Below are 230,686 nucleotides of genomic sequence, written 5' to 3' on the forward strand. Positions count from 1 at the left end.
AAACTATCCACTTTTTGTTTCCTCATCATTTCTTTTATTTGTTTTTCTTCTTGTCTCGTGATTCTAAATTGCTTACGGATTAACTTAATTTCTTGTCCCATCCTACTATCCTTTCAAAATGATACTTGTCTTACAATGTAAGGCTGCCTCACATTGTCAGTACGATTCCTAAAGACCTCAGTCTCTCCTTGTTCGGTCTTTGCGAGCTCAGGCATTGTGGTCACAATACCCAAAAAATCATATCGCCAGCCGACCAAAACCTTCCAGTTTTGACAGCTAACGATAAGATAACTTGGTGGCTTCGCCCCCAAACCCCCAGTGAAAAATCAAGGATTGATTTTCTTAGGAATGGTATTAGGATAGCAGGGATGATTTGGAAAAGTTATCACAGTATGAAAATTAGAGTAAGAAAAAAGAGAGCTAGATGCTCTCAAATTCATGTTACATTTTAAAACAAATATTACTCTTGTTAGTCCCTCGGCTTATCTAAATTTTCTAATTCTCATCACTTCATCTTCCTTCCAAAATTTCTTCAATTATTGGCTCAACACCATTGGAAATTAAATTGCCTATTTTACTCTGCGCATTAAATCTCCCCACAGTATAAGCTACATGCCTCAAAATTTTTGCAGCAACCTCTTTAACAGTATAAGAAAAAGTTTCATTTAAAATCATATAGGCTAATGTGGCAAATGGATCTGCGTGTTCAAATCTCTTTAGCACTCTTACATAATTTGCGTCAATCAATTGAATAGTATGATTCGCATGCTCATTATCAATTTTCATAAAAGATAATAAACAATTAAGAAAAGTTTCCCCATTGTCGATACACTTTTGGCAGAGAATATCACCAGACAATTCATAGATATAATTTTCTATATCTTCATCAAATGTACCTTCAGCAATCTTTTTCCAAATTGCTTTTTCAAACTCTGCAGCACTTCTTATAGTAATCCATCTATTCAATGCAGTAAGCATTTCATCTGCATCTTGATAACGGTAATCTGGATTTAAATTAGTGGCCTTTTCACTGATAGAACGAAATATATGGGAAAAATTATTTGGACTTGCCATCATAATAAAATTAATAATTCTACCTAGAGAATAGACATCACTTCTTTTATCAGCATCTTTTAAAAGTGTTAGCTGTTCAGGAGCACAATAAAATAATTGACCGAAGGAAGCCGTATCCATTGTTTGATGTGATGTAAGAGTATTCAGGTTCTTACCAAGTCCAAAGTCTGCAATCTTAATAACACCATCAACCAGAAAAATATTAGTTGGACTTAAGTCCCTATGAAGAACTTCTCTTTCATGAACTAATTTCATTGTGTACAATATTTGACGTATGATGTTTAATCTAGAATCATCAGTAAGATCATTTTCTTCTATGAATTTAAATAAAGTTGTCTCAGCCTTTTCCATTGTATATGAACATGTAGATTCGTCGAAGTCATAAACCCGAATGACACTCCCAATATCACCACAAGACTTTGTAATCATGAACTCACGCTTCAAACGACTTCTTAACGACTTTACTTTGATAGAGTCTTCGTTTAGCTTCTTTAGTACTAGTCCTGTAGATTTTTGATAATAGATATCAGCGAAACCACCCTTTCCTATTTCTTCCAGGTCTAAGTCAATTTCAACCAAATGGAATTTATTGTCTTTTTTTGAAAGTTTTAAAGAATAAACTGAACAAACTTCATCTAGTTTCTTTCGTACTCTTTGCTGATGTTCAAGTGCATCAACTTCGCTAGTTTTTCTTTCGGTTAACAGATAGTTCTTACTGAGTATGATAGAAAGAAAAACATCAATTTTGTTCTTTCGTGAAAACTCTATAAGTTTCTCATTTACATATCTCCATCGAGTATTAAAACCTTGGCCATAAACATCTTGATATTGGAAATATGTATTAAAAAAATGAACCAGTTGAGGTCCTGATTTATATTCGTACAGTTCTTCCTCATCACCACAAAATATCTTTGCTAATCTTTCATAAAACTCTGGATTGACCAACGGTAAACCTCCACATATTTTGTGTCAAGTGTAGCAAAATACAAAATACTTGTCAAAACATTTCAAATTCTAGATACATTTCTTCTTGCAAGTTAAAATTTTTTTGATATAATTTTGTTAGTTTATAAAACAACAAAAGAATTCAGGAGAGGTTATGTTTTCAGGCAATCGTCTAAAAGAAAGACGAGTGGCGTTAGGCTATTCGCAATCTGCCATGGCAGATAAACTTAATATCAATCGTTCCTCCTACTTCAATTGGGAAATTGGCAAGACAAGGCCAAATCAAAAAAATCTTTCTGCCCTTGCAAGAATACTTGATGTTCCAACAACCTATTTTGAATCAGAATACAAGATTGTGAATACCTATCTCCAACTTTCTTCAGAAAATCAAGGAAAGGTTGATCAGTATGCTGATGAGTTACTTCAAAAACAACAATCACAAGAGAAAGTAATTCCTCTTTTTGCAGTTGAGGTCTTATCTGATGTTTCTCTTTCTGCTGGTCTTGGAGAATCACTCTTTGATGAATACGAGACTGAGACCGTCTATGCTGAGGAAGAACAGTATGGTTATGATATCGCTGCTTGGATTAAAGGAGATTCTATGGAACCCATCTATCTTGATGGTGAAGTAGCCCTTATTCGTGCTAGTGGTTTTGATTACGATGGTGCAGTCTACGCCCTATCTTGGAATGATTCTGTCTATATAAAAAAACTTTATCGAGAAGAAAATGGCTTTAGAATGGTGTCACTCAACGATAACTTCCCGGATAAATGGATTCCTTATGAAGATAATCCTCGTATCGTAGGGCTTGTTGTAAGTCACTTTATGCCAGTTATAGGAGCCTAAGAATGACAGTTAATGTTAATGAAATGATTTATCTCAAAGACAATCGTATCTATTTTACACCCTACCTCAAAGAGTATGACATTACTGATCATATTCAGGAACTGATGGAAGAATTAGAAATGCTTAAAAGAGGATAAGATGATGGGCTATATCGATTATTCAAAAGAACCTCAGTCTGATATAGCTTTCGTTGACATGAAATCATTCTATGCTTCAGTTGAATGCGTGGATAGAGGATTGAATCCACTCCATACCTCTCTCTGTGTCATGAGTCGGGCAGATAACGCTGGAGGCTTAATTTTAGCTTCTTCTCCCATGTTCAAAAAAGTTTTTGGAAAAAATAATGTCGGACGTGCCTACGATTTGCCTTTTGACATCAGCACAAGAAAATTTGACTACTATAATGCTAAACGTCAAGGCTTAGACATATCACCACGCTATATTTCCTATATTGAACATTGGGCTAAGCGAACGCTTATTGTCCCTCCTCGAATGGATAGATATATTGAAAAGAATATTGATATTCAGCACATTTTCCAAGATTATGCTGCCCCTGAAGATATTCTCCCCTACTCCATTGATGAAGGGTTTATTGATTTAACCTCCTCGCTCAATTACTTTGTAAGTGATAAACAGATGGATAGAAAAGCAAAATTAGACGTGGTTTCTGCCAAACTACAACATGATATCTGGAAAAAGACTGGTATCTATTCTACCATTGGTATGAGTAACGCTAACCCATTATTGGCCAAACTCGCTCTAGACAATGAAGCCAAGCGTACACCTACCATGCGTGCCAATTGGTCCTACGAAGATGTCGAAACAAAAGTCTGGTCAATCCCTAACCTAACTGATTTTTGGGGAATTGGTTCTAGAACCGAGAAACGCCTTCACAAACTAGGGATTGCCTCTATCAAGGAACTAGCCAATAGCAATCCTGATCGATTGAAAAAAGAATTTGGAAAGGTTGGAGTCCAGTTTTGGTTTCATGCTAACGGTGTTGACGAGAGTAATGTTCATCAACCCTATAAACCAAAGTCACACGGGCTTGGTAACTCTCAGGTGCTACCTCGTGACTATGTCAAGCAGCGTGATATTGAGATTGTTCTTAGTGAAATGGCTGAACAAGTTGCCATCCGAATGAGGCGAGAACATCAGAAAGCTACTATTGTTTCCATCTTTGTGACCTACTCTAAAACAGAAATGAAACAGCCAATCAACGCTCAAATGAAGATAGAACCCACTAATCATACACGACTGCTTACCGATACCGTGCTAACGCTTTTTCGTAAAAAATACACGTCAGGAGCCGTTCGGGGTATTGCAGTCAATTACTCAGGATTTGTCGATGAAAACTATGCCTTAATCTCATTATTTGATGATATCGAAGCAACCGAAAAAGAAGAAAACTTACAGCGAACTATTGACCATATTAGAGACCAATTCGGTTTTTTGGCGGTTCAAAAAGGAACTGCCCTCTTAGACAGTTCCAGGAATATTGCAAGAAGTAAACTAATAGGAGGCCACTCAGCAGGTGGCTTGGAGGGATTACAATGATTGACCGATCATACTTACCATTTCAATCCGCAAGAGACTATCAAGATGTTAACATGCAAAAGTGGATGGGGTTCTTTTTATCGGAACATACCTCTGCCTTATCAGATGATGATAAGCAAGTCAGCTACCTTTCTGACCTATCGCTGAATCAAAAATTAATGTTACTCAGTCAGAGTTACGCTAATCAACTGACCATACAGGTGACTAGAATACAGAGAAATAACTATCAAAATATTATCGGAACCATTCCGACACTATCAACAAATGAGGTCATTCTAAAAACCAATGACGGACATATCGCTATCGCTTTAGAAGATATTATGGCTATCACATTAGTTGAGGAGGTCTACCATGAATCAGCTTGACTTTTATAAAAACGAATTACAGATGGACTACTTCAGTGAAAATTACCGTAAATTTGAAAGTGACTTCTATCGCTACTCAGCACTTGATACACCACTGACTTTTCTAACAGATGATATCATGTTAGCAATGGCGAAATCTGCTAAAAACTATTTCAAGCTCAATAAAGAAAATGCTAAAGACAATCGTGATCATTATTTCATCTTTGACATAGAAAACCTAAATGATAGTAAATTGACAAAAAAATATGTGTATCAAAAATCCATTTCGAAGTAACAGCATAAAAGGAGCAAGTCAAATAAACTGACTGCTCCTTTTTATTTTAAGACACCTATTTAATAGTCCTATCTATGATGACACTTGCTTCATTGCAGACAAATAACTTTGCACCAAGTGGTTTTAAAATAGTCTCTTCAAAAATAACTACACCAGAGTCAGATCTAGTCACTCTATTAGCATTTGTCACTAAAAGATAATCGGCATTAGCTTTCTCAATGTCTTTGATTGCTTTAGTCATTTCTGGCCTATCTTGTATAGGCTGAGTATCGCCAATCACTTCACAATTAATAGCTAACAATTCTAACTGAAGCTGAGAAGCCCGCTCCACTAATATCTCTTTTTGTTTCTCAATCATATGAGGAACATCAACTGAATATCTAACATAGCCTACACACGTTTTCATCCCCACACCTCCTATACTTTGAAACTATTATAACATGTACTGACCATTTTAACAGCTCAATTACACAAAATGATTGATTAAACAGTTGAAAATTTATTTCGGTTTCTTCGCCTGCCTAAACTGCTCTATCCGCTTTTCAAGTTGCTCAGTCTTCAGTGTATTCTTAGCTTCAGTAATGGTCTCATCTAGGATAGGTTCTATTGGCAAAGTTTCAGGAGACATTTTTTCATCTCGGTTAGTTTGACTTGTAGCGTCAAAAACGACATCCAATAATTGGTTGACCTTATGTAAATCCGATTCAGACATTCCTGATAACCGATGAATAAGACGCTTAAAACTATCTTGATGTTGTGTTCGTTTTTTGAATAACTTCATCTTCTCTCCCCATAAAAAGCAGCCCGTTTAAGGACTGCTCGTACTTACAAGTCATCAATGGCTACTGAAATGGCTTGTAATTTCTTATTTTGCTTATTTTTGTCATCAATCAACTGGTGTAGCTCTTCTATTTTCTTCTGACTTTGACGAATGTCTTCATTATTCTGAGCCATCACATCAGCTAGATGTTGCTTGTAGTCACTGGTAATGGTTGAGGAGGGCTTATCTTCTGGTATGGATTGATCTTGAGTTTTTTGCTGTGGAGCCATCTGATTTTTAGACTTTTGTTGTTCCATTTCAAAGGCTGCCACATAATCAACATCCTCGGCGCCCTCTTGGTTTTCTTTATGAAATAGTGCCGCAATCTTCGCACGTTCTTCTGTGGAAGATATCGGTGTGTTATCATCTAGCGGTTGGTCAAAGGTCCAATCTTTTGTCATGTGTTATTCCTCATTTCTAGTGTCTAATGGTTTTAGTTCTTGTTCATCTTGGCCAAAGGCTTGCGTCAATGCTTCATCAAAAGTCCAGGGACTATTTTGTTGGCGTTTGATAAAGGCTTGATACATCGCTGTTTGTAATTGACTACGATAGGTTTCTAATTTTTCCGTTTCTTTGGCAACTTTTTCCTCTTGCCTAGCTACTCTTTCGGCTAGGCGTTCAATCACACTCATAGGGTGTCCTCCTTATCACTTTCTAGATTAAGCTAAGAAACTTGATTTTGTTATCACAACTCTAAAGCCGTATTTTTTCTAGGCGGAGGATTGTTTCGGATAACTTGTAACTTGGCAAATTGTATCACGTCCTTTAGAGAATGATTACTATGATCTTTCACAACATCATTCCAATCTGCTTTAGTTTCCAGTTCCTGTAATGGTGGTAAGTCTGTTTCAATGGGAAGTCCTTTATCAGATAATTTCTGACAAAAGTCTCGCCCTGCTTCATCATTATCAACAGCCAAGGTTAATAACCCTGTGTGCGTCTGAAAGAAAGTAGTCGTCTCTTGTATAGCATGAAGGTAATGCGTTAATCGACTTGGTTTGACAGTATCTAAAAACTCAAGTTTGCCTTGTTCTTCAGCTGCTAATCGTAAAGTCTGATACGCAATCACAGAGAGTTTTAAGCCTTCCATAGAAACCAAACGAACATCTGATAACTGCTTCTGATGGAGTTGATAATAACTCATCATATCAATCACCGATTCACAAAAGATAAGGCGTTTCGGTTTTCCAATATCAAAGCTCATCCCTATATAGCCATGAGAGTCTTTCATGATTTTCTTGAGGTAACCTCGATCATGTCTCTGATTATCTTTGACAAGCCCTTGAAGACTTGCCCCCTCTAGTTGGCCAAGATGATTGTAACTCTTAAAGACAAGGACTGATTCCTGAAAGGTCTTTGTCTGGTAATGAGCCTGTGCTAATAGACCTTGTCTGCCAAAAGAATTTATAGTCTCGTCACTTAAACCACGAATGTCATTCAGGTATATCCGTGCTTGGTCAAATGGTTCTTCTCTTAGATAATAACGAAAGGGTTGGTAAGTCTCTTCTACGATTTTAGCTTGTTCAAAGTCTCCAGTTTCAAGGTAAGACAGGGCTTTTTTAAAAGACACTCCCGTCATTAACTGAACAAAATCAATCACATCTCCCTGTACGTCACGTGAAAACCATTTAAAGGTATTGGTGTCCGCAAAAATCCTAAAGGAATCGTGTTCTGGATGTTCATAGACTTGCCCTGATAGGTGTTTAAATGAATAACCTAGACTTTCTGCCACCTCTAGAATTGCCTTTTGTTTCACTGCTTCAATTCTTGTCATCTCATCTCCCTATCAAAAAAAGCAGAAGAGTAACTCCTGCTAGTTGGTTTCACTTGTAGTAGTGCCTTGAATCTTTGGAATACTTGAACTTACTTCATCAGAAGACTCTTTCAAGTCCTCTAGCTTGCCTTTCCAAATGGTTACCTGATTGACAAGGAGTTTATCTGACAATTTGGCATAAGATAGTTTAAGAGAGGTCGTTTCTGTTTGTGTACTTTTCTGAGCCTTGTCACTGACATCTGACACGTAAACAACCTGATAAGACACTTCCGCAAAAGCTTCATTTGCTTCTGTATTGACATAGATATTGGCAGACTCAAAGCGATAATCCAACATATAGTCTTTATAGACTTGGTTGATGGAATCTTCTTGACGAGCTACTTCTTCCTTAAAGGCAGAATCTGTCATATAGGGTTTAATACGGTTGTTATTCTCGCCCAGCTTTTCCTTAGTATAGTATTGGGTGAGAAATTCCTTGACTAACTCATCAGAGAGGACACTTGCCTTCTCTTTTTCTTTCTCTTTGGTCAGTAATTTTTGAGCCTCAGATTGGATTTGTTTCTGCGTGTGATTGGTGACAGACTGAGAACCAATAGTATAACCCATCATCACGATAAAGCTAATCACAGCTAAACCACCGAAACCAATTAGAAGCCTAGCTTTCATTTTATTTAACATAGACAGTGCCATCTCCTTTTTTTAATAAGATAGCCCCATCATAACAAGATTGACTTGGAAAAATTATCACAAAAATGATGCAATCATATCATCTTACATCAAATAACAGTAAAATGAAAAGACAAACACTCTATTCTTGAGCATTTGTCTTCAATATGAGTAAAAGTTATTAGAAGATAAATTATGTAAAATTATTAAATCGTTCTTCTAATACCAATAAATCATTTATTTATACAGATAATTCATTAGTTCCTGAGCGGTAGTACCTCCTCCTACCCATCCATTTAGAATTTGTCCATGCTTGACATAAATAATAGTAGGTGTTCCTGGAATGCCCAATTCGTCAAAAACAAATTGTTGCGCAGTAGAATCAAAGTCTTGTCCACTTGTATCATAGTATATTAATCCACCATTCAATAATTGATTAAATTCTTTTAGTGTAGGAGAAAATAATCTACAGTAATAGCATGTTGGTCGACCAAAGTAGATAGTAAAAGATTGTTCACTAGTACTATCGAAAATACTTTTTAAAGTAGCAAAATCTATCTTCCTTAAACCTTCAATATTTGAATTATAATTTTCGATAGATGTCGCTGACTCAACACTTGGCTGATTTACGGAATTCACATCAGCATACACATTATTTCCACCTATCGCTAAAGCTACTAAACAGATTAGCGAAAACAAATGAACCTTAAAAATCTTTTTCATGGTATACTCCTTTACAATTTTTTTCTTGTGATTAAAAATGAAATAAAAAATACAATAGAAAGCAGTCCATCCGCTACCATCAATGTTTTATCAGCTAAAAATGCCCTTACGGTAATCCCCAAAAATACGATGAACAGCAAGAAACAAATTAGTGGAATATATTTTTTCATCTAGATAATTCCTCCTTCATCTTTATTCTATGGTAATACAATATTTTTTTCATGAGTAAAAAAGGAAATTATTTAATATAACCCATTTTTCGAGCCTTTATTATAGCTCTGATTGTTGAATCAACTTCTAGTTTCTCTAAAATATTTTGAATATGATTCGTTAGTGTTCTATCTGAAATAAATAACTTACTAGCTATTTCCTTACGTTTATTACCTTCACCTAAAAAAACTAAGATTTCCTTTTCTCTATCTGTTAATTCGTCATGAAACTCAACTTCTTTTGAATAATAGTTGTGACCTGAAATCACTGAATCAATTACCTCTAAGAGAGTCTCTGCCTCTATGTTTTTATTGACAAAACCTTCTATCCCTAATTGTTCTGCTTTATATTCGTAAACTGGCAAGTCAAAACCTGTCAACATGATAATCTTTATAATAGAAGATAAATTTAACAGATACTCTGCTATCTCAAACCCATCAGTAGAAAAAGACTTTTCTAAGTGAATATCTAACAAAACAACATCATAAATCGAAAAATCATCAATTTTTCTCAAATCTGATTCTCTATTTATTACGACTATCTCCAAATCACTCCTAAATTGTTTTAAAGCAAATGATAAACTCTGTGAAAATAATGTATGATCATCTATTAATAAAACTTTCAATTGCTCTATCTCCTTCAATTTCAAATACAATTAGTATCCCATATCCATGGGGCATCACTTGATACTGCTTCAAACTTCCACCAACTGCTCGTAATTGTGAGTCTATTGTCTTAATACCATGTCCCTCACCCAAAGTAGTTTGTGAAGTATATATTCCATCATCGGAAACCGAAATTTTACAGATTACTCCTTCAATTACTAGATCTATCTTTAATGAATTAGCTTGAGCGTATTTATAACAATTATTAACCAATTCTCTAAGCCAACGATAAACCAAGACATCATACGGAGGAGGAAGTTTTAAATCTGAATCCATACTCAACTTAATTTTTAATGGAAGATTCGGATAACGTTTTTTTATTGATTCAATCATTTGAAGATAATTTTCATATAAACTTAGTCCTTTCAATAGTTGTGGACTATATATATTCATTTGGTTTCTCGTAAACACGTTCATTCTCTCTAAGTTATCATTAATAATTGGTAATACCTCATTTGAATTTTTTATCCTACTTAGCTGAATCATCGCATTTAAATCTTGTAAAATATCATCATGAAGAAAATTTGCGAACTCTTCTTTTAATCTTTCTTCACTAATCAAGGCAGGAAGGCCATTATAGTGATTATCACTTTCTCCATTTAACAGATGGAGATGGTGAATTAAACTCCCGATATAAGAAAGCGCAAAGGAAATCAACTCCATCCACAATACCTCTTGTAAAGGTCTCTTTATGATATATGCAAAAATAATCCAATAGAGTAAAAATAGCAGACAAATTGTTAATAATAGATTACTATTACTAAGCAACAATCGATTGTTATAAAATAAAATTCCAAATAAAACTAGAATAAACTCTGCCACAATAACTTGCCAGATACCAGAGAAAAGATCTAGTCCTGGTACAAACAGCATTACCGAACTAAGAAACAATATATTGAATACAAATACAAACATACAAATCCAGTAGCTCCAGTTTTTACTATGTGAATAAACGGAACTGTTCCACTTTTTATGACCAAAAAAAAGAAGTATCCCAATAACAATAAACATATAACATACAAAAAAAGGAGCAACAAAAGATGGAAAAGAAACTGAAACAATACTTGATATTATTCCAAATAATATTGTCCATTTTACAGGAGTTATTTTTTCGTCTTGCAACAATAATTTAAAAACTAGTAGCAACATTAGATTAAATAACAAAACAGCAATGATATACTGTAGCAAAAGTGGGACTCCTCTGTAGATTATTAAGGAAATAGTCTGGATTTGCGCTAACCTTAATGTCCAAAGACAAGTTGCAAGAGACTTTGTCTTTATTGTAATAATTTTTACTAAAATAAATTCAATAAACAAAAATAGAAACTCTAACAATAATGGAAGAATTGAACTCTCGTCATTAAAAGTATGATGATATCCTAGCCCGATGATCATTATGACTAATACAAGCTGATACATTATACTTATTTTTAAACTATTAACCTTCATATTCACATTCCGTTCTTGAGGTATTTAGTATCATTATACCACCAAATGTTACTATGGTTACTACAATCAAGATTACGATATGATAGGTATGTAAACGACGAAATGAGAAGACATAATTTAAGTAAGAATAAGGATTCATTAACCAAATATGGTCCCCAAATGGGAATGTTCCTAGGATAGCTCCCCCAAGACCAATTAGTATAGGTAGTAAACTATTTTGCTTTGCTAAGTCATATATACAAAAACTGATATTTACCAATGTCATGATAGATAGAACAACAAGTAATAAATAAGGTATCAGATTATAAAAAGTGAGAAAGATATTTTCGCCTCTCAAACCAATAAACACCAATACTATACCAAAATAAATTAAAAATAATATCGGAAAGCCGACTACATAGAAAAGCCATCGAAATAGTTTAAATTGTTTTATATCTATTCCTTTCAAAAATAAATTTTGAAGCCCAAAATTTTCTTTGTCTATATAATGGGATAAAGAAATGACCATAGGAATTAACACTGGGAATATCAGCATTGATAACAGATCTAGACCTGTAGCATATAAAGCTTTTGAAGGAATTTCCTTAGTGATATATCCAGTATAAGATTGGAATAGAACTATTATTGTTGTGAGAAATAGAATAATAGCAAGTCCCATATTTCGCCGATATTTATACAACTCAAATCTCCAAAACTTCATTTTCATCCTCCCTTATAACCTAAAATACTTACTAACACCAATAACTGTAAAACCACTTACTAAAACAGTCCACATAGAGAGTAAGATAAAGTGAACCATTGAAAATGCCATACTATTCACAATATAGGAGATACTAATGAGAGGAATAAAATTGACAAATAAGAAATTATTTCCTAAAAAAATTGGCAGAATTACTAATAACAATGAAAAAGTTATAGCCGTCATACTATTTGAAATCAAAAAATGGGCAGATAATTGAATCACATAAAATAACAGATTACAAGATAGGTTGGCCACTAAGATTAACATAAAAAATGACCATTCAATAGTATCACCAAAGTAAGTTTTAACAAGAAACGTAAAACAGGTAAGGGATAAAATTTGATAAAAAATATAAATAATAATACCTACTATAAATTTTGATAGGACTACTTGAAATTTATTTTTTATCCCCAAAATCAATAATTCCCAAGTATTATTGAGATATTCTTTAGAAATAAAATAATACCCAACTATCGCTCCCACAAATATAGTAAAAAGATACGAAAATCCTGCAAAACTTAGTAAACTTTTTCTAAATTCTGTAGTTTTTAAATCTCCAAATCCAGTAAGATTAAAGGAGTTTATAATAATCATCATCAAGATAATTTGTATCGCTAGTAGCACTGCAAGTGATAAATATATTTGTGTGCCATTTCCATTCTTTTTAAATTCTGATTTAATAAGAGATAGCATTTTCAGTACCTCCTGCAGTCAGATTTAAAAAGATTCTCTCAAGATTTTTATTTGGGGTCATTTCATAAACAGAAATCTCTCTTTCAATCAACTCCGTCAGTAAAGAGGGAATATTACTTTTAGATAAATTAATCTCAAACCTTGTTTGATGATTCATAAAATCAATTCTTTTTTCTGTTAAGAGTTGTCGAGTTTTCTCTTCATCATTTACCTCCAAAATGTACGTACTGTGATTACTTCTATACAACTCATCTAAAGTCCCTTCAAAGACAAGGCTCCCCTGATGAATAATTCCTACCCTGTCAGCAATAGCTTCTATTTCAGAAATATTGTGACTAGAAATAAAGATAGTTTTTCCTTCTTCTTGTGATAATCTTCGAAGTAATTCACGGATTTCGACAATCCCTTTAGGATCTAAACCGTTTGTCGGCTCGTCTAAAATCAAGATATCAGGATTATTTAGAAAAGCAAAAGCCAATCCTAAACGTTGCTTCATTCCAAAAGAAAATGAGCGAACTTCTTTATCTGCAGCTTCAGATAATCCAACCAATTCTAGAACCCTGTATACTTCACTTTTAGGTTTTCCAAGAATATCTTGTACTATAGTCAGATTTTCAACTGCCGTTAAATTTTTATAATAGGTTGGTGTACTAATAAAGGCTCCAAAACTTTTTTCCGATTTAGCTAATTCTTTTAATGTTAATCCGCCAAATTCGACAACTCCATGATTTGCTGGAGTTAATCCAGTCATAATTTTCATAGTAGTTGTTTTCCCTGAACCATTAGCACCTATAAACCCATAAATTTCACCTGAAGGAACATTTACGTTTAGTCCTTTTAAAATCTTACGGCTTCCATAATTTTTATTAATATTGCATAATTTTATATCCATTTTGCCCTCCTAAATCTATGATAGTTTGAGACGAATCTAAAAACTGTTTGTCATGAGTAATAATAATTTTTGTTGCATCAATTTTCTCAATAAGTGAAAATATTTTTTTCGCATGACTGAAATCTAAATTACTAGTCGGTTCATCAAAAATAACCAGCTTATATTTCCCTAAAAACGCTCTAAGCAGCGTTAATCTCTGCCTTTGACCTAAAGAAAAATTTCTTCCATCTTCTAAAAGTAAAATATTTTCAAAATTTGATATATCATTCATCAATTCTGATAGACCAATTTTATCTGATAACTTAACAAGTTCATCGTAATGATAAGAATCCAGATACAACTCTAAATTTTCCTTCAAAGTTCCTTTAAATAATTTTGATGGCTGGGAAATATAACAGACATCTTTTCGTAAATCTAAATTACTTAATTTAGTATTTACTCCTCCTACAATTACCTCGCCTTCATATTCCTCCTCAAGTCCTAAAATAAGATTAATTAAAGTCGTCTTTCCAGTTCCTGAAGCACCAGTAATAATCACCTGTTCCCCTTGAGAAATCTTTACTGTAAAATTATGAAAAATGTTATATTTCATTTCAGGGTATTTAAAAGATAAATTCGATATTTCAATTTCTCCATTTTCCATTATCTGCTCATCTGAAACATGTTCTAAACTATTTATTGATTCAACCAATCTTATAAAACTTGGATAAGACACTGCAAAATTTACTATACTAGATACCACAGACATGACTGGAGTTACTAATATCATACCAGATGACATTAACAAAGAGACATTTCCACTACTTTTTGGAAATAAAATTACTAAACTTAGTCCAAGTAATGAGATTAACATTGAAAAAAATAGATTCGACGCTTGTTGAGCAGTTGTGGCTAAAGCTTCAAACTTATTTTTTTCGTCTGAAAATTGTATATAACTTGATAAAGAATTTAAAAATTTATTTAGATAATTTTTTATGGCTCCAGAATTAAATAAATATCCATGCGATGTAATTCCATCATTCGATACAGATCTAAAATCTGACAGTTTATATCCTTCCTTCTTAGATAAGCCAATCAAAGGCTTAACAAATATACCATTCAATATTCCTATACTTAATACAAAAAATATCAAAAATATAGAGAGATGACCAATTCTATAAACCAAGTACACACTAACTGTTGTAAATAATATTACAGATGAAACTATATTTGGTAGATCAATCGAAATAAATCTACATATTTCTGAATTCGAAAAAATTCTTGTTAGAATATCGCCACTATGATATTTTGACAGTGTCGAATCCTTTTGGAACATAATTTTCTGATAAATTTTATAAGTTGAATCCCTTTCTAATTTAAGTACTGCGGAAGCTTTTTCCCTTTCTAAAAGAAAAACTACTATAGCTACAACAAATAAAAGTAAGGCTAACCAAATTAAATTGTAGGCTTTTGATTTCTGAAGATCAGATATAAATAGACTAATTACAACAGGAGCTAAAAATAAAAGCATATTATAAATTAACAATAAGAGTAAGTATTTTTTCGAAAAATTCAAGCTCCATACTTCTGCTTTATTAAATTCTTTAACGTACCTCAATTTACTTAATTTCCTTTTTTGAAAGTGTTCATTTTTAACAAATGACATTGCAAAACCAGAAAATTTTTGGTTAAACTCATTACGATTTAATTTTACATGTCCTATACTAGGATCAACTATAACAATATTTTCAGAGATGCTTTCTAATACGACAAAATGAGAGCTTTCCCAAAATAAAACCAAAGGACACTGTAGCTTATCAAACCCTTTTAAGTCAGTAATTTTAAAGACATTGCTTTGAAGATAATATTTAGCAGCAACCGTTTTTAAATCAAGCATACTCCAACCATTTTTTTTACTTAATTGAGATGAAAGTTCAGGTACAGTTATTTGGTAGTCATAGTAATTCAAAATCATAGATAAGCAACAAGGCCCACAGTCATTTTGCTGAAATTGAATTTCTTCTTTAATTTTTCTCATTCTTATTATACCTCTAAAATCCAAACGTCAGTACTGAGTTCTTACCCGATTCTTTTCTATTTAAGTAATATAGTATACCTGAAATGCCAGTAAACAGTGAAACATCTTTTTTTAAGATTCTACACTGTGTAATCATTTCCAAGTGATATTTTTCAAGTTTGACATATTCATCGTGAAATTCCTTAGGCAATAACTCTTTTTGGCTTAATGTTAACAAGAAATCTAATACTCCAAAGCTCCCATGACATAAACAATAATCAGACAAATCTATCAGATAAGTCATTAATCTTGGTATATGATTTAATATATTTTCTTTAAAAGTTTTATCCCCACTTATCGTATATAGAATGTACTCAGACGTAATCCAGCCTAGTAACCCGTTACACCAAGATCCATTAGTATATTTCTCTGGAAAATCAAGAATCTCAAGCTTTTTAAACTCATCTAAATATTTTTCTTCCCCCAATATCTGATACGCAATATAAAAAATTATTTTAATACCTGAAATACCGTGTGCAAATCCATTCTTTAATTCACTGCTATTTTTGTACAATCTCATAAATTGTCTCATCAATTGTTCTAATTCCGAAATATTTTCTGGAAGTTTTTGACAATAGAACTTGTACCTAGCAAGAATCACTCCGGATATACCTTCAATTAAATCCAAATATTTATTTGATATTTCAACAGATACTGGAGAAAGAATTGAATCATTGTTTATTATATCAAACACATCTAAACTAGCACGACCATCTATAAAGCTAATGTCTCGTGAAAATAAAATTTCTCTCCGAATGCTACTTACATCAAAAATATCAGAGAAGTAGTTATCTGACAAGATAATACCAAGTTTTCCTTCATAAAGCCCAAGATTACTTTCCCCATAAATATAATTTCCACACCAATCCTTTTGCAATGTAAAAATATCGGTTCCGTAGATAGATGATTTTATAAGGTCTTTAAGTTTCCCTCTAAAATTTTCCTTTCCAATAACTTCAAAATTGTCATCATCAATATTCAATGAAGTTCTTAACAAGATTAGCTGAAATTTTAAATCATCATCAGAAAATCGGTTCAATTTACATTGTAAAGAAGTCTCTACACTTGATAGATTTAGATCATTTGGTGATGTGTTTCCATATTTACCAAATGAAAAATAAGGTATTTCCCCATTAAGTAACTGTTTAATTTCTTGCTGTCTATATCTTTCCCAATTATGAATGATGTATCTTGGTTTTACTAATAACCGTTTTAAGGTATCTTCTGCTTTTGTAATATTTTTTAGAAGACTAGGAGTCGATAAGAATTTGAGAATCTCACTATAAATCCTAGTATTTCTTAAAACGATTCGGCAATTTATATTGGAGGCTTCCCGACTAATTACTTTTGCTATTTCTTTTTTATGATTCATAATAAGATGATAAGATTCTATAAAACCATCTTCAACAACACCTAAATAATCTATCACATCAAAATGGATTTCTTTGTACCTTGGTAAATACCTATCCAAATCAGAAAATGTATGATCTATTAATACTAATTGGATTTCAGAAGTGAATGGTTTATATTCTTTAAACACTTTTTCAGAAACAATATTACTTTGCCCTAATGAACTTGTATCAAAAATCCCTTCAAAATTTCTGTTATATTTCATAGGGAGCATACCCACTGAAAATATACTATCATCCATTTTTGAGTCACTGTCACATTCTATTGGATTTATAAGTGTTTCTACATCAATCACAATTGGATTTTTACCTCTTGCTATGATATTTTCATTGTGCATATCATTTCCATTTAGCAAATATAGAATTCCCAATAATTTACCCATATTGTGGTAATATTCTTCTATGTCATCTTTTATCAAAACAGAAGAATGTGTAACTTTTTCTTGAATAATAAACTCCTGGTCTATATATGTCATTGGTAGTTTAAGGAAATTTAAGCTTGGAATTTCTTTCTGTAATGTGACTATAAAATTTGTGATTTCAGAACCATGACACTTATAAAAAAATACCTTTCCAGATACTTCAAACATTATACTCTGATATAAACCATGATTATCACCGATAAAATCAATAAACTTCAATTTTTTGATTTCAAAATCACATTGTGGAAATACTTTTTTTAAAGAACTCACACTCTTATCAATATTTTTTAAAAAATTTTTTAAATTTAGCTTGGTTTCAGAGATAATAGTATCAATTCTTAGATTCAAAAGTTCGTATTTATTTTTTAAATAAGCAAATCGATTTTTCGATATAAATTGGTAACAGTAATCAATATATTCCTGATTTGTATCATTTTTCTGATGTTTACTTTCCAATCTCCATTCATTGATATCTTGCACTAAAATCGGTAACAAAACCTGTCTAATATTTTTATATAAATATTTATGGACATTTGATAGTTCTGCATTTGTTTGTACTGCATCTAAAATTACTAAATAAAAATCACTTACTATATTATCAATTATCTTATGAAATGATTCTGATTCATTGTTTATTGTTAAATCTAATTTTTCCATACTCTCTCCTAAAAAGGACAGACCTATTAGATATCTAACAGGTCTCTTGTAGCTATTTTAAAAAGTTTGACGGCAATAAATTAAGCACAATTTTTACAAGCTGTAATAATTGTACCTGCACAAATTGAAGAAATTACATTTGGACAATCTTTTGTTAAAGTCTTAATCCATCCACGATCTGCACCACCAATTAACATTTCTAATTCTTGGTCACTCACAGTCTCAACAAAAATTTGGTTTTCAGTAGCATTCATCATTATAGTTTCCTCCTATTTTTATAATATCATAGCTACATCCTTTACATTACGTAGTATATAATATAAGCATAGAGCTTGTAATGAGTAAAAAAGGCAAATTTTAAAAAGGGCACTTCACTCAGGCAGCCCTTTTTATTTTTATACTATTCTATTTCTCACGACTTTTATCACAAGACCTGCTACAATCAGAAGATTAAAGGCGATATAAAAAACAGTAAAACTCCAAATACCATTGGTGGCTAAATCTTCCACATAGAGGTATCGTTCTGTAAAAAAGAGGTAAATTCCATAGACTTCTGTGAAAGCTAAAAATCCGATTAAACCAATGACAAATAAGCTTCCAAGCATCTTCGCAATCTGGTAAAGGACAAGCAAAATCAGCCCTGTTGCTGCGATAATGAAAAGACTTTGAATAATTTGTTCAATCATATCTGCCTCTTTCTACGCTAATTGCTTACGATAATAATCTGCCTGTCCCTTGTCTAGATTATCAAGTTGTTCAACCAGGTCTAGATACTCTCCTTTAGTCACTTCATCTAAGTCTGGAAAGTCATTCTCTCGAGTCGTGATGATAACTTCTAATTGACCAATGATTTCTCGCTTTGAAAAGCTGTAATCAAGGGTTTCATCTTCATATTGTTCCTTTAAGGCTTGATAGTTAGCTCTATCTTCGGAGCTTGTAAAACCTTGTGCTAACCATTCTTCTAATTGGTAACGTATATCTTCTACTGTCTGGGTCATAATCAATTCTCCTTTGGTGATTTCTTGACTTCATTTTACCGCGTTCACTATTTTTTGTCAGCCTTTTTCTTAAAAATCAAGCGAAAGTTGTTGGTCCTGTTGCGGTTGGCTCGTTTCATTGAATTTAGCTAGTGCTGCATCGATTTCCTCAATCTCTGCTTCTTGTTCAACCAAGGGGGCAAGGATGTCATATTTGGCTTTAACCAGCTGATAATCTTCTTCTTTTGGAAAGACCTTCTCTACTTCAACCCTTGCGACTGATAGCTTATCTTTCAAATTGTTAGCCATTTCTTCTGTCTTTTCTTGGTCTTCTAAAATATGGTCAATGGCATTGGTAATGCGTTGAATGGTTCCCACGTCTGATTTCAAGTCTAAAGAGACAGAATACTGGTTACTACCTGAAATGGTTAAAGACACCATATCTGGTAAGGGCTCACTTGGACTTCTGGTTGCCATTTTAAGCTCAAACCCTCTAAAGGTCGCAAGCGTTCTTACTTCTTTGGTTTCAGAACGGTTATAGGTAATGAGTTTTCGTAAATAGTCTCCAGCTTCTGCACGGTTATCCATCATTTGATTGTCAAACCGCATGATAAAATCTTGTGACTTAGTTGCTAAGGATTGGGCAATATCTCGGTCATATTGACTAAGGCGTTTCTCAAGGGCAGGGAGGTTCTGCTCACAGTAAGAAATGGTATGGCGATACTCATCTTTGGAGCGATTAAAGGCACGCTTTTGATTGTCCAATACCGTCAACTCATTCTCTAGTTCCATTTTTAGTTTGAGATAAGGATTACCTGTCGCTAAAGCCTTAAAGTCTGAAGCAGTCATGGTTTGTTCATCAATGTCTTCTGCCGACCGTACAGGATCTTTAGAGGTCATGATTTGCGTGATATATTTGAGTTTATTCTCCTGAGTTTGCCAGAGGTAGTTGTCGAAGCTCCCTTTCGTAATGTAATGGTAAATATCTACCTCTTGGTGCATATTGCCTTGACGAATTAACCTACCATTGCGTTGAACAATATCTGAGGGCCTCCAGGGAACGTCTAAATGGTGGACTGCTTTCATGCGTGATTGCACGTTTAGACCAGTCCCACCTTTTTCCGTAGAAGCCATGAGAATCCGTACTTCTCCACTATTGACTTTGCGTGACAGAGAGTTTTTCTTCTCATCGGTATTAGCGTCATGGACAAAGGCAATTGCTTCTCGGGGAATCCCTCTATCCACTAAGAGGTCTTTCAATTCATTGTAAACATCAAAGCCCTCTTCCTTATTCTTAGGCGTTCCAATATCTGAGAAAATCATCTGGGTAGCTTTATCATCTTCTCCCTCACGGTAAATGCGTTCCACATTATCCACTACTTGAAGGATTTTCTGGTTGTCCAATAAGGTATAGGCTGGGTCAATGAGACGCATGTCAATGGCTAGTTTTCTGGCTTCCCCAGTGATTTTTAACATGTTATCGACACTAGGGTCAACGCTGCCTGACTTGATAGCATCTGAACGGTCAACCAACTCTTCAAGATAATATTTCTGAGCTTCTGTCAATTCGCTCTCCACTGCAATGACTTTAGCTTCTGGTACTGGTAAATCAAGCATGTCTGAGGTCTGAATGTCAGCCGTTTCTTTGTAAATCCGCATGAGTTCAGGCAGGTTCACAAACTTCTTAAAGCGTTTCTTAGGTTGGTACTTGTCTCCTGTTGGGGCAAGTTCCATAGAATTCTCAATATTCCCAAAAGCTCCCACCCATGAGTCAAAGTTTGAGACTTGATAGCGTTCTAAGACATCTGGTTGGATATAACTCATCATGGTATAGAGTTCACTAATAGAGTTAGAGACTGGTGTTCCTGTCGCAAAGACCACATTACGATAGTCGTGTTCTCCTTGAACCTGTCTCACTTTCATTTCCATATCTACATTCTTCTTAGAAGTCGTGTTGGTAATTCCTGCGACATTACCAAGTCCTGTAATGGGTCTGATATTCTTAAAATGGTGAGCTTCGTCCACAAAGAGAAAGTCAATGCCTAGATTTTCAAATTCAATAAAGGTATCACGTTCCAATTTTTGGAGTTCTTCTAGTTGATGTTCCAAACCCTTGATGGAACGCTCTGCTTCTTTGACCGTATAATCACTATCACTGCCTTGCTTGATGTCACGAAGTTGTTGTAACTTATCTTGAATATAGGTCACTTGCTTTTCATGACTCATGGGAATTTTCTCAAACTGGGAATCCCCAATGACAATGGCATCGTAGTCCCCTGTGATAATCCGTGAGACAAACTGCTTGCGTTTGGCTTTCGCAAAATCTTTCTTGGTCGTCACATAGACATTCTTCGTTGGGAAGAACTTCATGATTTCTTGGCCAAACTGAGCGGTCAGACTTGATGGCACCACATAAAGAGGTTTATGCACCATTCCGAGTTCTTTCAGTTTGAAGCCTGCTCCAAGCATGGTTAAGGTCTTACCCGAACCCACTTCATGAGCTAGAAGCGCTCTTTTTTCTTCCACAATACGTTGAATGGCATTCTTCTGGTGAGGCCGTAAGAAAATATTTTGGGCAAGCCCATCAATGGTTAAATGGCTACCATCATAGACTTTGGAGACCGTACGATTATAAAGGCTATTATAGGTCTCTTCAATCATCTGTTGCACCTCTGGGTAACTAGCCACAAAATCTTGGAAGAGTTCTTGAAGTTGCGTTTCCTTAGCACGAAGAACCGTTGTCTTCTCGACATCCGTCACATGCTTTTTCTTATCCCCATCTTCCACTTGTTTGGTGATGGTTGGTTGATTGGAATTAAGCAGGTTTTCAAAGATTTTTCGGCCACTATCATAGCGTGACCCAGACACACCTAGACTTCTGTCCATTGCGGTTGAATATCTAAAGACAAACTTGGATTGATAGGACATCGTCCCATCAATTGGACTGACTTCAAGAACAGTTGATACTTCTTGATCAGTCAAGTCAAAAGTTTGTCCCATAAAGGTTTCTTGGGCAAATTTCCCATAGACGGCTAGAGGAATCCATCGTGAGCCAATCCGATAATCAATATCAGCTAAGGTCACACGTGGTGGTTTCACGTCTTCTAAGAGACCTTGATAATAGACCCAAGGAAAATCAGAGTTGTCTTCTTTGATAAATAAGTCAACAACCTCTAACTTAGTCACCACATCTCCTGATAAGAAATCCTGCCGCGACACATAAACCACTTCTCTACCGTTTAGATAGCGTTCTGGGTCTGGAATAATAGCGTCTCCTAATTCTTCAATCAAAGACGCTTTAGAGTCCGTTTGATAAATAGACATCATGTAATCCAAATCTACCCCACGACCATCTGCTAGACTAGAATTGAGAGCGTCAAGGGCAGAAGAAACTGCCGTCACTTCCTTTTCAGGACGAACCAAGGCTTTTTCAAAGGCAAGAGATTTGGTATAGATAACTGTCTTCCCACTCGGGTCAAGGCTTTCATCTTCTAAACTCGCAAGAAGGGAATACTTATCATCACTATCAAAGAGGTTACGGTTCACAGCACTATTGACATAACCAAAGCGTTTCACAAAACTATCATAGGTTTGATTGAGTTTTCCAAGTAAGTGTGCAAACTCTTCCTTGTCATAATCATAGTAACAGTAACGTTGAATGGCGATGACCTCTTGGTACGCATTTCGGATATCGACCATCCCTTTAATTCGTGCCACTTCTTTCTCAGACAAAGGAGCTTCATAGAAAACAGTCTTTTTGAAGTAGCCCTTAAATTGTCCACGTTTAGCGGCTTCTTCTGTCACATACACATCAAGAGCGGTGCTATCGGTGACTTCGAGGTCATTAAAGCGGTCAATCTGTTTTTGCGAATGCTTGGTATCCCAAGCCTTAAAGGTCCCCTCCTCGTCCACATAGTAACTAATCTCCTCAGTTTTTGTCCCTACACGAATGCCCTTATGATCACGGTAGTAAACCGTAGAATCTTTATAGCCAAAGCTATACTGGTCTAAGCTTTCTCTGATGTCAGAAGGAATCGAGGTATCAATAACTTGTCTTTTCATCACATCAGGGGTGATGAAGATGTCAGAGTTATCCACCACTCTAGGGGCTTTAACCTGTTTAAGAGCAGTCTGAACATCTGCTAGCAAATTTTCAGAAGTTCCTTTAACAGACAGTGTCCCACCGTTAAAGTTTCTTACCTCATAGGTCCCAAGAACCTGACTATTGTAGTCCCCATCAAAGTAAGGATTCAGCCAAATACGATCATCCTTGTCATAGCGAATAGAACCTGAAAAAACTAAATCATCTGCCACATATCCCTTATCCATATGCTTCTGGAAGAACAACATGTCCGTTGTGACATTGGTGCCTGCAATGACCTTAAAGGCAGTATCTGGCAAACGCACACCACCGAGAAAATCAGTCGTCTCACAAATATCTTGGAGAATGTTTTCTGTCCGTTTGTCCATGGTTCCTGTTGAGGAAATGATAGCCACTTGCCCACCATCATGCACCAAATCTAATGATTTTTTGACAAAGTAATCATGAATCATATAGGGTTTGTCATAGCGATTATCCGCAATTCTGATATTGGCAAAAGGCACATTTGAGAGAACCAAATCAAAGCTATTGTCATTAAAGGCAATGGTCTCAAAGCCCTTTACTCCAATGTGACTATTCGGATGAAGGTGTTTGGCAATAACCCCTGTAATCGTGTCTAACTCTACACCATACAACTCACTATTTTCTCTCAGGTGTTTAGGCATTGCCGCAAAGAAATTCCCCGTTCCCATAGACGGGTCTAGGATTTTACCACCTGTAAAGCCATCTCGTTCTAGTTTATTCCACATCTCACGAATCAAGAGAGGGTCTGTGTAGTAAGCGGTCAGAGAGGACTGTTTCATGTCTGAATACTCTTTCTCTGTGACTAGCGTTTTTAATTCCTCACGTTCCTTAGAAAACTTTGGGTTGTACTCGTCAAAGAACTCGTTAGCTAAGCCTCCCCAGCCCACGTATTTAGCAAGCAGTTCTTGTTCACTTGGTGTGGCTTGACGGTGTTCATATTCAAGACTTTTCACCAAACGAACAGCAGCCACGTTGGTTTCAACCTTATCTCTTGTTGTCTTAGGGTAAAAGTCTGTCAAATCTTCTGGAAAGTAAAAATCAGTGGTTGGGGGTGTCTTAATGACTTCAGAAAGTTCTGGCTCACCCTCCGTTTCAAATATTTCAGTTTTTTCTGCTTCACTTTCTGTGACTGGTTCTTGGGAAACAATGTCTTGATGGTCATCATCCATAAAGGAAAAGAGGTCTAATTCTTGTTGAGGTTCTTCCACTTCCTCTTTTTCTTCGACAGAAGGAACATGAAGAGCTTGAGTGATGTCTTCTAGTGTCCGTAAGAAAAGAACTGGATTTTGCTCAATCACATCTGTGAAGTCATTTTGTAGTTCAACCCGTATCAGGTTATTAACGCCTGAGTCCTCAATGGCCATTACCTGAAACTCTTGCCCCTTATAAGTTACTCTAGAATCAATCGGGTAGCGTTGAAGGGCTTCTTCTACGATAGGATTTTGTAGTTTTTCTTGAGTCACAATGATTTCAGGTTCTGTTTGCGATAGGTGTTCTCGCCATTCTCTAAAGGATAGGTCTAGTTGGGACAGTTTGTCCCTTTCAAAGGTTCTTGCTTCTTCAAGAGTGAGGTCTTCATGCAAGAAGGCGTAGGCAATGGGTCTTGATTCTTCTAAGTCTAGCTGACTGGTCAAGAAAAATTCTGCCTTGTCATGAGCAAGTCCCATCTGAAGCAATTCTGTCGCAAGGGCTAATTGAGTAACGGTTGCTTTAGGATAGCCCCCTAGTAAGGCTAGGTCGGCATTCTTCAAATGAAAACGCCCTGCAGCATCTATCAGTATCCCACCTTGTTGCTCATCAACGTCAGCTAAGTCTATCCCTAAACGAGTCAGTTTTTCGGTATTCTCAGCCAAAATGGTTTGACCAATTTCAGTTAAGATCATTTCCTCTTGAGGTGTTAGGGGACGTTGTAAGTCATAGACTGTCCCATCTGCTTCTAAATAGGTTAATAGCTCATTGCCCTCATAGATTGGCGTCATTTCCATTTCATGGTCAAACTCCCCACGTCTCAGGTTTGGTAGTTTTGGACGGCTATTTCGCACTTGGTCAAAGTGACTTAATATCTCAAATTTTTGGGACAAGTTTAGATGTTCATAGGCTGGTAAATGTTCTGTTTGCCCTGTTCGTAAATCTAGTTGTGATAACTCTTCCTCATCAAGACTTGCGATTATCGCAAAATCTTCTTCTCGGAAGGTGATGTCCTGAGAAGGTTCTGGATCTACTTTTTCTTCAACTGCCTCCTCTCTTTCCTCTACCGTTTCCTGGGTGCTTATTAGTTCAGGTTCATAGGTGAGAAGAAATTGTTCAATATCACGGCTAATACGGTCAGACAAATTATTGGCCACTCGGTAGACATTGACCAAATTAGCAGCTTTGCCTTTTTCCAAAAGAGAAGCTACTGAAATGGACTGATAGGTTCCTTCTTGGTCTAAGAGTTGAAAGCGAGTGGCTAGGTTAAAGAGAGCCACTTCAATCACCAAGGATTTCTCATCACTGTTTAACTGAGGTAACTTCTTTAAGCCAGCTTGACCAAAGGTCTGTGTGTAGGTGCTTAGGTTAGTCACTCCATCAAAGGAGCTTGCCTCTACAAAAGCAGAAACTTCTGTTTCAAAGCGAACCACTTGAACAGGTGAGGTGACTACTCCTCTTTGGGTTGTAAAATTTTGAATAAGGCTATCCCAATCCTCATCAAAATGGGCTGCTTGATAGCGTAAAAAGGATTCCAAAAGAATCTGGTCACGTGGCAATCTTGCCCGCAACATCTCAATTAATTGTTCTTGATTCATACGTTCCTCCAATTAAAAAAGGAGCTGAGAGGTATTCTCAGCCCACTGCTTTAGTCTAGGACCAAGGCGCTTTGGTCTTTTTCTTGTGGCAACTTTTCCATCAAAGTTGTCACATACTGTTGTAAGAAATGGCTTTTCTGGTCTAACAAATCCTTCTGCAAGGCGAGATAGGTCACATCTCCAAAATAATCTTGACTCGTTAAAGACAACTCCTTTTGGATAATCCCCTGCAAGGTTGTTAAGGTGAGAGATGAATAATCCTCCTCATTCAAAATATCATAATGAGCAAGGGTCTCAGAAATATTGTTGGACGCAATCACTTCCATAATGAAACTGGCTCCTTCTCCTGTTCGATAGATTTTATCCAAGAGGTCCGTCACTTCTTCTTGTAGCTGTTCCTGATAACCGTCTGCTCTTAGGCGCAGGTCATCACTGACTAAAGATAAGTCATCAATGCTCCTAAAGTCTTGATAGAGCGTATCAAGAAGTGACTTGTTTTTGATACTCAATTCCATGGCTAAAAAGGCTTTAACCATGTCTTCATAATTTTCTCGTGCCATCTCAGAAAGGGCTCTAGAAATTGTGTCATAATTCCAAGCCATAGCTTCTCTCCTTACGCTGTTGAATTGGATTCAAGCCTTGTTGGACTTCTTCTAGGTCTGTCAGTCCGTCACTATCCGTATCACTGCTAAAAGGATTAGTCCCTAAAGCAAACTCTTGAGCATCCGTTAGACCATCTTGGTCTGAATCTCTTGTGTAAATGTTTTTGGGTTCCATTTACTTGTCCTCCATTTTGCGTTTAGAAAGTCCGTGAGCTAGGCCTATAAGAAGTCCTCCACCGACAAGCGCCAAGAGGGATTGACTCTCCCCTGTATTTGGTAAGACACTTGCTGGAACTGGTGGTTCTTGAGTTGGAATAGGTGGTTGGGGTGGGGTTGTTTGAGTCGGAGTTGGTGGCTCTGGTTCAGGAGTAGTTGTTTTAACCGTGTTTGAACTGATGGTGTAGCCATTGACAGTATGTAATACGGTATTTTCTACTTCACCTGCAGCGATTCGTTTCATTTGCACGTAAACATCTGCCTGAAACTCGGATTCTTCTGCTAGTTTTTCAAGGAATTCCTTATCAAAACTGATGGTAACCGTTCCTTTTGACGTGTCGACATGTTGTAGCGTGTACTTCGTCACTTCTGTCCCTTTTGGTAAAACCGTTCCATCTTTTAGAGTCACATCTACTAAGGTATAAGCCTTGTAAACACCATTATAGTCGTCATGGCTTTCATCGTAATCATCGTCAAAGCGGTATTCGATGAGTGGTGTCGCACGATTACCTGGAATGAGTGCTCCCACCAAGCGGTAGTTAAAGACCTGATTCAAGGCAACTTCTTTTCCATCAAGACTGTTCTCCTTTTGTGACAAATCAATCACCACATCTTTTTGTGGGTCCAGTTTTGGCACATTATTAACCACAGTCTCTGTCACATAAGCCAAACCAAAGTCAATCTGATATGCGGTGTTTTCATACTTCCCACCAGTCTTTGTCAGCTCATTCTTAATAGTCATTGGAAGGGTCACCACTAAGGTTTGACCAGTTTTAACATAAGCCTCATAGAACGCTTTTGGATCATCAGCGCTTAAAACTTGAATGGCTCCTTTGGGTGTGAACTGGCGTTTGGCCATAGCGTCTTGAACTACTTTAGGCGCTTCTGACAATGAGGCATAGGATTTCACCGAAATCCCTTTGACAAGAGTTCCTGCCTTATCCATCACTTGGACACCATCTGCATTGACGCTAAGCGCTTCTTCAGGATAATCATCCACCATGTAAAAACCTTTGGCAAGAATATCCTCCGTTACCACCAAGTCCTTGTACTGACTGTAATCCAGAACAATTTTGTAGTAATTAACGGTATTTGGAATAACCGTCTTGCCATCAATAGACACACCTTCTTTATTGGTATTAGTTTTATGTGGTGTTACTTTTGGCACGTGATTCGTTACCGTATTGGTTTCATAGGCTTGTCCAAAGTCTACCTGATAAGCTACATTGTCATAAGACTTTCCTGAATTAAGCATAGACTCACGGACAGTCATAGGGGTGACGATGGTGATATTTTGACCTTGCGTTACATAAGAATCGTAAAAGGCTTGCGGATCTTCTGCCATAAAGACTTGGAAGGCTCCTTTAGGCACAATCTTGCGTTTTGAAAGAGCTGCTTGTAGGTTTTTAGGAGCTTCAGATAAACTCGTGTAGGTTTTTACCGTCACACCTGACACTGCTTTGCCGTCAGTTGTCACAAGTTGAATACTTGCTTCATCTGGTAATAGAGCTTCTTCAGGATAGTCATCCACAAAGTAAAACCCTTGTGCAATCTGAGCCTTATCAGCTTTAATGCCACGGTATTGGTCCAAGTCCCATGACAAGGTATAGTGGTTTTGTGAACCGACTACCATCGGTTTTCCATTGATGTCCACCTTATCCTTATTCAGGTTTTGTTTCTTAGGTGCTGGGCTAACAAGGGTATTGATCACCTCATCGGTTTCATAGCCATTGCCAAAATCCACTTGGTAAGCCTTGTTTCGATAAGTCTTCGTCTGACCATAAAGACTATCTTTGACCGTCATTTTGGTGAGAAGGTTTAAAGAAGTTCCTGTTTTGACATACTGGTCATAAAAGTCTTGATTGTCATTAGGCATAAAGACTTGGAAAGCCCCTTTTGGAGAAATCTTAGCATGAGCGAGTTTAACTTGAAGGTCTTTAGGAGCTTCTGACAGCGACGCATAAGCCTTAACAGTAATCCCTGATACGGCTTTGCCTTCAGGAGTGGTGATACCTGTTCCCTGATCTACTAAATTCAACACTTCCTCTGGGTAATCATCTACAAAGAAGAAACCACGAGCAATCGTCTCTTTAGAAGACCTATCACCTTTATATTGATCTAAATCCCAGGTCAAACGGTAATGATTAGTTGTTCCTAAAGCCACTACCGTATCGTTAATAACCACACCGTCTTCATTTTCATTGCGTTTTTGAGGCTCAATACGGCTAGTGGTCGTTCCATCACCAGGCGTACGCACTGTCACGACATTAGAAGTCACTGTATAGGCATTTGGGGTTCCCTTATTGATGATGAGCTGATAACTGTTGGAATAGGTTGCCCCATCATTTTGAAGGCTACCATAAAGTTTCGGTGCCACCAGTTGGTAAGACTTGGTGAGGTCTTGGTTGACCTCTTGAAGCAAGGCTTCCTTTGCGGTCAAGGTCACAAAGTTCTTAGCAGCATCAAAGCTGAGGGTATAATTTCCGTTTTCTGCCTGCGTTTTTTCCTTGTCAAAAGCATAGCCTGCTGGAAGGTAATCTTCAAAGGTGAGGCTAGTGGTTTTGGCTCGATTTGGAGAAAAAGCGTCTACGGTTAAAGGGTAAATGACCGTTGAATCTTTTGCGACCGTTTTGTCATGAAGGTTCACTTGGTCAGTATTGATAACTTCCTTAACAATTTCAGGAGTCGTTGTCAGACGATAGTCGTGATAATGAACCGTTGGCACTTGTGGTGCTGTTGGTAACGGTTCTGGCGTAGGGTCTTTAGGCAAGGTCACCTTGGTAAGTGTTTGGCTAGGCTGAGTAACTTTCTCTAATGGTTTTTCCTTAAAGCTCACAGGTGGCTCTGGGGTAAAAGTCTTTGGGGTAAAGGTTTTTGGCACAACCTTAAACGGTTCTGGAATTGGCTCTAACTTTGGTGTCACATGAGGTTTTGGACTATAAGGTTTGACCGTCCGTGCAACTGGAAGGGTATTTAAGGCAAACCAATAAGAGAGACCAACATTTTGGGGCATATCCCCTTGACCAAATGTCACTGTATAGGTGTTGCCTGATGTAACCGTTGAGACAATCGCTCCCTTATAGGCATACTTACTATATGACGTATCCCATTCTTCAGGAAGCTTCAAATCACTGGCACGGTTTGACCCAAGTGAACGAGCTAGACCTTCGTTAGTCACTTGAATGGTTGAGCCATTGATAGGAACGAACTTGCCTGATGTGTCTTTGACATATTCTAGTCCAATGTCATTATGATTGAGTGAGGAATGGGTAAAGACGCCTGGTTTTTCCTTGGTGAAGCTCACTTGTGAGCCATCTTCTAAGAAATACTTGGCTTTGACACGAAACTCCATCTTGTCTGTTCGCCAATTACCTGTTCCATCATTACGGTAGGCGATAAAACCTTCTGTTGGGTCATTTGGTACAACCAACTGCACGGTATTGGTTCCAGTTGGTGAGACAAGATTGGTGATGTCATAGGTTACCTTGGTAATCTTCTTACCATCAAAGCTGGCATTTTGAAGGTTTTGATAGGTAAAGGAAAGGGTTTCTCCTGTTTTAAAGGTGTCATAGACGAAGAAACCAGTAGAATCTAGGATTTTAGAATACCCACCAAGCATAGCGTCACCCTTAGCAACGATACGATTTGGGTTTCTTGTATCAGCTGAATGGCGTGCTTGTGGTTCTCCATTATTCAAGTTGAGTGCCTGAGCAAGAGCTTGAGAGATATAGCCTTCCTCTCCTTTTGAAATCTCAGCTAAATCACGTTTATAGCGCTCCATTTCCTTGGTGTTATAGGCATCAATGGCGTCATTTTCTGTCTTGGCAGCTTCTTCTTTTTCCTTATTACTTTTCGTGATAGCAGCAATCTCAGCTTCACGGTCTGTCATCAATTTTTGTTGGTCTTTATTATAGGCATCAACAGCAGCTTGTCCGGCTTTATTTTCATCATCCACTGCTTTTTGTCCAACTTGATTGCGTTTGTCAATTGCTTCATTATCAGCTTTTGCTTTAGCAAGACCTGCTTCATTTTCCTTTTGAATCTGAAGATTTTTTACGACAATGGCGTCTGCGGCTTTTTTCTTCGATTCATACTCAGCTAGATTGTCCTTATTTAGCTTATCAATAGCAGCTACCGCAGAGGTATAATCCTGATAGCCTGAAACCGTTGAACCATCTCCTGATGTTACGGTTTGAGTTGTAACGGTCACATTAGCCGACTGATCTTGGTCTTTGGTTTTTGAAACTGTGCTATCCACTGAATGATTCAAGGCTTTTCCTGCTTGAGTGGCGTCTTTATGACTAGCAGCCAATGTAGCGTTCCCTTGTTCAACACGTGTTTTATCTTGTTCATAAGTCGCTTTGTCAGCTTTATAGGTATTGGTCACCTGAGTGATGGCTTCAGCCTGCTTAGCAGCATCCGCTTCCGCTTTATCTAATTGCTTACTGGTATCACTCGCAGAGGTTGTGTTCCCTAAATCCATAGGTTTATCCTGAATGGCCGTAACCCCTTCAGCGGTTGCTTGATTGACAGCCTGTGTCACAACATCATGAGGAACCGTAACCGTGATAGCCCCATCTGATTGACCAGTTAACGCAAGACTATCCGTCTGTTCAACAACTGGAGTTGGCTGAGCTTCTGGTAAGTTGGTCGCAGGATTATCTGTCAACTGAACGGTTTTATCCAGCGAGGGGGTTACCACTTCGTCAGCTTGTGCTACTTGGCCACCCCAAGCGACAACAGCTGTCACCATAGTTCCAAGTGCTACCGAACAGAGCGTACGGTACTTCTTGCTTTTACGGAAGACGTGTTTTTCTGCTTTTTCCTGATTGACTAAAAAGTGATGATGACATTGTTTGGTCATAAAAAAGTCCTTCTTTTCTTTTGATAAGTAGCAACAATCTGTCACTCTCTCCTCATCATAAAAAAGACACCTTGATTTTGGTATCACATCGAAGAAGGACAAAGAAAAAAGCTATCAGTAGCACTACCGATAACTTCTGAAAATCCCTATAAAAAAGGAGAGGACTGACGCATCAGACCCTCCCAGAACCACTCTATAATGCCAAATTATGGTGAAATACTTCATTTATAATTTTTTGGGTTTCTATTTCATCTATTCCAAAATATTGTAGTTGCATAGCTAGGACAATTTGTTCAAGGAACACCACATCTAGCAAAGACTCATTTATAAATTCCTTATCTAAATTTCCATGAGCAAAATTATTTCTTTGTTTGCCTATTCGCTCTGCAATTTCAGAGTGATCATAAGAAATATTGTTTAATTTATATATGGATTGTCCAAATAAATCCAATAAAGATGCACCGTATTCTTCAAATATTTGACCAATCTTTTGAGAAAGAGATAAATAGGATACAACTGATTTTTTCAAATCTTTGTAAATTTTTTTCAGCTTACCTGTTGAATTTTCAATCAAATGCTCTAATTCTTTACTAGCTTCTTCTTCCAGTTTTTTTCGTTGCTCGCTTTTCCATTCATCTTCTGAAAATAGTCTACTAAACTCCCATTCAAATGCAGAGGTTCTTAATACAAAACTAGCAGCATCAATTATCCGACTATCCCTAAAACTCTTACCTAGATGTCTGAGATATAGATTATTTTCAGCTATGTCATCTAATATCTTTCCCTCATAACCAGCAATATATTTTTGTTGAATATATCTTCCATCTTTCAATGGCTTCATCTCAATCTCAATACTTTCTTCAATCACATTGAATTCCCCAACCTTTCCTTGATTATTTGACAACCGAATATCAGTAAAATTAACATTTCTTCGATTACAAAGAAATTGGATAAACTCCTTTGCGATACGATATAACTCTCGTACAAAAGAATAATCTTGAGTTTCTTCAAAATGAAAAACCATTGACGATGATAACGCTAGAGGTGGCTTTTCGATAGATAAACTTGTTGTTCTAGTGACGCCGAAATAAACTTGAACTTCTTTTCCAAAAACATTAAACTTCTGTTCTTCTGTCGTTGTTGAGTCAAAATCATAGGTACTAATATTTATTTTCCCATCGTGTTCTTCAGGTTTATACGAAATTTCAAAAGTACGATTAATTGGATGAATATAGTTTAGCTCTAGCCCGCTAAATGATATTCGACTAATCCTAGGTCTGTCAGAATAACTAAAAAAATAGGCTAAAATCGGCACTGTAATGATACCGTTATTTTCCTGAAGTTGCGTGTGTTTATTTGTTAGAAATGTAATAACTCGATTTGTTTCATTTGTCCGTCCATAAAGAAAGTCTTCTTCTACAAATTTAGGATCTCCAGGCCAAGCATATCCCCCAGTTTCCAATTTTTTATAAAACCAAGAATACTTAATCGAATCTTTCTCTTCTTTAGGAATCAAGGATAACTTTTCTTTATCAAATGTAAAGAAAAATTCATAACCCATCATCTTCAAAGTTCCTGTCAGCATACACTACTAACTCCTAATTGATTTAAAATAATTGCCACCACTTCTATCGACTCCTCAAAACTAATTTCACTGGCATACCTAAATGATTTTTGATAGCGAGACCAAAGCTGTTTCTGGTAATCAGAGCTGCGGATTTCCTCTAGTTGACTTTCCCAATTTGTCAAAACATCTAAGCTTTCTCTTTTCTTAGCAGTATTGTTTAGAGCAGTTTTCAATATTGGGATATCAATCTCATCTTTTCGAAGGTGATATAATGTGAAGAGGTCATAGCGATCACGAGGTCTAGTTGAAGCAGCTCCTCGACGAATAATCGTTTCTATTTTTTCAGCAAGAACAGTTTCTAAATTATAAGTCCAAACTTCTAGTTTATTCTCTGAAAAAACAGACTGCAATTGATAAGTAATTTCTCGTGGCGTTATCCGATCACCTGTTGTTATATCAATAAAGACAACTTCACGTAGGGTATCGAATGTCGCCTTGAGTTTGAGGGTAAAGCCCCCATATTCATCATCTTGTCGAATTGGCTCTAACATATCAACTTCAAATTGAAAACCTTCGGAAGGTTGACTTACAATTTCTTTGAAGATTGTTTGAATATTTTCCTCGCTAAGAGGTTGACCTTTCAAAGTAACATCTAAATCCATAGTTGTTCGTTTATCTAAGCCAATCATCTGTCCGATAAGGAATCCACCTTTCACAATGAAAGAATCTTTATACCGACTTTCGGAGATGAGTTTTAAGATTTTTTCAATCAAATAGTTCTGCTGAACTTGTTGAGCAGGTATCCCTTTTTCTCTTGCGATATTCTTAATTTTCGCTTTGAAACTATTGGCATTTGAAAATTTCACGACAAGACCTCCACATAAGATTGTAGCTTTTCAGTGACTTTAAATAGTTGTGCATAGTGGTACAACTTGGCATAATTCACAGCTCCTTTTTTAAAGTAAGCTTGAAACGCTGGAGCAACGACTTGAACATCAACATGATAAGCTGTTCTCAAACACTCTACCAAAGTTCGTTCCATATCATATACTGAGATAAACTGTCCAGCCTGTCGCTCTAGTTTTATAATACCGATTTCATGATGATTTCTAGCAACAATCGGCTTAACACCAGCTTCTTTCATTAGCCTCGTGTTCGTCCCAAAAGGAAAAGTCATTACAGGTTCAAATGGAACAGTAAGGGAAAGGCCATGTAACCAAAGTGCTGTGTCTAAGGAATAAATTCCTTTTGGAAAACGATACTGTAAACTAAAGAAATCATCAATATAGGTATCAGGCAGATGATAAATCCCTCTTTCAATTGATTCCACTTTACCTTTTGAGACCAATTGATTCAGTTGTTGGTAAGAAAAGTTAAGCTCTTCTATATCACGAAAAGTTATAACTCCATGATTTTTTTTTATGTAATTATAGACAGGTTTCTCTAACAAATCCACATTACCACCTCCTAAACAATATGCTAACATTTCACTACAATGTTAGCATATTATTTAGAAAAAATCAATCACAAATAAAATGATATGCTAACAACTTAATCTTTTGTTAGCATATTGTTTTCTATTTCATCGTATAGGCAAAGCTAATCGTACTATCGACTCCTGATAACTTACGGAAAGTATAATTAGGATTGCCATTATAGTTGGTCTCTGAGATAAGGAAAGACCCATCTGGGTAAACCTTCTCCACAAACGACACGTGACCGTAAGCGGCAGGTGTTCCATGAGCGCCTCCCGAGAAGGAAATAATCGCTCCTGCTTTTGGTAGCTTACCTATTTCTCCACCAAGACGTGCTGCTGTTGCCACCCAATCTTGACCATTGCCCATGGTACTAATGATTGGAATTTTCTCACCATTTCGGCCTTTGAGTTTCAAGCCCAATTGGTTGATACGAGCGGCAACTCCCCACGTACATTGCCCATAGGCATAACCCATACCGTCACCTCCACCTGGAATGGAGTTGTCATAAAGGTCTCCTCGAACCGCTTCCAGCGCTTTTGGATCACTCTGGGCTGTTCCACCATTTGGTTGGCTAAAGCCTTTCTCAATTTGGTAATACCACTCTGTAGCTCTCGTTTGACGTTCTAAGAGCTTATCACCACTATTTCCTTCCCAATAAATGAGAAAGAGTTGGGCAAGACTGGCTGGGCTTCCTGAGTTTTTGAAAAAGTCTTTTAACCAGTTGGTATAGTAAGGATTGTCCCCATGGAGCATGAAATCCAGTTGTAAGCCTAAGTCATACCACTTCTGGTTTTTCCCTTTGGCATACTCTAATAATAAGGTATGTCTGCGTGACCCATCTGCTGTATCTGTCCACTGCCCTAAGCCTAAGCCACGTCTTAGAATATTGGGGTACCTGCCATTATAGATAGCTGGACCATTTAGAGACAACCAGCCCTCATCGTCCCAAGAACTGGTACTTGCCCCAACAGGAGGTGATAAGTAGTCTCCTTCAGCTCGTTTAGGATTGATAGAGGATTCTACTGACCAGTTTCCTAAAATTGCCGCAATGGCTTGATTGGTCGCTCCTTGGCTCTTCAAATACTCATAGATAGCTTTGGCTCTCGCAAACTCATCGCCTCCAAATTGACCAATGGTAGGTAGAATGGTCGTTTGGAGTTGAATGACTTTAGGAAAGTAAAAGGCTGGATTGACGTAAACCAGTTTCTCTGAATCATCGTCAACCTTTTGATAGGTCACATTAAGACCAGCACCATCCTTAGTTTGACCAATCACTTCCCCTGCTTGGACTTTCTGACCGTCTGTCACTCGACCAGTATGGATATTAAACAAGGTTAATTGTGACTTGTTTAGTCCCTTACCTGACGTGATGATAATGTTCTCTCCATCTAGAGAAACCTTACCATCCATAGGAGCCACAATCACTTGATTTTCTTTAGCTTCTAGAATGATATGGTGATGAAGGGTTGGCTTGTCATCAATCACCTCATAACCATAACGAACTGTCATGGTAAGCGCGTCATCTTCAGTCTGATTTTGGAAAGGATTATCCAATTCTTGGAGGGCAAGGTAGGTGCCTTCCTCACTTAATTCCTTTAAGTCTTCTCTATCCTCATCAGAGAGTTTGTAGGCAGGCTCCTTGGTCAACTCAAGCATGGATTTTAAAGAATCCCCACCGTTTAAGTCCTGCCAAAGCTGACTGAGATAGGCTTGATAAGTTTTATCCCCTTCTTCCATGACCTCATCTAAAGAATAATCTTGATACTTGAGATTCATAAAGCCCATGACGTCATCAATCTTGGTGTAGTAGGTAATGCCAGTGGGATTGGTTCGGGTGTTTTCCGCATCTTCCCACGTCATGTGCGTATAGGCTTTTGTCAGTTCACTCTCATCCTGTTGAATGAGAGTTGTTCCTGAAATTCCTATAACAAAACTCATCATCAAAAGCAAGAAAAACAAGAGACCTGACACGACCCAAGTCATAGGATTAAGGGCAATCGATGAAAAGAAGGTCAGGCTATTCTTAATCGCTTGAATAACCCCTCTGAGTCCTGACACACTGTGCCTTCTGGCTTGCTTGAGAAAGGTGTGATATCGCCTTTTGGGCTTTAAAGGCTTCTGACGGGTGAACCCTCTCCCCTTTTTAAAGTTCTGATACCGCTCCTTACTATGAGCGGCTTTCGTCTTAGTAAACCGAAGACCTGTCTGCCCACTTTTGACAAGGAGTTTTCCTGACTGATAAGTAAATCTCCCATAGCGTCTTCCTTTAATCACAGACTCTTTTAGGGTTCTAATTCCCTCCAAGTCATCATCTTGAGCGATTACATCAAGTGATTCTGAAGTGACATAGCGTAACCCTCGTTTGACCTTGGTCGAGGGTTTCTTAAACTGATGTGCTTTTTTCAGTTGTTTCACGTCACGCTTAGCTGATTTCACCTCTTTTTCTGCCTGAAGGCGTTCAAGAGATTTTTCTTTTTGAAACTGAAACCGTGACGTTTTTGATTCTGTGGGCTTTTTCTGATCGGTAAACTTAGAGGTAACAGCCTCCTCTTTTTCGGCTATCTTGACCTCTGCCAAGTGTTTTCTCGCAACTGCTAGGCGCTGTTTAGCTTGAGGAAGCCGATACTTCTTAATTTCCTTACTTTTTAGCCATCTGGGAGACACATAGGCAATCGCTTCCTTAAAGGTATCTGTCGCTAGGTCTTTTTCCTCCTGATAGGTTTGTTTCAGAGACTGACGTTGTTCCCTTGTTTCAGCTTTCTCAGCTCGACGCATGATAAAGCGTCGTTTAGAAAGTGAGCGTTTTAACCCCTTCTTCTCCCTGCGGTAATGGATACGGCTAGCCTTTAAACTACTCTGAAAGGTTTTACGGGCAACCTTGACCTTCTGTTGCTCTCTTGTCATGATTCACCCCTCATCTTTTCTGGATCGGTACTCATGATGTCAAAGAGTTGAGTTTGAAGTGGGATTTTATTTCTAAAGGGAACAACCGTTGAGCCTGCCTTAATCAATCCAGCTCCCTTTTCTGGGTTAACCAAGTATTTCTCAAGCTCCTTAGATAAGCCCAAGAGATGGACCAACTCTTCTCGGTCACTCTTAGCTTGTTTTAGAAGTATCATGAACTCGCTATTAGCGATAATACGTCTCCCGTTGGCATCAAGAAGTAAGGTTTCCACGTTCTGGGTAATGCCTGTTGGAATGGCCCCATACTTACGAACACGACTCCAGAGCTTGAAGAAGAAGTCAGAAGCGTACTTATCCAACAAGAGAAGCTGCATTTCATCAAAGTAAATCCAGGTCTTCTTGCCACGTTTTTGGTTTTTAACCACACGGTTCCAAATCTGGTCAAAAATCACCATGAGGGCAATCTGCTTCAACTCATCCCCTAACTTTTTGACATTGTAAATGAGGAAATGGCTATCCGTTTTAATATTAGTACGGTGTGAGAAAATATCGAGTGACCCTTCCACATAAAGCTCCATATCAAGGGCTAAGTCTTTGGCTTCTTGTTCAGGTTGTTTAGAGAGAACAAAGACCCATTCCACGAGAGATGGTGTCTCAAAATGCTTATAGGTCAACCGTGTCACACGGTCAATCAATGACTTTTCTCGACCATCCATTTTTCGGTCTAAGAGTTTCCCAATCCAAGAGAGAAGAAATTCAGATTTGACCTTAATAGGGTCTTCATCCATATTGTCATCGGATAAGTCTAAAACGTTTAAGAAAGTCGTAGAGTCAGGCGCAATATCAATGCTTTCCCCACCAAAGGCTTGACCAATGATACTGTACTCATTTTCAGGGTCTACAATGATGATTTCGGTATTACTCTCTTCTTCTTTTAACTTGGTTGAGATGATTTCATGCTTAGTCGCCATCCCTTTACCAGCACCTGATGTCCCTAGAATCAAGCCTGATGGGGTATTGAGTTTACCACGGTCAATAGTAATAATGTTACTTGAAATCTGGTTTATCCCATAGAATTTCCCTCCCTTATCTTGTAGGTCAACAGAGGTCCAGGGGGAATTAACGGCAATATTTGAGGTCAAAAGAGACCGAGACACACCATCAAGGTAGTTCTTGCCAAATGGCAATAAGCTATTAAAGGCAGCTTCTTGCATATAGGTCAGATTATCAATCACAAGATCATTAGAACCTGCCACTTGTTTGATAATGTCAAGGGAGTGCTTCAATTGGTCTTCGTCATCCGCAAAGACCCCAATCACAAAGAGGGTATCAAAGAGCTTATCGCCTGTTTGCGTCATGGTTTTAATCAGCTCATCGGCTTCATCGATGTTACTTTCTAGAACCTGACTAACCTTTTCAAGATATACGCCAGATCGTGCCATCTTTTGTTGTTCCCCAATTTTTTGCGATTCCATCAAAGTCTTCTTAGTGCGGAGCTTGGTCATGGCTTCTGACTTGGCTGACCCTTTAGCATGAAGACTAATCATCACTTCTAAATCCGACTGCATGAGTTCTCGTAAGAACTTATCCCCCAACTCCATCCCATAGTCACGAACATAGACAATCTGAAGCAGTTTATCATCCATTTCAATATGATTTTTGTGCTTAAAGGACAGACTGGTTGGGGCAATAAAGTGCTTAGTTGTTTGTCCTGAACGCACCAGGTCTTGATAGGTAAAGGGCAAATGATTTTCCCCTCGCAACATATCAGCCAAGTGATTCACACGGCTTTCTCCACTGAGGAGGGTAAAGTTCGCATCAATTTCAGAAAAACCACTCTTGAAGTATTCCCCAATCTGAGACAGGGAGCGATAAGCGAGTTTCGGATTTTGGTCTGACTTCCCAAAAGAAATGAGCTTAACCGCTGAAAAGTTATTTTCTCCAGCTTCAAGGTTATTTTCCATGATACGATTGAGTTCTTCACGATAGGTATCATACCCATCCTCATGAAAAGGATACAAGACACCCTTTCTAAACTTATCCAAGTTGACCCTCTGGTTAAAAATAGTAAGTTGGAAATTGGTCTTGTCATCCAAACTGTTAATCAAGTCCGAATAGGTTTCCATAATGGCTCCCTTATCCTCCAAACCAACCGTTTGGTAGTTGACATCTCCTAAAAAATAGGACTGGGAAAAATAATCTGGGGTGACTTGCATGAGACCACTAGGAAAAAGGCATTGGTAAAGAAGCGTATTAACAGTTGTTGGTAGCACTTCTTTTGATTTACGTGTCTTCTTGTGCTTAGAAGAGGTCTTTGGTTTCATTGAGCGATTTGTTTTTTTCATTGCGTATTCCTTTCTGTCCAGTTAGTGTACGGTCTGGTATGGTCATTTCATAATGCCATCGATAATTAAGATAGGTTTCAAAAGGTAAGTCATTAGGGCGATAGACCCCAAATAACATGAGGGGAATGGTAAAGGTAAAGATAAGACCATAGACAAACCAATCCCCAAATTGCCAATAAAAGAGGTTTAATCCTAAAATCAGGATGGTAATGGCAATGGCTGGCAAGACAAAGATGACTTGTCGTGTGGTAAAGCCTAGCCAAGCCCTATGTTGGACTTTTGTGATGTCCTTAAAAACACGTGTATTCATAAGACTCCAATCTAAGATGAGTATCAAAAAAAGATTGGGAGGAACGTCCTTCCCAATCCTCCTTACATGCCTAGGATACTTCTGGCAGTCCGTTGACTGCCCACCAAGGCAATGATCAATAAAATAGCCTGGACTAAACCACCAAAGGCAGTCGCTAGCGTCTCCATCACTCCCGCACCATTTGAGAGTGCTAATTTCCCAGCTGATTCAAAAAGGGGAACAAGGGAGATGATTAAGAAAATCAAGACCCCTTGAAGGGCATAGACCATGATATTTTTCAGGTAGCCAATCCCAACGCTTCGCCAGTCATCACTAAGGAAAGTCGGAATCGTTAAAGGTGCAAAAGGAATCATGAGATAGAGTTGGATAAAGCGAATGGTAATGAGGAGATTCACCACCATCACACTAACCAATCGCACTAACCATATCAGAATGGCAAAAAATCCTACAATGAGTTTTCCAATAATTCCTGACCCTTTAAGTCCTGAAATGGTCTCATAAGTCGTTCCCCCATGAGAAACGACACCAGCTACACCTTCAATGATGTGAGAAGCAACGGCTAAAATGGCTTCCACAATAACGGTGGTGTTTGTAATGACCACAGCCACCATAATATAAGAGACAATCATAGGAGCAATAGCTTCAAAGGTCATAGCACCACCTGAGTTGGCGATTTTCTTAGCCATCTTCGAGAACTCAAGGACTAAAACGACTGCTAAAATAGCCACTCCCAAGGGCTGCATCACTCCTTTTGTGATAGCTGACATATAAGACCACACGGTTGGGTTATAATCCGCAAGGGATTTGACCAAGTTGGCCGTCGATTCCAAGTCCACGTTAAAACCTTCAAAAAGGCTATCGCTTGAAATTTTCTCCGAGGCTAGAAAGGCAAAAGCTGAAAGTAATGTGTTGTTCATGTCATACCTAGCCCTCCTAAATGGTAATTTGAGTGATAAAGGCACCTGCGGCACCTACCATAACACCACCCACAATTTCTAAGATGGCATTGCGGACACCAGGTCCACCATCTTTGATATTGGTTGACAGGTTAATAATGCCCATGACGACAAGAAAGGCGCCTGTCGCAACCATTCCTTTTTGTAAGAGCGCCATGGCTTGTGCAAACATGGAACTAGCGTCCACGCCATAAACAAAGCCTGTAAATTTTTGGTTCATACGATTCCTCTTTTCTATTAGTGTAGTGTGGTTTCTTTGCTTAAATCCCTAACCTTGTGGTCTGAGGGTTCAAACGGAACTTCCTCTGTTTGGAGGGGGTCAATGTGGTAATGCCACCAACGTTCATCTGACTCCTTGTCCGCTAAGTATTTCCAGTTCTTGTGTTTCAAGGGGAAGAACTTTTTTTCCTTAAAGACTGGAACCCCTGCAATTCTCACCAAGCATTCATCACGTTTCATGTTTCCGACTTCATCAGGGGTCATGAGATCCCTTGCAATTTTTTGATGAGACGTTGACCCAGACCCTGTTTGGCCATACGACCGACTGGTACTTCTCACATCAATGGTTTGTTTGCCTAAGAGACCACTCATGAACTTGAAGGTCTCTTCATCATTGCCTCCAAGATAAAGCAAGCTATCACAGTTTCCTAGAATGGTTTTCCAAGCCTCTTTCTCCTTATAGAGCCCTTGAAGTTGGGCAATGTTTTGAAGAATGGGTACGAGACTCATGTTCCGTGAGCGAACTGTTGAGGTTTGTTCCGCAAAGTCTGGAATTTCACCGACATTCGCAAACTCATCCAAGTAACTTCTGACGTGAATAGGCAATTGTCCCTTAAAGTCCACGTCAGCTTGTCTGGTTAAGGTTGAAAAGACGGTGGAGAAAAAAAGGGCTGAGAGAAAGCGAAAGGTGGTGTCATTATCTGGAATAACGAGATAGACCATGGTTTTCTGCGTCCCCCATGTTTTTAAGTCCAAGGTGTCACGTTTGGTTAAATCAATGACGGATTGGATATTAAAGAGGGAAAACTTAGCTGTTGTGACGGCAATGACCGAATCCAAGGTCTTATCCTTGTAGTTTTGGAAGTCAGCCCAGTTACGCATGGTGAAGTTTTCTGTCCCATATGTCTTGGCATAGGTCTCAAACATCACTTCTAAGACACTCTTATCTTGATTTTCTCCTTTGGATAAGAGCTTGATGAGTTTTCCGATTTCAGAAAAAGAGGGGTAGCGGCCTCGCTTACGGCGACTGTCTGCTTCTTCCTTTGTACTACCTGGAGGATTGTAAAAATCCACCAAGTAAGAGGAAATGGCTCTCACTAAGGTCATGGAAGCTTCATCCCAAAAGGGATCACTGCGACTGCCATTACCTTTGGTATTATTGAAATAGACCGTAAGCATACGGTTCAAATCATTCTCCGTTTCCACATAGCGAAAAGGATTAAAACCATCTGAGTTTGTCATGTTTACGAGGTCTAAGACCTTGACCTGATAGCCATGCTCTAAAAAGAGCTTCCCTGTCTTTTCAGCTAAGTGATCCTTAGGGTCAACGACAATATTGGAACAGTTGAGCTGAATCAGATTGGGTTTGACAAACCGAAAGGTCTTCCCGCTACCAGACCCACCAATGACCACAAGGTTCTTGTTTCGGTCAAACTGTGGGGCTTTCTTTTCTAACAGGGTTAGCCTAACGTTTCGTGACAAAATGGTGTCATTGAAAGGATTCTTACTGAGAAAGGCTTTGCGTTCGTGACTGTTTCCAAAACGGGCAGAGCCATACTCAGCCCCTTCTCGGTAAACCTTTTGACCAGTTGAAACATAAAGATAGACTAGGCCCATCGTCACAAGCCCAAAGCAAAAGCCTAAAACCGATCTACCAGTAAAATGACCATTCCACAAGGGATTTAAGACCTGATTCTGTCCTTCGCCTAAGAGATAGGCAAGGCGTTCCAAGGGTGGTTGATTAGGTAGACTATCGTAAAGCAAGACTAGCCGATGGCAGAAATAGCCAAGAGCAAGTCCTAATACACCAAAAATAAAAACTTTTTTCCCTGAGACCATTAGAGAATGACCTCCTTTGTTTTCACAGCAGAGGGTTCTGACATCACAATCTGTTCCTTGGCTTGTGCGATTTCCTCATCAAGGGTTTTATCCATAGTTAGCCCTTTCAGTTTTTCTGGATTGGAAACCAATTTCTGAAGCAACTCATCTAAGTGCTTGTCTAAGAGCGACTTATCCTTAGCATAGAAATGCAGGTAATCTCCTTGCCAACTAATGGCAATAGGAAGGTTTTCTGATTCCACCAATTCCTTGAATTTCTCCACATCAACTGGTTTATCCAAAATGTCTTTTGAGATATTCAGCGACTCAATGGCATATGGACTTTGAAGGAGTTCTTCTAACTTTTGAACCCCAACTTTATAAGCCGAGTCTTGTGCTAGGGCGTGTCTGGCTGACCACTCTAAGAGTTTGAGAAGGACCTTCACCGTAAACATAGCACTGCGTTCCGCATATTGAACCGCTTGGTGTTCCTGTTGTTCGGATGACATCATTTCCTCCTTTATATGATTCCCCATCAAAACAATAGGGTGCTTTCATGATACGAAAGCACCCTTGATTTTGGTATCACAATAAAGATAGGAAAAAGACGATTCCATTCCAAGACAGGTGAACGAGAGTTGAGCTCAAGCAGTCTGTTTGCCCTCTAACCACACCAAGTGTGAGACCTAAACTCCCATAAAGCACCCAAGTGAATAGACTGGATGGGTGATGAGCTAAAGCAAAAAGGGAACTCGTTAACAACACTTGAACCACTGGTTGAGACAAGACTCTCCACAACACCTCTCTATAAAAGACTTCTTCCACAACACTGGCATTAAGGAGAAAAAGAATAAAGGACAGAACAGGAATCTGGTCTTGAACAGTCACTAACGTTTCTTGGTTTGGTTCGCTTCCTGAAAATAGAGCACTCATAATAAGAGCAATACTTACCATGACACCTAGACTACCACACACCCAAAGCCCTCTCTCCTTAAAGGATAGGTTTCTTTTAGGTATCTGGTACCTTTTCCAGCTCCACAATATCAGGGCTAGAAACGTCACTTGTAAAACAGGTAACCATGCCCCATTTAGCCAACCAACCAGGTACAAACTCACTAGGAGACCATTGACATGAATGGCTCCGTACATCACTAATAGTCGTTTCATCGCTATCTCCTAAACAAGTCTTCATAGTCAATCTCTAAGACGCTCACTATTTTCTCCACCCATTTGCCTTGTGGCATGAGACGATGGGATTTGTAGTGACGAAAGGTTTGGTAGAGACGGTTAAACTCACTAGGGTAGACGTATTGTCCCTTAAACATCTGTCGAGCAAGGTCGGCCCATGTCATACCCTTTTCCAAAACAAGACTTTCTAAATTTTCCCAAAAGCGTTCGTTCATAGCTCCTCCTTATGTCGTCATGTCCTTAAAAAGATGTTCACGAAAGGAAACCACTTTTTGACTTCTCGGAAGAAAGGTTCTCGCTTCATCTAAACTCATATCGGGATACACGTTATCCTCACAAACCACAATTGGGAGACGAAGATTCTGGTCAGGTTTCCGTAGAACTAACGTCACTAACTCACTCAATTTCATCTCTCTATGACCTTTAAACCGTTGTAGCGAGGGGGATAAGAGCGTAAAACAATCACTGCTTTTGGTAAACAAGCCCAATAAGCCTTCACGTGACAGGTTACTTACTTCTTTACTGGAGTAGGAAATACCATGCGAGTCACAAAAAGACAGGAGTTTCTGATTCCGACTGTTATTTCGACTTAAATAGATTTCTAACATCGCTTCCTCCTACACAGATAGCTCCTTCTCTAATGCTTGAGTTAGTGGGGTAAACACCTTACTCATATCAATAGGTGACCTGCCTTCACAAAAACTCTTTACTGTAATCAGTGTAGTCAATAAACCATCTTTTCCATTTGCCATATAATGTTGACCAAATACCCTAAAGGCGAGATTGTTCTCATCCGTTAGATAAGTATCAACACCATTTTTGATGTCTTGGGTTTCGATAAATTCAAAAATACGATGTAAGTTGGACTCGTAAGCTAACGGATAATTCATTTCTTTGTGGTAGTCATCCTCAAAAGTGACATCAATGTCACAATCATAATTGGGTAAAGAAGCAATCATTTCCGAAAATCTCTCTACTTCTGCTTGATGTATGGCTTCTTCTAGATCCGTGCAGTTCCTAATACTTTTACTATGTAATAATTTCATGTTTTTCTTCCTCTTCAATCTTTCTAAATTCTCTAGCAATGGCTTCAATAACAGTGACGGTCACGCTATTGCCTGCTTGTTTATACAACTGACTTTTACTGGATACCCTCTCAGCTCTGTCATAAGCCCAATCAGGAAACCCCTGAAGTCTAAAACACTCTCTAGGTGTTAGGCGTCTGATTCTCAACCGATACAGTTTTCCCTCTAGGATTATTCCAGTCACTTCATACCACTTGTCCTTACGGTATTCCAAAGCAGCAACTACCACTCCCATATTGTCAGAAGTGGTTAAGGTATTTGAAATCCCCTTTCCCACTCGTCCTCTGCGTTTGGTAGACTCTGGGTAAGCAAGATTGACAGAATCTCCCACTATTGCCTTGGCATAGCCTAGTTTGGTCGCTTCCCTAATTTTCAAATGTGGCGCTTCTTCACGACAGAGAATCTTAGGAACTTTATCCCCTCCTTGCATCGTGGTCAGCGTTGGAGAAAGCCCTGAAAGGTCATAGACTCGTCCAGTTTGGATAAAAGAAGTTGGTAAAGTTCCTGCGACAACTACACCATGCCGATCTTGGCTAGTTAAAGTAAACATCGGATCATCGTTCCCTTTAAAGCGTCTCCCATGTTGGCGTTTTTCTAGCCTATCAGGGGTTAAAACTGGAATGGCAATTTTAGTTCCCTCACCTTTTCCTCTGGTTAAGGTTGGTGCTATCCCACGTGATAAATAGACTTCTCCATTCATCCCTTTGCCTGACGGATTAACATTACCTAATCGTTCAAGACTAGCTGAGCTGTTTTCTCCTCTGAGAGGAAATAGGAATCGGGGACGGTATCTTCTAGAATGTCCGATAATAAAAATTCTTTCACGGTTTTGCGGCACTTGGAAATCTTTACTGTTAAGCACCTGCCATTCAACATCATACCCCAACTCATCCAATGTGGTGAGGATTGTTCTAAACGTCCTGCCCTTGTCGTGACTGAGTAAGCCTTTGACGTTTTCCAAGAATAGAAAACGTGGTTGGATCTGTTTGGCCGCTCGAGCAATCTCGAAGAACAAAGTTCCCCTAGTATCCTCAAATCCCAATCGTCTGCCTGCGAGTGAAAATGCCTGACAAGGGAATCCCCCACAGATGATGTCCACTTGCCCTCTAAGTTGTCTAAAGTCTTGGTCTGTGACTTGTCTAATGTCATGAAATTCTATTTCTCCTTCCGTATCGTATATGGCTTGATAGGATTTCCTCGCAAACTTATCAATCTCACAAAAGCCAATACACTCATGGCCCTGACGGGTTAACCCCAGTCGAAAGCCTCCAATTCCTGCAAACAAATCTAAAAATTTCATGTCTCTCATTCCTTTCTGACAAAACTATAATGAATTGAATAAAGGTTAGGACATCGTTAAGTAGCTTTGATGAATTCTAGTCCTATCTGCAACTCCTTGCCTTGTCCTATTCCTCTCTCAATCCATTATAAAAAGGACCTTACTTCTTGCGTAACGTCCTTTCTTAACAATGATCTTCCATTTCTGGGGCAGTGATAAGTTCAAAAATAAACCAAATCATTCCTAATCCCCAAATACCTAATAATATCCACCAAAACATCTTACTCACCCCCTTTTAGTTCTTTTAAGCGTTGGACCTTGGTCCATTCGGATAAGACGCCATTAAAGACGTATTCCGCTATCGTTTCTGATTTATCCGCAAACCTCATATTCTCTAAAGCGTACTGATAACGATGATCAAAATAAATCATGGCATAATCACTAGCAGCCTGTGAAAGACCAACTTGTCTCAACTGGTCATGAACCAAACCCCAAATATAATCTTTGTCGTATCTTGTGACTCGGTCTACTTTACGTTGAAAATTGTCATTGTCATTTTTCTTACTTGTTTGACTTTCTTTCTCCTCCTCGTCCTCAATGACTGACTCACTCTCTTTAGTTTCACTCATATCAGTCTCACTAACTTCAGTCTCACTAGTGGCTGAATTTAAGACCGGCCCCGGCTGATTTTGACCCCCCCCTAGTGTTTTTTGAACACTACCCCCGTTTGAATTTGAGACTGGGGTTGGTTCATGTTCCAACTCCCCCAAATAAATCTTATTGGCCAAGCGTCCTTTTTCACTGGAAGATTGTTGGACTTCATCAATCAAACCGTACTCTCGTAAGGTTTTCTTAATCGTCAGTAATTTTGACTTGGAACAGCCAAGTAGTGCCATGAGTTTGGAGTTGGAATAGACCAAATAGATAGCCCCATCTTCATCTATCCACCCTCTACTTAATGACAATTCCAAACGATCTTTGAGAACAGCATAAGCGACCTTAACCTCAAGTTTCATGTCCTTGTAGCGGTCACTCTCAAATAAGAGTTTAGGGAGTTTATAGTAACGCTCTGACGTTTGATAGTGATTTGCGGTGATACGTTTCATGATTGTCCCTCCAACACTAACAGGCCAACATTCCCCATGTCATCAAACTGGATTAAGCCAGACTCTTCCATTTCAACAACAATCCGCTTTGCTTTCTCGATGTCAATTCTCATGATAGCCATGAGATGCCACATCACAATTTGTCGTGATGACTGTTCATTCTTTTGCATGATTTTCCTCCTAAAAATAAAAAGCGAGAACACTTATTAGAATGTTCTCGTTTAGTTAACTTATTACTGACGTATCTATTTTTTGTCTACGCAGTCGACATCCAAACAGACGTTCACATCAATGTACTTTTTTTGCACCTTTTTTATGTCAAAATCACTCTTTTCAATAAAGACAAAATGCTTGAAAAAGTGCTTAAAATAAAGGATTTTTACCCTTTGCTTCGTTGTAGCAACACTACGCACTCCACGTGATGCGTATTCGGGAACAAATCAACTGGTTGTACTTTTATGAGTTTGTAGCCAAGTTCTTGATAGAGCTTGATATCACGCGCCATGGTTGCTGGGTTACATGAGATATAAGTGATTTTTTCTGGCTGCATAGCAACGCTAGCTTTGATGAAGTTTTCTGTCAAACCTTTACGTGGCGGGTCAACCAAAATAACGCTTGGTTTGATACCATCTTTGCTCCAAGTTGCCATAGCATGTTCTGCCGAATCAGCGACATAATGCGCATTAGTGATACCATTTAGCGCAGCATTACGCTTAGCATCTTCCACAGCTTCTTCAATCACTTCAACACCGTAAACGGCTTTAACATTTTTGGCAAATGAAAGCCCGATTGTACCAATTCCAGAATAAGCATCAATCACAATATCTTCAGGCGTCAAGTCTGAAAAATCAATGGCAGTTTGATAAAGTCTTTCGGCCATTTCAGTGTTGACTTGGTAGAATGAAAGCGCTGAGATTTCATATTGATTGCCAAGCATACTATCAACAATCGTATCTTTACCATACAATGTCTTAAACTCTTTACCGAAAATCGCATTGGTATTTTTATCGTTAATATTTTGAACGATTGATTTAACCGCCGGAAATTCTGCCACAATTTTCTCAATGATTTGCTCAATACGGAAGACTTTTGGACGTGTTGTCACAAAAACCAGCATCATTTCACCAGAATAATGTCCACGACGAACAACCAAATTACGAATCAATCCAGTTTGCTCTTTTTCATCATAAGGTTTAAGGTCAAAACGGCGAAGCAAATCACGGGTAAAATTAATCAAACGGTCGATTTCTTTGTTTTGAATATAATAATCAGAAATCGGCATCAAATCATGCGAATGTTTACGGAAAAATCCTGTCTCCAACTGACCATTAACACGACGAACTGGCACTTGTGCTTTATTTCGGTAAGCGTATGGATGCGCCATACCAAGTGTTTCTGACACCTCAACATCTGAAATACCAGCTGTTTTATAGAGATTATCCATTACTTGCTTGCGTTTAAATTTTAACTGTTCAGCATATGCAAGATGCCCAAAATCCGCAATTCCTGTACGCAAATAATCTACATTCAAATCTTGATTGCGGTGTTCAGAGACTGTCACATACTCCTCAACTTTACCAAATCCGATGTTCTTTTTCACTTTCAAGACGCGCATTTTGATTTTCTCACCTGGAAGTGCATTTTCAACAAAAAAGACGAAACCGTCAACCTTGGCAACACCTGCTCCTTCGTGTGATAAATCCGTGATTTCAGCATCTACAATAGCATTTTTACTTAACATAATTTCCTTTCAGCCAATTCTAAATTGGCAATGTTCTATTTCTCGGTCTCTTTTCCCTATAATAAAAATAGAGAAGCTTAACTGCCTCTCTATTATATCATATCTCTTCCTACCGCAAGCCAAGTTCTTTTAACTCTTCTTGATATTTATCAAAATCAATGGCAATTCCTAAGCCGCCATACATATCGTAGTCATCTGTCCAGTCACCTTCGGCTGGAATAGTTGTTTGCTCGATACCTTCTTGACCGCTCGTGATAAGAGATAAGCCTTCTTTTAGGAGAAATGGATAGGAAATGTTCGTTGAGGTCAAAGCATAGATGTTACCAATTGCAGCTGAGCCTGTAAAGAGTTTTGACGGGTCTTTAATCTGGTTGATAATGGCAGAAATAACTTGTTGCTGGCGCTGCGTCCGACCATAGTCACCGTCATCATCTTTACGGAAACGGGCATAATTGAGCAAGGTACGACCATCCATTTTTTGTGTTCCAACTTCAATCGTTTGATTTGGAACAGTACCGTCAGCCTGCATATTGAGGTCATCAGGAACTTCAACAGACGAAACTGCTTGACCATCAACCGTACCAAATTTGGCGTCTATTTCAACACCATTTGGGAACAAGGTATCAATGGCTTCTGCAAAGGTTTCAAAGTCAACCATGACATAATATTTGATATTAATATCAAAATTATCTTTCAACGTCTGGCGCATGAGTTCTGCCCCTTGGTTGTCATCTTGTTCACCAATATTAAATGCGACATTCAATTTTTGGTCATTTGAATAAGCATTGTAGCTGACACCGTCAATATTGACCAAGGTATCACGCATAAAGCTGACTAATTTAATCTTTCCGTCGCTGTTGCCAATATTCATCACCATAATCGTATCGGTTCGGGCATCCGAAGACCCTTGCGTAATCCGCTGGTCACTTCCTAAAATGAGAATATTAGTACCGTCATCGCTATCTTCCCCATTGAATGTTTCTGTTACGGCTGCTGTGTAATTTGTCTCACCAGTTGAAACATCATTAACACCTTTGAAAAACATGTAAATCATCCCTGCCATGACAAGAATCACTAAGAAACCAAGAAGTTTCAACAGACGCTTAATACGAATTCTGCGACGCTTCTTTTTGGGTTTCTTTACTTTTTTAGGCGTTACAGGTTCGGGTTCTTGATAAAATGCCTCATCATAATTGTCTTGATAAGTTGGAAAAATCTCTGACTGCTGCTCGCTCGTTCTTCTAAAGGAACGTTTCGACTGCTTTTTTTCTTCTGGGTATTTGGGAAGCCCTTGAGATGTCCAATTATCGTCATCATAATAATCCATTTGATTATCATAAGCATCGTCATAATAATCATCGTAGTAATTATCATTATAGGCAGACGACGGCTGAGAGCTTGGTGACTCGCTGACCTCACTAGCTTGTTTTTTATTGTAAAGATAGTCAAATTCTTGTTTTTCGCGCGCACTTAAATACTCAAGATTACTCAAGAGGTATTTGTATCTTAATTCTTCGTGCCGACTTAAATTACTTCTTGTCATATCTTTCCCATTTTCATCAGATTAGAGCAAGCACAAACGCTTAACAATTCCTAAATACCAAAAATCAGAGGATTTTATAGTTTATAAACATCATAACGTCCGAGGATTTTATAGCCAATACTAAGAATACTCAATTCTTCTAGTGCAAATGACACTAGTGTATCATTTTTATTTTCAACATCAACGATGAAAAAATATTCTCCCAAAGCTGTTTTTAAAGGGCGACTTTCAATTTTAGTCAAATCAATGCCACGCCAAGCAAAAACAGATAATGCTTTATAAAGCGCACCAGGCAAGTTATCTGGCAAGGTCAATGCCAATGAAACTTTTTGATTGAGTTTTGCCAAATCAAACGACCGTTTTTGATGGCCTAGTACCCAAAAGCGCGTGTAGTTTTCATCCATTTCTTGAATATCTTGGGCAATAATTTCCAAACCGTATTCTTTTGCGGCAGCTACTGGCGCAATGGCAGCAAAGTTTTCCTCTGGATTTTCGGCAATGAAACGTGCGGCATAAGCCGTACTAACCGTCATCTCAATTTTTGCTGCTGGATAATGTGCTTTAATGTATTTTTTCCCTTGAGCAATAGCTTGCGGGTGTGAAAAAATCTTTTCAATTTTCTTTGTTTGTGTTGTTGCTAAAAGCTGTTGTTTAATCGGTTGAATGATTTCTGCAATCGCCTCAATTTCAGCTTGATGAAAAAGGTAATCCAACGTTTCATGCACCGAACCCTCGATTGAATTTTCAACAGGGATAATGGCATAATCCACAAAACCTTCTTCATAAGATTTGATAACTTCGGTGATATTTGCAAAAGGCATGCGATTAGCTTCTGGAAATGCCTTAACAGCAACATTATGCGTAAAAGAAGCACTTGGTCCTAAATAGCCAACTTTCATCCGATTTCCTCAACAATTTCTTCAGGCGTTTTACCAGCCACGTCAATAATACGATTAGCTGCTGCTTCATACATTTCTTGGCGACCATCAAAGATTTCTTTGAAAGCTTCCTTGCTGTTGTTGACAAACAAAGGACGAACATTTTCTGTATCATGCTCAATGCGGTCATAAAGCGTTTCAAAGTCTGATTTTAGGTAAATCGTTTCTGGATTTTTTGCTAAAATCTCTCTGTTAATCGGATTGATGACAACACCACCACCAGTTGAAATGACTTGGTCAGAATCAGCCAATTCCGCAAGCACTTGCGACTCAATTTCACGGAATTTAGCTTCACCTTCTTTAGCAAAAAAGTCTGCGATTGACATGCCGATACGCTCTGTAATCAAAGCATCCATATCAATGTAATTTTTATCTAACAATGATGAAATCGTTGATTTCCCAGACCCCATAAAACCAATAATAATTCTAGCCACGTGAGAGTACCTCCAAATCATTAAAGAAGCTTGGGTAGCTTGTATTAATCGCTTCTGCTCGTTCTAGTTCAACGTCTCCGTCTGACACCAAAAGCGCAGCAATGGCAGTCATCATACCGATACGGTGATCACCGAAAGTATTGACTTTAGCGCCATGGAGCGGTGTCTTTCCTTTGATAATCATGCCGTCATCTGTTGGCGTAATGTCAGCACCCATTGCATTAAGAGCATCCGCAACCACCTGAATACGGTCTGTTTCCTTTACTTTCAACTCTTCTGCATCACGAATAATCGTTGTACCATTAGCTTGTGTGGCAAGAAGAGTGATAATTGGCAATTCATCAATCAAACGCGGAATGATTTCGCCACCAATTTCAACGCCGTGAAGTTCAGATGTTTCAACGGTAATCGTTGCTGATTTAGCAATCTCATCAACGTTTGAAATGGTCATTTTGCCCCCCATTTCCTTGATAACATCAATGATACCAGTACGTGTTTCATTGATACCGACATTTTCAAGGGTTACTTTAGCATTTGGAACAATGAGCCCTGCGACTAACCAGAAAGCCGCTGATGAAATATCACCTGGGACAACTACATCTTGACCAGTAAATTCTTGACCACCTTTGATGCGAATTTCTTTGTCATTAACGTCAATTGCACCACCAAACTGAACAATCATATCTTCTGTGTGATTGCGTGTTTTTTCTTTTTCAATGATGACAGACTCACCGTCAGCTTGCAAAGCTGCAAAAATGAGTGCTGACTTCACTTGAGCAGACGCCACAGGAAGTTGATAATGAATCGGTTTAAGCGCTTTGCTACCACGCATAGTAAGCGGTGGCAAATCACGGTCTGTTTGCCCTGACACTTCAACTCCCATTTGACGAAGCGGAATTGTCACGCGGTCCATTGGGCGTTTTGACAAACTGTCATCACCAAACATTTCAACCGTAAAATCTTGCCCTGCTAACACGCCAGAAATCAAGCGGATTGATGTTCCTGAATTTCCCATATCTAGTTTGTTTTTTGGAGCCTTAAGCCCGTCAAAGCCAACACCTGTAATGGTTACGATGTTACCGTCATCTTGGATATCAACCCCTAAATCACGAAATACTTGCATTGTTGACAGCACATCTTCACCACGCAAAATATCATGAACAGTTGTTGTTCCCTTGGCAAGACTGCCGAACATAATTGAACGGTGACTGATTGACTTATCTCCAGGAACTCGCAAAGTTCCTTTTAATTGTGACACATTTGTCAGTAATTTCATACAACTCTCCCATGATATAGTTTTAATTCTATTGTATCATAAAATAACTGAAAATTTGAACAGTTCTCTAAAATTACTCTTAACAAAAGCTTGCAAATTCATTATGAAACTATCTCAAAACAAAGACATTTCGTCCCAAAACCTCTTTCTCACTTTAGCTCGAAGCATTAAAATTTCTCAAAAAAACAACTGAAATAAATTCAGTTGTTTAATCGTTTTATTTTTTACTGTTATCGTCATCCATTGAAAGCACTGACAAGAAGGCTTCTTGTGGCACTTCAACAGAACCAATAGCCTTCATACGTTTTTTACCTGCTTTTTGTTTTTCAAGCAATTTACGTTTACGAGAAACGTCACCACCGTAACATTTGGCAAGCACGTTTTTACGAAGAGCTTTAATATCTGAGCGTGCAACGATTTTTTGACCGATAGCTGCTTGAATTGGCACTTCGAATTGTTGACGTGGAATGATTTTCTTGAGTTTTTCAACGATTAATTTACCACGTTCATAAGCAAATTCGTTGTGAACAATGAAGCTGAGCGCATCAACTTTATCACCGTTAAGGAGAATATCCATTTTAACCAATTTTGATTTACGGTATTCTGAAATTTCGTAATCAAAACTTGCATAACCACGTGTTGATGATTTCAATTTATCAAAGAAATCAAAGACAATTTCAGCAAGCGGAATCTGGTAAATGATATTGACACGATTTTCATCAATGTAATCCATTGTCACAAAGTCGCCACGTTTGCGTTGGGCAAGTTCCATAACTGCTCCGACAAATTCTTGTGGAACCATGATTTGTGCTTTCACATATGGTTCTTCGATACTTGCAACCTTAGTTGGGTCTGGGAATTCAGACGGATTTGACACCTCAAGCATTTCGCCGTCAGTCGTGTTAACATGGTAAACAACGGATGGCGCTGTCATAATCAAATCAATGTTGAATTCACGTTCCAAACGTTCTTGGATAACGTCCATGTGAAGCAAACCAAGGAAACCACAACGGAAACCAAAGCCAAGAGCTTGTGATGTTTCAGGCTCGAATTGGAGACTTGCATCGTTCAATTGTAATTTTTCAAGTGCTTCACGGAGGTCGTTGTATTTATTTGATTCGATTGGGTAAAGACCAGCAAATACCATTGGGTTCATTTGTTTGTAACCATGAAGCGGTGCTTCTGCTGGATTTTCAGCAAGAGTTACTGTATCACCCACACGAGTATCAGCAACTGTCTTGATTGACGCTGCGATATAACCAACATCACCAGTTGCTAAGAAATCACGTCCAACAGCTTTTGGCGTGAAGATACCAACTTCTGTAACATCAAACGTTTTACCATTTGACATCAATTGAATCTTATCACCAGGTTTTACCATACCATTAACGATACGAACTTGCAGAATAACCCCGCGGTAAGCATCATAAACAGAGTCAAAGATAAGCGCTTGAAGCGGTGCTTCAACATCTCCTGCTGGCGCTGGCACGTACTCAACAATTTGTTCAAGGATTTCTTCAATCCCGATACCTGCTTTTGCTGAAGCAAGCACAGCCTCTGAAGCATCAAGACCAATCACATCTTCGATTTCTTGACGCACACGCTCTGGATCTGCTGCTGGCAAATCAATTTTATTGATAACTGGCAGAATTTCCAAATCATTATCAAGGGCTAGGTAAACATTGGCAAGGGTTTGAGCTTCGATACCTTGTGCCGCATCGACAACCAAAATTGCCCCCTCACAAGCCGCCAAAGAACGTGACACCTCATATGAAAAGTCAACGTGTCCTGGGGTGTCAATCAAGTGGAAAATGTAGGTTTCACCGTCTTTAGCCGTGTAGTTCAACTCAATCGCATTAAGCTTAATCGTGATACCACGCTCACGCTCCAAATCCATGCTATCCAAGAGTTGAGCTTGCATTTCACGACTAGAAACCGTCTCAGTTTTTTCCAAAATACGGTCAGCCAAAGTTGACTTCCCGTGGTCAATATGTGCAATAATAGAGAAATTACGAATCTTCTCTTGTCGTTTTTTTAATTCTTGAATATCCATCTTACAATCCTATACAATTAATCATTGTTTCTATTATAACAGATAAACAGAAACGTTGCTATAAAAAGTTTTAGAAGTCATTTCAAGAAAAGAAAAAAGCATCATAAGATGCTAAAAAGGTTAAATATTATAAAATGATTTCGTCTAAAAGCATATTAGTGTTTTATGGTTACTTAAATCTTGAGAGTACAAAAACTTTCTAATACGAATTTTCGTATATTGTTTTGTTTTACGGTTACTTAAATCTTGAGAGTACAAAAACCTGGATAAATACGGAATACCAGTTAGTAATGTTTTACGGTTACTTAAATCTTGAGAGTACAAAAACTAAAGAAATTACCTTTGAAGTGCCTATTTCGTTTTACGGTTACTTAAATCTTGAGAGTACAAAAACTGCAAATCGAGCTAGGTTGGATTACTATCGGTTTTACGGTTACTTAAATCTTGAGAGTACAAAAACGAAAAAGTCGTAATGTTTGACGGTAAGCCGGTTTTACGGTTACTTAAATCTTGAGAGTACAAAAACCCAGAAGCGTTCGCTGATTTGAAAACAAAATGTTTTACGGTTACTTAAATCTTGAGAGTACAAAAACTTCATACATCACCTCAAAATACAATCATTTGTTTTACGGTTACTTAAATCTTGAGAGTACAAAAACTAGTACGTGGCATAGGTATCTACCACAAGCGTTTTACGGTTACTTAAATCTTGAGAGTACAAAAACATGAGAAAACTCTTACATATCAAACACTTGGTTTTACGGTTACTTAAATCTTGAGAGTACAAAAACTCTGGGCTATAAGTGACATCAACATACGAGTTTTACGGTTACTTAAATCTTGAGAGTACAAAAACCAATGTGCCTAACCAATGAAAACAAGCTTTGTTTTACGGTTACTTAAATCTTGAGAGTACAAAAACAGCTTGTTGTGACAAGGTCTTCATGGCTTGGTTTTACGGTTACTTAAATCTTGAGAGTACAAAAACAATTGTGCTTCTACTGCTCTATTCAGTTCAGTTTTACGGTTACTTAAATCTTGAGAGTACAAAAACAACCTACATACCCTTGTTTACCTGTTTTACGTTTTACGGTTACTTAAATCTTGAGAGTACAAAAACCTGGTACTGGTTACTTTAACAGCGGTTATCGTTTTACGGTTACTTAAATCTTGAGAGTACAAAAACATAAAGTTGTTGACTATGATGAAGAAATAAGTTTTACGGTTACTTAAATCTTGAGAGTACAAAAACATACGCTTTAAAACTAGCTATGACTAACGAGTTTTACGGTTACTTAAATCTTGAGAGTACAAAAACCGTATATCAAACTCAGGAATAACCGCATTCGGTTTTACGGTTACTTAAATCTTGAGAGTACAAAAACAGTGAACCGCCAAACCACTTGGGGACGGCGGTTTTACGGTTACTTAAATCTTGAGAGTACAAAAACTCGTAGAGACGATACTAACTACAGGCCTATGTTTTACGGTTACTTAAATCTTGAGAGTACAAAAACACACGAACTGGGCTGCTTGTTTTGTTTGAAGTTTTACGGTTACTTAAATCTTGAGAGTACAAAAACTTACTGCGATAGAATTATAGCCTGCTTCATGTTTTACGGTTACTTAAATCTTGAGAGTACAAAAACCTACTTAACGTCCTTACGCATTTCGATGGAGTTTTACGGTTACTTAAATCTTGAGAGTACAAAAACTAGCGATTGCAGGAATTGCCGCTTTAGTAGGTTTTACGGTTACTTAAATCTTGAGAGTACAAAAACAAAACTTATTATGTTTGGTTGCGAAAGGCAGTTTTACGGTTACTTAAATCTTGAGAGTACAAAAACGCTAGAGCCGTATCAACCTAGCTGGAAGTAGTTTTACGGTTACTTAAATCTTGAGAGTACAAAAACGCTGTTTCAGAAACATTGAGTTTAGCGGTTGTTTTACGGTTACTTAAATCTTGAGAGTACAAAAACGTTCATCTTGCGTGAGCCCAGCTTCTTTGCGTTTTACGGTTACTTAAATCTTGAGAGTACAAAAACCACTCGCTTATGTTGAACGTGAGCTTGTAGGTTTTACGGTTACTTAAATCTTGAGAGTACAAAAACCAAGCATTGTTTTGTAAACTGCCATTTGCAGTTTTACGGTTACTTAAATCTTGAGAGTACAAAAACACAGTGCAAAACCTTCATAATTGATGAAAAGTTTTACGGTTACTTAAATCTTGAGAGTACAAAAACGCCAATGGAAACTGATAACAGCTTGTCATAGTTTTACGGTTACTTAAATCTTGAGAGTACAAAAACCAAGCATTGTTTTGTAAACTGCCATTTGCAGTTTTACGGTTACTTAAATCTTGAGAGTACAAAAACGTGAAGACACCTGCATTGAACATCTGCGTCGTTTTACGGTTACTTAAATCTTGAGAGTACAAAAACATATCGCTTATGCTGATAATGCCACAGGCGGTTTTACGGTTACTTAAATCTTGAGAGTACAAAAACAAGCAGGGCTTTTTCTTTTTGGGCAGGCGCGTTTTACGGTTACTTAAATCTTGAGAGTACAAAAACTTAGAAGTGCAGATGTTAGAAAAGAAATCAGTTTTACGGTTACTTAAATCTTGAGAGTACAAAAACTGGGAGAAAGATAGCAGTTATCCAATCATTGTTTTACGGTTACTTAAATCTTGAGAGTACAAAAACAGAGATTGTCAACAAGAACCAATCAACCAAGTTTTACGGTTACTTAAATCTTGAGAGTACAAAAACAAGCAGGGCTTTTTCTTTTTGGGCAGGCGCGTTTTACGGTTACTTAAATCTTGAGAGTACAAAAACTTAGAAGTGCAGATGTTAGAAAAGAAATCAGTTTTACGGTTACTTAAATCTTGAGAGTACAAAAACTGGGAGAAAGATAGCAGTTATCCAATCATTGTTTTACGGTTACTTAAATCTTGAGAGTACAAAAACAGAGATTGTCAACAAGAACCAATCAACCAAGTTTTACGGTTACTTAAATCTTGAGAGTACAAAAACGCCTTTGATTCACTGGTATGTGTCGTTGCAGTTTTACGGTTACTTAAATCTTGAGAGTACAAAAACTCGTTTAGCTTCCAACGCATTCAACTGTTGGTTTTACGGTTACTTAAATCTTGAGAGTACAAAAACTGTTCCTTGTGTATAACCACCAAAGACTTCGTTTTACGGTTACTTAAATCTTGAGAGTACAAAAACTTGCCGACAACGCTACTGGTGGCGGATTTAGTTTTACGGTTACTTAAATCTTGAGAGTACAAAAACCCGAATTTGGCTTGACCTTGTTTTGCAATGTTTTACGGTTACTTAAATCTTGAGAGTACAAAAACCTGATTAGATAGCCATTTTCTCGCAGCCATGTTTTACGGTTACTTAAATCTTGAGAGTACAAAAACACCAAAGATATGCTGACAACTACGCAGATTGTTTTACGGTTACTTAAATCTTGAGAGTACAAAAACCTCAAATCGTCATTTTTAGTTTTTGTATCCTACAAATCGATTATAGTTTGATTAGGCAAAAAAGTCAATCTTTGTCCTTTAAAAAGCTTATTTCTAGCGGGTCTATCTTAGGTATTGGATATACAACAGACTTATCATACTGGTATAAACTATTTAAAATCTTAATGGCTACCATATCTGAAATTCCTAAACTAATATATGAAATCTGATCACTAAACAGATAACTTGCATTTTTTTGAAGTAATATCAAAAACTCACTTTTACTTGGAATATTATTTGATGGGTATTTACCAATAAATCTTTCATACATAAAATCTAAGTCAAACAATGATTCAATAAAGTCTGAAACAATGGTAACATGTTCAACTGTTTCTTTAGTAACATATAAATAACTTTCATTTGACGGGAAAATTGTACAATAAAAATTAGGAAATTTCTCAGTCATTTGCGTAATAGTCTTACAAATAGTTATAAAAGAAGAATAATCAAGATAGTCATCCATATTTTTGAAAATTAAAAGGATATTGTTAGTATCGTTTGATAATCTCTCCTGCAACATCTTAAGCAAAAACATTACTTTAGTCTCGTTATCGACAAACTCAAAAGAGATATTTCTTCCCTGATAATTAAAATAGGGCTGAAAATATTTGCTCAATAATTGTTCAGAAGTGACAACACAACTCTCGGTATGGTAAATCACATCTTTAATTGATAAATCAAGGTTATGATTAACTGTTAAGGAAATTTTATCTAATTTATCATTAATCTCATCAACTTCAGTCATAACATCAACAGTATTTAAGTGTAGCTTCAAAAAATCACAAGCAACTGTTCCTCTTTTATAAGACATTTGTTCTAGTAAATCTTGAATATCTGAAATTGAAATGACACTAAAACTGTTTTTCTTTAAACTCTTACCCTCACATAAAATTTCAGGTTCTTCTTGATTAAAAAGCGATAAATCTTCTTCAGAGTATTTTTTACCGTCAAAATACCACATAAAAATTTGCCACATGTAGTATTTCAATTGTTGATTTTGACCAATAATCTGCGTAAACTGCCCAAAATTAATATCTAAATTATCCTTATAAGGATGTGTAAAATGTAATCTCATATGACCACCAATTTATTATCACTAACCACTTCTTCTTGTTTAGTTTTACCACCAACTATTAAAGTCATTTCTGAAAACTGTTTTTCCGTTACTGCCAAAAGCCTGACATTACCAGCCGGTAAGTTACTTTGTTGCAATCTCTTATAGAACTTATTAGCAAAACTACGATTTGGACACGTTCTATAATAAACAGAAAATTGCAACATTTCAAAACCATTAGCAATCAATTCTTTCCTAAAATTTCGATAAACTCTTTTTTCTTGTGCAGTTTCCATTGGTAAATCAAAAAAACATAATAATCTCATTGCTGCATACCTCATATTAAGACTCCAATTCTAAACTAGAAACGACTGGACAAAAGAATTTACTTGTATCCTTTTTATCAATGCATTTTATAAATCCTTGAACGTATTTATCCATAGCACCAGTCACCGTACAATTTTCATTGCCATACTTAATTTTGGCATTTAAAAGATTAGTTAAATTAAGACGATACTCATATTTCAAATACTCTTTATCGCGCAAATTTTGGTAAACCCAAACATCTACTATTTGTCTAAATGGTTCCATTAAGTCATCAACTAAATTGAATTGATTATATTCATTTCTATGAAAAATACCAACTAAAGGGTTCAGACCATACCCTTCAATAATCCTTGCCATCTGCGCCCTAAAAATAGCATAGCCATAATTTAAACCAGCATTAATAACATCAGCTTCCTGTTGAGTCACGCGCGTAAATTGTTTGCCAAAAAGTTCATTAAAATAAACTTTGGCGGCGTGTCCCTCACGATTAGTCTTATCCCCTAACTCAATGTTATCCTTGTAATCAGCAAGCAATTGAATAGCATCAATATCTCTTTCAAATATTGATAATACATCTTGTTGATTATTGATTTTAAAATAGGTAACAATTTGCCATAGCTTATCCTTTTGTTCTTGACTCCATTCCAATTGTTTTTGTAATCTTTTATAAGCTCTCGAATGCCCATTAGGCGCATGGTAAATTCCCGTAGGTAGGTGTTGATTATCACAAACAATAAGGGCAATATTGTATTTACTTAAAGCACTTAATAATCTAAGAGTAACAACCGTATCTCCACCCTCTGCTACAATAATGGAAATATCACTTAATGGAATAGTATATTCTTCTCCTAATTTCTTGATAACAATATTGTCCAGTTTTAAGCGCATTTTCTCACTTTGATTAACATGCACAACTCTCCAAGTCATCATATTCTCCTTTGATACAACGAAAAGCACCCCATGTCAAAACATGGGGTGCTTGAATTCGGCATAAAGCCTTATCTTTGTAGGCTCAGCAAGATTTAAGTAACCGTGCAAGGCGTCCCTTGCAAGAACTATTATATAGCGTTTACATAAAAATTGCAACCCCTTATAGTAATTATTTTTTATTATTTTTAAAATCCAATTTAGGTTTGTCACCTTCTTTTTTAACAAAATACTTATTACCAAGAACATCTGTGCGAACCTTATATATTGAGATGTTGGGTTTATTTAAACTTTTTATACAACGTCCAACTTTATCTGCTTCTCCCAAAGCTTCAACTAATTCTTGAACATTATCAAATTTCTCTTTATCATATGGTTTCAATTCCACATAATGATTTACATTTGGCATTGTTCGAGATAAAAAGCGATAAATTTCTTGTTCGCCACTAGCTATATCTTTTATCAAAATCAAATCATTTCGGTAAAGAGTAAACTTAAATTCAGATTTTTTACCAATGCCTTCTTTTTCCTTTATCGCATCATATTTTTCTTGTGAAATATGATAATTACCAGTTCCTTTTTCAAAACTTAAATCAGAATATTTTAATCCCATCAGTTCATATTTTAAAGTCTCTGGATTAAAGTAAACGTCTGCCCTCCAAGGATTAATTGATTGTAAAATAACTTTATTTCTGCTTTCCTCAGGTGTTATATCAATACAATTTCCTAATTTTTTATCATAGTACTTAAGAGATTTAATCGGTGTGCCTTTTCCTTTTTTGCTGTATTTGCAGATTAAGCCGTTTTCTCTACGATATTCTTCAAATGGATTACATTTGACATCATTTTTCCCATCTTCAGATTTTTTTGTAGTTGGATAGTCTCCAAGAATCACCTCAATGACATTTTCCCATGTTAAAGGATCTTTTTGATACATTAAGAATTGTGTCTTATCTTTGTTATATTTCTTAACAAAGGTATCAAATCCATTTTGACTGTAAATATCTTTGATTTTCCCTAAAACATAAGTTTCTTCTTTTTTATCTTTTCCAATTTTAGCTTTTCGTGTTGAATAGATAGTTGCATCAGAAACCTTACGATTATATTTTGAATCAACTTGATAAGAGAACAAAATTTCGTCCTCAAATCCTTTACTTGAAATCGTGTTAACAAAACCTTGATATGGTGGTTGGAATACCAATTCTTTGTATTCATTATCAGAAACGGACAAAATTTCCCCTGTTTGTTTATCAACAACTTGATTATTTCCATAATCCACAAACATTGGATTGTCTTGTTTTTCCCACAATTTCAATTGACTGGAAGCAGCGATAATCAAAGCATCAACAGCGTGATGATGGTATGTTTCACGCGATTTATCAATCTTCCATTTTCGACGTAGTTGTGAGGTGAATTGACCTCTAACAACAGAAACTTTAGTATCTTTGCCCAACTCTCTTAATGCAGATTGAAGACTATTAAGGACAACGCGTGATGCGTATCGAGTATCTACTAAATTACGCTCAATAAATTTCTTCTTAACTTCAATTTTATCGATATTCTCTGTTGTTAAAAGATAGTCACGCTTTTTCTTTCCAAGTCCTTTTTGCTTTAAGACATACTCTTTCATTTCTCTAAATGACCATGCTGCATCCATAGAATCAATTACTTGATAAGGAGTTTTTTGTCCTTTTTCTTGATTTGTCCAAGAATAAACTAATACTTTATTTGCTAAACTATCATCAAAAGAAAGCGACAGAGGTAAAATATGATCAATTTCAAAATTATTTGAATTATGTACTAACTCTTGAATTGGAATTGGTTTGCCAGAATACAAACAACGTTCACCTTGTTGATACCAAAGTCGAATTTTTGTTTCTAACTGTTTATTTCCATGAAAGACCTCATCAGGTAATTTATCAGTACCATTATAAAGATAAGCTGCACGTTTTAAAGCGTCATCTTTTTCTTTCTTATTTTCCTTATTCCTTTTATTAATAAATTTCTTCTCATCATCAGCATTCTTATCACGTGGCATTTCAATAACAATCTTATCAAAATCACCATATTTTTTAACCGCTGCGTTAATAATCTTTATTGTTTGTCGAACAGATTTAGCTACAACTGGATTATAAATTTCATCTGTGATTTCTTTTTCATCAATAGTTTTTATATTTTTTGATGATTTTTTCTTAACTTTGAATTTCTCTAATCTTGTTAGAATTGTCATCTGCTCATCAGATGTAGCATACAATTCAGGAATTAATTCATTCATTAGTTTAGCTGAAAAACTATGCCAACCTTTATTGAAAGCTGTGCTTTGACTTTTCCTAACATTAATGATTTCAGAGATTTGTTCTTCAGTAAACTGATTTGGCAAATTACGCTTGATGGCATCTTCAATACCTTCGCGTTCTGTATTAAGTGTTAAAATATCAGCTAATTTGTCAAGGACTTCTCTTGATAAATAATCAATGTTAACTGAATCTAAGTTGAATTTTAATTTTCGATAAGGCTCAAATGTATGTAAGTCTGGTTTGCCTTTATCATCTTCACGATATCCTTTAATTTCATCAACTTTACAATCTAGTATTTTAGCAATTTCTTTTAATAATTTAGCAGGACCTAATATTGCAGTATTTTTAGCAAATTCAACTAAAGATTCCTTTTGTTCAGTAGATAATTTACCAGTTTCTGTTGGAACTTTCAAATTGTTTAAATCATTTAAAAAGTTATATTCTTGTGCGGTATAGGAAGCTTTAGAAGCACGATATTCATCAGGATAAAAGTTACACTTACCAATTAAAATGCCAAAAATATTTTCGAGCGTTGTACCATCTGTGCGAAAACGTCCATAATCTGTACGAGATTTTTCATTACCTGGTCCATGGTAATATTTTCTTTTTTGAGTCAAGATTTCAACATAATCATCAATAAACTCAGCAGTAATTTTTTTATTGTAATCCGCTTGAGTTTCTAAAATTTTACGTGCCTCTTTTTCATAATCAGAAGTTGAAAAAACATTGATTAATCGATGAGCCTCACCATTTTCATCATAAACAGTAAAATTGCCTCGTAACTGACCATATTTTTCCAAACGTTCCAATTGAATTTGACCAGGAGTTTTGGTTTTTAGCAAGCGACGGTTTTCATCAATAGATTTTGCATAGTCAGTACTACCAGTTGAATCGTCTTCTGCATCATCTAAGTATGAAATCCCTCGTCTTTTTGAGATTGTTCGTAAAGCAGCAAATAGCTCTTCATTTGTAAGTTGTTCTGTTAACCCTTTTACACGAAGTTCATAAGGATTTAAGTTCAAATTTCTAAAATCAGTAACAATCCCATATTTCTCAAATAAATCACGAACTCGTTTAACACGGTGTTTTTTACGACGATTTAAGCGTCTTGAGCCACGGAATCCTCTTCGCTCTGCATTATTTTCTGCATTTGCAGCAGAAAAAAGACGTGAATTAGCATGGACTACTTTACCAGTTTTCGCTTCAATAATACCAACACCAACAGATGCAATACCAATATCCAAACCTAAAATTTTTCCATTTGTCATTACTATTTCTTCTCCATTTTTACTTGAGTAATCCCTTACATTTTACTCTTTTATAAACTAAAAAACAAGCGCCATTAGGCGCTTATCCGTTACTAAATTATTAAATTATTCCCCAAACCAGAGGGCGATTTCACGTTCTACTGATTCTGGTGAGTCTGAACCGTGAACAATGTTAAATATTGCGCCACCTTCGTCTGGTGCTTGAGCATAGTCTCCGCGGATTGTCCCTGGAAGAGCTTCTTTAGGATTTGTCGCTCCCATCATTGTACGCCATGAAGTGACGACTTCATTTCCAGACATAACGCCAGTAATTACTGGACCACTTGTCATAAAATCAACGATTAGTGGGAAAAATGGGCGGTCAACCAAATCAGCATAATGTTTTTCTAATAATTCTGGGGTTGCCATGCGCATCTCCAATTTTTCAATTGTAAAACCACGTCGTTCAATACGGTGAAGCACCTCACCAACAAGCCCGCGTTTCACGCCATCTGGTTTAATCATAAAGAAAGTTTTTTCCATGTAAACAATCCAACCTATCTAAATAAATTCAGTTTTTATTTTACCATAAAAGAAAACTTTTGAAAAATATTAAAAGGTGTTTTCACTAAAACTTTAGTAAGTTTCATGACATTCTATTCCTGCTAAATCCTAAATACCAGTTTTGGAACCATTCGAAACAGCACAGCAAGTTAAAATAAGGCTTTGTCCGTACACATTTTGGCACCCGATTCGGGTGCGTTTTTTTGTGCCCTTACAGATAATTTCAACAAAACTAAGTAATTTTATTTTACTCTTTAAAATACTAAAAAACAAGCGTTTTCAAGGCGCTTGTTTTCTGTTTTATAATCCCTCTAATTCACCAACCAACCCCAGAAAAATGGGAGGGCAAAGGCAATTAAGCCACAAATCACAAAGAGGGATTTCAGCCATTTTTGAGGGATAGTCGTTGATTTAATCCAAAGAAGAATGGCAAACAGCCACGAAACGGCAAATAATAGCCAATAATACCATGCAAGGGACATCTTAATCGTTCCTTTCTACCTTAATGGTTTTCGGATGTTTCTGTTGGTCTTGCAGACGTTTAGCCAATTGACGGCGAGCAATGACAACTAAGCCAATCATAATAACTTCGTAAGTGACAAAGAAAATGATAAAACAATGCAAGAAAAATTCCTCTGGTAAAACCCAGATAATTGGGTCTGTGGCTGGGTTGAACAGCCATGTTGAATCACCAGGGAAAAGCACTTCATGAAATAGCGTAAAAAATTGGTCAAAGCCAATCAGCAATCCTGCTACTGCAATTAGCACAGGTAAAACAGCTGCTAAAGTAAACGCTCTTTGATGTAGAAAAAGTGATTTTTCAGCTCTGCTATTTTTCCAAAAACGCCAAGACGGATACAGCAGCACCACAAAAACAGCTTGCGCTAGGTGAAATAAATGCTTAACGTCACGAAAATGCTTGAGCCCGTCTGTTGATGACGGGAAATCTGGCATAGAAAGGGTGTGCGAAAGTGGATTGGTCAGATAGGTCATCAGAATATTAAAGTTTTTCAAGAGGTCGTCTTTTGTAATCGTGACTTGAAGGGTTAGTTTGAGCCAATCAACTTCCAAAGGGTAAATCAGCCAAGCACCATAAATAGCTACCAAGACAGCTAGAGCAAGGAGCCAGAGCCAAGTGCTAAACGTCCAAAGTTTATTTTTCATCAAAATTCCATTCATCTAAGCTAGCAAGGACATGGTCAGGTTTTACTGGAAGGGTAGGTACTTCTTCTGGTTTGGTGAAACCAGTCGTCACAAGCAAAGTAGCAATATCATTTTGAATTCCTGCCATAATATCTGTTAAATAATTATCACCAACCATGATAGCTTCTTCACGTTTAACCCCCAGAACATCCAAAGCTTTATTCATGATAATCGCATTTGGTTTGCCGATAAAGACTGGCTGCACACGTGTTGCAGTCTCCAAGAGTTTATTAATCGAACCAGCCCCTGGCATTAACCCACGCTCCGTTGGGATATTCAAATCAGGATTCGTTCCAATAAAGACTGCTCCTTTTTGTATGGCAAGCGTTGCAATGGCAAGCATTTCATAAGTTAGTTGCGTATCTAGTCCGACAACCACATATGCTGGATTTTCAGTATCTTCAACATAGCCAGCCTCAGCAATAGCTGTTTTCAAACCCGTTTCACCAATCACATAAACTGTTTTTCCACGATTCATGTCATTCATGTAATCAATCGTCGCCATTGTTGCTGTATAAATCGTTTCAAGCGGTGTATGCACATTGAATTGTGTCGCAAGCATTTCTTGAACTTTTTCTGGTGTGCGAGTTGTATTATTCGTCACCAAAACATACGGAATATTGCGTTCTTGCAGACGTTGAATAAAACGTTCCCCAGCAGGAATACGATTTTTCCCTTTGTAAATTGTTCCATCTAAATCAATCAAATAGCCTTTATAAGTCATTCTTTCCTCCATTTTTACAACACTAAAAAGACTTTCTAGCTAAAAAGTCTCTGACCGTCCTTAGTCAATTAGTGTTTTCCAATTCTCATCGTGATAAGCAGTAAAGCACATCACAATCTGCTCTTTCGTTGTCTTAGATTCAGCAAGCTCAGGCAGGTTGTCACACGCAAAATAGCCACTTGCTATCATTTCTAAATTCTTTGTAAACTGCCCACCTTTGGCATGGCATAATGAAAAAATCTTACAAATCTTGTGAGCAGAAACTGGTTGATTGTGTTTTTCACGGTCTTGAATAGCAATCTCGCGCTCCAATTGCACATCAAGTCCAGCCTCTTCTTTCACCTCTTTAAGCGTGTTTTCCGCCACAGATTGGTCAACATCACACCAACCACCTGGCAGCGCCCACTTCCCATTAGCTTCTTGCACTAGTAAAATCTTGTCATCTTGAAAAATAGCTGCGCGTGTATCGATTTTTGGGGTTTGATAGCCCGTTTCGTTAGCAAACAAATCAGCCACTTTCTGAGCTGGTAACTGCGATAATTCAGCCATCATTGCAACTGAAATCTCTCAAATTTCCTTAAAACGTTCAATATCATACTTATCACGACCATAAGCTAGCCCTACTTGTGCCAAAGATTGCAAACGAACAAGCCAATCAACCCACTTCTTATCATCAACAGTTATTATTTTTCCTTCCACTCGATGCGAGCTTGTGCATGAACAGCACCTTGGGTAACAATTTCATGTTTTGTTATCAAACCATCTGTTTCAACACGTGATTTAATATCATGCCCATAATGAACTTCTTTTACGTATTTAAGATTAATATGATGCGGAATGTGTTCTTTTAGAAATTCTACGTCCAACACATCATACATCCATTCAAGATATTTACTATTGTTAACATGACCATTCAAATCAAGGTCAAAAAAGCGAACGTGATAAGTTGTTTCTTCTGGATTTTCCAAGCTTTCGTAACGAGGACCACGATAGATTTTTTTAATCTTTTCAACCTCATAAACGTCAACGATTTCATCAATAACAGTGTGAACCTTTCTGCTATCATAATCCATGAGGACAAAAGTCGAATGAATCGTCATGATTTTATCACCAGATTCACCATAAACATTAAAATCACGGTAACAAAAGAGCTTATTATAAGCCGTAGGTACCGTTTCAATCACGATATTTTCAGTATATTTTGGCAAACGCTCGATTTCAATCGCATATTCTGTGATAATCCAAACAAGATTGTACGTTTGATAAATATAATCATCACTCATTCCCAGACTAAGTGACTGTTTCCCTGAAACTTGCAACACTAACGATAAAAGTTGCGGCAATTTCATGTTGTGATTAATGTCACTTTCGTAAAAAGGTACTTGATAATTTTCTTGATAACTTAATCCCATGTCATTACTCCAATATAAATCTCTCTGCTACCGTGTCTCCTAAAAAGAGACCTTTTTTAGTCATTCGAACCACCTTATCATCTGATACCAAAAGGCCCTGCTGACAAAGTTCTGTCACGATCTGACCATAATGTTCTTCGAAAGACACGCCAAACTTTTCTTCAAATTTTGCAATAGAAACACCAGATTTCTTACGCAAGCCCAAGAAAAGTTCTTCTTCCATCATTTCGTCCTTGGTCAAGACCTCCTCTGACAACCTAGCATTTCCTTCAGAAACAGCCTTTAAATAATGTTGAATCGGCCCACGGTTACGATAACGAACACCGTTTAAATACCCAGACGCCCCAGCACCGACACCATAATATTCCGCATTATCCCAGTACATCAAATTATGACGACTTTCAAAACCTGGCTTGGTAAAATTAGAAATTTCATAATGCTCAAAGCCATTAGCTTCCAATTCAGCAATAATGTACTCAAACATTTCCACCTCAAGGTCCTCTTGGGGCAAATTCAATTTTCCACGACGCATTTTATTCATGAAAACCGTGTGATGTTCTAAAATCAAACTATACAAACTCAAATGAGGAATATCCAGCGCTATCGCCTTAGCAACATTTTCCTTAACATCTTCCATCGTCTGACCAGGAAGTGCATAAATTAAATCAATCGAAATATTGTCAAAGCCTGCTGTTTTCAAATGGTCAATCGTCGAATAAATTTGTGATTCATTGTGGCTACGCCCAATTCTCTTTAATTGCTTATCATTAAAAGTCTGAACACCAAGCGACACACGATTAACAGCAGATTTCTTCAACACTTCAATCTTGTCATCCGTCAAATCCCCAGGATTTGCTTCAATGGTAAATTCTTCTAATACGCTCAAATCTAAATGCTTTGTCAAATTCGTCAGCAAGTACTCCAGTTGTTCTGCCGTAATTGAGGTTGGTGTTCCACCACCAATATATAAAGTACGCAACTTCTTAATATCATAAGACTCAAACTCACGAATAAGAGCCTGCAAATACTCATCGACAGGCTGGTTCTTAATAAATACCTTTGAGAAATCACAATAATAACAAATCTGCGTACAAAAAGGAATATGTACATAAGCTGATGTTGGTTTTGTTAGCATGACGCTATTATAACATTTTTAAGTGAGATAACCAATGAATTATATACAATAAAATCTTAGCAAGCAAAAAAGGAGAGCACCACTGTGAACTGCACCCCAAAAGTTAGACAACAAATCTAACTTTTGGGGTGTTTTTCTATGAAATTAAGTTATGAAGATAAAATTGAAATCTATCGCTTACGACAATCTGGTTGGACATGGTCTAAAATCAGTCAAACATTTAATATTAGTAAGTATAACCTTCAATACATGGTCCGTCTTATTGATATACACGGATTGGAAAGCGTTTGTAAAAGGAAAAATAGGTATTATTCTCCTGAACTAAAGCAAGAAATCATAAAAGAAGTTCTGATGAAAGGTAGGTCTCAGCTAGAGGTTTCTCTAGATTATGGATTACCAAATAAGGGAATGCTTCCTAATTGGATAGCGCAATACAAGAAAAACGGGTATACTATTCTTGAGAAATCAAGAGGGAGACCTGTAAAAATGGGACGCAAACCAAAGAAAAAACTTGAAGAAATGACTGAATTAGAGCGTCTTCAATATGAAAATGAGTACCTTAGAGCGGAGAATGCCGTACTAAAAAAGTTGAGAGAACTCCGATTGAGGGACGAAGCAAGGCTCAAAGAGCAACAGAAATCATTCAAGGACTAATCAATGTATTTGATTTAAGAATCCTACTTAATATTTTGAAGTTGTCTCGATCAACCTACTATTATCAGGTTAAACGTCTAACCCAGGTAGATAAAAACAAAGAATTAAAAGAAGCTATTCAAAATATTTATTCTGAGAACAAAGGGAGATATGGTTACCGTAGAATTCACCTCGAACTTAAAAATCGAGGCTATAAAGTTAACCATAAGAAAGTTCAACGTCTGATGACAGAACTTGGTTTGAAAGCTAGAATCCGTGCGAAACGTCGCTATAACTCTTATAAAGGTGAGGTCGGCAAGAAAGCTGATAATCTCATTAAGCGTCAATTTAAAGCTGCCCAACCACTTAAGAAGTGTTATACCGATGTAACAGAGTTTTCAATTCCTGCTAGTGATCAAAAATTGTATCTATCACCAGTTCTTGATGGCTTTAACAGTGAGATTATTGCATACAATTTATCTACCTCGCCAAACTTACAACAACTTAAAACAATGCTTTCCGAGGCTTTTCCTGAACAAACTTATCAGGACACTATTTTACATAGTGACCAAGGATGGCAATATCAACACACTTACTACCATCATTTTCTTGAGGAGCATGGAATGAGACCGTCCATGTCGCGTAAAGGAAATAGCTTAGACAACGGCATGATGGAATCTTTCTTTGGAACATTGAAGACAGAAATGTTTTATGGGTTTGAGAAGGAATTTACTTCTCTCGAAACATTGAAAACAGCTATTTCAGAATATATCAACTACTACAACACTAAACGAATCAAACTTACATTAAAAGGACTAAGTCCTGTGCAATACAGAACTCAATCCTTAACTTAAATATTTAGTCTAACATTTGGGGGTCACTTCACTGCTCAATCCTTTTTCATTTATTTTAATTAGTCGATTCCAATTTCTTTACGAACGACATCAGCGATAGTATCGACATAGTAGCTTACTTCTTCATCGGTTGGAGCTTCTGCCATAACACGAAGAAGTGGTTCTGTACCACTTGGGCGGACCAAGATACGACCGTTTCCATTCATTTCAGCTTCCATTTTACTGATAATATCAGCGATAGCTGGTACTTCCATGGCTTTGCTCTTCATGCTATTTTCAACACGAACATTCACTAATTTTTGTGGGTAAATAGTAACTTCGGCAGCCAATTCAGAAAGTGATTTGCCAGTTTCTTTCATCACTTTTGTCAATTGAATAGCTGTTAACTGACCATCCCCGGTTGTGTTATAGTCCATGATGATAACATGACCTGATTGTTCACCACCAAGGTTGTAACCAGATTTACGCATTTCTTCAACAACGTAACGGTCACCAACTGCTGTAATCGCTTTGTTAATCCCTTCACGGTCAAGCGCCTTGTGGAAACCAAGGTTTGACATAACCGTTGTAACGATAGTGTTGTGAGCTAATTGTCCACGTTCTGACAAATATTTGCCGATAATGTACATGACTTTATCACCGTCAACAATGCCGCCATTTTCATCAACAGCAATCAAACGGTCGCTATCACCGTCGAATGCCAAACCAACTGCTGCGCCAGATTCCTTAACCAATTCTTGCAATTGTTCCGGGTGAGTCGACCCAACACCATCATTGATGTTAAGGCCATCTGGTTTTTCACCGATAACAGTAATATCAGCATCCAAATCCAAGAAAACATCACGTGCTGATACAGATGCAGCTCCGTTAGCGGTATCAAGCGCAACTTTCATTCCCTCTAAGCTAACACCTGTTGAAACAAGAAATTTTTCGTATTTACGAAGTCCTTCTGGATAGTCAACTAATGTTCCTAAACCTTCAGCTGAAGGGCGTGGAAGCGTATCTTCTGGAGCGTCAAGTAATGCTTCTATTTCGTCTTCTTGGTCATCAGCCAATTTAAAACCATCGCCACCGAAGAATTTAATCCCATTATCCAATGCAGGATTGTGACTAGCTGAAATCATAACACCAGCGCTCGCTTTTTCTGTACGAACTAGGTAAGATACCCCTGGAGTTGCTAGAACACCAAGCTTGTAAACTTCAATCCCAACAGAAAGAAGCCCAGCAACCAAGGCAGATTCTAACAATTCTCCTGAAATACGTGTGTCACGTGCCACAAATACTTTTGGACGTCCTGTTTCATGCTGACTGAGAACATAGCCACCAAAACGTCCCAATTTAAACGCCAATTCAGGTGTCAATTCGATATTGGCTTCTCCACGAACACCATCTGTACCAAAATATTTTCCCATTATTTTACTAGCGAAAAATCGCTTCCTCCATTACTAAATTCATTTCCTAAGATAATCTAAAATAATAGTTTCATTATAAAAATCACATTTCCATCTTAAATTATCATTAATTCATTGATATATAATCTTTGTTATTATCTATTATTTTTTCGTTACTGTCAACTGAACAGTCACAACAGAAGGGTCAACAGTCACATTATTTGCTGATAAATTCACGCTGACACTTGTGTCTTTTGTAACATTAGCAATATCAACATTAGCAACAACTTCATCCACCGCATCCAAAGCATCCTGACTACCAGAAATCGTTACTTGGCTTTGGCTTAATTTGTATGAAATGTCAGAGATTTTATCACTCATCTCTCCTGTTGTTTTCACAGTTACTGGAACTGTTTTTGTCAATTTTTTCACGGTCACTTCTAATTTGGCTTTCGAAGGGTTAATAGCACTAGCTAAAATTGTGCCGTCTGCTGCCACAGCCTGCAAGGCTACGCGTCCACTGTAATTACTGTCCAATACTTTTGTTTCTGGCAATTTAGCAACCACATGGTCAATTTGGTCAATAATTGATTCCGAACTTGTAATTTCAACTTCAGAAATATTTGTCGAAACTTTTTTCAACTCATAGCCAGTAGCCAATTGACTAGAATCTACTTCACCTTGAACTTCAAATGTTTTTGTTTTCTTTTTACCGATTGTTACTGAAATGCTACTTGGTGAAGCTGTCGCTGTAACCCCTGACGGCAAATCTGTCACTTGCAAAGGAACGGTCTGTGTCCCCTCACCCAAGTTTGTCAAATCAGCTACTACCTTAAAACTTCTTGTATCACTATTAATCTCAGAATCCAATTTGACACGATTAATCGATGTCAGATAAACCTCTGTTTCATAAGAATAACCACTAATAAAATACTTATCAGTATCATATTTAATATCAATGGGAACATTCTCCAAAGTATGGGTATAAGTTTCTGTTGTCCCCGATACTTGCGAGCCTGTCCGTGTGTAATTACTTGATGCGGCTGTTAAAAATAGGAGAATGGAAAAGACAATGGATACAATAACCAACCAAAATTGAGTATTGAAAAATTTCTTCATTGTTTCTTCCTCCAAATCTTATGATACCAGTTTTCTTCCTCTACTTCTGTGATTAATTGTGTTCGAAGAATAGCTTCAAAGTTTTCTTTGGTCAAATCGTGTAAGAATTCACCTTTTGACGTAATTGAAATACCACCTGTTTCTTCTGAAACAACAATCGTTAAGGCATCAGAATTCTCTGACAGACCAATCGCTGCGCGGTGACGTGTCCCAAAATTTTTTGAAATCGCCATTGATTCTGACAAAGGAAGATAAGAACAAGCCGTCACAATTTTATTGCCTCTGATAATGACAGCACCATCATGCAAAGGCGTATTGGGAATGAAAATATTAATCAATAACTGACTTGAAATATCCGCGTTCAAAGGAATCCCTGTTGAAATATATTCCTGCAAAGTTTGCGTGCGTTCAATTGCGATCAAAGCTCCAATCTTACGCGGACTCATGTAAGCCACAGATTTCACCAGTGCTTCAACCAACTTTTCCTCGTCACTCACTTGCTGTGTTTGTAGGAAAACTTGTGTTGAACGGCCAAATTTCTCAAGACCAGAACGAATTTCAGGAGCAAAAATAACCACACCCGCAATAACACCGTAGGTGATGACTTGATTCATCAAGTAAGTAATCGTTGTAAAGCCAATCCATTCAGCTACAAACTTTAGTAAAATGAAGAACACGACCCCTTGAATCAAGGACATGATTTTCGTACCCGCAAAGGCTTTGATTAAACGATAAATAAAATACGCAACAATTAAAATATCCAAAATGTGAACGACAATTGTCCATGGGTTTTCAACTAAAGTTGCCCAAAATTTAGCATCAATAGCCGTAAAATTACTCATACATGCATCTCTTTTCTCTAACTAATTAAAACTGCCTTTCTATTATACCACGTTTAAAATAGATTTTCTTTATTAGAATATATCTTTTTGTGGTACAATATTTCTATGAAAGTAAACACACTTATGGGAATCACAGCTGGGAAGTCAGCTCACTTTGTCCTTTCAAAAATGGGACGTGGCTCAACTTTGCCTGGAAAAATCGCCCTCAAATTCGACAAAGATATTTTAGATAATATCGCTAAAGATTATGAAATCGTTGTGGTAACAGGAACAAACGGTAAAACTTTAACCACTGCTCTTACCGTTGGGATTTTACGTGAAGCTTTTGGTGAAATCGTCACAAATCCAAGCGGTGCCAATATGATTACTGGGATTACTTCAACTTTCTTGACAGCCAAAAAAGCCAAATCTGGTAAAAAAATTGCCGTGCTTGAAATCGATGAAGCTAGTCTGCCAAAAATCACAGAATACATCACACCAAGTCTCTTTGTATTCACCAATATTTTCCGTGATCAAATGGACCGTTACGGTGAAATTTACACCACTTACCAAATGATTTTAGACGGTGCTGCCAAAGCTCCAACAGCAACAATCTTAGCCAACGGAGACAGCCCACTTTTTAATTCTACAAACGTGGTAAATCCTGTTAAATATTATGGCTTTGACACTGAAAAACAAACTCCAGAACTCGCACACTATAATACCGAAGGAATTTTGTGTCCACAATGTCAGCAAATTCTAAAATACAAATTGAACACCTATGCAAACCTTGGTGATTATGTCTGTGACAATTGTGGTTTCCACCGTCCAAAACTCGATTATGCCTTGACAGAATTGACAAAAATCACCAATACAACTTCTGAATTTGTCATTGACGGTCAAGATTACAAAATCAACGTCGGTGGTCTCTATAACATTTATAACGCTCTTGCTGCGGTGTCTGTTGCTGAATTTTTCGGAGTTGCTCCTGAAAAAATTAAAGCTGGTTTTGATAAGAGTCGCGCCGTTTTTGGACGCCAAGAAACCTTTAAAATCGGTGATAAATCTTGTACCTTGGTTCTCATTAAAAATCCAGTTGGCGCTAGTCAAGCACTTGATATGATTAAATTAGCCCCTTATCCATTTACACTTTCTGTCCTACTCAATGCCAATTACGCTGACGGAATTGACACCAGTTGGATTTGGGATGCTAACTTCGAGGCTATTTTAGATATGGATATTCCTCAAGCATTTGCAGGTGGTGTTCGTCATTCTGAAATTGCTCGTCGTTTGCGTGTGACAGGCTACGATGAAAACAACATCACCGAAGCCGAAAGTCTCGAGGATATTATGGCTTTAATTGAATCACAAACAACTGAGCACGCCTATATTCTTGCAACTTATACCGCTATGTTGCAATTCCGAGAAATTCTAGCTAGTCGCCATGCCGTTGGAAAGGAGATGAATTAAAATGACTTACACTTCGCTACAATCTCCTAACACAAAAGATTACAACTATGAGTTAAACGTTGCCCACCTTTACGGCAATCTGATGAATACCTATGGTGACAATGGTAATATCCTCATGATGAAATATGTCGGTGAAAAGCTTGGAGCTAAAATGACCTTTGACATTGTTTCATTAGGGGATACCTTTGACGCTGATTACTACGATATGGTTTTCTTTGGTGGTGGTCAAGACTATGAACAAACTATTGTCGCCAAAGACCTTCCAAGTAAGAAAGAAGCCATTGCTGACTTCATCAACAAAGACAAAGTCATTCTAGCTATCTGTGGTGGTTTCCAACTCCTTGGTCAATACTATGTTCAAGCCAATGGTGAAAAAATCAATGGTATTGGTGTTATGGGGCATTACACCCTCAATCAAGAAAACAATCGTTTCATCGGAGATATCAAAATTCATAACGATGAATTTAACGAAACTTACTATGGGTTTGAAAATCACCAAGGTCGAACATTCTTGTCTGATGACGAAAAACCACTTGGTATCTGTGTTTACGGAAATGGTAATAACAAAGAGGACGGCACTGAAGGTGTTCATTATAAAAATGTCTATGGCAGCTACTTCCACGGACCTATCCTCTCACGTAATGCCAACCTTGCTTACCGCCTAGTGACAACAGCTCTAAAAAATAAATACGGTTCTAGTATTACACTACCAAGTTACGATGACATTCTTTCAAAAGAAGTCGCCGAAGAATATGCCGATACTAAAAGTAAAGCTGAATTTGAAAAATAACCTTAAAAGGATTGCAGTTTATCGCAGTCCTTTTTCTTTATAACCAAGCTTTCTAATTACCATAACAAAGCCACCTTAACCAAAAATTAAGCACTTTTAAAGCAGAGATTATTAGGTATTAAACAACCTCTAGCCATATTTAAATTAGCTCTATAATTTCTGTAGTGGGTAACTCCACTGTGGAATTATAGGGCTTTTTGAATATACACAAAAAGTCCCATATGACTTATAATGAAAAGCGACCAAACTCACATTAGAAAGCATCATATGGAACAACTCTATCATACTACACAATTGATTGGAATTAAAGACAAAAATATCACGTTGAACAAAGTTTTGAAACACAAGACACACATTGAGATGATAGCTACACTGGACTACGCTCCTGGAAACTGTAATCACTGTCAGGGAAAACAGATAAAATATGACTTCCAAAAGCCATCGAAAATACCATTTCTTGAGGTGGCTGGCTTCCCCAGTCTTATTAGGCTCAAGAAACGGCGTTTTCAATGCAAGAATTGTCGTAAGGTAACCGTCTCTGAAACCAGCTTGGTACAGAAAAACTGTCAAATCTCTGAACCTCTCAGACAGAAGGTCGCGCAAGCCTTGGTCAATCGTCAAGCCTTAACACACATTGCTCAGGATTTAGCGATTTCAACCTCTACCGTACACCGAAAACTCAGGGAATTCACTTTCAAAGAGGACTTCTCTCGTCTGCCTGAAATCCTCTCCATCGATGAGTTTTCGTATCAAAAAGGAAAGCTTGCCTTCATTGCACAGGATTTTGAGACCAAGAAAATCATCACCATCCTTGAGAATCGGACACAAACAACCATTCGCAATCATTTCTTCAGGTATTCTAAAGAGGCTAGGAACAGCGTGAAAGTCGTTACCGTTGATATGTCTGGCAGCTACATCCCGATGATTCCTAAGCTCTTTCCCAAAGCTAAGATTGTTATTGACCGTTTCCACATTGTTCAACACATGAGCCGTGCTCTTAATCACACACGTATTCAACTTATGAAACAGTTCGACAAGAAATCTTTAGAATATCGTGCCCTCAAATACTACTGGAAATCCGTGCTGAAAGACAGTCGTAAACTCTCTCTAAACAGCTTTCGTTCAAGGACTTTTGGAGAAACGCTCACACCAAAAGAATGTTTGACCGAGATATTCCACCTTGTCCCTGAGTTGAAAGGGTATTATGACCTCTACCAGCTCCTACTGTTCCACCTGCAAGAGAAAAACGCTGACTACTTCTTTGACTTGATTGAAGAAGCCTTACCACATCTCAATCAAACCTTTAAAACAGCTCTGAGAACTATCCTTCACCACAAGCAACACGTCATAAACGCTATTGAGCTTCCTTATTCTAACGCCAAACTGGAGGCAACCAACAAACTCATCAAAGACATCAAGCGTAATGCCTTTGGATTCAGGAACTTTGACAACTTTAAAAAACGTATCTTTATCGCTTTAAACATGCAAAAAGAGAAGACGCATTTCGTCTCCTCTCGTGCTTAGCTATAAGTCACCCACTACAGTTGACAATGAGTCTTTAAATTTTAATCACAGAATTCAGCTATCCTTTATACACAAAAAAAGAGCCTATCCAAAATAGATAGACTCTCAAAACGTTGATATATCAACGATTATTTTTTAAGGTTGTAGAATGATTTCAATCCACGGTATTCAGCTACTTCACCAAGTTGGTCTTCGATACGAAGCAATTGGTTATATTTAGCGATACGGTCAGTACGTGAAAGTGAACCAGTTTTAATTTGACCAGCGTTAGTTGCAACTGCGATGTCAGCGATTGTTGAATCTTCAGTTTCACCTGAACGGTGTGATACAACGGCAGTGTAACCAGCTTCTTTAGCCATTTCGATAGCTTCGAATGTTTCAGTCAAAGTACCGATTTGGTTAACTTTGATAAGGATTGAGTTAGCAGCTTCTTCTTTGATACCACGTTCAAGGTATGAAGTGTTAGTTACGAAGAAGTCATCACCGACCAATTGAACACGATTACCAAGACGTTTAGTAAGTTCTTTCCATCCGTCCCAGTCGTTTTCGTCCATTGCATCTTCGATTGTAATGATTGGGTATTTGTTAACCAATTCTTCAATATAATCGATTTGTTCTGAAGCAGTACGTTTAGCTGCGCCTTCACCTTCGAATTTAGTGTAGTCATAGATTCCGTTATCGTAGAATTCTGATGAAGCACAGTCAAATCCAAGGAATACATCTTCACCTGGTTTGTAACCAGCAGTTTCGATAGCTTTGATGATTGTTTCTACGGCATCTTCAGTTCCGTCAAATTTAGGAGCAAATCCACCTTCGTCACCAACAGCTGTTTCAAGACCACGTTCTTTAAGGATTTTCTTAAGAGTGTGGAAGATTTCAGCACCCCAACGAAGAGCTTCTTTGAATGTAGGTGCACCAGCAGGTACGATCATGAATTCTTGGAAAGCGATTGGAGCGTCTGAGTGAGAACCACCGTTGATGATGTTCATCATTGGAGTTGGAAGAACTTTAGTGTTGAAACCACCAAGGTAGCTGTAAAGTGGAACTTCAAGGTAGTCTGCTGCTGCACGAGCTACGGCAATAGAAACACCAAGGATAGCATTTGCACCGAGTTTACCTTTGTTTGGAGTACCATCTAGAGCGATCATTGTACGGTCGATAGCTTGTTGGTCACGAACATCGAAACCGATGATTGCTTCAGCGATGATGTTGTTAACGTTGTCAACAGCTTTTTGAGTACCAAGACCGTTGTAACGAGATTTGTCTCCGTCACGAAGTTCAACTGCTTCGTGTTCACCAGTAGAAGCTCCAGAAGGAACCATACCACGTCCGAATGCACCTGATTCAGTGTAAACTTCTACTTCAAGTGTTGGGTTACCGCGTGAGTCAAGGACTTCGCGAGCGTAAACATCAGTAATAATTGACATTATCTTACTCTCCTTATGAGTTTTTAATATTTTTACACTAAAATAATACCATAATATCGCCACTTAGGCAAATAAAAACGAGAAATTTTGAAAAACCAATTTAACTTTCATACCCTTTTTTCAAAATACTTTATGCGCTTACGGCTGAGAAATGACAGTTTCATAAATTTAACTTATAATGAAGTTAAGAAATAATCGAGGTTAATAGTATGAGTGATTTAGAAAGTAAAGTTTTACATGCTGCTGCAGGGGAAAATCGACTTAATCCTGATGAACAACGACGCTATTTTGGAACATTTGCCGAACGTGTGGTCTTGTCAATACCACTTGATGACAGTCATTTGGAAGATACTAAAGCACGTTTCGAGGATATTTTAAAACATCTAGCGAGTGATTATGACACGTTATTTGTCAAAATTTCGCCAAAATTAGCGGTTGCCGACCAATGTTACTATATGAAAATAGCGCAAAATCTTGAAATTCAAGCAACAATCGTTGATGAAAAAAATGTGCATTCACCTTATGGGATTATCGTTCATTCGAATCAAGCTGAAAATGTTGACAATCCACTGTTAGCAGTACGTTTTCCACAAGCACATAACAAACCAAAAGAAGCCCCTAAAAAGAGCTTCTGGTCAAAATTATTCAATAAAGATTAACGTTTGGTAAAGGCTAGCAGATTGCCAATATTTTGGGCGGTGCGTTCTAGATTTTGAGGTGCCTGCGCTAGCGTATTTTCCAAAGAATCAACGCCTGAGATAATCGGAAAAGCTGCTTGAATATTAGCAACTGGAAAGTCTGGCAAATCATCTTTTAAGCTACCGCAAATGGCAATAACTAATTTGCCTCTTGGCGTACGACTAGCAACGCCAAAAGGGGCTTTTCCAGACAAGCTTTGCTTATCCATGCGTCCCTCACCAACAATGACGACATCCGCAACTTGGACTCGACGGTCAAAGTTAAGCATATCAAGGACTGCGTCGATACCAGAGATAATTCGTCCGCCAGTAAACGCAGCTAGCCCTGCTGCCATTCCGCCGCCTGCTCCTGCTCCCGCTAAATCGAGGATTACTGGGAAGAAGTTTTGGTAAAATTGCTCCATATCCTTATCAACACTTGCAAATTTTTCGTTTGCAAGTCCTTTTTGACCACTAAAAACATAGGTTGCGCCATTAGGACCGCATAGTGGATTGGTAACGTCAGTAATAATTGTTAGCTCAACTTGTGATAAATCCCAATGGTAATCTTCATAGGAAATCGTTGTGATGTTTCCAAGATTATCACCAACTGCAGCAACTTTTTGGCCAGACTCGTCAAAGAAACGATAGCCTAATCCTGCTGCCATTCCGATACCACCATCATTAGTGGAACTGCCACCAACGCCAATCATGATTTTTTTGATACCAAGGTCAACAAGATGTCCAATCATTTCACCAACACCTTTTGTCGTTAATGTTAACGGATTGCGCTTACCAAGTGGAACTTTTTCCAAGCCACATATGTCAGCCATTTCAAAAACAGCTAATTGACCATTGGTCGCATAGTGAGCTTCCACAGGCTGACCTAATGCTCCCGTAACAATATGGCTATCACGCCTTAGGTGCAAGCCATCAGTTAAGGTCTCCAAGGTTCCTTCGCCACCGTCGCCAATCGGCATTAAGTCAAAGGTCGCATTTGGCAGTGCTTTTTTAAATCCCCTTTGAATGTCTTTTGCCACATTAAGGGCAGATAAACTTTCCTTAAATGAATCGGGTGCTATCAATATGTGCATGGTACCAACTCCCCTTCATATGTTACTATATATACTATTATATAATTTTTTGAACGAAAGAAGTTAGAAAAACATGAAAAAATGGGATGCTTATTTAGCAAATGGGCAGAAAACAGGTCATATCTTAACACGTGGTCAGTCAATTCCTGATGATTTGTACCACTTGGCAGTAGATTGTTTGGTGCAAAATGTTAACAATGATATTTTGTTTGTGCAAAGACATTCAGAAAAAGAATCTTTTCCAGGATTTTTTGAAGCTAGTGCAGACGGATCTGCTCTTTATGGTGATGTTTCTAAACAAGCTGTCCGATATGAGTTACTGGAAGAAACTGGGCTTGTACCAGTTGAATTAATATTTTCAAAAAGGACTGTTTACAAAGATGACAACTGTATCATGGATAGCTACCTTACTCTGGTAAATTCTCCCAAAGATACCATAACTCCCCAAAATAGCGAAACCATCTCGTACCAATGGGTGGCAAAAGAAAAGTTAAAAGCATTTTTAGAAACACACCCAGTCGTTCCACGACACCGCTTACTGATAGAAACATTGTTTTTAGATGATTAAGAGGCTAGGATTGTATTCCTAACCTCTCTTTTTGTGCCTACTGTAAGTTATTGTGATTTTTTGCGGCGTTTGAGTTCGAGCAAAGCTATGCTTGCTAGGCTTAAAACACCTGAAAAGGTAAGAATTGTGCCATCTTTTTCACCTGTCGCTGGTAAAGTATCAGTAGCATCAGTACTTGATAGTGTTTCAAGATTGGCATCTACTGTGATAGGTGTAGTTGTCGTTTCCACGACAGAAGCTTGTGCTTGATCATCAGGTGTCACGCCATTTTCAGCTGAGGTTTGTGTTGTCATATCTGATGATGATTGAGTAGCTTCTTGAGCATAAATAATGCCGTATTGACTAAAATGTTCCGTATCAAAGATGACAAATTTCAATGTTTGTCCTGCCACAGTACGGCTGATTTCTTCAAATGCTAGTGACTGTGGTTGTCCGTTTTCTGGGAGATAAAAGACTTGAGCAACAGTCTTACCAGCATCAATTGGTAAAATAACTCGCGCTGTTTTTGTAATAGCTAAGACATTTCCAAAATTGTCGGTTGGCTGAATATCAAACAAATCGTAATCTGTTCCCTTTATAACTTCTGGTGTTTTGACATCATTTGTTTCTTGGTGACTTACCTTGATTTTCTTAATGTCATCACGTTCACCTGCTCCTAAAATAACGCTAACACCACTTGCTTCATCATAAAGCGTGCGTTCCGTTTCAGCGCTAGCTTTTTTCAAACGTAAAATGGTAGCTGTTAGTGGCTCGAGGGTTAATCCTGTTTCAGTCATTGTGACACCGCTTGGATTTTCTATCGCTTCTACTCCTGCTTGTTTACCATCTGCAATGATTTCAGCTGATAGGAGATTTCGGTAATCATCTGTCAATACGAAATCACGCGCCACGGTATCTGCATTGATAAAAACAGCGTAAATATCGCCATTGCCAGCAATTGTTTGATAAGCAATAATCAAATCTTCTTGGCCAACACCATTTTCATTTGGAATGGTTATCAAGCTCACATTGCGGTCAACTTCTTCTTTGGTTTTAAGCGTAAAAGCATCGGTTGAGCGGCGAATGGCAATCAAACCTTTTGTGTAAGCTTGGCTTTGCGTATTTTCTGGGTAAGCTTCGCTATCTGTGGCTTTAGCCCAATCAAAATGATTAATCGCATCTGTCGAATCATAAGAATCACTGATGAAATATGGGTATTCAAACGGTGTGCCGTCAGCATTGGTCAAGAAATCAGATTTTGCTGGCACTTTATCTGCTGAAACTGGTGTCTTGTAATCCTCGTCAAGGAATTGTTTCGTACGACCGTACTCTTGACCAGAATGAATAAAGGCAGTTCCTTGTGATGTCAAGACAATAAGGTTTCCTAAACGCAAACGACGTTGGATTTCTGCCTCATTTTCAGCAACAGCTGGATCTTTTTGAATGGATTTTGCAATCACATCATGAAGCGTTAAATTGTCATGAGCAGCAATGTATTGAATCACATCACCTGTGTCATCTGCAGTAAAATTGCTTGGCTGAGCTTTAATATTATTAAAGAGTGTTTGCAAATCTTTTGCGCCACCTGTAATAAATGCTGCCGCTCCTTCACTTGGATAACCTGATTTGAGGAGGTTACGAATGTCATCAGAGAAAGAAGCGACGCTATCAGTTTGTGACATCCAAGTCTGGTCTGCTGGTTGTCGGCTATCATTAGCATCTCCAGCATAAGAAATCCAGCCCTCGCCCAGCATGATAATATTCGGATTCAGTGCTTTAGCCGTATCATATGCCATTTGCACCGTTTCGGCATCCAAATCTCCCATCATATCAAAACGGAAACCGTCAACTTTGAACTCATCAACCCAATAAGCAATTGAATCAAGCACCAAACGTCTTGTCATATAATGCGTTGTTCCTGGTCGACCGCCACCAAAGCTTGTTTTAGCTGTTCCATCAGCTTCCATAAAATGATAATAATTTGGCTCCAAATCTTCAAGAATAGCAAGGTCAGCTGTGTGATTGTAAACCACATCAAGAATAACACCCATCCCACGTTTATGGATTTCAGCAATCAAATTCTTAAATTCCTCAATGCGTTTTGCTGGGTCAGTTGGGTCTTCTGAATACATTCCTGTCAAAGCAAAGTAGCTCTGTGGGTCATATCCCCAGTTATAATTCGTATTGCTAGAAGCATAGTCCGTCAAACGCTCAGCATTCGCCAATTCATTGACATAATAATAGCTCATCACTGGCAAAAGTTGAATATGCGTCACGCCAAGCTCTTGAAGGTAATCTAATTTTTCAACAAAGGCTGCAAAAGTCCCAAATTGATGTTGGAGTTCATCTGAAATAGCGGTATCTGATGTGAAATCACGAACGTGTGCTTCGTAAATAATAGCATCTTCACGGTCTGTGTATCCGCTAATATCAGCGTAGGTCAATTCTTGATTGCCAATTGTACTAGTATCTACAATCGCAGCTTTTGCTACCTTGTATGACGGGTCAGTTCCAATCAAATCACTATTCCATTCCGCTAACGATTTGGCATAAGGGTCAAGTGCGAGAACTGTTTCATCTCCACGTGTGATTTCATAATGATAATAATAACCACGATAATCAGAAACACCAAGACCTGATTCTTGCGTCAAAGCTGCTAACCATTCGCCCTTATCACCTTTAACCATAGCAATCTTTCCAACAACCTTAGTTTGGTCATCGTTATCATAAAGAACCACCGAAACACTATCTGCACTTGGTGACCAAACGGTCAAATCAACACGTGCTCCTTCTTCTGACACGCGCGCGCCTAACTCACCATCATAGGCATAAAGAGAATCTGTATGTTGCCAATTGGTCTTAGCTTGATAGTCATCACCAGCATAACTAACAGTGTATGGTGCTAAAAGTTGTGAAAAATCACCAACAATCGTTAACTGATTAGCTTCAGGATTCAATACAAGGTCAGAAATAGTCATCAGATTACCATCTTTATCAGTTACCTTAACATTTTCAAACAAGTCATCCTTATCAGCGTCAGCTAAATTGCTAACGATAGCAACAATCTCTGTCGGACTTGTTTGCCGAGCTGATGTCAAACGAACAGTGCTTACAAAATATGGATTCGTGTAAATTGTCTTATCCTCGTCTTTCAAGAAAATTTGTGTGTGATTAGCTAAATCTTTAAAGCTATAATTGTCTGGCTGAATTTTGGCATCATCGCCCTCCTTAGACTCATCTAGTAAGAGAAATCCAAGTTCATTGAAATCTGATAGGGCAATATCCACATAAACGCCATATTTACCTACATTTTCAAAATCAATGCCGTCTGGCCATGACCCCAAACGGTCTGTAACGGAAGAATCAACACTTCCCCAAAGCCAAAGGGCTAAATTGTCATAATTGCCATCACTACGATAGTAATTAATTCGAATCGTTCCTTCTTCAAGTGGTTCGTAATAATTAATCGCGTAGTTCTCATCAAACCAAACTTCATTCATCTCTTGACTGATTAAATTGACAACTTTATCGCCTGTCAAATTATCACCATTGGTATTATTGATGAGCAACCCTACTTTCTGACGATTTCCGTCCACCAATTTCATATCAATATAATAGCCATAGCTATCTTGTTTTAGATTGGATAAATTGATAGCGCCATTTGGCCAAGATTCTGACGGTGTTTCAACGTCTTCCCAAGTCCACAATCCCAAACTAGACAAATCATCTGTCGGCAAGGTTTTAAAATGAATGCGAATGGTATTTTCGGCAATTGGTTCTTCTTCAGTTTGTGCAATAAAAGCAGACGTAATTGCCCCTGTTGACACTTTAAGAAGCATGGTACCGCCAGCTGAAATGGCTGGTGTTTCAAGGTCAAGATAATAAGCGCCATCTTCGCCAAGCACCGCTTGGTAAGTTTGACCGCTATAATAATCTGTCACCACGGCATCATCAGACAATAACAAACGAAGAGTCTGGCTTTCATCTTTAAGATTATACAAAATGTACGCAGCATCCGTATCATTTTCACGTTTAGCCAGTAGCCATTGTTGACTATCATTAACCGCTACCGTGCTATGTCTCCCATGTGCTAACAATTCACTGTTGTCACGACGAAAGGCTAATAATTTTTGGTAATGTTCCAGAACATCATTGCCCTCAACATCATCCCAGTCAAACCCGTAACGATTATCGTAATAAGGCCAGTTATTGGCACCAGATTGACCGAGTTCCTCACCATAATAAATCACAGGCTGACCTTTGGCGGTCAATAAGAGCGTTGCAGCAACTTTTAATTTGGAAAGGTCACCACCAATGCTATAAAGGAAACCATCTTCGTCATGACTACCAAGGAATTGTGCCAAAGTGTAAGAACTTGTCAACACATCATTACGCGCGATTAATTCTTCATTGGCTTGTTTCAGATTGCCGTTAACAAGCAACTTCGCAATATCTTTAAAGCCAAAGTCCAGTAAGCTATCCATGCTGCCAGTACCCAAGTCGCCTTTGGTGTCCTTATAGCTCGCTCCCCAACTTTCACCTACCAGATGAAAATCCGCATCTTTCAGCGCCAGCTCATTTTTAAAATATTGCCAAGTAGTGTCATCAACGTTCTTGACAGTATCTACACGAAAGGCATAGATACTATTGCCTTTTGCAGTTGTTGACTTTTCAAGCCAAGCTGTTTGCCATGCTACCAACTGCTCACGGACAGTTTTTTCTTCAGTTTTGAAATCAGGCAGACCAGATTGCGAACCTTGAATGTCGTCGCCCTTGTCCTCCTCTGCTGTCCGAACCATACCTGCAAATGTTTCTTCCGTACTATAACCAGAATGGTTCAAAACCACATCTACAATAATATTGATACCACGCTCTGCCGCTTCGTCAATTAATTCATGGAAATCATCAAGTGTTCCAAGATGTGGATTGAGCGTTTCAAAATCACTTGCCCAGTAACCATGATAAGCATAGTATTCCATGCCTTCTTCGGTACCCACATTTTGTGGAATATTTTCCACAATTGGTGTTACCCAAATGCTCGTTACGCCTAGTTTCTTAAGATAATCTAATTTTGCTGTTACTCCTTTGAAATCCCCACCTTTATAAGTACCAGCTTGGTTAATCACTCCATCATAATCTTGATTGTAAGGATTGTCATTGCTAGTATCACCATTATAAAAACGATCTGTCAGCATGAAGTAAATCACTTGTTCATCCCAATCAAGTTCACCTTCTTGCTTAACACGTTCTGTAATGGTTACCATAACAGTTGTATCATAATAACCGTTGTCACTATCATAGACACGGACAGGTAAGTCATAGTCTCCAGGCGTTATGTCGGAAGTTGCTGTGATTGTCACACGATTAAGCTCAGGTGAAATTTCAATAATGCCTCCACCAATTGCTGTTGTATCGACTTGCATACGTGTAATGTCAACATTTTCAGGATTCGTAACAACAACATCAATCAAGTCAGTTTCGTTATAATTAAACGAACGATAACTGCTGGCTGATACAGTCACTTGATGAACACCAGGCGTGGCTTTTGAAAAATCTTGCCCAGTAACTGTCGCAATATAATATGGGTTGGTGTAAACTGTCGTATCATCATTGTGCAAGAAGATTTGGCTATGACTATCGCGTTCTGAGAAGCTCAAATCAATCGTTTTATTGCCGACACCATCTGGGTCATTTTGATTAACCAATAAAAAGCTAATGTTAGAATCTAATAATTTTGATAGCGGAACATCAACATAATGTCCGTATGCTCCCTCTTGCGTGAAATCAAGGGCATCAGTTGGCCAAGTTGAAAATTCACCTGCCACATCTCCCCATACCCAAACGCCCCAACCATCATAATCGCCGTCATCACGTTGGTAATTTATTCGAATAATACTATTATCAGCTAGAGGTTTGTAGGTATATGTCTTAAAATCAGAGGTCACCCAAACTTCGTTAACGTCTTGAGATAAAGGCGTTATATTCTAGTCAGAATCGCTGATTTTCTCACCATTTTTTAAGAGAAGGTAGTCAATCTCACCATGGCTAGCAGTCTGTTTGACATCAATGTAGTAGCCAAAATCATTTTTTTGATTTTCTGAAAAAGCCATTGCGGCTGCTGGCCAATTATTCCCGTCAGACGGTTCAGCAACAGCACCCCAAGTCCATAAACTATACTGACTAAAATTGTCATCAGTCACTTCTTGAAAATGCACTCGAATGGTATCTTCTGCAATGGCAGGTGCCGTATTCTCAGCAGTTTCTGGTGTGGCGTTAAGAAGTGTAACCTCGCTAGTTTGTGTAGTGTTTTCAGCAGTTGCATCCGTTGCTAACTGGTCAAGGCTAGTAGTGTCATTACTCGCCTCTTGAACATTAACTTCTGCTACGTTTTCAGTTGTGACTACTTCCTCAACAGCTTGGTCAACATCAGTTTCAGCCGCAACAGTTTGAGTATTAACTTCTGCTACGTTTTCAGTTGTGACTACTTCCTCAACAGCTTGGTCAACATCAGTTTCAGCCGCAGCAGTTTGAGTATTAACTTCTGCTACGTTTTCAGTTGTGACTACTTCCTCAACAGCTTGGTCAACATCAGTTTCAGCCGCAGCAGTTTGAGTATTAACTTCGCTAACTATTGATTCAGTTTTTTCAACTTCAATTTGCGTATCAACCTCAGTTTGTGTGTCAGCCAAGGTATCAATCTCACTTTGTGCGACATCAATAGCTTGCTCTGCTATTTCCGATTGATTTGTTACCAATTCTGTTGCCGTTTCAGCGCTGATTTGGTCAGCAGAGACGCTATTTGCTAAACTGGCACTCCAAAAAAGAGCCGTCGCAATAGTAACAGAAGCAACGCCAACTTTTAGCTTACGAATTCCAAAAAACTGCCGTTTTTCAAGAAAAGAAAGCCGACTTATCTTTTTCATACAGAACCTCCGTATCTTTCAACATAATGATTTTTTATGCTTTCAGTATAGTAAAAATTTTTTAATTACGCAAGCGTTTTCGTAAATATTTTTTATATTTATTCAAAACTTCAAAAATAAATAATATATAATTTGCGTTGTATTAAGTGCAATCGATTGCTTAGAAAAATACAAAAAAACCGAGCATGGCTCAGCTTCTTTGGTTATATCGTTAAACATGCAAATGCAGTGCTTAATAATTAGTAATTTCTGGTCGGTCGTGGACATTACTTTTCTTACCTTGGCGTGCTTTTAAAACAGCATCTACATCTTCAATACTAACGCCAGTTTCGACCAACATTACTGCCAAATGGTACAGAACATCTGCTATTTCATTAGCGATTTCATCTTTGTCTGCATTTTTGGCTGCAATAACAACTTCTGTCGCTTCTTCCCCAACCTTTTTAAGAATTTTATCCAATCCTTTATCAAAAAGGTAATTGGTATAAGAGCCTTCCTTTGGATTTTCTTTACGGTCTATTGCTTCTTTATATAATGTTTCTAGCATGTCTTTTTATCCTTTTCTATCATCACAAAATATCATTGAAAAAACAGCTGTAAGCGCCCGTATGACAAGCAGCGCCCTCTTGCTTAACAGCAACCAATAAGGTATCACAGTCGCAATCCGTTTTGATTGATTTGACGTATTGATAATGACCGCTGGTTGCCCCTTTATGCCAGATTTCTTGACGTGAGCGGCTCCAGTAGTGCATTTGTTTGGTTTCCAATGTTAAGTGATACGCTTCTTCGTTCATGTAGGCTAACATCAGTACTTGTCCTGTTTGGTAATCCGTCACAATCACAGGAACAAGACCATCTTGTTTCGCAAAATCAAGTTTTATTTCACTCATTGTCTCACCTCAATTCCTGCAGCAGCCATGGCAGCTTTGGTGTCAGCAATTGAAACTTCGCCAAAGTGGAAAATGGAAGCGGCAAGCGCACCTGTTGCAGTTGTTTTTTCAAAAACGTCAACCATATGGTCAATATTTCCTGCACCACCAGACGCAATGATTGGGACATTAACCACATCAGTGACAGCATTTAGCATATCCAAATCAAATCCTGACTTCGTGCCGTCTTTATCCATACTGGTTAGTAAAATCTCACCTGCACCAAGGCTGACAACAGTCTTTGCCCATTCAGTCAAATCAATGCCAGTATCCTTGCGCCCACCTGCCACATAAACATGCCAAGTGCCATCAGCTTCTTTATGAGCATCAATAGCCAATACCACACATTGATTGCCAAATTTTTCAGCGCAATCTTTGATGAGTTGAGGATTGGCTACTGCGGAAGAATTAACTGCGACCTTGTCCGCACCCGCTTTGAGCATTTTATTCATGTCCTCAATCGAGCGAATGCCACCGCCAACTGTAAAAGGAATGAATACTTGGTCAGCCACACGCTTCACCATTTCCACAGTTGTGTCACGTTTTTCATGTGTTGCGGTAATGTCCAAGAACACCAATTCATCACACCCAGCTTCATAATAAGCACGCGCCGCATCAACAGGATCACCAACATCTGTTAAATTAACAAAATTAACCCCCTTAACCACGCGCCCATCTTTAACATCAAGACAAGGAATAATGCGTTTTTTCAGCATAAGCTATCCTCCAAAAGCTTTCAATTCGTCAAGGCTAATATTGCCGTTGTAATAAGCTTTACCAACGATTGTCCCAGCAACACCAATTTCTTGCAATTTCACCAAATCATTCTTCTCAGCAATGCCACCAGAAGCAATAACTTTAGCCGTCGTTAACTCAGCCACCAAACGTTCATAATGTTCAAAATTTGGTCCTATTAGCGTGCCATCACGGTCAACATCTGTATAGACAAATAAGGTCACCCCCATTTTCTCCATGGCTTTAGCTAAGCTGATATAGTCAACGTTACTCGTTTTTAGCCAACCCTCAGTTGCCACAAAACCATTTTTAGCATCAATACCAACCACAATTTTATCACTACCAAATTTATCTAAAGCTGCCTTGACAAAATCTGGATTTTTCACTGCCATAGATCCGATAATCACACGGTCAATACCAACTGCTAGGTAATCTTCAATTTGCTCAAGGGTACGAATACCGCCACCAACTTCGACAACAAGCCCTGATTTTTGCTTCAGCTTGGCAATTAAATCGCGATTCGTTGCTCGCCCATCAAGCGCTCCGTCCAAATCAACAACGTGAATAAATTCAATACCAGCTTGCGCAAAGATTTTTGCTTGTCCAAGCACATCTGGATTAACAACCGTTTTTTGGTTGAAATCACCTTTAAAAAGACGAACTGCCTGTCCTTCTTTAATATCAATCGCTGGAAGAATCTGCATATAAACTCCTTTTCTTTATAAAACGCTACTCTAAGCAACTTAAAATCATTCTTAGTCACCACAAAGGGAAATAAATTTTTCAAGAATTCCTAAACCGACGTCACCTGATTTTTCAGGGTGGAATTGCGCTCCGTAAACATTATCTTTGTGAATCATGGCTGGTACTTCAATACCATAATCAGCAGTCACATCAATGTATTCTTTCGGAACATCTGTAAAATAGCTATGCACAAAATAAACGGATTTGCCAGCAAGCCCTGCTGTTAACGGACTATCTTGTTTCACTGTCAAATCATTCCATCCCATATGCGGAACAGGCATAGTCTTAGTTGCTTGAATTTCACGACAAACACCTGGGATAAAGCCAAGTCCTTGTGTTTCTTGGTGTTCCAAGCCAATCTCTGTCAAGACCTGCATTCCTAAACAAATGCCCAGTAACGGCGTTCCCTTAGCTACTGCTTCCTTGATAGCAGAAACCAAGCCACGCTGTTGTAACTCAGCCATGGCAGCAGGATAAGCACCAACCCCTGGCAAAATCAGACCGTCCGCAGCTAAAATCTTGTCTCGATTACTAGACAATTCAGCCTGAACACCGATTTTCTGTAAAGCTCTTAACACATTAGCAGTATTACCTGCATCATAATCAATCACAATTATCATATCTCAGCTCTCAAGCCTTCCACACACTACTAAATGAGACGTGTCACGGCTGATTTCCTTTTTCTGTATTTTAAAGCAATCCTTTTGTTGAATTAACACCATAGATTTCAGGGTTAATGGTAATCGCTTCGCGAAGAGCACGACCAGTTGCCTTAAAAAGACTTTCTGATTTATGGTGATTATTTTTTCCGTGTAAAATCTTCAAATGCAAATTCATTTGAACATTAAATGCCAAGGCTTGGAAAAATTCTTCAACCAATTCTGTATCAAAATTGCCAAGTTTTGGATTATCAAACTCACAATCAAAAACAAGGTAGCTACGCCCTGATAGATCAAGACTTGCCATACCAAGCGTTTCATCCATGGGAACAAAAGCTGTACCATAACGATTGATGCCAGCCTTATCACCAAGGGCTTTTTTCAAAACTTGTCCTAAAACAATTCCCACATCTTCAACCGTATGGTGACTATCAACATGCAAATCACCATCTGCTTTTACCACAAGAGAAATACGGCTATGTCTTGCAAAAAGGGTCAACATATGGTCAAAAAAACCAACACCAGTATCAATCTCTACTGGTTCTTGAGCATCTAAATTAAGGCTCAACTTAATCTTTGTTTCAAAGGTATTACGTTCAATCTCTGCTTGTCTCATAAAATATCCTTTTCTTTCTGTGCAAGTAACGTCACTAGTTTTTACCATCTAAAATATCAATGACTTTGTACAAATCTGCTTCATTGATTTGGTAAGGCGCTTCTTTTCGTACAACTGGCTTAGCACAAAAAGCGATACCAATACCAGCTGTTTTTATCATTGGTAAATCATTAGCACCATCTCCCATAGCAATGGTTTGACTTAATTCTAAGCTATTTTCAGCTGCCCACTCAATCAAGCTAGCTTTCTTGACGTCTTTAGTGACGACCTCGCCAAGAACCTTGCCTGTCAAAACACCGTCTTTAACTTCTAAGCGGTTAGCCTTGACATAATCAAGTCCGATACGTTTTGCCAACACATCAACCGTTTCATGGAAACCACCTGACACGACAGCCACTTTATAACCACGACGATGCAATTCTGCCACTAATTTTTCAGCACCATTTGTAAAATGCATGCGCGCAAGCACCTTATCAAAAATGCTTTCTGGCAACCCCTTCAATAAACCGACACGTTCATCTAACGCTTGTTTAAAATCAAGTTCACCATTCATGGCACGCGCAGTAATGTCAGCAATCTTCTCACCAACACCCGCTTCTTCACCCAATAAATCAATTCCTTCTTCTTGAATGAGGGTAGAGTCCACATCCATTACCAATAATCCATTTACCCTAGTCATGACGCACCTCAATAGCTCTAGCATGAGCTTGTAATCCTTCAGCATAAGCAAGTGTTGTAATATCGTGACTAGCTGCATTCACAGCAATTTTTGAATATTGCATATACTGGATACGTTTGACAAAATCATGCACACCTAGCGCTGATGAGAAACGGCTTGTGCTAGTTGTTGGCAAAATATGATTTGCCCCTGCGTAATAATCACCGATTGGTTCACTCGTGAAATGCCCAAGGAAAACAGAACCCGCATTTTCAATCGTATCAAGATAATCATAAGCATTATCCATAGCAATTTCCAAATGTTCTGGCGCCACTTGGTTCATCAATTCAAACATTGCCTCAACAGAATCTGAAATGATGATACGACCATTATTTTCAACAGAAGCACGCGCAATTTCTTCACGTGGCAAGGTTTTAAGTTGTTCTTCGATTTCCTTTTCAACCGCATCCGCTAACGCTGCTGAATTTGTCACCAAAATCGCACGCGCACGCACATCATGTTCAGCTTGTGAGAGCAAATCTGCTGCAACATATTTTGGATTGGCTGTGTCATCTGCGATCACACCAATTTCAGACGGACCTGCAATCATATCAATACCAACAATACCGTAAACAAGTTTTTTAGCTGTCGCAACAAAAATATTTCCTGGTCCAGTAATCTTATCAACACTAGGAATCGTTTCTGTACCATATGCCAAAGCAGCAACACCTTGAGCCCCACCAACTTGATAAATCTTATCAACACCAGCTAACGAAGCAGCCACCAAAATCGCAGGTTCGAAATGCGCTTGTGGCGGTGTAATCATGATAATTTCTTTAACACCAGCAATCTTAGCTGGAATGACATTCATCAAAACAGATGACGGATAAGCAGCAGTTCCACCTGGGACATAAACCCCAACACGCTCAATCGAACGAATCAATTGCCCACGAACAATGCCTTCAGTTGGTTGGTCCTGAAATCCTTTTTCCAACTGTTGCTTGTGATAACTTTCAATATTCGCTTTGGCATTTTTGAGAGCTTCCAAAACCTCGGCATCAATTTCCTCAAACGCTTGGTCAACCAACTCCTTGCCAACTTCAAAATTATCAAGCGTAATCTTGTCAAATTTTTCTGAATAGGCTTTAAGTGCTTTATCACCATTTTCTTTGACATCTTCTAAAATTTGACGAACTGCATCATCAACATCAAGATTTTCTTTACTTAATTCTAATTGTTCTTGGTAGAGAATTTTTGAAATTTCTTCTGTCGTTCCTGTTAAACGTTTCATTTAAAAGCTACCTCCTCATTTCCAACGATACTTTCCAATTTTTGGATAAATGGCATGATTTCAGAATTATTTTTCAAAGCCGCTTTGTTCACAATCAATCGTGCTGAAATGCGACAAATATCTTCATAAACTTTAAGACCGTTAGCAACTAGCGTATTTCCAGTCTCAACAATATCAACAATAGCGTCCGCTAAACCAATAACAGGAGCAATCTCAACACTTCCTTGAATTGAAATGATTTCGACATCTTCTCCTTTTTTATTAAAATAATCGGTCGCAATGGTTGGGTATTTTGTGGCAATTCGTTTTCGTTTATGGTCATGTGGGTCATAAGAATCCGTTGAAGCTACTGAGAATTTACATAAACCAAAATTCAAATCAAGCATTTCAAGATAGCCTGTTGGGTGCTCAATCAACAAGTCCTTTCCAACCACACCAAGGTCAGCCACACCATGGCGCACATACGTTGTCACATCAGGTGCCTTGACGAGCAAAAAACGGAATTTTTTATCTGGGCTTTTAAAAATAAGATTACGTCCCTTATTTTCCATAAACGTCATATCAAAACCCGCTTTTTCCAGAAGTTTCACCGTATCTTTTTCAATACGTCCTTTGGTTAAAGCAATCGTAATTTGATTTTCCATTAGGCACCTCCTTCTAAATTATCAAGTACAGCTTGGTAAACAGCATCAACATCTACTGCCCAACCGACCGCAGTCAATTTTTTAGCCCCAAAACGTTCAAAAAGTTTATCGTAACGCCCACCTGAGGCAAAAGCGTCTGGCACCTTATCTCCAAAGACTTTGAACATCACGCCAGTATAATACGGCATTGTCGGAATTTGTGCCAAATCAATGTTGCTCTTTGGTAACATTTCAGATACTTGATTAAGCAAGTTTTCCAAATCTGTCAAAGCAGCCAAAATCGCTTGATTCTTGACAAGTTCACGCGTACTTTCTAAAACTTGATGACTTTCTCCAAAAAGATAAGGCAAATTTTTCAAAAACTCATCAAATTCACTCGGATATTTTTTGGTAAATTCATTTAACTGAGTGATATTTTTATCTTTAATCGCTTGTGCCAAAGTTTCTTCAACTGCTTGTGACAAAGCCAAAGTTTCAAAAATGGTTTGTAAAATCGCAGCATGTGAAAATTCAAATTGATAAGACGGGATATCCGCTCTATCAAGGGCTTTCTTGGCTGATTGGATTGCCTCAAAAACAGCTTCCTTAGCTGGAAAACCAACAATCTCAACACCAGCTTGCGTGTGCTCATTCATCAAACCACGCATTTCTTCGTTGTATTTGAAAACCTTGCCCGAATAGGAGAATTTAATCGGCGTTTCAACTTGCGTCGATGCAATGACACGTCCAATCTGACTGGTAATATCAGGACGAAGCGTCAGCAATTCAGCACTTTTATCAAAGAAATTGTAATTATTTTTCGTAATCGTATCACTAAAGACTTCAAAATGTTCCAAGGTCGGTGTTTCAATTCGATTGAATCCCTGACTCATCAAGAAATCACTGATATCACGTTCTATTTTGTAGGTAACACGCGCACGTTTGAATAACTTATCATGCATTCCCACAGGTAACGTTGTTTTTTTCATCTTGTCAACTCCTAACATCATTAAAATTAGGCTTTCTGATATTCTTTAATCTCTTCAATCACTTGTTCCATTTCAGCCTGCGTTCCGATTGAAATTCGCAAATGATTTTTGATACGTTCAACTTTCGGAAAATAACGAACATAGATATTCTTAGCTTGCAAATAATCAAATAAATTCGCTGCATCATTTTGAGGACATTCCGCTAAGACAAAGTTGGTCTTTGATTCTAAAACTGAAAAGTCAAGGTCTCGTAATTCCTTAGTAAACCAATCTCTTGTCGCTATAATTTTTTGACACGTATTTTCGTAATAACCCCATGATTCAACAGCCGCCACAGCTAATTTCTCAGCAATTAAATCAACATTGTAAGGATTGACCGAATTTTTAACGGCATTAATAACCGACATTAATTTTGTACTTCCCATACCATAGCCAACTCGCAAACCAGCAAGCGAAGCATCTTTTGAAAATGTTCGTGTAATAAAGACATTGTCATATTTTTTGAGCAATGGCAGAGCTGTTTCACCACCAAAGTTAATATATGCTTCGTCAATAATAACCACCACATCTTGATTAGCCTTGATAATCGCCTCAATAGCCTCTAAAGATTTGTAAATGCCAGTCGGTGCATTTGGATTCGTCAGAACAACACCACCATTATCAGCAATATAATCATTACCATCAATCTCAAAATCGCTAGTTAACGGCACTTCATGGTAATTAATGCGGTACAAATCAGCCCAGACTTTGTAAAAAGCATAAGTCAAATCAGGAAATAGAACAGGCTCATCACTATTAAAAAATGCAAGAAATGCCATAGACAAAACATCATCTGATCCATTACCAACAATGATTTGACTTGGATCAAGACCATGTTGCTTAGCAAGCACAACACGTAGTGATTCTTGGTCCAAAGTTGAATACTTCCGCAATTGATGAATCTCAAAATGTGAAAAGACTTCTGCTACTTTTGGACTTGGTCCATAAGCATTTTCATTTGTATTCAATTTTATTAAATTTTCACCGCTTGGCTGGCTACCAGCTACATAAGGTTCAATATCTATCAATCCTTTAATAGTTGTCATAATAACGCCCTTTCTATTTCTGATATTCAAAAAACGCCCTCGCAAAAAAATGCAAGGACGTTAAAACGTGGTTCCACCTCTGATTCAACAGCCAGTCGCCTAGACTGTTCTCATGAAGTACATGACTTCTGCTCCGTAACGTGGAACCACCCGTCGTGCACTACTGTCAGCTCTATCAGCTGAGTTCGCACACGCGCTCAAGAATGTGTCGCCCAAGGATTGCACGCTTTTCTCACCACCAAGCACTCTCTGTCTGTTGTCTCAGGCTTTTTCTATCAACACTTTTATATTTAAAAATATTCTACAAGAAAATTCTGAAAATAGCAAGCTTAAAATCAAGATTTTTATATTTATACAAAAAAATAAACCAAATTTAGCTGATTTAGGTTGAAAAAGTCTTTTTTTGATGCTTCTTTTAAGTTCCTCAATTTGCATTTTTAAGCTCAAACTTGCTTTAAGCCGTTGGCTAATTTCAAAGAATCTCTGATTAATTATAGTTCTTTCAGAATATCGTCTAAAATTTCTAGACAAATATCTGCAGCTTTTTCAATAGATGAACGAAATTCTGCCGCACCACCCATTATACTGTCCAAAACCGTTTTAAGGATAAGATTTGGAATGTTATTCTGGTCACAAATCAAGACCAATTGCTGCACCTTCCATATCACAAATATCAGCCTTAAAGTCATGATTTAAGGCACGTTTCTTTGTCTCATCAGCAATAAATTTATCACCAGAAGCGCAGATAACTGGACGAATAAAAGGGTAATGATTTTTTACCAACTGCACATACTTCTTCGTTGTTGGCAAATAGATATCCTGATATTCCAAATAACGCCCAACTTCGCAATGGTCAGCGGCTGAGGTATCCATATCATAATGGATCACCTTCTCAACTAAACAAATATTGGTTACCTTTAATTCTTCCGTCAGAGCACCGACCACACCATAATTAACAATTAAATCGACATCAAAAAGGCTAATTAATAATTACGTACAGGCCGCAGCTCTGATTTCTCCTGCACCTGACTGTGTAATATATAAAATTTCATCATCAAATGTAACCGAATAAACTTTAAACCCTCTGACATCTCCTCTTTTGAGCTTATCAGCATATTTTCGCATGACAGACTGTATTTCAACAGCCACTACCATACCAATCTTTTTCATTATCACTCCTCATTTTAGTTATCAAAAAAGGTTTGGCAATTTTTCCAAACCTTTATATTGTATCAGTTAACACAGTCATTTTAAAAACGAATTTGTTCACGTGTTTTTTCGTACGATGATACGAAACGATCTGTTACACCTGGTTCAACCGTTTCAAGTGCATATGAAATTTCATCAAATGATGCTTGATAGTCATTATCAACTTCAAATAATTTCAAAGCGTGTTCAAAACTACTTTGTACACTTGGTTCAAAACTACGATAACGATTTGAGTATTGCAACAATTGTTCTGTCAATGTCGCATTTTGAATCACTTTATAAGTTGCATTTTCAAGATTTGTAATAGCTGATGTCGCAACATCTGTTAAACGAGACACAGCTTCAATATCAATACGCCCACGACTAAGTTCATCAATTAACACTTCCAATTGTGAACTTGTTGTGAAGAATGCGCTCAAGAAATCTTGTGGAATACCTGGTAAATTACGTTTTTCCATATAACGTTTAATCGTATGCAAACGATTAATATATTGTTCCAAGCTTTGACGAGCAACCGTCTCAATTTCTTCAATATTCTTAACTTGTTCAAAGACTTCCATTTGCCCCTCTTCGACAGCAGCCAATGTTTTTAAGGTTCTGTCAAAAATCACTTGTAATTCAGAGAATGGCTTGTCTTGTGTCTCAAAAGCAACAACGATTGGCAATACTTCTGTTTCAATCTCTTCCAAGTTTTTAGTAAATGAACGAAGGCTAAGACTTTCACTATCATTCAAGATGTACTTGTGAGATAGACGCTTAATTTCATGAGCAAGTTGTTCATTATTTGCCTTAGCATGAGCCAAATAGTCAGGAATAATCTTGCTATCTTTAAGCGCAGCCTTATGAGCAGCAATTTCGCGTTCAAACAATTCATACAATGAATCAATTTTCTCTTGAATGTGTTCATTTTCATCACGGGCACGGTCCAAATCCAATGTAACAAGTTCAGAAGCATTGGCACGAATAGAATCACGAATTTCTTGGAAACGTGTTTCAATATTCTTTTCAGCAAAATGATAATTTTGTTCAAGCAAACGGCGATAACCTTGCTCTAAATCATCAAGTTGGTCTGGGAAATCATCTTCTAATTTTGCAACAATCGCTGGAATTTGTTCTGAAATTTGACCAAGTGCGATAGTGTGTTCTTCTGCACGGTCAAGCACTTCAGACGCTTCAACAGGATCACCAGTTGAGTTAAGCGTTACAAATTGAGAAAATTCAGCTTCTATGTTTTTTAATTGTTTTTTAATCTCAGACATTGTAGAGCCAAAATTGTCCTCTTTTTCTGAGATAGAAGCTTTTAATGTTTCGTACAAATCCAAAGCGTGTTTAACACGAGCACTATTTTTTTCTTCTTGTTCTTTCAAGACAGAAAGTGCCTCACGAATCGAATTAATGTCTTCTTCAACTAAATTTAATTGGCTTTCGATATTATCAATTTCGTGTTTTGCTCTGATGAATTTAAAACTATCATTTAGATTTTCAGCTTCAAAAATATGATTTTCAATATCCGAAAAAGAATTTAAAGAAAGGTCAACCCATTTTTGATTCCATTCACGAAATGTTGTCTGACTTTGCCCGATAAGGTGAAGATTTTTAACAGCCTCGATTTCTTCATTAACAGGTAAACCAAATAATGATTGTTTTCTTTCTTCCAAGCTTGCAATCAATGAATCATTTCGCTTGCGCACAATAACGCCAACTAGGTAAGCAACAATTACTAATAAAACTATTGCTACAAGCAGTAATATAATTCCGCTCGACATTTAAAACTCCTTATAAATTGTCTTTTTATCGTAAAAAATAGCTATAACATTACGATTATAACATACTTAGAGATTGTATGCAGTAATTTTTTGTCAATATTCTTATTAAATATCAAGCGTACTGTAAACCGCATTTTCTTCGATGAACTCACGACGCGGTTCTACCCTATCTCCCATAAGCATATCAAAAATCTTATCTGCTTCAGCGGCATCATCAACAGAAACTCTCGCCATTAAGCGATTCTCTGGATCCATTGTTGTTTCCCAAAGCTGGTGATCGTCCATTTCTCCAAGTCCTTTGTAACGTTGAACCGTTGGTTTTGAACGTCCAACACTATGACGTGCCATAGCTTCTTGCAATTCAATTTCTTGATTAGCACCTGGTTGAATGTACTCTTTAATTTCACTACCAACTTTAACACCATAAATTGGTGGTTGAGCAATGTAAACATACCCTGCTTCCAAAACAGGACGCATGAAGCGGTAAATCAGCGTTAACAACAGGGTACGAATATGGGCTCCGTCAACATCGGCATCAGTCATAATAATAAGCTTATGATAACGCGCTTTTGAGACATCAAATTCAGCACCAAAACCTGTTCCCATAGCTGTAAATAGACTACGAATTTCTTCGTTAGCAAGAATTTTATCCATGCTAGCTTTTTCAACGTTCAAGATTTTACCACGAATTGGTAAGATTGCTTGGTGCTCACGGTCACGTCCTGATTTAGCAGAACCACCCGCAGAGTCCCCTTCGACGATAAACAGTTCATTCATAGTTGCATCATTTGAAGAACAGTCAGCCAATTTACCAGGAAGATTTGAAATTTCCAGTCCTGATTTTTTACGTGTTACCTCGCGTGCACGTTTAGCAGCGATACGAGCTTTAGATGCTAGAATACCTTTTTCAACGATTTTCTTAGCAATCTGCGGATTTTCTAATAAGAAACGGCTGAAAGCCTCACTAAACAAACGATTCGTAATTTTAACAACTTCGGAATTTCCAAGTTTTGTTTTCGTTTGTCCCTCAAATTGAGGATTTGGGTGTTTAACAGAAATAACTGCCGTCAACCCTTCACGAACATCCTCACCAGTTAAATTGTCATCTTTTTCTTTTAGCAATTTATTCTGACGAGCATAGTCATTAATCACACGTGTTAGAGCTGTACGGAAACCTTGTTCGTGCGTACCACCTTCATGCGTGTGAATGTTATTGGCAAAACTCATCACTGTTTCATGATAACTAGTTGTATATTGCATGGCTACTTCAACAGAGATACCGTCTAATTCACCATCAGTATAGATTGGATTTTCAAAAATAACTTCTTTATTTTCGTTGATAAATTCAACGTAGCTTGAAATACCACCTTCATAATGGTAATGTTTTTCTTGCTCAATTCCTTCACGTTTATCAGTAATTGAAATACGCAAGCCACGGTTCAAAAAGGCTAATTCTTGGATACGTTTGGCTAATTTATCAAAATCAAAAACCGTTGTTTCTGTGAAAATCTCTGGGTCTGGAGTAAAATGAACAGTCGTTCCATGACGGTCAGTATCACCAATAACAGCTAAATCACTAACAACGTGTCCACGACGGTACTCTTGATAGTAAATTTTACCGTTACGGTGAACAGAGACATCTAATTGTGTTGAAAGTGCGTTAACAACAGATGATCCTACACCGTGCAAACCACCTGAAACCTTGTAGCCGCCACCGCCGAATTTACCTCCAGCGTGTAAAACCGTAAAGACTGTTTCAACGGCGGGACGACCTGTTTTTTCTTGAATATCAACAGGAATACCACGCCCGTCATCGACAACTGTAATCGAATCATCTTTTTCAATAAAAACTTCAATATGAGTCGCAAAACCAGCTAATGCTTCATCGATAGAGTTATCGACAATTTCCCATACCAAATGGTGCAAGCCTTCTTTGGACGTTGAACCAATGTACATACCTGGACGCATTCGAACAGCCTCAAGCCCTTCTAAGACTTGAATCTGACTGGCGTCATACTCTTTCGCTAATTCTGCTAAATTTTTATTTTCTTCCGTCATTTACTTCACTATCTCCATTAAGGATTTTTTTCCATCAACTAATAACGTGTCAAAGCCAGCAGATTGACCTGCCTTCCTATCAATTTCACGATCTCCAATTACCAGTGCTTCTTTAATGTCATATTTTTCTTTCAAATACAACATCGATTCTGGACTTGGTTTACGAGAAAAGCCATTTTCTGAAGTGACTACTTCCGTAAAATAAGACAACAAATTAGTTTTTTCTAAGATATCAAGGACTTGTTTGTTCCGATGCGATACTAAAAAATTTCGCCCACCACTTGCAACAATTGCCTGCAAAACGTTATGCGCTCCTGCAAATAAAACTGGCGTTTTCAAATATTCAGCTTCCAATTTTTTGTACGCCTTTAAAAATTGAGGTTCTTTTGGGATAAATTGTGCAATAGCAGCATCCGTGGACTCTTTTAGTTTATTATAAACCTCATCATGTGAGGCAGATTGTCCAAATTCCGCTAAAGTTTTCACGAAAGCTTGAGCAGACATTTCATAATTATCAAGCAACGTTCCACCCAAATCCCAGACATAATCATGGTAATTCATACACCTTATTATATCATATTTTTAAGTTTTTTTATAGTCTATACTGTATCAATTTACAGGTTAATATATAAGAAAAAAGTCGAGCTAACACTCAACTTTTACTAATAACGGTCACTTCTTTTAAAATGTTCTGTAATTTCTTGTTCACGGTGTAGGTTGTTTTGATAACTCATTGATAAAATCAGACCGACACAAATCAAATTGGTAATCAACGATGAGCCACCTTGTGAGATAAATGGCAAAGGAATACCTGTTAATGGCAAAATACCAATTGCTGCTCCGATATTTTCAAAAATATGGAACAAAATCATCATGATGAAACCAGTTGAAATGTAAGTATAGAAACGGTTATTTGATTCAAAAGTTACACGAATCATACGATAAATCAACAAAAGATACAATCCCATGACAACAGCACTACCAATAAAACCAAAATCTTCAGCAATAACGGTAAAAATCATATCACTCTCACGAACTGGCACTGATAAATCAACAACATTGAACCCTTTACCAGTAAGACCACCACTACCAATAGAAATCATTCCTTGTGTTTGTTGGTAGGCAATCGTTTTAGCATATGAAAATGGGTCTAGCCAAGCTGAAATACGATTAATTTGGTAAGTATCCATTCCCAAACCATAAAGGAATTCTTTCCCATTTGGCAAAAGGAAAATTAACATGAAACCACCAACTGCAAGAGCAACGATAATAACAACTGGAAGGATAATCCACCACGAAATCCCTGATAATAAAATCAAACCAGCTAAGATCGCTGAGAAAACCATTGCTGTTCCTAAGTCTTTTTGAAGCCCTAGTAGCACCATCACAGGTAAGGTAATAAGTGCAAAAATTCCAAGGAGTTTCCAGTCATTTTTCAAAGAATCTTCCTTGAACTTTTGGCGAAACCAAATGGAACATCTGGCAAGCATCAAAATATAGGACACTTTCATAAATTCCGAGGGCTGAAATAACGTTACCGAACCGATTGAAACCCAGTTTTTCGCGCCTGTTGACTCAACCAACTCTGGACTATAAAAGATGAGCGGTAGCACCATTAATATCAATCCAAGACCGTATAGGAACGGCGTTATTTTCCATAAAAATTCAGTGCTAAATAGCATGACAACAAACGCCACACCACACCCTAAAAGTATCCAAATCACTTGTTGTGTCATCACTTTTGCAATCGTGCTTGGGTAATCATTTATGGTTGCGATATAGATTGCCCCCAAGCCAATTAACAAAAGGAAAAAGACAGGTAAAATTACAGAATAATCAATCCGACTATCAATAGAATATTTTTTTCTCGCCATTGTACTTCCTTCGTTTCTGATCAAAAATAATTATATCATTTTTTAATTAAAATTGAGGAAAAAAGCTTGTGAAAATAAAATAAATTTTCAGCAAAAACTAAAAAGCTATTCTTTCCATTTTCAATAAATTATCAACTGATTTTTGTAGGAAAGATTTGAGAAAAAACAAGATGAAGTTTTTGAATTTGTTCAAAGCATTACCTAGTTTTCGGGCTGATTCGAGCCATCTTGTTTTAGGACACAACAAAAGCCTTGATATCAAGGCTTTTTTAGCTATGTTCTATCTCCCCTGCCGGAATCGAACCAGCAACTACTCCTTAGGAGGGAGTTGTTATATCCATTGAACTAAGGGGAGCTATGAAAAAATCTGTCACAAGGACAGATTTTTATCGTCGAATAGTTATCGTCAAAATTAACGACGGATTTCTTTAATACGAGCAGCTTTACCTTGTAATGCACGCAAGTAGTAAAGTTTAGCACGACGTACTTTACCATGACGAACAACTTCGATTTTTTCTACGCGTGGAGTGTGAAGTGGGAATGTACGTTCAACACCGATACCACTTGAAATTTTACGAACTGTGTACATTTCTGAGATCCCTTGACCTTTACGTGAAATAACCACACCTTCGAAAACTTGGACACGTTCGCGGCTTCCTTCAACAACTTTTGCGTAAACACGAACAGTATCACCAGGGTGGAATGTAGGGATGTCAGTACGTAATTGACTTTCAGTCAAACTTTGGATTAATGGATTCATTATTTTTTCTCCTATCTTACTAATCATTAGGTGCTTGTCCCAGCGGATTAGCCGTATTTTTGTGTGTCCATTACACACTCTTCATATTTTAACAAAAAACATTGGTGGTGTAAAGCCATATCTCACAACTTTTTTGATGAATTTTTAATAAAAAATACTTAATTTTAAAATCAGAGTTTAGTCATCACCAAGATTCTGCTGATAAATCATTTAAAATGTCAGAACTTCTTGTCCGCCGTAGATAGAATGTTTTCGATTAACGATGTAAGCAAAAATCATGACCAAAACAAAATATGGCAAATTAACAAAGCCAAATACTTCACCACCAATAAAAATAGGGGCTATAAGTGTATTGGTTGCACTACCGAATACGCTGATATAACCAGCTGCAGCGACAAATTCAACAGGCAAGCCAAAAAGATTTGCCAAAACAACTCCAAGAGATGCACCAATCGCAAAGAGTGGTGTCACTTCGCCACCTTGAAAACCGATAGCCAAAGTTGCTACCGTTAAAAGCAATTTGAGCAACCAATCGTAGAGATAAATTTCTTTGCCTGCGAAGCTTGCTTCAATCAAATTTGTTCCCAAACCTGAATAACGTCCATGATAGCATATCAAAAAAATCAGACTTAATAAGATACCACCAAATAGGATACGGTAATAAGGATTATCCATGACATCTTTAGACTTTTCTTTAGCAATAGCCAACAATTTTGCAAAAAGATTTCCAACTAAGCCAAAAATAATGCCTAGTACAGCTAATTTGCAAAAAGTCATCACATCAAGTGTCAAATCTGCACTCACTAGGTGAGAAAATTTTTCCAATCCCAATGAGTGTGAAGTCGCACTTGCTACAAAAGAAGCGACAGTCATCGGAAGCAGAGCCTGTAATTGCAGTTTGCCAAGCACCAGAATCTCTAAAGCAAAGAAAACCGCTGCTATCGGCGTTTGAAAAAGCCCTGCAAAACCAGCTGCCATACCAGTAACCAGAAAAAGACGTGAGCTATTTTCAAAATCAAAGAAACGGCTAAAACCATGAGCAATCGCCGCCCCTAGTTGAACCGCTACGCCTTCTCGTCCAGCACTACCTCCAAAAAGGTGTGTTAACCATGTTGCCAAAGTGACTAGAGGAACCAAAATAAGCGGAATTTCCTTTTCTTGGCTTTGACCAACTGCAAAAACTAAGCCCATTCCTTTGCTTGCTCGCTCATCTGCCTTTTGATAAAGAAAAACAATTAAAAGCCCAATAATTCCTAAAAATGGGATAAGATAGTTGAAATGTTCTGTTCGAAAATTGCTAAGAAAAAGTAACACGCGACCAAATACAGTATCAACAAAACCAACCAAAAGCCCAATAACAATGCTAACTAACACTAATTTTAGCAAGAGCAGATAAGAATAATCTTCATTGTCATTCAGTTTCTTTATCATCTTCTCGCACCTCTCAATCTAAATCATTATCGAGTTGTTTTGCTTGGTAGTCACGTGAATTTTTCATGATATCTGCAAATGTGTTAACAATCGTTTGTTCAAACGCTCTATCTTCGACACGACTTGCTGCCTTTTGAAGCACTGCGTCTTCACGGCTAGTATCTAAAATAGGTTTTCCTGTAGCTTTCTTGTAAGCAACAACTTGATTAACTAACTGCAGGCGTTTTTCCAATAAAGCGACCAACTCCTGATCAACGTGATCAATTTCCTGACGGATAGTATCTAAATTCATCAATAAGATGCCCTTTCTAAACTAATAGCTCATTTTTATATTATGCTTTCTTTTTACCTCTTCGCTTCAAATAAGTAGCGACTAAATAAACAACAGCAACAATAACCAAAAGCACTATGATACGTTTAAGATTACCTGCAACAACCGCATCACCACCAAGCGCATAAACGAAACTGCTCGGAGCCACTCCAATGGTTATATAGAGAAGCCATTTACGCCAAGAAAGCTTGGTTTCAGCGACATGATAATTGACAAGAATCGTTGGCACAATCGGTATCATATAGCCTAAAATAATTCCAAAATCTGTATTTTCAAGTGCATCATTGCCAGCAAATCGATTTTTCAATCTTTTCTCACTATCTGTGATGTCAATCATTTTAAGAATCTTGATAAAAACAAAATTCCCCAAAATATTGCTAAAAACGTTCATCAAAAATCCGATACCAGGACCATAAACAACGCCGTTAAATATTGCAAAGATAGCATTAGACATAAATGGAATGGCAGCCGTAACCGCCGTTAACAAAATTAAAATAACAAAATTGAGGAGTGTTTTTGAGCGCAATTGCGACAGAATAACTTTCATTCCAGCTTGAGAACGTGATTGCAAAAAAGTGACAATAATGTCCCAATGCCCGATCACATAAATCACAAAATAGCTAACTACCGCAATAACACCAATCGTTATTAAAATCTTGCGTAGGTCATCGTACCCGTACTTAAATTTTTTCATACCGCTACCATTATAAAGAAAACTTTTTCACTTGACAAGATGAGTGTAGAAGGCTTTTTGAACATGTTAGCTAAAATGATTAAGGCATCTTATTTGATTAACCAACTGAACCTTCCATGCTCATGGTAATCAGACTGTTTAATTCAACAGCGTATTCCATTGGCAATTCTTTCGTAATTGGCTCCATAAAGCCGTTGATAATCATTGCTGTTGCTTCTTCTTCTGAAATACCTCGGCTTATCATGTAGTACAACTGGTCCTCAGATACTTTGGAAACTTTAGCTTCATGTTCCAAAGCCACATTTGAATTGTGAATTTCATTGAATGGAATTGTATCTGAACTTGATAAATCATCCATGAGAATCGTATCACATTCAATGTAGGATTTTGAGCCACCACTATTTTTGCCAAAATAAACAGAACCACGATAGTCTGTCTTACCACCGTCTTTGGCAACTGATTTAGAAATCAAGGTTGAAGAAGTATGTGGAGCATTGTGATATATCTTACAACCCGCATCCAGATGTTGTCCATAATTTGCAAATGCCATAGATAGAACTGATGTTCGGGCGTGTGGTCCATTTAAGATAGAACATGGGTATTTCATGTTAACCTTACTTCCGAGGTTACCGTCAATCCATTCTAACATACCGTTTTCTTCAACTGTTCCACGTTCAGTAACAAGATTATAGACATTGTCAGACCAGTTTTAAATGGTTGTGTAGCGAAAACTTGCATCACGTTTAACGATAATTTCAACCGTTGCCGCATGCAGACTATTGGTTGTGTAATTTGGCGCAGTACAGCCTTCGATGTATTGAATAGAAGCACCTTCATCTACGATAATCAAACTACGTTCAAATTGCCCAGCGTTTTCACCCTTAATGCGGAAATAGGTTTGAACAGGAATTTCACATTGCACGCCCTTAGGAACGTAAATAAAGGTTCCACCTGACCAAACAGCACCGTTTAAAGCAGCGAATTTATGCTCGCTATTAGAGACGATTTTCCCAAAATATTTTTTGAAAAGGTCAGGGTATTCTTGCAAGGCTGTGTCTGTATCTGTAAAGATAATGCCTTGCTTTTTGAATTCATCTTTCATATTGTGGTAAACCACTTCAGATTCATACTGTGCTACTGCACCTGACAAAAATTGGCGTTCCGCCTCTGGAATTCCAAGACGTTCAAAGGTTTGCTTGATTTTGTCAGGAACATCATCCCAGTTATTGGCACGACGGTCGGATAACTTTTGAAAATAAATGACATCATCAAAATCAATTCCAGAAAGGTCCGGACCCTAATCAGTCATTGGGAGTTTATGGAATAGCTCCAAACTGTTTAAGCGATACTCGAGCATCCAATCAGGCTCATTTTCACCTTTGATATATTGCGTACGATTTCCTCTGTCAACCCCTTACCTGTGGAATAGGTCGGATTGACATCATCGTGAAAACCGTAATCGTATTCTCTATTTTTTGCCATATAAAACCTCATTTCTAAACAAGACTTCGTCCTTATATGACCAACTAAAACTTTCTTTATCAGTCAAAGTCTGCAAAGAGAGAAAATTACTTAAATTGCTGCAAAACGCTTCAAAATTCAGTAATATCAAAGCCTTGCTATTTTAATTATTATACCTTCTTTGGCAAAGATTTTCACATAAAAAGTATTAAAATACAGCTTTTTAACATAAAAATAACTTTTATCAGCATTTATACAACAAAAAAAGAGGTTGAACCTCTTTTTGATTAATTTGCTTTTTCAGAAATTGTTTCTGCAAAAGCTTCCAATTTTTGAATATCTTCATCATCAGCTGACAAATCAACCTTGATAGAATCAGCACCTTTTGTAGCACCAGTTAATGCAAATTGAGCTTCAAATTCATCAACTGCTTTACAGAAATAATCGTAGAAAGTATCACCAGAACCAACAACACCAAAGATTTTATCTGACAAATCAACGTCGGCAAGATCTTCGTAGAAATCAACGATTTCGTCTGGCAAGTCACCGTCGCCATAAGTGTATGATGCTACGATAGCAACATCAGCATCTTCAAAATCAGCTGCATCAACGGTTGTGCATTCGTCAACTTCGACAGTGTGTCCAAGTTCTTCAAATTTATTTCCTACAATGTCAGCAATTTCTTCAGTATTTCCTGTCATGCTGGCATAGACAATCTTAACTAAAGCCATAGTTTCCTCCAAACATAAATTACCACTATTGTAGCATATTTTTACAGAAATGTTTCATATAAATTGTCTATTTTTGATAACAATTCAGCTTTTTGGGCTTCATTTGTGAAAGAAGCCTGGATAGCATTTTTATTAAAGGCTAGAAAATCAGCTACGCTTACCCCAAAATGTTTGAAAAAAAGAGCATATTCTTTGGTTAAATTGGTATCAGAAACTGTTCGGTTATCCGTATTAATCGTAATTTTAGCGCCAGCATTTTTTAAAGCTAGAAATGGAAATTCATCCAATGATTTAGCGGCTTTTGTCTGTAAATTACTTGTTAAACATAGCTCTGCTGTAACACCCTTTTCGATGAACTCTTGAATTAATTCAGGCTGATTGTAAATAGCTGTACTATGCCCGATGCGCTTAATATCAAGGGCGATAGAGTCTGCAATATAATGCGCACAGCCACATTCTCCAGCATGAAAAGTCATTGGAAGTCCTAGCGCTTGTATTTCTTTAATCAAATCGGCCAATTGAGCAGGTGGAAAGTCCAATTCATTTCCCGCAAAGTCAAAACCAACCAAACCTTTTTCAGCTAACTCAACAACATGTTCAAAAATATCTCGCGTCACTTCTTTTGGCGACTGCTTCATGCCACAGACGAGCACTTTAGCGACAATGCCAAATTCTTCTTCAGCTTGCTTGAGCCCAGCAAGCACTGCTTCTACCGTCTCAGAAGCACTCAAGTCCTCATCCATTGACAATTCAGGCGCAAAACGAATTTCAGTATAAATCACATTTTCTTGTGCTGCTTGTCTTGCAACGTCATAAGCTGCCAAATGTAGCGCTTCTTTGGTCTGTAAAAGTGGACGAACAAAATCAAAAGTTTTGAGATAATCCATTAAAGATTCTGCATTTTCTGGCGCAACCACCAATTGTTTCAGCTCTTTATCTGATTCTGGCACTGTTATATTTGCCATTTCTGCCAATTGACGAATGACCTCCAGCGAGATAGAACCATCCAAATGACAATGTAATTCTGCTTTTGCTAAATCCTTTAATGTTGTTTTATCCAAGTTAGCCTCCTTAATAAATTTTTTAGCCACTATTTTAACACATTATTGCATCTTTGATAAGGAGTTTTGGGAATTTTTTTGATTACTCTGTATAAAAACACCAGCTGAATTCAGCTGGATTTTGTAATCTAACCCTTATTAAAGTTTCTTACAAGTGATTAAAACAGTTGCTTCGTGTTGCCCAAGTTTTGAGAAATTATTTTGTAGAATCCACATAAAAAATGCCATATAAAATCATTCTAAGTCAGAAAAAAAGTTATCGCTTTGAACATCAAAATAGAGAGAACCAATCTGATTCTCTCTAGATGTTAGTGATAAGTCACCCACTACAGTTGACAATGAGCCGATTTTTTCTGTCCAACTTTTGGGGTGCGATTCAGTTAGCGTCCTTTTAATATATACTAAGGTTTAATACGGTTTAGCATACGTGGGAATGGAATGGCTTCACGGATGTGTTTTGTTCCAGCCACGAATGTTACCATACGTTCGATACCGATACCAAATCCAGCATGTGGTACTGAACCATATTTACGAAGGTCAAGGTAGAATTCGTATTCTGATTTATCCATTTCAAGGGCATCCATTTTAGCCACAAGAGCATCGTAATCATCTTCACGTACTGAACCACCAATGATTTCACCGTAACCTTCTGGTGCAAGAAGATCAGCACACAAAACGCGTTCTGGGTTACCAGGAACTGGTTTCATGTAGAAGGCTTTGAAGCTTGCCGGATAGTTGATAACGAATGTTGGAACACCAAAATAGTTTGAAATCCAAGTTTCATGTGGTGAACCGAAGTCATCACCGTGTTCTAGGTGTTCGTAATCAGCATCTTCGTCATTTTCATGTTCTTGAAGAAGCGAGATAGCATCATCGTAAGAAACACGTTTGAATGGTTCTGCAATGTATTTTTTAAGCAAATCAACGTCACGTTCCAAGATTTCAAGGGCTTGTGGAGCACGGTCAAGAACACCTTGGATAAGAGCTTTAACATAAGCTTCTTGAAGATCAAGAGATTCTTCGTGTGAAAGGAATGAATATTCAGCATCCATCATCCAGAACTCAGTCAAGTGACGGCGAGTTTTTGATTTTTCAGCACGGAAAACAGGACCGAAGTCAAAGACACGACCAAGCGCCATAGCACCAGCTTCCAGGTATAATTGACCTGATTGGCTCAAGTAAGCAGGTGTACCAAAGTAGTCTGTTTCAAACAATTCTGTTGAATCTTCAGCAGCATTTCCAGACAAGATTGGGCTATCAAATTTGATGAAGCCATTTTTATCAAAGAATTCATAAGTTGCATAGATAATTGCATTACGAACTTGCATGATAGCCATTTGTTTGCGTGAACGCAACCACAAGTGACGGTGATCCATTAGGAAATCTGTACCATGTTCTTTTGGAGTGATTGGGTAATCTTCTGAATGACCAACAATTTCAAGGTCTGTCACATCAAGCTCATAACCAAATTTTGAACGAGAATCTTCTTTGACAATACCTGTGATAAGGATAGAAGTTTCTTGGTTAAGGTGTTTGATAGTATTGAATTTTTCAGTTCCTTCTTCTTCACCAAATTTTTCGATGAAGTTTGGTTTGAAAGCAACAGCTTGGAAGAATGCTGTTCCGTCACGAAGTTGTAGGAAGGCAATTTTCCCTTTTCCTGATTTGTTGGCAACCCAAGCACCAATTTTGACTTCTTCACCAACATGGTCTTTAACATCAATAATAGATACGTAATCTTTAGACATATTTCCTCTTTTCAACTATTACTCTGACACTTCTGTCAGTTTAATCTTACTTATTTTATTTTTTGTGCTATTGATTGTGACTTGGTAGGTCATTTCTTTTTCACCGCCGTCCCAGTCTTGACAATAAGTTAACTTGAAAGATTGCTTTCCAGATTTTATCACCTTTCCTGTCAATTGACTATAACCGCCAGAACCTACGGTATCTGATTTACTTGGATAAGTGTGATAAGTTACACCTTCTAAAGCAATAGCTTCGCTATTAACATCACTAGCTACCCAAGAATATCCCGTGCTGCTGTTGCTAGCCAAATCAATTTCAAAGGTCTTTTCATCTGTACTAACACGATAATCTCCAAGTTCTGTTAGCTTGGGAGAGCTTGGTTTGAAATGAATTCCCAATCCGACTAATACAATTCCTAAAAAGGCGACTAATACAATAATGATTTTTCGTCTTTTAGACATAGCTTATTTTTCCATAAAGGCTTTCAAACGATTAACAGCGTCTTTCAAAGTGTCTAAGTCAGTGGCATAGCTCAAACGAACATTTTCAGGAGCACCAAAACCTGCACCAGTGACAAGAGCAACACCTACTTCTTCAAGAATAGCTGTCGTAAATGCTGTGACATCTGTATAGCCTTTCATTTCCATCGCTTTTTTCACGTTAGGGAAAAGGTAGAATGCCCCTTGTGGTTTAATCACTTCAAATCCAGGAACTTCATTAAGCAATGGATAGATAGTATTAAGGCGTCCTTCGAAAGCTTGGCGCATTGTCTCAATAGAATCTTGTGGACCAGTAAGAGCTTCAATGGCTGCATATTGAGAAACGGCTGTCAAATTTGAGGTTGTTTGGCTAATAACTTTTGCCATTCCTGAAATAATTTTTTCTTCAGCAACCGCAAAACCGACACGCCAACCTGTCATGGCATAAGTTTTTGAAACACCATTAACCACAACAGTTTGTTTTCTGATAGCTTCTGAAATACTTGAGATTGGTATAAACTCATTACCGTTATAAACCAAACGTCCATAAATATCGTCAGCAAGAATTAGAATGTTGTGTTCTACTGCCCAATTTCCGATAGCTTCCAATTCATCACGTGTGTAAATCATACCTGTTGGATTAGATGGCGAATTTAACAAGAGAACTTTTGTTTTTTCTGTACGAGCTGCTTCAAGTTGTTCAACGGTCGCTTTGAAATGATTGCTTTCAGTTGTCGCAACAGTTACTGGCACACCATCAACCATTTTGATTTGGTCAACATAAGACACCCAGCACGGTGTTGGGATAATGACTTCATCGCCTGGATTAAGAACAGTTGTAAAGAAAGTATAAAGGATAAATTTTGCACCTGTTGCCACAACCACTTGATTACGGTTGATTGAATAGCCATAGAATTTTTCAATATAGCTATTAATAGCATCTTTTAATTCAGGTAGTCCTGAAGCAACTGTGTAAAAGCTTGCTTTACCATTTTGAATTGCCTCAATAGCCACATCTTGAATATTTTTAGGAGTTACAAAATCAGGTTCTCCCAAAGTAAGTGATAAAATATCACGACCTTCTGCTTTTAAGGCTTTAGCACGCGCACTTGCTGCTAGTGTCACACTTTCTTCCATGTTCAACACGCGATTTGATAAGTTTGTCATATGCCCTCCTTCTTCACGAGCTCACTTGTTTCAAAATTCACAAGATAATAACCATTAGTAGCTGTTACTTCCCAAATAGGCGTTTCGTCATAAATACCATAAACAACCTTAGAAATACCAGTCGCTCCGTTTGCTGTTGCAACTTGCTTAGCTTCTTTACGATTAATACCATCATTTACAGAATAGACATAAACTTCACCATTGTCCCCGCCAACAGACACAATCTTTTGCTCTCCAGATGATGTTGTCCCATAAATGCTATAATACGTCTCTGAACCATTATAAAGGTCAACTGAAGATGTGTCTGTCAAATCAGCTTTTTCAACGGCAACTTGGGTAGCCAATTTTTCTGCGTCCAGTCTTGGTTTCACTGATAGATACAAAACTGTCACCACAGAAATCAAGAGAACTAAGAAAATCAAGCTAAAACCAAGTAAATACTGTTTTACTGGTGTTATTTTTTTCATTTACTTCTCCCTTTTAGATTATCCCCTTTATTATAGCAAAAAATTCTTTATTTCTGTTAGACTCTTTGAAAATTTTTGAGAAGAAAGGTAAAATTCTTCTGCCAAAGCATCATTTATTATTTTTCCGTATGATTTTGTCAATATCCGATTGTCTAAAATGAGCACAGCTGAGCGTTGATTGTCACGTCTCATCGTACGTCCAATCGCTTGTTTTAATTTCAAGATTGCTAATGGTAATGAGTAATCATAAAACGGTGATTTGGCTTGCGCTAGCAAATGATTGCTGATTTTTTGCACAAATAAATCCTTAGGATTTTCAAATGGCAATCGTGTGATGACCTCAATCATTTTATCAGCTTGAACAAAATCTACACCTTCCCAGAAAGCGCCTGTTCCAAGCAAAATACGACTTTCACCACGTTCAAAACGGCGTTTGACATTATAAGCCGTGCCATTTTTCTCCTGCGTCAAATGATGAAGTGCCATATCATCTAGCAAATCAGAAACATCAAGCATTGTTTTCTTAGCATTAAATAACACTAAAATCGGCTCATCCAATTGTTTCAACTGATAAATACGTTCCGCAATGGCTGAAGCATATTCTTCCTCAGAAATATCAGCGACATTTGGCATTTCCTCATCAATCCAAATATGTTGGGCATTCTGCTTATCATGCGCAATGCTCATAAAATGATAGTGTTCAAAGCCTAGCAAATCAGCTAAACTAACCTGCGGACTGATATGCAAGGTTGCCGAAATCATATAAGTCTTGCGTGTTTCGGGTAGAAATTCTTGAAAATTCAACAATTCTTCACTACTAGCATTTAGGTAAGTTTGACGTTTTTCATTTTCAACAATTGTCTCAAACCAAAAATCAGTAAAAGGCTGCGCAAATAAGGCTAACAAATCCTCCAAACAAATATATCGCCAATCAGAATTGAAAGCCAGCAATTCATTAGTTGTTTGTTCTAAACGACGAGCGTCCTCTGTTGTCACATAGACTTCTTGATTTTGGTAAAAACGTGTTGACAAATGGCTCAATTGGAAAGAAAGACTTTCTATCAATCGTTTCTCCAATATCGGTAAAGCTGCATCTAAGTGCTTTTCAAGTTTTTGCACCAATTGCGTTACGTTAACACGACGACGTGAAAATTGCTCCAAATTTAAAATCAATTTTTGGGCTTCATCAAAAACAAGCACTTTCTTAGCCGCAAACGCCTTATCATCTTGCACACGTTCCAAAAAATAAGCATGATTAATAATCAATAGTTTGCTATGTTTCGCATTTTCATAAGTACGATTCCAAAAATCAACATCCTTATAAAGGGATTTTTCACTTAAATTTCCATCATGTTTAAGCTGGTCAAAATAAGCTTCAAAGCGCTGTTTTTGTTTGATTTCATCTAAATCGCCAGTTTCCGTTTCAGTCAGCCAAACCAAAAGCTGCATTTTATAACGATTTACCAAACGATTATCTCCTTCACGTCGCAAACTATCCGCGAAGGCATCTAATTTAATATAGTTACCAGGACCTTTAATCGATTGACACGGTATGTGAAAAACGTCTTGAATCTTTCTGACTTCATTTGCCATGATTTGGTCTTGAAGAACCTTAGTTGGTACGGAAACAATGACCTGCTCATCTTGAGCCAACTGGAGCAAAGGTAAAAGATAACCATAGGTTTTTCCAAGTCCTGCTTGCGCTTCTAAAAATGAGACCTGTGACGATTGAAAATCATCTTTAACCAACTGTGCAAACTGACTTTGCTTTTCACGCGCATCCAATCCCAGAAGCGCCAAATTGACATCAAATGCTTCTGATAATTGACGCGCTTCACCAATCGTTTTTGGTTGTCGTAGCACTAAGCCACCAACTTCTTGAAAATCTTTTGGCGATAAAATCTTAGCCTGTTTGAAGCTTTCCTCAATTAACATCCCTGTTTCAAACAAAAGGTTATCAGCTAAAGGCAAAAGGCTTTCCAAGACTTCCTTGGGCAGTCTTTTCATTTTTGCTTTCAATTTTAAAAATAGCTGCGCAGTCGCATAGGCATCTGAAATTGCCGTGTGAGCATCTGCCAAATCTAAAGCTAAAGCATCAGCCAAATTTCCCAAACTGTATTTCTCAAAAGTTGGATAAAAAACCTGCGCCAATTCAACCGTATCAACGCGAGGTGTTCGTAATTCATAGCCTTCCATGAATAATTGTTCTGCTAACAGATTGGCATCAAATTTGACATTGTGAGCCACAAAAACACAATCCTCAATTAGGCTAAAAATCTCCTGCGCAACTTGTGAAAAATCTGGCGCTTTTGCTAATTGCTCATCTGTAATACCAGTCAAATTAATAATATGTTCAGATAAAGCCTCGTGGGGATTGACATCCGTTTGATAGGTCTTGACGATTTCATCGTTTTCAATAATCACAATCCCAACTTGAATAATTTCTGCCATTGCATGGGCACCCGTTGCCTCCAAATCCACAATAGCATATTTTTGAGAATTTACTTGCATCATAACACATAGATTATACCACACTTGGCTGCTACTTGCGTAACGGATTTAAACTAGCTTTATCTTGGCTCAAAAATGTTCTATGTTATAATGACTTTATAAACTTTCAGAAGCTAGGTGCTTATGGTGAGAAAGACAAAATTAAACAACTATTACCTTGAAATGGTCGAACACAGCCTGTACGTTCCTTATTATGACGAAGAGGGATGCATTCGTGTTCTTCTTCCAAAAGATTACGATAAAGAAGAATAGGCAAAATATTTTTTATAGTAAGGAATCATTCTCAGGCTATTCATGGAAATTTATCCCTACTATCAAAAATCACAAAGAGTTGCCGAAATTGATTGTCGTGGGAATTGATAACGCTCAAGATAATCGTCTTAATGAATACGCTCATTGGATAACTGATGTTGGAACAACTCCTGAAACAGCTCCTGCTGGCGGAGACGGAATGACTTACAGTGATTGGGTGGTAAATACCGTAAAACCTTTTATTGATAAAAATTATCGTACCAAGACAGACCGTCAAAATACGCTTCTTGGTGTAGTGAGCGTGACTTTTTATGTTTTTGTGACTCTCATCCACTGCATTCTGACAGTAAAGTCTATATTCAAGTTGGAACAAAAGAAGGGGACGACGTTGATGAACAATACGCCCCAAATATGAACCAGGCTTATATTGATTGTAGTTTACACTACTACCAATTCCTACTACGTACAGGACTTCCAATGGAAAATGTACAATTACGCATTATGGCAAATGAAATTCATCATGAAAAATATTGGGCTGACCATTTTGCCGAATTTCTACAATTTTGCTTTAATTAGCACATAATTTATAAAACTCTAAATTCCTATAATGGCATAAACAAATAAAGCTGAGATTTTTACTCTCAGCTTCTTATTTTGTATTATAATCTATTTTCTTCTTCCAATTTTCCGAGAAAATACGGCATTTGCACACGCCACCATTCCCAGTCATGGGCAACGTCTTTCCCCCAGAAATCAAATCAAGCAGGGATAGGCTTAGCTGCAAAAACTTTCTCCAAACGCTTGGTATCCAAAATGTGGGGTTCTTCCCAAGCACCTTGACCAACAGCCACAGTAAAACGATTATGACGATAATGGTCTAAAAACCAATCATCTTCTTGATTCCAAAGATAGTCAATTGGTGAATTGTAATAAACAGCAAGGTCGCCATTATAATCACCCGTAAAAAAGCGAGCGTCATAAACACCCGAAAGAGCAACAGCTACATCAAACAAATCAGGGTGACGAAGGGCAAAATTAACCGCATGAAAAGCCCCCATTGAACAACCAGTCGCTAGCATTCCACCTTGCAGTTTGACTCGTAGCGTATCAGCGGTACCAATTCATTCACAATATAACGGTCATAACCTTCGTGAACGAGTGCTTTATCATGACCAGTTTTCCACGTATTAAACCAAGACTCATTATCATAAGAATCTGGTGTGTAAAACCTGACCAATCCACGGTTAATAAAATTTTGACAAACTTCAATCATGCCAAAATATCCCCATACTCATTTTGACTTCCACCAGATGACGGAAAAACGATAATCGGCTTTCCAGCATGACCATAAACATTGAAAAACATTTCCTTACCAAGCTCACCTGACCAATGGTTTCTTCTTTCAAAATGCACTTTTTATCTTTCTGAACCTCTTAAAACGATATTTTTAAGGTTCTTCCTTTCAAATTTTTCTAATATTAAGCCTTAGCTTGTGCGTATTGAGCCAGCTCACGCATTTCTTCAATCGTTTGAGTACGTGCCAAAATACCTTCTTCTCTCATAATCTTAGCAAACACTCCTGGAACAGATTGAATAGAAATGATGTTATCTCCAAAATTCGCCCAAATATCATCAATGCTATGAGCATAAGTTTGATTTGCTTTTTGAGAAATATAAACAACATTATATGGTCGTAAGATTTCGGCTTCAAATAAATTATCCTTAACAATATTGGCATACTCGTGGAAAATATCAAAATCGTTAGAATAATTCCACATATTAATTGTTAAACCACCTGGTGGACGACAGTTGACTTCAAGCGCTATAAGTTCTTTGGTTTCCTTGACACGGAAAAATTCAAAATGAAAAAAAAACGTTCTTTCACATGAAAGACTTCCACACAAATTTTCCCTAATGCCACAAGGTCATCTGGAATGGTTCGAGGTACATAATAATACATATCATCGTCTTTTTCAACAGTATCCAAAACCGCTTCTGAATACTCCAAACTAGAATAAAAGACAATATCCACGTCATGGTCAGTCAGACCATCAAAAATGACAATATCACCATCGATAATTCTTCCATAATGTATTCTACCTTTAAATTTTGATAGCCAAAAAAGACTTCAAGTTCTTCACTTGATTTTATCTTATAAGTATCCGAAGCACCCACGCCAGAATTTGGCTTGATAATAACTGGAAAGCCCAATTTTTCAGCTAAAACTCGTGCTTCGTCATCAGAATGAAAAACATCCCCTGCTGCCACTTTCAATCCATGCTCACTAAAAATTTTCTTCATCTGGCGTTTAGTTTTAACAGCTAACATATCATCTGTTTTATAGCCAAAAACATTAAAATCCGTGCGCAATTGAGCATCTAACTCTAACCAATATTCATTATGCGATTCGATGCGGTCAATGCGCCCATATTTATGAGCGAAATAAGCTACCGCACGATAAACTTGGTCGTAATCTTCCATATTATCATCTCTATAATATTCCGTTAAATGGGCACGTAATCCCTCTGACAATTCATGATATGGAGCATCCGCTATTCCCAAGGTATAAAAACCAGCCTCATGCAAATGCACAGTAAACGTTTCAGAATTAGCAGGAAAATGGAGAGAAATCATTACAAAATTCATTGGTCTTGACATAATATTCTCTCAATTCTCAATTTTTCATTAATTTATCATAATTTTAAGAACATATCTAGGAAATTGTTCTAAAAATGAGAGCAGGGTTGTAAAACCTGATTTATCAGCGTATAAAAACCCACTCAACAATAATTGAATGCTCAAATAATCAAGAATTGTTTGAGGTGGTAAATCTAGCTTGCACAGTAAGCGTCAAAAAGTTCCTAATCAATTGTGCATGGGAAACTCTAAGTTGACTAAAGTTGGTAATCGCTGGTTTAATATTTCTTGGCAGCGACCTTCAATAATCAATTCTCAGATTGTTAACGTCCAAACCACTGCTTTCTTCTCCTTGCTAGAGAAAGTGATTATTGGTATCAACTCATTGTCGCATTTCACAAATATGACTTTTAGCCAAATTTTTGATACACTTTTTTTATGAAGATTTTTAGATTATTAAATCACGTTGCACGTGAAAATGCTTATTTATTGGTCAATGACCAAGGCATTATTGTTGTTGATCCAGGTAGTGATGTTGACCATATTCAAGAAAAGATTGCCTCATTTGATAAACCAGTTGTGGCAATTTTAATCACACATGCTCATTACGACCATATTATGGGGCTTGATGTCATTCGTGACGCTTTTGGACACCCACCTGTTTACATTTCTGATAAAGAAGCGTCTTGGCTTTATTCGCCGAAAGATAATTTGTCAGGTCTGGAGCGCCATGCGGATTTGCCAGATGTTGTCTTAGCGCCTGCCGAACATCATTATCAGTATGATGACGATTATCAAATCGCTGATTTTCGTTTTCATGTTCGTCAAACGCCTGGACATTCCTGCGGTAGTGTTTCCTTAGTATTTCCAGATGACGAATTGGTTTTAACTGGCGATGCTCTTTTTCGTGAAACAATCGGACGTACAGATTTGCCAACGGGAAATTCTGAACAATTACTAAATAGTATAAAAACCGAACTTTTCAGCTTGCCAAATCATTTCATGGTTTACCCTGGGCACGGTCGTGAAACGACTATTGCCCACGAGAAGAATTTTAACCCATATTTTAGCTAGCCATGAAAAAAATCAAGAAATTTACTTTAAGTTTCCTTCTGATTATTGCTACTCTAATTGCCATTAGTGGAGTGGTACTTCATCAAAAAACTTACCAAGCAAGTTCAGAAGCACAGACAGCTGCTAAAACTGCCGAAAGTACAAAAGATTATCTGTTTTTTCAAAGTTCTGGCACCGCTAAAGCTAGTATTGTTTTTTACCAAGGCGCTCTCGTCGAGGAAACAGCCTACGCAAATTTGGCAAAAAACTTAGCGCAAGAAGGTTTTGACGTTTATCTCTTAAAAACGCCTTTGAATCTGCCAGTTTTATCAAGCAACAAAGCCTTAAAAGTGATTGCGAAAAACAATCTCTCCAATGTTTACCTAGCTGGACATTCACTAGGTGGCGTTGTTGCCTGCTTAAATACCGCTGATTCTGATTCTCAAGCCATTTCTGGGCTTATTCTACTTGCGAGCTACCCATCCGAAAAAACTGACTTATCAGATAGTGATTTAAAAGTCCTATCAATCACTACTAGCAATGATAAGGTGCTACACTGGGACAATTACGAAAAAGCTAAAAAACGCCTCCCTGGCGATACCGAATACTTGACTATCGTCGGTGGTAATCACAGTGGTTTTGGTGATTACGGCAAACAAACCAAAGACGGTAAAGCAACCATTTCCCAAACAGAACAAGAAAACCAAATCATTTCAGCCATTACTAATTTTATTGATTAAAAAATGCCCTTCTGAGATATCAGAAGGACTTTTTCGATATTAAATTTTAAGATAACGTCTCATTGAGATAACTGAACCAAGTGCTCCGATAATAATTCCGACTAAGAACATACCCCCAATGACAAGTGGAAGTAATGTGTTAATTGGATATAATGACAAGCCTTGGATCTCAAATTGTGGATTAACTGATGAATAAACAGTCTTGTACCCAAAGTAGATGATAATTGATGGAACAATTGCTCCAAGAAGTCCTACCCAAGCACCTTCAAAGAAGAATGGTCCACGGATGTAAGAATTTTTAGCACCTACTAAACGCATGATTTCAATGTCACGTTGACGAGACATAATTGTCATACGAATTGTGTTAGAAATCAAGAAGATAGCCACAACCACTAGAAGGATTGTTCCTGCAAATCCCCATGTACGAATGAATTTAGCAATGCTGAAGAGTTGTTCTGAGTTTGAACCACCATAATCGACAGATTCAACACCTTCAATGTTGGCAATTTTCTTAGCCACTTTCTTCACATCTGATGGTGAGTCTACTTCAACAATGTAAACGTCTTGCAATGGATTTGAGTCACCGTCAAAAAGTGACCAATCATCTCCATAAGTTTGTTGTAATTTTTTAAGTTGTTCATCTTTACTTGAATAAGTAACTGATTCAACACCTGAAATCTTTGAAATTTGATCATAAACTTGGTGATACGAATCATTAGCGACTGTTTCACCAGCTTCGTTAGTTGTTGTTTCAGAGCTATCTGTTGAGTCAACATCCAAATAAACATTAATTTGAATGTTATTTTCAATACCTGTTGCGATGCGCTCAACGTTCAATAGAACAGCGACAAAAACACCAACAAGTGTCAATGTAATGGTAACAGAGCTGACTGAAGCGATGGTCATCCAGACATTACGTTTCAAACTTTTAATGGATTCCCATAAATGGCGGAAAAAATTTCTAATCATTATATCCGTATTCTCCTTCCTCTTCGTCACGTACAATCCGACCGTCTTCAATAGCGATGACGCGATGGCGAAGATTATTGACAATTTGTTTGTTGTGTGTTGCCATCAAAACAGTTGTTCCTTGAAGATTGATACGTTCTAATAATTGCATGATTTCCCATGAAATTTCTGGGTCAAGGTTACCTGTTGGTTCGTCAGCAATCAAAACTTTAGGATTATTAACAATCGCACGTGCAATTGCGACACGTTGTTGTTCACCGCCAGATAGTTGATCTGGGAATGAACGCATTTTGTGTTTAAGTCCAACCAAATCAAGAACTTCTGGTACACGTTTTTTAATTTCACGTGGTTTTTCACCGATAACTTGCATTGCATAGGCAACATTTTCAAAAACCGTTTTCTTAGGAAGAAGTTTATAGTCTTGGAAAACAACCCCAATGCTACGACGTAAGATTGGAATATCACGTTTTTTCAATTTTGTTAGGTTAAATTCCCCAACTTTAAGGGTTCCAGTAGATACTTTTTCTTCACGGTACAATAATTTAATAAAACTAGATTTACCAGCACCAGAAGGACCAACAATATAAACAAATTCACCTGGATTGACAGATACGGTAATATCTCTCAAAGCAGTTGTTGAGCGGTGATACTTCTTGGTTACACCATTCATTTCAATTAATGCCATTTGTATTTTCCTTTACGATTTTGTTATCCTAAAATTTTACTTTTGAGTTAATCAATACGCCATTTTAAATAAGCGTCGATGAAGCCGTCAATGTCACCATCCATGACTTTATCAACTTGAGCCACTTCATAGCCTGTACGATGGTCTTTCACCATTGTATAAGGCGTAAAGACATAAGAGCGAATTTGGCTTCCCCATGTGATTTCTTTTTTATCACCTTTAATGGCATCCACTTCTTGCGCTTTTTTCTCTTGCTCTAATTGATAGAGTTTGGCTTGCAACATTTTCATCGCACGGTCACGGTTTCCGTACTGAGTACGGTCAACCGTTGATGCTACAACGATTCCTGTTGGAATGTGAGTCAAACGAACACCAGTTGATACCTTGTTGACATTTTGTCCACCAGCACCACCTGAACGGAAAGTATCCATTTTAATATCATCATCACGAATGTCAACTTCAATTGTGTCATCCAATTCCGGCATAACTTCGACAGAAGAAAACGACGTGTGACGACGTTTGGCTGAATCAAACGGTGAGATACGCACTAGACGATGAACACCCATTTCAGATTTCAATAGCCCATAAGCATTTGGACCTTCAAATGAAAGAGTAACAGATTTGATACCAGCTTCGTCACCTGCTTGATAATCAAGGATTTCAACTTTAAAGCCTTTGGCATTGCCATAACGTGTGTACATACGGAAAAGCATATCAGCCCAATCTTGGGCTTCGGTACCACCTGATCCTGGATGAATTTCCAAGATAGCATTGTTGTGATCATAGGGCTCTGATAAAAGCAAGGTCGTTTCATAACTTGTCATGATTTTATCAAGCTTTTCAAGACTTTCCTCTAATTCAGCTTGAACAGAATCATCTTCGTCCAACATTTCCAAATAAAGTTCAGTCTCGTCAGACAACTCTTGCATTTCATTAAAAGTTTCATAAGTTTGTTTCAAACCATTTAACTCTTGAGACGTTTTTTGAGCTGCAATGTTATCATTCCAAAAATCTGGCTCAGTCATTTTGTTTTCAAGAAGCGCAATGTCCTCTTCCAAACGATCTAAGTCAAAGAGACCTCCTGAAGCTAGTCAACTTCTCTTGATTTTCTACTATTTTTTGGCGAATTTCAGCCACTTCCATGAAATAACTCCTTTTAATTAAGATACTAAGTCCGTTAAGAAAACAAAGTAAAAATTTGAATTTTCACGCTACCTTTAGGACTTATTCTATATTACTACTGTTTTCTTATTCTACCATAAAGCCCGCAAAATTACTATTATACGCCATGCTTCATTTACATCAAAACCACAAGATAAGTAGCTTTCTCACCACTAAAAATATTTCTGTAGAAAATTCACACCCAGCAACTCCTATTTTAAGCTAAAAATATAATTCAAATAAGGCAGAACAATTACAAAACGGTAACAAAAAATAATGTTAGATAAAGCTGTTATGATTTTCATTTTCGACAAATTGCAATGCTTCTGTCAAACTATCAATCAAAACATCTGCTTTTGATTGGTCAACGCCAAAGACTTTATCACGAATGGCTAAGACACGTACACTAGCTGCCACACCTGCTTGAATTTCTTTTTGGCTATCTTCAATAATCACAATATCTTTTTTAGCAAAGCCTAATTTCTCACAAGCAACATTATAAATAGCAGGGTTAGGTTTCCCTTCTGCAAATTCACTTCCCGATAAAATATGAGTAAAGTACTGCTTTAAGCCTGATTTTTCCAAGGCAACTTCGACCTAAAAATGTCTCACGTCGTTTAAAATAAAAATTCTCAGTATCAAATAAGACACCATCCATATCAAATATTATTGTCTTTATCCTGAAAGCCTCCTGAAAATATTCTATCATATTTTCAGAAGAGATAAAAATACACATTAAGGGCTTTTTCGAAGATTTTTTGCTACAATAATGCCATGATAAAACTAGCTATTATGAGTGATTTACATATCGATTTGAATCAGTTTGATGATTTTGAAATCCAGACACTCATTGACACATTAAACGCAGAAAAAATTTCTCATCTGCATTTGGCTGGGGATATTTCCAACCATTTTTATGACATCTCTTACCCATTTTTAGAAATAATGAGCAAACATTTTGACGTTACTTATAATCTCGGAAATCATGATATGCTTGACTTAGATGACAAGGCGATTAACGATTTGGATTTTCAGATTATTACGTTGGGGAAAAAGACACTCTTGGCTTTTCATGGTTGGTATGATTATTCTTTTTTCCCAGAAAAATCTGAAGCTGAAACAATCAAATTTAAAAATACTTTCTGGTTTGACCGACGTTTAAATCGCAACTTTTCTGACAAAGAACTCACGCACCAAACAACACAAAAACTCGATAGAACTTTATCAACGATTGCCAATGACGTGATTGTTAGTCTGCATTTTGTGCCACATCACCAATTTACCTTGCAACACAAGCGTTTTAAACCATTTAATGCTTTTTTAGGTAGTCAAGCTTTTCATGATATTTTCAAAAAACATCAGGTTAACAACGTGATTTTTGGGCATACTCATCATAGTATCGTTTCGCAGCAAATTGACAATATTACTTACCATGCTAAACCGCTTGGTTATATCCGCGAGTGGAATTTGACTATTGATTATGTCAATCAACACCCCGAACTCAACCCAAATCAGACTTGGAATCTTAGCAAACGCTACAACATTGTCAAAAAACTTGATGACTTCACTGGTTACAAACGTCAAAATTTGGCACAAGAATTCCGAAAATCCATGACTATTTTTGAATTATAATAAAACGCAAATCTCATGTATGAGATTTGCTTTTTGCTGAATCAATCTGATCCAATTTTATATTTTTAAATTGCTTTTTCATCTTGTCCAAGTGCACGTTGAACAGCTTTAACGATTTCAGTTAAAACAACCATAAGCAAGCTTCCAATAATAACTGCGAGCCATTGTGTAACGCTTAGGTGCGAAACATGGAACAAATCATTAAATCCAGGTACTACGATTGTTACCATCAAAAGAAGAAAGGCTACTGGGATAGCCCAGTTAAAGGTTCTATTTTTAAAAGCTCCGACAGTAAAGATAGATTGATAAACAGATTTAACATTGAAAGCATGAACCAATTGAATTAAACCAAGTGTCGCAAATGCCATTGTCAAAGCATCTTCGTGTACCATACGATTAGCAGCATGTTCTGGGAACATCAACGCCCAACCATAGATACCAAGAACAAGAACAGTTTGGAAGATTCCTTGGTAAATAATCGCTCCCATGACACCACCGTCAAAGAAATTAGACTTACGACCACGAGGTTTGTGGCTCATAACACCAGGTTCGGCAGGTTCAACACCAAGCGCAATAGCTGGTAGTGTATCGGTTACCAAGTTAATCCAAAGAAGATGAACAGGTTGAAGCACATCCCAACCAAATAATGTTGCAAAGAAAATCGTAAGGACTTCTGCCATGTTAGCTGAGAGAAGATATTGAATAGTTTTTTGAATGTTTGAGAAAATTTTACGTCCTTCTTCAACTGCAACGATAATTGTAGCAAAGTTATCATCAGCAAGAACCATATCAGAAGCGCCTTTAGATACTTCTGTACCTGTAATCCCCATACCAATACCAATGTCAGCTGTCTTGAGTGAAGGCGCATCATTGACACCATCACCAGTCATGGCAACAACCTTACCTTCATTTTGCCAAGCTTTTACGATACGCACCTTGTGTTCTGGAGACACACGCGCATAAACTGAGTATTGTTTGAAAACTTTTTGGAATTCTTCATCAGAAAGTTCATTAAGTTCAGCACCAGTAAAGACGTGGTCTTGACCATCATCTTCAATGATACCAAGGCGTTTGGCAATAGCTTCCGCTGTATCTTGGTGGTCTCCAGTAATCATGATTGGACGAATACCAGCTTCTTTAGCAACAGCAACAGCTTTTGCAGCTTCTGGACGTTCAGGGTCAATCATTCCCACCAAGCCAGAGAAAATCAAATCAGACTCAACAATTTCTGACTCAAGTGTTGGAATTTCAGAAACGTATTTGTAAGCCATCATCAAGACACGAAGAGCTTTTTGCGCCAATTCCTTATTAACAGCAAGAATAGCTTTTTTGTCATCCGCAGTAATCTCACGAACGTGACCATTTTCTTCAATAAGAGTGACACGTTTAAGAAGTTGGTCTGGTGCACCTTTTACTGCAACAAAGTATTTACCATCAGCTTCTTTATGAATAGTTGACATCAATTTACGTTCAGAATCAAACGGCAATTCTGCCACACGTGGTTCTTCTTTAAGAGCTTCACGTACATCAAAATTATGGTCAAGTCCGAATTGCACAAGTGCTGTTTCTGTCGGGTCACCAATCAATTTGCCATTTGGGTCAATTTTCGTATCGTTTGCAAAGTTCATGATACGAAGTGTATTGTTATCTTTTGCAATTTCACTAGCAGAGCTTTGTAATTGACCGTTGGTATAAACTTTCTCAACCGTCATTTGGTTCATTGTAAGAGTACCAGTTTTATCTGAAGCGATAATTTCAGTTGAACCAAGTGTTTCAACAGCAGGGAGTTTACGCACGATTGCATTACGTTTAGCCAGTGTTGTTGTCCCCATTGAGAGCACAATTGTAACAATGGCAGGCAAACCTTCAGGAATAGCAGCAACAGCAAGAGCAACAGATGTCATCAAGCCTTCAATCGGAGCTTCTCCGCGAACAAAGACACCCACGATAAAGGTAATAATAGCAACACCTACCACCAGGTAAGTCAACATTTTAGACAATTGGTTAAGGTTTTGTTTCAGTGGTGTGTCTGTTTCATCAGCATTTGCAAGCATATCAGCAATCTTACCAACTTCGGTGTACATTCCTGTATTGACAACAACACCTGAACCACGTCCATAAGTGACATTTGAGTTTTGGTAAGCCATGTTAACTCGGTCACCAATACTCGCATCAGCTGCAACATCTACCGATAAGTCTTTATCAACAGGGACAGATTCACCAGTCAGAGCCGCTTCTTCAATTTTCAATGACGCAGCTTCCAAGAGACGCATATCTGCAGGCACCACATCACCAGCTTCAAGCATAACAATATCCCCGGGAACTAATTCTCGTGAATCAATTTCGACAACATGACCATCACGGCGGACACGTGCGATTTGGCTTGACATGTCTTTGAGCGCCTCAATTGCCGCTTCGGCTTGACCTTCTTGGTAAACACCAAATGCTGCATTAAGGATAACAACCGCTAAAATGATAAGCGCATCTGTCAAACCTTCAGTACCTTCGGTAATCACAGAAAGGGCAGCCGCAACCAACAAAATAATAATCATTAAATCCTTGAATTGGTCAAGAAATTTTGCAAGTAAACCTCGTTTTTGACCTTCTTCAAGTTCATTATGACCATATTCGTCCAAACGTTTTTGGGCTTCTGCTGTCGATAACCCTTCACGTGATGATTGCAACGCTTCTAACGTTTCATCTTCTCCTTGTATGTAAAACAAGGCTTTACTTTGTTCTTTAGACAAAATAGCTTCCTCCTCTGGTCTCCTTTAAATAGAAAAAAGACCTGTTTTTTAAAAAACAAGTCTCGCTGTTTAAGATTATGCCGGAAATCAATGATTTCGTAATGACGACATAAACGCGATTTTTCAGTCGCAAATGCGCACCGAATATTTACCATTCGTTTTGTTCATCCTAAGCACCGCAATTGCAGATTGGACTAAAATCCAACAAAACAAGACGCCGGCAAAGGAAGCAAAAACAAAAGTAAAAATCGCCTGCTACTCCCTTGAATACAGAGTAATCATATCATTTTTTACCTTTTTTGTCAACTGAATACATTCCCACTCAGACGCCGATAATATCGGATTTATAGCGTGTTTATGCCCAATTAATTTCTAACTGATAATTTGCAAAAACATTCTCACCATCAACTTGTTTGAGTTGATAATGAATTTTAAGATGTTGTTGTTCAGCATCCAACTCATAAACACTTGTTTGCGTTTGTAAATGCTGCAATCCTACTGACGTTGGAATGGCAACCAAAGCAGGATTTTCACGGTGAAAACGCATAATTGATTTCGGCGTTGAGTAACGTGTCATGACCAACTCTTGCTCGTTGAATTTGAGCATCACCGTTTCTTCTTCCTCATTGGTATAAGTAAGGTAAATGTGTCCATTTTTTTCCGTTAATTTGACAGGATAAGATTGTTCAACCAGCTCAACCTGCCCATCCAAATCAATTTTATTCTTAATGTGAAGTTTCATGTAATGTTAAAATGTTTTTCCTTTCCCTAAAATTATAGCAATTTTGACGTGTTAAAGCCACTATAAGCCTAACGTTTAATGGCAGATGAGCGAAGTAAACTTGTTCCTGTGAAAAGAGCAATAAAGACAATCAAAATTTTAAAATGATTAATATCAAGTTTGCTCAAGAAAAATGCTGCTGTCAGAACACCAAAAGAACCACCTATAATAATTCCTAAAACACCCGGCCAGTTGACACGCCCAGACTTAATAAAATCTGTCGTACTTGCTGACATGATAACTGCTGCATCAAGCATCATCACAGGCAGTGCAACTGACGGATTAATACCCAACATTGAGAAAAAGATTAACTCTGGCGCATAATTTCCTAGCCCCATTGTCATCAAAATACCAATCGTAAAATTAAACATCGCTCCGACAAGAATCCAAATACCATATAAGCCATGAGTACTTTCAGAAATACTAGCACCAGGATTGGCAATCAGTCGGTAAAACATAATGAATGCTGCAACAATTAACAGAATTCCCAAAACACGTTGGACTTGGCGTGTGTTCCAATTTTTAGTTATTCGTGTTCCTACAAATGCTCCTAAAAAAGACGCCATGGCCATAACAAATAAAGTAGTCAAGTTAACCTCAACAATGGTAATAAAGCAAAGCGCTTCAATCAAAACAGGAATAATATGCGCTGTCGATAGGGTTGCAGGGATTTTTTTATCATCTTCAACCAGTTTTGTCGCTTTAAAAAGTGCTGTACTCGTTGCAAAGGTTCCAATCCCTAGTGTATCTAATAAATCTGTCACGTAACCAATCCATAGCCCCGTCCAGAATTTTTCCTTTAAATTAATGCGATGCTTTTTAGCATTTACCAGAATATTTCCCATTGTCCAAAAGATGAGAAAAATCAAAAAAAGTTGAATCATATGAAGAATAAGTTTATTTGTCATAGTCAACATTATAAATCAAATCCAAGTATTCGTAAATATCCCAAACCTTTAAAAATCAGCTTTACAAAGTTTTTTGTTATAATGAAAGTATGAATGAAAAAGTATTTCGTGACCCTGTTCACAACTATATAACTGTCAATCATCAGGTCATTTACGACCTTATCAATAGTAAAGAGTTTCAGCGCCTACGACGGGTCAAACAAGTTTCGACAACTGTTTTCACCTTTCATGGTGCAGAACACAGCCGCTTCTCACACTGTTTAGGGGTTTACGAGATTGCAAGACGTGTGACTGAAATTTTTGATGACAAATTTCCTGATATTTGGAATTCTGATGACAATCTCTTAACGATGGTGGCTGGGCTTTTACATGATGTCGGACACGGTGCTTATTCACACACTTTCGAAAAACTCTTTGATACCGACCATGAAGCCGTTACACAAGAGATTATCACTAGTCCAGATACTGAAATCAATACTATCTTGCGTCGTGTCTCGCCTGATTTTCCAGAAAAAGTCGCTAGTGTTATCAACCACACTTATCATAATAAACAAGTTGTCCAACTCATTTCTAGCCAAATTGACTGTGACCGTATGGACTATCTTTTGCGCGATTCTTACTATAGCGGCGCTAATTATGGTCAATTTGACTTGAATCGCATTCTACGTGTGATTCGCCCAACCGAAGACGGTATTGTTTTTGAATACAATGGCATGCACGCTGTTGAGGACTATATTGTCAGTCGTTTCCAAATGTATATGCAAGTGTATTTTCACCCTGCTAGTCGCGGAATGGAAGTATTGTTACAAAATCTTTTAAAGCGCGCAAAATACCTTTACCAGACTGATACCGATTTCTTTGAAAGAACATCACCAAATCTGATTCCATTTTTAGAAAATCATGCTAACTTAGCTGATTATCTTGCTTTAGATGATGGAGTGATGAATACCTATTTTCAAACTTGGATGACTGCTGAAGATGAGATTTTGGCTGATTTGGCAAGCCGTTTTGTCAATCGTAAAGTCTTTAAATCGGTGACTTTCGAAGAATCGTCACGCAAAGAACTCAGTCACCTTGTTGACCTTGTCAAATCTGTTGGCTTTGATCCTGATTATTACACAGGCATCCATGTCAATTTTGACTTGCCTTATGACATTTACCGTCCTGAAAAAAAAGAACCAAGAACCGAGATTAACATGATTCAAAAAGACGGCTCTGTTGTAGAATTATCAACAATTTCATCAATCGTCAAAACCTTAACGGGTACTATTTATGGCGATAGACGATTCTATTTTCCAAAAGAAATGCTAGTTGATAACGACCTATTTGCCGTTGATAAGAAAGCCTTTATGAGCTATATTTCAAACGAACATTTTGTTTATCATAATTAATTTTAAGAGCGTATCATGACTTATTTAGCATTGAAAACGTTCCACTTCAGATTTCTTTGTATTCCCCATGACAAATAAGCCACTTTTTAGTAAGATAGATAGAGATTCTTTAGGAAGGGTAAAATAACCTTATGTCTATTAAATTAGTCGCCGTCGATATCGACGGCACACTTTTGACCAATGACCGCAAAGTCACACCTGAAGTTTTTGAAGCCGTTCAAGATGCTAAAAAACAAGGTGTTAAGATCATCATTGCTACTGGACGTCCAATTCCAGGCGTTCAAACACTTCTCGATGAATTAAACCTGAAAGAATCAGGCGATTATGTCATCACTTTCAATGGTGGTTTAGTCCAAGATACTGCTACTGGTGAGAACATTATCACTGAAGCCATGACTTACGATGATTATCTTGACATTGAATTCCTTAGCCGTAAGTTAGATGTTCATATGCACGCTATTACCAAAGAAGGTATCTTCACTGCAAACCGCAATATTGGTAAATACACTGTTCACGAATCAACCCTGGTTAACATGCCAATTTTTTACCGCACCCCAGAAGAAATGGGCGATAAAGAAATTATTAAAATGATGTTCATTGATGAACCTGAAATTCTTGATGCTGCAATCGCTAAAATTCCACAAGAATTTTATGACAAATACACCATTGTCAAATCAACACCATTTTACCTAGAATTCATGAACAAAAGTGCTAGTAAAGGCAATGCCATTACACACCTTGCCGAAAAAATGGGGCTTAGCAAAGACCAAACCATGGCTATTGGCGATGCTGAAAACGATCGTAGCATGCTTGAAGCCGTTGGTAACCCTGTTGTCATGGAAAATGGTACACCAGAACTCAAAGAAATCGCTAAATATATTACAAAATCAAATGAAGAAAGTGGCGTTGCATACGCCCTTAGAGAGTGGGTCTTAAAATAATGTATAGCTATAAAATCGGTATTTCTGCGGAAGAACACGATAATTTTGCAAAATCAAGTAACCAAACAAACCTTTTACAATCATCAAATTGGGCAAAAATTAAAGATAATTGGGATAACGAACGCATTGGTTTCTACAAAGATGATGCCTTAGTTGCTTCTGCTTCTATTCTTATCAAAGCTTTGCCGCTTGGCTTTACCATGCTTTATATTCCTCGTGGACCAATCATGGACTACAGTGACAAAGAACTCGTTGCCTTTGTCATTAGCTCCCTTAAGAAGTATGGTAAAACAAAACGTTCCCTCTTCATCAAAATGGACCCTGCTTTACTGCTTAAACAATACAAAATCGGTGAAGAAGTTGATGAAAACAAAGAGACACTTACTGCTATTGATAACTTGAAAGCAGCGGGTTGCGAATGGACTGGACGCACAACAACAATTGCTGAAAGTATCCAACCTCGTTTCCAAGCAAATGTCTATACCCAAGAAGACATGACAGCAACTTTTCCTAAACACACAAAACGTTTGATGAAAGATGCTATTCACCGTGGTGTCATCACTAGCCGTGGTACAATTGATGATGTTAAAGCTTTCGCTGATGTCGTCGCTCTTACTGAAAATCGTAAAGGTGTTGCCCTTCGTAATGAAGACTATTTCCGTAAAATGATGGAAACTTACGGTGACGATGCTTACCTACACCTTGCCAAAGTTAATTTGCCAAAACGTCTAACTGAATACAAAGAACAACTCGCTCAAATCGAAAAAGATTTGTCTGAAACTGCTGAACATCAGAAAAAACGTTTGACTAAGTTAACACAACAAAAAAATTCTGTTACAAAATACATTACTGAGTTTGAAGAATTTGTTGAAAAATACCCAGATGAACTCATCATTGCAGGTATCTTATCTGTATCATTTGGTAATGTCATGGAAATGCTTTATGCTGGTATGAATGATGAATTCAAGAAATTCTACCCACAATATTCCCTTTATCCAAAAGTATTCAAAGATGCTTACGCTGACAATATTATTTGCGCAAATATGGGTGGTGTTGAAGGAACACTTGATGACGGTTTAACTAAATTTAAATCAAACTTCAACCCAACTATTGAAGAATTCATTGGAGAATTTAACATTCCAGTAAATCCATTCCTTTACAAACTTTCAAACTTTGCTTACAATATTCGCAAACAAAGGAAAAATAGCCATTAATGACCTCTCTTGAGATTATCGAAAAAAAAGTTTTTGAGACTTTTTGCAACACCGTCTCTTACAAATCATTTATGCAATCGGTAGAGATGGCGGATTTATTAAAAAAACGTGGGTACCAAGTAACCTATCTTGGGCTAAAAGATGAAGAGACACTACAAGTTGCGGCCGTTCTCTTTAGCTTGCCAATGACAGGTGGGCTCCACATGGAAATCAATTCTGGTCCTGTTTCACGTGATAAACACTATCTAAAACAATTCTACCAGGAACTTCAAAGCTATGCTAAAGAAAATGGAGCTCTTGAATTGCTAGTCAAACCTTATGATACCTATCAGCATTTTGACACTACTGGTCAGCCAACCGACCAAGAAAACACGGCACTATTAGACGATTTTCTATCACTCGGTTATCAACACGATGGGCTTTTGACTGGTTACCCAGGTGGTGAGCCTGACTGGCATTATGTTAAAGATTTGACTGACTTAGATGAAAAAACGTTACTAAAATCATTTAGCAAAAAAGGGCGTCCTTTGGTCAAAAAAGCTAAGACTTTCGGCATCACCTTACGAAAACTTAACCGTGATGAATTGCCGCTTTTCAAGGAAATCACTTCTGCCACATCAGACCGCAGAGATTACGATGATAAATCCCTTGATTATTACCAAGATTTCTATGATAGCTTTGGAGATTCTTGTGAATTCATGGTTGCAAGTTTGAATTTTCAAGATTCTTTAGCACACCTTAAAACTGATAAAGCCAAACTTGACCAACGAATCGAAAAACTCCGAACTGCCATTGAAAATAACAATGTTTCTGAAAAGAAACAAAGTCAGCTTCGCGAATTATCCAGTCAATCTGCGACATTTGATACACGCATGGCAGAAGCTAAGGAATTCATTAGCAAGTACGGTTCACAAAACGTTGTCCTTGCAGGAAGCCTATTTGTTTATACCAAACAGGAAGCTGTCTATCTCTTCTCAGGTTCTTACCCTGAGTTCAATAAATTCTACGCACCTGCCCTACTTCAAGAATACGTCATGTCAGAAGCCATAAAACGTGGCATCACAACTTATAATCTTCTTGGCATCACAGGAGAATTTGACGGTTCAGACGGCGTTCTACGCTTCAAACAAAACTACAATGGCTACATTGCCCGAAAAATGGGAACTTTCCGTTACTACCCTCACCCACTCAAATACAAATTAATTCATAATCTCAAAAAAATATTGAGACGTCATTAAAAATTATGCCTTGAAACCCAAAAGTTTCAAGGCTTTTTATACTTAGTTAAAATCAAAAATAGCTGAAGTCCAGTCTCTATGTACAATTGATTTAAGTTGAGCAGAAGATAAGGTTTCAATAACCTCTTTAAGTTTATCGATTACCTCATTTAAAGTCTTAAATACTTTATTCTTGAAACCAAGTTTATGAATCTCAGCCCAGACTTGCTCAATAGGATTCATTTCAGGTGTATAGAGTGGAATGAAAGTAAATTCAATATTCTTAGGAATATTGAACGTCTGAGATTTATGCCAGATGGCATTATCCATGACTAAAATAATATAATCTTCTGGATAAGCTACCGATAGCTGGCGTAGAAATTCATTCATCCAATCACTATTACATCCACCCGCTATGATGAAAAATGAGTCACCTGTATGGGCATCCACAGCTTCATAACAATAGCGGTACTCCCGAATATGGTGACTTGCTATGTGAGGACGATAACCTTTTGAAGACCAACATGAACCAAGTTTACTGATACGCCCAAAACCCGCCTCATCTTGATACATAAGGTGGATTTTTTGATATTGTTTCCCATCAATAAAACGCTTACTCACTCTCTCCTCGAATAAAGATTTTATTTTAGACGCTAAAATGGTTTTGGCGTCTGCTTTTTTCGGATATTGGGGACGGGGGCTAGCCTTACGCCAACCATGACGCTTCAGGAGAGCATAGAAACCTTCTCGGGTTGTCTTGTGCCCAACTCTCTCTTAATAGGCTTTAAAGAGAGAGTTAACGGTAAGGAATTCTCCATTCAAGGAAGAAGAGAGTTGCTCTTTAAGGAAAGCTTCTTCCTCCTCATGCATCATATATGAGCGGTGGCGACCACCACGATTTTCCTTTAATAGGCCCTCTAAGCACCACTTAAATAGCGATTCAATAAGTTTCGGACTTTCTGATGGACAAAGCCTACTGATTTGGCTACTTTTTATTGCATTCAGAATAAAGAATGAGTGCCTGTATTTTTCTATGATGCGGAGCATCATTTTTATTTTTAAGTACTTGCGTCAATTCTTCGACTTGTGTTTGGGTAAGTTCTTTTATCAAAATACTATTATAATGCTATTTTTGATTTTTATTAAGTATTAGTTGGAACTTAACTTCCAAATTTGTTGCTCTTTGCTTTACAAGCTATATTTTTTATCGCTCAAATCTATAACCAAAAAAGAAAGCACAAAAAAACCTACCTGTCCTAAGACAAGTAGGTTTAAATGACTTCAATGTTTCTTGATTATTTTACAAAGTCAAGAAGAGCAAGGAAGCTTTCTGGTTGAAGTGATGCACCACCAACAAGGGCACCATCAACATCTGGGCAAGCCATGTAAGCAGCAATGTTTTCAGGCTTAACTGAACCACCGTATTGAACGCGAACTTTATCAGCTACTGCTTGACCGAAGTCTGCTGCAACTGTGTCACGAACAACTTTACACATTTTTTGTGCGTCATCTTGGCTAGCTGATTTACCAGTACCGATAGCCCAGATTGGTTCGTATGCGATAACAAGTGAAGAAACTTGTTCTTCTGACAATCCAGCAAGAGCTGCTGAAACTTGTCCACCTACGAATTCAGCAGCTTTACCAGCTTCGTAAGTTTCAAGAGTTTCACCACAGCAGATGATTGGAAGCATACCGTTAGCAAAGATTGCTTTAGCTTTTTTGTTGATATCTTCGTCAGTTTCGTGGAAGTATTCGCGACGTTCTGAGTGACCGATTACAACGTAGTCAGTTCCCATTTCAGACAATACTTTAGGGCTGTTTTCACCAGTGAAAGCACCAGCGTTTTCAAAGTAGCAGTTTTCAGCAGCAACTTTAAGGTTTGAACCTTTAGCTGCAGCAAGAACTGTTGAAAGGACAAGTGCAGGAACAGCGATACCAACTTCAACAAGTTCTGATGAAGGCAATTTAGAAACTACTGCTTCAACAAATGCTTTAGCTTCTTCTGGATTTTTGTTCATTTTCCAGTTACCAACGATAAATGGTTTACGTGACATTTCACATACCTCTTCTTTTTTTATTTACTCCCCTATTTTATCATATTTTTAGCAGGTTTTAAAGGTTCGACGGGATTTTTAGCGACAAACCTCAAAGAAATCACAAAAAGAGCCCCTTACGGGACTCTTCTACAATTACTATCTGACTAATAATTGTTATCTGGGAACTTAATTAATTAACTAAAATTAAGCTTCGATTTCTGTAACGATACCTGAACCAACAGTACGTCCACCTTCACGGATTGAGAATGTAGTACCTTGTTCAACGGCGATTGGGTGAATCAATTCAACGTCGATAGTTACGTTATCACCAGGCATTACCATTTCAGTACCTGCTGGAAGTTCGATTGAACCTGTAACGTCAGTTGTACGGAAGTAGAATTGCGGACGGTAGTTGTTGAAGAATGGAGTGTGACGTCCACCTTCGTCTTTAGTAAGGATGTAAACTTCACCTTTGAATTTAGTGTGTGGGTGAATTGAACCTGGTTTAGCAAGAACTTGACCACGTTCGATTTCATCACGTTGGACACCACGAAGAAGAACACCAACGTTATCCCCTGCAAGACCTTCATCAAGTTGTTTACGGAACATTTCAACACCAGTAACAACAGCTTTTTGGATGTCCTCACGGATACCAACGATTTCAACTTCGTCGTTGACTTTAACAGTACCACGGTCGATACGTCCTGATGCTACTGTACCACGTCCAGTGATTGAGAATACGTCTTCGACTGGAAGAAGCAATGGTTTGTCAGTATCACGTTCTGGTTCTGGAATGTATTCATCAACAGTGTCCATCAATTCCATGATGATATCTTCGTAGTGAGTGTCACCTTCAAGAGCTTTAAGAGCTGAACCTTGGATAACTGGAAGATCATCACCTGGGAAATCGTATTCTGAAAGAAGGTCACGGATTTCCATTTCAACCAATTCAAGCAATTCTTCGTCATCAACAAGGTCAACTTTGTTCATGAAGACGATAAGGTGTTTAACACCAACTTGACGTGAAAGAAGGATGTGTTCACGAGTTTGTGGCATTGGACCATCTGTTGAAGCTACTACAAGGATAGCACCATCCATTTGGGCAGCACCAGTGATCATGTTTTTAACGTAGTCCGCGTGTCCTGGAGCGTCGATGTGAGCATAGTGACGTTTAGCAGTTTCGTATTCAACGTGTGCAGTGTTGATTGTGATACCGCGTTCGCGTTCTTCAGGAGCAGCATCGATAGAAGCGTAGTCTTTTGGTTGGTTAACTGCGCTTGGAAGACGACGAGCAAGAACTGTTGTAATTGCAGCTGTCAAAGTAGTTTTACCATGGTCAACGTGTCCAATTGTACCAATATTAACGTGTGGTTTACTACGATCGTATTTTTCTTTTGCCATTTGGGTAAAAGCCTCCAATAAAATATATTTTATAGATAGACGGTAAGCAATACAGTCTAACTTTACCATACTATTTTAACAAATTATGTGGGAATTGCAAGTATTTTACTATTTTATTTATGATTTCTCTATTTCTTTATTTCGTGCTAAATTTCAAGTCCAAGTTAGCCAGTTTGTAAAAACTCTTTAGGAGATTTGTAATCTAGAATTTTCTTTGGATAGTTATTAATCCAATTTTCAATGAATGCGACTTGTTGTGGAGTCGCATTTTTGCTTCCTTTCGGTAACCAACGACGAATCAGCCTGTTATGGTTCTCATTGCGTCCTCTTTCCCAAGAAGAATAGGGATGAGCATAATAAATATGTTTAGGGTCAAAGACATCCTCTAAGCGACTGAATTCTGTCCCGTTATCTGCTGTGATAGAGTTAATTTGATAGTTTTTTAGAATGGCTTTCAAGGCCTGATTAACTGAAGTAGACGACTTGTCAGGAATAAGCCGAATAATTTGATAGCGACTCTTCCTGTCAGTCAGAGCAAATAAGCACTCGTTTTTAGCCCGTGTTTGAATAACAGTATCAATCTCAAAATCCCCTAGCTTCTCACGATTATTAATGCTCTCTGGTCGCTCCTCAATAGACTTTCCAGCAAGTTTAAAATTGGGGCTGACTTGTTTTTTCTTAGGGGTCGCCTTACGAGGATAAAGCATATCTGCTCTGGTTAGGCCTAGTTGTCCATGATGAATCCAATAATAAATGGTTGAGATAGAGACATTAATACCCTTTGTTTTGACTATCATTTCAGGAGAGTATTTCTGTTTGATGTAGTGGACAATATTTTCTCTGAGCTCTTTAGTTAGAGAAAGCCGCTTCACAGAACGTTTACGATTATTATCATAAGCATCCTGTGCAAAGTCAGCTGAGTAAACTAACTCGTATTTTCCTTTACGCACTTGTTGTCTGACTTGTCCGCTCTTGACTTCATTGTGAATGGTTTGAGGAGCTTTGGCTAATCTTCTAGCGATTTCGCGATTGGAATGACCTTCTTTGAGCCAACGTTCTATATTTCTACGGTCAGCTAGTGTTAAATGTTTCCATTTTGGTGTATAATAGTTCCTGCATCCCGGAGGCTTTCTAATGTTGTTGTGGTGATTACATTATATCTCTCTGAGATGTTTTTTGATACCATCAAGTGGCTAGCTTCATTTTAGAACTTTCATTCTTTATTTCGTAAGTGTGTGATATGGCTGAATTGTGACGCTCTGTCCGATATTCGAAGCGTAAATCCAATTCTTGTCTTCAAGCTGAGCAAAATTTTCAGCACGCCCAGTCAAGATAACCCCAGAAAAGGTTGCTGTTTTGTAATTTGAATTATTTTTCAAGTAAGTTTTAGCATCATCTTCTAATGACAATGTTTCATCTTCAATGCTATATCGAGAATCAACGACACCTGACTCAATCGCCTTTTTTAAATTTGACTTGAAGTTCTTAAAATCAGCCGCATAATCATTTATTGAAGACGGAGCGAAACCTAGTTGGGCATCTAGAGCTAAATTCGCTGTATCCACAGTACTCGATGTGCCAATCCAGTACCAATTGACCAAAAGGTTATCAGGGACCATGTCTGTAATTTCTTGATAGGTGTAAGGTTTATCAAATGTAATTGCTACTTCCACAGCCTGTCCAGTCATTTCTGCAACCTTACTAATATCTTGTGTGACTTCCATACTTACTGTCTTAGCGGAAGCATTAACATTATAGAAGATTGGTACTTTATAGAGATTGCCATGTGTATAGTTGGAGCTATTGCTATCTCCTTCTTCCAAGCCTTCATTTTGACTAGCTGACATAGGACCAATTATTGAATAATTTCCTTGATACTCTTCAAAAGGGACACTAATACCGTCAATATTTTTAGAACGGTGTGAATAAAAGGTCCCTGTAAATTCCGAATTTGCTTCAAAGCCCCAAGTGGTGTAGTCGATATTGGGATAGGCAATCTCTGACCTCAACAGATAGTTTTCTTTGACCATCTCTGCATGACGTTCTGTCAACGAACGTAAGCCTAAAAAGATAATCAAAGCACTAATCAACATCATACCAACACTAATCCCAACTGTTTTCAAGCGATTTTTTCGCTTATTTTTCGTAGCAATTTTTTCAAAATCATTTGAAATCGTCATAATAATCCCCTTCTTTCTCTAATATTTTTTGCAAATCGCGTCGCCCTCGCATCAAATCAATCTTGGCTTTACTTGCTGAAATACCAAGAACTTGACAAATCTCCTTTATAGAAAGATTCTGGAAGTAATACAAATCAATCACCAAGCGATATTTTTCCTTTAACAAAGCCACGGCTTGATAAAGTGGTTCATAATCTGGGCTATCAAAAGCAATGACATTTTCATCCTTAAAGAATTCACGTTGTAAGATTTCCCAATACTTTTTATCACGCCGATAGCGGTCAATGTAGAGCCTAACTGCCACACGGTACATCCATGCCCGCATTTTCTCGAAAGGAAGGACAATCTCGCTTTCTAGCATTTTAACGAGAACATCTTGGCTAATGTCACGTGCATTTTCAGCACTAGCCCCCGATTTTTGCAAATAATAACTAATCTCCTCAGCGAATCCTAACAATTCCACCTCATAACCATCCAGCTTAATCCTACTCACCTCCCTTTTCACTTTTATAACGAATCACATTTCTTTTGGTTACAAAAAAACTCCCGCAAAGGGGAGATTTCTAATAAAAACTATCTAGGTCGATAACGTTGTCATCATATTCTTGTGTTATTTCCTTGGTTTTTAATTGTTCTTCTGCTTCGCGGATGATTTCTTCGCGTTTTTCATTGGCGTCAATATTTAGCACAAAGCCTATAGCTACTGATAAAACTAGCAAACTATTTCCCCCTTGGGATAGGAATGGGAAAGTAACACCAGTTGACGGAATAAGCCCTGAAATTCCTCCGATGTTAACAAAAGTTTGCATGAGTATCATTCCGCCGATACCAAGAGCAATCATAGAGTTGAAAGGATTTTTAGCTTTAATACCCACGTGCATAATACGTAAAATCAAAAAGAATAGCAATGCTAAAATGAGCCCCGCACCAATTAAACCAAGTTCTTCAATGACAATTGAAAAGACAAAGTCTGTCGTTGCTTCGGGTAAGTAACCAGCTTTTTCAATCGAATTTCCCAAACCACGACCAAACCAGCCACCATTACTCATGGCATAATATGAATGTGCTAACTGGTGTCCTGAGTCCGTCAAATCATCAAATGGATTGAAAAAGGCACTGAAACGTTTGGCAACATAACCAAAGACTGGGACTTTTTCCATAGTTTTAACCCCAACAACTGCAATCAAACCTAAGAAAGCAGCTGACAAAGCCGTTACGGTAGCTAAAATCGCTGAAAACCAACGATAACCAACCCCGCTAACAGAATACATGATTAAAGCTGTCAAAACGATAATTGCCGCATTTCCAAGGTCAGGTTGGGCAGCAACCAATAATATCATGACCAACGAATAAACACGCCAGTCTTTCAAGTCGCTCCATTTTCTAGGAAGCCATTTCCGCTTGGTAAGTGCTTGGTAATCATATATTTCAATCAATTCTTGACGCCTTGCAAAAGTAAATGCCAAAAACCAAACAATGATAATTTTTAAATATTCAGCTGGTTGGAAACTGATCGGTCCAATAACAATCCAACCATGGGCACCATTAACAGTTTTAGTGAAGAAACGCGCAATGAGCAACAAAATAATTTCGACCATCATTGTCATGGTCAGCGTTCGTGAATTTTTTAAAAAGTTTAATTTCAGTTTATAAATAAAAAGAATGGCAATCAGACTGACTATCCAAAAAAGCCCTTGGTTTAATACTGACGCAAACGGATTAACACCGTATTGGACAAGTGTTGCACTAGTTGTTGAATAGACAACAATCAGCCCAATAACAGACAGAATTAAATAAGGCACGAGGATAGAATAATTTAATAAATGCCTTTTATCGATTTTCATAGATTCCCCTACATACATTCGAGTTTATCATATGCCATTATATCATCTTTCGACCCTAAAAAAAAGTAAAAGTCTGAGAAGTTAATCTCAGACTTTCAGAATATTTTGATATTAGCCAGAATTACGCAATCCTGTGGCAATACCGTTGATAGTTGTGTGAATGAGTTTTTCGTAATCCTCATCCAATTCTTCATGACGTAAACGTTTTATCAACTCAATTTGAATGTAGTTCAAAACGTTGAAGTATGGCAAGCGGTAATCTAAGCTTGCTTTAAGCGAAGGATTTTCTTCCAACAAATCTTGGTGTTTTTCGATTGCTAAAATAACATTTTTAGTCAATTGCCATTCGTCAAGGATAGTATTAAAGACATCGCGTACTTCTTCGCTTTCTGCCAATTGAGCATATTGGAAAGCAATGTTCATATTTGATTTAGAGAGAACCATATCAACATTTGAAAGAAGTGAATGGAAAAATGGCCATTTTTCATACATATGTTGAAGTTTTGCCAAGTTTCCTTCTTCAGCGTCAATAAAGTTCTTGAATGCTGAACCGACACCATACCAACCTGGGAACATGATACGGCTTTGTGACCATGAGAATACCCAAGGGATTGCACGGAGACCTGAAATTTCTGTGATTGTTTTACGAGCAGCTGGACGTGAACCAATGTTCAAGCTTGATACTTCCTTGATTGGTGTTGCTTCAAAGAAGTAATCATAGAAATGTGGATTACCAAATACTAAATCACGATAAACACCATTTGAGTAAGTGACAATGCCGTCCATTGTTGCACGGAAATCATCAATTTCATCTGGATTTGTAATCATACGTGTCACGATACGATCGATAGTTGCTGAAACCAACATTTCAAGGTTGTAATAAGCAACGTCTTTATTGCCGTATTTATTTTCAATGATTTCACCTTGCTCAGTAAGACGAATACGATCTTTGATTGAACCGAATGGTTGTGATGTGATAGCTTCATATGATGGACCACCACCACGACCAACAGTACCACCACGACCGTGAATGAATGTCACTTTAATACCACGTTCTGAACCAATACGAGTCAATTCATTTTGAGCTTTATAAAGTGTCCAAACAGATGATAAGTAACCACCGTCTTTGTTACTGTCTGAGTAACCAAGCATAATTTCTTGGTAACCTTTGCTAGCTGAAACCCAGCGACGAACAATATCATAATCAAGATATTCTTCCATGATAGCACGTGAATTTTCAAGGTCCTCGATTGTTTCAAAGAGTGGCACAATTTGAACACGCGCTGTTTGGTTATCAAGAAGTCCGACTTCTTTAAGCATGATAGCCAACTCAAACATATCAGAAACACTTTCAGTATGTGAAATAATGTGTTGTTTAATGACTTCGTCACCTAATTTATCTTTAAGGTAACGAGCTGTTTGGAAGATTGCTAATTCTTTTTGAAGTTGTTCTGATTTTTCAGCATTTGTTGATGACAACGTACGTGGGTCTTCTTGCAATTCTTTGAGAAGAACTTTTACTTTTTCTTCTTCTGAAAGTGAGCTGTAATCCTCAATGATATTAGCTGATTTCAACAATTCTGCAACACAAGCTTCGTTAACGCTTGAATCTTGACGCATATCAATCATTGCAAGATAGAATCCAAAGACATCAACTGCTTGAAGCAATTCGCTAAAATCACCTGTCAAGAGCGCATCATCACCATTGTCAAGCAATGATTGTTTGATAATAAACAAATCATCTTTAAATTCTTTGGCTGTTTTATAGCTTGGAATTTCTTCTTGAAGTTCTGATGAAACTTTAGAGAATTTTGTTTGTAAGTATTTTGTAATGACACCAGCGTTTTTAGTGCTTGTGCAAACATCTGAACTGATGTTGTTGCTACCTTCCAAAACACCTTGAGAAATGGCTGTGTTAGCTTTTAATTCGATTAAGGTTTGAATTAATTTTGATTGAATATAGTTAAATGCCTTACGATAAGGTTCATTTTCACGGTAGATAGATTTATCGCTTGACAATTCTGCTAATTTTTCAACTTCTGGACTAATATTTGTCAAGGTTGTTGAAAGTGAGAATGTGCGATAAAGAGCTGTTAATTTTTCGATGTAGTAGTTAATGATGACTTCGCTTTGGACCGTTGCTGACAAACGAAGTGTTTCAGCTGTTACGTATGGGTTACCGTCACGGTCACCACCAATCCACATTCCCATTGTGATAGGTTTTGGATTTTCTAGGTCGATGCCTTTTTCAGCTGCTAAGCGTTTGTACTCTGAAGTCAACTTGGTAATCGCTTGAATTAAGGATGTATTGTAATACTCCATAACGTTGGTAATTTCATTTTTTACCTTCAGTTTTTTCTCACGAATAATGTCCGTTTGCATGATGATTTCAATGTAACGGCGCAAATCAGTGTACCATTTGTCACGGTTCACAACACCCGCTCTGACATCGCGGTATTTACGTAAAAGGTCATGAATGTGATTTGTCAATTCGAGGACTGTCTTACGTTGAACTTGTGTAGGGTGAGCTGTTAATACAGGCACAACATTGACATTTTCAAGGATTTCTTTAGAGTTTTCGCTTTCTGAAACCATATCTACGGTTAAAGAGAGTTTACCAAGATAATCTTGATTAGTATTATTTTGGTAATTGATTTCATAAGCAAAATCAACGTCTTCTGAAATGTTTATTAAAAGTGGCAAAATTGAAAAATAACGAGACACTACAACCATTTCATCGTTGGTTAATTGAACTACTAATTTTTCAAGTTTGACATATTCATCACTTGCTGACAATTCAACAATGTTTTGAATTTTGGCAAACACCTCATCACCAACCATTTGATGAGTTATCTCATCAAGCAAGCCTTTTAGTATTTTGACTTCCTCGGTAATAATCGACTGGGTGCTATTGTTCTCCAGTTTTTTGATTGTCACACTCTTCACTCCTTTTTTGTTCGGATTTTAATCCTTTATTACAATCGTACTACTCTATCATACCACTTTTTACGTCAAAAGTAACCCAATTTATGTCAAATTGTCCATTATTTTATAAATTTTCTGATTTTTTAAACGATATTTATTTTGAGACAAAATATCTAAAAAACTAACAAAGCATGTTAACAAATAGATTGTTAGCGTTTTTAGTTTTGAAAAAATGTTGAACGATTCATCAAGGATTTTTTTGAGAAAATGGGAAACTTTCTTTTTTTGTTTAGGTGTTATTTTCTGATATACTGGTCCATGACAAAAGTTTTGCAAAGGAGTAATACTAGATGGAATTAAAAAAACGTTCGGAATTTCCTGAAAATGAATTATGGGATTTGAGTGCCCTTTACCAAGACCGTGAGGATTTTTTGCGAAGTATCGAAAAAACGTTAGAAGATATTAATCTTTTTAAACGAAATTACGAGGAGAATTTGACGACTTTGGAAGACTTTACCAAAGCGCTTTATGAAATTGAACAAATTTATATCGAGATGAGCCATATCGATAATTATTCTTTCATGCCGCAAACCAGCGACTTTAGCAATGAAGAATTTGCTCAGATTGCACAAGCTGGTGCTGATTTTTTCACGAAAGCCAATGTAGCATTAAGCTTCTTTGATACTGCGCTAGCGACTGCCGACTTAGAAATCCTTGATGCTTTAGAAGAAAATCCGCATTTTAGCGCAGCTATTCGCCAAGCGAAAATTCAAAAAAATCATTTTATCTCCCCAGAAGTTGAAAAAGTGTTGACGAACTTTGGTGAAGTTTTTAAAGCGCCAGAAGATATCTACACCAAAATGCGTGCAGGTGACTTTGAAATGGAAGATTTTGAAGTTGATGGCAAGGTCTATCAAAACTCTTTTGTCACCTATGAAAATTTTTATCAAAATCATGAAAATGCTCAAGTCCGTGAAAAAGCTTTTCGTTCTTTCTCTGCAGGACTTCGTAAACATCAAAATGCCGCAGCAAGTGCTTATCTAGCACAAGTCAAATCAGAAAAAATCATTGCTGACATGCGAGGTTACGAATCCGTTTTTGATTACCTCTTAGCCAAACAAGAAGTTAACCGTGACCTGTTTGACCGTCAAATTGACCTTATCATGACAGAATTTGCTCCTGTTGCGCAAAAATACCTTAAACACGTTGCTCATGTTAATGGTCTTAAAAAAATGACTTTTGCAGACTGGAAGCTTGACTTGGATAGCGAGCTTAACCCAGAGGTTACGATTGATGATGCTTATGATTTGGTGATGAAATCCGTTGCCCCACTTGGTGATGAATATGCTCAAGAAGTCTCACGTTATCAAGAAGAACGTTGGGTTGACTTTGCTGCTAATGCCAATAAAGATTCTGGTGGCTACGCTACTGACCCTTACAAAGTTCATCCCTACGTTTTAATGAGTTGGACTGGTCGTATGTCTGATGTGTACACACTTATCCATGAAATCGGTCACTCTGGACAATTTATCTTCTCAGACAACAACCAAAGTTACTTTAATACCCATATGTCAACTTATTACGTCGAAGCTCCTTCTACTTTCAACGAACTCCTGCTCAGCGATTACCTCGAAAAACAATTTGACACTCCACGCCAGAAACGCTTTGCACTCGCTCATCGTTTGACAGATACTTATTTCCATAATTTTATCACTCACTTACTTGAAGCTGCTTTTCAACGTCAGGTTTACAATCTCATTGAAGACGGAAAAACCTTCGGTGCTACACAACTTAACAAGATAATGAAAGATGTTCTTAGCCAATTTTGGGGTGATGCCATTGATATTGACGACGATGCTGCTTTAACTTGGATGCGCCAAAGTCATTATTATGCTGGGTTGTATAGCTACACTTATTCTGCAGGTATGGTTATTTCAACTGCTGGGTATCTTAATCTAAAAAATAACCCAAATGGTGCTAACGACTGGTTGAATTTCTTAAAATCAGGTGGTTCACGTACGCCGCTTGACACCGCTAAATTAATTGGTGCCGATATTTCCACCGCGCAACCACTCCGTGATACCATTCAATTTTTAAGTGATACCGTTGACCAAATTATTGCTTATACAAAGGAGCTTAATCATGACTAATCTTTATGACTTTACTGTCAAAGCCCAAGACGGCTCTGATGTCCAATTGTCAAAATACCAAGGCAAAATCCTACTCATTGTCAATACGGCAACAGGTTGTGGCTTAACCCCACAATACGAAGGACTACAAAAGCTTTATGACACTTACCATGACAAAGGATTTGAAATTTTAGATTTTCCTTGTAATCAATTTTTAAATCAAGCGCCAGGAAACGCCGACGAAATCAATACCTTTTGCACCTTGAATTACCAGACAACTTTTCCTCGCTTTGCGAAAATTAAAGTCAACGGTAAAGAAGCCGACCCACTCTATGATTGGCTAAAAAGTGAACAAAAGGGACCACTTGGCAAGAGTATTGAATGGAACTTTGCAAAATTTCTTATCGACCAAAATGGCAATGTCATCAAACGTTTTTCATCAAAAACAGAACCAGAAACAATTGTTACAGAAATTGAAAGCCTTATCAATGACAAATAGCTGTCAGACTATTTGCAGCGCCTTTACTGGCATTACTTCTTTTGTAACAGTCCATAGATAAAATATTAAAAAATATGACAAAACGATTACAAAATGAGCAATGCTTTGATTTTTAAGCCTTTTTACGCTAAAATATTACTAATGAGAAGACGAATAAAACCCATTGTTGTTGTAGTATTCTTCGCCCTCTGTGGGCTACTTCTCGTGATTGGTAAAGCTCACTCAGATAGTTTACAAAAGCAACAACTAGCTTCAGCTAAGGATTCTATTCCAACTGTGAGTAACACGAGTACTACCACTACATCAACTTCTGAAACTGATGAAGATTTTGTTCTTAATCCGATTATTGATATCTCAGGTTGGCAACTTCCAAACGAAATTGACTATGATACTTTATCTCGGAATATTTCTGGTGCTATCGTTCGTGTTTATGGAGGGTCACAAATCAGTAAAGATAGCAATGCCGCCTATACAACTGGTATTGATAAATCATTTAAGACACATATCAAAGAATTACAGAAACGAAATGTTCCTGTAGCCGTTTATAGCTACGCTCTCGGTACAACCGTCAAGGAGATGAAGGAGGAAGCAAAAATTTTCTATAAGAATGCTTCACCTTACAGTCCAACATTCTATTGGATTGACGTTGAAGAGGCGACTATGTCTGACATGAATAAAGGTGTACAGGCTTTCTTAAAAGAGCTCAAAAAACTCGGTGCGGAAAATGTCGGTATCTACATTGGAACTTATTTCATGGATGAACAAGAAATTTCCGTGGATGGTTTCGATGCAGTTTGGATTCCTGCTTATGGTTCTGATACTGGTTATTACGATGCTGCACCACAAACTGATTTGGACTATGACCTCCATCAATACACCTCGCAAGGTTACATCAATGGTTTTAGTTCACCACTTGACTTAAACCAAATTGCCGTCACAAAAGATACGAAAACAACGTACGAAAAACTTTTCGGTACAACAAGTAGTAGCAAATAAAAGCGAGGAAATACTATCCTAGCTTTTTTGCTAACTCAATTTTTATAAAAAAGTTCTGAAAAATCCTGTGATTTTTAATGTCAAAATCAACAATTTTAACCCTCAAATTAATATTAATTTAAGGGTTAAAACTTATAGTAAAACTATGCCAACAAGAAATTCTTCACGTAGAAAACGACAACAAAAATCTCAAATAATAACAATAGCTGGGCTTGTCACGGCAGTAGTCGCACTTGCCCTAATTCTCGCTAAACTGATTTTTTCAGGAGTCACAACTTTAGCTTCAGACGGAAGTTTGAATTTATCAAATGCCAATTCTTATGATGTTTCCGAAACAGCTACGGTCTCTACTTCTGACGCTATTATGTACACCAACGATGGTTCTAGCAGCAAAATTAATGAAAATACTGCGATTACAATTAGTGCCTATTACTATGATGCGACCCTCAATGACGAAGATATCACTTTAGCTCAATTTAGCATGAACGGTGATACTTACTATATCGACACGAATGATATTTCGCTTGAGCAGGATAATACTATTAATGCTTATATCGCTGAAACACTTGGTTATTCGCACACTGATATTACTGATGACATTGAAAGTAGTTTTGAACAAGCCGCTTATAAGACAGATGACGGAAAACCTCTTGGGGTAATTATTCATGATACTGGCGTTGACAATTCAACGATTGAAAGCGAAGTGAATTATATGGTTCAAAGTTATGATGAAGAAGGTGTCTTTGTCCACTCTTTCATTGATAGTGATACCATTCTTCGCATTGCTGATGAAGATTACAAAGCTCAGGGTGCTGGTGCCAATGCCAATCCTTATTACATTCAATTTGAATTAACACATGAGAAATCTCAAAAAGGCTTCGCCGAGCAACTAGCAAACGCAGCTTATTATACTGCTTACATGCTCAAAAAATATGACCTTCCTGTAACACTTGGTCAAGAAGATGGCGAAGGAACCATTTGGACACATGAAATGGTCAGCCTTTACCTTGGTGGTACTGACCACGTTGATCCAACTGATTACTGGACAGAAACCGCTAATGATTATTTCCGTACGGACTATGACGTCAAAGATTTTGTCGAACTCGTCCAAGCTTATTATAATGCTTGCTAAAAGGTGCAAACTTGTACCTTTTTATTTTTTTAGTAAAATAGTAATTGACTAATAAATAGAAAGATTAAGAGGGAAAATGGGAAAAAAAACTAAATTAAAAAAGACACTTGTTGACCAAATTCTGGACAAGGCAAAAATCGAACACGACAGTTTAGCAATCAATGCACTTGAGGGAGACTTAACAGATGACATTGAAAAATCTGATATTTTCAAAACCCTTGCTTTAACAGGTGACAAAACAGGTCCTCTAATCGGAATTGTTCAAATCACCGAACATCTTTCTGAGAAAAAATTAGCCAAAGTTTCTGGCAACAAAAAAGTCAGCATGATTCCACAAAAAAAATCTTCAAAAAACGACTGGCTACATTCACGGAGCAAATAATCCTGTCGGTATTCATCAGCAACACAATTTTCCGATTTTCATTGATAACCGTGCTTTAGAAATGGGAACGATGATTGTTTCTGCTGGTGAAATTGGACGTTCTATCCGCATTGACAGTCAAACCTTGGCAGATTTTGTTGGTGCCAGCTTTGCTGACTTGATTGACGATTCACATTAATTTTTAGATTGGAAAGTAACTGATGAAATTTTATTTTGTACGACATGGTAAAACACAATGGAACTTAGAAGGACGTTTCCAAGGAGCAAATGGTGACTCCCCACTTTTGGAGGAATCCGTCCATGATTTGGAAAAATTAGGTGATTATCTCCAAGATGTTAAATTTGATGCCGTTTTTTCAAGCGATTTAAAACGTGCCAGCGATACTTGCAAGATTATCATGTCACACAGCCACTATCCAAAGCCAATCAGCTTTCAACCCTCGCTGCGTGAATGGCATCTTGGAAGATTGGAAGGCAGCAAAATTGCAACAATAACATCTATTTTTCCTCAACAAATGCAAGCTTTTCGACATAATTTAGCTAAATTCGATAATGATGTATTTGACGCTGAATCTGTTTATCAAACCACTAAACGCGTTGAGTCATTCATTAAATCAATGAAAAATCAACCTTATCAGAATGTCTTGTTAGTTGGGCATGGTGCTAATTTTACCGCCTCTATCCGTACTTTATTAGGATATGAACCAGCCGTTCTCCGTGCCCAAGGCGGACTGGATAACGGTAGTGTGACGATTTTAGAGACCAAGGATTTTAAAACCTTCACTTGCCTAAAATGGAATGACACATCTTATAAACAAAAGAAATCTTAAAGACGAAAAACCCTCCTAAATGGCGCTTAGGAGGGTTCATTTATTAGTTATTTCTTGCGTATTTTAGACGCAAAACTTTTTCTTGTTGTTTGTCCAAACGAAGCAGGATAACAACTTTATCAATACTCATGTTACTTTCAAGCAGACGTTCTGCTGCCATCATAAATCCGTTATTGATACCCATCTCAAGAATTGGATTTTTCTTGTCATTGACATCAAAGATGAATTTATTATCAGGAAGATCAAAGAGAACTTTCACAGCTCCGAACAATTGTTCAAAGTTATCAATAGCAACATCATAAACTGGTTTGATACCAGGTTTCAAACTACGACCACGGTGGTTAAACCACATTGAATGCCAGCCACCATTGAAAGCACCAACAACGTCATTGTCATATGAATCACCAACGTAAAGTGTTGTTGCAGGGTTCATGTCAAATTGCTCCGCAGCAAGATTGAAAATCTCTTTTTCTGGTTTTTGGAAACCAGTCGCTTGGCTGACAAGGACACATTTTGGGTCAATATAATCATAAAGACCAAGTTTTTTAACTTTTTTCAGTTGGTGTTCCGTTGGTCCATTCGTTATAATCCCCATTGGAACGCCTTTTTCTTTAAGAAAATCAAGTGTCATGCGCATCTCATCAAGCATTGTGATATTTTCCAATTCCTCTTCATAAATTTCTTGGAAATGCACGCCAGTTGCTTCATCAATTTCACGGTAACCAAATTCTAATAAAGTTTCCTTGCAACGCCAAAAACGGAAATACTCAGTTGTCCACTCACCTGCCATTACACGCGGAAATCCGACATCTGAATAATGACGGAAACGAATATAAGCCTGATTGATTTTACTCATATCAAAATCAGGGAAACATTTCTCAACGGCAATACGATAAGGTGCTTGTTGGTCATAAATCGTATCATCAACATCAAAAACAATTGAAGTAATCATGAATCTCTTTTCTCTCTAATAATTTTTACCGTCACATATTATACTATTTTTTAGCCTTCTTTTCAATCAAAGACAAGAAAACAAAGCTGATACAAAAGTGATTAATCTCCTTGTCTGTGTCGTTATATTTACAAAACATGGTGTTTTGGACTTTGACAATCTGAAAATAACCCCGTTTCAAATCAGCAACAAGAAAAAACTTGCTGAAAAATCGAATTTCTTTTGAAATTACCAATTTTTGTCTCACTCTCAAGCAAAGCACGCAAAAATAGGGTGTATTCTAACTTCTTTTATGATACAATAGGAAAGAATACTTATTGGAGGAAAACATGTCAAACGAACACATTGAAGAATTAAACGACCAACAAATCGTGCGTCGTGAAAAAATGGCAGCTTTGGCTGAACAAGGCATCGATCCTTTCGGAACTCGATTTGAACGCACAGCTACTTCTGGTCAATTAAAAGAAAAATACGCTGACAAAACTAAAGAAGAATTGCATGAAATTAACAAAACAGCTACTATCGCTGGTCGTCTAATGACTAAGCGTGGTAAAGGTAAAGTTGGTTTTGCACACATTCAAGACCGCGACGGTCAAATCCAAGTCTATGTCCGCAAAGATGCTGTCGGTGACGAAAACTATCAAATTTTCAAAAAAGCAGACCTCGGTGACTTCCTCGGTATCGAAGGTGAAATCATGCGTACAGACATGGGTGAATTGACAATCAAAGCCACTCACCTTACTCACTTGTCTAAAGCGCTTCGTCCACTCCCAGAAAAATTCCATGGACTTACAGACGTTGAAACTAAATATCGTAAACGTTACCTTGACTTGGTTTCAAACCGTGAAAGCTTTGAACGCTTTGTGACTCGTTCAAAAATCATCTCAGAAATCCGTCGTTACCTTGAAGGTCTTGGTTTCTTAGAAGTTGAAACACCAGTCCTTCACAACGAAGCTGGTGGTGCTGCTGCTCGCCCATTTATCACTCACCACAATGCACAAGATATGGACATGGTTCTTCGTATCGCAACTGAACTTCACTTGAAACGTCTTATCGTTGGTGGTATGGAAAGAGTGTACGAAATTGGACGTATCTTCCGTAACGAAGGTATGGATGCCACACACAATCCTGAATTCACAACTATCGAAGTTTATCAAGCCTATGCTGACTTCAAAGATATCATGGATTTGACAGAAGGCATTATCCAACACGCCTCAAAAGCTGTTAAAGGTGACGGTCCTATTTCATACCAAGGAACTGAAATTGCCATTGACAAACCATTTAAACGTGTTCACATGGTTGATGCTATCAAAGAAGTCACTGGTGTTGATTTCTGGCAAGAAATGACTCTCGAAGAAGCGCAAGCTATTGCCAAAGAGAAAAATGTACCAGTTGAAAAACACTTCACTTCAGTTGGTCACATCATCAACGCTTTCTTTGAAGAATTTGTCGAAGAAACATTGATTCAACCAACATTTGTTTATGGACACCCAGTTGAAGTTTCTCCTCTTGCTAAGAAAAACGCAGAAGATCCTCGCTTCACTGACCGCTTCGAACTCTTCATCATGACTAAAGAATACGGTAATGCCTTTACCGAACTTAACGATCCAATCGATCAATTGTCACGTTTTGAAGCCCAAGCAAAAGCTAAAGAACTTGGTGATGATGAAGCAACTGGAATTGACTACGACTACGTCGAAGCCCTTGAATACGGTATGCCACCAACAGGGGGACTTGGTATCGGTATCGACCGCCTAGTCATGCTCCTCACAGACACAACAACAATCCGCGACGTCTTACTTTTCCCAACGATGAAATAAATTAGATTATATAATCATTTAAAACCTTCCCTTGAATAATTCAAGGGATATTTTTTAGCTTAAAATAGAAAGAAAACTGACAGCAGAAATTCTACTGCCAGTTATTATTAAAAATACTCTTGCAATAATAACTTGCGACTGAAGTTAAGCCATTACTTAAAACTACTGCCTACCGTTTTTTCCAATATCATTATTATAAAATAACAACTCATCTAAAAGCAGGTTTAAAACTTTTTATTTGTCCTTTTCCTTATTTTAAAACTTAAAATATTAAAACCTATTACAGCGCCATTTCCGCCACTTGTTCCCACCTATTCCCCACCTTAAGCTTTTTGGACAAGGCTTTCTATTTTTGCATTAAAGAAGCTCCCCCAGCTAAAACTGAGAGCGTGTTAAAATACCTATAAATTTACTGGGGGTTCACACTCTGGCAAAATATACGCGTGAAAAAATCATCGATGCTTTCTTTGCATTGGCTTCAGAAAATCCAGAGAAAGCAAATTTTAAAATTTCCGAGATTGCTTCAAAAGCTAGCATTTCAAGACAGGCCATTTATCAAAAACATTTTAAAAATTTCAATGAAATTATATTGTATATCCATAATCTCATCGATAAAGAGATTTGCCAAGTATTTAATAATTATAATCCCTCCAGTAATATCAAACCTTTAGATTATATAGCTGAAAATGTTTTACCAGCAATTTGGAATGAGAGACGGTGGATAAGGTGTCTCTATACTACAAATATCGATCCTAATTTTGAAGATTTTATTGTATCTACTTACACTAAATGAGGTGCTTCAAATATTGTCCCAAAAGAAGGATAATTCAATCTCTCAAATGAAGAAGTGGTTCAACTCGTTACATTACTTACTGTAGTTGTTATTAAAAATTGGATTACTCAAGTTAATCCTTCTCCACCTAAGCAATTTAAATGAGAATTTTTGAGGCTTATCAGAACACCTATTTATGAATATATCAATCATACAGCTGTTACCGTCTCTGATTAAATACCCAAAATGTCCCTAACATAAAGTTAGATATGATTTTTCACTCCACCACCAACTCACTGATATTCTCAATTACTTTGGCGTTCATAGTATTGAGGGGTTCAATTTCTGATTGGTTGTATGGGAATGTGTTAAGCAGAATACCGTCGATGCCTGCTGCTTGTGCGATTGTCATGTCGCTGGTGAAATCATTGCCAACCATAACGGTTTCTTCTGGATTAAGTTGATTGTCGTTCAAGACCAGATTCATGAATTCAACTTGTGGTTTTTTCATTTTGTAATCAGACGAGATGTAAATCTTATCAAGAAATTCTCTGCAGCCTGTCATTTCAATTTCAGCTTGGGTGAAAGCTCGCTGGGCATTTGACAATAAAATAACTGTTGCTCCTACTTCTTTAAGTGTTTTCAAAGTCGCTAAGGTATTTTCGTAAGTTTGTAATTTTTTGCGTGACAACATTCTAAAAGTTTGGGCAATTAGATTTCCCCATGTTTCAAGGTCTAGAATAATGCTATCTGTGGCGTGTTTGTTCGGTGCTTCTAACAGCAATTCAATAAAAACAACCACCAAATCAACCTCAACATGTTCTAACTGAGAACGTTTGCGTAATTGATTTTCTTGACGTTTAATATGGTTATCGTAATTTGCTTTAAGCTCCGCAGCAGAATAATCAGCGCCATAAGCGGCATAAAGCGCAGCCATTTGCTCCCAAAGCTTCTCGTCGTCCTCGTCTGTCCAAATATCTACAAGTGTGCCATAAAAGTCAAAAATGTAATTCTTATATTGTAAATCTGCCATTTTTCCTCACCTTTTTAATGATTATGATTATGATTACGTTTCCAATTTTCATTATAAAGAAAAATATGTGATTTGGCTAGACTTAGAATGTCAAAGAAAGCTACTTTATGCTACAATGTGAGTAAGTATTATATTCAAAAGGAATTGCTATGTCAAAAAATATTGTCTATTTCATTTCTGCTATCATCTTTTTAGCTTATGGCTTATTAGAGCTCAAAGCAATCTTTATTATTCTGGGAATTGTTTTTGGAGTGATTGGGGTAGCAGACTATCTCAACCATAAAGGAAAATGAAATCGCTGAAAAAGCGATTTTTTCTTGATATTCTGCTTAGTTTTGGATAAAATTTAGTCAACCTAAATATAATTATAAGTTAACTAAAATAGGCAAGAAGATTTTATATCTAGAAATATGCTTTTAACGCTCATCTTCCCAGCATTTGGTGCTGCTTTGACTGCAATACTTTCACAGATTGTAATTCCTATCGGAACGGTTCCGTTTACGCTTAAAACACTTGCTATTGGGCTTATCGCGTCGATTTTCCGTCCACGTGAAGCCACGCTCAGTGTGGCGCTTTATCTGCTACTTGGTGCTATTGGGCTTCCTGTTTTCGCAGGTGGTAGCGGAGGTATTGCGGTATTATCAGGTCCAACATCTGGTTTTCTCTGGGGCTTTCTTTTCTACGCTGCCTTAACTTCTTACCTAACCAATATGGAGCCCTCTTTGGTTAAGATTTTTGTTAGCAATCTACTCGGTAATTGTTTAGCTTTTATTTGCGGAGTGATTGGCTTACATTTTTTAGCAAATATGAGCTGGCAAGCTGCTTTCTTAGCTGGCGTTGTACCTTTCATCATTCCTGAAATTGGAAAACTTCTAGCTATTACAGCTATCAGTAAACCTTTATTTATCTCTCTAAAAAATACTGCCTATTTTGCATAAAAAAGAGTTGACAGATGAAAAATCTGCCAACTTTTTATCTCTAACTTAGCCGCGGAAAGCGTCTAAGATGATTTTAAATTCATCATTTGTGAGTGTCACACCTTTGCCCATTTTGCTGTGATCTGGGCTCCATGAACGAATATCAAATTTTGGCTCTGCTCCGTTAAAACTGACACGGTTCAATTCTTTTGTCCAACCTTTATCGCTCTCAGATAGGGTAAGTAAGTGTTCAACAATTTCAAATTTAAATTCTGACATAATAAATCTTCCTCCTAATATATATATTCGTAAAAAAACTTTCTAAACTTTAGATTATTTATTTTTTTAGCACATTGTCAAGGCAAGTGCAACAAGATCTTGAATAGGCTAGTATTCCATTGTTAGGTTGTTTGGGCTAGCCCAAACAGAAATTTTGCAGTTTTGTAATGATGGAGTCGTCTAGGCCTCTCATTGATAGCTTAGATATAATGTACGAGTTCCTTTTCGGTTAATGAGTTGAAAGATTGTCCTTTAGGGAGAAATTCTCTCAAAAGACCCTTAAAGTTCTCTTTTGTTCCTCTTTCATGAGAGGAATAAGGATGGGCGAAGGAAATATCAACCTCTTCTAAATCCGATAAGAGACTGAATTCAGAGCCGTTATCTGATGTGATAGAAGTAATAGGGTGTTCAGCCAAGAGTTTTTACAACTTCATTGATGGTTTCTGCTTGTTTATTCGGTAGCTTACACGCCAAGGCAAATCGTGTTTGACGTTCGACCAAGGTCATGATAACAGCCTCTCCTTTGGTCTTTTGACCGAGAAGTAGATCAACCCCCAGCGTCCAAACTCAGAACGGTTATTAATCATTTCTGGACGCTCTTCAATAGATTTTCCAAGGGTCTTCTTATTGACTGTTGTTTGATATTTAGACCACTTTCTGATACTCACCATCTTCGGTAAATCTATTGGCTTGATAGAAATAAAACAAGCTGCGATATAGCGATATAATGTCTTCGTTGAAGGAATGGTTTCTGTTGGCTGTTCCTCTTTGTATTCGTGAACAAACGTATCTACACTATGTCGACGAACATTGGACCTAACAGCCTTATCTAGTTTTTCAAAGAAAGTCAGAGAGCACTGCTTTAATTTCAGTTAGGTCCTCTTTTTCCGATTTTCTTCATAGATACGTTGACCACTGTCAGCGAAATAGGTTTGATAATAAATTTGTTTTCCATTTTTATTTTGGACTTGTGTTACTGTGCCACGCTTAATCTCACGGGTAATTGTCGAACGATTTCGCCCTAATAGACGGGCAATCTCAGCAGGTTTTTCCCCATCTTCAAATAGGCACTAATTTCACCTCGCTCAGAGCGTGATAAGTGAGAATAACGAGACTTTTTGGTAGAATGAGTTTGGGACATGTTCATCGCCTTTCTACACTGAGTTGGGGAATTCTAGTGTATCAGACGAACATGTCTTTTTTGTTGCACTTCATTTTACAACGCGGCATTTATTTTTTTCTTCAAAAGGTGTATAATCATTTTATCAATTATTTAGGTAAATGACTATGAAAAATCTTATCAAACGTTTAAAAAGGCAAGCACAGGCGTATATTGACTTTCGTGCTCAACCAGCCGCAGATATTAATCTGAAAACTCACAAAATCATCACAACCATCAAAGAAGCACAAGAAAAGCAATTAGCGCTTCATGCTATTTACGAAGACGGCAGTTTTACAGGTGATTTGGTCAAATACGACCCCAAAAATGACAAATTAATCCTCAAAAACTTTCAAAAGAATATCTCAACAATCATCGCTATCAGCGATATCAATCGTTTGACATTGGTACCACCAACTGTCCGTAAATCTCAAGAACTAGACAAAAAATGAACGACCCTATGCCATTATATTTAAGAGTCGTTCATTTTTTAATAATTATTACTGATTATGCTCTAACAGTTTTGCTAGAACCGTCGCTTTTATAAAGGTTCACAAGTCCTTCTTTACGAGCACGAATCATATCTCCTGCTTGAACCGCTTGAGGGACAGTGATTGTCAATAATTCCATTGGATTTGGAGCACGATCAATTTTATTACCATCAGCATCATGCAAATCTTTGATATAAGTTTCAAAACGACGGAATCCTGGTCCGTAGAATTCGATGGCATCTCCTTCGAGAATAACGTTACGTTGACGGATTGTTGCTGTCATCGTTTCTTCGTCAAAGGCAACAACTTCACCGACAAATTTATATTGTGGTATTTTACGACGAGCACCAAAGAGTTGCTCGTTTTCTGTTGGTATTTGGTAGTAGAAACCAGTTGCCAATTCACGTTGGGCAACTTTCCAAAGCTCATCAAGTAATTCACCTTTGATAGCTTCGAATTTTGCTGGACTGTCTAGGTAAGCATCGACAGCTGCACGGTAGCAGTTTGTGACTGTTGATACGTAATGAATTGATTTCATACGACCTTCAATCTTAAAGCTATCGACACCATTTTCAATCAAATCAGGCAAGTGTTCGATCATACACATATCAACTGATGACATTGAAAAGGGCTCTGGAATTTCACCTTCAAGACTTTTACGTTCTTGACCGAATGGCATATCGTAAAGGTCATATTTCCAGCGGCAAGATTGTGAACAACCGCCACGGTTAGCGTCACGGTGGCTCATGTGATTAGAAAGGACACAACGTCCTGAATAACCAATACACATTGCGCCGTGAACGAAGGCTTCAATTTCAAGTGAGGTGTGTTTGCGAATTTCTTCAATTTCAGCAATGCCAACTTCACGCGCCAAAACGACACGAGACACACCGATTTCTTCCCAGAAAGCAAAGGCTTCATAGTTGGTTGTCGAAGCTTGTGTTGACACATGGACTTCTAAACCTGGTGCTTCTGTTAAACAAATTACCATAAGTGCTGGGTCAGATGCGATAACGGCATCCAAGCCCATATCACGGAGTTCACGGAACCACTCTCCTGCACCAGTTTCGTTTCCTTCGTGGGTAACCATATTTGCTGCGACATGGACCTTAGCGCCATGCGCATGGGCATAATTAATCCCTTCTTGCAATTCTTCCATCGTGAAGTTCCCAGCACGGCTACGAAGACCGTAAGCTTGTCCACCGACAAAGACTGCATCAGCTCCATAATCAACAGCGACTTTTAATTTCTCAAGAGTACCAGCAGGTGCTAAAACCTCTGGACGTTTTAAAGTTTTTTCTGACATTATTATATTCCTATTTCCAAGATAGTAAAATTTAAAGATAAATATCTTTACAACAATTTCAGTTAATTAACTAACTTGTCATGCCCTGAAATAGTAACTCAATCATGACAAGATTTCATTTTTGGGTAGTTTTACTTCACTTCCTCTGGATCAAATTCATAGAATCCAGTTCCAAGTGAACGACCTTTTGGATGTAATTTACGAATTTCTTCATCCAATAAGAAAGCTTGATCTTGTGTAAATTCATCCGCTTCAATCAATTCTTTAGCTTTGACAAAGCATTTAACAATCTCAACAAAATCATGCCCTGGACAATAAATACCGTCCAATTTCCAATGAGTGAAATTATGGTCGGTTAACTCTGTCAATTTTGGCATCATATCAATATCATCAGTATCAAAAATATGTGTGCCATGTTTATCCTCAAAAATTGAGTAATGAGAGTCTTTATTGCTTGGTTCAGCAAGGAAAAGACCACGTTCACGTGTTTTTTCATCATCATTATGCGTAAAATTGTAATAATTTTGCAATAATGGACGTTTTGAATGATGAATGACAGTAGCTCCGTAAACAAGCACTTCAGCTGGGTAGCGAAGATTTTCTGACATTTTGAACAATTCGACTGACGGGATTTCACGAGCAAGAACGACTTCGCTAGCGCCATGGTCTCCCCAGAAATTCACTTGACGACTTGATGTTACAAAAACAGAAACATCATAAATCATCTTGAAATCGTAGCCTTCATTTTTATTGATGTGAAAAACACCTGCATCTCCTGCTACTAGATAATCGACTTTAATATCTTTCAAAAAATCAAGATATGGGCGAACCGCATTAATCATATCTTGGTGCAACAAAGCATTGCAAGCGATACTTAGTTCTTTTCCAGCATCATGAACTAGCTTAGCGATTTCAGAAAGTTCATCATAAGTAAAATTATGAGGCAAACGTAAACCATAGTTTTCCTCACCCACATAAATACGATCAACACCTGCCTCTAAAAGCTCTTTGACCTGCTCAATAGACTCAGCTGTCGCAGTAATAATTATTTTTTCCATAACGTTTTAATTATACCACTCCTATAACAATTAGTCACAGATATCCTCTAAAATCTTATTGTTATAGCTTTCTAAAAAGTTTTAGTGTCATCTCAAAATGAGAAAAACTTTATGAGAGGGGAGGCTCAAAAAGAAATCCTCATTTTGAAACAAAAAAAGGAACAACTATTTTAAACATATTTTTTAACATCAGTCAAGGGATTTTTTAAAAAGGTGACAAATTTGTTAATTTATGGTATGATATCTAAGTATCAGAGGAGAGAGGATTATGCTAACACCATTAAAGCAACACAAAGAGCTTGAAGAACGGCATTATCAAGAAGATAATGCACCAAAATTTCAAGAATTTCAAGAAATTGACCACAGAAATGCTAAATTAAAAGAGTTAATGTTTTTTGCTCGTATTGCATTATTTGGAATTTCGACTGTCGTCATTTCATTCTTTTTGCTGGTCTTGAATCTAGCTCCAATCTGGGCTTTCTTATTTGCCTCTCTTATTAGCCTAGCTATTACGTCAGCTGTTTCAAGTATTATTTGGTCTTTAAGACATTGAAATGAACTACTACAACTCCACTTTGGGGTTGTTTTTATATTTTCCATATTAGAAAAGCAGTCATGTGTTCAATTGACCGCTTTTTTATATTGTAAGAAAAATTTTTGATATTTTTCTTAACTTTCCTATTTTCAGGATCGAACATAAAAAGGTCCACTGGACCTTTTTATTATACTTCATCAGCTTCTTTGGTAGTAGTCTCAGGCTTTTCAGTTGCTGGGGCTTCTTCATCTTGTGTGTAGTCAATGATAATGTCATCGACTTCTGCTTTTGATTCTTCTTTAGCTTCTTCTGCTTCGTTAACCGCTTCAGATACTTTAGAAGTAAATTCTGAGACTTTTTCAGAAGCAAAATCGGCTGCGGCTTTACCTTTTTCTTTTACTGTATCCAAAAATTCATCGGTTGTTAATTCACCAGATTCAAATTTTTGGCGGTAGTCGTTGAAGGTATCAACAGCTAAAACTGTGTATTCTGTTGCTTTATCTTTTGCTTTTTGATGATATTCAGCAGGATTTTCTTTATAAGCCTCATAAGCTTTAGCGGCTTTCTTTTGGAATTTCTTACCTTTTTCGGTAGATAGGAAATAAGCTGCGGCTGCACCAGAGGCAACACCAATAATCACGTTTTTCAATAGTTTACTCATACTTCTTCTCCTTTTTTACGAAATAATTTTGAGGCAACTTTACCAACAGCAAATGCTGCAAAAGCTTTGCTAACATTTGATGAGGATTGAGTAGCTTTTTGAGTGATGTTACGAGCTTTTGTATTCAAGTCCGAAACAGTCTCAGACAACTCTGCAACTGCCACAAAAAGTGGATCAATTGTTGACACCTTGCCATTAACATCCTCAACTAAAACATTAGCTTTAGCCAAGATTTCATTGGTCTGATGAAGAGTGACGTTAACATCACTGGTCAACACTTTTATGGTTTGCTTTGTTTCATCAATTGTCTCATTTACAACATCAACTGTTTTATATAGTTTAACACCAAGTGGTATAAAAACGCCAACAAAAACAGCAAAAGCAATGGCAATAATTAATAGTGCTACTTCAAACATTTTTTCTCCCATCTACCTATTTTTTATTCCTGATAATACGGAACATCTTTCTGTTTTCTTCTCCAGATAACCAAGACTACACCAATCAAAACGAGTAGAGCAGAAAGCCATTGTGATACTCGAATTCCGAGTAACATTAGACTATCTGTCCGCATTCCTTCGATGACAAAACGCCCACAACCATACCAAATAAGGTAAAAGAAGGCAATTTCACCTTGTTTGAAGAAACGTGGTCGGTGTCTTAGGATCATGACAATCACAAATCCTAATAAATTCCACAATGATTCATATAAAAATGTCGGAACACGATACGAACCATCAATATACATCTGGTTCTTGATAAAATCTGGTAGGAAATTCAGATTATCTACTATTTTACCATAAGCTTCTTGATTTATGAAATTTCCCCATCGCCCAATAGCTTGCGCAATCATGACACCAGGTGCTGCAATGTCCAAAAAATCGAGTGGATTGATTGCTCGGTAATAAGAAAAAACAAACAATACGATTGCTCCTGTAATCAAGCCACCATAAATAGCAAGACCACCGTTCCAAATGGCAATTATTTCGCTCAATGGCTGATTAGCATAATAAGACCAATCAAAAATGACATAATAAACACGAGCACCAATAATCGCAAGTGGGAATGCAATTAAAATAAAATCTAAAATATCATCAGGAATTATCTTCCGACGCGGTGCTTCTTTCATCGCTAAATAAACAGCAAGAAGTAACCCTGAAACAATAAAAATCGCATACCAACGAATACTAATAGGACCTAACTGAATAGCAACTGGATCAATCATTAGTCCTCCTCGTTTTGGCTAATAAGCTGAGTGAGGCGGTCCTCAAATGTCTTAGTTGCATCAAATCCCATTTGTTTAGCACGGTAGTTCATGGCTGCTGCTTCAATAACGACTGACATGTTACGTCCTGTTTTTACTGGGATACGCACGCGCGGAATTTTTACACCAGATAACTCGATTTCTTCGTTACTATTTCCTAAGCGATCAAAGATTTTATCTGATTCAAAATTCTCTAAGTAAATTGCCAATTGAACTTGTGATGAATCTTTAACAGCGCTAGCACCGTACAAGCTCATCACATCAATGATACCAACACCTCGAATTTCAAGCAAATGACGGAGAATTTCTGCGGGTTCCCCCCAAAGTGTTTCTTCGTCTTTGGCAAATACATCGACACGGTCATCAGCCACCAAGCGGTGACCACGTTTGACTAATTCAAGACCTGTTTCACTTTTACCAATTCCTGAATCACCTTGAATTAAAACTCCCATACCGTAAATATCCATGAGAACACCATGAACGCTAGTGCGTTCGGCAAGGCAAGAATCCAGATACCATGATATTTCACCAGATAAACGACTTGTTGGCGCATGACTTTGCAAGACAGCAATGCCTTTTTCTTTAGCGGCTGCCAACATTTCATCTAGAATGGGTAGATTACGCGCCACAATAATAGCAGGTGTCTCTGGCTTAATCATTTCTGTCAAAACTTGATAACGATTATGTGATGACATTTTGGTAAGATAAGACCACTCTTTCATCCCTATCAATTGCAGGCGTTCCGGCGAATAATAATCAAAATAACCTGTCATCTCAAGCCCAGGTCGTGAAATATCTGACGTTGTAATTTCTTTAGCTAATAAGTCATCATCACCGTAGATAACATCTAGCTTGACCTTCTCCACCAACATTTTTACAGTAACCGACATTTGATGTACCATGAACCATTTATCAATCACCTCGTGACTGTGTAAATAAATTGAAAATTTTAGAAAATAAGCTTGACTAAAACCACAAGCTATTTTCAGTTTATCATCAATTTTTGTTCAATCCTTTTCCTCTTTTTTTCATTATTATATCACATTAACCTGAAAAAGTAAGCGTTCACGCAGACTTATTCAAAAACATTGTCAGTTTCCTGCTAATAAAAAGCTACCAAATCAAAAGCCCAGAACAATCATACTCTGAGCTTTTCCTGTTTTGAAAGACCTTTATAAGTTCCTGTTATCCCTATAAGTGTCAAGTTTTTGCTACATTGAAGTTGAACTGTCAGTTTTTACCAAAACCAACCATCGTTGTCATCATTTTCGTCAACGACTTCAGCATCCTTACGTCGGCGTGGTCCCGTTCCATAATGGTCACGAGTGATATCTTCTTTGTAAGGAAGAAAAATTGCTAAAAGAATATAAATGACAATGCCAAATCCATAAAAATACATCAGCAATGCTGTCAAGACACGCGTCAAAGACAAGTCCCAACCAAACTTATCAGCAATTCCGGCACAGACACCACAAACCAGTTTATTTTTTCGCTGTTTATAAAGAGCTGATTTCATTTTAGCCCCTTCCTTCTTTTTATCTCAATATGATTATTATACCTAATCGCCCTTAAAATAAAATCAGTCCTACGACTGATTTTATACTGAAGAAAAAATCTTTCTCTAAATTTCTTGATTTTTGATTTCTAAGAGCTTGCCGTGGCAACGTCCACAACGGTATTTTTGGGTATTGACACGACGTTTTCGGTGATAGTCTCGTCCACATTTTTGGCAACGATATAGGTATTTTTCCGTCTTTTGGGGCATGGCTGGCGCGTAACGCAGACCATCAACTGCTTTCAATAATGCTTTAAAATCGGCATCAGCGTGCTTATAGCCTTTTCCCTCAAAATACAAATGATAATGACAAAGCTCATGGCGAACAATTTTTCGAAAAACGTCAACAACAAATGCTTCATAAATCTTGGGATTAAAATCCAAATGCCCATCAGCAGGGAAAAAACGACCACCTGTTGTCCGCAAACGTGGATTCCAGACTGCCGTATGGCGAAATTCTTTTCCGAAATCTTCTCGTGAGACTGTTTTGATAAAATTAGTTAAGTTCACGTAACTCTACCAAGGAAAGATTAATTTTTCCACGTTCCTTATCGATTTTTGAAACCCAAACCGTCACAACGTCTCCGACAGAAACCACTTGACTTGGGTGTTTGACAAAGGACTTGCTCATTTGTGAAATATGAATCAAACCGTCATCATGCAAACCAATATCAACAAATGCACCAAAATCAACGACATTGCGGACAGTTCCTTCTAATTTTTGCCCAATTTCAAGGTCTGAAATATCCAAAACATCTTGGCGGAGCACAGGTGCTTCAAAATCATCACGCAAATCACGCCCTGGTTTTAAGAGGTCAGCGATAATATCTTTAAGCGTTTCTTGCCCGATATTAATGGTTTCAGCCATCGTTTCAATTGAAACAGATTGCAGTTTTGTTTTTGCTGAATCATCTAAATCTGTAATATTTAATTCTTTCAATAAGCGTTCAACGGCTTTATAAGACTCTGGGTGAACGCCTGTATTGTCAAGGATATTTTCTGACCCTGGAATACGCAAGAAACCTGCTGCTTGTTCAAAAGCCTTAGCTCCCAGACGTGGAACTTTTTTGATTTCTTCACGCGAAGCAATTCGTCCATTTTCATCACGGTATTTGACAATATTTTCAGAAATTGTTTTATTTAATCCTGAAACGCGGGCTAATAACGCGGGGCTTGCTGTATTGATATTAACACCGACTTGGTTAACAACGGTATCTACAACAAAATCAAGCTTTTCGGCAAGTTTTTTCTGACTAACGTCGTGCTGATATTGTCCGACACCAATTGATTTTGGATCGATTTTAACCAATTCTGCAAGTGGGTCTTGCAAACGACGCGCAATGGAAATAGCTGAGCGTTTTTCAACGGTCAAATCTGGAAACTCGTGACGTGCCAATTCAGATGCGGAATAGACAGAAGCTCCACTTTCATTGACAATCACGTAAGAAACATCTGGAAAATCTTTCAAAACTTGTGCCACAAAGGCTTCACTTTCACGGCTAGCAGTCCCGTTTCCGATAGCAATAATCTCAACACCATATGTGCGAATGAGATCTGCTAAATCTTTTTTCGCTTGCTCGATTTTAGCCTGACTAGCTGGTGGAACAGGATAGATAACTTGGGTAGTCATCAATTTTCCTGTTTGGTCAACAACACCTAACTTAGCTCCTGTACGAAAGGCTGGGTCAAATCCTAACACCATTTTTCCTTTCAAAGGAGACACCAAAAGGAGATTGCGAAGATTTTCGGAGAACAGTTCGATTGCACCATCCTCTGCACTTTCTGTTAACTCACTGTGAACACGGCGTTCCATAGCAGGAACGATTTTTTTCTTAATCGTTCCTGCTATGACATCATCAATATAAGCATTTTTATTTTTAAAGCGAGCTCCCATGAAGCGCACCATTTTATCAATGTTATGCTCGAAACCAACTTTTAAAATACCGAGTTTTTCACCACGATTAAGTGCCAAAATACGATAACCTTGGATTTTAGAAACTTTCTCTGAAAAATCATAGTAAATTTGGAAGGTTTTATTATTATCGGCAGCTTCATCTTTAACTGTTGATATGATTGAGCTGTAAGACCAGATTTCATTGTAAACCCATGAGCGGAGCTTGTTGTCCTCCGAAAAAGCTTCAATAAGAATTTCACAAGCGCCAGCAAGGGCCTTGTCAGCTGTTTCAAACCCTTCTGTTATAAAATTCGCTGCTTCTACTTCAAGCGAAGGCTTATTTTGCAAAATTAAACGAGCTAGTGGAAATAGCCCTGCTTCTCTGGCGATAGTGGCTTTAGTACGACGTTTTTCTTTGTAAGGAAGATAAAGTTCTTCAACGTCTGCCAACTTTTCAGCCTTCTCAATAGCTTTTTTGAGTTCCGCAGTAAGCTTACCTTGTTCTTCAATTTTAGCAAGAACAGTCGCTTTACGGTCAGTTAAAGCTGTCATGCTTTTATCCAAGTCAATGATAGCTTTAATTTGTACTTCATCCAAATTACCTGTCATTTCCTTACGATAACGAGCAATGAAAGGAATGGTATTCCCTTGTGAAGTCAAGTCTAGAACTTTGGCAATTTGGCTCTCTTTGATGTTTAAATCTTGAGCAATTTTTGTTACATTTTCATTTTCCATAGTGCTTCTATTATATCATAAATCAGCTGAGTCTCAGGTTTTCACTTAGATTTTTAAATGCAATAATGAGAAATTCACGCCAATTTCTTAGGCAGATAACCGTCTAAATGACACACTATTTCGCATTAAAATAGCTAATTTGTCTGCTTAGTTTTTGTACTATTTGAGGATTGATAGTATAATAAGAGCTGATTACATATAGAAAAGAGGTGCCTTATGGCTATCACACATAAACGTCAAGATGATTTAGAGTCAATGTTTGCAAGCTTTGCAAGTATTCCTAAAATCTCTAGCGACCCTGAAAAAGAAAAGAAAGTTAAGGACAAAAAAGCTGAGAAAGCGACTGATTAATTTTTATGGAAATTTTTAATAATTTACCTGCTAGTGTCTTACAATGGTTTGCGATTTTTATTTCAATCATTATCGAGGCACTGCCTTTTGTTTTGCTAGGAACCATTCTTTCTGGCTTCATTGAGGTTTATGTTACGCCTGATTTGGTACAACGTTTTCTACCTCGAAATCGTTTTTTACGAATCCTTTTTGGAACTTTTATTGGTTTTGTCTTTCCGTCCTGCGAATGTGGTATTGTTCCCATTATCACGCGCTTTTTGGAGAAAAAAGTTCCTAGTTACACCGCTGTTCCTTTCTTGGCAACAGCTCCGATTATCAACCCAATCGTCCTTTTTGCCACCTATTCAGCTTTTGGAAATAGCTGGCGCTTCTTAAGCTTACGACTGCTTGGTGCTATTATTGTTGCTATTACGTTGGGTATCATGCTGGGATTTGTGGTTGATGAAAATATCCTCAAAGAAAATGCTAAACCAACACATTTTCACGATTATTCTGGTGAAACATGGTATCGCAAAATTTTCTTAGCTCTTGCGCACGCAATTGATGAATTTTTCGATACTGGACGTTATTTGGTTTTTGGTACCCTGGTAGCTTCAGGAATGCAGATTTACCTACCAACACGCATTTTGACCAGAATTGGTGGTAATGCCCTTACAGCCATTTTAGTCATGATGTTACTGGCATTCATTCTTTCTCTTTGTAGTGAAGCAGATGCCTTTATCGGAGCTTCCTTGCTATCAAGTTTTGGTACAGCACCTGTTCTAGCCTTTCTTTTGATTGGACCAATGGTAGATATTAAAAATCTAATGATGATGGTAAATTCCTTTAAACCTCGCTTTATCGTCCAATTTATCACAGTATCTGTTGGGATGATTATTATTTACTGTTTACTTGTGGGGGTGATTTGATGATTCGATTTTTAATTTTAGCGGGTTACTTTGAATTAACCATGTATCTTCAAATCTCTGGAAAATTGGATCAATACATCAATACTCACTATGCTTATTTAGCCTACATTTCCATGGTTTTATCATTTCTTTTAGCGGTTATTCAACTGGTTATTTGGATGAAAAATCTGAAATTGCACAGCCATTTACATGGAAAAATAGCGAAGGTGACTAGTCCGATGATTTTGGTCATTCCAGTGTTGGTAGGGCTCTTAGTTCCTACGGTAACGCTAGATTCAACGACAGTAGCTGCCAAAGGCTATAATTTCCCACTTGCTGCTGGTTCTGCTGGTACGGTTAGTGATGATGGAACAACAGTCCAATACCTGAAACCTGACACAAGTTTGTATTTTACATCTTCTGCTTACGAAAAAGAAATGCAGAAAGAACTCAAAAAATACAAAGGTTCAGGCGAACTTAAAATCACAACCGAAAATTATATGGAAGTCATGGAACTCATCTATCTCTATCCTGATGAATTTATGGGACGTGAGATTACTTATACTGGATTTGTTTATAACGAGCCTGGTCACGAAGGCTATCAATTCCTTTTCCGTTTTGGTATCATTCACTGTATTGCAGATTCTGGTGTTTATGGCTTATTGACAACTGGAAACAGTACAAGCTACGCTGATAACACTTGGATTACCGCAACAGGCACAATCAGCCTCGAATACAACCAAACCCTTGAACAAACACTCCCAGTTCTTCATATTATAGAAATGAAAGAGACTAGTGAACCCGATAATCCTTACGTTTATCGTGTCTTTTAAACACAAGCCCCCTCCAAAACTGAACTGCACCCTAAAAATTAGACAAAAATCTAACGATTGGGGTGCTTTTTGTATGAAATTAAGTTATAAAGACAAGGTTCAAATCTATAAGTTACGACAAAATGGAGAGTCGATTAACTCCTTATCAAAAAAGTTTAGTATTGATAAGCTTATATCAAATATAGGTTTCGACTGATTGATCGGTATGGAATAAGTATCGTCAAGAAAAGGAAAAATATTTATTACTCTCCAGACTTAAAGCAGGAAATGATTGATAAAGTTTTGTTTAACGGTCAATCCCAAAAGCAAGTCGCTCTTGATTACGCCTTACCCAATTATAGTCAGCTGTCAAATTAGTCATGTTAACCTTTAATCCTAGTCCCTGTTCTATGAAACGGCTAATTGAGTGCATGACCCGCTTTGCGGCTGCTCCACTGCCGACTGTGATAACACAGTCATCTGCGTAGCGAACGAAGTGAAGTCCCCTACTTTCCAACTCTTTATCCAGCTCATTAAGCATGATATTAGACAAGAGCGGGATAAGTTTCCTCACTGTGGTGTACCCACTAGTGTTTTCTGCCGGTGTCCATTAACAACCACACCCGAATGGAGATATTTTCGTATCAGAGATTCTGTGTTATCATCTTGTATCATGTTATGGACAAGCGACATCAATCTATCTTGAGGAACCGTATCGAAGAATTTCTCAAGGTCTATGGCCACTATCCACTCATAGCCATCATTGAGATATTTTAATAACTTGATAATGGCTTTTTCACATGACCTTTCTGGTTTAAAACCATAGCTCGTTTCAGAAAAGTGAGGCTCACAGATAGGACTGATGACTTGAACAATAGCTTGTTGTATCATTCTATCCATGACCGTTGGGATGCCAAGCTGACGGTCTCCTCCATTTAGTTTAGGCAACTCGTAAGACTGGTTGGGGGTACTTCCTTTGGGACTTTAGTGTTTAGTGCCACCTCATCCGCTATATACGCCTTGATATCACGTTCCTGTTCGTAGTGCCACGATTTTGCTATTCCTTCCTCTCCCCGCTACCTCACGATGGTCAGGATGCAGAGTCGCTATAGGGTTCACCAGTAGCGGGTGCCCCAGAGGACTTACACCTCAGATGTACGACATGCCCGTCGTACACTAAAAGGACTTAGCCCTGTACAATACAGGACTAAATCCTTTCAATAATTAATTATCCAACTTTTTGGGGTCAGTACAAACTGGAGGGGGGCATTTATTTTGTTTTATAAGTATAAACTAGTCGTCCAATGTTTATGAGTGAGACGAATGCCCAAATAAGCATGGTAACCCAGTTTGCCTCGAAGGCATAAATGGCTGTTAAAACAAGGGTAGACGACGTTAAGAGAATTATTGATAAATGCTCTTTGAAAAATTCTAACATTAACTTTTAAACAATCCCTTCTAAGAGACCACGCATAAAGTCTTCAGAATCAAATTCACCGATGTCATCAATTTTTTCACCAAAACCAATAAATTTGACAGGAATATCAAGTTCTTGGCGAATAGCAAGAACAACACCACCTTTAGCCGTTCCGTCAATTTTAGTTAGGATAAGCCCAGTTAATGGTGTAATTTTTGAGAATTCTTTAGCTTGGCTAAGCGCATTTTGACCTGTTGAAGCATCAAGTGCAAGGAGTGTTTCATGCGGTGCATCTGGCACGACACGCTTAATGATACGACCAATTTTTTCAAGCTCTGCCATCAAATTATCTTTATTTTGCAGACGTCCTGCTGTATCAATGAGAAGAATATCAACATTTTCAGCGACAGCTTTTTCCATACCGTCAAAAACAACAGAAGCTGGATCAGCTTTTTCTGGTCCTGTTACAACTGGCACACCGACACGACGTCCCCATTCAACAAGCTGCGCAACCGCACCAGCGCGGAATGTATCAGCAGCAACAAGCATGACTTTCTTGCCTTCATTTTTATATTTGTAGGCTAATTTACCGATTGACGTCGTTTTTCCGACACCATTAACCCCAACAAAAAGCATAACGGTTAAATCATCTTGGAAATTAATTTTTTCGTTGAAAACACCGTCTTTTTCGTAAATATCAACTAATTTTTCAATGATAACACGTTTTAATTCGTCAGCTCTCTTAGCATTTTCAATTTTGGCTTCATAACGCAAATCTTCTGTTAATTGTGTTGCGACATTCACTCCAACGTCTGAAAGAATGAGCATTTCTTCTAGTTCCTCGAAGAATTCTTCATCAACACGACGGAAATTAGCCAAGAAGGCGTTCAAACGTGCACTGAAACCAGTACGGGTCTTTTTCAGACTGCGATTGTATTTTTCTTCTTCGGTTTCGGTTGCTTCTTGCACAACTACTTCTTCTGGTTCAGTTTCTTGACGTGTTTCGACAGCTTCAAAAGTAACTGTCTCACCACGGTCAATAGCCTCTCGAACAGCTGCTTTTTTCGCATAATAATCAGCCATGACATCTGAAAAATGGTGGTCTGTTTCAGCCTCATTAGTTACTACGGTTGCTTCTGAAATTTCTTCAGTTTGGTTAGCTGTATTTTCAACCACAGTTTCGCTATTTTCAGACTGAACAAGCGTTTCTATTTCAACAAATTCAGCTTCGCTATTGACATTAACAACGTCTTGAACTTCTGGAGTTTTTTCCACAGTATCGTTGACGATTTCTGCTTGTTCTGAAACCTCAACAGTTTCTTTTACTGTATCTGAAGAGGAGGCTTCGGTTTGTTCTGATGTTTCGACAACCTCTTGAAGTGTTTCTTCTTGGCTTTGGCTGTCAACCGTCTCCTCAACTTCTTTTTTCTTATTTCCAAATAAACGGTCAAATAGTCCCATACTAAGTACCAAAATCGATAAGATTACCTTATCCACTTTTCCTTTCTACTACGCATTTAAAATGTATTTTTCGACAGCTTCTGCAACACCTGATTCGTCATGGGTACGTGTTGTTACCGCATTAGCTGTTTCTTTCGCAATAGCAACACCATTTGCCATTGCGACACCTAAACCAGCCCATTTAAGCATTGAGAGGTCGTTTTCTTCATCTCCCATAGCCATAACATTTTCAGGGAGTAAGTTCAAATGCTGAATCAACTGATTTAACCCTGCTGCTTTATGGACGCCTTTAGGCATCATCTCCAATATAATATCACGTGATTTGAAAATTTCAAACTCATTGTATAATTCTTTCGGAAATTGCAAAATCTGCTTGTCCAAAAATTTGGGATTTGTCACGCTAACGACCTTGTTATAAATAATATTTTTAGGAATATCATCAAAAGAAGTTAGTTCTACAAATTTAAGTTTGGGGTTGGCTTGTGGGTAAAGGGACTGATTGCCTTGACTAGCAAGACTATAAACAATTCCGTCACTAAGCACATCAAATGGAAGAGCAAGCGGTTCAAGCGTGCTGTGTAAACGTTTGAGTTGCGCACGTGTTAGCTCACTTTTATCTAAAATATCGCCATTTGTCTTTTGAACCAAACCACCATTGAAAGTGATGATATAGTCCTCATCAGAAATCAAATCTAGCTCTTCAAGCAAACCGCTAATCGCCTTTAGAGGACGTCCAGTCGTAATAACAACTTTAATTCCCTTATCACGTGCTGCTCGCAAAGCTTTTTTATTTTCTGGTGAAACAACCTTTTGGCTGTTAAAAAGTGTACCGTCTAAATCCAAGGCTAATAATTTAATATCCGCCATTACTCTACCAATCCTTCCATGTAAGCCATGACAGACTCCTCATCACAATGCCCGATGATTTCATTTGAGATGTCTTTGATTTCTTGTCGAGCATTTTCTGTCGCAATTGCAGTCCCAGCAAAATCAAGCATTTCAAAATCGTTAAGGTTGTCGCCAAACGCCACAATTTCTGATTTATCCATGTTAAAGGTTTGACAAAGTGCTTCTAGTCCTGTTCGTTTATTAACATCACAGATAACAATATCGACAGATTTAAAGCCCGTCGTCACCGCTTGCGCATAACTAATACGTTCATTAAACCATGCTTCGCCTTGACGAACAGTATCTTCTGAAAAGTTTGCAGTGACTTTTAAAATATTATCTTCAACGTGCGCCAAATCAGCCACACGTTGAACATTTTCATAATAATTGCTAATAAAATTCAGATAATCATCACTAGCTTTTGGATGTAAATAAGCCCCACTCTCACCTGATAAAAGGAAATCATAACCTAACATATATGGACTTTCAAGAAGAGTATCAATGACCTCCAAATATTGTTTTTTACTCAAACCAGATTCAAAAACAATGTCTTTACCAACTTTTACCAAAGTCCCATTTTCCGCAATAAATGCCATTTTATCAGCATGCTCAGCAAACATTTTTTCCAAAGCCATAAGTGAACGTCCGCTCGCTGCGACAAATAGCATATTATTTTTTTCAAATTTTTCTAGAATATCATGGAGACGCTTACTATCAAAATAGCCATTACTTGTTAAAAATGTACCATCCATATCTGTTGCAACTAATTTTACCATTATTATACTATACTCCTAAAGAATTACATAATTCTATTTTAGCAAAAAACACAGCAATTTTCTTGCTAATAACACATTCTTTTCAATCTTCTAAATAAAGCTGAAATTTTTCCAGTTTTTAAAATTCTTTTTCGAATATATATAGTGAATTTAAACATAAAGGGGATTACAATGAAAAAAAGAACATCATACTTCGGCGCTGCCCCCCGTTAGTGGGACAGAAGAAAAACACTATTCAAATCACAACCACGCTTCTACGGTTTCTAGTCAACATCATCACGCTCAGAAAAAATTTTCAAAATCAACAAATTCTTCAACAAAAACACAGAACCACGTTGCTAGCAAACGCGCGGATTTGCTGAAAGCACCTACTGAAAAACAAGTCACAGAGCAACTGATAAAAGACGGAGAAAATCTTATTAGCACCCGTCAAGTCAGTCAACAGACTAGTCAATTTGATTTCAATGCGCTAACGCAATCAGATTTCTCAAGTCTTGCTGGCACATGGATGGACGCTAATGGTTACACTTTTGAATTTTCACCACAAGGTATTATTGACAACAAATTAATCTTGTCTGCTCTCGTTTATGATGAAAACGGTGAAGCTATTTCTAACGTTTATACTGAAAGTGGGGGTGGTTTCATTTTACATTATTACGCTGCTGGTAGCCAAATTCCTAGCTGGCATTTTGGCATAACAGAGACTGACCCGTCTGATTACGGTTGTGACCCCCTATTTGCAACACAAGGTAGCCGTTTTGATTATGAATCAACTAATCAATTTGTCAGCAATGTCTTTTACAAAGTTTCAGACCAATACAGCCAGAACACACAAACTGAATCTGACACAGCAGAACTCTCAGATAGTCAAGAAGAAAGTGATGATACACTCACAACTTCTTCATCAGACAACCAAGCTGACGAAACAACAGAATCACAAACAGAAACTACGGTAACAAACTAAAACTTTTGAATACAATAAAACCTCCCAACTGATTCTAGTTGAAAGGTTGTTGAGTATCACAAAAACTATTGACTTTCCAAAATTTCTACCAGATAAGGAACAATTTTTTCTCCATCCAAATCATTCAAATCACTTATCCAACGATAGTCAGTATGTTCTTCGGGATTTAATGTAACAATTATTTCCTTATTCTTAGGAAGATGAGCATCATAAACTAATCTAGTGTATACAATACCATTATCTAAATTACTATCTTCATGAATAATATCATCTATTTTGATCTGAAGTCCTACTTCTTCAAGACACTCTCTGATAGCAGTAGCTTTCGGCAACTCCTCACTCTCAACACTACCACCAGGAATATCCCAGTAAAACGGATAAACATTATTTCTATCATTGCTTGTGGCAACGCGTTTTATCACTAAGTATTTTTCGTGATATTTTATTAAACTGTGCACAATTAGTTTATTTACCATTTTTTACCCTTTAATGTCATTCCACTAGATTTTCGGCTTCTTTTAATTTAACAGAAACGATACGAGAAATACCTGATTCTTGCATGGTTACTCCGTAAATGCTATCAGCAGCAGCCATTGTTCCCTTACGGTGAGTAACGACGATGAACTGACTTGATTTGTCAAAGCGATTGAGGTAGTCTCCAAAACGTTTCACATTAGCTTCGTCAAGCGCAGCTTCCACTTCGTCCAAAATGACGAATGGAATGGTTTTGACACGGATAATGGCAAATAGCAGAGCTAAAGCCGAGAGGGCTTTTTCCCCACCAGACATGAGGTTAAGTGATTGGATTTTCTTCCCTGGCGGTTGCACGGAAATCTCAACCCCAGCCGTTAATAAGTCTCCTTCTGTTAGTGATAAATCAGCTGAACCACCACCAAACATTTGAGTAAAGGTTTGCTTAAATGAATCACGAATAGCATTGAAAGTCACTTGGAAGCGTGTTTTCACTTCATCATCCATATCATTAATCGTATCAAGCAAAAGATTCTTAGAATGAATCAAGTCCTCTTTTTGGGCGTTAAGGAATGTCAAACGCTCGTTCACTTCATCGTATTGTGAAATGGCATCTAAGTTAATTGGACCCAATGCCTTGATACGACGACGCAATTCTTGTAAACGTTGACGTGCACTTTCCATATTTTCAATTGGTTGACTAGCTTCCTTGGCTTCGTCCAAAGTCAAGTGATAATCTTCTGTCAAATCATGTGAGAAGGTACGCAAGCGTTCAGAAACTTGATTGATTTGAGCTTCTAATTGCGCTTGCTGACGAATCAATTCTTCGTTTTTCTGATTTTCTTTTGCAACTTGTTCTTCAAGTTCTTCTAAATTAGCTTCGCAATCTTCCAATTCAAAACGGAGGCTAACTAAGCATTCTTCTTCACTGGCTTTTCTAGTAACAGCCTCATCATGCTGTTTTTGCAAGGTTGGCAGACTTTCAGTCTGATTATCGCTAGTATGGTAAGCTAACAGATCCTTGCATTTTGCAATTTCAGCTTTATTTTCAGCTAAACTAATTTCTAAGCGTGTTTTGTTAGCTGATTCAAATTTACGCTCACTCAACAACTCACGTTCAGCTAATTTTGCTTGTGACACTTGTTGACGCAAAGCTTCAACTTTTTGCGTAATGGTATTTTTGTTTTCTTTAATTTGCTCAATTTCAACTGTTAAAGCCTGTTTACGCGCAGCTATATCTGCTAATTCTGCTTCCAGTGTTATTTTTTGTGATTCCAAGTCATGTGAACCACCATCTGTTTCTGATTCTTGCAGGCGTTCACAAAGCTGGTTAATGTCGTTCAAGCGTTCAGCCAATTGTTGGTATTCAAGCTCTGCTTTTTGTTCAGCAAAACGCGCTTCCTCTCCTTGAGCTTTGAGACTAGCTAAAGTTTCTTTATTAGCTCTCAAGGCATCTTGAAGTTCTTGCACATGCTTTTCTTGTTTGATTTGCTGAGCTTGCAAGTCTTGTAATTCAGCCACAAGATTATCTAGTTCAGGTTTGATAAATGTGGTATTATTTTGACGATTTGTCCCACCTGAGAAAGAACCACCAGGGCGAATTTCTGTACCATCAAGTGTTACAATACGCACTTGATAACGAAGCGCACGCGCAGCTTTATTAGCATTGTCAACCGTGTCAAAAACCGCAGTTACCCCAAGAAGATTTTGGAAGATATTTTCCAAACGATTATCAAATGAAACTAAATCACTTGCAACACCAAGAAAACCTTGACTTGAAGCCAAAATCGAATGATTTTGTTGCGATAAGTGACGTGGTTTTATAGTAGTTAAAGGCAAGAATGTCGCACGTCCTTGACGATTTTTCTTTAGAAAGGCAATCGAACGTTTAGCCACTCCCTCATCTTCGACAATAACGTGCTGGCTTGACCCACCAAGTGCAATCTCAAGAGCAGTCTGATAATCTCGCTCAAATGTCAAATGCTCACTAACCGCACCAATAATACCACCTAGCTGACTTGAAGCCTGTAGAACCGACTTAACCCCAGCATAGAAATTGCTGTGATTTTTAAGAATAGATTCTAGACTAGCCTTGCGAGCCTCTTTTGATTTGATAACATCCAATTGGTCAAACATTTTAGTTTGCTCTAGTTGGTAATATTTTTCGGCTTGAACAGTTTGCACGTGTAACGTTTGATAGTCATCAAGCAAGACTTTGACTTTTTCACGAGCTGCTTCAAAGTTTTCTAAAGCTTCTTTTGCCGTTAATTTTACTTCTGCTAGCGTTTCTTGTGTCTGTGCTAATTCTTCTGATTTTGATTCTGACAATTGTTTTTGATTGTCAATATCAGCAATCGTTGCTGTCAGTTTATTTGATAAATCAGCTTCTTTTTGCATTAACCCAACAAACTCTTCACGAAGTTTTTCAATAACTTGGTCTGGGTCGGTTGAAAAACGGTCTAATTCAGCCTGCAATGCTTGAATATCAGCTGTTGTCTGAGCTAATTTGGCATCTAATTGTGAGAGTTGCTGCTCTTTTTGTGCCAATTCTTCTGTTAATCTCGCTTGATTTTCCTTCAAATCAGCCAATTGCGAGCTTGCAGCTTGTTTTTTTTCTTCTTTTTGACTTGATTCTAAGGCAATCAAATCCATTTGGCGCTCAAGATCAGAAATTGCTCTGGTAATATCAAGCAATCCTTCTTGTTTTCTTGATATTTCTTCAGACAATTGATGACGTTTTTCTTTCAAGTTTTGATTTTGTCTTTCAAATTGCTGGCGCTGTTCATAATAAGCTGTCAAATCAGCTTTAATAGCTGTTAAAGACCGATTTAATTCTGCTAAACGCTCCTTATCCGCCTGAATATCTTCAACCAGAATATTCAAATGAAGTTGCTTACGCTCATCTTCCAAGCCAAGAAATTCTTTAGCCACTTGTGCTTGACGCTCCAATGGTTTAACTTGTGTTTCCAACTCATAGATAATATCGTCCAGACGGTCCAAATTATCCTGTGTTTGATTAAGCTTGGTTTGGGTTTCTTTCTTACGTGTCTTGTATTTTAAAACACCTGCGGCTTCTTCAAAAATAGCACGACGTTCCTCAGGTTTACTGTTAAAAATTTCTTCGACACGCCCTTGTGAAATCACAGAAAACGAATCACGTCCCAAGCCTGTATCCATAAATAAATCATGAATATCACGCAAGCGCACTTTACGTCCGTCAATCAAATACTCGCTGTCGCCATTACGATAAATATGACGTTCTACACGAATCGTTTCTTTGGCGTCTTTAATAAAGCCATCAGAATTATCCAAGGTCACAATAACCTGAGCATAATTTAATGGCTTACGATTCTCAGTTCCTGCAAAAATAACATCTGGCATCTTGCCACCACGCAAATTTTTGGCAGAAGATTCACCAAGCGCCCAACGCAAACTTTCTGTAATATTGGACTTACCAGAGCCATTAGGACCTACAACAGCTGTAACTCCCTTATCAAATTCAATAGTTGTCTTGTCTGCAAAGGACTTAAAGCCCTGCATTTCGATTTCTTTTAAATACATAAAATAAGAGATAAAAAGGCAAATTACCTTCCTGAAAAGAAGCTATTTAACTAGCCTTCTTTTCCTAGGTTTATCACATATCGCCTAGGACAGGTTGGACATTTGCCTCGTCAATTTCCTTTCAAATGTCTTATTGAAGCAAGGCTAGAGCATTTTTAGCAGCATCTTGCTCAGCCAATTTCTTAGATCTTCCGATTCCTTGACTTTTGGCTTCATCATTAATGTACACAGTCACTTCAAAGACTTTAGCGTGTGCCGGTCCTGATTCGTTTGAAACACGATAATCAATCGTCACATCACCGTGACCTTGTAACAACTCTTGAAGTGTTGTTTTGTAATCTTTCACGCGCTCAAAATTACCTTTTTCAACTTGTGGAATCATCACCTGGTTTAAGAATTTTTTGACGGCTTCAACACCTTGATCCATCAACAAAGCTCCAAGAAATGCCTCAAATAAGTCACCTAAAATCGTATCACGATTACGACCACCAGATTTTTCTTCACCATTTCCTAATTTGATAAATTCATCAAATCCACAGTAACGTGAAAAACCTGCTAAAGACTCTTCACGTACAATGACAGAACGCATTTTTGACAAGTCTCCCTCTGGTTTTTTCGGATACTTTTTAAACAGATATTGCGAAATCAAAAGTTGAAGAACCGCGTCTCCTAAAAATTCCAAGCGTTCATTGTGTGAAATGTTTAGGAGGCGATGTTCATTAGCATAAGAAGTGTGGGTAAAAGCTGTTTTTAGCAAAGTTTTATCTTCAAAAACAATTCCAAAATCTCGCTGAAGTTTTGTATCTAAAGCTTGCATGATAAATCTCCCTTCAAAAAATAGTCTATATCCTTATCTTATTAAAGCGTTTTAATCATTCATTGAGTGATTAAAACGCTTTTTCTAGCATAGACTATTTTATTATACCAGAAAAGTCATAAAAAAGGGAATTTCTCCAAAAAATCCCCTTAATTTCTTTCTATTTAATACAATTTATTTTGGTCTTGAATTTATAGTGTAAATGCACAATAAAAACTGTCCAACGGATAGTTAGAATGTAATCAAACTTACTATATAACCAAAAATAAATTACAAATAATTATTACCTTTGTTCAATTTTAGAACTCTTTGCAAACTTTGCTTCCAACAAAACAATACTTCCCACCGTTGTGAAAGTGGCTGAATTATCAATAAAAATAGCCGCACGGAAGTTTTGAGATTTCAAGCTCAAAACTTAGGCATGGAATTCCTTGGATTCCTTCGACAGTCCACACCACCTAAGGGAAGTGTCAAAAGAACAATTTCACAAACCTAAACTTTTATAACTCTGTTAATGGTGTTGCTTCGTCTGGTGAGGTATCAAAGACTTTCATGTCATAACCAACCCCAAAGTCAGCTTGAATAAGATTATTTTCCATGGTCATGCGAGCCAATTCTTTGATATTGTTTTCTTTACTCAAATGTCCAAGGTAAATTTTCTTCGTGTGATTTCCAATGGTTCGAATCATTGTCCCAGCACCATCTTCGTTTGACAAGTGTCCTTTATCAGATAGGACACGTTGTTTCAAACTCCACGGATAAGAGCCTGAACGTAAAATCTCAACGTCATGATTCGATTCAATCAAATAACCGTCAGCATTTTCAATAATTCCTGCCATGCGGTCACTAACATAACCTGTATCTGTTAAGACAACAAATGATTTATTATCTTTCATCAAACGATAAAATTGTGGCTCAACGGCATCGTGGCTAACACCAAAACTTTCAATATCAATGTCACCATGTGTCAATGTTTTCCCACGTTCAAAAATATGTTTTTGAGCTAAATCGAGCTTTCCGATCATATTTCGCTCATCAATCATTTGCCACGTTTTTTCATTCGCATAAACATCAAGATTATAACGACGTGCTAACACCCCAACCCCTTTGATATGATCAGAATGTTCGTGTGTAATAAAAATAGCATCTAAGTCTTCTGGTTTGCGGTCAATTTCAGCAAGAAGACTGGTAATTTTCTTACCAGTCAAACCCGCATCAATCAAAAAACGTTTTTGTGGTGTTTCCACATAAAAAGAATTTCCAGTTGAACCGGAGGCTAAAATACTATATTTAAAAGCAATTTCAGACATTTACTCTTCTTCATCCTCCCATTCATCATAAATTTCAGAATCTTTTTCGTAAGGAAGTACAATCGTAAAGGTCGACCCTTTTCCGTAAGTACTTTGTGCCCAAATAAAACCTTTATGTTGTTTGACAATTTCTTTTGCGATAGCTAAGCCAAGTCCTGAACCACCTTGGGCACGACTTCGAGCCTTATCCACACGGTAGAAACGGTCGAAAATCAATGGCAAATCTTTCTTAGGAATACCAAGCCCTTCATCAGAGATTGAGATAATCAACTGTGTTTCCGTCGTTTTCATGCTAACTGTGATTTTTCCACCATCTGGTGAATATTTGATAGCATTATTAAGGATATTATCCAAAACCTGCGTCATCTTATCAGGATCAATTTCAAGCCAGATTGGTTTAATAGGATAATTCCTGACAATCTCATACTGTTTTCCGCTGATTGTATGTTGGCTTTTAATTTGATCAAAACGGTTAAGAATTGATGTCATAAATGCTGTGAAATTTGTCATTTCCACTTCCAATTGAACCGTCTGATTATCAATACGCGATAAATTAAGCAAGTCTGAAATCATACGAATCATGCGGTTTGTTTCATCTAAAGATACTTTGATAAAATTTGGCGCAATGTCTTCTTTGAGCGCTCCTTCATCTAAGGCTTCCAGATAAGATTTTACAGATGTTAATGGTGTTCGCAATTCATGACTAACGTTAGAAACGAAAAGACGACGCTCACGGTCTTCTTTCTCTTGTTCGGTTGTGTCATGCAAAACGGCAATCAACCCTGAAATAAAACCACTATCACGACGATTTAGAGCAAAGCGAATACGTAAAGTGATAAATTCACCTGTTTCGTCACGACGGTTCAAGACAATTTCAGGTGTTTTTGACACCAAATCATGATAACTATAAGTGCTATCAGAACCCAAAATATCAACAATATTCATCTGCAAAGCTTCTTCACGCTCTAAATTGAGTTGTTGTTGCGCGGTCTGATTTATCATTATGATATTTCCAGCACGGTCAGTCGCCAAGACACCGTCTGTCATATAAGATAAGATACTCGCCAAACGATTCTTTTCTTGTGCCAAATTTTCCTGCGCTAAACGAAAGACTTTTGACAAATCATTTAATTGATCAGCTAACTCAGCTAAGTCTCTATCTTTTTCAATAATAATATCTTCTGTGTATTTTCCTGTGATAAGCTCTCGCACTTTACCACTCAAACGGCGAATATTAGCAGAAGTTTGATATTCTCTTATCGCTAAATAAACAAAATAAACTGCGACAAATGCTAAAAGAAAGAGAATGGCTTGTTCAAAATAAGTTAAATTTTGTAACATTGTATCATTCATATGACTTCATGTAGTACCCAACACCACGACGTGTCAAAATATATTCTGGACGGCTTGGTGTGTCTTCGATTTTTTCACGTAAACGACGAATGGTTACGTCAACCGTACGCACATCACCAAAATAATCATAGCCCCAAACGGTTTCCAAAAGATATTCACGGGTCATGACTTGTCCCATATGTGTTGCCAAATGATGAAGCAATTCAAACTCACGGTGTGTTAATTCGATATCTTCACCACGTTTTTGTGCCACAAAGGCGTCTGGTAAGATTTTCAAGTCACCAATTGTGATTTCTGAATTTGAAGCAGAAGCATTTTCTTCAGCAACTGCTGTTTCAATATTTTCTGTACGACGAAGGTGCGCTTTAACACGCGCCAACAATTCACGATTTGAAAATGGTTTGGTTACATAGTCATCTGCACCGATTTCAAGTCCGATAACTTTATCAAACTCGCTATCCTTAGCAGACAATATAATGATTGGAATATGACTTGTCTTGCGAACTTCTTTAGCCACTTCAAGTCCGTCCAATTCTGGCAACATCAAATCCAAGATAATCAAATCTGGGTCTTCTTCCTCAAACTTTGTAATAGCTTCACGACCATCAAAAGCCGTTATGGCTTCATAACCCTCTTTAGTTAAATTAAATTTAATAATATCCGAAATTGGTTTTTCATCATCAACGATAAGAATTTTTTTCATATGTCACCTCTTTATTCTTCGTAAGTTATTAAAAAATTCTCAAACAACGATTTCATGTTTAGTCACCAAAATGACTTCTACTCTAAATTATATCAAAATTCGACTTTAATTGGAAACATTGGGCGTTTTTGACATCATAAAGTAACATTTGAAACAATAAGATTATTGTTTTTAACCCTCTATTTATTGAAATTTTCTGAATATATTTGACAATGGGTATCCCTTATGTTAGTATAAACTGACTTATAAAGTTAGATGTAAAATTATCTGACAATAAAATCTTATCTTTGAAAAGGAGACAAGTGTGGCACTAATTGAATTTAAAAATGTCGAAAAATACTACGGGGAATATCATGCCCTTAGAAATATTAACTTAGAAATTGAAAAAGGTCAGGTTGTTGTAATTCTAGGTCCTTCAGGGTCTGGTAAATCAACACTTATCCGTACAATAAATGCCCTTGAATCTATTGACAAAGGGAGCTTAAAAGTAAACGGACATGAGGTTGCTTCTGCAACAGCTAAAGAACTTGTGCAACTTCGCAAAGAAGTTGGCATGGTATTCCAACATTTTAACTTATATCCGCATAAGACGGTGTTAGAAAATGTGATTTTGGCACCAATTAAGGTTCTTGGTAAATCAAAACAAGAAGCTGAAGCTATCGCTAAGCAATACTTGACTTATGTTAACATGTGGGATCGTAAAGATTCATTCCCAGGAATGCTTTCTGGTGGACAAAAACAACGTGTGGCAATTGCTCGTGGTTTGGCAATGCAACCAGAGTTATTGCTTTTTGATGAGCCTACTTCTGCTCTTGACCCCGAAACAATCGGTGATGTTCTTGCTGTTATGCAAAATCTTGCCGAAGAAGGAATGAGCATGGTAGTTGTCACGCACGAAATGGGATTTGCCCGTGAGGTTGCTGACCGCATTATTTTTATGGCTGAAGGAGAAATTTTGGTGGATACTACTGATGTCCAAGGTTTCTTTGACAATCCAACTGAACCACGTGCTAAACAATTCTTGAGCAAAGTGATTAATCACACAAGTGACACTGTCTCTCAGAAATAAGGAGATGCTTATGAAGAAAAAACTAGGTTTAGCCATTTTAGCCAGTCTGTCACTTATTCTATTGACACTTTTTTCTGGCAAAACAACATTTGCAGATAGCGTATCTGAACAAATCAAGAAAATTCAAGACGCTGGCGTTTTAAAAGTCGGTGTTAAACAAGACGTTCCAAACTTTGGTTATTATTCAGCTGAAACTGGAAAATACGAAGGTATGGAAGTTGATTTAGCTAAAAAAATCGCTAAAAAATTAGGGGTTAAAGTTTCATTTACAGCAGTTACTGCTCAAACACGTGAAGCGCTTTTAGATAATGGACAAATTGACATCTTGATCGCAACTTATACCATTACTGAAGAACGTCAGGCTTCTTATGCGATTTCTGACCCTTATTATTATGATGAGATTGGTTTCTTGGTTAATAAAACAAAAGGTTATGATAGCATTGCTGATTTGGACGGCTTGACAATCGGTGTTGCCCAAGGTTCAACGACTAAATCAGCTATTGAAGAATATGGTAAAGCACACAATCTAAGCTTTAATTTTGTTCAACTTGGTTCATATCCAGAATTAGCCATTTCACTTTATGCTAATCGTATCAGTGCTTTCTCTGTTGATAAATCTATCTTGACTGGTTATGTCAGCAAGAAAACAGAAATCATTGACGAAGGGTTCAACACCCAAGAATACGGTATCGCGGCAACAAAATCTAATCAGTCTGTGATTGATTACATCAATGACTTGCTTGCTGATTGGAAAGCTGATGGTAGTTTGCAAAAACTTTATGACAAATACGATTTAACGCCTGCAACGGCTGACGATAATTAAGAGAGGAGAGATTGACATGTTTTTATTAACCGAAGCTGCAAGTCCATTTGCCCTCTCGCGTTGGACAGATTTCTTTGCCAATTTTGGTGAATTTGCAAAAGGCTTCTTATATACGTTGGGAATGTCTATTTGCGCCTTGATTTTAGCCTTTGTTTTAGGGGTTATCTTTGGTGCTATGTCATCATCTAAGAATAGAGTTCTAAAAGCAATTGCCCGTGTTTATGTCGAAGTTTTCCAGAATACACCTCTTCTAGTGCAATTCGTTTTCGTTTATTACGGTCTTGCCATTATGACTAACGGTGTTGTTATGATTTCAACATTCTTTACAGCTGTTCTTTGCGTTGGGATTTACCACGGTGCTTATATCGCCGAAGTTATTCGTTCGGGGATTGAAGCTGTGCCAAAAGGGCAAACAGAAGCTGCTCTTTCACAAGGATTCACTTATAGTCAAACCATGAGTTTAATTATCCTGCCACAAGCGGTACGTATGATCTTGCCACCACTCACTAACCAAGTGGTTAACTTGATTAAAAATACATCAACGGTTGCTATCATCTCAGGAGCAGATATCATGTTTACAGCGAAAGCTTGGGCATACGAAACAACTAATTATGTTCCTGCTTTTGCTGGTGCAGCACTTCTTTACTTCATTATGTGTTTCCCTCTTGCAACATGGGCACGTCGTAAAGAAGAAGAAAACAAGAAATCATATTCACTTTAGGAGGAGAATAAATGTCAGTATTAACACCTACCAACATTAGCTTTATCCTCCAAGGATTGTGGCTAACGATTTATATTTCATTTATTTCAATTGTACTATCAACACTTATCGGAACAGTGCTTGCTGTCATGCGTAACGGAAAAAATCCGATTCTTCGTTGGATTTCAAGTATTTATATTGAATTTGTCCGCAATGTTCCAAACTTGCTTTGGATTTTCATTATTTTCCTTATTTTTCAAATGAAATCAACGCCAGCAGGAATTACTGCCTTCACTGTCTTTACTTCTGCTGCTCTTGCTGAAATCATTCGTGGAGGATTAAATGGTGTTGATCATGGGCAAACAGAAGCTGGTCTAGCACAAGGGATGACAAATTTCCAGATTTTCATTTACATTATTTTTCCACAAGCATTCCGTAAAATGCTGCCAGCTATCATTTCACAATTCGTAACAGTTATCAAAGATACGTCATTGCTATATTCAGTTATCGCTATTCAAGAATTATTTGGTAAAAGCCAAATCTTGATGGGACGTTACTTTGAGGCAGACCAAGTTTTTACACTATATGCTTTGATTGCTGCCATTTACTTTGTGATTAACTTTACCATTTCAACAATTTCACGCCGATTGGCTAAAAAATGGGAAAAAGCTGCCGAATAATAAATCAAACAAAAATCCCTTACTCACATTGAGTAAGGGATTTTTTACTGTCATATGTCAAAAAGAAGTTATTGTTTATTCAATCAAATCATTAATGGAATAGTGTTAATAAATAGTTCAACCCTCTATACGCCACAACGGTGTAAATATAAAGTGTCACTGGTTTGGTAATAAGGAAAATCGTGATAAATTTTTTCCAAGTCATTTTTGAAAGCCCAGATACCATGCAAAGGAAATCATCTGGAAAACCTGGTAGAGCAAAGGCTGCTCCTAAAAATTTAGCGTAAAATTTACCATCATTGCGGTCTAAATAACCGACGTACTTATCATAAGTTTCTTGTGAGACAAAGGCTTTGACAAAAGTCTCACCATAACGTCTAGTAAGCCCGAAAGCTAATAGAGAACCTGTAAAAATACCAGTAAAGTTATAAATAAATCCCCAGATAGGCCCAAATGCAATGTAACCAATAACACTTGTCATCCCACCAGGAATAATCGGATAAACGACTTGAATCACTTGCAAGAGCATAAAGATAAGCGGTGCAAAGAACCCAAGTTGTCCAAGGTAACTTTGAAAGATTCCTCCAACTTGGAAATATGTTGGGTGTTGTTTAAAGAAAATTAACAATCCAATAGAAATGATAAATCCAATTCCTGTTAAAATTTGAAAATTTTTTCTCTGGGTTCCAGCTCCTACCATAAATTCCCCTCCCTTGTCTCAAAAATGAAAGCATCGCTTCAACGTCGCCAACTAATAATCTTCAGACCAAATAGTTCTAAAAGATAAACAATAAGTGCTAACGGTAAAACTAGTAAAAGTAATATATAAAGTATTGATTTCTTAGATTTTTTCATTTTAGTCTCCTTATCATTTAGCTGCTATCAGCTAAATGCCCTATCTCTTTCGTTTCATTAAAATAATATCTTAAATTAAAAGGTCTTAACAGTTACTTTTCGTGAAATTGCCGTTGCATGATAGAACCCGTTGAGGCATCAATGGTGTAACTGTAATCCCTCGTTTCAGTTCTTAAGGTAATATGATAAGTTGCCTTTAATCCCAAGCGACTTTTCTCAAAAGATTTTGAGAGAAGGTCCTTGCTTGCAACACCAGCATTTTGATAAGCAATTTGATAAGCTTCTTTGCTACTTAAAGTGTAACCAAGATTATTGTAGGCGCAAATAGACAAGATTATTAAAATCACTGCTAGTACACTTATCAAACCAATTTTAAACTTTTTGGAAACTGTCATCTTTTCCTCTCTTCGATATTATATGCCTATTATAACCAAGCTTTTTTGAAAAATCTCGGCTAAAGTATCGCAAAGCTGTGGCAAAAGTGCGGCAATTTCTTCTAAGTTTAGTTTACTAGATTTCAGCACTTGCGCTCTTATAAAATTGTAAGACGATTGAAAGATTTGAGGTAGGCTAATGAGAACAAAAATACGAAGTCGAGACAAGGTGCTCAGCTTCGTATTTTTTATTATTACCTCGTTACTTTACTGGCAAATAAATAATGAAACTCGTTTCTTGAGCATTTGAGATTACAGTGATTGTTCCCTTATGGCGCTCAACAATTTCCTTGGTAATGGCAAGTCCAATGCCAAAATGACCACCTTTTCCCTTGTAGAAACGTTCAAATAAGTACTCTTGATCTTGCTCTGAAATAGCTTCGCCATCATTTGAAATAGTGATTTGTAATTGATTTTCTATCAGCTTTCCTGAAATACTGATTTGTGTTTTAGCGTAGCGGACAGCATTCGATAAAATATTGGTAAATGCACGTTCCAATAACTTTTCATCGGCTTCTATTTCCAAATAATCATCGTCAAAGTGATGTTCAAAGGCAATGCCACGTTCATCAGATTTGGCTTTCAAGCGCCAACTAACATCATAAAGAAGGTCTGTAATATTCAGCTTTTCAAGCTGTAATTGTGTTTGGACGGATTCCATTTTCGAAAGTGTCAAAATATCATCCACCAAATCAGTCATTTTCTGACTTTCATCAACAATTACACTGGCTGCCTCTTTAGCATCAATAACTCCCTCTTTAATACCTTCAGCATAGCCTTGAATAGACATCAAAGGCGTCCGCAATTCATGAGAAGAATTTTGAAAGAAGAGTTGTTGACTACGTTGGTTGGCATCAATCATATCATTCATCCGCTCAACAGTTTGCCCAACTTCATTAAATTCACGGTAGGCAAAATTTTCTGTTGGCAAGTTTTTTTCACGATTGCCAACACCTAAAATATAAGATTTCAAACTACCAAAATTTCGGTCAAGTTTTCGAGCGGTAAGAAAAATACTGATACTAGCAATGATTTCGATAATAACCATCAAACCTAACAATATAAAATTAATATAATTTTCTAGTTCTTCAATCGGTGTGACGTTGGCAAAAACGAAAATATAAGGCTCTATAATTTCTGTAGTGGGTAAATCCACTGTAGAGATTATGGAGCCTTTTTTAGTGTAGAAAAAAAGTCCCATATGACCTATAATGAAAAGCGACTAAACTCATATTAGAAAGGGTTCATATGGAACAACTAAATCTTATCACAAATTTTCTCAGAATTAAAGACAAAAATATCACTATCACTGATGAATATAATATGGGGACTCACTTAGAACTCCACGGTCACTTGGACTACACAGCCCCTAAATGCCCAAAATGCAAGGGACAAATGGCTAAGTACGACTACCAGAAAACTTCTAAAATCCCCTACCTAGAAACTGCTGGCTACCCTTTGCTTATCCGTCTTCGAAAGCGTCGTTTCAAGTGTAAAGATTGCGGAAAAATGGCGGTAGCTGAAACTCCTCTTGTCAAGAAAAACCACCAAATCTCTGTCGCTGTTAACCAGAAGATCGCTCAATTACTCATCGAAAATCAAGCAATGCAACAGATTGCACACAGGCTATCTATCTCAACATCGTCAGTTATGAGAAAGCTCAATGAGTTCAAGTTTGAAACGGATTGGAATACCCTACCCGAGGTGATGAGCTGGGACGAGTATGCCTTCAAGAAGGGGAAAATGAGCTTCATCGCTCAAGATTTCGACTCCCTAAATGTCATCGCCATTCTCGACGGAAGAACCCAAGCAACCATCCGAAACCACTTTCTACGCTATCCTAGAAAGGTTAGAAATCGGGTCAAAGTGATTACCATGGATATGTTTAGTCCCTATTATCAACTTGCTAAACAGCTTTTTCCGAATGCAAAAATTGTACTCGATCGCTTTCATATCGTGCAACACCTTAGTCGTGCTATGAACCGTGTCCGTATTCAAATTATGAATCAATTCGACAGAAAATCCCAGGAATACCGAGCCTTGAAACGTTACTGGAAATTGATACAACAAGATAGCCGTAAACTCAGCGATAAACGATTTTATCGTCCTATGTTTCGAATGCATTTGACTAACAAGGAAATCCTAGAAAAACTCCTATCCTACTCAGATGAACTACGACAGCACTATGAACTCTATCAGCTTCTCTTATATCATTTCCAAGAGAAAAACTCAGATCATTTCTTTGACCTCATCGAACAGGAAATAGCCACTGTTAATCCTATTTTCCAGACGGTATTTAAGACATTTTTAAAGGATAAGGACAAGGTTTTAAACGCCATGGAATTGCCTTATTCCAACGCCAAACTGGAAGCTACCAATAATCTCATCAAAGTCATTAAGAGAAATGCCTTTGGTTTCAGGAACTTTGAAAACTTTAAAAAACGGATTTTGATTGCTTTGAACATAAAGAAAGAGAGAGCGAAGTTCGTCCTCTCTAGGTGTTAGCTTTTCATCTACCCACTACAGTTGACAAAGAGCCAAATATAATATGTTGGAGAATCGTCATTATTGTCTTGTTTGACATAACTGTCTGCTAATGTGCCAGGATATTCCTGCATTTTGATCATGTAAGCTGAACCATCAATTTCAACCTTTTTAAAGTAATTTAAACTATTTTGGTAATCACTATAGTCTGCATCATCTTCATCAATATCATCAAACCATTCAATATCGTCATTATCTGAAAAATAATCAATAATCTTTTCAGAGATTTTTTTCTCTGATAAATCGTACATAGAAGCTGAAATGTACTTGATATCAAAAGAGTCGTCTGCAATGATATAAGTAGTCTCAAAAATATTTCCTTCTGCTGTCGTTTCTGGAGTATCACCGACATATAAGGTGTCCAAAGTATCATATTGATTTTGTACAGCTGTAAATGCCTGCTCAGCAATAAATAATTTCAAAAGCACATTAAATACTAAAAGAATAATAGCAAAAGAAACGATAATAATGGTTAAAGGCTGAACAAATAATGTCGTTTTGAAACGCAAATTTCGACGCTTTTTCTGCAATATTTTTTTCGGGTGATTGAGCTGTTTTTTATTGTTTTTTCGTGAGTTTGAAACCATAGCCCCAAACCGTTTCAATAAGGACATGACTATCGACTCCTCTCAATTTTTTACGCAAGCGTTTAATGGTATCATCCGTTACCCTTGTTTCTATGCTACTTTCGTATCTCCAAATGTGATGCAAAAGTTCGTCACGTGAAACAGCCTCTTCGGCATGATTCATCAGCATTTTTAATAATTCAAATTCTGTATTGGTCAGTTTTAAGACTTGATTGTCATAGGTGACCGTTCGTTCTTTCTCGGATAAGGTCAGCGCTGCGTAAGTCACGACATCTGAGGTTCCTTTAGCCACTTCTTGCGATTGCGGTTGGCGTGCCAAAATAGCTTTCACGCGCAAGCTTAATTTTAACGGTGAAAATGGCTTGGTGAAATAATCATCTGCTCCTGCTGAAAAACCTTTGACAAAATCGGCATCACTATCACGCGCTGTTAGTAGGATAATGGGAACATCAGAGCGTTTACGAAGCATGGTTGCAATCTCAATACCATTTGTCCCTGGCATCATAACATCCAAAATCACTACATCTGCTTCTTCTTCCATAAAACGCAGCAACAATTGGTCTCCTGTCTCGAAAATATCAACATCGAGTCCTTGTTCACGTAAGAATAATGCAATCAATTCACGAATATTTTTTTCATCATCTGCCACATAAACTTTAGCCATTTAACACCTCTAAAACGTAAATTCTTACATTTATCATACCATAAATTGCACTAAATATGGCAAGCCCAACTGGACTTGCCACAGAAACACCTCCTATTTTTTCTATTATTTTTTCAACTTTCTTAATTCCTTTTGGAAGGAGCGTCGCAAGACTTTGACTTGCTGATAAGCAGATTTCCCTGCTTTGGCATAATGCCCTTTTTTATTAAAATAGCTGTGCTCCCATTGTTCGTGTTGGCGTTTTTTAATTAAAAGTGGCGCTGAAAAACGATTGCCTTGATTGGCTAAGATTTGTTTCCGAAATGCAGGATCATGTGGTTTGATGGGAGCAATATCAAGTTCATAATGCCTTTTGTCATTCTGATTCGCATAGTTAAAACTAGCACCGTTGATAATCCCATTATGATTGGTACCCTGTGGGTCAATTTCATTTGCAAAGCGCCCTTGGCTATCTAGGATAAATTCCGTATGAAATCCCATTACAATTTTCAAATTAATGGGTAACGAAAATCCCAAAATAGGCTGTTTAGGAGCTTTATTGTGAAGACGTGACGATTCTGTCAAATCAAAATCAAATTGTTTCCGCCAAAAACGTCGCCTCTTCTTTCCTTTTAGATAAGTCAACAAGGATAAACGGTCATTTTGAGCTGGAAAATATTCTCGTACCCACTGTGCTTGGTAGGCAGAAATCACATAACGAAATTGATGAATTTGGTGAGCCAGTAAATTATCGGCTGCCATACTTTCTGCTGGAAAGGCAAGTTGGACAACCTCCGAAAATTCTTGCCAAAAGACATGATCTGGTGCCAAGTTATCCGAAAACTGATTTATCAACTCGCGCGTCTGGCTGACGTTCCCAGTTAATTCTAAAGGCATTTGAGCAATTGCCATGACTTTCTCCAAGACTTCCTTTGCCTGATTGGCACTTGTCACAGCTCTGCTATTTTCCCAAAAACTAAAAAATGCTTTATCTCCGATTTTCATAAATTTATTATAGCAAAAGAAAGCAAATTATTCTGGTAAAAAATGAAATAAAAAGAGGTCTGTTATGACCTCCTTTGTCTTACCTGTTCATTAATTAAAAATGTTAAAGGTTACTTTACCTGGGATTTTGTTGGCTTGACAGCTAGCGATAATGCTATTTTTGGTGCTTTCAACTGATTTTCTAATAGCGCTTTGTCTACTTGATGACGGTGTGCTGACCGAACGTCTGCTTGGCAATTTATCACCGCTCTTGCCGCTAAATCCTTGAACTGATGATCACCCTTTAATGGTCAATGGTTGAATGTAATAGTTATACCCATTGTCAAAGGCATACAGTGATTAAAGTAACCAGTAACCGAGCTATTGTTGTTGTCAAAAACTTTTTTAGATTCATCAAAAGCTAAGCAATAAGAAAGATTGCGTGTCACACTTGATTTTGAATAGGCAGAGTTAAGTTTAAAGCCGTTTGGATTACCATCAAAAGAACTTCCTGTCCAAGCTGAAAGGCTGATTGTTCCTGCATCTGTTTGAATAAAGTTGCCCGTTGGCAATGAGAATTGACGTTTGGCATATTTTGATGCAAATGAGCTGTCTTTAACTTTGATTAATTGAACTAAAAGTAGATTTTCATCTAAAGCTTTTCCGTTATCAAAGTCATATTTCCCTGTGAAAACATTAGGGTTTCCATTATTCCAAACCGCACAGTAAGTATAGCTGACATCTGGTGTTACATTGCCTACCTTATCGAAAGAATCCCAACCGTCATCAGAATTATCCCAAGCGTTGTAATATTGGAACATACTACCGCTACCAGCACCAAGTTTTGGTGCAAAGCCGTCTGCATTCCCACCACGAGTATAGACATCACAGTTTCGGTAACTGCAAACATATTCGATAGTATTTTGATAGGCGCCTGCTGTTACTTGCAAACCTGCATCATTATTATAACGTGTGATACAGTTTGACACTTTATTGTTTCCTGCGCTTGTTCCCTTGATTTGAATCCCGTTATCTGGGACATGTTCCACAATCAAGTTTTGAAGCGTATAATTTGACCCTGTAATTCTGATACCAACTGCTGAATCTGACGACGCTTTACCAATATAGCTTGACATAAAGCTTGAGAAATCCAATTCTTGATAAGTACCGTCTGCGTTTTGCACACCAATGATTTGGACATTTGAATTGGCTTTTGAAAGCACAATTTGTCCGCTACAAGCAATGCTTGTCTCTGATACGTAAATTTTGCCACCACCAGCATTTTCTGCTTGACTAATCGCTGAAAGCAATTCCGAATAACTTGTTACGACTGTACCGTCAGATGTGTTGGTTGCAGAAATATCTTAAGTTGTTGTAGTTGATGTACTGCTTGTGCCGTTTGAATCAACTTGAATTTTTAAAATATCAATACCCCTATCTTGTGAATACAACCAAATAGCATCCCCACCACCTGTATAAGTGTAAGATTGTGTGCTAGCTGTTGTCCCAGCAGACATTGTTGTCAATTGATTTCCTGCTGAATCAGCAACAATCAAAGTTCTTGCGTCTGTGCTTGAAGAACTTTGCAAGGTTACTTTAATCACGTCATTTCCAGACACTGGAACCTTGACAGCTCTGCCGTTTTGGTTACCTCTCCCACTAAGCGCCAAAGCATAGGTATAATCAGTTCCAGAAACCGTCGCATTTTTAGCCTTAACCTGCATGGTCAAGCTATCTGTTGCTACCAACGTCAAGCCATCAACCGCTGTTGTGCTAGAAATCGTTCCAAGATTTTTGAAACTTGTGTTTTTGAAATTCCAAGATACCGTTGTTGAGGCATCTACTTTCAAACTAGACATTCCTGCTAATGTCATACCCACTATTAAAATAGCGCTAAACAACACTAATATCACTTGTTTTGTTGTTTCCATTTTATCTCCTTTCTTACAAGCGTGGATTTATTTTAGCATGGATAATGTCTATTTTTAAGTTTTTGCATATATGACATTTTTCTATAAATTAGAATAATCTTATTTCACTATCTATAAATCATTTGAGATTATATAAGCGTTTTTGTTAACAAATAAGACTATCTGATTGACTTGGTTTTCAATTTTGTATTTGCATATATGGAATTCCTGTGCTAAATCAAGAAATTTTCTTCAAAGTCATACAAACGTCCTCGTTGCTAGGCAGGAGTTGTGATTTAACTTAAAATTTGCATATATAGGATTCTTCCGCTAAATCAGAAAAATTTTCCATAAGTAAAAAAGAAGCCCACTATTGGACTTCTTTTCTGCCGAATTTATATTATTGTGCAAATGGAAGTATTATTCAGCATCTGGGCGTGATTTACGGTTAATGTCAGCTAGGATATTGTCAACAAATTCATCGATTGCTTCTGTGTGAGTTTGTTTGCTTCCATAGCGACGAACGTTAACTGTCTTATCAGCCATTTCTTTGTCACCAACGATTAATTGGTAAGGGATTTTCTTAGTTTGGCTTTGACGGATTTTAAGTTGCATTTTTTCGTTGCGTTCATCAACGTCAACACGAACACCTTTGTCGCGAAGAACTTTAGCAACTTCCCAAGCGTAGTCAACGTGAGCTTCGTTAGAAACTGGGATAACAGTTACTTGGTGTGGTGCAAGCCATGTTGGGAAAGCACCTTTGTAATTTTCAATCAAGATAGCTGTGAAACGTTCCATTGTTGAGATAACACCACGGTGAATCATAACTGGACGGTGTTCTTCACCATCAGCACCAATGTATGTCAAACCGAAACGTTCTGGAAGAAGGAAGTCAAGTTGGATAGTTGACAATGTTTCTTCGTTACCAAGAGCTGTTTTTACTTGAATATCAAGTTTTGGACCGTAAAAGGCTGCTTCACCTTCTGCTTCAAAGTACTCAACACCCATTTCATCCAAGGCAGCTTTCAACATTGATTGTGCATTTTCCCACATTTCATTGTCATCATAGTATTTGTGAGTGTCTTTAGGGTCACGTAGTGAAAGACGGAAACGGTATTCAGTCAAGTTGAAATCTTCGTAAACATCGATAATCAATTGAAGAGCTTTTTGGAATTCTTCTTGAATTTGTTCAGGTGTTACGAATAAGTGACCGTCATTAAGTGACATTTCACGAACACGTTGAAGACCTGACAAAGCACCAGATTTTTCGTAACGGTGCATCATACCGATTTCCGCAATACGGATTGGCAATTCACGGTATGAGTGTACATGGTGTTTGTAAACTTGGATGTGGTGTGGGCAGTTCATTGGACGAAGAACGAATTCTTCACCGTCACCCATATCCATTGTTGGGAACATATCTTCACGGTAGTGGTCCCAGTGACCTGATGTTTTGTACAAATCAACTGAAGCCAAAGGTGGAGTGTAAACGTGAAGGTATCCTGAAGCTACTTCTTTATCAACGATGTAACGTTCCAAAGTACGACGGATTGTAGCACCATCTGGCAACCAGAATGGAAGACCTTGACCAACTTCTTGAGAAATCATGAACAAATCAAGTTCTTTACCAAGTTTACGGTGGTCGCGTTCTTTAGCTTCTTGACGTTGTTTAAGGTAAGCTTTAAGGTCTTTTTTATCAAACCAAGCAGTACCATAAACACGTTGCATCATCGCATTGTCGCTATTTCCACGCCAATAGGCACCAGCGACGTTCAATAGGTGGAAAACTTGAATATGACCAGTTGAAGGCACATGTGGACCACGGCAAAGATCAGTGAATTCACCTTGTGAATAAACAGTAAGACCGCCTTCGTCTGCACCATGTTCTTCAATCAATTCAAGTTTGTAAGGGTCGTTTTTGAACAATTCACGCGCTTCATCAATTGTGATTTCTTTACGAATACATGGAAGGTTTTCTTTAACGATTTTTTTCATTTCTTCTTCGATACGAGGAAGATCTTCATCAGAGATTTGACCAGCTTTGTTATCAGTATCATAGTAGAAACCATCTTCAATAGCAGGACCTACACCAAGGCAAAGGTCTGGGAAAAGACGTTTTGCTGCTTGTGCAAAAAGGTGAGCAGCTGAATGACGTAAGATACCAAGTGCATCTTCGTGGTCAGGTGTCACGATTTCAATGCTACCGTCTTCAGTAATTTCACGGGTTGTATCAATCAATTGACCATTAAATTTACCAGCCAAGGCTTTTTTAGCGAGTGAATTGCTAATACTTTGAGCAATTTCAAAAGGTGTTACACCAGATTCAAATTCGCGCACAGCGCCATCTGGAAAAGTGATTTTAACCATATTTCTCTCCTTTTAATAATTTACAATGTTGACAATTTCTTTTTGGGGAACCAAGCAAAAGGAATGTTATCAGCTTATGAGACTTTTCCTCGAGATAAAAGAAAAACGACGTCCCAAAAGGACGTCGTAACGTGGTTCCACCTTCATTTATCTACGACAAAAAGAGTCGTAAACCTCAAATTAGCTATATCGTGGCTACCGTTTTATGTTTGCATAAAAACAAGGAAGTAGTATTGAATCAGCAAACCCTGCACCCTTCTCACCAACCGGCGCTCGCTCTAAAGGTTTAACCCTGTTCAACTTGTCTTCGTAAGTTATTATAACACGAATAATTTATTTTTCAAGAACTTAATCAATGAAATCTCGAATTGAATTAATTAATCGTTTTGGAGCCTTGACAACTTTGGCTGATGTTTTAGCTGTCGCTTTAACAGCTTTAGCTGGCATTTTTATTGCTGATTGAGCAAATTTGATAGATGTTTTTTCATCTTGGCTTCGCACCGTCAATGATAATTTTGATTTTTTCTTATTTTTGGCTGAAATCAAGACATCTAAATAAAAGGCATAGACTGATTTTCCAAAATGCTCTGCTGAAATAGCGTACATTTTTTCTTTGTATGTCCTTTCGTCCATTGCTGGTGTATCGGCAGTCGCATCTAAAATTGCATCTGCTAAATCTTCTTCATGATAAAAGAGTGTCCCGAACATCTTTTGGTCAATAATATCGTCCAAATAAGGATTGCCATGAGCAATGACAGGCGTTCCGCTGGCAAGGCTTTCTGTGTAGGTCAATCCTTGTGTCTCACTAGTAGAAGCTGAAATAAAGAAATCACTTGCCTTATAATACAAAGCTGTCTCGTCATGTGGAACCATTCCTGTAAAAATCACAGCTTCTTCAATGCCCAACTCTGCTACCAAATCTTTCAAATCTTGGAGATAGGGTCCATCACCAACAACAACTAACTTAACACGTTCATTTTCTGACAAAACTTCTGGAAATTGTTTTAGGATAGCTTGGATATTTTTTTCGTAAGAAACACGTGACAAGCTAAGCAGCATGGTTTCGTCATCAGCAATACCTAATTTATCGCGGAGAGCTTTAACGTCTTCTGCTGTAATATCCTTGCGTTCGTATTCTTCCACACGAATACCTGTCGGGATAACACGTTTAGGAATTTTAATATCGTAACCGTCTAACAGATTTAAAACAATACGTGATGGGCAAATAACACCGTCTAAATCGTTCAAATAACCGCGAATAATGTACTTAACCATGCCAGGTTTGATGATTTTCCCTTTAGCAATGTAACCAACATAATCCTCATACTGAGTATGATAAGTGTGTACCACAGGAATGCGGAGTGCAGCAGCAATCATTTTCCCTAAAACACCAACACTAAATTCAGTCTGGGTGTGAATAATATCCAACTTATACTGCTTTGCTATTTTATAAGACGAAATTAACCCACGATAAACCACACGGCGGTCAGTAAAAGACACAAAAGGAACGCTAGGCAGACGAATAATCGTTGGATCCTCGTAGCGTTTAACGGCTTTATCAGTGGTAGTAAATATATAAACCTCGTGTCCCTCTTTTTCCAATTCTTCTTTTAGGGTGCAAATGCTTGTTGAAACCCCTGAAACTTGAGGGAAATAGGTATCTGTAAAAAGACCTATTCTCATTTTACAACTCCATTACTTTTTCATAGACGTCAACTAATTCATGAGCAACTTTATCGATGCTACGGCTTTCAGCCACTTTGTAGCCTGCTTCTTGTTTTTGACTTTTTCCTGCTAAGACTTTTCGAAGCGCTCCTACAAATCCGTCAACGTCAGTCGCTAGTTCTGCACAACTTTCATCTACCCAGCCGTGATAAACAGGAATATCACGTAGCACGAGGTGTTGGTGGCTAGCAAGAGCTTCCAAAACAACAATTCCTTCGGTTTCCTCACGACTTGGGAAGAAAAAGGCATCTGCTCCGCTCATTGCTCCCTCAAAAACATCACCTTTAATGTAACCAGCAAAGGTCACATTTGACGGATGTTTGCGAGTCACAATGCTTCTGACTTTATGTGGGATAACCCATTTATTTGTTTCACCGAACCAGATAAAACGGACGTCTGGCATTCGTTCTGCGACTTTTACAAATTCATCAATGCCCTTACGCATAAAATAAAGCCCAGCACAAACAACTACTTTTTCATCTGGTTTAATATCAAAATAACGACGGAAAGCTTCTTCTTTGGCAGAATCTGGAACATAGCGTGACAAATCAATGCCATTTGAAACAGCGTAAATTGGGTGTTTAATGCCATAACCTGCAATCAAAGATTTTGAGTATTCCGTAGGTGTGATAATAGCATCCGCTTTTTGATAAAAACGGCAAAGATACCATCTAAAAATCGGTGATACTAAATTTGAACCAATGAATGAATCACGAAAGTCTTCTTCGGTTGAATGACCGTGCATAAGCACTTTTTTACCAGCTCTTTTAGATTTCATCAACAGATGCCAGCTTTTAAGCCCATAAGTATTAATGTGTACTAAATCATAATCGTCTTTCGGGTTGGTTGTATATTCTTGCCCCACCATTGTAAGGGCACGCTCTTGATGCTTAATCGCACGTCCTATGCCAGATTTTCCCAAATAATTCTCGGCTTCCAAATACAGTAAAACTTTCATAATTTCTATTATATCTTATTTTGTATTTTTTTTCACCAAGAGTCAAAAAAATCAGTCCTCGGACCGATTTTTAATTTGATATAGCTAGTCAACTATTAACGTGTTGTGCCACGTGTTGTAAGACCGTGATTAAGAAGAATTTCTTTTTCTTCGAGTTCCTCTTTGTTCATGATTTTAGTCAACATACGCATGCTGACAGCACCAAGGTCATAAACTGGTTGGCTGATTGAGCTAAGGTTTGGACGTGTGTATGATGTGATTGGTGAATCATTGCTTGTGATGATTTCAAAGTCTTCTGGAACTTTTTTGCCAGCTTCGAACAAGCCATTCAACAATCCTGCTGCCAATTCGTCTTCGGCAACAAAGGCTGCTGTTGAGCCAGAATTAATCACACGTTGTGCAAGTTCAAATCCGTCCTTATAGTTGTAATTAGCTTCAAAGACAAGGCCTTCTTTGAACGATAAGCCATTTTTTTCAAGACCTTCTTTGTAACCAGCTAAACGCACTTTACCGTTGATATCATCGATAAGTGGACCAGAAACAAAGGCGATTTCTTTATTATTTTTAGCCAAAATATCAACAACATCAGCAACGGCTGCTTTGTAGTCAATATTAACACTTGGGAGTTGGTGTTCTAAGTCAACTGTACCCGCAAGTACAACTGGTGTGCGTGAGCGAGAGAACTCTGCACGAATTTTTTCAGTCAAACGATGTCCCATGAAGATAATACCATCAACTTGTTTAGCAAACAAGGTGTTAACAACGTTAACTTCCTTATCATCATCTTCATCACTTGAAGCAAGTACGATATTGTACTTGTACATAGCGGCAATATCATCAATCCCTTTAGCAAGAATTGAGAAATAGCTGTTAGCAATATTAGGGATAACAACACCTACTGTTGTTGTCTTTTTACTTGCTAAACCGCGGGCAACGGCATTTGGACGATAATCCAAACGGTCAATAACTTCAAGGACTTTTTTACGTGTGTTTTCCTTTACGTTTTTATTGCCATTTACAACACGACTAACTGTTGCCATAGAGACGCCTGCTTCTCGGGCAACGTCATAAATTGTAATCGTATCATCAGTGTTCATTATTGGACTTCCTTTCTATTTGAAAATTTCGCTTTCACGGATATTTTATCATCTTTTGAAAACACTTTCAAGGGGTAAGTGGTCCTTTTTGAAAACTTTTCATATATTGTAAGCGTTTAATTGGTTGATTTCTGTATCAAACTACTTGAAAAGTCAAAATTTGAGGCTTTTCAAAATAATTTGTGAAAATTTGCATTAGAATTATGGGAAAGATTCCTCTTTGTCTCACTTACTATTTTTTTGTCCGTAAGCCCGCTTTTTTTGACTCAAGTCTTGATTTTTTCTGCTTTTTTTGAAAGAATGGGTTTAATTAGAAAGAAGGTTTCTCATGTCAAAATTAGATCAAATCTGCTTATATCTTAATCAAGAAAAAGCTAATATCGCTGTTTTTTCTGACCCTGTTACTGTAAATTATTTAACTGGCTTTTACTGTGACCCACATGAACGCCAAATGTTCCTTTTTGTGTATAGCGACCGTGAACCCGTCCTTTTCGTTCCTGCGCTTGAAGTAGCACGCGCAAGCCAAATTGTCGCTTTCCCTGTTTTTGGTTATATGGATTCTGAAAATCCTTGGCAAAAAATCAAATCAAGTCTGCCTTCAACTGACAGCGCGAAAGTTTTTGCTGAATTTGACAACCTCAATGTGACAAAATTCCAAGGTTTGCAAACTGTTTTTGACGGACGTTTTGAAGACTTGACACCGTTTATTCAAAAAATGCGTCTCATCAAATCACAAGATGAAATCGAAAAAATGCTAATCGCTGGTCAGTTTGCTGATAAGGCGGTTCAAGTTGGTTTTGATAATATTTCATTAGACAATACAGAGACTGACGTCATTGCCATAATTGAGTTTGAAATGAAAAAACAAGGTGTTGAAAAAATGAGTTTTGACACTATGGTCTTAACTGGAAATAATGCTGCTAATCCACATGGTATCCCTGGTACAAACAAAATTGAAAATAACTCACTACTCTTGTTTGACCTTGGAACAGATATGCATGGCTATGCTAGTGATATGACGCGTACTGTTGCCGTTGGTAAACCTGACCAATTCAAAAAAGATATTTACGAACTTTGCTTAGAAGCCCAATTAACAGCTCAAGAATTCATCAAACCTGGTGTTCTTGCTAGCGAAGTTGACGCTGCTGCACGTAATGTCATTGAAAAAGCCGGATACGGTAAATACTTCAACCACCGTCTTGGACATGGTATCGGTATGACTTGCCACGAATTTCCTTCAATCATGGAAGGTAACGATATGGAAATTCAAGAAGGCATGTGCTTCTCTGTCGAACCTGGCATTTATATCCCTGGAAAAGTTGGCGTACGTATCGAGGATTGCGGACACGTCACAAAATCTGGCTTTGAAGTCTTTACACACACACCAAAAGAATTGCTCTATTTTGAAGGATAATACACAAAAACCAAGCCAAATGGCTTGGTTTTATTAATGTCCTGCATTTCCTAATAAGTTAACCATGACAACACCAATGATAATCAAAATTAAACCGATAACGCTATAAACATTTAGTGTTTCTTTGAAAATCATTACTGAGATAAAGGCTATCAAAACTAAACCAACAGCTGACCATGTTGTATAAGTTACTCCTAAAGGAATTTTTCGCATTGCGAGTGATAAGAAATAGAAACAAACGCCATAGCTAAGTAGGGCAGAAACGGTTGGAGTAGGCTTTGTAAAATCGTCTAATAATTTCAATAAGTTAGTTCCCAATAACTCTCCTAAAATGGCGATAAAAAGATGTAAGTATGACATGTCTTTAACCTTTTTGACTAGCTGTCACACCTGTACGATAGAGTGTAAAGATAGCCCCTTGGTCCCAGTCGGCAAGGACCTCTGCTTTGTAAGCATTAAGATTATCAATCGCTGCCCTCGCTTCAACTAAGCCTTATTCTTCTTATTCTTGCTGAAGAAGATGGTAAGTTACAAAAAGATATTGCGCAAATACTTTATATCACACTTTCTACCTTGACACGCCTTGTTGAAAAACTAATTTATAAAGGTTATGTCACAACATTAGCCGAAGGACGTACTAGACAAGTCTATCTTACGGTTAAAGGCAGAAATTTACTACCTGATATTCAAGAAGCTTGAAATGATTTGCATATTCGTTACAAAGCACTTCTTGCTGATGATTACGCAGATAACTTGGCTTCTATCATCAATCTCAATGCCGAAAAGCTTAAATAATCGGAGAATAAATAACTCCGATTTTTTTATTTTTTTTTTGAGCCAAAATAGTTGTATGTACAATTAAAATATTTTATGATATCTCCATTAACAAATGAAAGAGGTATAGTTCATGTTATCTATTAATTTTCCAGAAAAATTCACACCAGGTTTGACTGATAACTTTGTTTCAAACGAAGTTGTCTTTAAAGACCTTGACTTTGACAAAATCCTTGACGGTTTGCTTGACGCTGGTAAATGAGAAACTTATTACGAAAATTCATCAGACATACACATGTATAACCAAGACTCTACTGTTCTAAAAAACGACACACATTTCCACTTTAAAACATTTGGTTTTGACGTGGAAGCTCAAGTTGAAGAATATGATTTAGATGCTGAAAATGGCGTTTTACGCTTAGCATGGCATGGTTGGAACAAAGCTGAAGGTGGTGAATTTCTTGACGTTTACCATGCTTGGTTAGTTCAAAAATTGGACCGTAACCGTGTTCGTATCTTGACACAAGAATCTCAAATCGGTACACCTGCCAAAGAGTAGCAAAATCTGTTCCTAATACAATGATGCTTGGTCACCAAGCTTGGTTAGACGGACTTGTTGCCTTTGCTAAATACTAGAAAAAATAGCTTCTAAGTGTTATCATAGAAAGAAAACTGGAGAAAGTTATGTCAAAAGAAGATATCAAAAAACAAATTCGCACTGCCTTTGACCACCGTGTTGCTGTCCGCGTTTACAACGACCAAGAAATTTTCCATGATGATATGGATTTTATCCTTGATACAGCTTGGTTGAGCCCTTCTTCTATTGGTTTAGAAGCTTGGCGCTTCGTTGTTCTTAACCGCAAACAAATTGAAAAACTTCGTGATGAACTCAAGGGCGTTGCTTGGGGGGCTCAATCCCAATTAGATACAGCAAGTCATTTTGTTCTCCTCATTGCTGAAAAAAATGCACGCTATGATTCTGAATCGGTCAAAAATAGCCTTATTCGACGTGGTATCAGTGAAGGTGATGCTCTTAACAGCCGTTTAGCAGCCTACGAATCTTTCCAAAAAAATGATATGAAAATGGCTGATAATCCACGCGCTTTGTTTGACTGGACTGCCAAACAAACTTATATCGCACTTGGAAATATGATGACCTCAGCTAGCATGCTTGGCATTGACTCTTGCCCAATCGAAGGGTTCAATTACGAAAAAGTCAATAGTATTTTGGCTAATGCAGGCATCATTAATCCTGATAACGAAGGTATCGTAAGCATGGTATCATTTGGTTATCGTCTACGTGACCCTAAACACCCACGCTCACGTAAACCTCGTGAAGAAGTCATTACATGGCTCGATTAAAAATATAGAAACACACTTCCTTATCCTCGATGAAAAGGAGATTTAGTCAACTACTACATATCCTTTTCAAAGAGAAAATTAACCTTTCATTAACACCGTATAACCAAAAACCAGTTCTGAACGTTGACGTTCAGGACTGGTTTTGTTTATAAAATCAATGACAAGAGGAGATTACATTCATTATTGATTGAATTTTTCTTTCTAAATTTCAGATAACTTAGCACCATTTGAGGCGATAATTCTTTCATCCAAGCATAAGATTTTTTAGGAGTACGTTTCAAGCTGCCAGTACCTTTATCGTCCATATCCACATAAATAAAGCCATAACGTTTTTTCATTTCTCCTGTTGAAAGTGAGACTAAATCAACAGGTCCCCACATGGTATAACCTAAACACTCTACACCATCAATGATAATAGCGTCAGCCATTGCTTGAAGATGATCACGTAAATAATTAATACGATAATCATCCTGAACAATACCATTTTCATCAAGCTCATCAATGGCACCCATACCATTCTCAACAATAAAAATTGGTTTTTGTATGCGATTATAAATCTCATTCATGACGTGACGAAGTCCCAAGGGATCAACTGGCCATCCCACGGCGTCTCTTTAAGATATTGATTCGTAGAGCCATCAACATTAAACCAGTCATCTCCAACTTTAGTGGTATTAGAACGGTAATAAGAAAAAGAAATAAAATAAAGTTGACCTTCTCTAAGAATTTCTTCATCACCATCAGCAAAAATAATTTCTTTCACGCCTCGACGACGCCAGATTTCTTTTGCATAACGTGAGTAATAACCACGCCCCATAATGTCAATAACATACCAATTTTCACGACGTTCCTGTAAGCGATGAAAAACATCTTTGGGCTTACAAGTTGCTGGATATAGTTCACTCATAGCATACAATGCACCAAATTGCCTATTTGGCATCATTTCATGTCCAAGTTTAACAGCACGCGCACTAGCTACAAACATATGATGGGCAGCTTGATAACGGTCTTGTCCTTGACACCAGCCACGATACAACCAATAGCAATCGAGAGAAACTCACCTCGTTTAGCTTTATCCTTAGTACGTGCCGTAACACCAATAACAGCACCACCTTCAGCCATATTATGTAAAAGAAAGGCAGGACGAATCATGGCATCGTATCCAGGATTAGTCAGTAACTGTGTCATAAATGGTGCTAATGCGGTATGCATCCCAGCCATAACCATCCAAGGAAGAGCAGCAGCCAAAAACCCCACAGCAATCGGTCCTACAGTTCCTTCCAAGAACATAAACAAGCTTGCAATACCTTGTCCAATCATATTTCCAAGTGGACCTAAGATAATAAACCCTAAACTTCCCGCTACAAAAATAGTTCCCATTCCGACAAAAATTCCCTTAAAAATATTTGGGATGATCTTATTAAGAAATTTTTCGACATAATAAGCAAGAATAGCAATTAGTAGAGCAGGTAAAAGCGATGTTCCATACGAAAGCAAACGAACACTTATGCCAAATAACGTAATGGGGTCACCTGCTGTTACTAAACCTATAAAACTCCCATGCAATAATGTTGCTGCCGAAGCCATTGCATAAATTGGTGTGGCACCTAATTTATTAGCCGCACCGTAAGCAACAAAAATTGGCATGAAATAAAATGGGGCATCTGCAATAGCTGATAATAGCAAATAACTTGATGAAGTAGCAAAATTACTATCAATAAAGGTCACAATCAATAATAAGACAACCTTTAACATCCCTCCAGCAATCAGACCAGGAATCATCGGGATAACTGAACTTGATACAAAACCAATAATTTTACTACCTGCATTCTTCCACGTCCATGGTTCTGTAGGAGTTAAATCACCATCCAAATTTTCATTGATACTACCACCCGATGTAATATTAAAATCATTCATCATCACATCGTAAGTTTGCAATAAATGTTACCCTAAGATAACCATATACTGACCACCAGCATAGACAACACCTAGGACTCCTTCTAGATTTTCTAAAGCCTCCTTATTAGCTTTTGAAGCATCTTTTAGTTGAAACCGCAACCGTGTCACACAATGAGACAAGGTTTGAATATTGTCAACATCACCGACATTTGTGACAATTTCTTGTGCTAACTTCTTATAATCCATAGCTAACCTCTTTTTGTAATTTTTATCATTTTATTTTGTAAAATTTTACACACTCATTGTAGTTCTTTTTTGAAAGCGATATTAATATTTTTTGATATTTTTTATAATTATTTTTGATATTTTTGTCAAAAACGCTTAAATACTTGATTAGAAAGGTATTTTGATTATGGACATTTTACAAAAAATGCAACTCCACGAACAAGAATATTCAAAATCTGAAGCAAAAGTTTATCACTTCCTCAAGGAGAATTTTGAGAAATTAGAAACGTTGACAATTACTAGAATTGCAACAAATTCACATACTTCTACATCTGTCATCCTACGATTTTGCCAAATTTTGGGCTATAAAGGATTTACAGATTTTCGCTACGATGCTATCAATTATATTCATCAAAAGCCAAAAGAAGAAAACGAAGATATTCTTGACCACATTGCGGATAATTATAGCGTTATTCTAAATCAAATGAAACATTTAGAACGCCAAACAATTGACGAACTTGTTAATTGTATTTTAAAAAGACAGCATCTGCATATTCTTGGTATTTTTCTATCATTACTCCCTGCAAGGTACTTACATTTTGGTTTACAAGATTTAGGTATCGCTAGTCAACTAGCAAGTGATTTAAACAGCGAAAATCATCTTTCAAATATTATTGATGAAGAAGATACACTTATAATGTTTTCTATTTCAGGGTCGTCAGCCAATTTCAATAATACATTAAGTGCTATCTCAAAAAATATGCCACAGAACTCCTATCTAATTACATTAAATGAGCACGCTGCTGCCGCGAAATACTTTAACCATGTCATTACTCTTCTGAAAATTCCATTTCAAAACAATCTATTGTAGATACGCAGGCTATCACTATGATTTTTGTTGAGATTTTGCTCAATATGGCTCATCGAAAATTATAAAGAGGTTGGAACCTATTGTTCCAACCTCTTTTAACGATTATCGGCTCTATAATTTCTGTAGTGGGTAAATCCACTGTAGAGATTATGGAGCCTTTTTTAGTGTAGAAAAAAAGTCCCATATGACCTATAATGAAAAGCGACTAAACTCATATTAGAAAGGGTTCATATGGAACAACTAAATCTTATCACAAATTTTCTCAGAATTAAAGACAAAAATATCACTATCACTGATGAATATAATATGGGGACTCACTTAGAACTCCACGGTCACTTGGACTACACAGCCCCTAAATGCCCAAAATGCAAGGGACAAATGGCTAAGTACGACTACCAGAAAACTTCTAAAATCCCCTACCTAGAAACTGCTGGCTACCCTTTGCTTATCCGTCTTCGAAAGCGTCGTTTCAAGTGTAAAGATTGCGGAAAAATGGCGGTAGCTGAAACTCCTCTTGTCAAGAAAAACCACCAAATCTCTGTCGCTGTTAACCAGAAGATCGCTCAATTACTCATCGAAAATCAAGCAATGCAACAGATTGCACACAGGCTATCTATCTCAACATCGTCAGTTATGAGAAAGCTCAATGAGTTCAAGTTTGAAACGGATTGGAATACCCTACCCGAGGTGATGAGCTGGGACGAGTATGCCTTCAAGAAGGGGAAAATGAGCTTCATCGCTCAAGATTTCGACTCCCTAAATGTCATCGCCATTCTCGACGGAAGAACCCAAGCAACCATCCGAAACCACTTTCTACGCTATCCTAGAAAGGTTAGAAATCGGGTCAAAGTGATTACCATGGATATGTTTAGTCCCTATTATCAACTTGCTAAACAGCTTTTTCCGAATGCAAAAATTGTACTCGATCGCTTTCATATCGTGCAACACCTTAGTCGTGCTATGAACCGTGTCCGTATTCAAATTATGAATCAATTCGACAGAAAATCCCAGGAATACCGAGCCTTGAAACGTTACTGGAAATTGATACAACAAGATAGCCGTAAACTCAGCGATAAACGATTTTATCGTCCTATGTTTCGAATGCATTTGACTAACAAGGAAATCCTAGAAAAACTCCTATCCTACTCAGATGAACTACGACAGCACTATGAACTCTATCAGCTTCTCTTATATCATTTCCAAGAGAAAAACTCAGATCATTTCTTTGACCTCATCGAACAGGAAATAGCCACTGTTAATCCTATTTTCCAGACGGTATTTAAGACATTTTTAAAGGATAAGGACAAGGTTTTAAACGCCATGGAATTGCCTTATTCCAACGCCAAACTGGAAGCTACCAATAATCTCATCAAAGTCATTAAGAGAAATGCCTTTGGTTTCAGGAACTTTGAAAACTTTAAAAAACGGATTTTGATTGCTTTGAACATAAAGAAAGAGAGAGCGAAGTTCGTCCTCTCTAGGTGTTAGCTTTTCATCTACCCACTACAGTTGACAAAGAGCCCGATTATCACAGACTAAAAGTCTCTGTAAGTATTTCCTATTTACCTTGCATTGAAATTTTTCATTTGGCGTTTGATGTCGCGGTCTTGTTCACGACGTTTGATGGTCTCACGTTTATCATAATCATGTTTTCCTTTTGCCACACCGAGCAAAACTTTAGCGAAGCCATTTTTCAAATAAACTTTAAGTGGTACAAGGGTCATCCCTGTTCCTTTTAGGTCATTTGATAATTTTTCGATTTCGCGTTTTTTTAGCAATAATTTACGAGTGCGCTCAGGGTCTTGATTCCAAATATTTCCTTGTTCAAAAGGTGAAATATGGACATTAATCAGCCAAGCTTCACCATTTTTGATTTGGGCATAGCCATCTTTGAGCTGAATACGTGCAGCACGAACGCTCTTGATTTCTGTTCCTGTCAGAACAATCCCTGCTTCAATTGTATCAACGATGTTATAGTCATGACGCGCTTTTTTATTTTGTGCAACGACATTTCCGTCACCTTTTGGCATATTAGATACCTCTCTTGAAAATTAGTGATTATCTTAATTAGCAGTTTTATTTTTTAGCTTTACGTGATTTTTCTTAGCAACCTCTTTATAGAAAGGTTTCTTGCCTGACTTTTTAGAAGTTGAAGTGGAAGATTTACGATTTCGTGGTTTGTTTGATTTTGAACCTTTGTGGTTATCCGCTTTTGGACGACGTTTTTCTTTACCAGAACGGTCTTTGCGTGATTTTTTAACTTTCTCTACCACATCATACTCACTTGGAATGTATTCAAAGTCAATATCGCCAGTTTCTTTATCAGCACGTGTTAATTTGATTTTAATCGGTTGACCAACACGGAAAACTTTTCCTGATTTTTCACCTTGAAGGGTCAATGTACGTTCGTTGTAATTGTAAAATTCTGGCAGAGTTGTGATGTGGACAAGCCCTTCGATTGTATTTGGCAATTTGATGAACATCCCAAATTTCACGACACTAGCAACCACACCGTCAAATTCTTGACCAACGTATTCTTCCATGTATTCGGCTTTTTTCATGGCTTCAACGACACGTTCAGCATCAATAGCGCGACGTTCAAGGGTTGAAGATGACGTTGCCAATTCTGGAATCACATTTCTAAAGTGTTCGATTTTCTCATCAGTGAGTTGTGTGTATTCGCGAATCATGCGGTGAACAAGTAAATCAGGATAACGACGAATTGGACTTGTGAAGTGAGTATAGTACTCCGCAGCCAAACCATAGTGTCCGTGATTATGTTCAGAATAACGTGCTTGTTGCATTGAACGAAGAAGCATCATGTTTAACACTTCTGCGCCCGGTTTACCTTCCACTTTTTCCATGAAATCTTGCAAAGCTTGTTGAGTGATTTTGTTAGCTGTACCATGGATTTGAACGCCAAAAATGCTAGCATAATCAAGGAATTTTTGTAATTTTTCAGCTTTTGGTTCCTCATGGATACGGTAAATAAATGGCAATTTACGTTTTGCAAAATGCTCTGCAACTGTTTCATTAGCTGCCAACATGAAAGATTCAATCATGCGTTCAGCAATACCACGTTGACGAAGCACAATATCAACTGGCATTCCTTTATCATTAACAATAATCTTAGCTTCGCTCGTATCAAAGTTAAGAGCACCGCGGCGCACGCGCATGGTTTCAAGAATATTGTGAAGAGCAGTCATATGATGAATAGAGTCAACGATTGGTTGGTATTGCTCAATCAATTCTTCATCACCAGCAATAATGTCATTGACATCGCTGTAAGTCATACGGAAAGTTGTCTTAATGACTGATTGACAAATTTGGTGATTAACAACGTGACCATTGCGGTCAATTTCCATTAAACATGATAGTGTCAAACGGTCAACATTAGGATTTAACGAACAAATACCATTTGACAAACGTTCAGGCAGCATTGGAACTACACGGTCAGTCACATAAACTGATGTCCCACGAGCAACGGCTTCACGATTAAGCGCAGAGTCTTCTGTGACATAGTATGAAACGTCCGCAATATGAACACCGAGCTCAAAATTACCATTGTTAAGTAATTTAATATGGACAGCGTCATCCAAGTCTTTGGCATCCGCACCATCAATGGTAAAGGTTATTTCATTACGCAAATCAACACGACCAATCATGTCTTTTTCAGACGGCGCATCTGGAACGGCATTAGCTTCAGCCATAACATCTTCTGGAAATTCTGATTTGATGTCCATTGATTCAAGGACTTCAAGCACATCAATACCAACATCACCTTGGTGTCCAACGATATCACGCACATGACCAACAAAATAATCATGACCACGTGTTGGGTATTTATCAATGTCAACCTTGATAATCTCAGTACCGTCAAGCAAAACAGGATCTTTCTTGATATAAATCTTTTGTTGAATTTTTTGATTTTTAGATTTAATGTAACCAGCGTATTTTGGTTTTTCGTCATCAAAAATAAATTTCCCAACAACTGTTTTTAAGCTACGCTCAACAATGCCGACAATGCGACCCTCAGCTGCTGTACCTTTCAAGCGATTAGCTGGCTTTTTAACAACTGCTTCAACCGTATCTCCGTCAACCGCATGACCAACATCATTACGTCCGAGAAACATGTCATCTTCATTTTCATCAACCGCTAAAAAACCAAAACCAGCCTTGTTAGCACGAAAAACACCCGTAACGGTGATTTCTTTTTTCTTCTCTATTTTTTTACGAAGAGCAAGGTTCCCATGGTCATCAAAACGCAGTTTTCCTTGGCTTTCCAATTTTGAAATCTCTTTGATAAGCTTTGGAAATTTTTCAGCGCCAGCCATGTCTAGCCCAGTAGCCAATTCATTAATATTGACTTTCCCATGCTCCTCTAAATAAGCAATAATTTTTTCATTCATAATTTGTGATTGTAAGTATTCCTAGTAAAAATCAGACATAAAATGCCCAGCTAGGCTTAACTCAATAATTTTCCTCTCGTATTCTACTTCATTCTAATAGGTCGTAAACAAGACTTTTACGCCTTCATATTAAAAAATGAGCTGAGTGACCAGCCCATGAATTTTCGTACAAAATTCAAGATGCGCAGCCAACGTAAGCCTCTATTTAGGCTCGTTAGTTGCTATCTACTTACTTGATAAAATCGCTAGCGCCAAAGCAATTGCTAGCCAAAAGAAAACTAGAACTGCTGTAAAACGTTGCATAAACGCTTCGAAGCCACGCGCTTTAGTACGTTCAAACAAAGCTTCTGAACCGCTGTTATCAAATACATTGCTACTTGGATTTTTTTGTGGTTGCAAGAAAATAGCAATCACAATAATAACAGATAATACCAGCAAAGTTTTCAGTAGTATATTGTACATCTTTTTCACTAAGAACGCGTCAGAAAGTTATTTTCAAATCAATTGAATTGGTCATGATTTGACACTTTCAGTCTGAGTTCTATTCCTTTCCTACACTATGGTCTTAACTATTATAACATAAAAATCCCTAAGATTCAATATGTAAGGTCACTTTTCGCTCTTTTGGACAATATTTTAAGACCTGAATACGCTCTGGATGAGTTGTTTTATTTTTACTTGTCAAATAATTCTTACTACCACAACTGTTGCATTTTAAATTAATCTTTATTCTCACACGATTTCCTTAACTTTCAAGTATCTTCTAAAATTAATAAGGCTCCAGACAAAGTTTACAAAGACAATAAGACTAGTCACGTAGAAAACCGAACGATATCCCAAATCAGTTGCAATTGCTGACCCAATAAAAGGTCCAATAACTTGTCCCATATTCATAAACATTTGATTATAGCTAAAAATACGTGAAATTCCCTCGCGTGGTGTGATTTTAGTCAACAATGAATTGATATTCGGCATCAACGCACCTGTACCAAAACCATACAAGAAGCGGACAATACCTAATTGTAATGAATTCTGAGCAAGGGCACAAAGCACATACATACTAAAGCTATAAAATAGAGCAATCAAAAGTAATCTATGATTACCTATTCTATCACCAATTTTCCCAAGAGTCGAGCTTGAGAGCATACTTGAAAATCCTAGTGCGGACACAATCAAACCAGAGACAAACATCAAGTTCTCTGTTTGACCAAGATGACGAATATACAAGGTCAAAATTGGGGCAATAGATTGTGCTGATACTTGGATAATCATGCTAGTCACAAAAAGACCAATTAAAATTTGCTTATTCTTAATTGAGGAGAATAGCTCACGTGTTGATAGAGCTTCTGTCTTAGTAACTGGTTGAAAATCTTCTTTAACAAAAAAAAACGGTCATCAGATTACAAATCAATAAAATAAAGCCGACCAAAAGAAAAACTTGACGAATGCCCAAGATTTCAGCAAGAACACCACCCAATAACGGTCCTACCAAACTACCACCGATAACACCAGTTGCTAGTGTTCCAAGCGCATAACCTAAACGATTTTTGGGAGCTTGACTGGCAATCAAGGCTGTTGAATTAGGGACATAGCCAGAAAACAAACCGTTCAAAATACGCAAAACTAATAACCAAAAAACGTTAGGAACAAAGGCTAAACCACCCATGGTAAAAGTCATCACCAAACTCGCTCTTACCATCATTAGTTTACGACCATAACGGTCTGCCAAACGTCCCCATACTGGAGCAATAAGAGCCGAAGTTAAAGCTGATAGTGACACCGCTAAACCAGCATACCATTCTACCTTATTTTTAGGTGCTCCAAGTTGTTCAATATATAAAGCCATAAAAGGCATGACAAGTGAAAAGCTTGCCCCAGTAAAAAAGTTACCAAGCCAAGCTACCCGCAAGTTCTGTTTCCAATTAATTTCGCTATTAATGATTGTTCACCCTCTTTTCTAAAAAACGTCAATTGATATTATAGCACACTATTAGTCAAATGAAAAAATTGCTTATATAAATATTTTTATCACTAAAATAAAGGTAAAAACTGATTCTATAGTACTTTTAACAATCGTCCAATTTGCTCTTTTAGCTCTTGAAAATTACCACGATTATCTAGTATTTTATCAGCGTAAGCTTTTTTAGCTTCTGTTGACATCTGACTCGTAATGCGCTTTTGTGCTTCAGAACGCGTGTAATGATTTCGCATCACTAAACGGTCTAACTGCGTCTTTTCATCAACATAAACTAACCAGACCTCATCAAACCAATCCATATAATCAAGCTCAATCAACAGCGGAATATCCATAAAAAAAACTTCCTCTGTCTGGGCTAATTGATTCCGACGATTAGCTAATTCTTGACGAATAATCTCATTTTGCACCCTTGATGATTTTGCCATCATCTCTTTATTTCTAAAAATAACTTGTCCTAATTTTTGACGGTCAAGCTCTCCGTTTTCTTGCAGAATATCATTTCCAAGCCATTCAACTAAAGTTTGATACAACTTACCACCTTTTTCTTGCAATTCATGCACAACCTGGTCCGCATCAATAACCTGATAGCCCTGTTTTCGAATTTCAGCCACAACCGTTGACTTTCCTGAAGCAATTCCGCCCGTGATTCCAATAATTTTTGTCATTGTTTTTGACATGCAGGACAAAGATGTGTCCCACGACCTCCTACTTTGATTTTTTCAATCGGTGTTGCACAACGTGGGCAAGGTTCGCCCGTCTTACCGTAAACTTGCAAAAATTGCTGCATATTGCCATCCTCACCAAAGGCATTATGATACGTTCTGATTGTTGTTCCACCTTTAGCAATTCCTAGCTGTAAAATTCGAATAATCTCATCGTGCAACAACGTTTTTTCCAAGTCTGTTAAACTTGAACTAATACGCTCTGGATGAATTTTTGCTGCCCAGAGCACCTCATCAACATAAATATTTCCAAGCCCCACAACTAGGGTCTGATCTAAAAGATAAGGCTTGACAAACTTTTTAGAAGTTTTCAATTTTCTAGTAAACTCTGATAAGTCAAATGTTTCCTTTGTCGGTTCAGGACCAAGCTTTTTCTTTTGAAAATAAGCTTCTATCTGATTTGGATATAACAATTCCATTGTCCCAAACTTACGAACATCTTGATAAACCAACGTTGACCCATCATCAAGTTGAAAAAGAACATGAAAATGTTTGTTGTAAGGCACCTGTTCTGGAAAAAGCAAATACTTACCTTCCATTCGCAAATGAGAAATAATCACCTGCTTATTCAACATTAATAGTAAATATTTTCCACGCCTTCCAATATTCTGAAACGTTTGCCCAACAATCTCAGTCTCAAACGCCACCAAATCTGTTTTGATAATCTTAGGCACACGAACATCAACAGCTACAATTTTTCGACCAACAATCAGACTCTCCAAACCACGTCTAACCGTCTCAACCTCAGGCAATTCAGGCATAACAATACGATACCAAGCCGTTAAGCGACTCAAAGAAAAACAGGAATCTTGACGAAGGTGATAAGACACCTAGGAAAGATTATCTTTTTTCAAAGAGTCGTAGGCGGGTTCTAGTCAACCAACCGCTTGGTGCTCCTTTCTAAACAAAGTTTGAAAATAGGGATGAGACGGAAAATCCTGATTTTCCAGTCGCTTCATCTTTTTTACTAGCTTTTCGCTCGGGTTCAATTGAGAACCTCTCGCCTTTCCTTTCTAAACATCATTTCAAGAATAGAGGGACAGCCTTTAATCCGTGTTCAAAGTAACACGAACAAATCCCTCTCCTTTCTAAAATTCATTTAATTCTTGATTGAGCATTTCTACGCTTATTATAAAACAGAGTGCTGCTTTTAAGCAAACACTCTGCTTTAGGTTATTTTTGACAAAGCTACCTAGCCTACGCTTAATATTCTTTCTCGTTGTAACCAAAGTCAGCAAGGTCAAGTTTTTTATCACGCCAATTTTTCTTAACTTTAACCCATGTTTCAAGGTAAACTTTGTCACCAAGCATGATTTCAATATCACGACGTGCCATTTTACCGATTTTCTTGAGCATTGCCCCTTTCTTACCGATAATAATCCCTTTTTGGCTATCACGTTCAACCATAATTGTCGCACGGATATGCACTTTATCCGTTTCAGGGTCACGTTTCATAGACTCAACGATAACCGCAACAGAATGTGGCACTTCTTGTTCAGTCAATTTCAAGATTTTTTCACGAATCATTTCTGACACCAAGAAACGTTCTGGGTGGTCAGTAATTTGGTCCTCAGGGAAATATTGGAACCCTTCCTCCAAATTATCTTTCAAAATGTTCATCAATGTTTCAACATTGTTCCCTTGAAGAGCTGAAATTGGCACAATTTCTTTGAAATCCATTTGACTACGGAAATCATTAATTTGTTCCAAAAGTTGGTCTGGGTGCACTTTGTCAATCTTATTAATGACTAAGATGACAGGAATTTTAGCAGCCTTCAAGCGCTCGATAATCATATCATCACCCTTACCACGCTTTTCATCAGCAGGTACCATAAAAAGGACTGTGTCAACTTCACGAAGAGTACTGTAAGCAGATTCCACCATGAAATCACCTAGTGCATTTTTCGGTTTATGAATCCCAGGTGTGTCGATAAAAACAATCTGTTCCGTATCCGTCGTGTAAATTCCCATAATTTTATTACGAGTTGTTTGAGCTTTATCACTCATAATAGCAATTTTTTGCCCCATAACACGATTTAAAAATGTTGATTTTCCAACATTTGGGCGACCTAAAATCGCTACAAAACCTGATTTAAACATAAGATATAAAGGACGTTAAACGCCCTACTCCTTTCAATTCTCTCTAACTAAGTTTTGGCTATTCACCAAAAATCAAGGCAATAATTTTCGGTACAAAAATAATCAATCCTGTTAAAACAGCATAGCCTGAAATGACTAAAACTGCACCTGCTGCCATATCCTTAGCATTTTTAGCCAACATTGAAAAATGGTAATTGCTAGCAAGGTCGACCACATTTTCAATCGCCGAATTAATGATTTCAAACGTGATGACTAAAAAGATTACCAGTAGCAAAAAGAGCCACTCAATCGCTGAAATTCGAAAAACAGCGCCAGCTATGCTCGCCAAAATAGCTGAAACCATATGCTTGCGCATGTTTCTTTCTTCTTTGAAGGCTGTAATAATACCTGTAATGGCAAATTCCATACTCGCTACTAACGTGCGATTTTTCCACTTTTTAGGTGAATTATTGTCTCTTGAGTCCATAGGCAGTTAAAATCTCTTCCTGTAAGGTAAACATTTCTTTTTCTTCTTCAGGGGTGTAATGATCATAACCATTGATATGTAAAAAGCCATGTACTGCAAGGAAGCCCATTTCACGTTCAAATGAATGTCCATATTCTTCTGCTTGTTCATGCGCTTTATCAACCGAAATGAATAATTCACCGATGTAAGCGTCAAATTCATCTAGCATTTCAGCCAGTTCAGGATTTTCTTCTAAGTCTTCTTGTGAAAATGAAAGACTTGATTCTGGTTTGTATTCTAAGCTGATAACATCTGTTGGACGGTCTGTGTCACGGTATTCCAAGTTCAACTCATGACTACGTTCATTTGTCACAAAAGTCACGGCCATTTCTTTATTGTCTTTACCTGTCTTTTCAGCTGCAAATTGTAATAAATCAAGGGTTTGTTTTTTTATTGCTTCTGAAACTTGACCAGTTTCATCTATCATTTCAACGTACATATAAATCTTCTTTCAAACTAATTATATCAGGGCTATTATACCATAATAAAATAAAGACTGCTACTGTATGCTTTACAACACTCATTCCCACTATCTCAAGAATTTAGCAGGTCAATTTTTGTCATTTTTTATTTTTTAACTGACAGCAAGATTGATTTTCTCATAAAAAAGAAGTAGCTCGGGGTAAAGCTACTTCTTCAAGGAGGAGTGTTAAGGACTAGTTCTCATCAGAAGTCCTATCATCATTTCAAACCATCTTTGTTATAATTGCCTGATTTTACCAAATCAAAGCCGATACTAGTTGGGAATTGGTTACTAGTACCAGGTTGGCTAAAGATGATTTTAACGTTTAAATCAAGGTATTCCTCTGGGAGATCAATATAGAAATTACCTTGAGCATCTTTGGTCATGGATTGACCAGGCCACGCACCAAGTGGTATTTGGACTGGATTACCATAATAAGCATAGAGATTTGCACTATCCCAACCACCAGGATTATCAAATGAAATACGTGTCATTCCTTTGAAAGCATTTGTCCCTTTTAGGGCAATGCCATAGAGACCTAAAGGCGTTTTAAGATAAATGTTTTTAATAGCAGCCTTTGTTTCTTCAAGCGTTTTATTGGCTGGAAAATTCCAGCGCGTATTTTCCTCGTCTAAAACGTAAGCAAACATCGCCTCCGCATCTGCCAACGTCACAGGGCGCAAGATTAAGCGCTCTGTTTCAAGGATTTGATATTGGCGCAATCTCTCTGTTATCACTTTTTGATTTTCTCCGTTTCGTGCGCTATGATTTTTTGAACACTGTTAGCTAAATAATTGGCGTTTTCTCTCATTTTTGAGAGCGTTTCAGCTTTATCAGCAATTTCTTGAGACGACACAGCGACTTTTTTCACATCTTCTAGTGTCATCTCGAGGTCATTAGCTTGTTGTGATAGATAATTAGCCAGTTTACGCAACTCTTCTGCTGAGAATTCGCGAGAGCTCATGACCACCTCCTGCAATCCTGCTATCCGCAGATGATGTTAGCTTTATTGTTATATCAATTAAAAATACCATTTTTACATTTCTCAAATTTTTAAACTAACCTCAATTATAGCACGATTTTATGACTATCTTTCATTTTCGTATATCTGAAAATTATTTTTATAAAAAAAGCCAGATTTTAATCTAGCTTTTCTAATCACTATTTGCTTCTTTATCACTAGCTGGTTGACCAATGGTTTCATAGCTTGCAAAACCCGATTCAGCCACAGCTTCTTCTGACGTGTTTGGAGAATGGCTGCGCTGTTTTGGTTCAGCTTTTTCATAAGCATTGATGATTTCAGCAACAACTGGATGACGAACAACGTCATTAGCTGAAAAATGAACAAAATCAATCTGTTTAATATGTTGTAATTTTTCAGTCGCATCAATCAACCCAGATTTAACTTTTTTAGGCAAGTCAATCTGGCTAGTATCACCATTAACAATCATTTTCGAATTGAAACCAAGGCGTGTCAAGAACATCTTCATTTGCATAATTGTCGTATTTTGTGCTTCATCAAGAATAACAAAAGCATCATCAAGTGTTCGTCCACGCATATAAGCCAGCGGAGCGATTTCAATAATATCACGTTCCATTAAACGTGTTGTTTGCTCTTTTCCTAAAATTTGATAAAGGGCATCATAAACTGGCCGAAGATAAGGGTCAACTTTTTCTTTCAAATCCCCTGGTAAAAAGCCAAGACTTTCACCAGCTTCAACAGCTGGACGCGTTAAAATAATACGTTTGACCTGTCCACGTTTGAGAGCAGTCACCGCTAAAGTTACTGCCAAGAAAGTTTTCCCAGTTCCTGCTGGTCCAATTCCAAAAACCACATCATGTGATTTGACACTATCCACGTAAACTTTTTGTCCTAAAGTTTTAACACGGATAGGCTTTCCAGAATTATCTTTAATAATCTCTTCTTCGTAAAGTGCAACAAATTTATCAATTGTACCGTTTTGTGCCATGGAAAGAGCTGTCACAACGTCTGATGTATTAACCAGCATACCACGCGAAACCAAAACCAAAAGCGCTTGGATAGTCACACGCGCAAGCTCGACACTCTCCTCATCATCTCCCAAAATTTGCACACGCTCAGTTCGTGCATGGATAATAACGTCAAGATTATCTTCAATCAGCTTCAAATGACGTTCATTTGATCCAAACAACGCCAATACGTCATCAGGATGATTTAATGTTATCTCAACAGAATACTCTTGCAAATAGAGTCCCTCTTTCTTTTGTGTTTGATAAGCCTATTATAGCTTATTTAACGTAAAAAATCACGACTTGCGTAATTTCTTAACTATCTTTATTTCAAACCATTGCGCTTCAAAATTAAAAGCGGAGCTAAAAGCATTAATACAATACCTAAAAGTAGAAATGTAAGTACAAAGCCCAACCAGTCAATCAAAAAGCCAGTCATCGGAAAAATGACTATCATAAACAGACTGAAAAACATGGCAGTAACACTAAGCATTGTGGCTCTCACATCGCTTGGAATCATCACTTGAAGGGCATTATTAAAGATTGGTAAGAAGAAAGCATAAAGCCCATCTGTCATCAAATAAATAATCATATAAATCAGAGGTAATTTCGTGATTGCTAAAACGTAAAGCATTCCCGTTAACCCAACTAAGATAGAAAGAAGAGCGACTGCTTTAAACTGTTGACCAATCTTACTTGCCAACCAAACAGCCCCAATATTGATAACACTAGAGATAAGCATCAGCAAACTAATCTGCCATGACGGCAAAATCTCTAATTCATTTTGATAGTAAAAATAAAACATACACATTATGACACAAAAAACTTGACTAGTGATGAGCCAATAAAATAAGTGTCGATTCACTTTAAATTCCCGAACAACCGTTTTTAAAATACGCGATAAACTTGCTGGCTCTTCTCGTTCTTTCTTAAACGCTGGCTCTTTCATCATAGCAATCAAAATAATGACTATCAAAGAGAAGAAAATTTGGATAACATACGTCATATCCAATAAACCATGAATAAAGAAACCTGCAACAACAGCGCCTAACGTTCTTGTTGCTTCAGCAACAGCAGACACAAAACTCGAAAATTTGAGAAACTTGTTCTCTAACCCTGCTTCTTTAGCCGATTCAAATAACATGGCAGTGCTTGTGCCAGAATCAAAATTGTATGCCCATGCGTTCAGCACCATTCCAAATACATAAATCCAAAAATTACCTTGCCCAAATAGCATAAATAGACACGATAATATTGACATCAAGCGTCCCAAATAAAGATTTGTGCGATAAGTAAAACGGTCAGCTAGAACACCTGAAGGCACTTCAGACAAAAGACTGATCAGATGAAAAAGACTTTCTAAAATCCCAATTTGACCAAAACTCATGCCATGTTGACTAAGAAAGAGAAGCCAGAAGCTTGTGATTCCGAAAAAACCGAAAAATTCACTTGCTCCAACTAAAGCAATATTATGACGATACGATTTTTTAAACATAGTAAATTTCCTTAAAATATGTCAGACTCTCCATAGAGTCATAGATTAGTAACAAAATAAGATTTTAAAATTTGATTTCTTTTAAACAGACCTATAAGTCAGTTAAAAGCCTATCAAATGCCAGTTATTGAGTTAAATCATTTGACCTACGTGCATATAGCCCACTCTCCCTTGAAATTTCTATGTTTTTGTATCGTAATTGCTATCCATTATAGCAATAGCACAAAAAGTTTGAAAATAAAGCCGATTCACGCAAATTCATAGAGAATAAATTTCTTATGATATTGTACCAGCTTTGTTAAACAAAAAAGAGGTGATTCACCTCTTAATGCGCTAAATATTCTTCCCAAATTTTGTCGAATTCGCTAAGATTAAAGGCAAAATCTGCTTCATCTTCCAAATAACGACTAATGGTTTCAAAATTGTCAGTATGTTTCGGAAAAGTTGTATCATCAAAAACTAAATCCGCTAAAATGGCTACTGGCTCATGACTTTTAGGATTACGTTGCGTCATTAACCAAGTATAAAATGATTTTCTCATTGCCAATTCTCCTTTAAAAATTGATGTCTAATGGCACTATTTTCGGCATAGTCCTCAGGATTTTTCTTGTAAAAGCCTTGATGGTAATCTTCTGCCAAATAAAATGGTTGAACTGGCTCAATTGCTGTTACGATTTGCTCTTTAAAACGACCTGAAGCTTGCAAAGCTGCCTTTGACTGCTCTGCTATTTGACGCTGACGCTCATCACTATAAAAAATAACAGGGCGGTAATTATCACCACGGTCTTCAAACTGACCGAAAGCATCCGTTGGGTCCGTCTGTGCCCAATAAATCTCAACTAAATCTGCATAAGAAATCTTTTCCTCATCAAAAATGATTTCTACCGCTTCTGTATGACCAGTCTCATGCGCCTTAACCTGCTCATAAGTAGGATTTGCAACATGTCCCCCAGTATAACCCGAACGAACAGATAGAATTCCCTCTTGCTCTTCAAAAGGTTGTACCATGCACCAAAAACAGCCACCCGCAAAAATCGCACGTTCCATTCTATGACCTCCAAAATATGATGAATATATTATAGCAAAAAAATGTCCAGTGGACATTTTTTCTCGGGCCTTGAAACCAAAAAGTGAGTTAGCCAATGGATACTTTTTTCGAGAGCCTAAAAACTAAAAAACGAGTCGGTCCACTGGACATTTCTTCTCGAGTCCGAAAACTAAATAACAAGTTTATTTAATTCCCAACCTTAAGATTTTTTGGACAAGCTTTTTTTTATTGCTCAAAAATACTATGCATCACTTTCTAAAACATCAGCGTTCTTTTTCAAAGCTATTTTTCTTCGTTAATTAATTCTGTTCCGAATTGGTCTTGTTTGACTTTTCGTGCTCTCATCAAGCCGCCAAGCGCTTTTTTAAACTGACCTTTTGAGATACCAAACGTTGCTTTAATATCAGCTGGCGATGATTTGTCATTCAAGGTCATAAAACCACCATTTGATTGTAAATACGTCAAAATCATTTGGGAATCATTTTCCAACATTTCAAACGAACGTGGTTTCAATGACAAATTAAGCGTACGGTCAACCTCGCGAAAACCAATGACACGTGCTGTTACTTCTTCACCAAGACGTGGCTCAGCATAACGTTCACTTGGATGAATAAAGCCAAGCATGTTATTATCTGGGAGATAAACAAATGTTCCGGATAGTTTCAAACGATACACAATAGCGCGCAATTTTTCATTTTGCATATTATTGTAAGCAGGTCCAGCCATTTTTTGGAAAACTTCTGGCTGCGCTGGAATTGCCCAGATACGGTCTTTTTTATCCACGTCCAGATGAACATAGAGTTTATCACCTTTTTTAGGCCACAATTCCTTCATATCTGGCAACACATCAAGTGAAACAACAAACTGCTTATCCGCAAGTCCAGTGTCCAAAAAGACACCCAAATCACGACGTACTTCTGTCACGACACCCCAACCATAAGTCGTACGTGTTGCGGCAACGTCAGCTGTTGTCAAACGAGCTTTTTGCTGCACATCAGTATAAGCAAACCCTTTGACCATATCGCCAATCTTATGCTCACCTTCTGCCTTATCTAGCATAAAAGTCACGCCATCTTTTTGCACAAAATACGCTTTCGCATTCTCATCAATCACAAGACCTGTGATAATAGTGGCAAGTAAATTATTCATGTATTCTTTCCTTTATAAAAGGAGGTGGAAAGTCCACCCCCATACCTTCTTTTTGATTAGACTTCAAGCAATTCTTTTTCTTTGTTAGCTGTCATAGCATCAATGTGTTTAACAGCATCGTCAGTTGCTTTTTGAATGTCTTTTTCAAGAACTTTCAATTCGTCTTCAGTGATTTCTTTAGCTTTTTCTTGTTTTTTAGCTTCGTCCATAGCATCACGACGGATATTACGGATAGCAACTTTAGCATTTTCACCTGCTTTTTTCACTTCTTTAGCGAGTTCTTTACGAGTTTCTTCAGTAAGCGCAGGAATAACCAAACGAATCACTGAACCATCGTTAGCAGGGTTAATACCAAGGTCTGAAGCATTGATAGCATGTTCAATATCTTTCAAAGATGATTTATCAAATGGTGAAATCAAAAGAACACGTGCTTCTGGAACTGTGATAGAGGCTAATTGATTAAGTGGTGTCATGGCACCGTAGTATTCTACTTGGATACGGTCCAAAAGAGATGCGTTAGCACGACCAGCACGGATAGCTGAAAATTCGCGTGCCAATGAACTGTGTGATTGTTCAAAGCGTTCTTTAGCTTTTTCGATAATAGCATTAGCCATAGATTTATTAATCCTCATTTCTTATTTTTTGGAAAATAGCAGAGCTGATAAATTATTTTTTGTGGTGTTCAGCTTTATTTGAAACAGTTGTACCAATGGCTTCACCAAAGACAACACGTTTAATATTACCAGCTTCATTCATGTTAAAGACAACAAGGTCAATATCGTTGTCCATTGAAAGGGTAGAAGCTGTTGCATCCATAATTTTAAGTCCACGTTGAATGACTTCGCCATGTGTCAATTCATCGAATTTCACGGCATTAGCATCTTTCTTAGGATCGGCATCATAGACACCATCAACACCATTTTTCGCCATTAAAATAGCTTCTGCTTCAATTTCAGCAGCACGAAGGGCAGCTGTTGTATCTGTTGAAAAGTATGGTGAACCAATACCAGCACCAAAAATAACAATGCGACCTTTTTCAAGATGACGAAGTGCACGACCACGAATATAAGGTTCTGCTACATTTTGCATTGGAATAGCTGTTTGAACACGAGTATCAACTCCATACTGTTGCAAACTGTCAGTCATTACGAGAGCGTTCATTACTGTACCTAACATTCCAGTATAATCGGCTTGTACGCGATCCATACCAGCTGCAGCAGCTGGCTCGCCGCGCCAAAGATTTCCCCCACCGATAACCAAAGCAATTTCAACACCTGAACTATGTACTTCAGCAATTTCTTTTGCGATAGTTTGAACAGTTGTAAGGTCGATTCCTAAACCTTTTTCACCAGATAAGGCTTCACCAGATAATTTAATTAAAATACGTTTATACTTAGGTTCCACTACAAGTTACTCCTTCTTTTATCTTTACTATTTTATCATAATTTACCTGTTTTACCTAGCAAAATTCTCTGAATTTTGAAAGATACAAGGTTTCAAAATCATGATGTTACAATGGCAAAATGCTCCCTTTTTTCGTTTTCTACATCACTCACACAGTCCATAAGAAAATCCGTTTCATTGAAACGGATTTTCTGTTGTATTATCACATTAGAATGAACTTGGATCTACTTTGATACCTACACCTTGTGTAGTTGTAATAGACAAGTTAGTCATATATGTACCTTTAGCAGTAGCTGGTTTAGATTTAACCATAACTTCGTGGATAGCTTTGAAGTTTTCAACCAATTTATCTGCATCAAATGATACTTTACCGATGATAGCTTGTACGTTACCTGCTTTATCAGCACGGTAAGTGATTTTACCACCTTTAGATTCTTCAACTGCTTTAGCAACATCCATAGTTACTGTACCAGTTTTAGGGTTTGGCATAAGGTTACGAGGTCCAAGGACACGTCCAAGACGTCCAACAATAGCCATCATGTCTGGTGTAGCGATAACTACGTCAAAGTCAAGCCAACCGTCGTTGATTTTAGCAACAAGGTCATCTTCACCAACGAAGTCTGCACCAGCAGCTTTAGCTTCTTCAGCTTTCGCACCACGTGCAAATACAAGAACACGTTGTGTTTTACCAGTACCGTTTGGCAATACCATTGCACCACGGATTTGTTGGTCTGCTTTACGAACGTCAATGTTAAGTTTATATGCAACTTCTACAGATGCATCAAATTTTGCGAAATTAGTTTCTTTTGCAAGAGCTACAGCTTCTTCTACGCTGTAAGCTTTTGTGCTGTCGATTTTTTCAAGTGCAGCACGCATTTGTTTGCCTTTTTTAGCCATTTAAAATTCTCCTTGTAATGTGGTCATATCGATTTGATTTAAAATCTCCCACGTCACTCATCAAATTACGATGAAGTCTTGCGGGTCTAGCGTGAATTAATCTCAACGGTACAGTGTGGTTACCTCAATTAATCACAGATTGGGTTGCTATTGATTAATCAACAACAGTGAATCCCATAGAACGAGCAGTACCTTCAATCATACGCATTGCAGATTCAATATTTGCAGCGTTTAAGTCTGGCATTTTAGTTTCAGCAATTTCTTGTACTTGTGCACGAGTAACTGTTGCAACTTTAGTTGTGTTAGGTGTTCCTGAACCTTTTTCAACACCTGCAGCTTTTTTCAAAAGAACAGCTGCTGGTGGAGTTTTAGTTACGAAATCAAATGATTTATCTTCATATACTGAGATAACAACTGGGATAATCATGCCAGCTTGATCAGCTGTACGGGCATTAAATTCTTTAGTGAATCCCATAATGTTAATACCTGCTTGACCAAGAGCTGGACCAACTGGCGGAGCTGGTGTAGCTTTACCAGCAGGAATTTGAAGTTTAACAACTTTTTCGACTTTTTTAGCCATTTATAAAATCCTCCTGTTGTGGTTTTGGCGGTAATTAAGATTTTTACCTCCCACAGATATGCTCAATAGCATACTTTAATATTATACATTATTTTTAGGAAAAATCAAGGAATTTATTGCATTTATTTTCTTAAAATTCCTTAATTTGACAAGTTTTATTAACCGTTGTCAATTTTAAGCATTTTCATACTCTTTTCATACATACCATTGATTTTCCTAGTAACATATTTTCGTTCCACATTAAGTTATCAACATCAATTTTTATCAACAAAAAAATCAAACTAAATTTTAGGAAAAGCCTTCTAATTATTTACTTCTTCAAAGTTTCAGTATAAAATATAAGGTATGATGATGTACAAATTATTTTCTTTCTCGTTTGTGTTTTTGACACCAATTTTTGCTTATATTTTAGTGACATTTTTCAAATTAAAACGTTTCGGTATTCTATTTACCGATATTGCTTTTCCAATTTTTGCTTTTGAAATTGGATTGGTGGGAAATAAATTTTTAGGGAGTAGTATTTTCTTTTATTATTTGATTTGTCTGTCACTACTCGCTATTATTTTAACGATAACTTTTCTTAGGAGAAATCATTCTTTTTCATACCGTCGTTTTGGGAAATTTTTCTGGCGTTCTGGTTTTATTTTGACTTTTCTCTTTTACATTATAGTACTAATTTTAATTTTTACAATTGCATAAAAACGCTAGCCTTTGGGCTAACGTTTTTTTATTATGCTTCAGGATTTGGATTAGTCATTAGAACTTTACGTGGTTTTGTTCCCTCGGCTGGTCCGATAACACCTGCGGCTTCCAATTCATCCATTAAACGAGTGGCACGGTTAAATCCAACAGATAAACGACGTTGGAGCATTGAGGCACTCGCTTTTTGTGTTTCAAGTACCAAAGCTTTGGCATCTTCAAAGAGTGGGTCACCTTCTTGGACGCCATCACCAGATTTCAAATCTGATTCAGAAACCTCACCTGGGTCAAAGCTATCATCATAATCTGCGTCAGCTTGGTCTTTAATGAAACCAACAATGCGTTCCACATCATCATCAGAAATGAAAGAGCCTTGCAAGCGGACTGGGTGATTTTCATCAATTGGTTTGAAAAGCATGTCACCACGACCAAGAAGTTTTTCAGCACCATTTTCATCCAAAATGGTACGGCTATCTGTCCCTGATGATACGGCAAAGGCAACACGTGACGGCACATTAGCCTTAATCAAACCACTAATGACGTCAACAGACGGACGTTGTGTGGCAAGGATCATGTGAATACCCGCAGCACGCGCTTTTTGCCCTAGACGAATAATTGCATCTTCCACTTCTTTGCTGGCAACCATCATCAAGTCAGCCAACTCATCAACAATAACTACAATCAATGGTAAAGGAATTTGTTTTTGTTCAGATTGCGCATTAAATTCTTCAACTTTAGCATTGTAGCCTGCGATATTTCGCACCCCAAAATGACTAAAGAGTTCATAACGATTTTCCATTTCATCAACTACTTTTTGAAGTGCTCTTGCTGCCTTACGTGGATTGGTTACTACAGGAATTAGCAAATGCGGAATATCATTATAAACTGACAACTCAACCATTTTAGGGTCAATCATCATGAATTTGACTTGGTCTGGGCGAGCTTTCATCAAGATACTTGCAATAATCCCATTAACGGCAACTGATTTACCAGAACCTGTTGAACCAGCGACAAGCAAGTGTGGCATACGAGCAAGGTCAAAAGTACGTGCTGTCCCGTTAACAGCCTTACCAAGTGGCACTTCCAACAATTTATTAGGGTCTGTATTTGCTTGTTCCCAAAGTTCACGGAAGGTTACCGTTGCAATTTCTGAGTTAGGAACTTCGATACCGACCAACGATTTTCCTGGAATTGGTGCCTCGATACGAACATCTTTAGCGGCAAGTGCAAGTGCCAAATCATCAGCCAAATTTGAAATGCGGTTAACACGCACCCCAACTGCTGGTTTGACTTCGTATTTCGTAACAGACGGTCCAATCTCCGCACGTTCAACTTTGACATCAATACCAAAGCTATTAAACGTATCTTCTAAGACTTTGATATTTCTGCGAACAAGATTTTTTTCCTTAGACTGATTTTTAGGTTTATCTGGTGCAAATAAGTCAATCGTTGGTAATTTATAAAGAAGATTTGCTTTCGCCGTGAAATCAACTTCTAACGGTTCGCCATCATCTTCTTTATCAAGCATAGCTTGCGCAGCTTCTTGCGACGGTGACGCATCCATTGTCGGATAATCTTCAAGTGGTGGTTCTTCTAAGTCGTCCAAAGTGTGGTCATACGCCAAAATTTCAGGTTCAGTAGGTAAGTCATTTTCTGGAAGATTATCAAATAGCGAAGCCTCATTATCAGTAGGAGTCTCTAAAATTTCTCCTGTTTCTTGGTCAACGGTCAATTGAGCCAAGCGTTCTTCTTCTTTCTGAGCTTTTTCCTGACGTTTTTGTTCAGCAAGTGCTTTTTTCTCTTCTCGTTTTACAAAACGTTTTTGCTTTCTAATTTCGTTTTTAGCAGCCCATTCTTGGGATTTTTCTTTAAAGAATTCTACGATATCGTAAACTTCCCACGGACTCATCAAAAAGAGCCCCAAGATGATAAACAACGCCCCGATCAGAAATGTGCCAACATTTGAAAAAAGAAAGGCTACGGGTTTATAAAGAACAGCACCAAGCATTCCTCCACCGACAAACTTGCTTACTTTAAAATTAATAATATCACCATAAAGCAAGCGAGCTGTTGTTGAAAAGACTTCCTTGTCACGATAAGCTGTCAATGAAAATAGGTAAGCATGCCATTCAAGCAACAACCCAATCATTGTCACCACAAAACCACCGACAAACCCTGTCTGTTTATGAAACCATTTAAATCCAATTAAATAGATAAGTACCGCAAACATTAGTAAGTAAGCCAAACTTCCCACCACGAATCTGACAATATTGTAAACTGTGATGCCAAAAATTCCTAGACGAGCAATCGCAAAGAAAAAAATAACAGCTGTCACAATTGCCAAAATAAAACGTTGTAGTGCTTTCTGTCTTTTTATTTCTGCTTTTGTTGGTCGCCGTGATTTACGACCTTTTTTTCTACTTTTTGATTTTGCCATAACCTTATTATAGCATTTTTTAAGCTTTTAGGTTATTTCGATAAAAATATGATAAAATGAAATAACTAGTATCACTTCTATTACTATAAACTTGTGGATAAGTTGATTTCAAATGATGATTATGCACACGTATTATCACCAGAATATCCACAAGCTGTTGATGATTTTGAACTGTTTAGGAGGCA

At 37.6% G+C, this 230,686-nt stretch carries 207 protein-coding genes, 1 tRNA gene, 15 pseudogenes and 1 CRISPR repeat array (2 of these 224 running past the window's edge); of the genes and pseudogenes, 50 read left to right on the top strand and 173 right to left on the bottom strand.

The genetic code is table 11. The features are described 5' to 3' along the window. Both SMA_RS06795 and SMA_RS06800 read right to left on the bottom strand, forming a co-directional pair. Positions 1 to 101, bottom strand: partial view of an SAG1252 family conjugative relaxosome accessory protein gene (locus SMA_RS06795; protein WP_014294854.1) — the start only. 259 nt of this gene lie to the left of the window's left edge; the window shows 101 of its 360 coding nt (coding positions 1-101); it begins with the start codon at positions 99 to 101; its stop codon lies beyond the left edge, outside the window. 409 nt (positions 102 to 510) lie between these two features. Next, a complete protein-coding gene (locus SMA_RS06800) occupies positions 511 to 2,019 on the bottom strand; it encodes a protein kinase domain-containing protein (protein ID WP_014294855.1) in 1,509 nt (502 codons plus the stop codon). Positions 2,020 to 2,173: 154 nt separating this feature from the next. On the opposite strand from SMA_RS06800, the gene SMA_RS06805 reads away from it, so the two are divergent. Genes SMA_RS06805 through SMA_RS06820 form a run of 5 tightly spaced genes read left to right on the top strand, consistent with a single transcriptional unit; the run spans position 2,174 to position 5,062 of the window. Continuing rightward, a complete protein-coding gene (locus SMA_RS06805) occupies positions 2,174 to 2,866 on the top strand; it encodes a helix-turn-helix domain-containing protein (protein WP_014294856.1) in 693 nt (230 codons plus the stop codon). Between the two features lie 2 nt (positions 2,867 to 2,868). After that, on the top strand, positions 2,869 to 3,003 hold the full coding sequence (locus tag SMA_RS12140) for a hypothetical protein (RefSeq protein WP_014294857.1): 135 nt from the start codon (positions 2,869 to 2,871) through the stop codon (positions 3,001 to 3,003). A gap of 4 nt (positions 3,004 to 3,007) precedes the next feature. After that, entirely contained in the window at positions 3,008 to 4,423 is a 1,416-nt protein-coding gene (locus SMA_RS06810) for a Y-family DNA polymerase (RefSeq protein ID WP_044563257.1), read from the top strand. After that, on the top strand, positions 4,420 to 4,788 hold the full coding sequence (locus tag SMA_RS06815) for a hypothetical protein (RefSeq protein WP_014294859.1): 369 nt from the start codon (positions 4,420 to 4,422) through the stop codon (positions 4,786 to 4,788). The genes SMA_RS06810 and SMA_RS06815 overlap by 4 nt, the downstream gene beginning before the upstream one ends. Then, the gene (locus tag SMA_RS06820) at positions 4,775 to 5,062 is read left to right on the top strand and encodes a DUF5960 family protein (protein ID WP_014294860.1); all 288 of its coding nucleotides are present in this window, start codon (positions 4,775 to 4,777) and stop codon (positions 5,060 to 5,062) included. The genes SMA_RS06815 and SMA_RS06820 overlap by 14 nt, the downstream gene beginning before the upstream one ends. 55 nt (positions 5,063 to 5,117) lie before the next feature. Here the strand turns inward: SMA_RS06820 and SMA_RS06825 are convergent, their stop codons facing one another. The 56 genes and pseudogenes from SMA_RS06825 to hemW all read right to left on the bottom strand — a co-directional run bounded on the left by SMA_RS06825 (position 5,118) and on the right by hemW (position 70,476). Further along, positions 5,118 to 5,468, bottom strand: coding sequence for a recombinase family protein (locus SMA_RS06825; RefSeq protein WP_014294861.1), 351 nt, complete (start codon positions 5,466 to 5,468; stop codon positions 5,118 to 5,120). 93 nt (positions 5,469 to 5,561) lie between these two features. Next, complete coding sequence (locus tag SMA_RS06830; RefSeq protein WP_014294862.1) at positions 5,562 to 5,843, bottom strand: hypothetical protein; 282 nt, start codon at positions 5,841 to 5,843, stop codon at positions 5,562 to 5,564. Between the two features lie 44 nt (positions 5,844 to 5,887). Further along, positions 5,888 to 6,283, bottom strand: coding sequence for a DUF5945 family protein (locus SMA_RS06835; RefSeq protein WP_014294863.1), 396 nt, complete (start codon positions 6,281 to 6,283; stop codon positions 5,888 to 5,890). Positions 6,284 to 6,286: 3 nt separating this feature from the next. Next, a complete protein-coding gene (locus tag SMA_RS06840; RefSeq protein WP_014294864.1) occupies positions 6,287 to 6,514 on the bottom strand; it encodes a DUF5965 family protein in 228 nt (75 codons plus the stop codon). 53 nt (positions 6,515 to 6,567) lie between these two features. Continuing rightward, a complete protein-coding gene (locus tag SMA_RS06845) occupies positions 6,568 to 7,656 on the bottom strand; it encodes a toprim domain-containing protein (RefSeq protein WP_014294865.1) in 1,089 nt (362 codons plus the stop codon). 39 nt (positions 7,657 to 7,695) lie between these two features. Further along, on the bottom strand, positions 7,696 to 8,334 hold the full coding sequence (locus SMA_RS06850) for a hypothetical protein (RefSeq protein WP_014294866.1): 639 nt from the start codon (positions 8,332 to 8,334) through the stop codon (positions 7,696 to 7,698). Between the two features lie 225 nt (positions 8,335 to 8,559). Next, the gene (locus tag SMA_RS06855; protein ID WP_014294867.1) at positions 8,560 to 9,045 is read right to left on the bottom strand and encodes a DUF6568 family protein; all 486 of its coding nucleotides are present in this window, start codon (positions 9,043 to 9,045) and stop codon (positions 8,560 to 8,562) included. 11 nt (positions 9,046 to 9,056) lie between these two features. After that, positions 9,057 to 9,215 (bottom strand): hypothetical protein, encoded by a 159-nt coding sequence (locus SMA_RS11485; protein ID WP_014294868.1) that lies wholly within the window; start codon positions 9,213 to 9,215, stop codon positions 9,057 to 9,059. A 68-nt stretch (positions 9,216 to 9,283) separates the two neighbouring features. Continuing rightward, positions 9,284 to 9,880, bottom strand: a complete 597-nt coding sequence (locus SMA_RS06860; RefSeq protein WP_014294869.1) for a response regulator transcription factor — start codon at positions 9,878 to 9,880, stop codon at positions 9,284 to 9,286. After that, on the bottom strand, positions 9,858 to 11,108 hold the full coding sequence (locus SMA_RS06865; RefSeq protein ID WP_145971689.1) for a sensor histidine kinase: 1,251 nt from the start codon (positions 11,106 to 11,108) through the stop codon (positions 9,858 to 9,860). Before SMA_RS06865 ends, SMA_RS06860 begins: the two co-directional genes overlap by 23 nt. A 250-nt stretch (positions 11,109 to 11,358) precedes the next feature. After that, a complete protein-coding gene (locus SMA_RS06870; protein WP_014294871.1) occupies positions 11,359 to 12,069 on the bottom strand; it encodes an ABC-2 family transporter permease in 711 nt (236 codons plus the stop codon). Between the two features lie 12 nt (positions 12,070 to 12,081). Continuing rightward, complete coding sequence (locus tag SMA_RS06875) at positions 12,082 to 12,804, bottom strand: ABC transporter permease (protein ID WP_014294872.1); 723 nt, start codon at positions 12,802 to 12,804, stop codon at positions 12,082 to 12,084. Continuing rightward, a complete protein-coding gene (locus SMA_RS06880) occupies positions 12,788 to 13,696 on the bottom strand; it encodes an ATP-binding cassette domain-containing protein (protein ID WP_014294873.1) in 909 nt (302 codons plus the stop codon). Before SMA_RS06880 ends, SMA_RS06875 begins: the two co-directional genes overlap by 17 nt. After that, positions 13,671 to 15,713 (bottom strand): cysteine peptidase family C39 domain-containing protein, encoded by a 2,043-nt coding sequence (locus tag SMA_RS06885; protein WP_014294874.1) that lies wholly within the window; start codon positions 15,711 to 15,713, stop codon positions 13,671 to 13,673. Before SMA_RS06885 ends, SMA_RS06880 begins: the two co-directional genes overlap by 26 nt. A 13-nt stretch (positions 15,714 to 15,726) precedes the next feature. Then, on the bottom strand, positions 15,727 to 18,240 hold the full coding sequence (locus SMA_RS10655; protein ID WP_014294875.1) for a DUF4135 domain-containing protein: 2,514 nt from the start codon (positions 18,238 to 18,240) through the stop codon (positions 15,727 to 15,729). A gap of 80 nt (positions 18,241 to 18,320) precedes the next feature. Continuing rightward, entirely contained in the window at positions 18,321 to 18,497 is a 177-nt protein-coding gene (locus tag SMA_RS06900; protein WP_014294876.1) for a type A2 lanthipeptide, read from the bottom strand. A gap of 138 nt (positions 18,498 to 18,635) precedes the next feature. Further along, positions 18,636 to 18,926, bottom strand: a complete 291-nt coding sequence (locus SMA_RS06905; RefSeq protein WP_014294877.1) for a DUF5966 family protein — start codon at positions 18,924 to 18,926, stop codon at positions 18,636 to 18,638. Positions 18,927 to 18,938: 12 nt separating this feature from the next. Continuing rightward, positions 18,939 to 19,238, bottom strand: coding sequence for a DUF5962 family protein (locus SMA_RS06910; RefSeq protein WP_000195243.1), 300 nt, complete (start codon positions 19,236 to 19,238; stop codon positions 18,939 to 18,941). Between the two features lie 69 nt (positions 19,239 to 19,307). Further along, a complete protein-coding gene (locus SMA_RS06915) occupies positions 19,308 to 26,129 on the bottom strand; it encodes a helicase-like domain-containing protein (RefSeq protein WP_014294878.1) in 6,822 nt (2,273 codons plus the stop codon). A 50-nt stretch (positions 26,130 to 26,179) separates the two neighbouring features. After that, a complete protein-coding gene (locus SMA_RS06920; protein WP_014294879.1) occupies positions 26,180 to 26,731 on the bottom strand; it encodes a hypothetical protein in 552 nt (183 codons plus the stop codon). Beyond that, positions 26,715 to 26,906 carry a thrombospondin type 3 repeat-containing protein gene (locus SMA_RS06925; RefSeq protein WP_014294880.1) on the bottom strand — a complete coding sequence of 64 codons (192 nt, stop codon included), beginning with the start codon at positions 26,904 to 26,906 and terminating at the stop codon, positions 26,715 to 26,717. Before SMA_RS06925 ends, SMA_RS06920 begins: the two co-directional genes overlap by 17 nt. Beyond that, positions 26,907 to 31,811 carry an SspB-related isopeptide-forming adhesin gene (locus SMA_RS06930; RefSeq protein WP_014294881.1) on the bottom strand — a complete coding sequence of 1,635 codons (4,905 nt, stop codon included), beginning with the start codon at positions 31,809 to 31,811 and terminating at the stop codon, positions 26,907 to 26,909. It lies immediately after the preceding gene. Positions 31,812 to 32,004: 193 nt separating this feature from the next. After that, on the bottom strand, positions 32,005 to 33,396 hold the full coding sequence (locus SMA_RS06935) for a HEPN domain-containing protein (RefSeq protein WP_014294882.1): 1,392 nt from the start codon (positions 33,394 to 33,396) through the stop codon (positions 32,005 to 32,007). After that, on the bottom strand, positions 33,390 to 34,244 hold the full coding sequence (locus SMA_RS06940; protein ID WP_014294883.1) for a nucleotidyl transferase AbiEii/AbiGii toxin family protein: 855 nt from the start codon (positions 34,242 to 34,244) through the stop codon (positions 33,390 to 33,392). Before SMA_RS06940 ends, SMA_RS06935 begins: the two co-directional genes overlap by 7 nt. Continuing rightward, positions 34,241 to 34,834: a type IV toxin-antitoxin system AbiEi family antitoxin domain-containing protein gene (locus SMA_RS06945; protein WP_014294884.1), complete on the bottom strand. Its 594-nt coding sequence runs from the start codon at positions 34,832 to 34,834 to the stop codon at positions 34,241 to 34,243. Before SMA_RS06945 ends, SMA_RS06940 begins: the two co-directional genes overlap by 4 nt. A 121-nt stretch (positions 34,835 to 34,955) precedes the next feature. After that, complete coding sequence (locus SMA_RS06950; RefSeq protein WP_014294885.1) at positions 34,956 to 37,760, bottom strand: phage tail tip lysozyme; 2,805 nt, start codon at positions 37,758 to 37,760, stop codon at positions 34,956 to 34,958. Continuing rightward, on the bottom strand, positions 37,757 to 40,105 hold the full coding sequence (locus SMA_RS06955) for a VirB4-like conjugal transfer ATPase, CD1110 family (RefSeq protein WP_014294886.1): 2,349 nt from the start codon (positions 40,103 to 40,105) through the stop codon (positions 37,757 to 37,759). The genes SMA_RS06950 and SMA_RS06955 overlap by 4 nt, the downstream gene beginning before the upstream one ends. Beyond that, positions 40,062 to 40,415, bottom strand: a complete 354-nt coding sequence (locus SMA_RS06960) for a PrgI family protein (protein WP_014294887.1) — start codon at positions 40,413 to 40,415, stop codon at positions 40,062 to 40,064. The genes SMA_RS06955 and SMA_RS06960 overlap by 44 nt, the downstream gene beginning before the upstream one ends. A gap of 62 nt (positions 40,416 to 40,477) precedes the next feature. Next, entirely contained in the window at positions 40,478 to 41,332 is an 855-nt protein-coding gene (locus tag SMA_RS06965) for a VirB6/TrbL-like conjugal transfer protein, CD1112 family (protein WP_014294888.1), read from the bottom strand. A gap of 16 nt (positions 41,333 to 41,348) precedes the next feature. After that, positions 41,349 to 41,591 carry a hypothetical protein gene (locus tag SMA_RS06970; protein ID WP_001072129.1) on the bottom strand — a complete coding sequence of 81 codons (243 nt, stop codon included), beginning with the start codon at positions 41,589 to 41,591 and terminating at the stop codon, positions 41,349 to 41,351. A 17-nt stretch (positions 41,592 to 41,608) separates the two neighbouring features. Continuing rightward, the gene (locus SMA_RS06975; protein WP_014294889.1) at positions 41,609 to 43,429 is read right to left on the bottom strand and encodes a VirD4-like conjugal transfer protein, CD1115 family; all 1,821 of its coding nucleotides are present in this window, start codon (positions 43,427 to 43,429) and stop codon (positions 41,609 to 41,611) included. Next, positions 43,429 to 43,917 (bottom strand): hypothetical protein, encoded by a 489-nt coding sequence (locus SMA_RS06980; protein ID WP_014294890.1) that lies wholly within the window; start codon positions 43,915 to 43,917, stop codon positions 43,429 to 43,431. Before SMA_RS06980 ends, SMA_RS06975 begins: the two co-directional genes overlap by 1 nt. Before the next feature lie 76 nt (positions 43,918 to 43,993). Further along, entirely contained in the window at positions 43,994 to 44,575 is a 582-nt protein-coding gene (locus tag SMA_RS06985; RefSeq protein WP_014294891.1) for a CPBP family intramembrane glutamic endopeptidase, read from the bottom strand. Between the two features lie 2 nt (positions 44,576 to 44,577). Beyond that, on the bottom strand, positions 44,578 to 44,811 hold the full coding sequence (locus SMA_RS06990) for a hypothetical protein (RefSeq protein WP_014294892.1): 234 nt from the start codon (positions 44,809 to 44,811) through the stop codon (positions 44,578 to 44,580). Between the two features lie 9 nt (positions 44,812 to 44,820). Further along, positions 44,821 to 45,204 (bottom strand): thioredoxin domain-containing protein, encoded by a 384-nt coding sequence (locus tag SMA_RS06995; protein ID WP_014294893.1) that lies wholly within the window; start codon positions 45,202 to 45,204, stop codon positions 44,821 to 44,823. 9 nt (positions 45,205 to 45,213) lie between these two features. Further along, complete coding sequence (locus tag SMA_RS07000; protein ID WP_014294894.1) at positions 45,214 to 45,642, bottom strand: hypothetical protein; 429 nt, start codon at positions 45,640 to 45,642, stop codon at positions 45,214 to 45,216. Beyond that, on the bottom strand, positions 45,626 to 46,981 hold the full coding sequence (gene dcm / locus SMA_RS07005) for a DNA (cytosine-5-)-methyltransferase (protein WP_014294895.1): 1,356 nt from the start codon (positions 46,979 to 46,981) through the stop codon (positions 45,626 to 45,628). Before dcm ends, SMA_RS07000 begins: the two co-directional genes overlap by 17 nt. Before the next feature lie 260 nt (positions 46,982 to 47,241). Further along, on the bottom strand, positions 47,242 to 48,066 hold the full coding sequence (locus tag SMA_RS07010; RefSeq protein ID WP_014294897.1) for a replication initiator protein A: 825 nt from the start codon (positions 48,064 to 48,066) through the stop codon (positions 47,242 to 47,244). Next, positions 48,063 to 48,236, bottom strand: coding sequence for a hypothetical protein (locus SMA_RS11590; protein ID WP_014294898.1), 174 nt, complete (start codon positions 48,234 to 48,236; stop codon positions 48,063 to 48,065). The genes SMA_RS07010 and SMA_RS11590 overlap by 4 nt, the downstream gene beginning before the upstream one ends. 209 nt (positions 48,237 to 48,445) lie before the next feature. Next, positions 48,446 to 49,807, bottom strand: a complete 1,362-nt coding sequence (gene rlmD, locus SMA_RS07015) for a 23S rRNA (uracil(1939)-C(5))-methyltransferase RlmD (RefSeq protein ID WP_014294899.1) — start codon at positions 49,805 to 49,807, stop codon at positions 48,446 to 48,448. 109 nt (positions 49,808 to 49,916) lie between these two features. Then, positions 49,917 to 51,350 (bottom strand): LCP family protein, encoded by a 1,434-nt coding sequence (locus SMA_RS07020; protein ID WP_044563082.1) that lies wholly within the window; start codon positions 51,348 to 51,350, stop codon positions 49,917 to 49,919. Positions 51,351 to 51,424: 74 nt separating this feature from the next. Next, the gene (gene pheA, locus SMA_RS07025; protein ID WP_014294901.1) at positions 51,425 to 52,249 is read right to left on the bottom strand and encodes a prephenate dehydratase; all 825 of its coding nucleotides are present in this window, start codon (positions 52,247 to 52,249) and stop codon (positions 51,425 to 51,427) included. After that, on the bottom strand, positions 52,246 to 52,722 hold the full coding sequence (locus SMA_RS07030; RefSeq protein ID WP_014294902.1) for a shikimate kinase: 477 nt from the start codon (positions 52,720 to 52,722) through the stop codon (positions 52,246 to 52,248). The genes pheA and SMA_RS07030 overlap by 4 nt, the downstream gene beginning before the upstream one ends. Further along, positions 52,715 to 53,998 (bottom strand): 3-phosphoshikimate 1-carboxyvinyltransferase, encoded by a 1,284-nt coding sequence (gene aroA, locus SMA_RS07035; protein WP_014294903.1) that lies wholly within the window; start codon positions 53,996 to 53,998, stop codon positions 52,715 to 52,717. Before aroA ends, SMA_RS07030 begins: the two co-directional genes overlap by 8 nt. Before the next feature lie 217 nt (positions 53,999 to 54,215). Beyond that, the gene (lepA, locus tag SMA_RS07040) at positions 54,216 to 56,051 is read right to left on the bottom strand and encodes a translation elongation factor 4 (RefSeq protein ID WP_014294904.1); all 1,836 of its coding nucleotides are present in this window, start codon (positions 56,049 to 56,051) and stop codon (positions 54,216 to 54,218) included. Between the two features lie 160 nt (positions 56,052 to 56,211). Further along, a CRISPR array of direct repeats spans positions 56,212 to 59,547; the repeat unit is 36 nt; unit sequence GTTTTACGGTTACTTAAATCTTGAGAGTACAAAAAC. 64 nt (positions 59,548 to 59,611) lie between these two features. After that, the gene (gene csn2-St, locus SMA_RS07045) at positions 59,612 to 60,661 is read right to left on the bottom strand and encodes a CRISPR-associated protein Csn2-St (RefSeq protein ID WP_014294905.1); all 1,050 of its coding nucleotides are present in this window, start codon (positions 60,659 to 60,661) and stop codon (positions 59,612 to 59,614) included. Next, positions 60,658 to 60,981, bottom strand: coding sequence for a CRISPR-associated endonuclease Cas2 (gene cas2 / locus SMA_RS07050; RefSeq protein WP_014294906.1), 324 nt, complete (start codon positions 60,979 to 60,981; stop codon positions 60,658 to 60,660). Before cas2 ends, csn2-St begins: the two co-directional genes overlap by 4 nt. A 1-nt stretch (position 60,982) precedes the next feature. Beyond that, positions 60,983 to 61,894 carry a type II CRISPR-associated endonuclease Cas1 gene (gene cas1 / locus SMA_RS07055; protein ID WP_012962168.1) on the bottom strand — a complete coding sequence of 304 codons (912 nt, stop codon included), beginning with the start codon at positions 61,892 to 61,894 and terminating at the stop codon, positions 60,983 to 60,985. A gap of 172 nt (positions 61,895 to 62,066) precedes the next feature. Then, positions 62,067 to 65,459 carry a type II CRISPR RNA-guided endonuclease Cas9 gene (gene cas9, locus SMA_RS07060; RefSeq protein WP_014294907.1) on the bottom strand — a complete coding sequence of 1,131 codons (3,393 nt, stop codon included), beginning with the start codon at positions 65,457 to 65,459 and terminating at the stop codon, positions 62,067 to 62,069. Between the two features lie 105 nt (positions 65,460 to 65,564). Further along, on the bottom strand, positions 65,565 to 65,981 hold the full coding sequence (gene ndk, locus SMA_RS07065) for a nucleoside-diphosphate kinase (protein WP_014294908.1): 417 nt from the start codon (positions 65,979 to 65,981) through the stop codon (positions 65,565 to 65,567). A 332-nt stretch (positions 65,982 to 66,313) separates the two neighbouring features. Beyond that, complete coding sequence (locus SMA_RS07070) at positions 66,314 to 66,484, bottom strand: hypothetical protein (RefSeq protein WP_014294909.1); 171 nt, start codon at positions 66,482 to 66,484, stop codon at positions 66,314 to 66,316. Position 66,485: 1 nt separating this feature from the next. Next, positions 66,486 to 67,166: a TIGR01906 family membrane protein gene (locus SMA_RS07075; protein ID WP_014294910.1), complete on the bottom strand. Its 681-nt coding sequence runs from the start codon at positions 67,164 to 67,166 to the stop codon at positions 66,486 to 66,488. After that, positions 67,156 to 67,929, bottom strand: coding sequence for a TIGR01457 family HAD-type hydrolase (locus tag SMA_RS07080; protein ID WP_013852052.1), 774 nt, complete (start codon positions 67,927 to 67,929; stop codon positions 67,156 to 67,158). The genes SMA_RS07075 and SMA_RS07080 overlap by 11 nt, the downstream gene beginning before the upstream one ends. A 60-nt stretch (positions 67,930 to 67,989) precedes the next feature. Then, a pseudogene (locus SMA_RS07085) lies at positions 67,990 to 68,613 on the bottom strand (NUDIX hydrolase N-terminal domain-containing protein). After that, the gene (locus SMA_RS07090) at positions 68,613 to 69,341 is read right to left on the bottom strand and encodes an acyl-ACP thioesterase domain-containing protein (protein ID WP_014294911.1); all 729 of its coding nucleotides are present in this window, start codon (positions 69,339 to 69,341) and stop codon (positions 68,613 to 68,615) included. The pseudogene SMA_RS07085 and the gene SMA_RS07090 overlap by 1 nt, the downstream one beginning before the upstream one ends. A gap of 4 nt (positions 69,342 to 69,345) precedes the next feature. Continuing rightward, positions 69,346 to 70,476, bottom strand: a complete 1,131-nt coding sequence (hemW, locus tag SMA_RS07095; RefSeq protein ID WP_014294912.1) for a radical SAM family heme chaperone HemW — start codon at positions 70,474 to 70,476, stop codon at positions 69,346 to 69,348. Positions 70,477 to 70,614: 138 nt separating this feature from the next. Between hemW and SMA_RS11075 the strand changes: the two genes are divergently transcribed. After that, a protein-coding gene (locus SMA_RS11075; RefSeq protein WP_115266054.1) for an IS3 family transposase occupies positions 70,615 to 71,963 on the top strand; the annotation gives its coding sequence in 2 pieces (ribosomal slippage) (positions 70,615 to 71,056 and positions 71,056 to 71,963; 1,350 coding nt in all). Between the two features lie 59 nt (positions 71,964 to 72,022). On the opposite strand, the gene glmM is transcribed toward SMA_RS11075, so the two are convergent. The 3 genes from glmM to cdaA all read right to left on the bottom strand — a co-directional run bounded on the left by glmM (position 72,023) and on the right by cdaA (position 75,315). After that, a complete protein-coding gene (glmM, locus tag SMA_RS07110; RefSeq protein WP_014294913.1) occupies positions 72,023 to 73,375 on the bottom strand; it encodes a phosphoglucosamine mutase in 1,353 nt (450 codons plus the stop codon). 141 nt (positions 73,376 to 73,516) lie between these two features. Next, complete coding sequence (locus SMA_RS07115) at positions 73,517 to 74,473, bottom strand: CdaR family protein (RefSeq protein WP_014294914.1); 957 nt, start codon at positions 74,471 to 74,473, stop codon at positions 73,517 to 73,519. Then, positions 74,470 to 75,315 carry a diadenylate cyclase CdaA gene (gene cdaA / locus SMA_RS07120; RefSeq protein WP_014294915.1) on the bottom strand — a complete coding sequence of 282 codons (846 nt, stop codon included), beginning with the start codon at positions 75,313 to 75,315 and terminating at the stop codon, positions 74,470 to 74,472. Before cdaA ends, SMA_RS07115 begins: the two co-directional genes overlap by 4 nt. Positions 75,316 to 75,420: 105 nt before the next feature. On the opposite strand from cdaA, the gene murT reads away from it, so the two are divergent. The 3 genes from murT (at position 75,421) to SMA_RS07135 (ending at position 79,078) form a co-directional block, all read left to right on the top strand. Continuing rightward, a complete protein-coding gene (gene murT / locus SMA_RS07125) occupies positions 75,421 to 76,764 on the top strand; it encodes a lipid II isoglutaminyl synthase subunit MurT (protein ID WP_014294916.1) in 1,344 nt (447 codons plus the stop codon). A 1-nt stretch (position 76,765) separates the two neighbouring features. After that, positions 76,766 to 77,554, top strand: coding sequence for a lipid II isoglutaminyl synthase subunit GatD (gatD, locus tag SMA_RS07130; protein WP_012962182.1), 789 nt, complete (start codon positions 76,766 to 76,768; stop codon positions 77,552 to 77,554). 267 nt (positions 77,555 to 77,821) lie between these two features. Then, complete coding sequence (locus SMA_RS07135) at positions 77,822 to 79,078, top strand: ISL3 family transposase (protein WP_014293928.1); 1,257 nt, start codon at positions 77,822 to 77,824, stop codon at positions 79,076 to 79,078. 128 nt (positions 79,079 to 79,206) lie between these two features. Here the strand turns inward: SMA_RS07135 and eno are convergent, their stop codons facing one another. Continuing rightward, on the bottom strand, positions 79,207 to 80,505 hold the full coding sequence (eno, locus tag SMA_RS07140) for a surface-displayed alpha-enolase (RefSeq protein ID WP_014294917.1): 1,299 nt from the start codon (positions 80,503 to 80,505) through the stop codon (positions 79,207 to 79,209). Positions 80,506 to 80,714: 209 nt separating this feature from the next. On the opposite strand from eno, the gene SMA_RS07145 reads away from it, so the two are divergent. Next, positions 80,715 to 81,164, top strand: coding sequence for a DUF1694 domain-containing protein (locus SMA_RS07145; protein WP_014294918.1), 450 nt, complete (start codon positions 80,715 to 80,717; stop codon positions 81,162 to 81,164). Here SMA_RS07145 and SMA_RS07150 read toward each other — a convergent pair. Continuing rightward, positions 81,161 to 82,276, bottom strand: a complete 1,116-nt coding sequence (locus tag SMA_RS07150; RefSeq protein ID WP_014294919.1) for a glycerate kinase family protein — start codon at positions 82,274 to 82,276, stop codon at positions 81,161 to 81,163. The two genes, SMA_RS07145 and SMA_RS07150, sit on opposite strands and share 4 nt — an antisense overlap. A 73-nt stretch (positions 82,277 to 82,349) precedes the next feature. Between SMA_RS07150 and SMA_RS07155 the strand changes: the two genes are divergently transcribed. Next, the gene (locus SMA_RS07155) at positions 82,350 to 82,844 is read left to right on the top strand and encodes an NUDIX hydrolase (protein ID WP_014294920.1); all 495 of its coding nucleotides are present in this window, start codon (positions 82,350 to 82,352) and stop codon (positions 82,842 to 82,844) included. A 47-nt stretch (positions 82,845 to 82,891) separates the two neighbouring features. Here the strand turns inward: SMA_RS07155 and SMA_RS11080 are convergent, their stop codons facing one another. From SMA_RS11080 to SMA_RS07310, 33 genes and pseudogenes are all read right to left on the bottom strand, one after another. Then, positions 82,892 to 88,768 carry a pullulanase gene (locus SMA_RS11080; protein ID WP_014294921.1) on the bottom strand — a complete coding sequence of 1,959 codons (5,877 nt, stop codon included), beginning with the start codon at positions 88,766 to 88,768 and terminating at the stop codon, positions 82,892 to 82,894. A gap of 39 nt (positions 88,769 to 88,807) precedes the next feature. Next, positions 88,808 to 89,746 (bottom strand): pullulanase-associated domain-containing protein, encoded by a 939-nt coding sequence (locus SMA_RS12145; RefSeq protein ID WP_014294922.1) that lies wholly within the window; start codon positions 89,744 to 89,746, stop codon positions 88,808 to 88,810. 232 nt (positions 89,747 to 89,978) lie between these two features. Further along, the gene (hisE, locus tag SMA_RS07170) at positions 89,979 to 90,293 is read right to left on the bottom strand and encodes a phosphoribosyl-ATP diphosphatase (RefSeq protein ID WP_014294923.1); all 315 of its coding nucleotides are present in this window, start codon (positions 90,291 to 90,293) and stop codon (positions 89,979 to 89,981) included. Between the two features lie 22 nt (positions 90,294 to 90,315). Further along, positions 90,316 to 90,636, bottom strand: a complete 321-nt coding sequence (gene hisI / locus SMA_RS07175) for a phosphoribosyl-AMP cyclohydrolase (RefSeq protein ID WP_009854557.1) — start codon at positions 90,634 to 90,636, stop codon at positions 90,316 to 90,318. Further along, entirely contained in the window at positions 90,633 to 91,391 is a 759-nt protein-coding gene (hisF, locus tag SMA_RS07180) for an imidazole glycerol phosphate synthase subunit HisF (RefSeq protein ID WP_014294924.1), read from the bottom strand. Before hisF ends, hisI begins: the two co-directional genes overlap by 4 nt. A gap of 3 nt (positions 91,392 to 91,394) precedes the next feature. Next, the gene (hisA, locus tag SMA_RS07185; RefSeq protein WP_014294925.1) at positions 91,395 to 92,114 is read right to left on the bottom strand and encodes a 1-(5-phosphoribosyl)-5-[(5-phosphoribosylamino)methylideneamino]imidazole-4-carboxamide isomerase; all 720 of its coding nucleotides are present in this window, start codon (positions 92,112 to 92,114) and stop codon (positions 91,395 to 91,397) included. Between the two features lie 51 nt (positions 92,115 to 92,165). Continuing rightward, positions 92,166 to 92,774, bottom strand: coding sequence for an imidazole glycerol phosphate synthase subunit HisH (hisH, locus tag SMA_RS07190; protein WP_014294926.1), 609 nt, complete (start codon positions 92,772 to 92,774; stop codon positions 92,166 to 92,168). Between the two features lie 70 nt (positions 92,775 to 92,844). Next, on the bottom strand, positions 92,845 to 93,429 hold the full coding sequence (gene hisB, locus SMA_RS07195; RefSeq protein ID WP_014294927.1) for an imidazoleglycerol-phosphate dehydratase HisB: 585 nt from the start codon (positions 93,427 to 93,429) through the stop codon (positions 92,845 to 92,847). 34 nt (positions 93,430 to 93,463) lie between these two features. Next, positions 93,464 to 94,108, bottom strand: coding sequence for a phosphoserine phosphatase SerB (gene serB / locus SMA_RS07200; protein ID WP_014294928.1), 645 nt, complete (start codon positions 94,106 to 94,108; stop codon positions 93,464 to 93,466). Further along, positions 94,101 to 95,378, bottom strand: a complete 1,278-nt coding sequence (gene hisD / locus SMA_RS07205) for a histidinol dehydrogenase (protein ID WP_014294929.1) — start codon at positions 95,376 to 95,378, stop codon at positions 94,101 to 94,103. Before hisD ends, serB begins: the two co-directional genes overlap by 8 nt. After that, complete coding sequence (gene hisG, locus SMA_RS07210; protein ID WP_014294930.1) at positions 95,375 to 96,022, bottom strand: ATP phosphoribosyltransferase; 648 nt, start codon at positions 96,020 to 96,022, stop codon at positions 95,375 to 95,377. The genes hisD and hisG overlap by 4 nt, the downstream gene beginning before the upstream one ends. Continuing rightward, complete coding sequence (locus tag SMA_RS07215; protein WP_014294931.1) at positions 96,022 to 96,990, bottom strand: ATP phosphoribosyltransferase regulatory subunit; 969 nt, start codon at positions 96,988 to 96,990, stop codon at positions 96,022 to 96,024. Before SMA_RS07215 ends, hisG begins: the two co-directional genes overlap by 1 nt. Positions 96,991 to 97,016: 26 nt before the next feature. After that, entirely contained in the window at positions 97,017 to 98,075 is a 1,059-nt protein-coding gene (gene hisC / locus SMA_RS07220; protein ID WP_014294932.1) for a histidinol-phosphate transaminase, read from the bottom strand. A gap of 491 nt (positions 98,076 to 98,566) precedes the next feature. Next, on the bottom strand, positions 98,567 to 98,722 hold the full coding sequence (locus tag SMA_RS12150) for a hypothetical protein (protein ID WP_223246310.1): 156 nt from the start codon (positions 98,720 to 98,722) through the stop codon (positions 98,567 to 98,569). Then, positions 98,706 to 99,020: a phosphorylase family protein gene (locus SMA_RS12155; protein WP_230937589.1), complete on the bottom strand. Its 315-nt coding sequence runs from the start codon at positions 99,018 to 99,020 to the stop codon at positions 98,706 to 98,708. The genes SMA_RS12150 and SMA_RS12155 overlap by 17 nt, the downstream gene beginning before the upstream one ends. Positions 99,021 to 99,065: 45 nt before the next feature. Beyond that, positions 99,066 to 99,245: a nucleoside phosphorylase-I family protein gene (locus SMA_RS12160; RefSeq protein WP_223246311.1), complete on the bottom strand. Its 180-nt coding sequence runs from the start codon at positions 99,243 to 99,245 to the stop codon at positions 99,066 to 99,068. Between the two features lie 80 nt (positions 99,246 to 99,325). After that, the gene (gene ezrA, locus SMA_RS07230; protein ID WP_014294934.1) at positions 99,326 to 101,050 is read right to left on the bottom strand and encodes a septation ring formation regulator EzrA; all 1,725 of its coding nucleotides are present in this window, start codon (positions 101,048 to 101,050) and stop codon (positions 99,326 to 99,328) included. 105 nt (positions 101,051 to 101,155) lie between these two features. Continuing rightward, positions 101,156 to 103,108 carry a DNA topoisomerase (ATP-hydrolyzing) subunit B gene (gyrB, locus tag SMA_RS07235; RefSeq protein ID WP_014294935.1) on the bottom strand — a complete coding sequence of 651 codons (1,953 nt, stop codon included), beginning with the start codon at positions 103,106 to 103,108 and terminating at the stop codon, positions 101,156 to 101,158. Continuing rightward, on the bottom strand, positions 103,109 to 103,669 hold the full coding sequence (locus SMA_RS07240) for an HAD-IA family hydrolase (protein ID WP_014294936.1): 561 nt from the start codon (positions 103,667 to 103,669) through the stop codon (positions 103,109 to 103,111). A gap of 101 nt (positions 103,670 to 103,770) precedes the next feature. Then, positions 103,771 to 104,982 (bottom strand): FtsW/RodA/SpoVE family cell cycle protein, encoded by a 1,212-nt coding sequence (locus SMA_RS07245; protein WP_014294937.1) that lies wholly within the window; start codon positions 104,980 to 104,982, stop codon positions 103,771 to 103,773. A 283-nt stretch (positions 104,983 to 105,265) separates the two neighbouring features. Further along, a tRNA-Arg gene (locus SMA_RS07250) sits at positions 105,266 to 105,337 on the bottom strand. Positions 105,338 to 105,394: 57 nt separating this feature from the next. Beyond that, positions 105,395 to 105,742 (bottom strand): 50S ribosomal protein L19, encoded by a 348-nt coding sequence (rplS, locus tag SMA_RS07255; protein WP_014294938.1) that lies wholly within the window; start codon positions 105,740 to 105,742, stop codon positions 105,395 to 105,397. Positions 105,743 to 105,952: 210 nt separating this feature from the next. Beyond that, a complete protein-coding gene (locus SMA_RS07260; protein WP_014294939.1) occupies positions 105,953 to 107,173 on the bottom strand; it encodes a chloride channel protein in 1,221 nt (406 codons plus the stop codon). 13 nt (positions 107,174 to 107,186) lie between these two features. After that, complete coding sequence (locus SMA_RS07265; RefSeq protein WP_014294940.1) at positions 107,187 to 107,465, bottom strand: chorismate mutase; 279 nt, start codon at positions 107,463 to 107,465, stop codon at positions 107,187 to 107,189. 40 nt (positions 107,466 to 107,505) lie between these two features. Next, positions 107,506 to 108,198 carry a VTT domain-containing protein gene (locus SMA_RS07270; RefSeq protein WP_014294941.1) on the bottom strand — a complete coding sequence of 231 codons (693 nt, stop codon included), beginning with the start codon at positions 108,196 to 108,198 and terminating at the stop codon, positions 107,506 to 107,508. Between the two features lie 97 nt (positions 108,199 to 108,295). Further along, a pseudogene (gene sufB, locus SMA_RS07275) lies at positions 108,296 to 109,680 on the bottom strand (Fe-S cluster assembly protein SufB). Positions 109,681 to 109,946: 266 nt separating this feature from the next. Beyond that, positions 109,947 to 110,390, bottom strand: a complete 444-nt coding sequence (locus tag SMA_RS07280) for a flavodoxin (protein WP_014294944.1) — start codon at positions 110,388 to 110,390, stop codon at positions 109,947 to 109,949. 41 nt (positions 110,391 to 110,431) lie between these two features. Further along, the gene (gene add / locus SMA_RS07285) at positions 110,432 to 111,451 is read right to left on the bottom strand and encodes an adenosine deaminase (protein WP_014294945.1); all 1,020 of its coding nucleotides are present in this window, start codon (positions 111,449 to 111,451) and stop codon (positions 110,432 to 110,434) included. A gap of 401 nt (positions 111,452 to 111,852) precedes the next feature. Then, on the bottom strand, positions 111,853 to 113,199 hold the full coding sequence (gene asnS / locus SMA_RS07290) for an asparagine--tRNA ligase (RefSeq protein WP_014294946.1): 1,347 nt from the start codon (positions 113,197 to 113,199) through the stop codon (positions 111,853 to 111,855). Positions 113,200 to 113,217: 18 nt separating this feature from the next. After that, complete coding sequence (locus SMA_RS07295) at positions 113,218 to 113,661, bottom strand: protease inhibitor I42 family protein (protein WP_014294947.1); 444 nt, start codon at positions 113,659 to 113,661, stop codon at positions 113,218 to 113,220. Between the two features lie 3 nt (positions 113,662 to 113,664). Further along, the gene (locus tag SMA_RS07300) at positions 113,665 to 114,846 is read right to left on the bottom strand and encodes a pyridoxal phosphate-dependent aminotransferase (protein WP_014294948.1); all 1,182 of its coding nucleotides are present in this window, start codon (positions 114,844 to 114,846) and stop codon (positions 113,665 to 113,667) included. Continuing rightward, positions 114,843 to 115,313 carry a cell wall elongation regulator TseB-like domain-containing protein gene (locus tag SMA_RS07305; protein WP_014294949.1) on the bottom strand — a complete coding sequence of 157 codons (471 nt, stop codon included), beginning with the start codon at positions 115,311 to 115,313 and terminating at the stop codon, positions 114,843 to 114,845. Before SMA_RS07305 ends, SMA_RS07300 begins: the two co-directional genes overlap by 4 nt. Before the next feature lie 30 nt (positions 115,314 to 115,343). Beyond that, positions 115,344 to 117,827: a bifunctional DnaQ family exonuclease/ATP-dependent helicase gene (locus SMA_RS07310; RefSeq protein WP_044563088.1), complete on the bottom strand. Its 2,484-nt coding sequence runs from the start codon at positions 117,825 to 117,827 to the stop codon at positions 115,344 to 115,346. A 120-nt stretch (positions 117,828 to 117,947) separates the two neighbouring features. Here SMA_RS07310 and SMA_RS07315 point away from each other — a divergent pair. Continuing rightward, positions 117,948 to 118,652, top strand: a pseudogene (locus SMA_RS07315) (alpha/beta hydrolase). 83 nt (positions 118,653 to 118,735) lie between these two features. On the opposite strand, the pseudogene SMA_RS07320 reads toward SMA_RS07315, so the two are convergent. Together SMA_RS07320 and SMA_RS07325 are read right to left on the bottom strand one after the other, a co-directional pair. Next, positions 118,736 to 119,489, bottom strand: a pseudogene (locus SMA_RS07320) (esterase family protein). Positions 119,490 to 119,554: 65 nt separating this feature from the next. Next, positions 119,555 to 120,734: pseudogene (locus tag SMA_RS07325) on the bottom strand (ATP-grasp domain-containing protein). 417 nt (positions 120,735 to 121,151) lie between these two features. Between SMA_RS07325 and SMA_RS07335 the strand changes: the two are divergent. Then, complete coding sequence (locus SMA_RS07335) at positions 121,152 to 121,787, top strand: MBL fold metallo-hydrolase (RefSeq protein ID WP_014294952.1); 636 nt, start codon at positions 121,152 to 121,154, stop codon at positions 121,785 to 121,787. Positions 121,788 to 121,789: 2 nt separating this feature from the next. Further along, positions 121,790 to 122,506: an alpha/beta hydrolase gene (locus SMA_RS07340; RefSeq protein ID WP_014294953.1), complete on the top strand. Its 717-nt coding sequence runs from the start codon at positions 121,790 to 121,792 to the stop codon at positions 122,504 to 122,506. 39 nt (positions 122,507 to 122,545) lie between these two features. On the opposite strand, the gene ftsX is transcribed toward SMA_RS07340, so the two are convergent. From ftsX to SMA_RS07360, 4 genes and pseudogenes are all read right to left on the bottom strand, one after another. Next, positions 122,546 to 123,475 carry a permease-like cell division protein FtsX gene (gene ftsX, locus SMA_RS07345; RefSeq protein WP_014294954.1) on the bottom strand — a complete coding sequence of 310 codons (930 nt, stop codon included), beginning with the start codon at positions 123,473 to 123,475 and terminating at the stop codon, positions 122,546 to 122,548. Continuing rightward, positions 123,468 to 124,160 (bottom strand): cell division ATP-binding protein FtsE, encoded by a 693-nt coding sequence (gene ftsE, locus SMA_RS07350; protein WP_014294955.1) that lies wholly within the window; start codon positions 124,158 to 124,160, stop codon positions 123,468 to 123,470. Before ftsE ends, ftsX begins: the two co-directional genes overlap by 8 nt. Positions 124,161 to 124,207: 47 nt before the next feature. Continuing rightward, positions 124,208 to 125,303 (bottom strand): peptide chain release factor 2 gene (prfB, locus tag SMA_RS07355; RefSeq protein ID WP_095522724.1). Its coding sequence is split into 2 segments (ribosomal slippage): positions 124,208 to 125,230 and positions 125,232 to 125,303, totalling 1,095 coding nucleotides; the frame shifts between segments, so codons are not numbered across the junction. A gap of 297 nt (positions 125,304 to 125,600) precedes the next feature. Beyond that, positions 125,601 to 126,030 (bottom strand): annotated as a pseudogene (locus SMA_RS07360) (HAD family hydrolase). Between the two features lie 65 nt (positions 126,031 to 126,095). Between SMA_RS07360 and SMA_RS07365 the strand changes: the two are divergent. Continuing rightward, positions 126,096 to 126,953: a putative phosphoesterase gene (locus SMA_RS07365; protein ID WP_014294956.1), complete on the top strand. Its 858-nt coding sequence runs from the start codon at positions 126,096 to 126,098 to the stop codon at positions 126,951 to 126,953. Between the two features lie 65 nt (positions 126,954 to 127,018). Here SMA_RS07365 and SMA_RS07370 read toward each other — a convergent pair whose 3' ends face one another. From SMA_RS07370 to SMA_RS07380, 3 genes are all read right to left on the bottom strand, one after another. Beyond that, a complete protein-coding gene (locus tag SMA_RS07370; protein WP_014294957.1) occupies positions 127,019 to 129,700 on the bottom strand; it encodes a cation-translocating P-type ATPase in 2,682 nt (893 codons plus the stop codon). Positions 129,701 to 130,055: 355 nt separating this feature from the next. Next, the gene (locus SMA_RS07375) at positions 130,056 to 130,442 is read right to left on the bottom strand and encodes a YwiB family protein (protein WP_014294958.1); all 387 of its coding nucleotides are present in this window, start codon (positions 130,440 to 130,442) and stop codon (positions 130,056 to 130,058) included. 68 nt (positions 130,443 to 130,510) lie between these two features. Continuing rightward, a complete protein-coding gene (locus SMA_RS07380) occupies positions 130,511 to 131,389 on the bottom strand; it encodes a sulfite exporter TauE/SafE family protein (RefSeq protein ID WP_044563269.1) in 879 nt (292 codons plus the stop codon). 89 nt (positions 131,390 to 131,478) lie between these two features. Between SMA_RS07380 and SMA_RS07385 the strand changes: the two genes are divergently transcribed. From SMA_RS07385 to SMA_RS07400, 4 genes are all read left to right on the top strand, one after another. Next, positions 131,479 to 132,780: an HD domain-containing protein gene (locus tag SMA_RS07385; RefSeq protein WP_014294960.1), complete on the top strand. Its 1,302-nt coding sequence runs from the start codon at positions 131,479 to 131,481 to the stop codon at positions 132,778 to 132,780. 131 nt (positions 132,781 to 132,911) lie between these two features. Then, positions 132,912 to 133,721 carry a sugar-phosphatase gene (yidA, locus tag SMA_RS07390; RefSeq protein ID WP_014294961.1) on the top strand — a complete coding sequence of 270 codons (810 nt, stop codon included), beginning with the start codon at positions 132,912 to 132,914 and terminating at the stop codon, positions 133,719 to 133,721. Next, on the top strand, positions 133,721 to 134,935 hold the full coding sequence (locus tag SMA_RS07395) for an aminoacyltransferase (RefSeq protein WP_014294962.1): 1,215 nt from the start codon (positions 133,721 to 133,723) through the stop codon (positions 134,933 to 134,935). Before yidA ends, SMA_RS07395 begins: the two co-directional genes overlap by 1 nt. Further along, positions 134,935 to 136,173, top strand: coding sequence for an aminoacyltransferase (locus tag SMA_RS07400; protein WP_014294963.1), 1,239 nt, complete (start codon positions 134,935 to 134,937; stop codon positions 136,171 to 136,173). The genes SMA_RS07395 and SMA_RS07400 overlap by 1 nt, the downstream gene beginning before the upstream one ends. 42 nt (positions 136,174 to 136,215) lie before the next feature. On the opposite strand, the pseudogene SMA_RS11090 reads toward SMA_RS07400, so the two are convergent. The 8 genes and pseudogenes from SMA_RS11090 to ppc all read right to left on the bottom strand — a co-directional run bounded on the left by SMA_RS11090 (position 136,216) and on the right by ppc (position 146,550). Then, a pseudogene (locus SMA_RS11090) lies at positions 136,216 to 137,263 on the bottom strand (IS630 family transposase). Between the two features lie 184 nt (positions 137,264 to 137,447). Then, positions 137,448 to 138,206 carry a triose-phosphate isomerase gene (gene tpiA, locus SMA_RS07410; RefSeq protein ID WP_014294965.1) on the bottom strand — a complete coding sequence of 253 codons (759 nt, stop codon included), beginning with the start codon at positions 138,204 to 138,206 and terminating at the stop codon, positions 137,448 to 137,450. A 186-nt stretch (positions 138,207 to 138,392) separates the two neighbouring features. After that, entirely contained in the window at positions 138,393 to 139,589 is a 1,197-nt protein-coding gene (tuf, locus tag SMA_RS07415) for an elongation factor Tu (RefSeq protein WP_014294966.1), read from the bottom strand. Positions 139,590 to 139,753: 164 nt separating this feature from the next. After that, on the bottom strand, positions 139,754 to 140,725 hold the full coding sequence (locus SMA_RS07420; protein ID WP_044563094.1) for an IS30 family transposase: 972 nt from the start codon (positions 140,723 to 140,725) through the stop codon (positions 139,754 to 139,756). An 84-nt stretch (positions 140,726 to 140,809) separates the two neighbouring features. After that, positions 140,810 to 141,769 (bottom strand): anti sigma factor C-terminal domain-containing protein, encoded by a 960-nt coding sequence (locus tag SMA_RS07425; protein WP_014294968.1) that lies wholly within the window; start codon positions 141,767 to 141,769, stop codon positions 140,810 to 140,812. After that, on the bottom strand, positions 141,753 to 142,262 hold the full coding sequence (locus SMA_RS07430) for an RNA polymerase sigma factor (protein ID WP_014294969.1): 510 nt from the start codon (positions 142,260 to 142,262) through the stop codon (positions 141,753 to 141,755). The genes SMA_RS07425 and SMA_RS07430 overlap by 17 nt, the downstream gene beginning before the upstream one ends. A 70-nt stretch (positions 142,263 to 142,332) precedes the next feature. Further along, the gene (ftsW, locus tag SMA_RS07435; protein ID WP_039671098.1) at positions 142,333 to 143,613 is read right to left on the bottom strand and encodes a cell division peptidoglycan polymerase FtsW; all 1,281 of its coding nucleotides are present in this window, start codon (positions 143,611 to 143,613) and stop codon (positions 142,333 to 142,335) included. 111 nt (positions 143,614 to 143,724) lie between these two features. Next, positions 143,725 to 146,550 carry a phosphoenolpyruvate carboxylase gene (ppc, locus tag SMA_RS07440; protein WP_014294971.1) on the bottom strand — a complete coding sequence of 942 codons (2,826 nt, stop codon included), beginning with the start codon at positions 146,548 to 146,550 and terminating at the stop codon, positions 143,725 to 143,727. Between the two features lie 338 nt (positions 146,551 to 146,888). On the opposite strand from ppc, the gene pepF reads away from it, so the two are divergent. The 6 genes and pseudogenes from pepF (at position 146,889) to SMA_RS07470 (ending at position 152,506) form a co-directional block, all read left to right on the top strand. After that, complete coding sequence (gene pepF, locus SMA_RS07445; protein WP_014294972.1) at positions 146,889 to 148,688, top strand: oligoendopeptidase F; 1,800 nt, start codon at positions 146,889 to 146,891, stop codon at positions 148,686 to 148,688. Next, a complete protein-coding gene (locus SMA_RS07450) occupies positions 148,681 to 149,166 on the top strand; it encodes a glutathione peroxidase (RefSeq protein ID WP_014294973.1) in 486 nt (161 codons plus the stop codon). Before pepF ends, SMA_RS07450 begins: the two co-directional genes overlap by 8 nt. A gap of 141 nt (positions 149,167 to 149,307) precedes the next feature. After that, the gene (locus SMA_RS07455; RefSeq protein ID WP_014294974.1) at positions 149,308 to 150,162 is read left to right on the top strand and encodes a glycoside hydrolase family 25 protein; all 855 of its coding nucleotides are present in this window, start codon (positions 149,308 to 149,310) and stop codon (positions 150,160 to 150,162) included. 145 nt (positions 150,163 to 150,307) lie between these two features. After that, complete coding sequence (locus tag SMA_RS07460; RefSeq protein ID WP_014294975.1) at positions 150,308 to 151,294, top strand: peptidoglycan recognition protein family protein; 987 nt, start codon at positions 150,308 to 150,310, stop codon at positions 151,292 to 151,294. Between the two features lie 76 nt (positions 151,295 to 151,370). Further along, positions 151,371 to 151,854: pseudogene (locus SMA_RS07465) on the top strand (aminoacyl-tRNA deacylase). A gap of 22 nt (positions 151,855 to 151,876) precedes the next feature. After that, entirely contained in the window at positions 151,877 to 152,506 is a 630-nt protein-coding gene (locus SMA_RS07470) for a histidine phosphatase family protein (protein WP_014294976.1), read from the top strand. Positions 152,507 to 152,549: 43 nt separating this feature from the next. Here SMA_RS07470 and SMA_RS07475 read toward each other — a convergent pair whose 3' ends face one another. Beyond that, positions 152,550 to 153,458 (bottom strand): HAD family hydrolase, encoded by a 909-nt coding sequence (locus SMA_RS07475; RefSeq protein WP_014294977.1) that lies wholly within the window; start codon positions 153,456 to 153,458, stop codon positions 152,550 to 152,552. A 329-nt stretch (positions 153,459 to 153,787) separates the two neighbouring features. Between SMA_RS07475 and lysS the strand changes: the two genes are divergently transcribed. Both lysS and SMA_RS12165 read left to right on the top strand, forming a co-directional pair. Then, positions 153,788 to 155,278 carry a lysine--tRNA ligase gene (gene lysS / locus SMA_RS07485; RefSeq protein ID WP_014294979.1) on the top strand — a complete coding sequence of 497 codons (1,491 nt, stop codon included), beginning with the start codon at positions 153,788 to 153,790 and terminating at the stop codon, positions 155,276 to 155,278. A gap of 472 nt (positions 155,279 to 155,750) precedes the next feature. Then, on the top strand, positions 155,751 to 156,071 hold the full coding sequence (locus SMA_RS12165; protein ID WP_167317036.1) for a TetR/AcrR family transcriptional regulator: 321 nt from the start codon (positions 155,751 to 155,753) through the stop codon (positions 156,069 to 156,071). Between the two features lie 256 nt (positions 156,072 to 156,327). On the opposite strand, the gene SMA_RS07495 is transcribed toward SMA_RS12165, so the two are convergent. Beyond that, positions 156,328 to 157,083, bottom strand: a complete 756-nt coding sequence (locus SMA_RS07495) for an HAD family hydrolase (RefSeq protein ID WP_014294980.1) — start codon at positions 157,081 to 157,083, stop codon at positions 156,328 to 156,330. A 149-nt stretch (positions 157,084 to 157,232) separates the two neighbouring features. Here SMA_RS07495 and SMA_RS11605 point away from each other — a divergent pair, with 149 nt between their 5' ends. Together SMA_RS11605 and SMA_RS07505 are read left to right on the top strand one after the other, a co-directional pair. Then, on the top strand, positions 157,233 to 157,376 hold the full coding sequence (locus SMA_RS11605) for a hypothetical protein (RefSeq protein WP_014294981.1): 144 nt from the start codon (positions 157,233 to 157,235) through the stop codon (positions 157,374 to 157,376). Between the two features lie 117 nt (positions 157,377 to 157,493). After that, complete coding sequence (locus SMA_RS07505) at positions 157,494 to 158,021, top strand: biotin transporter BioY (RefSeq protein ID WP_014294982.1); 528 nt, start codon at positions 157,494 to 157,496, stop codon at positions 158,019 to 158,021. A 45-nt stretch (positions 158,022 to 158,066) separates the two neighbouring features. Here SMA_RS07505 and SMA_RS07510 read toward each other — a convergent pair whose 3' ends face one another. Both SMA_RS07510 and SMA_RS07515 read right to left on the bottom strand, forming a co-directional pair. Beyond that, on the bottom strand, positions 158,067 to 158,279 hold the full coding sequence (locus tag SMA_RS07510) for a YdbC family protein (RefSeq protein ID WP_003065722.1): 213 nt from the start codon (positions 158,277 to 158,279) through the stop codon (positions 158,067 to 158,069). Positions 158,280 to 158,401: 122 nt separating this feature from the next. Continuing rightward, positions 158,402 to 159,420: pseudogene (locus tag SMA_RS07515) on the bottom strand (IS30 family transposase). A 146-nt stretch (positions 159,421 to 159,566) separates the two neighbouring features. On the opposite strand from SMA_RS07515, the gene SMA_RS07520 reads away from it, so the two are divergent. Next, positions 159,567 to 159,890, top strand: a complete 324-nt coding sequence (locus tag SMA_RS07520) for a hypothetical protein (RefSeq protein ID WP_039671102.1) — start codon at positions 159,567 to 159,569, stop codon at positions 159,888 to 159,890. Between the two features lie 55 nt (positions 159,891 to 159,945). Here the strand turns inward: SMA_RS07520 and SMA_RS07525 are convergent, their stop codons facing one another. Beyond that, a complete protein-coding gene (locus SMA_RS07525) occupies positions 159,946 to 161,235 on the bottom strand; it encodes a peptidase U32 family protein (RefSeq protein WP_014294987.1) in 1,290 nt (429 codons plus the stop codon). Between the two features lie 131 nt (positions 161,236 to 161,366). Next, the gene (locus SMA_RS07530; RefSeq protein ID WP_014294988.1) at positions 161,367 to 162,293 is read right to left on the bottom strand and encodes a peptidase U32 family protein; all 927 of its coding nucleotides are present in this window, start codon (positions 162,291 to 162,293) and stop codon (positions 161,367 to 161,369) included. Between the two features lie 268 nt (positions 162,294 to 162,561). On the opposite strand from SMA_RS07530, the gene SMA_RS07535 reads away from it, so the two are divergent. Further along, positions 162,562 to 162,846: a DUF3270 domain-containing protein gene (locus SMA_RS07535; protein WP_014294989.1), complete on the top strand. Its 285-nt coding sequence runs from the start codon at positions 162,562 to 162,564 to the stop codon at positions 162,844 to 162,846. Between the two features lie 169 nt (positions 162,847 to 163,015). Here SMA_RS07535 and SMA_RS07540 read toward each other — a convergent pair whose 3' ends face one another. The 7 genes from SMA_RS07540 to SMA_RS07570 all read right to left on the bottom strand — a co-directional run bounded on the left by SMA_RS07540 (position 163,016) and on the right by SMA_RS07570 (position 168,934). Beyond that, positions 163,016 to 163,489: a YtxH domain-containing protein gene (locus SMA_RS07540; RefSeq protein ID WP_014294990.1), complete on the bottom strand. Its 474-nt coding sequence runs from the start codon at positions 163,487 to 163,489 to the stop codon at positions 163,016 to 163,018. Beyond that, positions 163,486 to 163,905, bottom strand: coding sequence for a DUF948 domain-containing protein (locus SMA_RS07545; protein WP_014294991.1), 420 nt, complete (start codon positions 163,903 to 163,905; stop codon positions 163,486 to 163,488). The genes SMA_RS07540 and SMA_RS07545 overlap by 4 nt, the downstream gene beginning before the upstream one ends. 23 nt (positions 163,906 to 163,928) lie before the next feature. Further along, positions 163,929 to 164,711 carry a prolipoprotein diacylglyceryl transferase gene (lgt, locus tag SMA_RS07550; RefSeq protein WP_014294992.1) on the bottom strand — a complete coding sequence of 261 codons (783 nt, stop codon included), beginning with the start codon at positions 164,709 to 164,711 and terminating at the stop codon, positions 163,929 to 163,931. Further along, complete coding sequence (gene hprK / locus SMA_RS07555) at positions 164,711 to 165,640, bottom strand: HPr(Ser) kinase/phosphatase (RefSeq protein ID WP_280144267.1); 930 nt, start codon at positions 165,638 to 165,640, stop codon at positions 164,711 to 164,713. The genes lgt and hprK overlap by 1 nt, the downstream gene beginning before the upstream one ends. 347 nt (positions 165,641 to 165,987) lie before the next feature. Then, positions 165,988 to 166,266 (bottom strand): PspC domain-containing protein, encoded by a 279-nt coding sequence (locus SMA_RS07560; RefSeq protein ID WP_014294994.1) that lies wholly within the window; start codon positions 166,264 to 166,266, stop codon positions 165,988 to 165,990. A gap of 105 nt (positions 166,267 to 166,371) precedes the next feature. Then, positions 166,372 to 166,815 (bottom strand): SprT family protein, encoded by a 444-nt coding sequence (locus SMA_RS07565; RefSeq protein WP_014294995.1) that lies wholly within the window; start codon positions 166,813 to 166,815, stop codon positions 166,372 to 166,374. Further along, complete coding sequence (locus SMA_RS07570) at positions 166,802 to 168,934, bottom strand: Tex family protein (RefSeq protein ID WP_014294996.1); 2,133 nt, start codon at positions 168,932 to 168,934, stop codon at positions 166,802 to 166,804. Before SMA_RS07570 ends, SMA_RS07565 begins: the two co-directional genes overlap by 14 nt. Before the next feature lie 216 nt (positions 168,935 to 169,150). Between SMA_RS07570 and SMA_RS07575 the strand changes: the two genes are divergently transcribed. From SMA_RS07575 to SMA_RS12170, 4 genes and pseudogenes are all read left to right on the top strand, one after another. Further along, positions 169,151 to 169,285 carry an SPJ_0845 family protein gene (locus SMA_RS07575; RefSeq protein WP_003065749.1) on the top strand — a complete coding sequence of 45 codons (135 nt, stop codon included), beginning with the start codon at positions 169,151 to 169,153 and terminating at the stop codon, positions 169,283 to 169,285. 5 nt (positions 169,286 to 169,290) lie between these two features. Continuing rightward, positions 169,291 to 170,193, top strand: a complete 903-nt coding sequence (locus tag SMA_RS07580; protein WP_014294997.1) for a permease — start codon at positions 169,291 to 169,293, stop codon at positions 170,191 to 170,193. Next, positions 170,193 to 171,005, top strand: coding sequence for a TIGR03943 family putative permease subunit (locus SMA_RS07585; RefSeq protein ID WP_014294998.1), 813 nt, complete (start codon positions 170,193 to 170,195; stop codon positions 171,003 to 171,005). Before SMA_RS07580 ends, SMA_RS07585 begins: the two co-directional genes overlap by 1 nt. 73 nt (positions 171,006 to 171,078) lie before the next feature. Continuing rightward, a pseudogene (locus SMA_RS12170) lies at positions 171,079 to 171,359 on the top strand (IS3 family transposase); the annotation flags it as partial. Between the two features lies 1 nt (position 171,360). Here the strand turns inward: SMA_RS12170 and SMA_RS11705 are convergent. The 4 genes and pseudogenes from SMA_RS11705 to SMA_RS07610 all read right to left on the bottom strand — a co-directional run. Further along, positions 171,361 to 171,972, bottom strand: a pseudogene (locus SMA_RS11705) (group II intron reverse transcriptase/maturase); the annotation flags it as partial. A gap of 456 nt (positions 171,973 to 172,428) precedes the next feature. Beyond that, the gene (gene ftsY, locus SMA_RS07600; protein WP_039671111.1) at positions 172,429 to 173,862 is read right to left on the bottom strand and encodes a signal recognition particle-docking protein FtsY; all 1,434 of its coding nucleotides are present in this window, start codon (positions 173,860 to 173,862) and stop codon (positions 172,429 to 172,431) included. Positions 173,863 to 173,910: 48 nt separating this feature from the next. Beyond that, positions 173,911 to 174,729 carry a Cof-type HAD-IIB family hydrolase gene (locus tag SMA_RS07605; RefSeq protein ID WP_014295002.1) on the bottom strand — a complete coding sequence of 273 codons (819 nt, stop codon included), beginning with the start codon at positions 174,727 to 174,729 and terminating at the stop codon, positions 173,911 to 173,913. Beyond that, the gene (locus SMA_RS07610; RefSeq protein WP_014295003.1) at positions 174,729 to 175,526 is read right to left on the bottom strand and encodes a Cof-type HAD-IIB family hydrolase; all 798 of its coding nucleotides are present in this window, start codon (positions 175,524 to 175,526) and stop codon (positions 174,729 to 174,731) included. Before SMA_RS07610 ends, SMA_RS07605 begins: the two co-directional genes overlap by 1 nt. Before the next feature lie 355 nt (positions 175,527 to 175,881). On the opposite strand from SMA_RS07610, the gene SMA_RS07615 reads away from it, so the two are divergent. After that, complete coding sequence (locus tag SMA_RS07615; RefSeq protein ID WP_223246313.1) at positions 175,882 to 176,490, top strand: DUF6287 domain-containing protein; 609 nt, start codon at positions 175,882 to 175,884, stop codon at positions 176,488 to 176,490. Positions 176,491 to 176,555: 65 nt separating this feature from the next. Here SMA_RS07615 and SMA_RS07620 read toward each other — a convergent pair whose 3' ends face one another. The 6 genes from SMA_RS07620 to vicR form a co-directional block, all read right to left on the bottom strand. After that, positions 176,556 to 176,966, bottom strand: coding sequence for an NUDIX hydrolase (locus SMA_RS07620; protein WP_014295004.1), 411 nt, complete (start codon positions 176,964 to 176,966; stop codon positions 176,556 to 176,558). Positions 176,967 to 176,982: 16 nt separating this feature from the next. Further along, on the bottom strand, positions 176,983 to 180,522 hold the full coding sequence (gene smc, locus SMA_RS07625) for a chromosome segregation protein SMC (RefSeq protein WP_014295005.1): 3,540 nt from the start codon (positions 180,520 to 180,522) through the stop codon (positions 176,983 to 176,985). 130 nt (positions 180,523 to 180,652) lie between these two features. After that, positions 180,653 to 181,339, bottom strand: coding sequence for a ribonuclease III (gene rnc, locus SMA_RS07630; protein ID WP_014295006.1), 687 nt, complete (start codon positions 181,337 to 181,339; stop codon positions 180,653 to 180,655). Positions 181,340 to 181,839: 500 nt separating this feature from the next. Then, positions 181,840 to 182,649 carry an exodeoxyribonuclease WalJ gene (gene walJ, locus SMA_RS07635; protein WP_014295008.1) on the bottom strand — a complete coding sequence of 270 codons (810 nt, stop codon included), beginning with the start codon at positions 182,647 to 182,649 and terminating at the stop codon, positions 181,840 to 181,842. Then, positions 182,650 to 184,002, bottom strand: coding sequence for a cell wall metabolism sensor histidine kinase VicK (gene vicK, locus SMA_RS07640; RefSeq protein ID WP_014295009.1), 1,353 nt, complete (start codon positions 184,000 to 184,002; stop codon positions 182,650 to 182,652). It abuts the gene before it with no gap. Continuing rightward, positions 183,995 to 184,705, bottom strand: a complete 711-nt coding sequence (gene vicR, locus SMA_RS07645) for a cell wall metabolism response regulator VicR (protein WP_014295010.1) — start codon at positions 184,703 to 184,705, stop codon at positions 183,995 to 183,997. Before vicR ends, vicK begins: the two co-directional genes overlap by 8 nt. A gap of 304 nt (positions 184,706 to 185,009) precedes the next feature. Here vicR and SMA_RS07650 point away from each other — a divergent pair, with 304 nt between their 5' ends. Genes SMA_RS07650 through SMA_RS07665 form a run of 4 tightly spaced genes read left to right on the top strand, consistent with a single transcriptional unit; the run spans position 185,010 to position 187,977 of the window. Continuing rightward, positions 185,010 to 185,774 (top strand): amino acid ABC transporter ATP-binding protein, encoded by a 765-nt coding sequence (locus SMA_RS07650; protein WP_014295011.1) that lies wholly within the window; start codon positions 185,010 to 185,012, stop codon positions 185,772 to 185,774. Positions 185,775 to 185,784: 10 nt separating this feature from the next. Beyond that, complete coding sequence (locus tag SMA_RS07655) at positions 185,785 to 186,597, top strand: transporter substrate-binding domain-containing protein (RefSeq protein ID WP_014295012.1); 813 nt, start codon at positions 185,785 to 185,787, stop codon at positions 186,595 to 186,597. Positions 186,598 to 186,613: 16 nt separating this feature from the next. Further along, entirely contained in the window at positions 186,614 to 187,318 is a 705-nt protein-coding gene (locus SMA_RS07660) for an amino acid ABC transporter permease (RefSeq protein WP_014295013.1), read from the top strand. Positions 187,319 to 187,329: 11 nt separating this feature from the next. Further along, positions 187,330 to 187,977: an amino acid ABC transporter permease gene (locus SMA_RS07665; protein ID WP_014295014.1), complete on the top strand. Its 648-nt coding sequence runs from the start codon at positions 187,330 to 187,332 to the stop codon at positions 187,975 to 187,977. A gap of 91 nt (positions 187,978 to 188,068) precedes the next feature. Here SMA_RS07665 and SMA_RS07670 read toward each other — a convergent pair whose 3' ends face one another. The 3 genes and pseudogenes from SMA_RS07670 to SMA_RS07685 all read right to left on the bottom strand — a co-directional run. Beyond that, positions 188,069 to 188,677 carry a TVP38/TMEM64 family protein gene (locus tag SMA_RS07670; RefSeq protein ID WP_014295015.1) on the bottom strand — a complete coding sequence of 203 codons (609 nt, stop codon included), beginning with the start codon at positions 188,675 to 188,677 and terminating at the stop codon, positions 188,069 to 188,071. Positions 188,678 to 188,924: 247 nt separating this feature from the next. Further along, on the bottom strand, positions 188,925 to 189,227 hold the full coding sequence (locus SMA_RS07680) for a PepSY domain-containing protein (protein ID WP_014295016.1): 303 nt from the start codon (positions 189,225 to 189,227) through the stop codon (positions 188,925 to 188,927). 241 nt (positions 189,228 to 189,468) lie between these two features. Beyond that, a pseudogene (locus tag SMA_RS07685) lies at positions 189,469 to 190,389 on the bottom strand (sensor histidine kinase); the annotation flags it as partial. A gap of 125 nt (positions 190,390 to 190,514) precedes the next feature. Here SMA_RS07685 and SMA_RS07690 point away from each other — a divergent pair. Beyond that, the gene (locus tag SMA_RS07690) at positions 190,515 to 191,771 is read left to right on the top strand and encodes an ISL3 family transposase (RefSeq protein WP_014294295.1); all 1,257 of its coding nucleotides are present in this window, start codon (positions 190,515 to 190,517) and stop codon (positions 191,769 to 191,771) included. Between the two features lie 8 nt (positions 191,772 to 191,779). Here SMA_RS07690 and SMA_RS07695 read toward each other — a convergent pair whose 3' ends face one another. From SMA_RS07695 to ccpA, 9 genes are all read right to left on the bottom strand, one after another. Continuing rightward, complete coding sequence (locus SMA_RS07695; RefSeq protein WP_014295018.1) at positions 191,780 to 192,424, bottom strand: hypothetical protein; 645 nt, start codon at positions 192,422 to 192,424, stop codon at positions 191,780 to 191,782. Next, positions 192,369 to 193,061, bottom strand: coding sequence for a response regulator transcription factor (locus tag SMA_RS07700; protein ID WP_014295019.1), 693 nt, complete (start codon positions 193,059 to 193,061; stop codon positions 192,369 to 192,371). Before SMA_RS07700 ends, SMA_RS07695 begins: the two co-directional genes overlap by 56 nt. A gap of 105 nt (positions 193,062 to 193,166) precedes the next feature. Then, entirely contained in the window at positions 193,167 to 194,045 is an 879-nt protein-coding gene (locus tag SMA_RS07705) for a DUF3114 domain-containing protein (RefSeq protein WP_014295020.1), read from the bottom strand. A 290-nt stretch (positions 194,046 to 194,335) separates the two neighbouring features. Continuing rightward, positions 194,336 to 195,334: a right-handed parallel beta-helix repeat-containing protein gene (locus tag SMA_RS12175; protein WP_014295021.1), complete on the bottom strand. Its 999-nt coding sequence runs from the start codon at positions 195,332 to 195,334 to the stop codon at positions 194,336 to 194,338. A gap of 54 nt (positions 195,335 to 195,388) precedes the next feature. Continuing rightward, complete coding sequence (locus tag SMA_RS12180; protein WP_014295022.1) at positions 195,389 to 195,955, bottom strand: hypothetical protein; 567 nt, start codon at positions 195,953 to 195,955, stop codon at positions 195,389 to 195,391. Between the two features lie 399 nt (positions 195,956 to 196,354). Then, positions 196,355 to 198,301, bottom strand: coding sequence for a threonine--tRNA ligase (gene thrS, locus SMA_RS07715; RefSeq protein WP_014295023.1), 1,947 nt, complete (start codon positions 198,299 to 198,301; stop codon positions 196,355 to 196,357). A gap of 348 nt (positions 198,302 to 198,649) precedes the next feature. Then, positions 198,650 to 199,984, bottom strand: coding sequence for a glycosyltransferase family 4 protein (locus tag SMA_RS07720; protein WP_014295024.1), 1,335 nt, complete (start codon positions 199,982 to 199,984; stop codon positions 198,650 to 198,652). A 1-nt stretch (position 199,985) separates the two neighbouring features. Then, complete coding sequence (locus tag SMA_RS07725; RefSeq protein WP_014295025.1) at positions 199,986 to 200,984, bottom strand: LTA glycolipid anchor biosynthesis glycosyltransferase, IagA/BgsA family; 999 nt, start codon at positions 200,982 to 200,984, stop codon at positions 199,986 to 199,988. 95 nt (positions 200,985 to 201,079) lie between these two features. Then, on the bottom strand, positions 201,080 to 202,081 hold the full coding sequence (gene ccpA, locus SMA_RS07730) for a catabolite control protein A (protein WP_014295026.1): 1,002 nt from the start codon (positions 202,079 to 202,081) through the stop codon (positions 201,080 to 201,082). 328 nt (positions 202,082 to 202,409) lie between these two features. On the opposite strand from ccpA, the gene SMA_RS07735 reads away from it, so the two are divergent. Continuing rightward, complete coding sequence (locus tag SMA_RS07735) at positions 202,410 to 203,495, top strand: M24 family metallopeptidase (protein ID WP_014295027.1); 1,086 nt, start codon at positions 202,410 to 202,412, stop codon at positions 203,493 to 203,495. A gap of 33 nt (positions 203,496 to 203,528) precedes the next feature. On the opposite strand, the gene SMA_RS07740 is transcribed toward SMA_RS07735, so the two are convergent. Further along, complete coding sequence (locus SMA_RS07740) at positions 203,529 to 203,855, bottom strand: DMT family transporter (RefSeq protein WP_014295028.1); 327 nt, start codon at positions 203,853 to 203,855, stop codon at positions 203,529 to 203,531. Positions 203,856 to 203,999: 144 nt separating this feature from the next. Here SMA_RS07740 and SMA_RS12185 point away from each other — a divergent pair, with 144 nt between their 5' ends. From SMA_RS12185 to SMA_RS07755, 4 genes are all read left to right on the top strand, one after another. Beyond that, entirely contained in the window at positions 204,000 to 204,194 is a 195-nt protein-coding gene (locus SMA_RS12185) for a winged helix DNA-binding protein (RefSeq protein ID WP_223246314.1), read from the top strand. A gap of 208 nt (positions 204,195 to 204,402) precedes the next feature. Beyond that, positions 204,403 to 204,531: a hypothetical protein gene (locus tag SMA_RS12190; RefSeq protein WP_014295029.1), complete on the top strand. Its 129-nt coding sequence runs from the start codon at positions 204,403 to 204,405 to the stop codon at positions 204,529 to 204,531. Positions 204,532 to 204,564: 33 nt separating this feature from the next. Continuing rightward, positions 204,565 to 204,828, top strand: coding sequence for an SRPBCC family protein (locus tag SMA_RS12195; RefSeq protein ID WP_014295030.1), 264 nt, complete (start codon positions 204,565 to 204,567; stop codon positions 204,826 to 204,828). Positions 204,829 to 204,953: 125 nt separating this feature from the next. After that, on the top strand, positions 204,954 to 205,631 hold the full coding sequence (locus SMA_RS07755) for an NAD(P)H-dependent oxidoreductase (RefSeq protein WP_014295031.1): 678 nt from the start codon (positions 204,954 to 204,956) through the stop codon (positions 205,629 to 205,631). A 201-nt stretch (positions 205,632 to 205,832) separates the two neighbouring features. On the opposite strand, the pseudogene SMA_RS12390 reads toward SMA_RS07755, so the two are convergent. After that, positions 205,833 to 206,649, bottom strand: a pseudogene (locus tag SMA_RS12390) (glycoside hydrolase family 1 protein); the annotation flags it as partial. Next, positions 206,634 to 207,776: pseudogene (locus SMA_RS07765) on the bottom strand (PTS transporter subunit EIIC); the annotation flags it as partial. The pseudogenes SMA_RS07765 and SMA_RS12390, both read right to left, overlap by 16 nt. A 166-nt stretch (positions 207,777 to 207,942) precedes the next feature. Between SMA_RS07765 and SMA_RS07770 the strand changes: the two are divergent. Further along, positions 207,943 to 208,626: a MurR/RpiR family transcriptional regulator gene (locus SMA_RS07770; protein WP_014295036.1), complete on the top strand. Its 684-nt coding sequence runs from the start codon at positions 207,943 to 207,945 to the stop codon at positions 208,624 to 208,626. A 231-nt stretch (positions 208,627 to 208,857) separates the two neighbouring features. Continuing rightward, positions 208,858 to 210,114, top strand: coding sequence for an ISL3 family transposase (locus SMA_RS07775; protein WP_014294295.1), 1,257 nt, complete (start codon positions 208,858 to 208,860; stop codon positions 210,112 to 210,114). Between the two features lie 74 nt (positions 210,115 to 210,188). Here the strand turns inward: SMA_RS07775 and smpB are convergent, their stop codons facing one another. The 21 genes and pseudogenes from smpB to rplK all read right to left on the bottom strand — a co-directional run bounded on the left by smpB (position 210,189) and on the right by rplK (position 227,365). Further along, complete coding sequence (gene smpB, locus SMA_RS07780; RefSeq protein WP_009854704.1) at positions 210,189 to 210,656, bottom strand: SsrA-binding protein SmpB; 468 nt, start codon at positions 210,654 to 210,656, stop codon at positions 210,189 to 210,191. A 33-nt stretch (positions 210,657 to 210,689) separates the two neighbouring features. Beyond that, positions 210,690 to 213,035 (bottom strand): ribonuclease R, encoded by a 2,346-nt coding sequence (gene rnr, locus SMA_RS07785; protein WP_014295037.1) that lies wholly within the window; start codon positions 213,033 to 213,035, stop codon positions 210,690 to 210,692. A 225-nt stretch (positions 213,036 to 213,260) separates the two neighbouring features. After that, the gene (gene secG, locus SMA_RS07790; RefSeq protein ID WP_014295038.1) at positions 213,261 to 213,497 is read right to left on the bottom strand and encodes a preprotein translocase subunit SecG; all 237 of its coding nucleotides are present in this window, start codon (positions 213,495 to 213,497) and stop codon (positions 213,261 to 213,263) included. Between the two features lie 127 nt (positions 213,498 to 213,624). Further along, positions 213,625 to 213,771 carry a 50S ribosomal protein L33 gene (rpmG, locus tag SMA_RS11110; RefSeq protein WP_014295039.1) on the bottom strand — a complete coding sequence of 49 codons (147 nt, stop codon included), beginning with the start codon at positions 213,769 to 213,771 and terminating at the stop codon, positions 213,625 to 213,627. Next, positions 213,768 to 214,962: pseudogene (locus SMA_RS07795) on the bottom strand (multidrug efflux MFS transporter). Before SMA_RS07795 ends, rpmG begins: the two are co-directional and overlap by 4 nt. Before the next feature lie 128 nt (positions 214,963 to 215,090). Beyond that, entirely contained in the window at positions 215,091 to 215,690 is a 600-nt protein-coding gene (gene coaE, locus SMA_RS07800) for a dephospho-CoA kinase (protein ID WP_014295040.1), read from the bottom strand. After that, positions 215,675 to 216,496, bottom strand: coding sequence for a DNA-formamidopyrimidine glycosylase (gene mutM / locus SMA_RS07805; RefSeq protein ID WP_039671131.1), 822 nt, complete (start codon positions 216,494 to 216,496; stop codon positions 215,675 to 215,677). Before mutM ends, coaE begins: the two co-directional genes overlap by 16 nt. A 442-nt stretch (positions 216,497 to 216,938) precedes the next feature. Then, complete coding sequence (gene era / locus SMA_RS07810) at positions 216,939 to 217,835, bottom strand: GTPase Era (protein ID WP_014295042.1); 897 nt, start codon at positions 217,833 to 217,835, stop codon at positions 216,939 to 216,941. Between the two features lie 58 nt (positions 217,836 to 217,893). Next, entirely contained in the window at positions 217,894 to 218,301 is a 408-nt protein-coding gene (gene dagK / locus SMA_RS07815) for a diacylglycerol kinase (protein WP_014295043.1), read from the bottom strand. Further along, on the bottom strand, positions 218,282 to 218,779 hold the full coding sequence (ybeY, locus tag SMA_RS07820) for an rRNA maturation RNase YbeY (protein ID WP_014295044.1): 498 nt from the start codon (positions 218,777 to 218,779) through the stop codon (positions 218,282 to 218,284). The genes dagK and ybeY overlap by 20 nt, the downstream gene beginning before the upstream one ends. 242 nt (positions 218,780 to 219,021) lie before the next feature. Next, the gene (locus tag SMA_RS11115) at positions 219,022 to 219,540 is read right to left on the bottom strand and encodes a GNAT family N-acetyltransferase (protein WP_014295045.1); all 519 of its coding nucleotides are present in this window, start codon (positions 219,538 to 219,540) and stop codon (positions 219,022 to 219,024) included. Then, a complete protein-coding gene (locus SMA_RS07830) occupies positions 219,537 to 219,767 on the bottom strand; it encodes a hypothetical protein (RefSeq protein ID WP_014295046.1) in 231 nt (76 codons plus the stop codon). The genes SMA_RS11115 and SMA_RS07830 overlap by 4 nt, the downstream gene beginning before the upstream one ends. A 190-nt stretch (positions 219,768 to 219,957) precedes the next feature. Next, complete coding sequence (locus SMA_RS07835; RefSeq protein WP_014295047.1) at positions 219,958 to 221,028, bottom strand: PhoH family protein; 1,071 nt, start codon at positions 221,026 to 221,028, stop codon at positions 219,958 to 219,960. An 89-nt stretch (positions 221,029 to 221,117) separates the two neighbouring features. Further along, positions 221,118 to 222,287, bottom strand: coding sequence for an MFS transporter (locus tag SMA_RS07840; RefSeq protein ID WP_014295048.1), 1,170 nt, complete (start codon positions 222,285 to 222,287; stop codon positions 221,118 to 221,120). Between the two features lie 325 nt (positions 222,288 to 222,612). Next, entirely contained in the window at positions 222,613 to 222,828 is a 216-nt protein-coding gene (locus SMA_RS07845; protein WP_003065897.1) for a YozE family protein, read from the bottom strand. After that, positions 222,825 to 223,334, bottom strand: a complete 510-nt coding sequence (gene msrA, locus SMA_RS07850; protein WP_014295049.1) for a peptide-methionine (S)-S-oxide reductase MsrA — start codon at positions 223,332 to 223,334, stop codon at positions 222,825 to 222,827. The genes SMA_RS07845 and msrA overlap by 4 nt, the downstream gene beginning before the upstream one ends. 283 nt (positions 223,335 to 223,617) lie before the next feature. After that, positions 223,618 to 224,484 carry a CvfB family protein gene (locus tag SMA_RS07855; protein WP_014295050.1) on the bottom strand — a complete coding sequence of 289 codons (867 nt, stop codon included), beginning with the start codon at positions 224,482 to 224,484 and terminating at the stop codon, positions 223,618 to 223,620. A 56-nt stretch (positions 224,485 to 224,540) separates the two neighbouring features. Next, positions 224,541 to 225,098 (bottom strand): ribosome recycling factor, encoded by a 558-nt coding sequence (gene frr / locus SMA_RS07860; RefSeq protein ID WP_014295051.1) that lies wholly within the window; start codon positions 225,096 to 225,098, stop codon positions 224,541 to 224,543. Between the two features lie 52 nt (positions 225,099 to 225,150). Next, positions 225,151 to 225,888, bottom strand: a complete 738-nt coding sequence (gene pyrH / locus SMA_RS07865; RefSeq protein ID WP_014295052.1) for a UMP kinase — start codon at positions 225,886 to 225,888, stop codon at positions 225,151 to 225,153. Between the two features lie 207 nt (positions 225,889 to 226,095). Next, positions 226,096 to 226,785 carry a 50S ribosomal protein L1 gene (gene rplA, locus SMA_RS07870; protein ID WP_006532818.1) on the bottom strand — a complete coding sequence of 230 codons (690 nt, stop codon included), beginning with the start codon at positions 226,783 to 226,785 and terminating at the stop codon, positions 226,096 to 226,098. Between the two features lie 154 nt (positions 226,786 to 226,939). Further along, a complete protein-coding gene (gene rplK / locus SMA_RS07875) occupies positions 226,940 to 227,365 on the bottom strand; it encodes a 50S ribosomal protein L11 (RefSeq protein ID WP_003065913.1) in 426 nt (141 codons plus the stop codon). Positions 227,366 to 227,713: 348 nt separating this feature from the next. On the opposite strand from rplK, the gene SMA_RS07880 reads away from it, so the two are divergent. Next, positions 227,714 to 228,064, top strand: coding sequence for a DUF3397 domain-containing protein (locus tag SMA_RS07880; protein ID WP_284675585.1), 351 nt, complete (start codon positions 227,714 to 227,716; stop codon positions 228,062 to 228,064). A gap of 31 nt (positions 228,065 to 228,095) precedes the next feature. On the opposite strand, the gene SMA_RS07885 is transcribed toward SMA_RS07880, so the two are convergent. Further along, positions 228,096 to 230,501, bottom strand: a complete 2,406-nt coding sequence (locus SMA_RS07885; RefSeq protein ID WP_014295054.1) for a DNA translocase FtsK — start codon at positions 230,499 to 230,501, stop codon at positions 228,096 to 228,098. A 102-nt stretch (positions 230,502 to 230,603) separates the two neighbouring features. On the opposite strand from SMA_RS07885, the gene SMA_RS12210 reads away from it, so the two are divergent. Beyond that, positions 230,604 to 230,686, top strand: the 5' portion of a protein-coding gene (locus SMA_RS12210) for a hypothetical protein (RefSeq protein WP_270335682.1). The gene runs 49 nt beyond the window's last position; 83 of the gene's 132 nt are visible here — the first part of the coding sequence; its start codon is at positions 230,604 to 230,606; its stop codon lies off the right edge, out of view.

It is taken from the genome of Streptococcus macedonicus ACA-DC 198, assembly GCA_000283635.1.
Taxonomy (GTDB): Bacteria; Bacillota; Bacilli; order Lactobacillales; family Streptococcaceae; genus Streptococcus; species Streptococcus macedonicus.

What these genes read in the sequence shown, in the direction of transcription:
- SMA_RS07375 (WP_014294958.1), bottom strand. Translation starts at nt 130,442, where the DNA reads ATGAAACTTCACATTAAGAATAAAATTGATTTGGATGGGCAGGTTGAG.
- ftsX (WP_014294954.1), bottom strand. Translation starts at nt 123,475, where the DNA reads ATGATTAGAAATTTTTTCCGCCATTTATGGGAATCCATTAAAAGTTTG.
- asnS (WP_014294946.1), bottom strand. Translation starts at nt 113,199, where the DNA reads ATGTCTAAAGATTACGTATCTATTATTGATGTTAAAGACCATGTTGGT.
- SMA_RS07885 (WP_014295054.1), bottom strand. Translation starts at nt 230,501, where the DNA reads ATGGCAAAATCAAAAAGTAGAAAAAAAGGTCGTAAATCACGGCGACCA.
- SMA_RS06990 (WP_014294892.1), bottom strand. Translation starts at nt 44,811, where the DNA reads ATGAACGAACGCTTTTGGGAAAATTTAGAAAGTCTTGTTTTGGAAAAG.
- SMA_RS07855 (WP_014295050.1), bottom strand. Translation starts at nt 224,484, where the DNA reads ATGAATAATTTACTTGCCACTATTATCACAGGTCTTGTGATTGATGAG.
- cas9 (WP_014294907.1), bottom strand. Translation starts at nt 65,459, where the DNA reads ATGACAAATGGAAAAATTTTAGGTTTGGATATTGGTATTGCATCTGTT.
- SMA_RS07145 (WP_014294918.1), top strand. Translation starts at nt 80,715, where the DNA reads ATGAGTGATTTAGAAAGTAAAGTTTTACATGCTGCTGCAGGGGAAAAT.
- SMA_RS07265 (WP_014294940.1), bottom strand. Translation starts at nt 107,465, where the DNA reads ATGAATTTAGATACTATCCGTCAGGAAATTGATCACGTTGATCAGGAG.
- SMA_RS12190 (WP_014295029.1), top strand. Translation starts at nt 204,403, where the DNA reads ATGTTATCTATTAATTTTCCAGAAAAATTCACACCAGGTTTGACTGAT.
- SMA_RS06985 (WP_014294891.1), bottom strand. Translation starts at nt 44,575, where the DNA reads ATGAAACGACTATTAGTGATGTACGGAGCCATTCATGTCAATGGTCTC.
- SMA_RS07475 (WP_014294977.1), bottom strand. Translation starts at nt 153,458, where the DNA reads ATGATTACTTCAATTGTTTTTGATGTTGATGATACGATTTATGACCAA.
- lysS (WP_014294979.1), top strand. Translation starts at nt 153,788, where the DNA reads ATGTCAAACGAACACATTGAAGAATTAAACGACCAACAAATCGTGCGT.
- SMA_RS07770 (WP_014295036.1), top strand. Translation starts at nt 207,943, where the DNA reads ATGGACATTTTACAAAAAATGCAACTCCACGAACAAGAATATTCAAAA.
- SMA_RS07525 (WP_014294987.1), bottom strand. Translation starts at nt 161,235, where the DNA reads ATGTCAGAAAAAACTTTAAAACGTCCAGAGGTTTTAGCACCTGCTGGT.
- SMA_RS07115 (WP_014294914.1), bottom strand. Translation starts at nt 74,473, where the DNA reads ATGAAGAAATTTTTCAATACTCAATTTTGGTTGGTTATTGTATCCATT.
- SMA_RS06870 (WP_014294871.1), bottom strand. Translation starts at nt 12,069, where the DNA reads ATGAAGTTTTGGAGATTTGAGTTGTATAAATATCGGCGAAATATGGGA.
- SMA_RS07365 (WP_014294956.1), top strand. Translation starts at nt 126,096, where the DNA reads ATGATAAAACTAGCTATTATGAGTGATTTACATATCGATTTGAATCAG.
- SMA_RS07295 (WP_014294947.1), bottom strand. Translation starts at nt 113,661, where the DNA reads ATGTCTAAAAGACGAAAAATCATTATTGTATTAGTCGCCTTTTTAGGA.
- SMA_RS07155 (WP_014294920.1), top strand. Translation starts at nt 82,350, where the DNA reads ATGAAAAAATGGGATGCTTATTTAGCAAATGGGCAGAAAACAGGTCAT.
- pepF (WP_014294972.1), top strand. Translation starts at nt 146,889, where the DNA reads ATGGAATTAAAAAAACGTTCGGAATTTCCTGAAAATGAATTATGGGAT.
- SMA_RS07570 (WP_014294996.1), bottom strand. Translation starts at nt 168,934, where the DNA reads ATGGAAAATGAAAATGTAACAAAAATTGCTCAAGATTTAAACATCAAA.
- dcm (WP_014294895.1), bottom strand. Translation starts at nt 46,981, where the DNA reads ATGAAATTTTTAGATTTGTTTGCAGGAATTGGAGGCTTTCGACTGGGG.
- lepA (WP_014294904.1), bottom strand. Translation starts at nt 56,051, where the DNA reads ATGGATATTCAAGAATTAAAAAAACGACAAGAGAAGATTCGTAATTTC.
- hisI (WP_009854557.1), bottom strand. Translation starts at nt 90,636, where the DNA reads ATGAGTGAAATAAAACTTGATTTTGCGAAACAAGATGGTCTTGTTCCT.
- SMA_RS06970 (WP_001072129.1), bottom strand. Translation starts at nt 41,591, where the DNA reads ATGAACCAAAAATTTACAGGCTTTGTTTATGGCGTGGACGCTAGTTCC.
- SMA_RS06910 (WP_000195243.1), bottom strand. Translation starts at nt 19,238, where the DNA reads ATGACCCAGACAGTAGAAGATATACGTTACCAATTAGAAGAATGGTTA.
- SMA_RS06855 (WP_014294867.1), bottom strand. Translation starts at nt 9,045, where the DNA reads ATGAAAAAGATTTTTAAGGTTCATTTGTTTTCGCTAATCTGTTTAGTA.
- SMA_RS06880 (WP_014294873.1), bottom strand. Translation starts at nt 13,696, where the DNA reads ATGGATATAAAATTATGCAATATTAATAAAAATTATGGAAGCCGTAAG.
- SMA_RS07395 (WP_014294962.1), top strand. Translation starts at nt 133,721, where the DNA reads ATGTATAGCTATAAAATCGGTATTTCTGCGGAAGAACACGATAATTTT.
- SMA_RS07000 (WP_014294894.1), bottom strand. Translation starts at nt 45,642, where the DNA reads ATGAAATTATTACATAGTAAAAGTATTAGGAACTGCACGGATCTAGAA.
- SMA_RS07215 (WP_014294931.1), bottom strand. Translation starts at nt 96,990, where the DNA reads ATGAAAAAAACAACGTTACCTGTGGGAATGCATGATAAGTTATTCAAA.
- SMA_RS06915 (WP_014294878.1), bottom strand. Translation starts at nt 26,129, where the DNA reads ATGAATCAAGAACAATTAATTGAGATGTTGCGGGCAAGATTGCCACGT.
- SMA_RS07505 (WP_014294982.1), top strand. Translation starts at nt 157,494, where the DNA reads ATGCTTTTAACGCTCATCTTCCCAGCATTTGGTGCTGCTTTGACTGCA.
- SMA_RS11485 (WP_014294868.1), bottom strand. Translation starts at nt 9,215, where the DNA reads ATGAAAAAATATATTCCACTAATTTGTTTCTTGCTGTTCATCGTATTT.
- SMA_RS07530 (WP_014294988.1), bottom strand. Translation starts at nt 162,293, where the DNA reads ATGGAAAAAATAATTATTACTGCGACAGCTGAGTCTATTGAGCAGGTC.
- SMA_RS07385 (WP_014294960.1), top strand. Translation starts at nt 131,479, where the DNA reads ATGAATGAAAAAGTATTTCGTGACCCTGTTCACAACTATATAACTGTC.
- SMA_RS07700 (WP_014295019.1), bottom strand. Translation starts at nt 193,061, where the DNA reads ATGGCTAAAGTTTATGTGGCAGATGATGAAAAAAATATTCGTGAATTG.
- SMA_RS07670 (WP_014295015.1), bottom strand. Translation starts at nt 188,677, where the DNA reads ATGGTAGGAGCTGGAACCCAGAGAAAAAATTTTCAAATTTTAACAGGA.
- SMA_RS12195 (WP_014295030.1), top strand. Translation starts at nt 204,565, where the DNA reads ATGTATAACCAAGACTCTACTGTTCTAAAAAACGACACACATTTCCAC.
- ftsY (WP_039671111.1), bottom strand. Translation starts at nt 173,862, where the DNA reads ATGGGACTATTTGACCGTTTATTTGGAAATAAGAAAAAAGAAGTTGAG.
- SMA_RS07535 (WP_014294989.1), top strand. Translation starts at nt 162,562, where the DNA reads ATGCTAACACCATTAAAGCAACACAAAGAGCTTGAAGAACGGCATTAT.
- smpB (WP_009854704.1), bottom strand. Translation starts at nt 210,656, where the DNA reads ATGCCAAAAGGTGACGGAAATGTCGTTGCACAAAATAAAAAAGCGCGT.
- SMA_RS07755 (WP_014295031.1), top strand. Translation starts at nt 204,954, where the DNA reads ATGTCAAAAGAAGATATCAAAAAACAAATTCGCACTGCCTTTGACCAC.
- SMA_RS07305 (WP_014294949.1), bottom strand. Translation starts at nt 115,313, where the DNA reads ATGAAAAAAATAACACCAGTAAAACAGTATTTACTTGGTTTTAGCTTG.
- cas1 (WP_012962168.1), bottom strand. Translation starts at nt 61,894, where the DNA reads ATGACTTGGAGAGTTGTGCATGTTAATCAAAGTGAGAAAATGCGCTTA.
- SMA_RS07400 (WP_014294963.1), top strand. Translation starts at nt 134,935, where the DNA reads ATGACCTCTCTTGAGATTATCGAAAAAAAAGTTTTTGAGACTTTTTGC.
- tuf (WP_014294966.1), bottom strand. Translation starts at nt 139,589, where the DNA reads ATGGCAAAAGAAAAATACGATCGTAGTAAACCACACGTTAATATTGGT.
- mutM (WP_039671131.1), bottom strand. Translation starts at nt 216,496, where the DNA reads ATGCCTGAATTGCCTGAGGTTGAGACGGTTAGACGTGGTTTGGAGAGT.
- aroA (WP_014294903.1), bottom strand. Translation starts at nt 53,998, where the DNA reads ATGAAATTACTGACAAATGTGTCACAATTAAAAGGAACTTTGCGAGTT.
- SMA_RS07520 (WP_039671102.1), top strand. Translation starts at nt 159,567, where the DNA reads ATGAAAAATCTTATCAAACGTTTAAAAAGGCAAGCACAGGCGTATATT.
- gyrB (WP_014294935.1), bottom strand. Translation starts at nt 103,108, where the DNA reads ATGACGGAAGAAAATAAAAATTTAGCAGAATTAGCGAAAGAGTATGAC.
- ccpA (WP_014295026.1), bottom strand. Translation starts at nt 202,081, where the DNA reads ATGAACACTGATGATACGATTACAATTTATGACGTTGCCCGAGAAGCA.
- gatD (WP_012962182.1), top strand. Translation starts at nt 76,766, where the DNA reads ATGACTTACACTTCGCTACAATCTCCTAACACAAAAGATTACAACTAT.
- SMA_RS12140 (WP_014294857.1), top strand. Translation starts at nt 2,869, where the DNA reads ATGACAGTTAATGTTAATGAAATGATTTATCTCAAAGACAATCGTATC.
- SMA_RS07665 (WP_014295014.1), top strand. Translation starts at nt 187,330, where the DNA reads ATGTCAGTATTAACACCTACCAACATTAGCTTTATCCTCCAAGGATTG.
- SMA_RS07720 (WP_014295024.1), bottom strand. Translation starts at nt 199,984, where the DNA reads ATGAGAATAGGTCTTTTTACAGATACCTATTTCCCTCAAGTTTCAGGG.
- SMA_RS06805 (WP_014294856.1), top strand. Translation starts at nt 2,174, where the DNA reads ATGTTTTCAGGCAATCGTCTAAAAGAAAGACGAGTGGCGTTAGGCTAT.
- SMA_RS06995 (WP_014294893.1), bottom strand. Translation starts at nt 45,204, where the DNA reads ATGTTAGAAATCTATTTAAGTCGAAATAACAGTCGGAATCAGAAACTC.
- msrA (WP_014295049.1), bottom strand. Translation starts at nt 223,334, where the DNA reads ATGGAACGTGCGATTTTTGCGGGTGGCTGTTTTTGGTGCATGGTACAA.
- pheA (WP_014294901.1), bottom strand. Translation starts at nt 52,249, where the DNA reads ATGAAAGTTGGCTATTTAGGACCAAGTGCTTCTTTTACGCATAATGTT.
- SMA_RS06960 (WP_014294887.1), bottom strand. Translation starts at nt 40,415, where the DNA reads ATGAATACACGTGTTTTTAAGGACATCACAAAAGTCCAACATAGGGCT.
- SMA_RS07260 (WP_014294939.1), bottom strand. Translation starts at nt 107,173, where the DNA reads ATGATAAAGAAACTGAATGACAATGAAGATTATTCTTATCTGCTCTTG.
- hisA (WP_014294925.1), bottom strand. Translation starts at nt 92,114, where the DNA reads ATGCAGATTCTTCCAGCGATTGATATTAAAGAAGGACAGGCAGTTCGT.
- SMA_RS07010 (WP_014294897.1), bottom strand. Translation starts at nt 48,066, where the DNA reads ATGAAACGTATCACCGCAAATCACTATCAAACGTCAGAGCGTTACTAT.
- SMA_RS06980 (WP_014294890.1), bottom strand. Translation starts at nt 43,917, where the DNA reads ATGTCATCCGAACAACAGGAACACCAAGCGGTTCAATATGCGGAACGC.
- thrS (WP_014295023.1), bottom strand. Translation starts at nt 198,301, where the DNA reads ATGGTTAAAATCACTTTTCCAGATGGCGCTGTGCGCGAATTTGAATCT.
- SMA_RS07280 (WP_014294944.1), bottom strand. Translation starts at nt 110,390, where the DNA reads ATGGCTTTAGTTAAGATTGTCTATGCCAGCATGACAGGAAATACTGAA.
- SMA_RS07470 (WP_014294976.1), top strand. Translation starts at nt 151,877, where the DNA reads ATGAAATTTTATTTTGTACGACATGGTAAAACACAATGGAACTTAGAA.
- SMA_RS07620 (WP_014295004.1), bottom strand. Translation starts at nt 176,966, where the DNA reads ATGGTAAATAAACTAATTGTGCACAGTTTAATAAAATATCACGAAAAA.
- rplK (WP_003065913.1), bottom strand. Translation starts at nt 227,365, where the DNA reads ATGGCTAAAAAAGTCGAAAAAGTTGTTAAACTTCAAATTCCTGCTGGT.
- rnr (WP_014295037.1), bottom strand. Translation starts at nt 213,035, where the DNA reads ATGAATGAAAAAATTATTGCTTATTTAGAGGAGCATGGGAAAGTCAAT.
- SMA_RS12145 (WP_014294922.1), bottom strand. Translation starts at nt 89,746, where the DNA reads ATGAAAAAGATAAGTCGGCTTTCTTTTCTTGAAAAACGGCAGTTTTTT.
- tpiA (WP_014294965.1), bottom strand. Translation starts at nt 138,206, where the DNA reads ATGTCACGTAAACCATTTATCGTTGGTAACTGGAAAATGAACAAAAAT.
- SMA_RS06955 (WP_014294886.1), bottom strand. Translation starts at nt 40,105, where the DNA reads ATGAAAAAAACAAATCGCTCAATGAAACCAAAGACCTCTTCTAAGCAC.
- hisF (WP_014294924.1), bottom strand. Translation starts at nt 91,391, where the DNA reads ATGCTGAAAAAACGCATTATTCCTTGTCTTGATGTTAAAGATGGGCGC.
- hisE (WP_014294923.1), bottom strand. Translation starts at nt 90,293, where the DNA reads ATGCTAGAAACATTATATAAAGAAGCAATAGACCGTAAAGAAAATCCA.
- SMA_RS07735 (WP_014295027.1), top strand. Translation starts at nt 202,410, where the DNA reads ATGTCAAAATTAGATCAAATCTGCTTATATCTTAATCAAGAAAAAGCT.
- secG (WP_014295038.1), bottom strand. Translation starts at nt 213,497, where the DNA reads ATGTACAATATACTACTGAAAACTTTGCTGGTATTATCTGTTATTATT.
- hisH (WP_014294926.1), bottom strand. Translation starts at nt 92,774, where the DNA reads ATGATAATTGTGATTGATTATGATGCAGGTAATACTGCTAATGTGTTA.
- hisD (WP_014294929.1), bottom strand. Translation starts at nt 95,378, where the DNA reads ATGAAACGTTTAACAGGAACGACAGAAGAAATTTCAAAAATTCTCTAC.
- SMA_RS06845 (WP_014294865.1), bottom strand. Translation starts at nt 7,656, where the DNA reads ATGACAAGAATTGAAGCAGTGAAACAAAAGGCAATTCTAGAGGTGGCA.
- ezrA (WP_014294934.1), bottom strand. Translation starts at nt 101,050, where the DNA reads ATGTCGAGCGGAATTATATTACTGCTTGTAGCAATAGTTTTATTAGTA.
- SMA_RS06900 (WP_014294876.1), bottom strand. Translation starts at nt 18,497, where the DNA reads ATGATGAATGCTACTGAAAACCAAATTTTTGTTGAGACTGTGAGTGAC.
- SMA_RS11605 (WP_014294981.1), top strand. Translation starts at nt 157,233, where the DNA reads ATGTCAAAAAATATTGTCTATTTCATTTCTGCTATCATCTTTTTAGCT.
- hisC (WP_014294932.1), bottom strand. Translation starts at nt 98,075, where the DNA reads ATGACAACTATTAAAGGATTGATAGATATTGAACCTTATGTAGCTGGT.
- SMA_RS07880 (WP_284675585.1), top strand. Translation starts at nt 227,714, where the DNA reads ATGATGTACAAATTATTTTCTTTCTCGTTTGTGTTTTTGACACCAATT.
- dagK (WP_014295043.1), bottom strand. Translation starts at nt 218,301, where the DNA reads ATGGACTCAAGAGACAATAATTCACCTAAAAAGTGGAAAAATCGCACG.
- coaE (WP_014295040.1), bottom strand. Translation starts at nt 215,690, where the DNA reads ATGTCAAAAACAATGACAAAAATTATTGGAATCACGGGCGGAATTGCT.
- rnc (WP_014295006.1), bottom strand. Translation starts at nt 181,339, where the DNA reads ATGCAAGCTTTAGATACAAAACTTCAGCGAGATTTTGGAATTGTTTTT.
- SMA_RS06925 (WP_014294880.1), bottom strand. Translation starts at nt 26,906, where the DNA reads ATGGAACCCAAAAACATTTACACAAGAGATTCAGACCAAGATGGTCTA.
- cdaA (WP_014294915.1), bottom strand. Translation starts at nt 75,315, where the DNA reads ATGAGTAATTTTACGGCTATTGATGCTAAATTTTGGGCAACTTTAGTT.
- frr (WP_014295051.1), bottom strand. Translation starts at nt 225,098, where the DNA reads ATGGCTAATGCTATTATCGAAAAAGCTAAAGAACGCTTTGAACAATCA.
- cas2 (WP_014294906.1), bottom strand. Translation starts at nt 60,981, where the DNA reads ATGAGGTATGCAGCAATGAGATTATTATGTTTTTTTGATTTACCAATG.
- SMA_RS07450 (WP_014294973.1), top strand. Translation starts at nt 148,681, where the DNA reads ATGACTAATCTTTATGACTTTACTGTCAAAGCCCAAGACGGCTCTGAT.
- SMA_RS12160 (WP_223246311.1), bottom strand. Translation starts at nt 99,245, where the DNA reads ATGAAAAAGATTGGTATGGTAGTGGCTGTTGAAATACAGTCTGTCATG.
- SMA_RS07655 (WP_014295012.1), top strand. Translation starts at nt 185,785, where the DNA reads ATGAAGAAAAAACTAGGTTTAGCCATTTTAGCCAGTCTGTCACTTATT.
- SMA_RS07605 (WP_014295002.1), bottom strand. Translation starts at nt 174,729, where the DNA reads ATGGCGGATATTAAATTATTAGCCTTGGATTTAGACGGTACACTTTTT.
- SMA_RS07830 (WP_014295046.1), bottom strand. Translation starts at nt 219,767, where the DNA reads ATGAGCTCTCGCGAATTCTCAGCAGAAGAGTTGCGTAAACTGGCTAAT.
- SMA_RS07340 (WP_014294953.1), top strand. Translation starts at nt 121,790, where the DNA reads ATGAAAAAAATCAAGAAATTTACTTTAAGTTTCCTTCTGATTATTGCT.
- SMA_RS06875 (WP_014294872.1), bottom strand. Translation starts at nt 12,804, where the DNA reads ATGCTATCTCTTATTAAATCAGAATTTAAAAAGAATGGAAATGGCACA.
- SMA_RS06825 (WP_014294861.1), bottom strand. Translation starts at nt 5,468, where the DNA reads ATGAAAACGTGTGTAGGCTATGTTAGATATTCAGTTGATGTTCCTCAT.
- murT (WP_014294916.1), top strand. Translation starts at nt 75,421, where the DNA reads ATGAAAGTAAACACACTTATGGGAATCACAGCTGGGAAGTCAGCTCAC.
- eno (WP_014294917.1), bottom strand. Translation starts at nt 80,505, where the DNA reads ATGTCAATTATTACTGATGTTTACGCTCGCGAAGTCCTTGACTCACGC.
- SMA_RS06975 (WP_014294889.1), bottom strand. Translation starts at nt 43,429, where the DNA reads ATGGTCTCAGGGAAAAAAGTTTTTATTTTTGGTGTATTAGGACTTGCT.
- hprK (WP_280144267.1), bottom strand. Translation starts at nt 165,640, where the DNA reads ATGTCGGTTACTGTAAAAATGTTGGTGGAGAAGGTCAAGCTAGATGTT.
- SMA_RS06950 (WP_014294885.1), bottom strand. Translation starts at nt 37,760, where the DNA reads ATGACAAGAGAGCAACAGAAGGTCAAGGTTGCCCGTAAAACCTTTCAG.
- SMA_RS06920 (WP_014294879.1), bottom strand. Translation starts at nt 26,731, where the DNA reads ATGGCTTGGAATTATGACACAATTTCTAGAGCCCTTTCTGAGATGGCA.
- SMA_RS07335 (WP_014294952.1), top strand. Translation starts at nt 121,152, where the DNA reads ATGAAGATTTTTAGATTATTAAATCACGTTGCACGTGAAAATGCTTAT.
- ndk (WP_014294908.1), bottom strand. Translation starts at nt 65,981, where the DNA reads ATGGAAAAAACTTTCTTTATGATTAAACCAGATGGCGTGAAACGCGGG.
- rplS (WP_014294938.1), bottom strand. Translation starts at nt 105,742, where the DNA reads ATGAATCCATTAATCCAAAGTTTGACTGAAAGTCAATTACGTACTGAC.
- SMA_RS07455 (WP_014294974.1), top strand. Translation starts at nt 149,308, where the DNA reads ATGAGAAGACGAATAAAACCCATTGTTGTTGTAGTATTCTTCGCCCTC.
- SMA_RS07150 (WP_014294919.1), bottom strand. Translation starts at nt 82,276, where the DNA reads ATGCACATATTGATAGCACCCGATTCATTTAAGGAAAGTTTATCTGCC.
- ftsE (WP_014294955.1), bottom strand. Translation starts at nt 124,160, where the DNA reads ATGGCATTAATTGAAATGAATGGTGTAACCAAGAAGTATCACCGCTCA.
- SMA_RS07495 (WP_014294980.1), bottom strand. Translation starts at nt 157,083, where the DNA reads ATGGCAGATTTACAATATAAGAATTACATTTTTGACTTTTATGGCACA.
- SMA_RS12180 (WP_014295022.1), bottom strand. Translation starts at nt 195,955, where the DNA reads ATGGAAACAACAAAACAAGTGATATTAGTGTTGTTTAGCGCTATTTTA.
- rlmD (WP_014294899.1), bottom strand. Translation starts at nt 49,807, where the DNA reads ATGTTAAGTAAAAATGCTATTGTAGATGCTGAAATCACGGATTTATCA.
- hisG (WP_014294930.1), bottom strand. Translation starts at nt 96,022, where the DNA reads ATGGAAAATCAAATTACGATTGCTTTAACCAAAGGACGTATTGAAAAA.
- SMA_RS06820 (WP_014294860.1), top strand. Translation starts at nt 4,775, where the DNA reads ATGAATCAGCTTGACTTTTATAAAAACGAATTACAGATGGACTACTTC.
- SMA_RS07690 (WP_014294295.1), top strand. Translation starts at nt 190,515, where the DNA reads ATGGAACAACTAAATCTTATCACAAATTTTCTCAGAATTAAAGACAAA.
- SMA_RS06835 (WP_014294863.1), bottom strand. Translation starts at nt 6,283, where the DNA reads ATGACAAAAGATTGGACCTTTGACCAACCGCTAGATGATAACACACCG.
- SMA_RS06930 (WP_014294881.1), bottom strand. Translation starts at nt 31,811, where the DNA reads ATGACCAAACAATGTCATCATCACTTTTTAGTCAATCAGGAAAAAGCA.
- vicR (WP_014295010.1), bottom strand. Translation starts at nt 184,705, where the DNA reads ATGAAAAAAATTCTTATCGTTGATGATGAAAAACCAATTTCGGATATT.
- SMA_RS07705 (WP_014295020.1), bottom strand. Translation starts at nt 194,045, where the DNA reads ATGAAAATCGGAGATAAAGCATTTTTTAGTTTTTGGGAAAATAGCAGA.
- era (WP_014295042.1), bottom strand. Translation starts at nt 217,835, where the DNA reads ATGTTTAAATCAGGTTTTGTAGCGATTTTAGGTCGCCCAAATGTTGGA.
- SMA_RS07560 (WP_014294994.1), bottom strand. Translation starts at nt 166,266, where the DNA reads ATGAAATCAGCTCTTTATAAACAGCGAAAAAATAAACTGGTTTGTGGT.
- hemW (WP_014294912.1), bottom strand. Translation starts at nt 70,476, where the DNA reads ATGCTAACAAAACCAACATCAGCTTATGTACATATTCCTTTTTGTACG.
- SMA_RS07310 (WP_044563088.1), bottom strand. Translation starts at nt 117,827, where the DNA reads ATGATGCAAGTAAATTCTCAAAAATATGCTATTGTGGATTTGGAGGCA.
- SMA_RS07610 (WP_014295003.1), bottom strand. Translation starts at nt 175,526, where the DNA reads ATGGTAAAATTAGTTGCAACAGATATGGATGGTACATTTTTAACAAGT.
- SMA_RS06850 (WP_014294866.1), bottom strand. Translation starts at nt 8,334, where the DNA reads ATGTTAAATAAAATGAAAGCTAGGCTTCTAATTGGTTTCGGTGGTTTA.
- SMA_RS06885 (WP_014294874.1), bottom strand. Translation starts at nt 15,713, where the DNA reads ATGAGAAAAATTAAAGAAGAAATTCAATTTCAGCAAAATGACTGTGGG.
- SMA_RS07080 (WP_013852052.1), bottom strand. Translation starts at nt 67,929, where the DNA reads ATGACTTATAAAGGCTATTTGATTGATTTAGATGGAACAATTTACAAA.
- SMA_RS07680 (WP_014295016.1), bottom strand. Translation starts at nt 189,227, where the DNA reads ATGACAGTTTCCAAAAAGTTTAAAATTGGTTTGATAAGTGTACTAGCA.
- SMA_RS07845 (WP_003065897.1), bottom strand. Translation starts at nt 222,828, where the DNA reads ATGAGAAAATCATTTTATACTTGGTTAATGACGCAACGTAATCCTAAA.
- SMA_RS06905 (WP_014294877.1), bottom strand. Translation starts at nt 18,926, where the DNA reads ATGATTGAACAAATTATTCAAAGTCTTTTCATTATCGCAGCAACAGGG.
- glmM (WP_014294913.1), bottom strand. Translation starts at nt 73,375, where the DNA reads ATGGGAAAATATTTTGGTACAGATGGTGTTCGTGGAGAAGCCAATATC.
- SMA_RS11590 (WP_014294898.1), bottom strand. Translation starts at nt 48,236, where the DNA reads ATGCAAAAGAATGAACAGTCATCACGACAAATTGTGATGTGGCATCTC.
- SMA_RS06965 (WP_014294888.1), bottom strand. Translation starts at nt 41,332, where the DNA reads ATGAACAACACATTACTTTCAGCTTTTGCCTTTCTAGCCTCGGAGAAA.
- lgt (WP_014294992.1), bottom strand. Translation starts at nt 164,711, where the DNA reads ATGATTGATCCAGTTGCTATTCAGTTAGGTCCTATTAGTATTCGTTGG.
- SMA_RS07070 (WP_014294909.1), bottom strand. Translation starts at nt 66,484, where the DNA reads ATGTCCCTTGCATGGTATTATTGGCTATTATTTGCCGTTTCGTGGCTG.
- ftsW (WP_039671098.1), bottom strand. Translation starts at nt 143,613, where the DNA reads ATGAAAATCGATAAAAGGCATTTATTAAATTATTCTATCCTCGTGCCT.
- SMA_RS07090 (WP_014294911.1), bottom strand. Translation starts at nt 69,341, where the DNA reads ATGGGATTAAGTTATCAAGAAAATTATCAAGTACCTTTTTACGAAAGT.
- SMA_RS07660 (WP_014295013.1), top strand. Translation starts at nt 186,614, where the DNA reads ATGTTTTTATTAACCGAAGCTGCAAGTCCATTTGCCCTCTCGCGTTGG.
- SMA_RS07300 (WP_014294948.1), bottom strand. Translation starts at nt 114,846, where the DNA reads ATGACAAACTTATCAAATCGCGTGTTGAACATGGAAGAAAGTGTGACA.
- ybeY (WP_014295044.1), bottom strand. Translation starts at nt 218,779, where the DNA reads ATGTACGTTGAAATGATAGATGAAACTGGTCAAGTTTCAGAAGCAATA.
- SMA_RS07425 (WP_014294968.1), bottom strand. Translation starts at nt 141,769, where the DNA reads ATGACGATTTCAAATGATTTTGAAAAAATTGCTACGAAAAATAAGCGA.
- SMA_RS07270 (WP_014294941.1), bottom strand. Translation starts at nt 108,198, where the DNA reads ATGAAAAAATTTAAGTACGGGTACGATGACCTACGCAAGATTTTAATA.
- SMA_RS07725 (WP_014295025.1), bottom strand. Translation starts at nt 200,984, where the DNA reads ATGAAAGTTTTACTGTATTTGGAAGCCGAGAATTATTTGGGAAAATCT.
- SMA_RS07580 (WP_014294997.1), top strand. Translation starts at nt 169,291, where the DNA reads ATGGAAATTTTTAATAATTTACCTGCTAGTGTCTTACAATGGTTTGCG.
- SMA_RS07075 (WP_014294910.1), bottom strand. Translation starts at nt 67,166, where the DNA reads ATGAAAAATAAACTTTGGACGTTTAGCACTTGGCTCTGGCTCCTTGCT.
- SMA_RS06815 (WP_014294859.1), top strand. Translation starts at nt 4,420, where the DNA reads ATGATTGACCGATCATACTTACCATTTCAATCCGCAAGAGACTATCAA.
- SMA_RS07695 (WP_014295018.1), bottom strand. Translation starts at nt 192,424, where the DNA reads ATGTCCTTATTGAAACGGTTTGGGGCTATGGTTTCAAACTCACGAAAA.
- vicK (WP_014295009.1), bottom strand. Translation starts at nt 184,002, where the DNA reads ATGAATGATACAATGTTACAAAATTTAACTTATTTTGAACAAGCCATT.
- SMA_RS07020 (WP_044563082.1), bottom strand. Translation starts at nt 51,350, where the DNA reads ATGACAAGAAGTAATTTAAGTCGGCACGAAGAATTAAGATACAAATAC.
- SMA_RS07380 (WP_044563269.1), bottom strand. Translation starts at nt 131,389, where the DNA reads ATGACAAATAAACTTATTCTTCATATGATTCAACTTTTTTTGATTTTT.
- csn2-St (WP_014294905.1), bottom strand. Translation starts at nt 60,661, where the DNA reads ATGAGATTACATTTTACACATCCTTATAAGGATAATTTAGATATTAAT.
- yidA (WP_014294961.1), top strand. Translation starts at nt 132,912, where the DNA reads ATGTCTATTAAATTAGTCGCCGTCGATATCGACGGCACACTTTTGACC.
- SMA_RS06810 (WP_044563257.1), top strand. Translation starts at nt 3,008, where the DNA reads ATGGGCTATATCGATTATTCAAAAGAACCTCAGTCTGATATAGCTTTC.
- SMA_RS10655 (WP_014294875.1), bottom strand. Translation starts at nt 18,240, where the DNA reads ATGGAAAAATTAGATTTAACAATAAACAATGAATCAGAATCATTTCAT.
- serB (WP_014294928.1), bottom strand. Translation starts at nt 94,108, where the DNA reads ATGACTAGGGTAAATGGATTATTGGTAATGGATGTGGACTCTACCCTC.
- SMA_RS07840 (WP_014295048.1), bottom strand. Translation starts at nt 222,287, where the DNA reads ATGTTTAAAAAATCGTATCGTCATAATATTGCTTTAGTTGGAGCAAGT.
- SMA_RS07460 (WP_014294975.1), top strand. Translation starts at nt 150,308, where the DNA reads ATGCCAACAAGAAATTCTTCACGTAGAAAACGACAACAAAAATCTCAA.
- rplA (WP_006532818.1), bottom strand. Translation starts at nt 226,785, where the DNA reads ATGGCTAAAAAAGGCAAACAAATGCGTGCTGCACTTGAAAAAATCGAC.
- SMA_RS07775 (WP_014294295.1), top strand. Translation starts at nt 208,858, where the DNA reads ATGGAACAACTAAATCTTATCACAAATTTTCTCAGAATTAAAGACAAA.
- SMA_RS07575 (WP_003065749.1), top strand. Translation starts at nt 169,151, where the DNA reads ATGGCTATCACACATAAACGTCAAGATGATTTAGAGTCAATGTTTGCA.
- SMA_RS07540 (WP_014294990.1), bottom strand. Translation starts at nt 163,489, where the DNA reads ATGAGTAAACTATTGAAAAACGTGATTATTGGTGTTGCCTCTGGTGCA.
- SMA_RS07245 (WP_014294937.1), bottom strand. Translation starts at nt 104,982, where the DNA reads ATGGCGAGAAAAAAATATTCTATTGATAGTCGGATTGATTATTCTGTA.
- SMA_RS06840 (WP_014294864.1), bottom strand. Translation starts at nt 6,514, where the DNA reads ATGAGTGTGATTGAACGCCTAGCCGAAAGAGTAGCTAGGCAAGAGGAA.
- smc (WP_014295005.1), bottom strand. Translation starts at nt 180,522, where the DNA reads ATGTATTTAAAAGAAATCGAAATGCAGGGCTTTAAGTCCTTTGCAGAC.
- hisB (WP_014294927.1), bottom strand. Translation starts at nt 93,429, where the DNA reads ATGAGACAAGCAGAGATTGAACGTAATACCTTTGAAACAAAGATTAAG.
- SMA_RS06935 (WP_014294882.1), bottom strand. Translation starts at nt 33,396, where the DNA reads ATGCTGACAGGAACTTTGAAGATGATGGGTTATGAATTTTTCTTTACA.
- SMA_RS07740 (WP_014295028.1), bottom strand. Translation starts at nt 203,855, where the DNA reads ATGTCATACTTACATCTTTTTATCGCCATTTTAGGAGAGTTATTGGGA.
- SMA_RS06830 (WP_014294862.1), bottom strand. Translation starts at nt 5,843, where the DNA reads ATGAAGTTATTCAAAAAACGAACACAACATCAAGATAGTTTTAAGCGT.
- SMA_RS07135 (WP_014293928.1), top strand. Translation starts at nt 77,822, where the DNA reads ATGGAACAACTCTATCATACTACACAATTGATTGGAATTAAAGACAAA.
- SMA_RS07510 (WP_003065722.1), bottom strand. Translation starts at nt 158,279, where the DNA reads ATGTCAGAATTTAAATTTGAAATTGTTGAACACTTACTTACCCTATCT.
- walJ (WP_014295008.1), bottom strand. Translation starts at nt 182,649, where the DNA reads ATGTCTGAAATTGCTTTTAAATATAGTATTTTAGCCTCCGGTTCAACT.
- SMA_RS07240 (WP_014294936.1), bottom strand. Translation starts at nt 103,669, where the DNA reads ATGAATTACCATGATTATGTCTGGGATTTGGGTGGAACGTTGCTTGAT.
- SMA_RS07545 (WP_014294991.1), bottom strand. Translation starts at nt 163,905, where the DNA reads ATGTTTGAAGTAGCACTATTAATTATTGCCATTGCTTTTGCTGTTTTT.
- SMA_RS07585 (WP_014294998.1), top strand. Translation starts at nt 170,193, where the DNA reads ATGATTCGATTTTTAATTTTAGCGGGTTACTTTGAATTAACCATGTAT.